Origin of the sequence: Nocardia sp. NPDC051030 (assembly GCF_040683015.1) — a bacterium.
GTDB lineage: Bacteria > Actinomycetota > Actinomycetes > Mycobacteriales > Mycobacteriaceae > Nocardia.
Genome location: NZ_JBFBCD010000002.1, coordinates 1 through 165,409, shown reverse-complemented (window position 1 = coordinate 165,409; position 165,409 = coordinate 1). Strand labels below are relative to the sequence as shown.

The following is a 165,409-nucleotide window of genomic DNA, read 5'->3' as shown; positions in this document are numbered from 1 at the left end:
GCGGGCCTCAAACATTGTCCCCCGATAACAAAAACCCCGCCGGCGCGTGCAATCCCCCCCCCGCCCCCCACGGGCAGTACGCTTCGCAGCCGTCTTCTTGGCCGGAGCCTTCTTCGCGGTGGTCTTCTTGGCCGTGGTCTTCTTGGCCGCGGTGACCTTCTTGACAGCGGCCTTCTTGGCCGGGGCCTTCTTGGCGGTGGCCTTGACCGTGGTCTTCTTGGCGACCGTCTTCTTCGCCGCCGTCTTCTTGGCGGTGGCCTTCTTGGCCGGAGCCTTCGAAGCAGCCTTCTTGGCCGTGGTCTTGGCCGGTGCCTTGGTGGCGGCCTTCTTCGCGGTCGTCTTCTTGGCGGCCTTCTTCGCGGTGGTCTTGCCACCCGACACCGGAGCAGCCACACCACGTTTCACGGCCGGGCCGCTCGCGGTGATCTTCTGCTTGCCGGCGATGATCGCCTTGAACTGAGCGCCCGGACGGAAGGCAGGCACCGAAGTCGGCTTCACCTTGACGGTTTCGCCAGTGCGCGGGTTACGCGCCACACGGGCCGCACGCTTACGCTGTTCGAAGACACCGAATCCCGTGATGGTGACGCTCTGACCTTTGTTCACCGCACGCACGATCGTGTCGACAATCTGCTCGACTGCCGCAGTAGCCGTGCGCCTGTCAGTACCCAACTTCTCGGTCAGAACATCGATCAGTTCCGCCTTGTTCATTGAATCCTCCGCAGACTAATGGCCCGTCGTCGGACCGACTAGGTACCACGGTAAACCTTCTTTGGGCAAGAGTCTATGTGCCACGCCTATTTTGATGAGACATGGCACACGCCCAGCTACCGGGTTAGAGGGTGTTCAGCTAACTCCCGCCAATGATTACGTCTGCGAAATACGGGCCGGAATGGTGGTGGGTTTCCAAGTCGGCCTTGCGTTTTCGAACTCGCTGATCTCGGCGCTGCGCCGCTGAGTGAGGCCGATGTCGTCCAGACCTTCCAGCAGGCGCCACCGCGTGTAGTCGTCAATATCGAACGGCAACACGACGGTTCCGGCCGCGCAGGTCCGGGTCTCGAGGTCCACGGTCAATTCCAAACCGGGCTGTTCCTCGATCAACTTCCAGAGCAATTCCACATCGCTCTGCGCCATCCGGGCCGTCAGAAGCCCGTCCTTGCCTGCATTCCCGCGGAAGATGTCCGCGAAGCGGGAGGAGATCACCACCCGGAAGCCATAGTCCTTCAACGCCCAAACAGCATGCTCACGTGAGGAACCGGTACCGAAATCCGGACCGGCGACCAGGACACTGCCTCGGTTGTAGGGCTCGGTGTTCAGAATGAAGTTCGGATCCGTCCGCCATGCCGCGAACAAGCCATCCTCGAAACCCGTTCGGGTAACGCGCTTCAGATACACCGCCGGGATGATCTGGTCTGTGTCGACATTGGATCGACGGAACGGAACGCCGATCCCCTTGTGGACCTTGAAGGCTTCCATCGTGATTCTCCTGAGTCTGTTGTGGCCGAAGGGTCTACGGATTCACGCCGCGTTCAGTTGAGATCCGCAGGTGAGGACAGGGTTCCGCGCACCGCGGTGGCGGCCGCGACCAGCGGCGACACCAGATGCGTACGGCCGCCCTTGCCTTGACGCCCTTCGAAGTTCCGGTTCGAGGTGGAAGCACACCGCTGACCGGGCGAAAGCTGATCCGGGTTCATTCCCAGGCACATCGAGCACCCGGCCTGACGCCATTCCGCGCCCGCGGCGGTGAAAATCTCGCCCAGGCCCTCGTTTTCCGCTTGCAGGCGCACCCGCATGGAACCTGGGACGATCAGCATCCGCACGCCGTCGGCGACCTTGCGGCCCTTCAGAACGTCTGCGACGGCCCGCAAATCCTCGATCCGGCCATTGGTGCACGAACCCACGAAAACGGTGTCCACGGCGACATCTCGCAGCGGAGTGCCCGCCTTCAGGTCCATGTACTGCAGCGCCTTCTCGGCCGCCGCGCGCTCGTTCTCGTCGTGAATGAGTTCCGGATCCGGCACCGAGTCGCCCAGCGGCACACCCTGTCCCGGATTGGTTCCCCACGTGACGAAAGGGGTCAACGTGGAGGCGTCGATATGCACTTCCTCGTCGAAAACCGCGCCCTCATCGGTCTTCAGGGCCTCCCAGGCCGCCACGGCGGCATCCCAATCCGCGCCCTCGGGGGCGTGCGGACGGCCCTTCAGGAATTCATAGGTGATCTCATCGGGCGCGACCATGCCCGCCCGGGCACCGGCCTCGATCGACATGTTGCACATGGTCATCCGGGCTTCCATGGACATGTTCCGCACGGCCTCGCCGCGGTACTCCAGCACATAGCCCTGGCCGCCGCCGGTGCCGATCCGCGCGATGACCGCCAGAATGACGTCCTTGGAGGTCACGCCATCGGGCAGCGCGCCATCGATATTGATGGCCATGGTCTTGAACGGGCGCAGCGACAAAGTCTGCGTCGCCAGCACATGTTCCACCTCGGACGTGCCGATTCCCATTGCCAGCGCACCGAAAGCGCCGTGCGTGGAGGTGTGCGAATCACCGCAGACCACCGTGGTTCCCGGCTGGGTCAGACCCAGCTGCGGGCCGACCACGTGCACGATGCCCTGATCCAGATCGCCCATCGGGTGCAGGCGGATTCCGAATTCCTCGCAGTTCTTGCGCAGGGTTTCCACCTGCAAACGCGAAATCGGATCGGCGATCGGCTTATCGATATCGATGGTCGGGACGTTGTGGTCCTCGGTCGCGATGGTGAGGTCCGGGCGGCGCACCGGGCGGCCGGCCGCGCGCAGGCCATCGAACGCCTGCGGGCTGGTCACCTCGTGCACCAGGTGCAGGTCGATGTAGATGAGGTCGGGTTCGCGATTCGCGCCCTCGCCGCCGCCGCGCACCACGACGTGCTGCTCCCAGACCTTCTCCGCCAGAGTCTGTGGCCGATCGGCCATATCTCCATCACCTCTTCGATAGACATGCCCGCGCCCGGGCTGGTGACACGGGGGCTGCGTCCCGACTGGGAGCCGGTTTGCGCGCACGCAATTTGCATATCCCAGTACGTGAGACGCTAATATCGTTCTATGAGACAGCATAGCGGTATCGGTGTTCTGGACAAAGCCATGGCCGTCCTGCACGCCGTAGCCGAGCAACCCTGCGGCCTCAATGAGTTGTGCGCCCGCACCGGCCTGCCCCGCGCCACCGCGCATCGCCTGGCCGTGGGCCTGGAGGTGCATCGCATGCTGGCCCGCGACGGCCAGGGGCTGTGGCGTCCCGGCCCGGCCCTGTCGGAGCTGGCTACCACCGCCACCGATCCCCTATTGGATGCCGCCGCCTCCATCCTTCCGCGCCTGCGTGAGATCACCGGCGAGAGCGTCCAGCTCTACCGGCGGGACGGGAATGCCCGCGTCTGCGTGGCCGCCATGGAACCCGCCGCGGGCCTGCGCGACACCGTTCCGATCGGGGCCCGACTGCCCTTGACCGCCGGTTCCGCGGCGAAAGTCCTGCTGGCCTGGGCCGATCCGGATATGCAACGCACCGTGCTGCCCGAAGCGGTATTCGGTGAGCGCGCCCTCGCGGAGGTGCGCCGCCGCGGCTGGGCCCAGAGCGCGGCCGAACGCGCCGCGGGCGTGGCCAGCGTGTCCGCCCCGGTGCGCGATACCGGCGGCGCGGTCATCGCGGCCGTCTCGGTCTCCGGGCCGATCGACCGCATGGGCCGCCGACCGGGCGCACGCTGGGCCGCCGACCTGGTGGCCGCCGCCGACGCCCTCCACAAGCGGCTCTGACGGCCGAATCACCCCACCCGCGACACCGGTCTCGGATCCGGCGGTAAAGCGGCTCTGACGGCGCGTACAGCTCTACCGAAGCCCCGGCCGGGACCCCTGGCCGGGGCTTCGGCGTTCGCGGCCCTCCGGTCACGGCTCCAATAACGCCGCGACCGGCACATATCCGACTTTCCAGCGGCTCCCGTCCCCAGCCGTGTGACCCGGCTCATACGGCGTAAATTACAGTCGGCTCATGGGAGTTAATCAACGCGCGCAGATCGTGATGTCCGAACAGGAGATCGCGGAATTTCTGGAGCGCAGCCGCATCGCCACCATGGCCACCGTGGGCGCCACGGGCGCACCACACCTGATCGCCATGTGGTACGCGCTGATCGACGGCGAGATCTGGTTCGAGACCAAGGCGAAATCGCAGAAGGCCGTGAATCTGCGCCGCGATCCGCGCATCACCGTGATGCTCGAGACCGGCGACACCTATGACCAGCTGCGCGGGGTGTCCATCGAGGGCCGCGCGGAGATCATCGAAGATCCGGAGCCGCTGTTCAAGGTGGGTATTTCGGTGTGGGAGCGCTACACCGGGCCCTACAGCGAGGAGGCCAAGCCGTTCGTGGAACAGATGCTGCACAAGCGAGTAGCGGTGCGCGTGATCCCGGAACGTATTCGCAGCTGGGACCACCGCAAACTCGGTTTGCCCGCACTGCCGCTGGGCGGCACCACCGCCCCCGCCGCACAGGACTGAAAGCCCCTTGAAAACGGCTGCGTGACAGCGGAAAACAACGAAGGCCCCCAGCAATGCTGGGGGCCTTCGTTTTTGTAGTCCCGACGGGATTTGAACCCGCGCTACCGCCTTGAGAGGGCGGCGTCCTAGGCCGCTAGACGACGGGACCAGGATGAGAATGTTCGGCGGCCGGACCGCCGAAGCTTCTCGAATCGAGAGCTATTCGCTCTCTCAGCTGGGGTACCAGGACTCGAACCTAGAATGGCTGAACCAGAATCAGCTGTGTTGCCAATTACACCATACCCCATGGGCCCGGTCATTCGGCCGCCCCTTGTGAGGGCGTCTCGGCCGCTTTCCGAACGAGAAAGAGATTAGCAGGCTGAGCGGGGGTAACTACAAATCGGCTGGTCAGAGGCCGGTTTGCCCGGTCATTGACGGGTTCACCGGCCTCCGCCGCCGTTACCCGGCGACAGCCAATGCGCTACTCGCAGACAGCGAGTGCGGCGCGCAGCCGATCCATGGCGACGCCACGGCCGAGCAGTTCCAGGGACTCGTACAGCGGCGGGCTGATGTGCGAACCGGTGACGGCCACGCGCACGGGCGCGAAGGCTTTACGCGGCTTCAGGCCGAGCTCGTCGATGAGCGCCGTCTTCAGCGCTTCCTCGATAGTGGCGGCACTCCACTCCGAAACACCGTCCAAAGCGGTGATGGCCGCCTGCAATACCGGTGCCGCGTCCGCGCCGAGATTCTTGGCTTTAGCGGCCGGGTCGATGGCGAACTCGTCGACGGGGATGAACAGGAACTTCAAGAGATCCCATGCATCGCTCAGCACCACGATTCGCGTCTGCACCAGATCGGCCGCCACAGTGAAGAGCTTCTCGTCGATCTCGGCGCCGATATGACCGTGTTCGGTGAGGTACTCCCGCAGTCGGTGAGCGAAATCACCGGACTCCAGCAACCGAATATGTTCGGCGTTCAGAGCGTCGGCCTTCTTCTGGTCGAATCGGGCCGGATTCGAATTAACTTTCGATATATCGAACGCCTCGACCATCTCCGTCATGGAGAAGAGGTCATGATCATCGGCGATGCTCCAGCCGAGTAGCGCCAGATAATTCAGCAAACCCTCGGGAATGAAGCCGCGGTCGCGATGCAGGAAGAGATTCGACTCCGGATCGCGCTTGGACAACTTCTTGTTGCCCTGACCCATCACGAACGGCAGATGACCGAACTCGGGAGTAAGTTCCGCGACGCCGATCCGCTTCATCGCGTCATAAAGCGCGAGCTGTCGTGGCGTGGAGGACAGCAAATCCTCGCCACGCAAAACGTGGGTGATCTTCATCATCGCGTCGTCGACCGGGTTGACCAGCGTATAAAGCGGATCGCCATTACCGCGGGTGAGCGCGAAGTCGGGGACCACGCCCGCCTTGAAGGTGGTCTCACCGCGCACCAGGTCGACCCAGGACAGGTCGCGGTCGGGCATGCGCAGGCGAATGACCGCCGGGCGGCCCTCGGCCTTGTAGGCGGCGATCTGCTCAGGGGTCAGGTCGCGATCGAAGTTGTCGTAGCCGAGCTTCGGGTCGCGTCCGGCCGCCTTGTGACGGGCCTCGACTTCCTCAGGGGTGGAGAAGGATTCGTAGGCCTCCCCCGCCTCCAATAGCCGCCGAACCACATCGAGATGAATGTCACGGCGCTGCGACTGCCGGTACGGACCGTAGGGGCCGCCGACCTCGGGGCCCTCGTCCCAGGTGAGGCCGAGCCAGCGCAGCGCGTCCAGAATCGCCCGGTAGGACTCCTCGGAATCGCGTGCGGCGTCGGTGTCTTCGATGCGGAAGACGAATTTGCCGCCGTGGTGGCGCGCGTAGGCCCAGTTGAACAGGGCGGTGCGGACCAGGCCGACATGCGGTGTGCCGGTGGGGGACGGGCAGAATCGAACCCGGACGTCAGTCATTGCTCTCTCTCGATCAGCGCTTGGCGGCAACGGGATTGGTGAGGGTGCCGATGCCTTCGACGGTCACGGACACGTTCTGGCCGGACTGCATCGGGCCCACACCCGCGGGGGTGCCGGTGAGGATGACATCGCCCGGGAGCAGCGTCATCACGGTGGTCACCCATTCGATCAACTTCGGAATATCGTGCAGCAGTAGCGAAGTGCGGCTGCGCTGCTTCTCCGTGCCGTCCAGCTCGGTGACGATCTCCAGATCCGAAGGGTCCAGGGAGGTCTCGATCCACGGGCCGAGCGGGCAGAAGGTGTCGTAGCCCTTGGCGCGGGTCCACTGACCGTCGTGGCGCTGCTGATCGCGGGCGGTCACGTCATTGGCGACGGTGTAACCAAGGATCACCTCGTTCGCACGGGCGGCCGGCACGTCCTTGCAGGGGCGGCCGATGACAATGGCCAGTTCGCCCTCGTAGTCCACCTGAGAAGAGCTGGGCGGCAAGATGATCGGGGCGTTCGGGCCGACGATGGATGTGTTCGGCTTCATGAAGATAACCGGGTCGGCCGGGGCCGGTCCACCCATTTCCTCGGCGTGCGCCGCGTAATTCTTGCCGATGCAGATCACCTTGCTGGCAAGGATCGGCGCCAGCAGGCGGACATCCGCGAGCGGCCAGCTGCGGCCGGTGAACGTGGGCGTGCCGAACGGATGTTCGGCGATTTCGCGGGCGACCGTGTCCCCGCCGTCTCCTTCGATGCTGACGAAAGCGACCCCATCTGGGCTGGCAACTCGACCTAGGCGCATGGCTGGCATCCTATCGACCGGCCTCCACCAGCCCGAACGCGCCCGACCGCGGGGCACGGGGGCGGGGCGGGCGCTTGCCCGGCGCACCGTCGGCCACCGGGCCGGGCTGGGGCGGCATGCCGGTCCGCATCGGGTCGGGCCGAATGTGGAATGCCCTTATACGCAAGACAACTCACCGTCCGCCATACCCCGGACAAGATCAGGTACTCCCTGTGAGCAAACAAACAGCTTGCCCCGGAAATAGCCAGACGCATCAGGTGTAACGTGAAGGCCGTTGTTCATACAGTAGGACGACAGTTCCACATATTGAGACAAGAGGTGCAACCATGACCACCGTGACCCAGATCGGAACGACAAAACGGTGGTCCATGCTGGCGCTCGGCGTCTTCGCACAGGGCTCCAGCGCGGTGCTCGTGCACGGCACTCCCTTCCTGCTGCCCGCCCTGACCGATCAGGGAATGTCGCTGGCCACCGCGGGTCTGCTGGTCGCCATGCCCACGGTCGGACTGGTGTGCACGCTGATCGCGTGGGGCTATGTGGTGGACCGGATCGGCGAGCGCAAGGTCCTGGTGGCCGGTCCGGCGATCATGGCGGTCGCCGGAATCGCCGCCGCCACCGTCACCAGCCATGTGGCACTGGGCATTCTGCTGTTCCTGGGCGGGCTGGGCGCGGGCAGCACCAATGGCGCGAGCGGGCGGGTCATCGTGGGCTGGTTCCCGCCGAATCAGCGCGGGCTGGCCATGGGTATCCGGCAGACCGCGCAGCCGCTGGGCGTCGCCATCGGGGCCATGTCCATTCCCGCAGTCGCTGCGGCACACGGATTCTCGACCGCCATCCTGGTGCCCGCAGTGATGGCGGGAGTCGCCGCTATCGGCTGCCTGATCGGCATCGTCGACCCGCCGCGCCCCCAATCATCCGGCGACACAGGCCGACCCGCCAACCCCTACCGCGGCGATTCCACCCTGTGGCGCATTCACGCCGTCTCGGTCCTGCTGGTCATCCCCCAGTCCACCATCTGGACCTTCGCGCTGCTGTGGCTGCACCGCGACGTCGGCTGGTCCCTGGCCGCCGCCGGAGCGCTGGTCACGATCGCCCAAATCCTGAGCGCCGGAGGCCGAATCGGCGCGGGCATCTGGTCCGACCGCGTCGGCAGCCGCCTGCGCCCCCTGCGGACCGTCGCCATTGCCGCCGCAATATCCATGTCCGCCTTGGCCATAGCCGCCTGGACACACACCTGGTGGGCCGCCATTCCCCTACTGATCGCCGCCTCGATCATCACCGTCGCGGACAATGGCCTGGCCTTCACGGCGGTAGCCGAAATCGCCGGGCCCTACTGGTCCGGTCGCGGCCTGGGCATCCAGAACACCGGCCAGAACTTGGCCTCGGCGGCCGTCGCCCCGGTCTTCGGCGCACTCATCACCGCCGCGGGTTTCCCCATCACCTACGCCCTGGCCGCCGTCATAGCGGTGGCCGCAATCCCCTTGGTCCCCACCGCTCCCCGCTGACCCACCCTCGAACCGGGTCTCCACACCTTCGCGGCAGGGGGCCCGGTTCGTTTTGCGGATTTCCGGCAAATCCGGAAGACCGATACCCGTTACGTTTTCGCATCCCAATGCATGAATGCGATATACCTCACTGCCCCAGTATGTTTCGAATATCTCGCCCCCGATTCCGTCCCGGATCGGGCAAACCGCCCTTCGCCCGAACCTCTCCGGCACAGCGGTTTTCGACCAGAAAGCCCCCGCGTTCGAAGAAGTTCGAACGCGGGGGCTTCGAGTTGGAGAGCCGTCAGAGGGCGGCGGCGATGCGGTTGCCGACCTCGACGGTGGAGGCCTTGCCGGTGCGCGAGGCGAGATCCTTGGCGACGGCTGCCTCGATGCGGGCGGCCTCCTCGGACTTGCCCAGGTGGTTGAGCAGCAGTGCCACCGAGAGGATCGCGGCGGTCGGGTCGGCCTTGGACTGGCCCGCGATGTCCGGGGCCGAACCGTGCACGGGCTCGAACATGGACGGGTTCACGCCGGAGGCATCGATATTGCCGGAGGCGGCCAGGCCGATACCACCGGAGACGGCGGCGGCCAGGTCGGTGATGATGTCGCCGAAGAGGTTGTCGGTGACGATCACGTCGAAGCGGCCCGGATCGGTGACCATGTGAATGGTCGCGGCATCGATGTGCTGGTAAGCGGTTTCGATATCCGGGTACTCGGCGCCGACCTCGGCCACGGTGCGTGTCCACAGCGAACCGGCGAAGGTGAGCACATTGTTCTTGTGCACCAGGGTCAGGTGCTTGCGACGCTGGCGGGCCTTCTCGAAGGCGTAGCGCACCACGCGCTCGACACCGAAGCGGGTATTGGTGGACACCTCGGTGGCGACCTCATGCGGAGTGTTCACGCGAATCGCGCCGCCGGTGCCGGTGTACGGGCCCTCGGTTCCCTCACGCACGACGACGAAGTCGATATCCGGGTTGCCCGCGAGGGGGCTGTCCACGCCCGCGAACAACTTGGACGGACGCAAGTTCACATGATGATCGAGCTCGAAACGAGTGCGCAGCAGCAGACCCCGCTCGAGCACACCGCTCTGCACCGACGGATCACCGATCGCGCCCAGCAGAATCGCATCATGCTGCTTCAACTCGGGCAGCACATTGTCGGGCAGAATCTCCCCGGTGGCATGGAACCGCTTGGCCCCCAGGTCGTATTCGGTCTTCTCCACACCGGGAACCACCACATCGAGCACCTTGAGGGCCTCGGCGATGACCTCGGGACCGATACCGTCGCCCGGGATGACAGCGAGTTTCATGAAAACAATGCTCCGTTCGGATATGCGTCCGCCACTTCACGGCCACGATAGCGGGTGCCTCCACGAGGCCCGTCACCAGGGCGAACGACTCCCAAACAGTGAGATTCGGACCATCGTCGGTAGGTTCGAGGGATGTTCGACAACTACAGACTCGAGCGCAGGATCGGCCGTCTCGAGCGCAAACTCGATCTGATCCTCGAGCACCTCGGCATCGCGGATCCGAGTATCTCCTTCGATTACGCCGAGATCGACGAACTCCTCCGGCGCGGCAAGAAGATCCAGGCCATCCGGATCTATCGGCAGCTCGATCCGATCGCGAGCCTGGTCGAGGCGAAGAACGCGATCGAGGATCGGGAACGCAAGATCAGCTGACCCGCAACGTGAATGTGCCCCTTCCGTTTCCACGGAAGGGGCACATTCACGTGTGTTATCAGCTCAGGTCGACCTGGGCGACCTTGGTTGCGCCGACGGCGGCGGTGATCTCGGTCTGGACCTCGGCCGGGACGTCCTTGTTGACGCGCAGGATGACGGTGGCGCCTTCGGCGTCGAGGTCCTGGGTCAGCTGGGCGGCGAGGATGTCGATGCCCGCGTCGCCGAGCTTGGTGGCCAGGCGGCCGAGCTGGCCGGGCTTGTCCTCGTAGTTGAGGACGGCCAGGTTGAGGCCCTCGGCGCGCATGTCGTAGTTGCGGCCATTGATATTGACGATCTTCTGGACCTGGTGCGGCTCGGTGAGGGTGCCGGCCACGTTCAGGGTGCGGCCGTCGCCGAACACGGCGCGCAGATCGACCAGGCTGCGGTGGGTCGGGCTCTCCGAGATGGTGGTGACGGTGGCCTCGAGGCCGCGGTCCTTGGCCAGCGACGGCGCGTTGACGAAGGTCACCGAGTCTTCGATGAGGGCGGAGAAGACGCCGCGCAGGGCCGAAAGCTCCAGCACTGCAACATCATTGGCGGTCAGCTCGCCGCGGACCTGGATCTCCAGGGAGACCGGCAGCTCGTCGGCGAGGGCACCGAGCAGCGCGCCCTGCTTGCGGACGATCTCCAGCCAGGGGGCGACCTCTTCGTTGACCGAACCGCCGGTGACGTTCACCGCGCCGGGCACGAACTCACCGGCGAGGGCGAGCTGCACCGACTTGGCGACATCGGTGCCCGCGCGATCCTGGGCCTCGGAAGTGGACGCGCCGAGGTGCGGGGTCACGACGACCTGCGGCAGCTCGAACAGCGGGCTGTCGGTGGACGGTTCGGTCTCGAACACGTCGATACCGGCGGCGCGCACATGGCCCGAGATGATGGCGTCGGCGAGCGCCTGCTCATCGATCAGCCCACCGCGAGCGGCGTTCACGATGATGACGCCCTTCTTGGTCTTGGCGATCGTCTCGGCATTGATCATGCCCTTGGTCTCGGGCGTCTTCGGCAGGTGAATGGAGATGAAGTCGGCGCGCTCGAGCACCTCGTCCAGGGTCACCAGTTCGATGCCGAGCTGCGCGGCGCGCGCCGGGGAGGTGTAGGGGTCGTACGCGATGATCTTGGTCTCGAAGGCGGCCAGGCGCTGCGCGAACAGCTGCCCGATCCGGCCCAGGCCGATCACGCCGACGGTCTTGCCGAAGATCTCGACACCGTTGAACTTGCTGCGCTGCCAGGTGTGCTCGCGCAGGGTGGCGTCGGCGGCCGGGATCTGGCGCGCGGCGGCGAGCAGCAGGGTGACGGCGTGCTCGGCGGCGGTGTGGATGTTCGAGGTCGGGGCGTTGACGACCATGACGCCGCGCTCGGTGGCGGCGGGGACATCGACATTGTCGAGGCCGACGCCGGCGCGGGCGACGATCTTCAGGTTCTTACCCGCGTCGAGTACCTCGGCGTCGACGGTGGTCGCGGAACGGACCAGTAGCGCATCGGCTTCCGGCACCGCGGCGAGCAGCTCGGGGCGGTTGGGTCCGTCGACCCAGCGAACCTCGACGCCGGAGCCCAGCGCGTCGACGGTCGACTGGGCGAGCTTGTCGGCGATCAGAACAACAGGACGGCCTGCTTGGCTCACTGTGGGGTACTCCTACGGAAGGGAACCGGAATTTACGGGCGCCAGCTTAGTGGGCGTCATTTCGGGCGGCCTTACCGCCTGGTAGGCGGGTGCCGTCAGACCGGTGACATGGGGGATTTCGAGCGGAGACGCGAAACGCCGGTCTCGGGCAGTGCGAGGCCCGAGACCGGCGTGCCGATTCGCCTAGGCGGCGGGCTCGACCGCGCCCACCATCAGGCCCGCGACCGCGCCATATGCGGCGGTCCAGGTGTCCTTCAACTCGGGGGTCCAGGCATCGCCCAGGAAGTGCTCGAGCGTCGCCAGCAGCGAGGCCCCGGCCGCCGGGTAGTGCGCCTCTACGACGCCGAGACCGGCGTGGTGGCGGCCCAGCCCCTGCACGAACGACGGGTCGTCGGCGAGGGTTTCGACGTTGGTGACAATGCGGGCGAGCCCGGACAGGAACCGCTCCCGCTGTTCGGTCAGGTCCTCGGCGAACATCCCGCGCACCTCGGGATGCGCTTCGAACAGGTGCGCGTAAAAGTACTGCACGGCTTCCGGGCCGACCTGTTCGACCTGTTGCCAGCTCGCCAGCAGCGCTTGGGTATTCACGTGGAACTCCTCAACTTCGATGTATCTCTGCTCGGTACTTCAGTTTTCGGGGGAATGCCCGGGCCCGTTGACCAGTAATCCGAAGGCCTGCAAGGGATCCGGCAGTTCACCGCCCGGCGCGGCCCCGGCCAGTACGGCGGATCCGGCGATCGGCAGCAGGGCCAGCTTGTCGACCTCGATGGACAGTGACTGGATCATGGCCCGCAGCTGGCTGCGCAGCAGTTCGGTGTAGGCCCGCATCTGCTCGACGCGCTGACTCTCCGCGTCCGGATCGAAGCCGGAACTGCGTCCGCCGGAATCCCGGGTCTGCTGGAGCAATTCGCGATGCTGCGCCCGGGCGACCGTCATGAGCTCGCGGGCATGCTGCTCGGCCTGATCGATGATCGAATCCGCCGACAGCTGAGCACGATTGAGCACCTCGACGGCGTGCGCGTTGATGCCCTGGGCGTCGCGTTCCATCTCCTGCTGCAAGCGGGAGACTTCCCAGTTCGCGTTCGCCAACTGCCGCTGCAACTCCGAGACCTCACCGGCCGACACCATGGTCTGCATCTGGATTTGCAAAGACTCGGCCTTGGCGGCCAGCTGCATGTTCTCCCGCTGCAACCGGGTCAGTTCGCCGGTATTGCTGGTGAGCGTGAGGTTTCGGTTCTCGCGCGCGAGTTTGGCCAGCGCCTTCTGCAGGTGGTCGAGGAAGCGGTCGACCTCCTCGGAGTCGTAGCCGCGCCGGCCCAGTCGAGCCGCCTTGAACCGAACGGACTGAATGTCTTCGGGTTTCACATCCATTGGGCAACCTTGTCGGAACTGCGCTGGTCGGCGGGCTGATCGGCGGCGGCGGCCTGGCCGAACATCTCGTATCGGATGGCGTGGCGCGGCATCCCGGCAATCGTGAGATCGGAGACGGTCGCGGTGACCATGGTGGGTGAACCGCACACCAGCGCAGTACAACCGGATAGGTCGAGGCCGCGCGCGGCGACCGCGCCGACCATGCCCTGCACGCCGCGGAAGCCCGGATCCTCGGACACCACCGGGGTATAGGTGAACCACGGGTACTCGGTGAGCGCGGTCAGCGCCTCATGGTCATAGAGATTCCACGCGGTGCGCACACCGTGGAACAGCCGCACCTGCGGCGCGAAACCACTGTGCCGCCAGGTTTGTTCGATCCGATCGAGCACCGCGCGCAGCGGCGCGAGTCCGGAACCGCCCGCGACCAGCAGCAGCCGATCGGCCGCCTCGGGCGGGATCACCAGGGCCGTGCCGACCGGCGAACCGAGCCGGATGCGGTCATTGGGGCGGACCATCCGCGCGAAGGTCGCACTCACCTCGCCGCCGTCCACCGCCTGTACGTGAATGTCGAAGGTGCCGTCCGGGCGCGGTGCGTTGGCGGGCGAGAAGTAGCGCCACAGCCGTGGCCGCTGCGGGATCTCGATGGCGATCGACTGACCGGCCTCATAGTGGAACGGCTGCAGCGGGCGCACGGTGTGCACGGTGACGTCGATGCTGCGGCGTTCGGTGGCGACGATATCGGCGTCCCACCAGGCCGGGGTGTCGGCGGCCTGTTCGGCCGCGGCGGTCATGATCCCGGCGACCGCCCAGTAGGCGTCGGTCCAGGTCTGGGCGAGTTCCTCGGTCCAGCGCGCGCCGTGGAAGTGCGCGAGCGTGGCCAGCAGTGAGGCCCCGGCGGCCGGGTAGTGGTCGGCGATGACGCCGAAGCGGCGATGGTCGCGGCCCAGCTGGGCGACGAATTCCGGGTCGTCGGCCAGGGTTTCGACATTGCTGACGATCCGGCCGAGCGCGGCGAAGAACTTGGCGCGCTGGGTGCTCATCCGGATCGGGAACATCTCGCGGACCTCGGGGTGAGCGAGGAACAGATGCGAGTAGAAGTACTGCGTCGCCTCGTCGCCGATGCGCTCGACGCGTCGCCAGCTCGTCTGTAGTGCCTCGAGGTTCATCCGCGCCGCGCCCGCCGACGATGCGGGCGTGGCAGATCCAGGTGCATCGACATCTCTTCCGCTCCCCTCGGCTGTGCCTCTTTCCAGATGCGACTCCCACCGCGAGGAAGCGGCACAGCTCGTCCTGAACAACTGTCCGAATATGGTCAACCTAGGACATCGGATCGGCGCTGTCGAAACGAGAAAAACAGTCTCTGCCACACCGGATTTCGAGCTATCCGGTGGCAAATTATAGTTAGGCAAGGTAAAGACGTGGGCGAGGTCACAACCCCCAGGTCCAGGCCGCTACGAATCGGTCCGGATACGACGAAAGCCGGCCTCGGAGCTGCGAAGTCCGAGGCCGGCTTTCAAGTCGAATAATTCGACGTCAGGCCGAATTAGCGGCCGAAGGAACCGGTCCACAGGGTGGAGAGGATACCGTGCAGGGCGGCCGAGCCGGTGTCGAGCAGGCCGTTCAGAGCAGCGGAACCGGTGTCGATGATAACGGGGATCATGTAGATAAACCTCTCATGCAAATCTCTTACTTAACTTCCGACGCTGAGCATATCGGCGGCCTTTTCAAGCTCGTTACCGGCCATTGACACAATGTGACCGGCGTCACCGTCTATTGAGTGTGTGGCCCAGCTCATAGTCAAGTGTCCAGTTCGCCTATAACGCGCCAATCACGCCCCTATTTCAGGGGGCAATGGCCCCTGGTTTCATGGGCATCCAGACCACAGATGGCCTGGTGGGTGCGGGATCCGGTGAAGGCGCTACGGCCGCCGGCCAGTGGTAGCGCCGGGCTGGCCGCACGAACATCCGGATAGTGCGGTGGCTTCGATGCATTTGCCGACTTTGCTCGGACAATGCGAATTGCCTGCTGATCCGGTCGAATGGGAGTGCGAATTGATGGGGTCGAAGTCGCGTACCCGGGAGATGGGCGCGGGTGCTGTTCCCGCGCCGATCTCCGAATTCATCGATACCGAGTTCGAGCTGCTAGAACTCTCGAATGACCTGGACGAATACCGCTTCCGGTCCGGGCTTGGTGCGGCGCACTTCGAACTCGACCCGCTGACCCTCGACCAGTGATCGGAATCCGTCGCCCTCGACGGCGGTGTACTCCACGAAGACGTCGGGGCCGCCGCCGTCCGGAGTGATGAAGCCGAAGCCCTTCTCGCTGTCGAACCACTTCACCGTGCCGCGCAACATTCCCCAAACCTTCTCGATGTCCGGGACACCTTCGCCCCCGCGTGTGCCGTCATCCATGGTGTCACGGGCGTCGAGGTGCCGCGCGGTCACCCAGCCCGCGCGGCACCCTGCCCCTCCTCGTCCGCGCCACGCATGGAGTACACGCGTTCGAGGAAGTCGCGGTGGGCGCGCAGGGTGGCGTCCAGCAGTTCCCGCCAGGTGCGGCGATCCACCCGCTGATCACTGAAGAGCGAGGACAGCGAGGCCGGTCCCAGCTTGTCGATGTGATCGACGATGAAAGTCAGTCGCCGGCGCGGGAATTGGGCTCCGATGCGCGGATTCTCCTCCAGGAAACGGTCGAGTTCGTAGAGGTAGTTGACGGCGCGGTTGTACTCCTCATCGGTGAGGTGATAGTCCATGCGCTTGATCTCGACGATCCACAGTTCGCCGGAATCGTGCAGCAGGACGAAGTCCGGTTCGCGCTTCGGGCTGCCGATCGTGGTGGTGAGCAGGGCGGTCCCGAACTTGTGCGCGTACCAGCGTTCGAAGCTGGCGCGGACGCGTTTGAGGGACTCGTTCATGCCCAGTGGGGTCCATTCGGGGGCGAGCAACCAGGGGGCGCTTTCGATGAGCTCCTGGAAGGGGCGCTCCAAGGAGCGGCGATCGTCGATGAGGGCGCGTAGCCGGTTCACCACTGCGACACGCTCGCTGGCGATCTGGCCGAGCGAATAGATCTCGGCGACCCGGGCGCGTTCGAAGAGCGCGACGACCACATCGATTTCCTGATCGGTCTCGTCCTCGGCGATCTCCTTGAGGGTGTCCAGCAGGCTGCGCTGCGGTCCCAGCGACAGCGCCAGGCGCAGCATGTTCTCGATATGCGCGGGATCATCGAGGGAGGCACGGTCCTTGTGCGCCACCAGGATTCGCGCGGCATCCAGGACCGAGTCGCGGAACTGCCGGTCCCCCGGCGCGATCGCCTCCAGCATCTCGTGGATGCGCGAGCGTTCGACGAACTCCTCCCACACCCTTCTCCGAATGGATTTCTCGCCGAGCCTGCCGATTTCCTTGATGAGCGCCCGGCCCCATTGCGCGAGCGCTTCACCACGCGGCGAGTTCCACATGATGTCCTGGCGATCCGAGCGCACCATGTCCTCGTCGTCGTCGAGCCAGTCGACGTGAATGGCGCCGACCAGGTAGGAACGAAGTTTGAACTCGCCGGTGAATCCGGCCGGGATGCCGAAATCCCTTGTCTGCGCGACGATCTTGCCGCGCGCGTAAATGCGCACACCGGCCATGGCCTCATCGCGGTACGGCTGTTTGGAGTAGGAGATCCACCCGGTCACCGGAAGGAACTGCCTGCCGAAGCGGACCGGCACGCGGCTGACATCGATGCGCGTCTCCTCCATCACATCGATGGCGAGGTCGCTGAGAATGAAGCTCTCCGTGCCGATGCTATTGCGCACATTGACCCGCCAATCCGAGCGTTCGATGCCGAAGCGCGACGCCAGCTGCCGGCTCAGCTCCGTGCCGGTGTTCACGCGCTTGCGGAAGAAGTTGCTCAGGATGACGGTGGTGCCGCGGGTGGCGGTGAAAGTGCCGTCCAGCGCACCGGCTTTCGGGTAATAGTCACGTTCGGTGTCGGAGAGCATCTCGTCGAGATCCATCACCAGATGCGCGACCGGCCAGCCGAGCGGGGTGTGGTCGCCCTCGTGGCTGCCCGCGGTGATGACCTCGATGGTGCGGCAGATGCCGAAGGCGGCGAGTTTCCCGATTCCCTTGCGCCCCATGACCGGTCGCCGACGCTCACGGGACAGGTCGGAACCGGTGCGGATGCGGCGGTCGGAGCCGACCATCAGATAGTGGGCGTTGACCTCATCGGCGGTCATGCCGTGGCCATTGTCGGAGATGACGATCCGGTACGCGGGTTCGTTTGCGGCACGGATGGTTCCGGCGAGGGTGACGCCCCAGGGCAGTTCCACATCGACCTCGGTGGCGTCGGCATCGTAGGAGTTGGCGATGAGTTCGGCCAGAACCGCCGAAACCCGGTCGTAGAGCCTGATTCCGAGCTTGTCGATGGCCAGCCTGCTGATTCGCATCGTGTACTTGTGGTCATCGCGTTCCACCGCGGCCACATGCACGTCGTTGTACATGGTGGGCCCCCAATTGCCCTCGCGGCAGCCTTCGTTCAGCTACCTCTGAATTCGATGCAACGCTGCTTGGTTAACAAGGGACTGAACATTTCCGCAACGAATAGTCACGGTGTGATTCCGACATTCACCGAGCGATTGCCCAGCGCAACGGCAAGGTCTCGGCTACCCCTCGATCTCGTTGGACGGCTACGTCGCCGGGCCCGACCAGAGCCCGGACAACCCGCTCGGCATCGGCGGTGAGCGGCTGCACGAATGGATCCCTGAGATTCGAATCAGCTTCACGATCTCCTAATGCTCGGGTCGGCACCATGCCGGTATGAGCATTACCGTCGCCGCACCGCCCGTAGCGGCTCGCGCGCCCGCGCCATCCCGGATTCTCGCGCTCGACACCGCGCGCGGACTCGCCGTGCTGGGCATGATCGTCGCCCATGTGGGTGTCACCCGCTCGCTCAGCTGGGGTGACCCGGGCAGCTGGCTGGCCGTGGCGCACGGCCGCTCCGCCATCCTGTTCGCGACCTTGGCCGGAGTGTCCATCGCCTTGATCAGCGGACGGCAGCGACCGCCGACGGGATCACAACTGGTGGCGGCGCGGACACGAATCTTGGTGCGCGCCTGCGTATTATTCGCGATCGGCGGAGTGCTCACGGCGCTGGACACCGGCATCTCGGTGATCCTGCAAACTTATGCGCTGCTGTTCGTGTGCTGCCTGCCGTTCCTCACCTGGACGCCGCGGCGGCTGCTGATCCTCGCGGCGGGATGGGCTGTAGTGGCACCGGCTTTGACGATATGGCTCAGCCATCTGTTGTCGGGCTCCTGTGATCGCTCGGACGAAACCTGTTCCGGTGCACAGATAACCGATCTCGCGGTGATCGGCGAGTATCCCGGTCTGGTGTGGATCACCTTCGCGCTCGTCGGACTTGCCCTCGGCCGAAGCGATCTCGGCTCGACCGTGCTGCGCATGCGGCTTCTCGTAGCCGGTGCCTCACTGATGATTCTCGGCTACGGCGGCGGTTGGCTCGCAACCAATCTCGGCGAGGCGATCGAGTCGGACTGGGCCCAACTCCTCACCGCCGAACCACATTCCGGAACCACCTTCGAAATCGCCGGATCCCTCGGCTTTGCGCTGACGGTGCTCGGCGCACTGCTGCTCACCGTGGATCGCATGCGGCCGCTGCTCTTCCCGATCTCCGCGGTGGGATCGATTCCGCTCACGGTGTACGCCGCCCATATCGTCGCGGTGCGATTCCTCAGCGAGGGAGCACGGGAATCCACCGGCAATACGGTCCTGGCAATTTTCCTCGGAATCACCATCGCATCGGCAACCCTGTACGTACTCGTCCTCGGCCGCGGCCCACTCGAACGCCTGGTGACCTGGGTCGGAGTCCGCGCCACCACTCCCGGGCGGGCCCCATCCCCGCCGATCTCGGCAGGATCCGCCGGATAAGTCGCTGAACCTGGGCTGACAAGTCTTGGGGGATCCCGGCAGAATGCGGAGCGACGGGCGGGATCGCTCGGTCGGGAATTCAGGAAGAGGTGCTCGGGTGGCGCGCAGTCCCATGCAACGCGGTCTGGCTGGTCTGACCGAGCGATTCGCCACCCCCGCGATCGACCCGCCGACGCTCGAGCAGACCATAGCGGCGCGGCGGCGGTTCTTCGGCGATGCGGCCGTGGACGCGGAAACCGGTGCGGTGCGTGAGGACCAGGTGCTGGTGGCGTGGTTCGGTTGTGCGAGCTTCGCGGTCGCCATGGGTGGGGCGGTGTTCCTGCTGGATGCCTGGGTGCCACGCGGTGTGACCTCCGGCTATGTCCCCACCACGCCCACCGAGGTCGCCGCGCTGCGACCGGCGGCCATCTTCATCGGGCACGGGCACTTCGACCACGCCGCCGATGCCGGGCCGATCGCACAGGCCAGCGGCGCGGTGGTGCACGGCACCGCCGAGCATTGCGCGACCGCGCGCAAGCAGGTCGATGCGGCCGAATTCGATTGCGTGGAACTGGGTTCCGGTACTTCGCTGCCCGGTGATCGCTATGACTTCGAGCTCGCTCCCGGCTTGTCGGTGACCGCCGTCCGCCACGTGCATTCCGCCCGCACTCCCCGTCACGAAGGCCCCGACGCTTCCACGCCCGTGCGGCCTCGGCCGTGCCCGTGCGACATTCGTACGCACCCACCGACTCTCGCCGACTCCACGCATCTGGTGCGCAATCTGGTCGCGCCGGAAGGCGGGGTGCTGCTCTATCAGTTCCGCACCGAGAACTTCGTTCTCACCTGGCACGATTCCTCCGGCCCCCTGCTGGACAAGGCCCCGCGGGTCCTCGACGTGCTGCGGGAGCTCCCCCGCTCGGACGTCCACATCGGTGCGGTACAGGGTTTCAACCAGTTCACCAATGGCCTGCGCGACCCGCGCAGCTATGTGGAAGCCTTGCGCCCCAAGGTATTCGTCCCCAATCACCACGACAATTGGCTGCCGGTGTTCACTGCCCGCGGCGAGGCCTTCCGGACGCCACTGCACGACGAGCTCGCGCGCCTACCCGAGGGCGAACGCCCGGAAATCCGCATGCTTCTCGACCCCGACGACTACCTCGCGGCGGGCCTCCTGACCTTCGATCTTCCGAAGGAATGATCAACGAAATCGCAAAACCATTGTGACGCTGACAGTTCCGGCACGATTACCGTGATCGGTATCCGGCACCTCGACGAACCCGAGTCGCTCATAGAGTCGAAGTGCCGGATTCTCCCGTCGCACACTCAAACTCACACTGTCGTAGACCGGCCGCATCGCATCGAGCAGTCCAGTCATCAGCTGCGTGCCGAGTCCTGCCCCGCGCCCCTCGGGCGCGACCGCGATCGCAATCTCCGGCGTCGCATCATCCACATACCCATACGCGGCATTCTCCCGAGTGAACATCCGAGCCCACGCCGCCCCGAGCAACACCCCATCTTCCTCGGCGATCACCCCGAGATCCCCTGCCACACCCCATCCTTCGACATAGCGCGCCAATTCCGGCACCGCCCGTAACTCGTCGGGCGAGGTCATCCCCTGCTCACGGCTATACGCCGCCTCGAACAGCATCGCCCACAGAAACTTCTCGTCCGCGACCTCGGCCGGACGAACAATCACACCAGACACCCCACGAACTATAGGGATTCCGCCACCCGCCCCGCCGCCGTCACCCCCGACCCAACCTCCGGCACCACGTCACGACCGCTGATCTCATCCCCACAACGATCGCACCCCCAGCCGAACATGCGCCAACCGGCTATGCGGCAGAGTTCCAGCTAGGCAGTCTCCCCCGCCAGCTCGATCAACCGGGCACGCACCAGTTCCGGCCTCTCATCCACAATGAAATGACCACACCCGGAGACGGTTTCGAGCGTGTAATCATCCGTCCGAGCCGTATCCGCCGCCGCCAGCGAGTAATGCACCGCAGCATCATCCATCCCGAACAGAGCCCGAATCGGCATGGACGCCCGCCGCCTCTCCGGGTTCCGCACCGAAGCCGGAACTTCCTTCAACAGGAAGGTCCGATAAGTATCGGTAGCCGCCCGAGCCACCACCGGATCCCTGAACCGCTCAGAAAACACCCGCACGGTCTCCCGATCGAAGACCGCCGGATCGCTGGCAGCAGCCCCAATCAGCGTCTCCAAGAACCGAGTCCGCCGCTGCAACGGCACCCCCAACCCAGCAATCAACGGCTGATAAGCCAACATCCGCCAAGCCTGCCGAGCCACCACCTTTGCAGGCACCCACGGATGAGCCATATTCAAAGCCAGATACCCCCGAAACCTCTCCGGCTCCCGCAAGATCATCCGATACCCCACAAACCCACCCCAGTCATGCCCCACCAACAGCACATCATCCTTCAACCCCAGCGCATCCATAAGCGCAAGCACGTCACTGGCAACGTCTTCCTTCGCCCACCGATGCGGCGCGGCTCCAGACCACCCATACCCAGGCAGATCTGGCGCAATAACCCGCAACCCCTCCGGCGGATCCGCCAGCAGATCCCGATACACATAGTGATGCTGCGGCCACCCATGCAACACCAGAACCGGCCTCCCACTGCCGGCTTCGGTCACATGAAACCGAACCCCCCTGGCCTCGACAAAACTCCGACGCACCCCTGAGATCAACGGCGGACCCTGTTCAGCACCCATAACCCACGTTAACCCAGCACACTGATTCAGCACCGAGTTCCCGGCAGCGTGACGCCGCTCCCCAGAGCGAATTCCACAGCCCGTGAGCTATCCACAGGTCCACGGTCGGCGCAGGTCGGTCAATCTTGCCAACACAACGACTCTGCAATTCTCAGTTCATGATCCGCACACGAGCAGAACTGCTGGCGGAGGGGATCCCCGGCAGCACCATCGACGATCGTGTACGACGCGGCACTTACATCCGACTGCTTCCCCGCGTCTATTGCCTGTGTACTCCCACTGCATTCGCCAAGTGTGAGGCAATAGACGCCTGGGCGCCTCGTGCCGTATTGAGTCATCGAACGGCCGGATGGTTGCACGGCATGCTGTCAGAACCTACCCAGTTCGAGGCCACGGTGCCGAAGTCCGTATACCGCCGCACTCCCCCATGGCTCCGCCTCTACAGACGCGACCTCGCGCCCGAATGGATCGACGAAGTGCGCGACCTGCCAATCAGCACAACCGTACTCACCCTGCTGGACTGCACCGCGGTGCTCCACAAACCCGAGGCCAACGCCATGATCGACAACCACATAGCTCGAACTGTCTCCCCCCAAGACCTCCTCGCCCTCTGCAACTCGCCCCTTCGCGGCACCGGTGAGCTCCGAAACCAGTTGCGCGAAGCCGCAATCCGTGCCGCCTCCGAACCCGAACGACTTTTTGCCAGAGCCCTGTCACAGCGAGGCCTCCACCTCCTGGCAAACCACCCCGTAGGCCAGTACACCTGCGACTTCGTCGACGAACCAGGCCGCACCATCATCGAGATCGATGGCCGCGAATTCCACACCACCCCACACGCATTCCGTCACGACCGCCGGCGCCAAAATGCCCTCGTCCTCGCCGGCTGGCTCGTCCTCCGCTACGCCGCCGCCGACGTCTTCCAGTCCCTCGACAAATGCGCAGACGAAGTAGCACAAGTGGTACGCCGGCGCAGACGAGCCCGCTGGCGCTGATCCGGCCCATCCGTGCACCAACAGCCCAGAATCGTCAGCTTCCTGACCCGATCCGACCCTTAGTGCACGCCTGGACCGGTTCGCTGAAGCCACCGTCAGCACCGAAGATCGACATCCAGTTTCTGACCGAAGTCGCGGAATCCGGTTTGCTGTTCAACAGTGATTAGAAGCCAAAAGCTCTCGAAGCTCGTCGGGATGGAGCCAGCGGGACCCACGGTGAATCATCCTGTGGCAGTTGGAGCATAGAAGGATCAGGTCGGCGGTGCGGGTTCTTGTTTCACCGGACTCGTGGAGCGGGGTTTTGTGATGGACCTCTATGTAGTCCTTGCCGCGGTCCCCGTATATGGCTTCGAAATCGAAGGTACATACTTCGCAGCGGACTCGGTCGTGCGTGCGTAGGAACTCGCGGATCTTCCTTGTACGCAGCTTCGGATCTCGTTCATGGCGGTTGCTGAGAGCCTGGAGCAGCCTGCCTTCGCGCGCGGAGTCTTCTTCATCGAACAGATCTGCGTCCGCAACGAGGGCGGCGTCGAAACTGCCCGCGGCGGCCGCTTGGCGAATTGCTTCCGCCGTTGCGTGCATCTCTTCGGGGAAGGCCCGGAAATCGTTCAGCACCAGCTCGTCCAGTGCACCGCCCCGAGTAGGTTTGCCTCGGTAGTCCGGGTGGTGGGTCGCGATGTCCGTTGTTTTGCGCGAGACGCTGTTTGGATTCCGGAACGTCTCTGGGCGTGCGATCGGTGGGTGAATCGGTAAGGAGCGCAGCAGTTCGGACAACTCGGCTACCCGCGAATCGTGCTGACGTAGCTCTTTCCAGTGGTTCTGCACCACGAGATCACATGCCAGGATCAGTTCGTCCCGGGTCCAGGCTGGACTGCGAACCATGTGAATGATTGTGACTTCACACGACTTGATTTGGCAAACAGTCCAGTTTGGTTTGCCGCCTTGCAGTCGACTAGCAGGGCGATGTGCGCACTATGGGTAGCTGAGGAGTCGCTTAGCGACCGGTCGATACCTTGGCGGGCACCGCATCGGGGATGGCTCGCGAAACGCTGGCGGCCGGGCGGAGACTACCGTTCGGCTGAGCCGATACCCGCGCCGAGTGCCCGCATGGACCTGGCCGCTAGCTCGGATGGGGGGACGGGGGACGAGTTGTCTTCTGCCGCCCACTCTTCCAGTGCGATCCGGATACCTCCGGCGGCGGCCGCCGCGAGTAGGCGGACTTGCAGTGGATCGGTGTCGGCGCCTGCCAAATCGGTTAGGACGCGGCGTAATTCGCGCTCGCCCTCCATGTTGATGCGATGCCAGATCGCGCGGAGGGCCGGGTCGCCTTCCATGGCGCGGAGCAGGCCTCGGGTGAGGTCGAGGTCCTCGCTGTCTTCGATGGTCATGGAGCGCACGGCTGCTGCTTCGAGTTCGGTCAGGGTTGGGAGGCGGGGTGGGCCGGAGGCGATGATTTGCAGCCAGCGTTGCGCGCCGGTTGCGAGCATGGGTTCTACGGCGTCTTCCTTGGTGCGGGAGTAGCGGTAGAAGGTGCGGAGGGCTACGCCGGATTCGGCGGCGATCTGTTCGGCGGTTACTTCGGCGGTGCCGTGCGCGGCGAAGAGGCGGGCGGCGGTGTGGGCGATTTCGAGGCGGGTGGCGGCCTTGCGGCGTTCGGCCAGGGTGGGCCGGGCTGATGTGTCGGTGCGCGGCGCGGGCACTAATACCTCCGGGTCGTGGATCCTGGCAGGGTCGATCCTAGTTGACGGGATGCCACTATGGCACGGTGTGCCATGTGGGCGTAGCGTGTCAGGGAGAAGATTTGGGATCGAGACTAGGAGAGTTCGCAATGGAGCGTTTCACCGATCGCCGCGTTCTGATCACCGGCGCGGGCTCCGGCATCGGGCGGGCCACCGTGCACCGCATCCTCGCCGAGGGCGGGCGGGTCGTGGCCGCCGATATCAATGTGGACGGGCTGGCGGAGACCGCCAAGCAGGCCGCGGCCAATGGGAATGGCGAGCGGTTGAGCACCGTGACCATCAATATCGGCGATGAGGAATCGGTGCGCGCGGGGGTGGCGAGCGCGGTTGAGACGCTCGGCGGGCTGGATGCGCTGGTGAACGCGGCCGGGATTCTGCGGTCGGCGCATACGCATGAGATGCCGCTGGCGGATTTCAATACGATCATCACGGTCAATCTGACCGGCACCTTCCTGATGATTCGCGAATCGCTTCCCGCACTGCTGGAGTCGGGCAAGGGCGTGATCGTGAACTTCACCTCGACGTCCGCGTTCTTCGCGCATCCGTACATGACCGCGTACGCCGCGTCGAAGGGCGGCATCATGTCGATGACGCATGCGCTGGCCGCCGAATACGGCAAGCAGGGGCTGCGCGTGGTCGCCGTCGCGCCGGGATCCATCTCCAGCGATATGACCGACGGTCGCGGCCCGGGGCTTCCTGCCGACGCCGACTTCACGCTGTTCACCAAGCTGATTCCGGCCATCGGCCAGGGCTTCGCCTCGCCCGATACGGTCGCGGGCGTGGTCGCCATGCTGGCCTCCGACGACGGCGCGTTCATCACCGGCACCGAGATCCGCATCGACGGCGGCACCCACCAGTAATCGAAGCAGCACTGCCCGAACGGGCCCGCCGGAAGTCCGGTGGGCCCGTTGGCAATTGCAGGCCTTCTCGACATTTGCAGGGGCTGTATTGCCTGCAAGTGTCGAGAAGGCCTGCAACTTCGGTGAGATTGTCGTCGACAGGGCCTAGCGCATGATGGTGGCGGCTACGCCGTCGAGGATGAGTTCCAGGCCGAAGGTGAAGTCCTCGTCGCCGGTGTCCGGGGATTCGGGGATCGAGTTGAACAGGCCCGATGCGAAGAGTTCCGCTGCGTCGGGGAATCGGGCCGGATCCACCAAGGCGGCGAGCTCGCGTTGGTAGTCGCGGAGGGCCTGCGCTTCGTTGAGATCCGCTGTGCGGCGGTGTTCTTCGAGTTGACGGCTGGTGACGGAGGCTTGGCGGACGTATCCGCTGACCACGGTGATCACGCCGATCTTCGCCGGCCAGTCCAAGCCTGTCGCGCGGAGGGAATGCAAGCCGGAATCCATCCAGGCGATCGCATTGGGGCCGCGCGGGGGACCGCTGATCGGGATCTGCGCCAGCCAGGGGTGCCGGTGATGGATAGCCAACTGAGCCAGTGCCCAGCGGCGGAGGGCCGAGCGCCAGCCGTCACCGGGGGCAGCCTCGCTGAGGATGGGATCATCGGACGCGGGGGCGCCGGACACAAGGCCACCAGACACGGGGTCACCGATCGCGGGGTCACCGATCGCGGGGTCAGCTGGTCCGGGGTCAGCTGGCACGAGGCCGAAGGCCAGGTCGGCCATGAGGCCGATCAGCTCGTCTTTCGAGCCGATGTGCCGGTACAGCGACATTGGCGTGACGCCCAGGGACGCAGCGATTTTCGGCAAGGTCGCGGCGGATAGGCCGCCGAGGTCGGCCAGGTTCACTGCGGTGCGCACAATACGATCGGCGTCCAGTCCGGCGGGACGGCCGAGTCGGGCACCTGTTCGCAGACGCCACAATCGTGCGAGCTCATCCGACACATTCTCGTCGGCCATTCCCGTGGACCACCTCCCGAGTCATCTTGACAGCGAACTTAGCATATGCCTTATAGTATAAGACGTATATTATCTATCGCAACGGGCCTGAGCCCTCACCGGCCCGCACCATACTTCTCCGATGAGATGCGAGATCCCATGGACACCAACGCAATACAGCGGATATCCGGAGCAGCGGCCGTCATCGGCGCGATTTTCATGCTGGTCGAACTCCCCCTGTACTTCGTCTATGACGGAGCCCCGCCGGACGCGAACATCCTGACCCGCAGCCTGTTCGGCCTCATCGCCTTGACACTGCTCGTCGCCTTCATGACGGGCCTCGGTCAGCTGGTGAAACGCACTGCCCCGGAATACGAATGGATCGGCTCGATCGCGGTCGCAGCTGGATTGATGTGGCTGACAGTCGCTTTCGTGTCCACCGGCCTCGAGGTGGGCGCGGTCATCCAGTCCCCCACTGATATCGACCCCACCATCACTGTTTCCGGCACCTATATCCTGTACGGCACCGTGTCCCGGTTGCTGGAGGGCTTGTTCTTGATCGCCTTCGGTTTAGTGGCAACACGCACGCGCGTAGTTCCCCGCTGGGCCGCCCGGTCGGCCTACGCCCTGGCCGTGATCAATTTCGCCTTCGTCCCCTCCCTGTTCTTCGGCAATACCCCCGCCAACTTCTATGCCGCGAACGGCTGGGGCACCACGGCCACCGTCGGCGGCTTCACCATGCTGTGGCTGCTCGCCATCGGCATCACCTTGGTGCGCAACCCATCCCGGGCCGCGACCCCCGAAGAACCCCTGACCGCCATTCATCCCTGAGGACTACGCCCACCCTGATCTTTCCCGGAAAGCCGCTCGTACCATGGTTTTTCGCCTCGATAGTGCGGCAGAGTCGCCATCATGCAGTCGATCAAGAGCAATACTCCGCGTCGGATGCTGACCCGCGTAGCCGCGGCCGGTGCCCTCATTCTGATTCCGCTCGGCGCGATCGCCATTCCGGCCTCCGCCGAGATCCCCCTCGAACCCGATATCTCCGAGGTGGCTCACCCGCATCACAACGATCGTGATCGGGATTGCGACAACGACCGCGACCACCGATCCAATAATCAGTACCGCCCCTGGCTTCAGCAGAACCTGCCCAGGGGATCATTCGGCAGCAGCTGACCCATAGAACACGAAGAGGCCCGGCACCCAATGGGTGCCGGGCCTTCTCGGTAAAGCGGAAACCTTAGGCGGTTTCGGTGATCGGCCGGTCGACCCAGCTCATCAGGCCGCGGAGCTTGGCGCCGGTGACCTCGATCGGGTGCTCGGCGTTGGCCTTGCGGAGGCCCTCGAGCTCCTTGTTGCCGCCCTCGACATTGGCGACGAGGCGCTTGACGAAGGTGCCGTCCTGGATGTCGGCCAGGATCGCCTTCATGCGCTCCTTGGTGCCGGCGTCGATGACGCGCGGGCCGGACAGGTAGCCACCGAACTCGGCGGTGTCGGAGACCGAGTAGTTCATGCGAGCGATGCCGCCCTCGTACATGAGGTCGACGATCAGCTTGAGCTCGTGCAGCACCTCGAAGTACGCCATCTCGGGCGCGTAACCGGCCTCGACCATGACCTCGAAGCCGGTCTTGACCAGCTCTTCGGTGCCACCACAAAGAACAGCCTGCTCACCGAACAGGTCGGTCTCGGTCTCTTCCTTGAAGGTGGTCTTGATGACGCCGGCGCGGGTGCCGCCGATGCCCTTGGCGTAGGACAGCGCCAGCGCCTGGCCCTCGCCGGTCGGGTCCTGGTCCACGGCGATCAGGGCCGGAACGCCCTTGCCGTCGACGAACTGGCGACGCACCAGGTGGCCCGGGCCCTTGGGGGCGACCATGGCGACGGTGACATTGGCCGGAGCCTTGATCAGGCCGAAGTGGATGTTCAGGCCGTGGCCGAAGAACAGCGCGTCGCCGTCCTTCAGGTTGGGCTCGATGTCATTGGTGAAGATCGAGGCCTGCGCGGTGTCGGGCGCGAGGACCATGATGACGTCGGCCCAGGCCGAAACCTCGGCCGGAGTGCCGACGGTCAGACCGGCCTCTTCGGCCTTCGGGCGGGACTTCGAACCCTCGGCGAGACCGACGCGGACGTCGACGCCGGAGTCGCGCAGGCTCAGCGAGTGGGCGTGGCCCTGGCTGCCGTAGCCGATGACCGCGACCTTCTTGCCCTGGATGATCGACAGGTCAGCGTCGTCGTCGTAGAACATCTCGACTGCCACTTTGGGTTCTCCTTCTGGATTCTTTGTTAAGCGTTGTGGATCCCAGCCGTACAGCATGCCGGGAATGCAGGGTTTCGGCCGCCACGGCGGCCGGTTACTAGCGAGTCGCGGTGATGGACTTGGGTCCTCGGCCCACTGCGACAACTCCGGACTGCACGATCTCACGGATGCCGTAGGGCTCCATCATGCGCAGCAGTGCGTCGAGCTTGGACCGGGTCCCGGTCGCCTCGATGGTCAGCGCGTCCGGTGACACGTCGATCACCTTCGCGCGGAACAGGTTCACCGCCTCGATCACCTGGGTGCGGACGCTGGCGTCGGCGCGCACCTTCACCAGGATCAGTTCGCGGGCCACGGAGGAATCCGAGTCCTGCTCGACGATCTTGATGACATTGACCAGCTTGTTGAGCTGCTTGGTGACCTGCTCGAGCGGCAGATCCTCGACGGTCACGACGATGGTCATGCGCGAGATCTCCGGGATCTCGGTGGCACCGACCGCGAGGGACTCGATATTGAAGCCGCGGCGCGAGAACAGCGAAGCCACACGTGCGAGCACGCCCGGCTTGTCCTCCACCAGCACGGAGAGGGTATGGGTGGTGCTCATTCCTCGGTCCCCTTCTTGGCGCGCTCCTGAGCGGCCAGCGAGGCCTGCTCGTGCGACATGGCCTCATGGATGACGGCCGGCTCGGACACCGACTCGTCGTCGTCGAACAGCGGGCGGATGCCGCGGGCGGCCATGATCTCGTCATTGGAGGTGCCGGCGGCGACCATCGGCCACACCTGCGCGTCCTTGCCGACGATGAAGTCGATCACCACGGGACGGTCGTTGATCGACTGCGCCTCGCGGATCGCGGCCTCCACGTCCTCTTCCTTCTCCACGCGAATGCCGTGGCAGCCCAGGGCTTCCGCCAGCTTCACGAAGTCCGGGATGCGCAGCGTGTGGGTGCCCAGATCGGTGTTCGAGTAGCGCTTCTCGTAGAACAGGGTCTGCCACTGGCGGACCATGCCGAGGTTGCCGTTATTGATCAGCGCGACCTTGATCGGCACGCCTTCGACGGCACAGGTGGCCAGTTCCTGATTGGTCATCTGGAAGCAGCCGTCACCATCGATGGCCCAGACCTCGCGGTCCGGCATGCCCATCTTGGCGCCCATGGCGGCGGGAACGGCGTAGCCCATGGTGCCGAGGCCACCGGAGTTCAGCCAGGTGCGCGGCTTCTCGTACTTGATGAACTGCGCGGCCCACATCTGGTGCTGGCCGACGCCCGCACAGTAGATGGCGTCGGGACCGGCGAGCTGACCCAGCTTCTCGATCACGAATTCCGGCGACAGCGAACCGTCGGACGGGGCCTTCCAGCCCAGCGGGTACGACTCGCGCACGCCGCTGAGGTAGGTCCACCACTCGGTGAGGTTCAGCAGCGGAGCCGGGCCGGCGGTCGGATCGGCCTTGAGGGTTTCGATGAGCTCGGCGATGACCTCGCGGCAGTCGCCCACGATCGGGACATCCGCGTGCCGGTTCTTGCCGATCTCGGCCGGGTCGATATCGGCGTGGATCACCTTGGCGTTCGGCGCGAACGAGTCCAGCTGGCCGGTGACGCGATCGTCGAAACGCGCGCCCAGGGTGACCAGCAGATCCGAGCGCTGCAGGGCCGCGACCGCACCGACGGTGCCGTGCATGCCGGGCATGCCCATGTTCAGCGTGTGCGTGTCGGGGAACGCGCCGCGGGCCATCAGGGTGGTAACCACGGGGATGCCGGTCAGCTCGGCGAGCTCCAGCAGTTCCGCGGACGCGTCGGCCTTGATGACGCCGCCACCGACATAGAGCACCGGAGCCTTGGACTCCATGATCATGCGGGCGGCCTCGCGCACCTGCTTGCCGTGCGGCTTGGTGACCGGACGGTAGCCGGGCAGGCGCATTTCCGGCGGCCAGCTGAAGGTGGTCTGGGCCTGGAGCACGTCCTTGGGGATGTCGACGAGCACGGCGCCCGGGCGGCCCGAGGCGGCCAGGTAGAACGCCTCGGCGAGCATCCGCGGGATATCGATTGCGTCGGTGACCAGGAAGTTGTGCTTGGTGATCGGCATGGTGATGCCGGAGATATCGGCTTCCTGGAAGGCATCGGTGCCGATCAGACTGCGGGGGACCTGGCCGGTGATGGCCACCAGCGGCACCGAGTCCATCTGCGCGTCCGCGATCGGGGTAACCAGGTTGGTCGCGCCCGGACCCGACGTGGCCATGCACACACCGACCTTGCCGGTTGCCTGCGCGTAGCCGGTGGCGGCGTGGCCGCCGCCCTGCTCATGCCGAACCAGCACGTGCCGGACCTTGGTCGAGTCGAACAGCGGGTCGTAGAGGGGAAGAACAGCACCGCCCGGAATACCGAAAACCGTGTCGACGCCGAGCTCCTCGAGCGTGCGAACAACAGACTGCGCGCCGGTGACCCGCTCGGGCGGGACCTGGCGGCGATTCGGAGTACTGGCCGCGGGCGTGCTCGGCTGCGAGGCCGAGGGCGCGGGCCGGCGGGCCGAGGGCCCGGGTCGGGCGGTAGGTGCGCTCACCGTCTTGGTTCCTTACTGCTTGTCGTTCCGGTCCAAAGGGCTGTGCCTGAACAAGTGAGATGCCTGAACACAAAAAAGCCCCCGACAGCCATGGCTGTTCGAGGGTGGCGCGTCGCAGTCGCGAGCTGACGTAATTGACCTACAGTCGTCGGCTCAGCGCTGGACGCGCCGGCCGATTACGAGCAACTCGATTCGATTCACGCACAAGACGGTATGCGCGCGTGAGTCGGTCGGTCAAATATCTGACCAAGGGTGTCCCATTATGTGAGACAGAGCGGTTGTTCGGGTTCGTTCAACACAATGCGAGGATGGGGGGTGTGTCATCACCGCATCAGTCCGTGCCACCGGCTCGATCGTCCCACATGCCCGACTCGGGATCGGACACGGGTCGCGTGATCCGTATTCCCCGACTCGCGCATCTGGGAGTCTTCCTTCTGCTGTTCTGCGCGGCTTTCCCGTTCTTCGGGCTGCCCGCGGTGCTGTGGGTGTTGTTCGCCATACCGATCGCCGTGGCGGTCTGGGTCGAACGCACCCGGACCACCGTCTCGGATTCCGGGATCGATACGCGAACCATGTTCGGGTCGCGGCATATCGACTGGTCGCAGGTGCGCGGGCTGCGGATTCCGAAGCGCGGATACCTCCAGCTGCATCTGACCGATGATTCCGATGTGCGACTGCCCGCCGTGGACTACCAGCGGCTGCCGATCCTGGTGGCGGCCTCGAACGGGCGCATTCCGGATCCGTTCGTCGAGCCGGAGGACGCCGACGAGACGGACGACACCGACGAGGTCGGCGAGACTGTCGAGAAGGCCGCCGAACCGTCGGGAAATGCGGGCGAAACGGCGAAGTCCGAGGATTCCGGCGACAACTGATCGCGTGTTGCCGTGCGAGGTTTCGGGCGGCGATAAGGATCAGCGCGGGCGGGAGTAACGTTGGATATCCGTCGAAAGCAATTCGACGCAGTCGCCGAACAGCCCCCTGCGACGAGAATTCGAGGACTCTGACTCATGCCACCGCTTCGCTCACGCACCACGACCGTCGGACGCAATGCCGCGGGAGCTCGCTCCCTCTGGCGCGCGACCGGTCTCACCGACTCCGACTTCGGCAAGCCGATTGTCGCCATCGCGAACTCGTACACCCAGTTCGTTCCGGGCCACGTCCACCTCAAGGACGTCGGCGAGATCGTGGCCGAGGCGGTACGGGCGGCGGGCGGCGTGCCGCGCGAGTTCCACACCATCGCGGTCGATGACGGCATCGCCATGGGTCACGGCGGCATGCTCTACTCGCTGCCCTCGCGCGAGATCATCGCCGATTCGGTCGAGTACATGGCCAATGCGCACACCGCGGACGCACTGGTCTGTATCTCCAACTGCGACAAGATCACTCCCGGCATGCTGAACGCCGCCATGCGGCTGAACATCCCGGCCGTGTTCGTCTCCGGCGGCCCGATGGAGGCCGGTAAGGCCGTCGTCGTGGGCGGTGTGGCGCAGGCCCCGACCGACCTGATCACCGCCATCTCGGCCAGCGCCTCCGCCGCGGTCAGCGATGACGGCCTCGATGAGGTCGAGCGCAGCGCGTGTCCGACCTGTGGTTCCTGCTCCGGCATGTTCACCGCCAACTCCATGAACTGCCTCACCGAGGCGCTGGGTCTGGCACTGCCCGGCAATGGCTCCACCCTGGCCACCCACGAGGCCCGCCGCGCGCTGTTCCAGCGGGCCGGCAAGGTCATCGTCGATATCGCCACCCGCTGGTACCACGAGGACGATGCCTCGGTGCTGCCGCGGAATGTGGCCAATGCCAAGGCCTTCCGCAATGCCATGGCCCTGGATGTGGCCATGGGCGGTTCCACCAATACCGTGCTGCACACCCTCGCCGCCGCGCAGGAGGGTGAGGTCGACTTCGACCTGCAGACCATCGACGAGATCTCGCGCCGGGTGCCCTGCCTGTCCAAGGTCTCCCCCAACTCCGATTACCACATGGAGGACGTGCACCGCGCCGGCGGCATCCCGGCCATCCTGGGCGAACTGCGCCGGGGCGGCCTGCTGGAAACCGACGTCACCACCGTGCACACCGCATCCTTCGACGAGTGGCTGGACACCTGGGATATCCGCTCCGGCAAGGCTTCCGAGGAAGCCGTCGAGCTGTTCCACGCCGCGCCGGGCGGCGTGCGCACCACCGAACCGTTCTCCACCCAGAACCGCTGGTCCTCCCTGGATACCGATGCCGAGGCGGGCTGCATCCGGGATATGGAGCACGCCTACACCGTCGAGGGCGGGCTGTGCGTGCTGCGCGGCAATATCGCCCCCAATGGCGCGATCCTCAAGACCGCCGGTATCGACGAGGACCTGTTCACCTTCGAGGGTCCGGCCGTGGTGGTCGAATCCCAGGAGGAAGCCGTCTCCATGATCCTCGGCAAGAAGATCCAGCCGGGCGATGTGGTCGTGGTCCGCTACGAGGGCCCCAAGGGCGGTCCGGGCATGCAGGAAATGCTGCACCCCACCTCCTTCCTCAAGGGTGTCGGCCTGGGCAAGAAGTGCGCGCTCATCACCGACGGCCGCTTCTCCGGCGGCACCTCGGGCCTGTCCATCGGCCACATGTCGCCCGAGGCGGCGGCCGGCGGCGCGATCGGCCTGATCGAGAACGGTGACAGGATCCGCATCGACGTGCACACCCGCGCGCTCGAATTGCTGGTTCCCGAGGCGGTTCTCGCCGAACGGCGCTCGAAGATGGATGCGTCCGAACGGCCTTGGCAACCCGTGAACCGGGAACGTCCGGTCACCACCGCGCTGCGGGCCTACGCCGCGCTGGCCACCTCCGCGGACAAGGGCGCAGTCCGGTACGTGCCGTAACCCCCAGATTCCACTGCTCAATTGTTCGTCCCGGACGTGAGACCGGGTAGTCCACGCTGTCATCGGCTGGACGGTGGTACCTGCACGCGCAACCACGACTCCGGTTGTGCGCCAACCACTGCGGAGTGATCCGCCCGGTCTCGCAATCGTCCGGCTTAGTTCAGGAACGGTATGACAATCGAATACGTCGGCAAGACCGACACGATGCTGGCCGAATACTCGGCGATGCTGGAGCGATGCGACGTCCGCAATACGCGGGCCCGCGCCCTGCTGGCCGAGGCCGAAGAACTCGCCGCCGAATCGCGTGAACTCGGATCGGCCGAGTTCATGGCCGAGCCCGACGAGGCCGCTGCCATCAGCGCGCACCGCTCGGTCATGCAAGAACAGATCGATGCCAAGTCCGTACTGGTCCTGCAACTACACCAGGAAACCTTCGAAGAGTGGCAAAGGTTCACCGCCACGCAGTGGTGAGTGTGGATACAAAGCGGCCGGGGCGATTTGAGATCACCCCGGCCGCTTGCTGTTCGGAGGAGCCGGTCGGTGGCGCGGCGCTACCTCCGGCGTTCGAAAGAGTCTTACGATCAGGCCGGATCGAACCCACCGGATCGGACCGCAGCCACGAAGGCGTCCCACCCGGACGGATCGAACACGAGCGCCGGACCGGTCGGGTCCTTCGAGTCCCGCACCCCGATGTAGTCGCCGCCCGTACCGGCAAAGGCGACCTCCACGCATTCGGAAGCGTTGGGAGACTTGCTGGATTTGAACCACTCGGCATTCGACAGATCGATGGTCACGCCCGGTACTCCTTCGCGATTTGCCACACCAGTTCCCTGGAGGCATCCTCACTCAACGCTACCTGCCCGAGAGTGGCGATCGCCCGGCGATGCCGATCGATCACTTCGGTTTGCTCCAGGTAGAGAGCTCCTTCGTAACCCTCGACGTACACCACCGGCGGCTCAACCAATCTGCTTGCCAGCGGAGGGAATTCGAGCAGCGTGAACGACTGGAACACGAGACCGCTATGCGCGTCCGCGCTGAACGGCACGACCCGTACCGCGACATTCTCTCGTTCACTGTCCTCAGCAAGCCGCCGCAGCTGGTCACCCATCACGACACATCCGCCGGGCCGATGACGCAGGACCGCTTCCGACAGCAAGGCTGCGATCCGGAACCCTCCGTCATCGAGTCTGGCCCGTCTGCGGGTGGCCAGCTCGAGCCGCCGCTCGACATCAACAGCCGACAACTCGGGCACATCGGCTCGGATCATCGATCGGCGATACTCGGAAGTCTGAAGCAGGCCCGGCATGAGTGCGAGCTGATGCGTCGTCAGACGATCGGCCGCCGCCTCCAGACTGAGGTAGTGGTCGAAGTGCGCAGCGAATTGATCACTGTACGACCGCCACCAACCTTTGGTAGTGCCTTGCAATTTCGCGGCGTGGTCTTGCTGCCTGACTTCATCCCAAAGACCCAGAACCTCATCGCGCTCGGCGCTCGGATTTGCGATGTCGTAGAAATCGAGCAGGTCCTTGATTTGGGACGTCACAATTTTAATCTTTCGACCATCTTCCATTCGGCCGATGCTCTGAGGCGAGATCTCGATATGCAAACCCGCTGCTAGCTGACCCTTTCCGGCACGGATTCGATAGCGACGAAGGATGCGACCGAGCGCCCTACGGGGAAGCGAGGATCCGACCATTTCATTAGCCTCACTATCTGGGAATCTCCGTATTGGATTACCCCTCAGTGGAGTTCCATCATGTTAAGTGGAAATAGCTTTGTGGAACTGCCAATTCGGCCAAAGTAGGTATCTCCGAGAATCAGCGCCTGTCGACAAGCCAGGCATCGCTACTCGGCACTCACACCGAATGGAGGCCGTAATGCCTTGGGACACATGGGCGCTGCTGTCGATCCTGGCGCTGTGCAGCAGCGTCATCCTCTGGTCCTGCTGGGGCTTCTACCGTGACAGCCACCCGGCCCACACCGAAACACTCCGACTTCCGCTCACCGGCGGCGGCCACGTCGATCTCCCCTGCCCGAGCACATACCCCGTCGGACGACACCGCGCCCGGCACCGGATTCACCAAACACCGCAGCCGACAAGGCATCCCGCCCACGCGCCCCTCGAGCGTGCGGCATGAACTCCGCCGAAGTAGCCGTCCTCACCGCCCTGCACCCTGACAACACCCTCACCGCCACCGAAATCCAGAGGTCCTCGGCTCTGACCAGCTGGCGCACCCGCAACGCCCTCGCCCAACTCGAGGCACGCGGTCTGATCCAACCGGGCCGCCCTCGAGGCCGCTGGCGACTCACGGCCCGAGGCCGAGTCGCCCTCGCTACCAAGGGCAAACGGTTCGCCTGACTATGCCAACCGCACCAACCACCCCGAGCTACAGCCCTCGGACTGGTTGGGGCGGACCCGTAACGCTGCCGGAAATCCGCACTCCGCCGGAAACGACGGTCAGTCCAGGCCCACATCGAGCTGATTCCAGCTGATCGTCACGTCGAGCGGGTCTGCGGCATCGCATAGGTACAGAGCGGCCGGGGCGATCTGAGATCGCCCCGGCCGCTTGCTGTGCGGTTCGGATCAGTCGAAGGGGCCGATGCCTGACAAGGGGTTGCCGCCGTGGAGATAGATGTAGGTGAGGATGGCGGCTGCCACGGCCGCTACCAGGGCTGCCAGGGAGCCGAGGAAGGGCCTGGTTGCCCAGCCGCGGCTGCGGTCGAAGGAGAGGCGGCCGGGGCCGGTGAGGATGAGCACTGTGGCCGCGCCGGCCAGCACGGATTCGAGTTCGGTGGAGTTGGCCTTGGCCGAGTATTGGAAGCCTTCGACCATGCCCTGCTTCCACATCCAGGCGTCGAGGATGACGGCGAGCACCGCACCGGCCGCGAGCGGGGTGGCCAGGCCGAGCACGACCAGCACGCCACCGCCGAGCTCACCGGCGATCAGCAGCGGTGCGGCGATATCGACGTGCTTCCAGCCGCCGTTCTCCATTGCCGTCTTGATGCCGTCGAGGCCGGGGCCGTTGAACCAACCGGTGGCCTTTTGCAGACCGTGGTAGATGAAGGTGCCTCCGACGACCAAGCGCAGCAACAACAGTCCGAGGTCCAGCGTGCCGCGGCGCTCGTCGCGACGGAACGGGCGGGTGCCCTCGGCGGGCGCGGCCGGAGCCGGCGGGATGCTGGCGAACCCGTAGGTGGGCGTGATGTCGGAGCCGGTGCTGTTGGACGCACCCGGAATCGAGTTCTTCAGCTCCGAGTACAGCGGCACCTCGGGGTCCAGGCCCAGTTCATCATCGGTGCGCGGCAGCTCCTTGGTGAGCCGCTCGGTGGGGGCCACGTTCGCCGTGTTGAACTGCTCGGTCGGCGAGTCGAAGGGGCTGCGCACCGGTTCGCCGACCGGCCTCGGTGATACCGGGTCCGTGGTCGAATTGACTCCAGCGCGTCCCGGCGCGTCTGTGGACGGGTCGTTCGGCTTATCGGTCACGCGGGTCAGAGTATGCGCCCGAGGCAGTTGGCGCGCGGCAGTTGGCGGGCGTGTCGATTGTCCAGTTCGCGGATCGTTGGTGGGCGTGTCGATTGTCCAGTTCGCGGATCGTTGGTGGGCGTGTCGACCGAGCGGAGCGAGCAGTGGGCACTGTGGGTTCGCGGATCGCCGGGGGCGGTTGCGACCCCGTCCGCGCATACGCGGCGGGTTTTCCGTAACGTCTGAGCCATGAGTTTGGTTGCCGCGGGGCGTGTCAGGGTGGGCGCGCGGAGTGTCGTACTGGGCGTGACGCTCGGCGCCGTGCTGCTGTCCGGTTGTGCCGCCCGATTCGATGATCGAGCGTCGGGCCCGTTCACCACCGAGCCGGAGTGGCACGACGCCGATTTCGGCCCGGAGAAGAAGACGCCGACCACTACCAAACCGCCGGAAGGGCCGTGCATCGACAATACCCAGGGCGTGGTCGCGACCTGCCTGGATATCACCTCGGGGGTGGTCGGCCTGCCCGACGGCATCACCGGTCTGGTGGCCGAGCACAAGCTGGGCCGCATCTTCAAGATCGATACCAGTGACCCGACGCCGCTACCGCACGTCCTGCCGCAGATCGCGCAGCTGGATGTCGACACCTCCGGTGATGGCGGGCTCGAGGATCTCACCATCTCGCCCAGCTATACCGAGGACGGCCTGATGTACGCCTACATCAGCACGGCCTCCGACAATCGGGTGGTCCGGATCGGCGAGGACGGCGCGGCCAAGCCGGTGCTCACCGGAATCCCCAAGGGCGCCACCGGCAATCACGGCGCCATCGAATTCATTACCGCCGACACCATGCTGGTGCTCACCGGCGACGCCGGAAACCCGGCCGCCGCGGGCGACCCGAACTCGCTGGCGGGCAAGGTATTGCGGATCAAGAATCCGAGCCCGAACACCTCGGCCCAGCCCGAGGTGGTGGCCTCCGGCATCGAGACGGCCGGCGACCTCTGCATAGCCCCGGACAGCACCATCTGGTTCACCGACCGCACCGCCGTCGAGGACCGGCTGCGCTGGGTCGGCCCGGACGGGACCGTCAATACCGGATGGACCTGGACCGATCACCCCGGCGTCGCGGGCTGCGTGGCAGCGGCGGACGAGGTATCGGTGGCCATGCGCAATGCGAACGGGCTCGCTGTGGCCAAGGCCGACAAGGACACCCACGCGATCACCGCGATCCCCACCCTGACCTACCAGAACAAATGGGGCCGCATGAATGCCGCCGCCCCCGGTGGAAACGGCACGATCTGGGTCGGCACCATCAATAAGGAAGACGGTGGCCAGCCCACCCCCAATGATGACCGCGTCATCCTCCTCTCCCCGCCGAGCGGCGGCGGCAGCGGAGAAAGAGGATAGCCCGATCTCCGAAAGCGACTGCGGCGCACAGCTATAGCTGTGCGCCGCAGTCGCTTTCCAGCGCAATGCAAGCCGAGACCACCCGGAAATGGCTGTGGCGCATGGCGATTGCCATGCGCCACAGTCGGCTTCGCAGGTGCGCGATTACTCCGAGACGCCGCAGGCGGCGAGGACGAGTTCGCGGACTCGGGCGGCGTCGGCTTGCCCGCGGGTGGCCTTCATGACGTCGCCGACGACCTTGCCCGCGGCCTGGATCTTGCCGGAGCGGATCTTGTCAGCGATGGCCGGGTTGGCCTCGAGGGCCTTGTCGACCTCGGCTTGCAGGGCGGAGTCGTCGGAGACCATGCCGAGGCCCTTGGCCTCGACGATCTGGGCGGGCTCGCCCTCGCCCGCGAGGACGAAGTCGACGACCTGCTTGGCAACCTTGTTATTGATGGTCTTGGCCTCGACCAGCCCGGCCACCTCGGCGACCTGCTTCGGGCTGATGGGCAGGTCCTCGAGGGCGACCTCGCGCTCCTTGGCCTTCTCGGTCAGGTAGGCGACCCACCAGGAGCGGGCGGCGTCCACCGAGGCTCCGGCGTCGACCGTCGCGATGATCAGGTCCAGCGCACCGGCATTGACGAGGTCGCGGAAGACCTCGTCGGACAGACCCCAGTCGGCCTGGATGCGGCCGCGGCGCAGCCACGGGTACTCCGGAATGGTGCCGCGCAACTCTTCGACCCAGGCGGCGTCCGGCGCGACCGGCTCGAGGTCCGGCTCCGGGAAGTAGCGGTAGTCCTCGGCGGTCTCCTTGATGCGCCCGGCCGAGGTGGTGCCGTCGGTCTCGTGGAAGTGGCGGGTCTCCATGAGGATCTCGCCGCCCGAGGCCAGCACCGCGGCCTGCCGCCGCATCTCGAAGCGCACCGCGACCTCGACGCTCTTGAGCGAGTTCACGTTCTTGGTCTCGGTGCGGGTGCCGAATTCCTTGGCGCCCTTGGGCATCAGCGACACATTGGCGTCGCAGCGCAGCGAGCCCTGCTCCATCTTGACGTCGGAGACATCGAGGGACTTGAGCACCTCGCGCAGTGCGGTCACGTAGGCGCGGGCCACCTCGGGGGCGCGTTCGCCCGCACCTTCGATGGTCTTGGTCACGATCTCGATGAGCGGCACACCGGCGCGGTTGTAGTCGAGCAGCGAGTGCGAAGCGCCGTGGATACGACCGGTCGCGCCGCCGACGTGCAGCGACTTACCGGTGTCCTCTTCCATGTGGGCGCGCTCGATCTCGACCCGGAAGATGCTGCCGTCGTCGAGCACCACATCGAGGTGGCCATTGGTGGCGATGGGCTCGTCGTACTGGCTGATCTGGTAGTTCTTCGGCTGATCCGGGTAGAAGTAGTTCTTCCGGGCGAACCGGCCCCACGGGGTGATGGAGCAGTTCAGCGCCAGGCCGATCCGGATGGCCGACTCGACGGCCTTCTCGTTCACCACCGGCAGCGATCCGGGCAGGCCGAGGCACACCGGGCAAACCTGGGTATTGGGTTCCGCGCCGAACTCGGTCGGGCATCCGCAGAACATCTTGGTCGCGGTGCCGAGCTCGACATGCACCTCCATACCCAGCACCGGCTCGTACCGGCTGATGACGTCGGTGTAGTCCATCAAGTCGACGGTGGCTGCGCTCATGGTGACCATCCTAGGGATGCGGCCCACGCTCGCGAAAACCACCGTCACCTGTGACTCGCGCGCCCGATCACCTCAGGGTGAGAACGGTGGACAGGCACAGCACTCCGGTGAACAACGGCCAGAACAATAGCTTCGGCAACAGATTGCCGCGCCAGTGCACGATGCCGCGCAGTCCATTGGTGAGCAGCAGCGTCGCATTCAACGCGACCAGCAGCGTCATCACATACAGCGCGAAGTACCAGAATTCGATGTAGGCGATCTGCGAGGAGCCGATCTCGGCGCGCGTCGCATTGTCATTGACCGCGACCACCAGCACCGTCGACACCGCGAAGCCGATGATGGCGAAGGCGGTGAAGCCGGACAGATTGCGCCGGTCCGGATCGGTGGTGATGACGAACAGCGACAGGAACATGAGCAGCGCCAACAGCACCACCGGAATCATGCGGCCAATCAAGGGCCCCTCGAGTTCGCGGGCGATGCCGGTATTGAAGTACAGCTCCGCCGCATCGGTGGAGACGCGGTGACTCTTGAGCGCGTAATTGGTGTGCTTGATGCTGAATTCGGTGGATGTCAGCCGCCAGCCGGGCAGCACGATTCCGGGGTCGAGCCCGTAGAGCTCGCCGCCCTGCCACGGCGGATATTCCTCGAAGTCCGGAACCAGGACGACGGAGTACTTCAGGTCGGACGAACTCATGCGCAGCCAGATGTCCTGGAGGTCGAGCGGGAAGTTCCGGTAGTCGAACGGCTGCCGCACGGTCACATTGAACGACCAGGTGGCGATGTCGTCGTCGCCGATGCGGTTGAGCGTCATCTCGCCCAGGTCGACCGAGCCGCTGGCTTCGGGGAATCGGATGCCGCGTCCCATGTCGGCGGGCAGGTCCGGCCCGAAGCGCTGCCAGACCCGGCCGCGGATCTTGACGTCATTGGAGTTGAGAAATTCGGCGGTGCGCACCAGGACTCCGGTGGGGATGCGGTAGTCGACGGGCCCGCCGGAATCCTGAGCGCCGAGTACGCGGTTCACCTGCCCCGGATCGCGCACCACCTCGCCCGGTGCGCTCGCGGCCCGGGAGTGCTCGCTTTCGGCGTGCATCCACCAGCAGATGGTGGTGAGGGTGAACAGGACCGTGAGCACGGCGGATCCCGTCCACAGCGCCGTGGTGCCGAGTCGATTCCCGGATAGGCTCACTATTCGGACATTAGCCAAAAGTTAGCGAGATATTCCGGAATCGACTCGGCACTTCGATATCGATTCGGTCGGCCGACCACCGTCCGGTCAGTCGATGGCTCAATCGAGGGCTCAGTCGAGGGCGATGGCCTCCACGATCGGCAATCGGGCCGCCCGGACCGCGGGCGGAATGGAACCCAGCAGCGAGAGCAGCAGCGCCACCGTCGCATAGACCAGCAGCAGCGGGCTGGGGTGATAGGCGATATCGAGCGACAAGGCATGCCCGAGCGCCACCGTCGCCAGGTAGTGCACGGCCGAGCCGACCACCAATCCCAGTGCCGCACCGGTCAATCCGATACCCGCCGCCTCGGCCAGAATGGTACGCAGCATGAACCGGCGACTGGTGCCCATGGCGCGCAGCACGCCCAGTTCGCGGCGACGCTCCAGCACCGACAGCATCAGGGTATTGAGCAGCGCGACCGTCGCCACCAGCACCACGATCCAGAGGATGGCATTACCGATCGAGGTGCCTTGGCGGACGCTGCCGGAAATCGCGGTCACCGTGTCTCTGCCGGTGGCCACATGCATATCGCTCGGCACGGTGGCTCGGACGGCCGCCATCACGGTGTCCGGGTTCGCGTCGGGCTTGATATCGATGCCGATGATGGTCTCGCCCGGCCGCTGGTACCACTGCCGGAGAATGTCGATATCCAGCACGACCACTCCGGCGATGGCGGAGAAGTACGGGACGACCCGCAGCACCTGGACCTTGTGCACCCCGGTGGGAGTGGGCAGCTCCAGTTCGGAGCCCTCCTTCACGTCCAGGGTCCGGGCCACATCGCGGGAGATGATGATCCCCTCCCCCTTGGCCATTCGAGCCAGCTCGTTCTGGGTCGCACCGTCGAGCACGGAACTGCGGCCGACGCCGCCCTCGTACCCCTGCAACATGACCCGGCCGCGGCCCAGCGTCGCGAAGGCCATTTGCGCACTACCGATTCCGGCGACGCCGGGCACCGCGCGGATCTTGTCCTTCAGATCCGCCGGAAGCAGCGGGCCGGTGGGGAACTGCTCCATGGCGGTCGGGCTGACGAAGATATCGGTGGTGCCCAGCTCTTCGAAGGTGTCCGTCGCCGCGGAGACCATATTGCGGGTGGCATTGCCCATGGCCACAACGGCGGTCACGCCGATCATCACGGTCATGGCGGTCGCCCAGACCCGGCGCGGCGCGCGTTCGATGGTGGTGGCCCCCAAGGCTCCGGGCGCGCCGAACAGCCGGGCCACCGCGGCAATGGCACGCACGATGGGATCGGTGGCGGCGAAGCACAGCACGACCGCCCCGACGATGGCCAGCGAGATGGATGCGAGGGAGTACCGGCCGAGATCGGTATGGGCGATCACGATCGCGCTCACCACCATGACCGCGCCCAGACCCGCTGCCGTCCAGCGCATTACGGGCTTGACCGCGTCGGAACTCGAAGCGCCGACGGGTGCGAGCGCCTCGATCGGGGCGACCTTGTACACCTGGCGGGCGGCCAGCGCGGAGGCGGCGACGCTGGCGAGCACGCAGGCCAGCACGGCCACCGGTACGGCGTACCCGGGCACCGTGTACTCGGTGCGCGCCTCCACCGATTGCACGATGGCGGCGGGCAGGCGGGTGATCGCGGTGCGGCCCATGAAGATTCCGATGACCGCCCCGATGAGCCCGCCGAACAGTCCGAGCAGCGCGGCCTCGACAATGAGGTCGCGCACCATGGGGCCGCGGCGGCCGCCGATGGCGCGCAGCAGCGACAGGGTCGGACGGCGTTGCGCCACGGCCATACTCATGGCGTTATAGATAAGGAAGGCGGAGACGATCAGCGCGGAGGCCGAGGAGGCCAGCGTCGAGTACCGCACCAGCGTTACCGCACCGCCCGCCTGCGCGGTGCGCAGATCCGGATCGGCGACCACGGCGCGGCCGGAGACCACCTCGGTGAGCGCCGAACGCAGTTGGTCCGCATCGGTATTCGGTGCGGCGATGATCTGCACGGAATCCAGTTTGCCGGTCCGGCCGGTGATCTTCTGCGCCACGGGAAGCAGCGCGATCACGATATGCCCGCCATTGAGCTTGCGCGAGACCTCGCCGTCGAGCACGCCCGCGACGGTGGCCGAGACGGTGCCGAGCTGGAGCTGCTCGCCTTCCTCGCGGCCCATACCGGATCCGACCAGCACGCCATTGGAGACCGTAAGCAGCTTGCCCGCTTGGTCTTTCATCGAGCCGTCGAGATCGCTGCCGAGCTGGGACACACTGGCGTCCGCTCCGATCAGCAGCGCCTTGTTCTCGTCCGTGCCGATCGACTGCCGCAGCATCGGCACCGCCGCGGAGACACCGGGCACGGCCCGGATCTGTTGCAGCAGCGACTGATCGAACCCGGCATCGGTAACGCCGCTGATCTCCAAGGCCGCGTTTCCGCCGAGACTGTGGGTGAGCCGATCCACCGAACCGGTGATCGAGCCGGAGATACTGAATACCGATACCAGCAGTCCGGCCGACACCCCCATGACGACCATGGACATGATGGTGCGGCCGCGATGGGCGAGCAGTTCGCCGATATTGAACAGCCGCAATCGATCCCAGCCCGCACGGATCATGCCCGAACCGCCCCGGTGTCGCCGGATCCGGCCACGACGCCGTCGCCTTCGGGTCCGAGGTCGATGCCCTTGCTCATCCCCACGGGTACGGTCCGGACCTCGCCGTCGTCGGTGCGTTCCACGAGCTCATTGGAGCCGATCTGCCCGTCCCGCAGCGTGATCACGCGATCGCAATAGCGCACCGCCCCCATATCGTGGGTCACCATGACCACCGAGTTGCCCTCGCGGGTGATGTCCCCGAGCAGTCGCAGAATGGACGCGCCGGTCTTGGAGTCCAGATTGCCGGTGGGTTCGTCGGCGAGAATGAGCGGCGGGTCCATGATGAGCGCGCGCGCCACCGCGACCCGCTGCATCTGACCGCCGGACAGTTCGGCCGGTCGGTGCTCGGCCCGGTCGGCGAGGCCGACCAGGTCCAGCAATTCCAGCGCCCGCGGCTTGGCCTTGCGCAGGCCGGTGCCGTCGAGCAATTTGGGAATGGCCACATTCTCCCAGGCCGACAGGGTCGGCAGCAGGTTGAAGAACTGGAAGATGAAACCGACCTGATGCCGCCGGAATTCGGATTGCCGGTCGTCGTCGAGGTCGCCGATCTCCTTGTCCTGGAATCGAATCGACCCGGAATCCGGCGAATCCAACGCTCCGAGCAGGTGCAGCAGCGTACTCTTGCCCGAACCGGACGGACCGATGATGGCAGTGAACTCACCCGCCTCGATGCGCAGGCTGACTCGGTCCAGGGCGCGCACGGACTGCCCGCCCACCCGGTACTCCCTTGTGATGTCCGTCAATTCCAGCAAGGTGATTCCCCTCGTTGATCAGCTAGCGAGCGCCCGTGGCTGCGGGCGATGGTACAGCAGGTGATCTATGTCATGCGCGTCCAGAATCGCGCGCAGGGCCGGCTGTTCGGCGGACAGTTCGAGGTACACCTCGACAGTCGATTTCCCCTGAGCCAGTGCGTGATCCAGTTTCACGTTCATGTGGTTGTCCCACCGGTGCCGCAATGCCAGCAGGACCCCCTCGGGCCCGCCGAAGAGCCGGTTCAGCTCCGGTAGGTCGTCGAACAGCTTGGTATCGGTGGGATTCCGCGCCGCCCGGTCCAGAACGGTGTGCAGGATGTCGGTGCGAGCATGCAGGTCTGTCCAGGACATGGCCCCCAACCTTCCGTTGTGCGCCCGACTCGTTCGGTGCGAGCGCTGCCAATGCCCAAAACGCTACGGTCGCGCCGCCACGATGTCGTCGTGCCGGGGACCCGACTCGAACTCCTACCCCGGTAGGAGAGGAGCCCATGCCCTCGCACGATGTACGTGTCCGGATTCGGCTATTAACCTGACAGGATGAACGTGATCAGCGCCACGCCGCAAGAACTCGGGCAGGCGTTGCGGGATCTGCCGGAGCTTTTGACGCGAAGCAGGGACCGCCTGCGCCTGTTCGTGCGGCACCCGGTGATCCAGTACCAGCGCTCCGTGGAGGAAATGGGGTTCGACTACCCCGTGGCGGTGGTGCTGCTGATCGACGTCATGATGGTGGTGGTGTCGACGACCGCGGTCATCCAGCGGTACGTCCTCGCGGACTACTTCCCCAGCCCGCTCCCGCTCGTGGCGCTGATCCTGACCTACATCATCGGACCGTTGTGCATGATCATCGGGCTGGCGCCGCGGCCACTGCTGTTCACCCTGGCCGCCATGGCGGCCGGAGGGCTGTTCCTGACTCAGCCGGTGCCGGTCGATATGGCTCCGTTCATCCTCATCGCCGCGGCGGGGGAGATCGCCGCCATCACGCCGACGGTGGCCAGCCTGCCGATCGCCGCCGCGATCATGGCCGAGCTGGTGTTCTTCGAATCGATCGGGCACCTGGACATGGGCCTGCCGTGGTGCACCTTCGGGGTGGCGTTCGGCTGGATGACCGGGCAGCTGCTGAACTATCAGCGCCGATACCTGTATCAGGAGCGCGAGTATCAGGATGTCCGGGCGCAGACCGCCGCCGATGGTGAGCGCCGCCGGATCGCCCGCGAGGTGCACGATGTCATCGCGCATTCGCTGAGCATCACGCTGCTGCATGTCACGGCCGCCCGGCACGCCTTGCAGACCGACCGGGACGTGGACGAGGCGGTGGAGGCCCTCACCGATGCCGAGCGACTGGGCCGCCAGGCCATGGCCGATATTCGCCGCACCGTGGGCCTGCTGGATCAGCGGCCGTCACCGCAGGCCCCGGAACCGGGCCTGGATGACATCGAGGATCTGGTCACCGATTTCGTGCGCGCGGGCATGGAGGTCGACTTCCGGATGGAGGGCGATACGTCGATGGTGACGGCCGGAATCGGGCTGGCGTTGTACCGGATCTGCCAGGAATCGCTGTCCAATATCGCCAAGCATGCCCCGGGGGCCAGCGCATCACTGCGAATCACCTTGTGCGCCAAGGATATCAATGTGCTCGTCAGCAATACGCTGCCGCCGGGGGTGAGCCTGCGCCCCGGCCAGGGCATGGGCATTTCCGGTATGCGCCAGCGCATCGGCCTGCTCGGGGGCACGCTCTCGGCCGGGCTCGACGCCCAGGACGGCTGGGAAGTGCACGCCCGCATACCGGTATCCACCCCGCTGAGCTGCATCGCCGTAGCCGCCGAGGATTCGCTGCGCACGGCATTCCAGTCGATGCACCGCAAGCTGCACGATGACAACATCTTCAAGGTGTCACCCGCTGAGCCGCAGGAGAGTATGTGACGGACCGCTCGGACGAGACCCTGGTGGATGTTCTCGTCGTCGATGATCAGGAGCTGGTTCGCGGTGGTCTGCGCCGAATCCTGCGCCGCCGTGACGGTTTCGCGGTCAGCGAGTGCGCGGATGGGGACGAGGTTCCGGCCGCGGTGGCCGCGCACCGGCCGCATGTGGTGCTGATGGATCTGCGGATGAAGCGGATCGGCGGGATCGAGGCCACCCGCACGCTCCGCACCCGCGAGGACGCACCGCCGGTCTTGGTGCTGACCACCTTCGATGACGATCAACTGCTGTCGGGGGCGCTGCGTGCGGGGGCGGCCGGATTCATTCTCAAGGACTCCCCCGCCGAGGATCTGATCCGCGCGGTGCGCACGGTCGCGTCGGGCGGGTCCTGGCTGGATCCGTCGGTGACGCCGCGGGTGCTCACGGCGTACCGGTCGGTCCGACCGACGCCCTCCCCCGCCCTCAGCAGGCTGTCCGACCTGACCGTTCGCGAGCTCGAGGTGCTCGAACTCATCGGCCGCGGCCGGCTCAATGCCGAAATAGCCCGAACGCTCGGCATCTCCGAAGTGACGGTGAAAAGCCACGTGGGACACATCTTCGGAAAGCTGGGGTTACGTGATCGCGCGGCGGCGATCGTCTTTGCGTTTGACCATGGCGTAGTTGCACCGGGAGAATCCAGTTCCTGAGGGGTGGGGAGCGAATTCCTTACTCGCCCCCTCCCGGGAGTTGGAGGTTTGACGGGGTGGATGCACCGCCATCGCGGGCCGGCGGTCGGTTCGGACCGTACGAGTTGCGCTCGCTGCTGGGCAGGGGCGGCATGGGAGAGGTCTACGAGGCCTACGACACCTCCAAGGATCGCGTCGTCGCGCTCAAGCTGCTACCTCCCGAGCTCGCCAAAGACCCCTCCTACCAGGAACGTTTCCGCCGCGAATCGCAGGCGGCGGCGCGGCTGGCCGAACCGCACATCATCCCGATCCACGACTGGGGTGAGATCGACGGCCAGCTCTATATCGATATGCGGCTGGTGCGCGGGCAGGATCTGCATTCGCTGCTGGGCGCGCAGGGGGCGCTGCCGCCGCTGCGCGCGGTCAATATCATCGAGCAGATCGCGGCGGGGCTGGATGCTGCGCACTACTCCGGTCTCGTTCACCGGGACGTGAAACCGGCCAACATCCTTGTCACTGATGCGGATTTCGCATATCTCGCCGACTTCGGCATCGCCCGCGCCGAGGGCGACTCCACCATCACCATGACCGGCACCGCGGTCGGCTCCTACGCCTATATGGCCCCGGAGCGGTTCGACGACGCCGGACCGGTCACCGGGCGCGCGGATATCTATTCGCTGGGCTGTGTGCTGCACGAATGCCTCACCGGCAATAAGCCGTTCCCGGCGCAGAACATGAGTCTGCTGATCCGCGCGCACATTTCCGAGCCGCCGCCGCGGCCGAGCGCGCAGCGCAATGGGATTCCGCACGCGCTGGATTCGGTGGTGGCGCGGGCGCTGGCCAAGGATCCGAACGGCCGCTTCCTGACCGCGGGTGAGTTCGCCCGGGCCGCGCGGGCGGCGCTGGCGGGAACCGAGGTGGCCCCGCCGCCGGTGGCCATGACGCCGCCCGCGCGGACGGTGCCTCCGGCGGCCCCGCCGACCGCCGCGCTCCCGCAGGTCGGCAATTCGGAACCGACTGTGCGGCAACCGAATACCGGCTCATTCCCACCGTATGTCACCGGCAGCTTCCCGCCGGTCGCGGAGGAGGGTCCGGCCACCAGTGATCTGCCGGTGATCGTGCCATCGGATCCGACCGTGGTGCGGGTCAGCGACTTCCACTACACGCCGCTGCCGCCGACCGCGCAGCAGAGTTCGATGTGGGGGCACGCGCAGGCGCAGCAGCGGGATTTCCCGTACGCGCCCACGCCCGACCCGTCGCTGTATCCGACCTCGGAGCATCCGCGATTCGATCCCGCGCCCACACCCACGTACCGGGAACGGCGGCGCAAGTCGATGGCGGTGCCGCTGGCGATCGGCGTACTGGTGATCGCGATCGCCGCGATTGCCGGTGCGGTGGGTTGGCAAGTCCTCGACCGCTCCGGCAACGAACCCAATACGACGGCGGCGCAGGGCAATACCGGTGGTGGTGCCACTGTGCCGCTGTCGCAACCGAAGAACTCGACGACGCCGCCCCCGACATCGACCACGGTCCAGTTGCCGGTGGGTGCGACGCCGTGTCCGCCGGTGTATTCCGCGCTCAATGGATACACCACCTCCGCGATCGGAACCGCTGTTACCAGTTGCCCTTTCGCGGAAGAAGTACGCCGGGCCTATGCTGACGCGACTGCGGGTCGGCCGGGAGCGGCAAGTAGTGTGGTGGCGGTCAGCCCCGTCACCAACAAGCCCTACACGATGAACTGCACGGCGGCAGGCAAATTGGTGACCTGCATTGGTGGCGAGAACGCGGTGGTATATGTCTACTGATTCAAATCCCGCCTGTCGCAAGGCGATTGCGCGAGGTATCGCTTTGGCGACGCTACTGGCGGTGTCCGCCTGCGGTGTGCACAACACGGCGTCGAGCAGCTCGGCGGCGGGCGCGGGCGGCATTCGCCCGGTCGCCGCGGACTCCAAGGTGCCCGGAATGTCCATGGTCGCGCCCGATTTGCCGGGGCTGTTCGGGTTGCCGAAGTCGGTGACGTTCACCGCCGATTTCACCGATCTACAGGCCGGACTGGACGGCCGCATCGGCCTGGCGGTCATGCCGGTCGGCGGCGGCGATATGACCGTGCTCGGCAATTGGACCACCGGAATCGCCTGGTCCACCATCAAGGTGCCGCTGGCCCTGGCGGCACTGCGCCGCGACCCGGTCGGGCTGCGCACCACCGCCGAGGCCGCCATCACCTTCTCGGACAATGATGCGGCACAGGAGCTTTGGACCTCCCTGGGCACCGGCAGCCAGGCCGCCGAAGCGGTCGAGTCGGTCCTGCGCGAGGCCGGTGACAACACCACCGATGTCGCCGCCCGGCACACCCGGCTCGCCGTGCTGGAATCCGATGATCTGCTCGCCTTCGGCGCCACCGACTGGTCACTGACCGATCAGGCGCGCTTCGCCTCCCGGCTGCCCTGCCTGCCGCGCGCCAACTCGGTGATCTCGCTCATGAGTGAAATCACGCCGAGCCAGAGCTGGGGCCTGGGGCGGTTGATCGGCGCGGAATTCAAGGGCGGCTGGGGACCCGACGACGATACCGGCAAGTACACCGTGCGGCAGTTCGGCCTGGTGCCGACCTTCAATGGCCCGGTCGCGGTGGCGCTGGCGGCCGAACCGGCCTCGGGTTCCTTCGATGACGCCACCGACATGATGGACAAGATGGCGCTGCTGCTCGGCGACCATCTGCCGGATCTACGCGGCGGACTGTGCAGCCATTGACGATTGGGTGTATGCGGCCGACGGCGCTCGCCTCGTGAACCAGGACGCACACACCGAATTGGGCAAACAAGGTCCGAAAAGCGGCAATACGCACGGCATTCGACCCCCTCATCCGGCCCGCGAGACAATCCCTGCGATTGACGGGGGCGGGTGGGTCCAGTAGGAAACAGGGACTCACCGGGATGATGGAGGTATCGGGGTGGACGCACCGTATTCGCGTACCGCTGACCGGCGTGGCGCTCGACGCGCCGCGCCGGAGGCTCGGGACGGCGCACGCGATACCCGCACGGGCGCACCCCGTTCCGGGCGACGCGGCCGACTAGCCCGGGTGATCGGCTGTGGCGCGGCCGCGGTGCTGGTGGGAGCGTTGTCGTCGTGCACCAGCAAGCCGGTGCTCCTACCGGACGCCACCACCGGGGCCGCCGCGGCGACCAGCAGCACCTCCAAAGCGGTGGTGGCCATGCCGGGCACGCTCGCCTGGGATTTCATCCACGACCTACAACCCACGCTGAATGCCAAAGTGGGACTTGCGATCATGCCGGTGGGCGGGGACCGGCCGGTCACGCTCGGCGATTGGTCCAACGGTCCGGCCTGGTCGACCATGAAGGTGCCGCTCACTCTGGCTGCGCTGCGGCAGAATTCGGGATATACGACCGCGGCGACCTCGGCGATCACCTACTCGGACAATTCAGCCGCGGATACCTTGTGGCAGTCCCTCGGCAGCCCGGATGCCGCGGCCTCGACGGTGGAGGCGGTGCTGCGCGAGGGCGGAGACGCCGACACCAAGGTGCCCGCCACTCGGAGCCGGGCGGAGTATTCGGCCTTCGGGCAGGCCAACTGGTCGCTGACCGATCAACTCGAATTCGCCTCCAACCTGCCCTGCCTGCCCCAGTCCGACTCGGTGACCTCGCTGATGGGCAAGATCAGCTACGGGCAGCGGTGGGGGCTCGGAAATCTCGAAGGCGCGGAATTCAAGGGCGGCTGGGGCCCCGACCCCACCGGCAACTACCTGGTCCGCCAGTTCGGCCTGATCCCCGTCGACGGCGGAGAGCTCGCCATCGCCATTGCCACCCAGGCCAATTCGGGCTCCTTCGATGAAGGCACCACGATCCTCACCAAAGTAGCCGCCCTGATCACCAAGCACTTGGGCGAGCTGCGCGGCGGCAATTGCCCCGTTCCGCACTGACCCTCGGAACCCGCAGGCCTGCTCGGCGGCCGCATGCGTTGCAAGGCCTGCAACCGTCGACAAGGCATGCCGCCGTGACTACTCCCCCGTAACCCACGGTTCACGGGGGTGCGACCCACGCCACACCGAACTCAGGGCAAGATGGTGGCCATGCGCATCGGAGTCTTGACCGGAGGCGGGGATTGCCCAGGCCTGAACGCCGTGATCCGAGCTGTCGTTCGTACCGCGAACGGCCGCTGGGGCGACGCGATCATCGGGTTCCAGGATGGGTGGCGCGGGCTACTCGAGGATCGCAAGATCAATATCCTCAATGACGACCGCACCGACCGCCTGCTCACCAAGGGCGGCACCATGCTCGGCACCGCCCGCACCAATCCGGATGTGCTGCGCGCCGGGCTCCCCCGCATCAAGCAGACCCTCGACGACAATGGCATCGACGCCCTCATCCCGATCGGCGGCGAAGGCACCCTGACCGCCGCCAGCTGGCTCGCCGACGAAGGCGTCCCCGTGGTCGGCGTCCCCAAGACCATCGACAATGACATCGACTGCACCGACACCACCTTCGGCCACGACACCGCGGTCGCCATCGCCACCGAGGCCATCGACCGCCTGCACACCACCGCCGAATCCCATCAGCGCGTCATGCTCGTGGAAGTCATGGGCCGCCACGCGGGCTGGATCGCCATGAACTCCGGCATAGCCTCCGGCGCCCACCTCACCCTCGTCCCCGAAGTCCCCTTCGACGTGGACGACGTCTGCGCCATGGTCAAACGCCGCTTCCAACGCGGCGACTCCCACTTCATCTGCGTAGTAGCCGAAGGCGCCCACCCCGACCCCAAGTCCATGTCCCTGCGAGACGGCGGCATAGACGAATTCGGTCACGTCAAGTTCACCGGCGTAGCCCAACAACTCGCCCCCGAAATCGAACGCCGAATCGGCAAGGAAGTCCGAGTAACAGTCCTCGGCCACGTCCAACGAGGCGGCACCCCCACCCCTTATGACCGAATCCTCGCCACCCGCTTCGGTGTCCACGCCGCCGAGGCCGTCCACGCAGGCAACTTCGGCCAAATGGTCGCCCTCCATGGCAGCGAAATCGATTTGGTCCCCCTCTCCGAAGCCACCAAGCAACTCAAGCTGGTCCCCGCCGACCGCTATCGAGAAGCCGCCGCCTTCTTCGGCTGAAATCCCAACCCCCGCAACACCACATAAACCCCCTTCGCAGAGCCCGGCACCCGGTCAGGTGCCGGGCTCTGCGCCGTCGGTCGCCGAAACATGTTGGTACGCCCATACCATTTACATGGTACGTTCATACCACCAAAGCGGAAGGGGAGATCATGCCGAAGCTCGGACGGTTCACCAGCGATGCGGCGAAGGGCAAATATCTGCGCGCCTATGACGCTATGGCGGCGGAGTGGCCGGTGGCGTCGAGGGATATCGATGTCGAAACTTCGTTCGGGACAACGCGAGTGCGGAAGTCGGGGGACGGGGACGGCGCGCCGCTACTGCTGATGCCGGGGATCGGCGGGAGTTGCCTGTTCTGGCATGCGGTCATCGAGGAGTTGGGGCGCGATCGGGTGGTGTACACGCCCGATGTGATGGGGTGGCAGGGGCGCTGTGAGCAGACCGCGCCCATTCGCGATGAGGGTGATATCGCCGCGTGGGTGGACGAGGTGATCGCCGGGCTCGGGGTGGATCGTGTTCATCTGGCGGGGTATTCGCTGGGTGCGTGGCTGGCGGCCGTGGCCGCTGCCTATCGGCCCGAGCGGGTGGCGAGTCTCAGTCTGCTGGAGCCGGCACCGGCTACATTCACGAGGCCGAAGTGGAGTCTGCTGTTCAAGTTCATGGTCGCCGGGGCGCGACCAACCCGGGCGAAGATGGAGAAATTGAATGCGTGGCTGAGTCCGCGCATCGAGCTCAGCGAGCTGGAGTGGGAAATCCTGCTGGCTGGGTTCAAGTTCCGGCCGGGGATGCCCTGGGCGCGGCCGCTCACCGATGAACGGCTGGCGGGCATCACCATGCCGGTGATGGTGCTGTTCGGGAGCGAGACGGTCGTGCATGATCCCGAGGTGGTGGCGGAGCGGGTGCGGGGAGTGATTCCGTCCGCGGATATCGAGATCTATCCCGGTGCGGGACATGATCTGCTGTGGGCGATTCCGGAGCGGGTGATTCCGCGTTGGCTGGAGTTTGCTGGAACGCACGATCGGGTTCGCGCCTGAATTGGGGTAATTGATGGAATTGGGAGCCCGAGTATTGGGGTGGGGCTCCCAATCTATTTGTCGCTTTTGTGTATTCGTTGGTCGCTGGGTCAGCGGGGGTCGAAGTGGCCGTTCATGAGGGCGGCGGTGAAGCGGTCCCATTCGGCCGGGGCGAATACCAGGGCCGGGCCGGTGGGGTTCTTGCTGTCGCGGACGCCCACTCCGCCGGGGAGGAAGGCGATTTCCACACACTCCTTGGCGCCGGTGCTGCGGGCGCTCTTGAACCACCTGACGCCGGGTTCGACGTTCACGTCGCGTACTCCTTCGCTGCCTTCCGCAAGAGGTCTCTGCTGGTGGTCTCGTCCAGCGCGGATTGCTGGATCGATTGGTACGCCTGGTGATACCGGTCGACCGCGGCCTGCTTCTCCAGGTAGAGGTCGCCGAGAAAATTCTCCAGGTACACCACGGTGGGTTCGACCGGTCGGTTTCCGCTGTCCCGGCCGAATTCCATAATTACGAACGGTCCGACGGTATGCCCGATCGGGACGCCCGCGGAGAAGGGTAGTACACGAACAGCAATCGTTGGAAGTGTCGACATGTCGGCAACGCGCCGGAGTTGCGCGGACATAATCCGAGGACTTCCGACAATGCGCCGTAGTGCGGTTTCATGCACCACGACATCGAAAGTGGCCGGACTGCGGCGACGGGTGAGCAGGGACTGCCTGCGCATTTTCAGCTGTACCCGGCGGTCGAGTTGGTCGGGTGCAGCATCCGGCCAGTAATCACTGATCAGCACCCTTGCGTACTCCGGGGTCTGGAGTAGACCGGGGATCAGATCGGGCTGATAGGAGATGAGTGCGCGCGCCGAGGCTTCCAGCCCCACATACACGTTGAAGCCTTCGGGCAGCAGATCATCGTATTCATGCCACCAGGACTTGACACTCGCCTGAGTCGCGAGACCTACCAGCGCGGCGGTGAACTCATCATCGAAGTCGTAGATGCGACACAGTTCCCGGATGTCCAGAACGCGAATCTTCTCGGCGTTACCGGTTTCCAGCCGTTGCAGTTTCGACTCGCTCCACTCCATCAGGCCGGCCGCCTCGGCGATCGTCATATTGCATTGCATCCGGCCTTCTCTGAGATATCGACCCAGTTGGCGGCGCGGCAACGTGGAACCATGATCGGACATCGAATGCTCCCCCGCGAAGGCGTTTTTCGGTCACTGTGAACGATGCTCCCATGCGGAATGAATGCCGACCTGGGGGTTTCGGAAAGTTTTCCGAGTACGCGGAGTGTCGATTGTCGGTTCGCGCCAACGGTGCTGGACTTGAGGCGCGCCCGGTGAGAGCCGGAGCCCTGAACTCTCTGGACCCACTCGTCCCCGAGCCGGGCGCACCCACCTGCATCGATGTCGCCGCCACCGGCGTGCCTTGCCGCGGCAGACAATCTGAGCACTCGCAATAGATCTCGCACCAAGCAAGCGCATACCGTCGTGCGTGCGCCGGAACCCGGATACCCTTGCCTAAGGCCCGGCGCGATGCGCGCCGCATGCCCTGCGCCAGCGCCGGACCGCGAACCGTAGGTCCCCTGCGCAGCTCCCGGTGGAAACCATGATGTATCTCTTCGACTGCACCATCGACCCCGGCAACCTGTCTCTCCCGCAGGCTCATCAAGTCATGCAGATCCACAAGTGCTGCACCGTCGACAACTGCCTCGTACGCCGCCGCGCCCGCCAGGTCCTCGTCGACAAGGGCCAAATGGTCCTGGGCCAACGCGCCGCACCCTGACCCCCTACCCGGCCACCGTCACCGCCACCAGCGCCACCAACAACACCAGAGCCACCACCGCCAACCCCAACACCACCAACGCCGTCACCTGCGAAGCCTCCGTCTTCCCCCGCCCGATAACCTGCTGCGACGGAACCACATTCACCCCCCTCGACTCCGGCGGCACCCGCCGCGCCCGATGCCGCGCCCCCACGCCGCCACCCGCCGATACTCCCGGATACGCACCCACATCCACCCCACTCCCGATCACGATCCGCACCTCCCCCGAATCCTCTTCCCCCGCACTGTCATCCCCGGTGGACGGTTCCCGATCCTCTGTTCCAGCCGTGCCCCTCTCCGGCGAATCCGCCATACCGGACACCCGCTCACGCCCGGCCACCTCAACCCCGGCCTTTCCCGAGGCAGGCACGAAAGCCCCCGTGACAGGATGCCGCGCAACCTCTGCCCCGTCTCGCGCAACGCCCTTCCCGAACGCCCTCCGCCTCTCACCACGAACCTCCACGGCCCGCGCCTCGAGATGATTCCCGGACGCCGAGAGCCCTTCCCCCTTCGCCACTCCCGCACTGCCTTCGATCGGAGCCTCGGTCGGCCGCGCCCCCGAACTCAGCGATTGCGCCGAGACAACGCTCGGACCACTTCCGGCTCCGGCAGCACTGTCCCCTTCCGAGGGATGATCAGGTTGCGGTGCGCCCTTCGCTTCGAGGGCTGAGCCGCTCGCAGCGCTGCCCGATCCTGCGGCGGCCGACTGGGCGTCAGGGTTCGAGGGCCGCGACGGAATGCCTTGCTGCGGTTGATCGTCTGGCCGCGGCGCGCGAGGTGCAGGGGGCGTCACCGGCGTGGCGGAGTGTGTGACCGGCTCTTCCGAGGGCGCACTGATGGCTTCCGGGGTCGCGGGCCGCGGGAGGAGGTCCGTTCGCTGCTCAGGTGAGTCTTCCTGCGGCGGGACGGGGATTGCGGGTTGGGGGAGGAGATCTGTTCGCTGTTCGGACGGATCTTCCTGCGGGGGTGCCTGAGTCGCTGGGTATGCGGGTTGCGGCGGGGCGGGCTGGACGGAAGCGCCCGGGGGTGTGGGTTGGGGAGCCGGTGCGGCCGGGTGGGGTGTGGCGGGGGGCTGTGCCGGGTAGCCCTGGGGGACTTGGTAGCCGGGGGCCGGGTAGGGCTGTTGGGGTGGCGCGGCCGGATAGGGCTGTGGCGGTTGCGGCGCGGCGGGATAGGCCGGAGGTACGGCGGGGTAGGCGGGAGGCTGGGCGTAGCCGGGCGGGGCGGCCGGGTAGGCCGGGGGTGCCGCGGGGCGCGGACCGGCGGGATTGGCGGGATTGGCGTAGGTCGGAGCCGGACCCATTTGCGTTGGGGCGGCCGAGATTTGGGTGGGCGGGGCGGTGAGGGCCCGGCGGGCGGCCTTGGCGAAATCGGTGCAGGAGGGGAAGCGGTCGATGGCGCGTTTGGCCATGGCCTTGGTGAGGACGGCGTCCATGGCCTGGGTGAGGCCCGGGCGGCGCAGGCTCACGGGTGGGGGCAGGAGTTGGAGATGTCCTCGAATGAGTTCGGAGGGGTCCGGTGAGTCGTAGGGGCCCATGCCGATCAGGAGCCAGTAGAGGGCGCAGGCCAGGGAGTATTGGTCGGTGGCGTGATCGAGGGGTGCGCCGGTCATCTGTTCGGGGGAAGCATAGGCGAGGGTGGCGGTGAACATGCCCGCTTGGGTCAGGTGCGTGGAGTCCTCGCGCAGGCGCGCGATGCCGAAGTCGGTGAGGAACACGCGTTCTCCGTGCCCGGCGACGGCGCGCGCCAGAATAATGTTGGCGGGCTTCACATCCCGGTGCAGCACACCACGACTGTGCGCGTAATCCAGTGCGGCGGCGACACCTTCGATGATCTGCACGGCCCGCTCCGGCGGCAGCGTGACCACATTGACGCTGGCGGCATCCACCCCGTCGACATACTGCATGGAGATCCACAGCTTGTCGTCTTCCGCGCCCCGGTCGTACACCTCGACGATATTGGGATGATCGAGCTGCGCCACCAGATCGGCCTCGCGTTCGAAGCGAGCCCGAATCTCCCTGTCCGCGTACAGTTCCCGATTCAGCAGCTTCAAGGCCGTCAGCTTGCCCAGGCGCGGGTGTCGGGCCAGATAGACCGATCCCATCCCGCCCTGTCCGAGCAGCCGTTCGATGAAGAATCCGGCGAACACGTCACCGCTGTTCAACAAAGTTACGACCCCCTTCCGGTGACGTAAGTCCGTGAGCGTCTCTGATCAGCTTAGTGAGCCCGGGCCGGATGGAGTGTCCGGCAACGGGATCTCCCATCGTGGACGAGTGGCGTGGGCGTGGAGGTGGAATCCCGCGCCCAGCGCTGCCCCGCGTGCTCGGTGCCGGTGCGATGAGGTGCTGATCGTGCTCACGTCCTGGTGCCGGTCGGCCGCGCGAGGCAGCCGGGCCGGGCCCGTGGGGGCGTGTCCCTCCGGACGCTGACCCATCGCGCCCGAAGGCCCAATGGGGGAGGGTGCCCTGCGTCGCCTGGGCGCCGGGCGTGTGGGTCGCGGCCGGGTCGGACCGGACTTGGACCGATCCTCCCGACAGATTGGTGGTGCGGTGGCGGTGAGGACCGCCGAAGCCTCGAGAGTGTCGATCACGGTGCGGATGACCAGGTTCCCGCTGGGTTGTTCAGTGACGGTCTTGTATTGGTGGGTCAGCCCGCGTGCGGCGATACGCTGCCAAGCACCGGTGTCGCGGTCGCCCTGCCACCCGCATCGGGAGTCGGGGCAGCTCGCCCACTTCCAGCCCGAGGTGGTGGGCCGATCAGGCGCCTTGCGGTGCCGCAACGGGGACAAGCACCCTGGGCAGTGCCGAGAAGTGTTGCGCGGCGGGACGATCACCACCGCGATCCCCACCTCGGCAGCCAGATGCCGCATCCGGTCGGTGAGCTGCCCGCGGACCTGTTGAGACAGGCGCGTATTCAGAGTGCGGCCCATTCCTTTGGCTTCCAGCGACCGCAGGTCTTCGACAAAGATGACCGTCGCCCCGGCCGTGATGGCCTGATCGACCGCCCACCGCGCCGCCGAGGTCGCCAGGGCATCGTTGAGATGGGAGCGGCGCGCCGACACTGCCGAGCGCTCGACAGCCAGGACGGTGTGTTTCGCGGTCAAGGGGTGATCGGCGGACTCACCGATCAGGCGCTGATAGTGGTCGGTCTTGGCGTGTAAACACTCCGACAGCCGGCGCAGCCGATGGGCTTTGGCCAGCACCCCACCGGCCCGGAACTGGGCGCCCGCCCCGAGTGCAGTGAGCCGCCCGTCATCGTGGCGGCGGACCGCGCCCGCACTGAGCAGCGTGTTCAACCCCCAGTCGATGGCCAAGGCGACCGTATGGCCGGTGCGCCGAGTTTGCGGGACGGGGTGGGTATAGGCGAGATCGGCGCGGACTACTCCCATGTGTAGGCGCAACGTCGGCAGGTGCAAGACCGCGTCCGCAGGGATGGTGGGCGGCAAGGAGATTCGGGCCGACACCCACGTCCAGTCCCGGTAGGAGCGGGGATCGGGACGAGTGGGTAGCTGCAGGCGCAGCAACGCCCGGACGGGGGTGTCGCCGCGTTCGATGGTGGCTTGCTGGCGGTCGCAGGCGGCCAGCAGCAATATTCGTGCGGTGCGCGGTGGAGCCTCGGCCTCGAAAATATCGGCAGGTAACCGGCCTTGCTTGTCGGCGAAGGCGACAAGGTGCCGGGTCCGGGCGGTGATCACGTTCCCTGGCAGGTGCTGCCCGCCCGGGATCACAGCTCGGACAGCATCCCATTGATCGGGTGTGCGTTTGCCTGGGTCCGTGGGCCAGGTCAAGAGTATCCCGGCGGCTAGGTCGGCCCGCCATTTCGCGGCCCGCAGGGTGCGCCCGGCCTGTTCCTGCGCCATCCTCACGATGCGGTCATTGACCACCACGGCTTCGGGTACGGTTACGCTCCAGCCCAAGCGCCGCAGCGCCATCCACGCACGCGAAGGCAGGCACACACCGCTCGCATCCCGGCCGCAGGCCAGCGCATCCACATCAGAACTGTTCCAGTGCGTGGCAACCAGACTCGCGGCCATCCCGGCCACCAGATCCGCAGCCCACCCGGCACGCTCAGCCAACACCCTGGCAGTGAGGACCTCGCCGGACGTCTCGTCCACCGCGGTGCGCAACACCACAGGTGCAGAGGCGGTCCGGGCGGTCTCACCCTGCGCGAGGGGCAGTTTCGGGATCACCCGGCCTCACCCCGCAGCCACCCTGCCCAGATGCCTCCGGCGGTCGCTGACACGCGCCCGCTGCAACGGTCCGCGACCGATGAGAAACACCGCTCCCGACCCACCACTATCATCGAATCCTTCCCTCACCCCAACTCCGTAGCGACACACCATAACCGGATTGCGACGGATCTCCAGCGAAAACGAATCGCCACCCGCTGCCCACTCCTCGGGCAGGTCAGCCGGGCGTCACCAGACCGCTTTCATACGCCAGTACGACGGCCTGTGCGCGGTCGCGCAGATTCAGTTTGGCGAAGACTTTGGAGACATGCGTCTTCACGGTCTGTTCGGCCACGAAAAGGGATTCGGCGATCTCGGCATTGGACATGCCGCGCGCCACCAGTTCCAGCACTTCGCGTTCGCGCGGGGTGAGCGCGGACAGCGCGGGCGCGGGTGCACGCCGATTGCGGCGCTTGGTCACGTCGGCGATGAGCCGCCGCGTCACGGTGGGCGCGAGTAGTGCGTCACCGGCGGCGACCACGCGCACCGCGCGCACCAATTCCTCGGCGGGCGCGTCCTTGAGCAGGAACCCGCTGGCCCCGATGCCGAGCGCCTCGTACACATAGTCGTCGATATCGAAGGTGGTGAGCATGAGCACCCGCACCGGCGGATCGAACCCGGCCGACAGGATGGCCCGTGCGGCATCGAGCCCGTTCATCTCGGGCATGCGCACATCCATGAGCACCACGTCGGGGCGGAGCCGTTTCGCCTCCGCCACACCGGCTTTCCCGTCCGGCGCATCACCGATCACGCTGATGTCCGGTTGCGCGGCAAGCAGCGCCCCGAAGCCGGCCCGCACCATCGCCTGGTCATCGACGATCAACACCGTTATCGCCACTGTCGCACCTCACGCACCCAACCGAGTTTGCCAGAAGGCGCACCCGACCGGCCGCCCCGCCGCGACTTCGCACCCGACACGCGGCAAACTCCGCCCGCACCTGCGCTCATCCACAACATCCGGACATAAGCCGGAGGGAATCCGATACGGGGCGGGAGTGCGGGCCTGAGCGCCATGGTCGGCGGCCAGGCACGGATCAGAGGGGCCTGAGGGCCATCGCAGGCCGCCCGGCGGTGACGGGCGAGGCGATCAGGTCGCCGGGTTCAGCTCCGAGGTGGTGGCCCCCGCCGCGAACGCCGGGGTCAGCGGCAGCTCGGCGTGTACTTCGAACCCGCCGTCGGGTCGCGGACCCGCGGTGAGGGTGCCGCCGACCGCGGTGGCGCGGGACTGCATGCCGCCGATGCCGCTGCCCGGTGTGCCGAAGTGATCGACGTGACCGGCACCGACCGGTCGGTCGTTGGTAATGGTCAGGGTGAGACCGACACCATGCACGATCCGCACCCACACCGGTGCGCCCGCGGCATGCCGGGAGGCATTGGCCAGCGACTCCTGCACGATCCGGTACATGGCCAGCCCGGTCGTATCCGGAATGGTGTCCAGTCCGCCGTCGATGGTCCAGGTGATCGGCACCCCGGCCCGGCGCGCACCCTCCAGCAGCTCCGGCACATCGGCCGCGCAGGGCTGCGGCGCATGCTCGGGCAACTGCCCGTCACTGCGCAAAACCCCCAGCAGGCCCCGGATTTCATTGAGCGCGGCCCGCGCCCCCGTCCCGATCGATTCGAACTCCGCGCGCGCATCGGCGGACAGCCCGTCGATGCGGTACGGCGCGGTCTGCGCCTGCACCACCACCATCGACATGTGATGCGCCACCACATCGTGCAGATCGCGGGCGATGCGCGCCTTCTCCTCCAGAATCGCGCGCCGAGCCCGCTCCAGCTCGGTCTCCTCCGACTGCTTGAGCAGCGCCTGCCGCGATACCGCCAGCCACCGCACCAGCAGCCCGAACACCACCAGCCCGGTGATCGCGATCGGCCACCCCAATCCCGCCTCGGCGAAACTGTCCCCGGTCTGCGCCATGGTGGTGGCCATGAGCAGCGAGGTCGACAGCCACGCCACACCCACGATCCGCATGGGCGACCGCACCGCCACGGCGAACACCAGCGCGAACAACGCCAAGATGTGCACCACCTGGAAGGGCAGCGTATTGCCCGGCTGATGCGGCATCACCAGGGCGATCAGCAGCGCCGACCCGGCCGAAACCGCCCAGCCCAACGCCGGATTCACCCGCATGAGCAGGATCGGGAAGGCCGCGAATCCGGCAATGAACGGCTGGGCCGCCGCCGGAACCTGATGAGTGAGGTGCAGGGTCGGCCACGCCACCGCCATGAATACGACCGCGACCAACACCGTGAACGCGTCGAACCACAACCGTCCGCGCTTAGGGCGCACCAACGCCACCGACTTACCGTCCATGACCACGACGTTAGAGAACCCGCCCCGCTCCCACGTCATACCCACGGGTGATCTCCGCCCCCATACCCCGGTACCGACCACCCACCCCGCTCCCCCACCCCGCCCATCCGGGAACGGCCCCCCAGCGTGAGGACCGGATACCGCTCCGATTCATACCGTCATCGTCCATGAGAGCGTTCCCGTCTTCCCCCGGTCACACGCCCCACCCCACCCCCGGGGACGAGCGGGTGCACGCCGTGCACCGCGTCGGCTTGCTGGCCACCGCGGCCGCCTTGATCTTCTCCGTGGCGGTGGTGTTCTCGCCCGCCGGTGCGACCGCCGCCACCGCGTCGATCGCGCCCGAGAATGCGAGTGCCCGCTTCGCGATACTGGAATCGGCTGCCGCTCAACCGGATCCGTCGGCCATCCCCGCGGACTTCGCGGCAGAGGCCGGATATCGCCCCGTCATGGAGGACGGACTGCTGGTCAATCCGGGCGGCGACTGCTCCTCACCGATCTCCCTCCCGCGCGAGTTCACTCTCGCCTGCAAGGCCCACGACTTCGGCTACGACCTGCTCCGTTACGCCGATAAGCATGGTCAGCCGCTCGGGCCCTGGGCCCGCCAGACCGTCGATGCCGCCCTGGAGCAGCGCATGCACGAGTCCTGCAGCACCCGCCCCGATGCCCTGGCGCGGGTCCAATGCCAGGTCATGGCGAGCATCGCCACCACGGCCGTGGACCTCAACTCCATTCGTCAGGACTATGGCGTCCCCGTCTACGAGCCCTTCTTCGACTCCTCCGACGACTCCTCCTCTCCCAGCACCCGAATCCTCGAATCTCTCGGCCTCGCAGGCCTGGCCGCCGCCTTCGCCGCCGCCGCGATCGTTTTCCGCCGCCGCCGCGCCCGCCGCGCGCAGCTCACCCAGGAGGTCCAGCGATGACGAACACCGTACGACCGGTCCAGGCGCGCGACCTCCCCCTGAAGGTCCGTGAACACGACGGTGTTCGGACCCGGAACGATGACGCTCAGCGGCGAGGTCGGCGGCGGTTGGGCTTGCGCGCTGGAACGTCCGGGATTTCCGCGCCGCGGGTCGGCACGACGATGGCCGTTGTGCTCGGGGTGTGCGCTTCGCTGGCACCGGGGTTGTTGCCGCGGACTCCTTCGGCGCAGGCAATGGTGACTGCGCTGTTGGTTTTGGTTGGATTGGGGCTGACGGGTATCGGCCGGTTTGTGCTGCGACGCACGAGGTTCGGGGGCGGTGATCGGCTGGCGCGGTGGCGGTGGCCGGTTGCCGGGGTCGGGGGGTTCGGGGTTGTCTGCACCATGGTGCAGGCGGGGCATTGGCAGAACCGGTTGCGGGATGCCATGGGGGTGGGGTCCATCGGGGCTGCGTATTGGGTGCACTGGGCGCTGGTGTCGGCATTGATCGTGGGGATCGTGGTGGGCATCTGCCGGGGAGTGCGTTGGGCGGGAAGACGATTGGGGAAGCTTCGGAGTGCGGCATTGGTGGCCGCGCTGGGGGTGGGAGCGCAGTTCGTGATGGTTCCCACGGTGGTGGAGTGGCGGCGGGCGGCATATGCGTCGGCCGACGCGTTCCTGGATCCGGCTCTGGTGCAGCCGGTTTCGCCGACCCGGTCGGGGAGTCCGGGGTCGATGGCGGGCTGGACGTCGCTGGGGGCGCAGGGGCGGCGGTTCGTGGCGGGAACTCCGGAGCACACGGTACGGGTGTACGTGGGATTGCATTCCGCACCGGATTTGGATGCGCGGGTGGCCCTCGCAGTGCGGGAGTTGGAGCGGACGGGCGGGTTCGAGCGGAAGAATCTGGTGGTCACGGTGCCGACCGGGTCCGGATGGATCGACAGCGATGCCGCCAAGGGCCTGGACAAGCGGTTCGGCGGGGATGTGTCGCTGGTGGGATTGCAGTACTCCGACGCGCCCAGCTGGGTGACCTTCATGTTCGGCCGGGCCGCGGCGGAGGAGTCGGCGCGGGCACTGTTCACCGCTGTGGAGCAACGGATTTCGACCATGGCGAATCCGCCGAAGCTCTACGTCTATGGGCAGAGCCTGGGCGCGCTGGGCGGCAGCGCCATCTTCGCCGATGACGCCGACGAGGACCGCCGCACCTGCGCCACCCTATGGGCAGGCCCGCCCGCAGGCGACGTCCACCATGCCGGTGCGACCGTGCTCGCCAATTCCTCCGACCCGGTGGTGCACTGGTCGCCGGAATTGCTGTGGCGGCCCGCCGATCTCACCGGCACCCGCCCGGATGCCCCCGTCCCGCAGTGGCTCCCGGTGCTCAGCTTCCTGCAAACCAGCGCCGACCTACTGGCCGCGCTGAACGCCCCCGCCGGTCACGGCCACCGCTATGGCATGGACCAGGGCACAGCACTCGGAAGCTGCTGAGCGAGAACGGAACGCGGCAGCTCAGCTCGGATACCGCTCCAACCATTCCTCGGTCGGCGCTCCGGAGGCGTCGGCGGGCGGGTTGGGTCCGAATTCCAGGCAGAAGTCCTCGGCCAGGCTCGCGATGACCGCTCCTGCGTCCAGAGGTCGACGCCACTGAGCGGGGATGGCGTCCACTCCCAGCCGGGCTCCGAGCAGCGCACCGCAGATCGCCCCGGTGGAGTCACTGTCCCCGGAGTGATTGACCGACAACAGCACCCCATTGCGGAAGATCTGTTCCGGCGTACCCCCGGCCGATTCCGCGCACAGCGCCGCACTGACCGCGATGGCCAATGCCTCCGGCCCGATCAGCCCGGTGCCGAGCGATTCCAGTGTCTCCGCCTGGATCGTCGGATTCCCCTGCTTCGCAGCGCCTTCCGCGATCCGGATGGCCGCATTGAGCGCCCGGGACGTCTCCTCGTGATCCTTCTGCCGGGACAACAGAGCCCTCGCCTGCTCCAGCGCGGTCCCCAGATCCAGCCCGCGCGAAAGCCCGAACACCATGGCCGCGACGGTTCCGGCGGGCAGCCACCCACTCGGATTCCCATGCGTGAGCGCCGCAGCGTCACAACCCAATTCGAACGCGTCGTCGATCGACTTCCGGAACCCACAAGGCGCGGCCCGAACCACGGCCGCGCATCCCTTGGAGTCATTGATCGGCTTGGTCCGGGTCCCCACCGGCGTTCTGGGCTTCTGCCGCGTGGCCACCAGCTGCATGGCGGCCGCGGTCGCCTGCGTCGGCCCCCGGTAGCTCATCAGCTCAGGATGTTCGGTCAGCCCGCTGCGCAGCGGATACGGCTGCTCGGGAATCGGCGAGGAGGAAATCCCCTGTCCCCGTAGCCAGATCAGCAGATTCTCCTGGATCATCCCCAGTGTCGCGCCCTTGATCCCCTCCGCCCGCGCTCGCACCGAGCCGCGGATCAGCGCCTCGACGGTGAACAGCGTCAGCTGCGTCTCATCGGAGATCCGGCCCTTGTACGTCTCCAGCCCGCCGGTCACACCGCGAGCCCCGTACCGCTGCTGAATGTTTCGCAGCAGCATGGTCTCCACCGGCGCGCCCAGCGCATCCCCGACCGCCCCGCCGAGCAGGCAACCGTGCACGATGTCCTGCTGGGACAGTACGGTTTTCGCCGGTTCGACCGGGACCGGCGGCGGTGGGGGTAGTGGTGGCGGGACGGCAATCGCCGGTGTGGTGAGCGCTTCCCTTGCCGCAGCAGCGAATTCGCTGCATGAGGCGAACCGCTCCAGCGGATTCTTGGCCAGCCCTCGATCCAGCACCTTGTTCAATGCCCGCGGCAGATCCGGCCGCAGCGAGTTCACCGCGGGCGGCGGGGATTGGATATGCCCGAGCATGACCGTCGCGATATTGCCCGCGTCGAACGGCCCGCGCCCCGTCAACAGCCGGAACAGCGTGCACGCCAGCGAATACTGATCCGAGTGGTGGTCCAGCGTCGCGGCGGTCAACTGCTCCGGTGAGGCATAGGCCAGTGTCGCGTTCAGGGTCCCGGTCCGGGTGAGCTGACTGTTCTCCGCCAGCACCCGCGCGATCCCGAAGTCGCTCAGCAGCGCCCGCTCGGTGAATCCGACCGCCCCCGCCTCGGTCAGCAGAATATTGGCGGGCTTCACATCCCGATGCAGCACGCCCCGCCCGTGCGCGTAATCCAGCGCCGCCGCGGTCTGCACAATGATCTGCACCGCCCGCTCCGGCGCAACCGATTCCAGCGAGGCGCAGTCCACCCCGTCCACGAATTGCATGGCGATCCACAATTGCTCGCCCTCGGCCCCGCGGTCGTAGACGCTGATGATGTTCGGATGATCGAGCTGCGCCACCACATCGGCCTCGCGCTCGAATCGCAGCCGAGTTTCCCGCTCGCCGAACATCTCCGGATGCAGCAGCTTCAGGGCGGTCAGCTTGGGTAGTCGAGGATGCCGCGCGGCGTACACCGAACCCATTCCGCCGCGGCCGACTTCGCGCTCGATCGTATAGCCCGCGAAGACCTCGCCGCGTCGCAACATTTCCCCGATACCCTCCACCACTACGAACAGGGTGCAGCCTACCGGGCGAGCCGAGCCCGCCGCAGTGCTTGCCGATACGAACGGTCTCCTACGCCGGGATTGCGGCCAAAATGCAACGCGCCCCTCCCACTACCCGGCGAAGCGGGCGGTGAAAGGGGTGCGGGAGCTCGTATTTCAGGCGATCGGACCGCGCGCGGCCTCGTATGCCGCGCCGACCCGGTACAGCCGGTCGTCGGCCAGGGCCGGAGCCATGATCTGCAAACCGACCGGCATGCCGTCATCGGCGCTGAGCCCGGACGGCACCGACATGCCGCAGTGCCCGGCCAGGTTGGTGGGCAGCGTGCACAGGTCGGACAGGTACATGGCGAGCGGGTCATTGACCTTCTCGCCGATCTTCCACGCGGTGAACGGGCTGGTCGGCGAGACCAGCACATCGACCGACTCGTAGGCCTTGTCGAAGTCCTGCGCGATCATGGTGCGGACCTTGAGCGCCTGACCGTAGTAGGCGTCGTAGTATCCGGCCGACAGCGCGTAGGTGCCGATCATGATGCGGCGCTTGACCTCCGGACCGAACCCGGCCTCACGGGTCAGGGCCATCACCTGGTCGGCCGAATGCGTGCCGTCGTCGCCGACCCGCATGCCGTATCGCATGGCATCGAAGCGCGCCAGGTTGGACGACACCTCGGACGGCAGGATCAGGTAGTACGCGGGCAGCGCGTATTCGAAGTTCGGGCAGGACACCTCGACAACCTCGGCACCGAGCTCCTTGAGCTGCGTGACCGCGGCGTCGAAGGAGTTGATGACACCCGGCTGGTAGCTGTCCGAGTGCAGCTCCTTGACCACGCCGACCTTGACCCCGCGCAGATCACCATTGGCACCCTGACGCGCGGCCTCGACCACGGGCGGCACCGGCACATTGCGCGAGGTGGAGTCGCGCGGGTCGTACCCGGCGATCACCTCGTGCAGCAGCGCGGTATCGAGCACGGTACGACCACACGGCCCACCCTGATCCAGCGACGACGCACAAGCCACCAGGCCGTAGCGCGAGACCGTGCCGTAGGTGGGCTTGGTGCCGACCGTCGCGGTGACGGCGGCGGGCTGGCGAATGGAACCGCCGGTATCCGTACCGATCGCGAGCGGTGCCTGATACGACGCGAGCGCGGCGGCCGAGCCACCGCCCGAGCCACCCGGAATCCGGTCCTTGTCCCACGGGTTGCGGGTCGGCCCGTACGCCGAGTTCTCGGTGGAAGACCCCATGGCGAACTCGTCCATATTGGTCTTGCCGAGAATCGGGATACCGGCCTCGCGCAGGCGAGTGGTGAGCGTCGCGTCGTACGGCGGCACCCAGCCCTCGAGGATCTTCGACCCGCAGGTGGTGGGCATATCCGTGGTGGTGAAAACGTCCTTGAGCGCCAAGGGAACACCCGCCAGCGGCGAGGCGACCGTGCCCGCGGCGACCTGGCGATCCACCTCGGCGGCGGTGACGAGAGCCTGCTCACCGGCGACGTGCAGGAAGGCGTTGATCTCCCCGTCGACCTCGGCGATGCGCTGAATGTGCGCCTCGGTCACCTCGACCGAGGAGACCTCACGCGCATGGATCTTGCCCGCGAGTTCCGCCGCGGACAGCTTCGTCAGGTCGGTCATGCGCCTTCTCCCAGAATCTGCGGAACCAGGAACCGCTGCTCTTCGGCCGCAGGCGCGCCGGACAGCGCTTGCTCCGGAGTCAGGCACTGCTGCACCACATCCGGGCGCGTCACATTGGTCGCCGGATTCGGGGACGCGGTGGCGGGGACATCATCTCCGGCGGCGACCTCGGAAATCTGCGCCACATGGGTCAGGATGGAATCCAGCTGACCGGCGTAGAGATCGAGTTCGTCATCGGTCAAGGCAAGCCGGGACAACCGGGCGAGATGAGCGACCTCGTCCCTCGAGATGGCGGGCACCGCAGGACCCCTTTCGGCGTGGTTCGAGCGTGAGATTCGGTAGAGGACAGCCTAGCGAGTCGCGGCGGGCCGCCCGTCACAGGTGTGGCCGGGACGGGTTACCGTCGATAGGTAACCCGTGGGTAAGTGGCCCACATCACTGCGGACGCTTCGATTCGATAACCGGGTCTCGAGGGTGTAAGTATTGCGGGACTCGGGTATACGTCCGAAAGTTTCGGTCGCACAACAAAGAAAGGAAGGCACGTGTCATACCTGCTTCGCGTGCAACTTCCGGATCGCCCAGGGAGTCTAGGTTCACTGGCCCTCGCGCTGGGTTCCGTCGGCGCCGACATCCTCTCGCTCGACGTGGTCGAGCGTGGTGACGGCTTCGCGATCGACGACATCGTGGTGGAGGTCGCGCCCGGCGCGCTCCCGGACACGTTGATCACCGCCGCCGAATCCCTGCACGATGTGCAGGTCGATTCGCTGCGGCCATACTCCGGCATGCTCGACACCCATCGTGAACTCGAGCTCATCGACCAGGTCGCCAATGCGCGCGACGACCGGCTGCAAGTGCTCGTCGACGGCTGCCCGCGGGTACTGCGCGTCGGCTGGAGCACGGTGATCGATATGGGCCCGTCGGGCGCGTTCCGCGTCGTCGGCTCGCAGAGCGCACCGTCGACCCAGGCGGGTTCCGCGCCGTGGATGCCGCTGGAGAAGCCCGCGGTCCTGGACGGCGAATCCGACTGGGTGCCGCAGCTGTGGAAGGACATGGACACCAAGCTGGCCGCCGCACCGCTGGGTAATACCGGCAAGGCGCTGCTGCTCGGGCGTCCGGGCGGACCCGATTTCCGCCCGTCGGAGGTCGCTCGACTGGGGTATCTCGCGGGGATAATCGCCACTGTTCTGGGCTGATTCGCCTACTTGCCGCGCGCCGGTGTGACTTGTTCACATCGGCGCGTTTTGCTGTGGATTCGATGTGAGCTTTGCCCGCAACTACGGTCCAACTCCGTAGATCATCTACTATTTAGATACGTAGATAGCGAGCGGAGAGGCAACGGAGCCCCATGCAGCATTTCCACCGATCATCATCGAATTCCCGTGGCCGACGACTGGCCATCACCGTGGCCCAACTGGTCGGCGCCACTGCGGCAGCCACCATCGCGGCCGGACCGGCAGCCGCGGAATCCCTTTCGCGCGGAGAAGGTTCCACGGGGCGGCCCGGAGCATCCAGCCCGAACTCCCCGACCACGAATTCCACGGGTCCGAATTACACCGGCCCGAATTCCACCGGCGGCTTCTCCAACCTCGACCCCACCGGCGCGCACCACACGGACCCGTTCGGCTACCACCACACCGATACGAATCCACTCATGCAGAACGAGCACACGAACAACCTGCGCGACTCCCGCACTCCGCAGCAGCAACCCGCGCCGCGCACCGCGGGCGACGGCGGCTCCCCCGCCAGTTGGACACCGATCGACAGTTCCGACGGCACCGGCTGGGCAGTCTGCCGCCCCCAAGCCTCCTGGTGCTGACCGCGAGATGAACCCGACCGCGAGATCGAGGAGTAGTCGATGACCACCATGACCATGCCCGCACCCCGCAACGACGACACACAGCGCAACAGGCGTCCCCGCAGCGACGACTCGCAGCGCATCGAGCGTCCCCGCACCCGCTTACGCCGTGCCGCCGTCACCCCGATCGCGGTCGCCGCACTGACCGCGGCCGGACTGCCGTTCGGCGCGGGAATCGCGGAGGCCGAGGAACGCAAGACCCGACCGAGCATCGAATGCCTCTGGGCGGGTGCGGCTTACGCACCGGGCACCACCGTCGTCGCGGGCGGAACCGAGTTCCGCTGCGGCACCGACAAGGTCGCGCCGCACTGGTTCCGGGGAGCGGCGACCGACCGCCCGAGCACTGTGCCCAATCCGGGTGCGCGCGCCGCCCCCGCCAGCCAATTCAGCTCGGGCGCAAGACAACCCGGTACCAGCTACAACGACTACTGCGTCGGCGCCCAGCTCATCCCCGGCACCGACGACGTCTACCAGGTCGTCCGGCTCCCCGAGGGCGGTCTTATGTGGAAGGCCGCAACCCCGATCTCCCAGTGGTCCTTCGACTCCGTCCCGCCCGAACCGACCTGGCGCACACCGAGTCTGTGCATCGACGGCAATCTGACATAGGGCAATTCTGGCGAGGACGGTCTCCTCGTCGACGAGACCAAAGCGCATGACCGTCAGCGGCCCGGTCTCCTAGTCGACGAGCCCAAGGCGCATGACCGTCAGCGGCTTACCCGCCATGGTCTTCCAATCCCGTTCGGGGACATGAACAAAGCCCATGCGCTCATACATGCGGCGCGCATCGGCCATGCCCTGCATGGTGGTCAACACCACCGAGCCGAACCCCTCCGCACGAGCGGTCTCGATCACCCGACGCACCAGCGCGGACCCCACCCCCAGCCCACGCGCCGCCTTCGACACCGCCAGCATCCGAAATTCCAACTCCCCCGCCCGCGCAATATCCGCGAACGGCGTCCCCGGCCGAGCCACCGTCACCGACCCCACCACCGAACCCTCGTGCACGGCAACCAGAATCTCCGCCGCATCCGCCCGGGTCGACGTATCGGCAAGCTCAGCCACATAAGGGCTGTCCCCATCCACATACCCCTCCCCCACATAAACCTCGACAGTCAGCGCCCCGATAGCCGCAAACTCCCCCTCCACCGCATCCCGAATCTCCACCGCACTCGCACCCATCACCTGTACTCCATCCGTATCACCTGTCCCCCACCACATTTGGACAATTGCTCACCATGCACTGGCTGGGGCATCGGCCGAGAAGAGCCCTCAGCCAGTGCATGTTGATCTTTAAGACTCTGCTTTGGGTGGGCCGTCCCCGAGGAGGCGCTTGAAGCCTGCCTCATCCAGGATGGGGACGCCCAGTTCCTCGGCCTTGGCGGCCTTGGAACCCGGGGACTCGCCGACGACGACATACGCGGTCTTCTTGGAGACAGACGCGGCAGCCTTGCCGCCTCGGATCAGGATGGCTTCCTTGGCGCCATCGCGGCTGAAGTCCACCAGGGAGCCGGTCACCACGATGGACAGGCCCTCCAGATTGCGTTCGATGGACTCGTCCCGCTCGTCCGCCATGCGCACACCGGTGGCGCGCCACTTGTCCACGATGTCGAGGTGCCACTGCACCGTGAACCATTCCTTCAGCGCGACGGCGATGGTCGGGCCGACACCGTCGACCGCGGCCAATTCCTCGTCGGAGACTTCCTGAATCCGATCCATGCTGCCGAGCGCGGACGCCAAAGACCGTGCGGCCGTGGGGCCCACGTGCCGGATGGACAGGGCCACCAGAACTCGCCATAGCGGCCGATCCTTGGCGGCATCCAGATTCTGAAGCAGCCGTTTGCCATTCGCCGAGAGCGTGCCGTTCTTATTGGTGAACAGCGTGGTGGTGAGCAGGGCCTCCTCGTCGAGGGAGAACAGGTCGCCTTCGTCTGCGATGGCTCCGGACTTGAGCAGGTCGATGGCGGCCTCATAGCCGAGCGCCTCGATATCGAATGCGCCGCGACCGGCCACGTGGAATACCCGCTCCCGCAACTGTGCCGGGCAGTACTGCTGATTCGGGCAGCGGATATCGGCGTCGCCCTCCTTGGCGGGGGCGAGTTCGGTGCCGCATTCGGGGCAGTGGGTGGGCATGACGAATTCGCGTTCGTCGCCGGTGCGCGCGTCCACCACCGGGCCGAGAACCTCGGGGATCACGTCACCTGCCTTGCGAATGGTGACGGTGTCGCCGATGAGTACGCCCTTGCGCACCACCTCGGACGCATTGTGCAGGGTCGCCATGGAGACCGTGGAACCCGCGACGGTGACCGGGGCCATGACCGCGAACGGCGTAACCCGGCCGGTGCGACCGACATTCACCTGAATGTCGAGGAGCTTGGTGGTGGCCTCCTCCGGCGGGTACTTGTAGGCGATGGCCCAGCGCGGTGCGCGGGAGGTCGCACCCAGGCGGCGCTGCAAGGCGAAATCGTCGACCTTGATGACCTGGCCGTCGATCTCATGCTCGATATCGTGCCGATGCTCGCCCCAGTAGGCGATGCGATCCAGCACGGCGTCCACGCCCTGCACGCGCACCGTATGCACGGAAACCGGCAGCCCCCACGCGGCGAGCGCGCGGTACGCCTCATACTGCGATTCGGCGGAGAAGCCCTCGGAGCGGCCGAAGCCGTGGCAGATCATGCGCAGCCGACGCCGCGCGGTCACCGCCGGATCCTTCTGCCGCAGCGACCCGGCCGCGGTATTGCGCGGATTCGCGTACGGCGCTTTACCTTCCGCGACAATGGCGGCATTGAGATTCTCGAAGTCGGCGAGGGTCATGAACGCCTCGCCGCGGACCTCGAGCAGCTTCGGAATCGGGAATTCGTCGGTGGCGGTGAGCTCGTGCGGAATGTCCTCGATGGTGCGCGCATTGAGGGTGACGTCCTCCCCCGTGCGCCCATCCCCGCGAGTCGCCCCGCGCACCAGCTTCCCGTCCTCATACACGAGATTCAGCGCGACGCCGTCGATCTTCACCTCGCACACATAGTGCGTAGCCGCCCCGGTCTCCCCCTCAATGCGGTCGATCCAGCCCCGCATCTCCTCGGCATTGAACACATTGTCGAGCGAGTACATCCGCTCCAGATGATCCACCGGCGCGAACTCGGTGGTGAACCCCCCGCCCACCACCTGAGTAGGCGAATCCGGCGTGCGTAGATCCGGATGCGCCTCCTCCAGCGCTACCAGCCGCTGAAACAGCTCGTCGAACTCCCCATCGGTGACGATCGGTGCGTCCCGGACGTAATACCGGAACTGATGATCCCGCACCTCCTCGGCCAGCCGCTGCCACTCGACCCGCTCATCCCCGGTCGCCGCGCGCTCGCCCTCGCCCGCCGAGTTGATCCCGCTTCCCGATTCACTCACACAAGCACCATATCGGAGCCCACCGACACCGAGCCGCGACATTCCCGCACGTCGCACCCCATATCCCACACAAATCCCAACCGGTCTCCCCAATCCCCAAGAGAGCGGGATTCCGCCCTCCCGCCACCACCCCCGCTCCTTGATCTTGGTCGTGACATCGCCCGGCCGACTCCCGATGGCGAGGGAGCTCTGGTGGCGAGATTTCGACGCTTTCTCTGCCACCAGAGCTCCCTGATCTTGAACCGTGGCACCGCAATCGGCATCCTCATTCCGAAGGTGCCTCGGTGGCAAAAATCCGGCACTTCGGACGCCCAACTAGCGTCCGGGCGGTGAGGGAGCTCTGGTGGCGGGGATTCGTCGCTTTTCACGCCACCAGAGCTCCCTGATCTTGATGCGAGGAGGCTTTCGCGGTGGAGTGACCGGGAACACTGTCGGGGATGTGGAGGTTGCAGGTGTCATGGAGATCGCTCAGGGTGTCGAATTCGCTCGTGCTCATCACAAGTCGGTGCTGACGACCTTGCGCAAGGATGGGTTGCCGCAGCTGTCGAATGTGACGCACTGGGTCGGCGAGGATGGAATCATCCGGATCTCGATCACCGCGGATCGGGCGAAGTACTTCAACCTGCGCCGGGAACCTTGGGCTGCACTGCATGTGAGCAGTGAGGACTTCTGGTCATATGTGGTATTGGAGGGGAAGGCGGAGGTTTCGCCCGTGGCGGCGGACCCCGGTGATGCCACCGTGCAGGAGCTGGTCGCCTACTACCGCGCCGTCAGCGGCGAGCACCCGGATTGGGACGACTATCGCCGCGCCATGGTCGCCGACCGGCGCGCGGTCGTGCGGATCACCCCGACTCGGGCCTATGGCCTGACGCGCTGAGCAATTCGCCTGTAGCGGTTCAGATTTCGAAGTCCGAGGGGTCTCGGGGTGCGGGGCGGGCGGCTTGCCAGGCCCGTTCGAATTCGTCCTTGTCGATCTCGCATTCGGCGAGTTCGGGGTCGTATAGGTCGAAGGGTGGGTTGAACAGCCAGTCGTCGATGTCGGTGCGGACGGCGTCGCCGTCCTCGCGGACCTCGATTTGGCGCAGGCGGCGGCCGTCGGAGTCGAGTTCCACGAGGTAGTCGGAGGGTTCGAAATCTTCGTCGCCGTCCCACGGCTGGACCACGTAGACGATGCCGCGACCGGCCAGCGCACCGAATCCGGGGAGGTCGCGCTGGCCGTCGCGTTCGGCGCGCATGCCGTCCAGGCCGGGTGGCATGGTCGGGGCGTCGATATCGACTTCCTCGAGCGCCCATCCGGCGGCGGCCTCGAGGGCTTCCGGGGTGTCGAGTACCTCGCATTCGGCGAAGGTTTCGACGATCTCGCGGGCGGATCGCGCGCGAATCCACCAGGCCACCTGGCCCATCCCGTAGTCGTGGACGACGAGAAAGCGCGGCTTGTCCCCGTTCGTGTGGCTGGTCACGAATCGTGAGCCTAGGCAACCGATCCGGCCGGGGGTGGGAGGTGCCTCACGGCGCGGCGGGTTCCGGTTCGGGCAGCACCTCACCGGTCTCCAGCAGGGTCTTCAGGTTGGACAGGATGGCGGGCCAGCCCTCGCGAATACCGGCCAGCATGGCGCTGCCGGGGCCGAAACCATTGTGCAGGACGGTGAGTTTGACCGTTTCCCCGAACGGTTCGAGGTCGAAGGTCACCGTGGAGCGGGGCTCGGTGGACAGCTTCTCGAATTCGTCGGCGGCGAAGCCGAATTGGTCGGCGAAGGCCTTGTCGACGGTGTGCCAGGTGTAGGACAGCGTGCGGTACGGGTCGGCCGTCACGACCGTCTGTGCCGGATCCTTGCCGATCCAGCCCTGCTGCTCCCAGACCATGGTGGAGCCGGGCTTCCAGTCGGTGTCGAAGGTCGCGCCCCAGTATCGGCTGGTGAAGGCGGGGTCGGTCAGTGCCTGCCACAGCTTTTCGGGCGTGGTCTTGATGTAGGTGGTGTAGACGAATTCGTCGCTCATGGTCGCGCTCTCCAATGCTGATTTGAGGTCGGCGAGTGCGTGCACGCGCCCCTTGTCGTATCGATTGATCCAGCGATCGGTGATGGCATTGACGGGTTCGGCATTGAGATAGTGCAGTTTCTCCCGGCCGCGCCGCAGCGTGGTCACCAGATTGGCCGCTTCCAGCACGGCCAGGTGTTTGCTGACGGCTTGTCGGGACATCTCCAGGTCGGTGCACAGTTCTCGCAGCGTCTGACCATTCCGCTCGTTCAGGCTGTCGAGCAGCCGACGGCGGCTGGGGTCTGCCAGCGCCTTGAAAACCTCGTCCACCGGACTCCTCGTCCATCTGCCCTCACAATACGCAACCTCTTGGTTGCATGACCTACGATAGGCATCCATTTGGTTGCACGTCAAGGGCCCGTCTTGGCTCCACCACTCGACCCCGCGGATTCATGCCCGATAAGCGAAAGTCGCGTTCCTGCCCGGCAAACGGCAGGATGTCGAACGTGCTGCGCAGTTTCCAGGTGACTAATCACCGCTCCCTCGCCGAACCACAGGAGTTGCGGCTCACCCGCGGCAACGGTCCGGTCGCCACCCCGGTCACCGCCATCCACGGCGCCGCCGCCACCGGCAAGACCGGACTCATCGACGCCCTCGACCGGATGCGCGACGCCGTGCTGAACTCGGTCACCGGCTGGGACCCCTACTCCGGCCCGGTCCGCACCCCGCACCTCGGATTCGCGGACCGCCCTTCGGAATTCGTCGCGCACTTCGTCGCCGAGGGCTGCCCGTACACGTACGGCTTCAAGCTCGACAATGCCGATGTGAGCGCCGAATGGCTGCACTCGCATCCGCACAATCGCAAGCGCATCGTCTTCGAGCGCGCCGGTGACGATATTCGCATCGGCCCGCAATTCGAGGCCGCCCGTTACGGTCTGGGCGCGGTGGTGCCCCTGGTGCGCCCGAATGCGCTGCTGCTCAGCCTGTCCGGGCAGCTGTACGCCGAACCGCTGGTGCCCGCCTACCGCTGGTTTCAGTCGCTGCTGGAAGTGCAATGCGGGAAACCGGATCCGCAGGACATCGCCCAGCGCGTCGGCAGCCACATCTCCCGATCCACCGATCACGCGGTGCGCCTGCTCACCATGCTGCGCGCCGCCGACCTCGGCATCGCGGACCTGCTGCTGCCCGGCGACGACCCCATGTACGCCGACTACCTGCGTGACCTGGATGCCGATATCGCCTCCACCACAAAGGAAATCGAGACCTGCACCACCTCGGCGAGCTATGCCGAGGAGCTGTTCCTCGAGCACGGCGTCACCGTCACCCTGTTGCAGCGCGAACTCTCCAACCTCTACGCCGCCCGCGACGCGCTCTACTCGCGTATGGTCGCGCGCCGCGGCGTCGGACTGGGCCTGGTCCACGAGGGCATAGACACCGCCTTCGATATCGCCGACGAATCCAGCGCCACCCTGTCCATATTGCGCCTGCTCCCCCCGATGCTGGATGCCCTCGACACCGGCGGCGTCCTGGCCGTGGACGACATAGACGCCCACCTCACCCCCGAATCCGCCGACAGCCTCATCCAGCTGTTCCAGAACCCGGAAACCAACACCCACGGCGCACAGCTCATCTTCACCACCTCCGACCGCAACCTCATCGACCGGGGCAATGGCCGCTCCCAAGCCACACGCACCACCGTCTGGCAACTCCGCCGCACCGCCGCGGGCATCTCGGAGCTCACCGCCCGCTGACCCACCCCTCGAGCGGGCCGCGACCGCCCTATCCGCAATCCAGCGGCAACCACGTCGGCCCGCTCGGGCGAGACCCCGCCTAGCATGGGCGTCATGCTTATGCAGCTCGCCTTCGTCGTCTTGATCGCCGGTGCCCTGGTAGCGACCCTCTCGTACTACCGCCGCGCCCGATCCGGCGGCTCACCGCTGCCCCAAGCAGAATCCGGCACCCTCTACGTCACCGGTGTGAGCCCCCGCCCCGACGCCCCCGGCGAGCAATACGTCACCCTCACCGGCAGCATCTCCGGCCCCTCGGTGGTGGCCCACGAGGTCTACGGCCGCTTCGCCTGGGACACCAACCAATGGCCCTCCGCGGGCGACCAGATCCCCGTCGTCTACCCCGCGGGCAAACCCGACCGCTGGCAACTGGGCCACCCGGGAGCCCGCCCGTACTTCGGCTCCCGAGGACAGAACCCCACCAACTAGCCAGGGCCACAGAACAGCTCGCCCGAGCGCGACCACTCAGAAGTCGTCGTACAGACCGCGTTCCCGAGAGATGTCGGCCAACTCGTCGAGCGCCTGAGCGCGGTCGCGACGCTGCTGCCCAGGATGGCCCACGTCGACTTGCGGTGGACTGCTCGGTCCCTCAGCGGCGGACCGCTGCGATATTGCCGGTGCCGGGGTCGAGCGGGGCGGTCGGGCGGCCGAGTGGGGCGACCATATCGTTCCAGCTGTGGAATTCGGTGTTCCAGCCGATCGCCTCGAGCCATTCGGCCACATCATCACCGAGACCGCCTGCCGGTCGTGGGGGTTCGGCATCGCCGGAGACCAGGCGGCGGAGTTCCGGGTAGGGGCCGCTGGTGGTGTCCACAGCGAAGCGGCCCACGCCGAAACGGCTTCCCGGGGCGGATAATTCGGTGAGTGTGAGGACGACTCGGCGGTTCTCCTCGAGAGGGAGATATCCGAGCGAACCCTCGTCTACCCAGCAGGTCGGCTGGTCCGGGCGAAAGCCGTTGTTCACCAAGGTCTTTCCCCAGTCCTCGCGGAGATCCTGAGCGATCACCCGGCGGTGACAGGTCGGGTCCGCTCCAGCCCGCGCGAGGACCGGCTCTTTGAACGCGAACAGCTCCGGCAGGTCTATCTCGAAGATCCGAATGTCCCGCGGCAGGTCCATGCGGAAGGCACGGGTGTCCAAACCCGCACCCAGCAGGACGATTTGGCGGCAGCCGTGGTCGATCGCCTCCCGGAACCGATCGTCGACCAGGCGGACGCCGAGGGTGCGGCCCTCGTAGAACTGGTCGGCGAGCGTTTCCAGCCGCGCCCAGCGTTCGGCATCGAACCCGGCGCGCGCCGCCTCGACGAAGTTCTTCGCGAAGGGGTCGTCGTAGAGGCGATCCTCGCGGCGGGATTCACGTGCACGGATGACGGCGACCCCGATGGCGGTCATGGCCACGCCCGCGACCGGCACATTCGCTGCTGTTTCGGTCATTCGATCTCTCCCCAAATCGGAATTTAACTTGCCGCCCGGCTAGGTAATTCGGGCTGAAACAGACGCTAGGCTTCGGCTAGCCGGTCGTCAAGCAAAAGTTGGCCGGTCAACGAGCCGACCATTTCGAGCGACCTACAAGCAGTCGCTACGGCGAAAGGATCCGATGGACGGGCGTCGCAGCGATACGCGGGAGCGGATTCGGGCCGTGGCCATGGAGCTTTTCACTGAGCGCGGCTATGAGAAGACCTCGCTGCGGGAGATCGCCGAGCGGCTAGGGGTCACCAAAGCCGCGCTGTACTACCACTTCCGGACCAAGGAAGACATCGTGGCCAGCCTGTCGGAGGATCTGCGGCGCGGTATCGATGAGATCGTCGATTGGGCGGAGGCCACGCCGCCCGGGCGGGACCGCGCGCGGGAGATCGTCACCCGCTACGGTGTGCTGCTGCACGGGCTGGGCAAGGACATGATCCGGTTCTGGCACGAAAACCAGCCCGCGTTCCGGGATCTCGGCTTCGGGACGAGCCTGCGCTACCAGTTCCGGGTGCTGGCCGATCTGATGGCCGCACCCGACCCCACGCCCCTCACCGTCTTCCACGCCCGCCAAGCGCTGCTGGCGATCAGCTGGAGCCTGTCGATGATGGGCGACCTCGACCTCAGCGATGAGGAGAGCTCGGCAGCGGCCATCCGCATCGCCACCGATATCCTCGCGCGGATGTGACGGTCACTCGAAGTCGATGGACTCCGGCTCGTCCGCGTAGATGCGTGCGGTCTCCCCCGCCAGCTTCAACGCCTCCCGAGCCCAGGACAGCGGTGCGCCCGCGAGCCCGCAGGCCGGGGACACCAGCACCTGCTCGGCGAGCAGGCGGCGACGGAGACCGAGCCGATCGATCAGGCGCACACCGGGTTCGGCGACCTCACGCCAAGTGATCGGCTTGGCCGGAGCCGTCGTCGGCACCAAGCCGAGCGCCACATACTTGCCGTCGTCGATCAACTCGCCGATCCGGTCCAGATCCGGCGTCTTGATGGTCGCCATATCGAAACCGACAGCGGCGGCGGCACTCCGGCGCAGGAACCCGAGCGCGGGCGAGTCGGCGCAGGTATGCACCAGCACCGGCCCGGATTGCGCATTGATCACCGAGTCCAGAATGTGCAGCGCCTCAGGTTCCGGCATGGCCCGCACCGTGTTCATCACACTGACGCCACGCAGAGAACCTTCCAGCACCTGGGTGAGCAGCGGTTCGTCGAGCTGCACCAGCACCTCGGCCCCCAGTCGCTTCCCCACCTCGGCAACATGATTCGAGAGCCCTTCGGCCAGCGATTCCGAAAGATCGCGCACCGCACCGGGATCGGTGAGCACCCGATGCCCCATCGGCAGCTCCACCTCCGCTGCCAAACTCAACGGCCCGGCCACCTGCACCTTGACAACCCGCCCGGTCCCGGCGAATCCCGCCGTCTCCCAAGCCTCTTCGAGCGCATCAAGATCGGTCCGCAACAGATCATGTGCCCGCCGCGCCACCGCGCCCGGCCGCACCGCGAGCCGGTACCCGCGCGTGGTGCCGTCGAACCGCATATCCACGAGCAGCGCCGACACCCGCCCGATCATGTCCGCACCCACCCCGCGCCCTGGCAACTCCACCAGATGCGGCAACTCCCCGAGCTCCCCCACCACGGTCGCCGCGGCTTCCCGCGCATCGGTCCCGGGCCAGGACCCGACCCCCGTAGCGATACCACCGCGCAGCACGTTCGCCACGTCATTACCGTCGCTCATACGAGCCACTCCGCATCACTAGGCCTTCAAATACTGCACTTGCCAAAACAACTCGCCCCACGTAGGCCGAAACCGGCCGACCTGGCAGCAGTCCGTGAACCTGATTCCGCAGTGCGTGGAGTACCGGAAGACGGCGCGGGACACCGGGCGCGACCACCCGGCATGCCGGGCCGGGCGCTCAAAGCGCGCTGTCCGCGACCACTTCGCTTGCGTAGGAGTGGGTTTCACGCTCGGTGGCGGAGATGGTGCCGCTGCCGATGACCACATCGCCGCCCTCGATATCGGGGCGGTAGAGGACCACGGCCTGGCCGCGGGCCACGCCGGTGAGGGGTTCGCGCAGGCGCACCACGAGGCCGTCGCCGATGGCTTCGGCGACCGCGGGGGCGGTGCCGCCGTGGGCGCGGACCTGGGCGATGCACTCGATCGGGCCGTCCGGGGTGACGCCGGAGGTCCAGATGGCGCGGTCGGCGAGGACCGTCCACACCTCGAGATCCTTGGCGGAGCCGACGCGGACGACACCGGATTCCGGGTCGATATCGGTGACGTAGCGGGGCTTGCCGTCGGCGGCCGGGCCGGCGAGGCCGAGACCCTTGCGCTGGCCGATGGTGAACCCGTGCACGCCTTCGTGATCGGCGAGCTTGGTGCCGTCGGAATCCAGCACCGCGCCGGGGCGGATGCCGATCTTCGCGCCGAGGAAGGCCTGGGTGTTCCCCGAGGGGATGAAGCAGATGTCGTGGCTGTCGGGCTTGTTCGCCACGGCCAGCCCGCGCTCGGCGGCCTCTTCGCGAATCTGCGGCTTCGGGGTGTCGCCGACCGGGAACATGGCGCGCCCGAGCTGGTCGGAGGTCAGCACCGCGAGCACATAGGACTGATCCTTGTCCTCGTCCACGGCGCGGCGCAGCACACCGTCCTCGAGGCGGGCGTAATGCCCGGTGACGACGGCGTCGAAGCCGAGCGCCACGGCACGATCGGCCAGCGCCGAGAACTTGATCTTCTCGTTGCAGCGCAGGCACGGGTTCGGCGTCTCACCGGCGGCGTACGCGGCGACGAAGTCGTCGATCACGTCTTCCTTGAACCGGTCCGCGAAATCCCAGACGTAGAACGGGATTCCGAGCACGTCGGCGGCGCGGCGCGCATCACCGGCGTCCTCCTTGGAGCAGCAGCCGCGCGATCCGGTGCGCAGCGTGCCCGGCGAGGCGGACAGGGCCAGGTGCACGCCGACCACCTCGTGGCCGGCGTCCACGGCGCGGGCGGCCGCCACCGCGGAATCCACACCACCACTCATCGCGGCAAGTACTCGCATCTAGAAGCCTCCCTTCGCTCCGGCCATTCCGGCCGCCTTCGCCCGCTCCACGACCTGCGGCAGCACCGCCAGCAGGGCATCGATATCGGCGTCGGTCGAGTTGTGTCCCAAGGTGAATCGCAGCGACCCGCGCGCCAGCGCCGGTTCCACACCCATGGCGAGCAGCACATGGCTGGGTCCGGCGACACCGGCATTGCAGGCCGATCCGGTCGAGCATTCGATCCCGGCGGCATCGAGCAGCATGAGCAGTGAATCGCCCTCGCAGCCGGGGAACGTGAAGTGGGCATTGCCCGGCAGCCTGCGCTCGCCGGTCGCCCCATTGAGGACCGCTTCGGGCACTTGCGCCCGTACCCCGGCAATGAGCCGGTCCCGCAGTCGCTCCAATTCGATTGTGCGCATAGCCATTCCGGCGACCGTCTCACGAATGGCCGCGGCCAGTCCGGCCGCACCCGGCACATCGGAGGTGCCCGAGCGCAGATCCCGCTCATGCCCGCCACCGTGCAGCAGCGGCACCGCCGTCACCTGCCGCCCGAGCAGCAGCACGCCGACACCATGCGGCCCGCCGACCTTATGCCCAGCGAAACTCGCCGCGGCCAAACGACTCCGAGCGAAGTCGATGGGCAACTGAGCCGCCGCCTGCACCGCATCGCTATGCATGGGAATGTCGAATTCCTGTGCCACCGCAGCCAGTTCGGCAATCGGCTGCACGGTCCCGACCTCATTGTTCGCCCACATGACACTCACCAGCGCGGTGTCATCGGCATGCGCGGCGAGAGCCTCACGTAGTGTCCGCGGCGACACAATGCCGTCCGCATCACACTCCAGCCAGGTCACCTGCGCGCCCTCGTGCTGCTCCAGCCACTCGACCGTATCCAGCACAGCATGATGCTCGACAGCGCTCACCAGAATCCGGGTGCGCGTGGGCTCAGCGTCCCGCCGCGCCCAGTAGATCCCCTTGACGGCCAGATTGTCGCTCTCGGTCCCACCCGAGGTGAAGATCACCTCCGAAGGCCGCGCCCCCAGCCCCGCCGCAATAGACTCCCGAGCCTCTTCCAACAGCCGCCGAGCCGCCCGCCCCGACCCATGCAGCGAGGAAGCATTCCCCGCCATCCCCAGGACAGCAGTCATCGCCTCGATAGCGACCGGGAACATGGGTGTAGTGGCCGCGTGATCGAGGTAGACCGTCTGGGCACCGACCGGACCCGGGAAAGCCGACTTCATGACCGATAAAGCCTATCCCATCCCTGACCTGCGCAACCTTGGGGTATCACCCTGCCGTCTACGAGATCTCTACGATTCTGCACACGATCCCCGCAACCGCCCGATCGATGCCAGGTATTCCCTGGGCCCTGTTCTGGCACGTCGCACACAGCCATAAGGTTCACCGAGCCCCCGGCCGTGACCGTCAGCCCCCTCTCCCCCCAGCGGGCCCCACACGCCGCCTGGCCTCAGAGTCGGCAGGCGTCAGTCCGGACAAGTCACCCACGATTGCCCCGGATCCTCCGTGAGCGCTCCAGGTTCTGCCGACGCTCGTTGAAAATCCGAGGTCGCCTCGTCAGTACCTAGCTGCCCGGGAATCACGCGATCGAGCGGAGGCAGCACATGGACGCTACTTGATCTTCGATCGTCCCGCGCTGGCTGGATCAGCATGGACAGTATGGTCCAGTTGGCTCGATCATCGGAGCGGCGAGGAGGCTCGAACGTGAAAGCGGAGTTGAAGGCCGTCGACAGTCCGGACACCGTGCTTCATCCGGGAGCCCAGCAGAATCGGGACGTTATTGCGATCCGATTCCTGGCGGGGCCACAAGGGATGGCGGGTGAAGAGTCTTTTGACCTGTTGGTATGCACTCCGCAGTGGATTGCTGACCAGGTGAACCTGACGGGGCTGCTTGTCGGCCGCCACAAGATCATCGTCAACCGAATAGATCTAGATACCGTTACCCAGTACTTGAGGGGATACATAGCGGGGCTTGATGAACCGACATGGCCGGAGCTCGCCGCCAAACTTGGTCGAATCGGTATGTGGGAGTTCGAGGATTATCGCGAACGCGGCTGAATCAGCAGGCAATACAGGATGTTGCCGCTTTGGACCCGTAACCTCTGCTGGGTACACAACACGCTCACCGAGCACGCCCGTTGCCTATACGGCGACGAGTTCCACCCGACTACGGAATGCGCCGAAGAGCACGACGAACGAACGTTCTTCAATGAACTGACCTTCGCCGATGCGGATGCGATTCTGGCTATGCTGCGCGAGTTGTCGCCGAACATCGCCGATGGGTTCCTGCCGGTATGGATCCGGAACCTGGCTTACCGGTTGGCGGTACTCCAACGCCCCGACGATCCTGCCGTCCTGCGCGAGGCAGCGGACAGTCTGTACATGTTCGGACCCGAGTGGGACGGCATTGCGGCCGATCTTCGCCGACGGGCGAAAGACCTCGAGAAGAACTGACTTATCCCGCACTGCTGCGGATCAGCCGCTGAGCCGAGTAGCGGACAGCTGGTCTTCACGGCAGGGTCACTCCTGGTGTCGTACCTGATAAAAGGTGATTGCCAGGCCGTTCTCGCCCTCAATCCCATTATCAACCTCCACTACGAAAGTGGACTCCGGATAGTCGAATCTGAGGCGCTGTTGCCAGAAGAACCGCAGCACTCGCCCAAATTCCTGAAGAACCTCACCATCGTCGACCGCAGACGTCCTGGACTGGAGGAAGAACTCCTGCAGTGACCACGCATTGACCCAGCGTTCGATCGCGGACCTGTCGCCGTCGAAGCGATCCAGCAAGCCATCCAACGACTGGGTGAAGAACTCGGCGACGAAGACACAGCCCCCCGCCTCCACCAATCTCGGCCAATAAACGGCACCAACTGACAGAGTCTCCTCGATTCCACAAGTGTTAGCCGCGTGGTTCATCAAGGTGGAACCTCGCCGATGCGGAAACCGGTCAAGAACCTGCTCGTTAACCGAGCCTCCGACGACTTTCACCGACTCTTCCATGTTCGGTCCGGACCTCCATCGATCGTCGGTAACAGTCTGGCGGGGCAGGTTCGAGAGATCAGTTCTTCCGAAGACCACGGTATCGGGCACGTCCCCGAACGACGGTCACTTGTCTGCGAGTTATCACGCTCATCGACAAGTTCAGTGCGTTCGGCCCGGCTCAGATAGCCATCGGAAGGATGCCGGTGCACATCCGGCGAAACGGCCGTTTCGGAGCTCAGTCAGCGGCTGGGTCGGTTGGGCGGCCGACGTGCCACCACAGGCTGTGGCAGGAATGCAGCAGATGAGCACGAACGGCTCCCGAGGAACTCCGGTGCGCTCCGGTGGTGACTGTGGAATCCATCAGTAGATCTCGTACGTAGCCGTCGCGGGTATCGACACCGTAGAGGTCGTCGCCGCCCGCGATCGCGAACGGGACTGCCGGAATGCGCTGGATGCGTTCCTCCACCGACGCGGGCCGTTCCGGCTCGCACAGACCGGAGACGCGATAGTTGTGAACCTGGTCGAGATGACGGCGTTCTTCGTGAATCTGCTTGCGCGCGACCGCGTCTCGCCAGCGAATACCGTCACGGATATCCTCAGCCGAAAGGATGTCACCGATCCCCCAGTACGGTGTCGACAGCCCGTTGGACGCCGCCAGCAGGGCACGATGCTCCGGGTGCAGCGTGCCGCCGAGATGGCGGTCCAGTGCGTCGAGTTCGGCCTCGCTCGCGCCCGGACGCAGGATCGGCCCGAGCGGTGCCGGCCATGGGGGCGTGGGATCGCCGATGCGGATCAGCTCCTCGATCTTGGCGAGGATCTCGGCGATCGTGGGTGGATCGGTGCGCAGACTGCGGCCCCACCACGGTTCGGAGTATTCGCCCAGCTCCGCCTGATCGGCAGAGGCGACCATGGCGTCGAGTTCCCGGCGCAGATAGGTGTACAGATCCGGATAGGTTTCCTCATTCGGCAGCGGCACACCGGCACCGGTAGCCAACCGCTGCGCCTGCCCGACGAACAGGTACAGGGTGCCGCCGTAACCGTTGTCGTTCTCGATGACCAGGTGATATTGCGACGGGTCGTGCGCCGCGCCGATCTGTTCGGCCCATTCCTCGTCCTCGAACCACTCCCTGGTTTGGTCGATCCCGAACTCCCATCGCCGACCGGCACCGATATCGTCGGTGCCCAGCAGGTTGTAGGAGATGAAGAAATGCTCCCAGCCGTTGATCAGCGACAGCAGTTCGCGGTGCTGCGGATCCAGCGACCGACCCAGCCGGTCCTCGGCCGCTCGCAACTGCTCCTCGGTCGCGGGCGGATTCGGACGGGTATCGGACTCGTAGTCGCAGAACTCGCCCAACCGCCGCTTCTGCGCCACCATCTGCTCGATCAGCTCTGCCCACACCGCCCGACCCAGCTGTACACCCATCGCGACTCCCAGCTCCGGACCAATGCCCGAACAATCGACGCTCGAAAACAACGGTAAAATCTACCCCAGCCCAGCCATGTAGCCGACAAGTAGCTATTAAGCCGGACTTGGCGAGTAGTTCTGAACCGAACACGGAAATCAGTGGGGTTCAAGCTGTTCGATCGGCTGCGGCTCAGCCCGGTCTGAACAGCCTCGTAAGCGGCAGATTAGTACGTTTGACCGGAAGGTCACCTGCTGCCAGACGAGTACCCGAGATGTAATTGCTGACAATTTTCTTTCGTATGGATTTCCGTTGATCTCGGCGTCGAGGAGGGCGTCCTCCATGAAACGCAGGACGTCAACGCGGCCGGGAATTCCGCCCGGCCGCGTTGGCGTCCTATGGCGACGTCAGGTTGGCGTCTGTGACGCCTCTGGCTGGGTTGAGAGCGAATCCAGGTATCGGCCCCAACGTTCATTGAGAACGAAAAAGATCCAGACTACGAACGGCAGCGACAGACTCGAGAGCAGTGTGAGCCAGTCCGGCTGATGCGCGAGAGCGGAGAGGATGTAGAGAATCGCGCCGATTCCATTGGCGCGGCTCCAAAGTTCACGCGGCTTCAGACTGCGGTGGTTCAGAACCCCCCACCAGCAGAATGCGGAAACCAAAGCCAGGACCACGAAATTGAAGATGGTGAACAGCATCGATTCTCGGCCGAGATTCGTAGATAGCCATCCCACTGCCGGTGCCGCACAGAGCACGGCCCAGAAAATCACGGGTACCAGATTTGCGATTCGTTCGCGCCTGTTCAACATTTAGATGCACCCCACTGTGTAGTGTTCCGGCGAAATCCCGATCGATGGAGGGTAAGTCAACAAGCTACCGGTGGCACCGATCTTCAAAGCGAGACACTTGTCCATGGCTGCGGCTGCCGTCGCCCATATTGTGACGTTCATGCTGTTCGACATCCACCATGCAGCCACGACCTCACCGAAGGGCGGCGGGATCAGTAGCCAGAAAGGTGCAATCGCCATGGCGGCAGCAGCGCTCGCGGCCATCTTCTTCGTGTCGTCTTTGCTGAAGTAGACGTGACCGGTAACCCATCCCCAATTGACCCAGGGCCCGTTCTCGGTCATGGCCGTGCCGGGCGGAGTCTTCTGTTTATCGACCTTGGTCGGCGCTGGCAACAATGGGCCAACCGGCGGCAATATCGGTACCGACGGGAGAACCTCCGGAGTCTCGCTGACACTCGGAGTTGCTGCAGAGGCTGGAGGTTCGGGCTGTACAGGCTCAGCGTTTTGCGGCTGCTGAGGCGGTGACTCGGGTGGTGGGTTTCCTGGAAGAACCGACTCGGGTGCGCCGGGTACTGGAACTATTGGTGTGCCGTTGTTCGGTGCGACCGGGGGCGGAGTGAGTGCTCCGGCGTTTGGTCCGCCGCCATTTCCGCCGGGAAGTTGGCCTGGCAGCGTCTGCGTTGGCATCGGCGCCACGGTCTGGGCGCTCCCGGCGGCGGAGTAGGCAGGTCTGGCACGTCCACGCACGGCCAGCCCGGGTGCATCTGTTGCCATTGGGCGCAGGGGATATTCGGCCCCGCTTGCGCTGGAGCGGCCAGCGGGTCGCCGACGGCCGATATGGCGGCGGCCGCCAGTAGGGCACCGGTTAGTCCAATGGTGGTGAGATAAGGCCGTCTGGTGCGCGGGGTCATTGTGTTCTCCTTCGTCGGGATCAGCGCGACCGGAACGATCGCCTGGTCACAGCCAGATGGGGTCGCCGTAGACGGTGACCGAGTTGTCCGCAGTCGGCGTGGAAATGCGGGCCGTGGCGTAGGAGCGCAGGGTGACCGGGCCCATACAGGCGTCGATCTTGACTTCGACCTGGTCCAGGGTGATCGAGGCGCGGTTGGTGGCCAGGGGTTTGGTGCCGAAGTCGATGGTGGCGATCGAGCCCGGACGCAGAGTGGTAGAGATATTCGGGTTGATCGCGGCCTGCCCACCAACGGTCACACCCGGGAATTGGGAGATGGTGACCGAGGCGTTGGGACCGATGGACAATCCCAAGCCCAGAGTCAGCCCGCTGGAGACGTCGACCTGGCAGCCGATCTGATAGCCCAGGGTCAAGGTGCCCGCAGTGATCGGTTGCGAACCGGTGCCGTTGACCTCGGCGACGGCCTTCAACGCGACGAAGCCTTCGCGGGTGAACATGGTCGCGGCCAGGTTCGGGTAGCGGTCGAGGTTCTCGCTGGTTTTGGTGATCGAGAGCTGCCAGCCGTCGTCGGTGTCCACGACCCGGTTCTTGTCCGGCACCGTGTCGGCAGAGGCGGTGTGCGCATTGCAGGCCAGTAGTCCCACCGCGGCCGCGGTAGCGAGCGAGGCGGCGATTCCCGTACGTCGTGTTGTGGACATGTCCCACCTGCCCTTCCTGGATTGATCCGGTGTGCAGCATCGGTGGGGCAACTTCAGCTGGAACACCACTGTCAACGGAAGTGGTGTGCCTGTAACACCGGATTGGCAACCCTTGTCACACCTGGGTTGCCACAGGTCAGGGTCATGAGAATGAGGCCGATTCACCTGCGTGGGCTGTATCACTGTGACAGGAAGACACCTAGAATTCCGATCCGTGAACCACCGCGAGCAGGGGCGTGAGGCGTTGACGCAGCAGCTTCTGCAACTGCGTGGCGAACATCCGGAGTTGAGTTTGCGGACGATCGGTATCCGGGCTCAGGTCAGTCACACCACCGTCTCGCGGGCGTTCTCGACTCAGGACCGGCTGCCGTCGTGGCCCTCGATCGCGGCGATCGCTCACGTTCTGGGTGGGGTCAGCGGTGAGGTCGAGCCGCTGTGGCAGTGGGCGGCGACCGGGACACCGCCGACACATGCGCAGCTCACTGGTGAGGCACCGCTGCGCTCGGACCCGATGCACACCCAGCAGCCCTGGTTCATTCCGGTCTTCTTGGCCCTGGTGGTGGGGCTGATCATTCTGGCGATCGTGTCCAGTGCGATACCGGCGGGATCGACGGCGGATCGATGGCTCGGCAACCTCGCGCAGACCGTGTTCGCCATCACCGCGACCATCGCGTTCGGATTACGTGCGTTCCGGGCCGCGGGTTTCGAACGCCGCTGGCTCGTCTTCGCCTGCCTGGCTGTTGCCTGCTGGAGTACGGCAATCGTGTGCTGGGTCGTCGTCCACGAAATCAATGGCAACCACCAGCGCGGCACGACGATCGCCGAAGTCGGATTCCACACCTACTCGCTGCTGATGATCATCGCGTTGTGGCTGCGCCTGCGAAACAACCTCACCGCCGGGACAGCGCGTGAGAACACTGTTCGCACGGTCGCGCTCACCACGGTGACCGCCCTATCGGTCCCCGCCGCGGTCTGGCTGCTCAGCGTGCTCCCGCGCGTCCAGCAGCCCACCGACAGCACCCTCGTCCTGCGGACCTATCTGCACCCCATCACCGACGGCGCCATGATCGCCCTGGCGATGATCGCCAGCGTCCGTGGAATCCGGGTCACTCAATCACGGCTGCTGGCCATCGCATTCAGCACCCACGCCGTCGCCAGCATCCTCGCCACCACCAATGCCGCCGCCGACCCGACCACCGACCTGGTCGCCAGCTCGGAATTCGGATTCACCACCTTCACCGTCTTGCTCGCCCTCGCCGCGATCGCACCCACCGACACCCGAATCCGGCCCGTCCGCCACCAGAACATCCTCACCCGCGCGCTGCAGGCGACCGGCCTGGCCGCGATCATCACCTACACCCTCACCCTCGCCACCGGCCACCTCCCGGCAGCCATCACCCCTTTCACCGCCGCAGCAATCACACTCCTGCTGGTCATCGCGCTGGTCACAAGCCTGCACCACCCCCACTACTAGGGGCGGCCCTGCTCACGGCTCGTTTCCGGGATCGAGGGTTCGGACGTCGGCGTAGGTGACATGCGGGACGTTCGTGGCTACCGCCTTGACCGCGGTCGGCGACAAGAGGAATGCGCGGTGGTCGCCGACGTCGAATCGCTCGATGATCGTGCCGACGAACCAGGCGACGGCCTCATCGAGAATCGGCATTCCGTGTGCCCCGCGATGCCATGTGCACCATTCGAATTTGTCGATCTCGTTGCCGGTTTCCTCGCCGAAAAGCTTCGTCAGGGCGACGTTCTCGCGGGCAATGAGGTGCACGGCGAGGTGGCGGGCCTGCGCGGCCACCGAGTAGGTGTGGTTCTGCACCGATAGGCACACCAGGAACAGTGGTGGGTCGATGCTGGTTTGCGATGCGAAGCCGACCAGGCATCCGGCAAAACGACCGTCTGAATAGGTCGTCACCACGTACATCGGATAGTCGAGTAGCCCGACGAACCGATCCAGGCTGGGATCGCTGGGCACATCGGCACCGTCGTCGACATCTCTCGACATCCGTTCACCTCCAGATCCCCCAACTGCTCCTTTACCGCCAGTCCATCAGGTCTCCCACGGTAGACCGGTGATAGCGGGCGTGGTGGTGATCGACGTCGGGCGAGTGAGATAGCGCGAACCCGGGCCGCCTCGTGAACCTCAGCTCAGAGCGGCTCGACGGCGGCGGCCGTGCACACCAACGCCATCGTCAGGTCCGGATAGACCGCCATGACCGAATCCAGGCCGCTCTCCCGCAGCGGCTGCAATGCCGGACCGGAGGCGACCACCGCGATCAGCGTGTCCTGCCCCGCCGCAACCCTGGCCTCGAGCAGGGCACGCACCCCGCTCACATCCACGTGCGAGGTCTCGCTCAGGTCCACCACCAGCCGGTGCGGGCGTGCACGCAGGGCCTCCTCCAGGCTCCGCGCCAGATGAGGCGTCGTGGCTGCGTCCACGTCCCCGCGCACTACCAGAACGGGACCGTATTCGTGGTCGTCCACCTCGATGCTCAACTCATCCGGGTACTGAATCATCACCGAACTCCATGTCTCCCAAGGGGTCCCACCCCACCCCGACGTGCGTTTCACCCTCCCGTTCATGGGCCTTCCCAAAAAACGCATGATCACACCTACCGACCAGGATCTCGACACGTGCGAGCCGATACAGCCGACGGGGCCGGTGCAAGCACCGGCCCCGTCGATCAGGCGTCGTCACTCAGGCATTGCCGCTCTGGCGACGCCAGTCCCGAATTGCGTCGCGCATTCGGTCGAAGACCGCCAATGGCGGGCCGACCAGCAGGTTCGCCGTGGCGGATTCGCCCACGCCGGGATGCGGTCGGGTCGGGGCGAACGTTTCGGCGAATCGCACCACCTTCGCGAGGCGTTGCCGCTCGTCCGGGGACGCGTGCGTCAGCAACTGACCGAATTCCTCCTTCTCCTCCAGTTCCGAATGCTCGATCACGTCCGCGGCGAAGGCACGGAATTTGGTGTCGAATTCCGGACTGCCGACGCCGAGCGCATGCAACTCGACCAAGGTGCGCTTGGCCTGCTCCTCTTCGTGGAGCCGACTGTCGACGACTTCATCGCTGACCGAATGGCGGCGCGAGGCGGGGTGGACGACTTCCTCCTCCGCGCTTTCGTGGACCGCGAGCAATCGCACCAGGTCGTCGAACCGCTCCTGCTTCTCGGTGCCCGCCGATGCTTGCACCAATTCCAGTGCGCTCTTGATCTGACCGTGCTGCGCGAGCAACAGGTCGATCACATCGATGTCGTTCGGATTGTTCACCGGTGCCTTCCCTTCACCGCCGCTGCTGGGCGCGCTGGCGCTGTTCTTCGGCTTCGGCCTGCGCGCGCTCCTTTTCGGCCTGTGCCTCATGTTTCGCGGCTTCCCGCTGAGACTGGGCTCGCTCCTGCTGGATACGGCCTTCGGCACTGAGATCTTCGTGCCCGGTGACGGCGCCCGCGACCTCCTTCGCCTTACCCTTGACGCCCTCGGCGACGCCTTCGATACCTTCGTGGGTTCCACTCTTGTCGTGCTCGGACATCAGGTGCTCCTCCGGAATTCGGATTGCATGGACACCCCGGATCTACCCGCGAGTGCGAGGCCGAAACAGCTCTCGACTACTCGCATATTCAGGCATCGCGAGCCGGAAATATTTCCTGCGCTTTGGTTTTCGCGCCCTGTGCCACCAAATGCCAACCGCCCGGATCGCCGCGCAATACCGCTTCGGCGGTATCCTTCATCTGCTCCCAGGTGGCATGCGGGGGAATGGGCGGAACCTCCGGGTCGGTACGAATATCCAAGAGCACCGGCCGATCTGCCTCCAGCGCTGCCTCCCATGCCGGGCCGACATCTTCGGCGCTGTCGACCGGAATGGCGGCCAAGCCTGCCGCACGCGCGACGTCGGCGTAGGAGATATCCGGAAGCGTCTGGGATTCCTCGAATTTCGGTGCGCCGCCCATCGCGCGCAGTTCCCAGGTCACCTGGTTCAGGTCGTTATTGTGGAAGACGCAGACGATCAGCCGCGGATCGGTCCAGCGGTCCTGGTATCGCGCGATGGTGAGCAGTTCGGCCAATCCGTTCATCTGCATCGCGCCATCGCCGACGAGCGCGATGGCGGGCCGGTCCGGATGGGCGAATTTGGCGCCGATCGCATACGGCACACCGGGTCCCATGGTCGCCAGGGTGCCGGAGAGCGAACCGCGCATGTCGCCGTGCATCCGCAGGCACCGCGCGTACCAGTTGGTCGAGGATCCGGAGTCCGCCGTCACCATCGCATTGTCGGGAATCCGCTGCGACAGCTCCCACACCACCCGCATCGGATTGACCGGTTTGGCATCCAGGAGGGATTGCCGTTCGATCGTCTGCCACCAGCGGATCACGTTCTGCTCGATCTCGAGTCGCCACGCGCGGTCCGGCTTCGGATGCAGCAGTGGAATCAGTTCCGACAGTGTGCTTTTGGCGTCACCGACCAGGTTGACCTCGGTCGGATACCGCATGCCGATCATGGTGCCGTCGATGTCGATCTGAATGGCGTGCGCCTGCCCGAAATCGGGCATGAACTGCGCATACGGGAAGTTCGACCCGACAATGAGCAGGGTGTCGCAGTCGCGCATCAACTCGTAGCTGGGCCGGGTCCCGAGCAACCCGATCGAGCCTGTGACATAAGGCAATTCATCGGACAGCACATCCTTGCCCAACAGGGCCTTCGCCACACCCGCACCGGTGAGTTCGGCCACCCGCGCCACCTCGTCGGCGGCCCCGCGCGCACCTTGACCGATCAGGATCGCCACCCGGCTACCGGCATTGAGAATCTCGGCGGCGCGCTCGATCTCCCGCTGGGGCGGGCGGACCGTCGGCGCGCTCGGCAGCGACGGCGGGCTCGACGGAACCTGTTTGAAATCATGGCTGGGCGCCTCGTACGGCTCCTCCTGCAGGTCGGAGGGAATGATGACCGCGGTGGGCGCGCGCCGGGCCACGGCGGTGCGAAAGGCCCGGTCCAATGCGTTGGGCAACTGGCTCGGAACATTCACCTCGACCAGGTAATCCGAGGCGACATCCTTGAACAGGCTCTGCAGGTCGACCTCCTGCTGATAGCTGCCGCCCATGGCGCTGCGCGCGGTCTGCCCGACGATGGCGACGACCGGGACATGGTCCAGCTTGGCGTCGTAGAGCCCATTGAGCAGGTGGATCGCGCCGGGCCCCGAGGTGGCCGTGCACACACCCACCCCACCACTGAATTTGGCGTATCCGGTGGCTTCGAATGCCGCCATCTCCTCATGCCTGGCCTGAATGAAGGCGGGCTTGCCGTCGGCCCGGCCGAATGCGGCGATCAGGCCATTGATGCCGTCCCCCGGATAGCCGAAGACCTGTGCCACACCCCATTCCCGTAGTCGCTCCACGACATGGTCACCGACTTGTCGCGTCATGATTCCTCCAGTTCGGTCGCCGGGCGTCGGTTCCTAGACAGCGCCCGGGTACCCGCGTCGATCTCCGCCAATCAGGCCGCATAGATCCTGAATGGGGTTTCGGACCACAGCTCGTCGCCAGCGGTAACCCGCCGGCGCTCCTTTGCCGGATGAATGCCGGGCCGGGCGGAATCCTCCACCCGGCCCGGCACTGTCGACTTACTGCTCGATCGACGTGTCACTGGCCGCCGTGGCTGTGATGCCCGCCTTCGGCTTTCGCCTCGGTCGGCTGAGCTTGCGCCCCCTTACGGCCCGCCTCGTGCGGATCAGCGGCGTTCGGCTCACCGAAGCTGCCGCTGCTGGCCTGGCCTCCACGGCGGGCCTGCTCCTCGGTATCCGAGCGGTTGCCGAACTGACCGGGGTTCTTCGGATCGGGCATGGCGAAAACCTCCTTCTAGGTTTGGGTTTGCTGTGTGGGCGATCTTTCTCGCCGCCCACGCTCACGCACTACCCGGCTACCTCCGAGATATTCACCCGCAGGCCAAAGAAACTCGCGTTATCGCCCGCGCGGGCGGGGTAAGCCAGCCACATGGGACAGCACCGAATCGGAGGCGACGATGGATGCGAATGAGCCTGGTAACGAACGACTTCCGTCGGAACCCACGCAGCTGGACCGGCACTCGTGGTGGCAGATACTGCGCAGGTCGGCCACGAAGGTCCGGGACAACAATCTCACCGACTGGGCCGCCGCGCTCACCTACTACAGCGTGCTGTCGATCTTCCCAGCGCTGATCGTGCTCACCGCGGTACTCGGCCTGCTCGGTCCGGCCGCGACCCGATCGCTGATCGACACCGTCCGCGATATCGGGCCCGGAAGCGGCACGTCGCTGCTCGTGGATGCCATCGAACAGTTGCAGGGCTCCCGGTCGCTGTCCGGTGGGCTCGCGGTCCTCGGGCTCGCGACGGCGCTGTGGACGGCCTCCGGGTATCTCGGGGCCTTCATCCGAGCCTCGAATTCGATATATGAAACCCCCGAAGGCCGACCGATATGGAAAACCGTGCCACTGCGGCTCGGCCTGACCCTACTGATGGTCTCGCTTGTCGCGGTCTGCGCGATCGGCATCGTCTTCACCGGCAGCGTGGCCGAGCGAGCAGGGCGCTGGTTGGGATGGGGATCGGCGGTGGTCCGCGGATGGGACGTCGCCAAATGGCCCGTACTCGTCGTATTGGTCAGCCTGGCCATCGCATTGCTCTACTGGGCCGCACCGAACGCCCGCCAGTATAGTTTTCGCTGGCTGAGCCCGGGAAGCACACTGGCCGTACTGATCTGGATCGCCGCATCGGCCGGATTCACCCTCTACGTCAGCTTTTTCGGCTCCTACAACAAGGTGTACGGCTCCCTCGGCGGTGCGGTGATCTTCCTGGTCTGGCTGTGGCTCACCAACCTGGCGATATTGCTGGGTGCACAGTTCGATGCCGAACTCGCCCGCGGCCGCCGCATGGAACAGGGCCGTCCCGAGAACGCCGAGCCCGTATTGCCGCCCCGCGACGAACCGCACTGAGCCCGTACCGGCGCAGCGCATTCCAGCTCTCAGTCGGCTCTCAGTTCGTCTGGGCAGACTTGCGGGTATGCAGGTCCCCACACCGTTGACGCGGTCGATTTCGCTGCGCTGGCGGGTGACCCTGCTGGCGGCGTCAGTGGTGACGGTCGCCGTCGCGTTCACCTCGATCGCCGCCTATGCCATGGTGGCGCGGTCGCTGTACGCGGACCTGGATTCGCAACTGCGAGCGCGGGCTTCGGTCATGATCGCCAACAATGTCGACAGCATGAACTATTTGCAGGCGCTGACGCTGGGCAGCCTGTTCTCCAATGACCTTGGTGTCGCGCTGATCTACCCCGATGTGCAGCTGGGCGGGTATGTGATCGGCGAGGATGCCGCGCCGCCGATCGCGCGGCCGGAGATGGCGGTGGCGCGCGGAGAAACGAAATCCTCGATTCGCACGGTGGGCAACCGGCGGGTGTTCGCACAACGCACGAATTCCGGTGCCACGCTGGTGCTCTCACAGAGCTTGCAGCCCACCCAGGAGGTGCTGGACCGGCTGGCGTGGCTGCTGTTCGTGGTCGGCGGCTGCGGCGTCATGCTCGCCGCCGCGGCCGGAACCGCAGTGGGCCACACCGGTTTACGCCCCATCGCCCGGCTCACCGCCGCCACAGCGCGGGTCGCGCGCACCGACGATCTGGCCCCCATCCCCGTGACCGGTGACGACGAACTCGCCCGGCTCACCGAGAGTTTCAACATCATGCTGCGGGCGCTGGCCGATTCCCGGGAACGCCAGCGCAGGCTGGTCGCCGACGCAGGCCACGAGCTCAAAACCCCGCTCACCTCCCTGCGCACCAATATGGAACTGCTCATCGCCTCCTCCCGCCCGGGCGCACCGCGCATTCCCGACGAGGACATGGCCGAACTCCGCTCCGACGTCATGGCCCAAATCGAGGAATTGTCCACCCTGGTAGGCGATCTGGTGGACCTGGCCCGCGAGGACGCCCCCGAAACCGTCTACGAACAGATCGACCTCGGCGAGGTAGCCGAACGCGCCCTGGAGCGAGTCCGCCGCCGCCGCACGGAAATCGAATTCAGCCCCGAACTGCGCCCCTGGCTGGTCTACGGATTGGAAGCAAGCCTGGAACGCGCCCTCATCAACGTCCTCGACAATGCCGCCAAATGGAGCCCCACAGGCGAACAAGTCCGAATAGGCATGCACGAGAACACCTCGGGCCTCCTCGAATTCACCGTAGACGACGCAGGCCCCGGCATCCCCGCCGCCGAACGCGAACTGGTCTTCGAACGCTTCTACCGCTCCACCAGCGCCCGCTCCATGCCCGGCTCAGGCCTGGGCCTGGCGATCGTCAAACAGGTGGTAACCAAACACGGCGGCACCATCGCCGTCGAAACCTCCGACCGCGGCGGCACCTTGATCCGCATCGTCCTCCCCGGCGAACCCGCCAGACAAGCGCTACCGATCACCTGAGGCGGTCCGCACCCACTCTGTGCGGCTCACCCCTCCGAATGACCCACAGCCGGTGTGAGCCAAACCTAAGGGGTGCGAACCGCTTCGGTGACGAGGCGCGTCACCGAAGCGGATCAGTTGGCGTAGGCGGGAGACTGCGGTCGAGACGGGGCTGGCGTGGCCGCCGATTCCCGCTGCTCGGGCAGTACACCGGTGTTCCGGGCCTGCACTTCCTGCTCCAGGCGGTGGATCACGCCCGCGAAGGCTTGGTCCAGGCTGTCGCCGCGAATGGACTGCTCGCAGCGGCGGGCCAGCTCGCGGCGGTCGTCGCCGGGCTCCAAGAGCGGTTGCAGCATGACTTCCGCGACCACTCCCCGCGACCGCAGCACCCGGCGGATCGAGTCCGCCATGGTGTCGATGCCGACGAAGCCTGGGACCGTGGACAATTCGCCTTCGGAGCTCAGATATCGCAGGCGGACCGGCTGTACGGGCGCGCCGCTGTCGATCGCGGCCTGGAACAGTGCCGGTCGCAAGCGTCCGTAGGCGCGGCCGCACCAGGTGGTGCCCTCCGGGAAGATGCCGACTCGCTCCCCCGCCGTCAGCCGGGTCGCGACCTCGCGCACGACCCCGGGCAGTTCTCGCAGCCGTTCCCGCTCGATCGGAATCACCCGCACCTTGCGCGCGACCGACCCGAGCAGCGGCCAATCCACGAGATCGGCCCGGGCCACGAAGGCCAGCGGCTCCACGGCCGACAGCGCGATCACATCGGTCCACCCGATATGCCCGGCCACCACCAGCACGCCTCCGGCCGGTGCGGCATCAGCGCTCATCGCAACTGGATCAACACTCGTCCCGGCCGGGTCGGCACTCGTCCCGCGCCGAGCGGCCACGACGTTCGACTGACCGGAATACTGTTGCGAACCACCGGAATCAATGTTCCTGCCGCCGGTGGGCGTGGCCTGCCCGTCGCGGTTGTCGACCACTCGGACGCTGATTCCCAGGCAGTACAGGAAGCTTCGGGCGTAGCGGGCGTGCAGGGTCGGGCGGTGGCGGCGGGGGGTGGCGAGGCGGGCGAAGGGGAAGGTGGCCAGGACCGCGCCGACGCCGAAGAGGCGGGCGACGACGCGGAGGGTTCCGGCCTCAGGGGGTGTTTCGACGCAGTCCGGGCCGCACGGGCTGTTCGGCATCCAGGGGTGCGCCGTGGGCGCGGCGGGCGGGCAGGACAGTGCGTCCCCACCCGGAGAAAGGAAGGCGGGCATCATGATTCACCGGGCATCCATGGTCGCCACCGCGCCTTGCAGGCGCTCCAGGTAGCGGGTGTTGATGGTGGTAAGGCCCAGCAGGGCAACGAAGTCGGCGACCGCGAAGTCCGGATCGTGGGCGGGTTCGCCGCAGATCTCCGCACCGAGGCGGAGGTAGCCGCTCATCAGGGGCGGCATCTTCGGCCGTGCGGGCGGTGTCAGCTCGTCGAGCGTGCGGCCGTCGACGACGACCGGGTTGTACGGGCGCACATGGCGTTCCGCCTCCAGCGCGTGCTTGCGCAACAGCAGATCGCGCACGCCGCGCACGTTCACGCCGGGCGCGTCCTCGGGCGTGGCCTGCATGGGCACGGACACGCAGCCCATGATCCAGTCGTAGCCGGTGAGCTGGATGTAGTGCAGGATGCCCGCCCACATGAGGGTGAGCGTGGAGCCATTGCGGTGATCGGGCACGACGCAGGCGCGGCCCATCTCGACGATCCGGTTTCCGGTGGGATCCATTGCGGAGAGGTCGAATTCGGTGGCCGTGTAGTAACCCCCGGCGGCGGATACCTTGTCCGGCGGCAGCATGCGGTAGCAGCCGACGAACTGATCGGTGAGGTCGTCGCGAACCAGCAGATGGTCGCAGAATTCGTCGAAACGGTCGGCATCGAGGCCGGTGCCATTGTCGGGGATGGTGAATCCGGGCTCATTGGCGAACACCTGGTAGCGCAGCCGCTGGGCGGCCTCGCGGTGTTCGGCGTCGGAGGAGACGACGAGTGAGTACTGGGACCTACCCGTGGTGCGGGGCGGTGCCGGGCTGACATATGACTGAGGCGGGAGCAGGCTCGAACTCGACGCTGCCATGGTGGTCATACGGTTGATCAAGCCAGCCCCAGACTGCGCTGGAGCGACCGTCGGATTGACTGTTGATGCCAGTCCGGTGAACGCGACGCAGACCACACCGGGAGTTCATCCGACCGCTGCCAAACGTTCTCTACCAGGACAAACGCGCTTATCCCTACGGGGTACAGCCGGGTTTTCCGTCATCTGAAGCCGGGCAGATTCACCCGCCGCGAGCCGGGAGCACCGGCCGGAAGAGGCAAGAGTACGCCCCCTGAAAACGCCCCGCGAACGGTGGGGTCACTCCCGGAACAGCAGCGCGGAATCGCCGAATTCATGCCAGAGATAACCGGTGTCGAGGGCCGCCTCGTACGCCGCGGAAACCACCCGCGGACCAGCCACCGATTCGAGCAGATGCAAGTGCGACGCCCCGGGTGCGTGCCAGCCCGTGATGAGCCCGTCCACGGCCCTCGCCGGACGGCTCGCATCCAGCACCAGCTCGGTCCAGCCGGTGATCGGCCGCACCGACCCCTCCGCGCCGACAGCGGATTCGAGCGCCCGCGTGACCGTGGTCCCGACCGCCACCACCCGTCCGCCCGCCGCATGCGTGGCATTCACCAGCCGCGCCGTCACCTCCGGCACGGCGAACCGCTCCGGACTCGGCGGCTCACCCGATTCCGGCGAGGAGACCCCCGAATGCAGCGTGATCGGCGCGAGCCCGATCCCGCCCGCCACCAGCTCGGTCACCAGTGACTCGGTGAAAGGACGCCCGGCACTGGGCATTTCGGCGCTCCCGGGCTCCCGTCCGAAAACCGTCCGATAGTAGGAGGCCGACCAGCGCTCGGTCACATAGGAATACGCGATCGGTCGCCCGAACCGCGTCAGCAAGGGGCGCACCTCGGTATCGACATCGGCGATCCACAACCGCTCCCCGCCCGGCAGCCACGGCCCGCGCAACACCGCGCCGTATCCGTCCGGAAGTTCCACGGACACACCGGGTTCCAGCTTCCGCCCCGCCCACGGCACACCCCCGGGATCGCGCACCTCCACCACCCAGCCACCATCATCGAGCCAGGTCGAGAAGTGCAGCACCGCCCGCTCGTCACCGACCGTGGCATCCACCGCCGCGCTCGAGGTCGCCGAATTGTTCACCACGACCAGGTCTCCGGGCTTCAGGAAGCCCGGCAGCTCCCGGAATCGCGCATGCGTGAGGGCACCCCCGTCGCACACCATCATTCGCACCTCATCCCGCGCCAGCCCGCGCGCCTCCGGCGGACTGGTCGCCGACAACTCGTCGGGCAGGGAGAACTCGATTGCGTCCAACTCGACCGTCATGACACCACCGGCAGTTCCGAAGCCACATACCGCCCGCTGGGCAGCTTGGATTCGAGGAGATGCATCAGCGCGGGCACCACCGTGCGCGGTTCCGGCCGATCGGAGATGTCCTCGCCGGGGAAGGCCGCCTGATGCATATCGGTCCGCATATCCCCGGGATCGAAGCTGTAGATCCGCAGTCCCGGATTCTCCGCACCGAGCACCGCGGTGAGCTGATCGAGGGCCGCCTTCGACGCGCCGTATCCGCCCCAGCCCTCGTACGCGCCGACGGCGGCATCGGAGCTGATGTTCACCACGATCCCGTCCGATGCCCGCACCGCGGGCAGTACCGCCTGGATAACCGCCAGCGGCGCAATGACATTGGTCGCCAGCACCGCGCCGAGCTCATCGAGGGGATAGCGTTCCAGCGACGGCAGCGGACTCGGCCCGAGCGCACTCGCATTATTGATCACAAGATCCAGCCCCCCGGAGCCCACGACCTCCGCGAGCCGCTCCCGATGCGCCGGATCCGAGATATCCCCGGCCATCGCCCGCGCCCCCGTGGCGGTCCGCACGGCTTCGAGGCGATCGGCCCCGCGCGCGGTAATGATCAAGTCCCACCCTTGTTCGGCGAGTTCGAGCGCGACCGCGCGCCCGAACCCCGCCGATGCCCCGGTAATCAGGGCTCTTCTTTTATTTTCGGTCATAACCCCAGCGTGGGACCTCAACCACACTTCAGGTCAACAAGTTTTCGCCCTCGGCTTAGGCGTTCTCTCTCGCGAATCCGCGCGCTCCGATGACCATCAGCACCACTGCGACCGCCACCGTCACCGTCGTCCCGACATAGACATCGGACGCCCCGAAGTCCCCCCGGAACAGCGCCCGCGCCGCATCCACGGTGTGCGAGAACGGATTCGCCTTGGCGAGGTTCTGCAACCAGGTCGGCCCGATATTCATCGGCAGCAAGATTCCCGAGAGCAGCATGAGCGGCACCGACACCGAGTTGAGCACCGAGGCCAGCACCGATTCCTGCTTGGCCCACAACCCCAGCGAATACGACGCCGAGGCCAGCCCGGCCGCCATCACCGCGATGAGCAGCACCGACAGCACCAGCCCGAGCGGGTCCGGCCGCAATCCGAACACCGCCATGGCCACCGCGACCAGCACCACCGCCTGCACGATCAGCACGGTCATATCCTTGAGCACCCGGCCCAGCAGCAGCGCGCCACGCGGCGCGGGCGTAACCCGTTGCCGTTCCACCACTCCGGCCCGCAGCTCGGACACGATGCCGAAGCCCGCGAAGGCCGAACCGAACAGACCGAGCTGAATGATCAGGGCGGGCGTGAGGATCTTCCACGGATCCGCGCCCACACCCAGCGACGGCGCGACGCCCTTCACCAATGGCCCGAACAACGTCAGGTACAGAATCGGCTGGGCCAGCCCGATGATCACCCACACCGGGTTGCGCAGATTCGCGCGCAGCTGGGACCAGTAGATGAGTCCCGTATCGCGGAGAAATGTCATGACCGGTCTCCTTCCCGGAGCGAACGCCCGGTGAGCGTGAGGAATACATCGTCGAGGCTGGGCCGCTTGACCGTGAGCGCACCGGGAATGATGCCTTTCGCGCTCAGGGCGTGCAGCAGCGGAACCACCGCGGCATCACCCTTGTCCACGGTCAAATGCACGAGAGACAGTCCGGCATGGCCGTTTTCGAGCCCGTCGGTGCGCATGGAACTCCGCACCGTCACCGCCGAGGCGGCCACCTCCATGGCGAGATCCGCACTGCCGCTCTCGATTTCGAGGCTGATCACATCCCCGGAAATGCGTCGCTTGAGCTCGTCCGGCGTGCCCTCGGCGACAATGCCGCCATGGTCCATGACCAGAATCCGATCGCACAGCGCATCGGCCTCGTCCAGATAATGAGTGGTCAGCACGACGGTCGTGCCCTCATCCCGCAACCGGCGAATGTGATCCCACAGGTTCGCCCGACTCTGCGGATCCAGCCCGGTGGTCGGTTCATCCAGGTAGATGAGCGTCGGATGATGCACCAGCCCGAGCCCGATATCCACCCGCCGCCGCTGCCCGCCGGAGAGCTGCCCGCATTTGCGCCGCTCCAGCCCGTCGAATTCCAGGGCCTTGGCCAGTTCGGCCGCATTGCGTGCCGCCTCGGCCTTGGAGAGTCCGAAAAGCCGTGCCTGAAGGATCAATTCATCTTCGACCAGCTCCAGCTCATTGGTCGCACCGCCCTGCGGGACGTACCCGATGCGGGAGCGGACCAGCCGCGATTGGGTGCGCAGATCCGCCCCGACCACGGTGGCCTCGCCCGCGGTGGGGGCCAGCAGGGTGGAGATCATGCGCAGCGTGGTGGTTTTTCCGGCGCCGTTCGGGCCGAGCAGCCCGATGATCTCGCCGTAGTGCACATCGAAGTCGATGCCGGTGACCGCTTGCACGTCACCGGCTTTGGTTTTGAACGTCCGAGCCAGCCCGCGGACCCGGATGACCGGGTCGGTGGGTTCGGCTCGACGGGGTGCTGTCATTTCCACATCTTCACGGTAGAAACGACGATCTAAATAGTCAAGCTTGACTATTCAAATTTGACTACTTGATCGGTGGCGGCCCGGCCAGGCCCCACACATCCAGCTCACCGCTCTCGATGCGCCGCACGGTCCGCTTCGACCACTCCAGATCCGCCCGCACATGATCGGCCTGCAGCCGCATCGCATCGGCGACATGGAACGGTTCCGCCTCCGATGGATTCCCGCTGCCCGCGAGAATCCGCTCCTGCTCCCGATCCAGAAACACCAGATCCGACTCGAACTTCAGAATCCGGCTGCGCAGCGCGGCGAGCACATCGGCCTTGGGCGCATGCGGAAACAGCGCCACCGACGCGAAATACGGATGCTTGAGCTGATCGGCCGCGAACAGCGCCTCGCGCAGCATCTCGCCGAACTCCTTCTCCCCCTCGGCGGTCAGCCGATAGGTGGTCCGTTCCGGGCGAGCGCCGTCCTGCCCCACCTCCTCCACCGAGATGAGCCCGTCCCGCTGCAAGGTATTCAGCGCCCCATAGACCGAACCGGGCTTCACATTGGCCCAGTCGTCGGCATGCCAGGACAGCAGTTCGCGGCGAACGTCGTAGCCGTGCACCGGTTGCAGCAGCCGCACCACCGCCAGCACCATCAATCGGGTTGTAGGAACAGCCATAGTCGCAGGTTAACTCCCCGGCCCCGGGACACCCACACACGCGGACGAGCCGCCCGGCGGTGAATGCCGGGCGGCTCGTCGACAAGCGTCAGGTCAGGCCGCGCGCTGCGTCGCCAGAACCTGTGCGGCCGTATCCTTCTCGACCTCCTGGAAACCGGGACGGCCATGCCCGATGAAGGCCACCAGCCAGGACGCCACCGCCGCGAACCGATTCCGGAAGCCCACCAGGTAGAACAGGTGCACCGCCAGCCACGCGAACCAGGCGATGGTGCCGGTGAAGCGAATGCGCTGATTCACCTTGGTGACCGCGCTGAACCGGCTGATCACCGCCATGCTGCCCTTGTCCCAGTACGTGAACTCGGTGGCCGCCGGCTTCTTGCCGCGAATGATGTCGGCGACGTGGCGGCCCTCCTGCATGGCCACCGGCGACTGGCCCGGGTAGCCCTTGAGCGAGGTCATATCGCCGATGGCGAAGATGTCCGCGTGCCCGCCGACGGTGCAGTCCGGATTAATGAGGAGTCGCCCGGCCCGATCGGTCTCACACCCGGTGGCCTCGGCCAGCAGCTTGGTGAAGCCGCCCGCCTGCACGCCCGCCGACCACACCACGGTCTCGGCGCCAATGCGGCGCTCGACGCCGTCCTTGCTCTTGACGGTCACCTTTCCGACCTCGATATCGGTGACGAACGTATCCAGGAGCACCTCGACGCCGCTCTTGCTCAGCGATTGCTTGGCGTATTCCGAGAGTCCGCCACCGAAGGGCGGCAGGACCGCGCCCGCGCCTTCGACCAGCGTCACCGAAACATCAAGGTGGTAATACCGCTTCGAGAGTTCCTTGAGCTGGCCCGCGACCTCGACGCCGGTCGCGCCCGCGCCGACCACCACGAAACTCAGCAGGCGCTGGCGGGTTTCCGGATCGGCGTTCTTGGCGGCCTCGAAGACGCGCTCGATCTGCGCGCGCAGGCGCTTGGCATCGTCGATGGTCTTGAGCGAATAGGTCTTGTCGGCGAATTCGTCACGGCCGAAATAGGACTGGCTGGCTCCGGTGGCGGCGATCAGCTTGCCGTAGCGGATCTGCTTACGCCCCTCGGCGGTGTCGTAGGTGAGCACCGCGGCGTCCGCGTCGATGTCCACCACCTTGCCGAGGCGGGCCTGGCCGTGCTTGTGATGACGAATGATGTTGGCGATTGGAGGGGCGATCTCATCCGAGGGCAGCACACCCGTCGCTACCTGATAGAGCAGTGGCTGGAAGAGATGTTCCGGCGTGCTGGAGATGAGGACGTAGGGGACCCCCGACTTGTTCAACTGCTTCGCGGCGGCGAGACCTCCGAAGCCCGATCCGACGATGACGACATCAGTGGTTTCGATTCCCGCACCCACGTATTGCATGACAGCCTCCTTCTGTCATTACCAACCGTGATTCGAAGCGTGAATGTTCCAGGGGTCAGGGCGCATAATCAAGATGACTCTTATCTAGGTTGATCATGAATGGGAGAGATGCCGTGGAGCTGCGCCAACTGGCCTACTTCGTCGCGGTCTGCGAGGAGCTCAGCTTCAGCCGCGCCGCGACCCGGTCGTTCATATCGCAATCAGCCATCAGTCACCAGATCGCGCGGCTCGAACGCGACCTCGGCGTACCCCTCTTCGAGCGGTCCACCCGGTCGGTCGTACCCACCGACGCGACCACTCGGCTACTTCCGCTTGCGAAGCAAATGCTGAGCCTCGAATCCGCCATTCGCGCAGCTGTGAGGGCCTCCGGACCACGCATTCGCCTCGCAGCCAATATGAGCTTCGCAACAAGATCACTATCGGCCATCGCCGGAGCACGCGAAGCGCATCCCGGCGCGGAGATCGAATTCGTCATCAAACCCTTCCGCCAGCGCATTCAAGCGGTGGCCGACGGCGACTGTGATCTTGCTCTCATCCGGGGCAGCGTGGACCAACCCGGGCTGACCGTCGAGAAGCTCTGGGTGGAGGACTTGGTCATCGCCACCTCCACCTCGCACCCCCTCGCCGGACATGACGACGTGACCCTCTCGGACCTCAGCGCCTACCCGCTACTACTGCCCCCGGAACTCGACCAGGTACTACTCCACAATGTCGTGCGCGCCGCCTTCGCCGACCTACCCACCGGCCCGGCCTACGGTCCCCCCATCCCGCCCGACCACACCGCCACCATGGAACTCATCAATCGCCCCGACGCCTGGACCATCCTCTACGCCGACAGCCAGACCGAAGGCATCGCGACCCTCCGCCTCGCCGGACATCCACTACGAGTGCCGGTTTCAGCGGTAGTGCGCAGCGAGGTCCGGCGCTCCCCCATCCTCACCACACTGCTGGCCTCGCTGCACTGCGCCTAGATTCCGGACCGGCAGTGGCCGATAGGGGGAGCGCGGGACGGCTCGGCGACCTACGCTGAAAAACGTGACACCGGAGAACATGCGGGCCTCCGACGGCGACCGCGAGATGATCGTCGGTCGGCTGCGGCAGGCCATGGATGAGGGCAGGCTCAACCTGCATGAGTTCGACGAGCGACTACAGCAGGTATATGCCGCCAAGACCTATGGCGAGCTGACTCCGGTGCTGTCCGATCTACCGGCGGTGAAGAATTCGCGTGTGCCGGGGTCGCGGGCGCAGGCCACGACGGGCGGCGGGGTGGTGCCGACGTGGGTCAAGATCATGTGGACGCCTTGGGTGTTCGTGAACGCGCTGTGCCTGCTGACCTGGGTGGCCACCGGGGCGGGCTATTTCTGGCCGTTCTGGGTGGCGGTGCCTTGGGGTCTGGCGCTCTTCATTCCGACCACCATCGGCATCATCGTGGGGCGGGACAATCAGCGGGTCGCGCAGGAGCGGGAACAGAACAAGCCCTGAGGCCCGGTCCGTTCCCGGCGCGGATCAGGCCAGGGCGGTCGCCACGGCCAGATGTAGTCGCATGTCCTCTGGCTCTTCGTCTTCGAAGGACCAGGCGATTTGCTCCATGGCGCGCATGAAGGCCCAGCCGCGGGCGCGGTCGGTGTCGATTTCGAGGCCTTCGGCGGTGCGGGCGATGACTGTGCGGGCGTGTTCGGGGGTGGGCCAGCTCTGGACCTGGATCATGCCCAGGAATCCGGCGTCGAAGGCCGCTTCGCCCAGGTAGGGCTTGGGGTCGATGAGCAGCCATGGTTCGCGTTCGGCCGCAATGATATTGCCCAGGTGGTTATCGCGATTGACGATCAGGAGGGGGCCGTCGGGGACGCGCAGGCGGGCGCACCAGTCGGCGGCGAGTTCCAGGAGGTGGGCGGGAATCACCTGCGCGAGTTCGGGTTTCACCTCGACGAACATGCGGGTCCACTGCGAGACCAGGTCGGCGACCTGCGGCAGTTCCGGGTAATCCGCTGGGATGCCGACCGGTTCGCGTCGCAGGCGGCGCAATAGTCGGCAGGCGAATTCGACCTTCTCGATATTTCTGGCCTCGCCCTCGAGGCTGGGGAATCCGGGCTGGTAGACCAGTTCGGTGCCGGGCTGGGCCCATTCCAGGAGCATCGCCCCACTGGCGGAATCGAATTCGTGGAGGCGGACCGCGCCGTCACCGGCGTAGCAGAACAGTCCGGTCGGTTCTCCTACATTCTCGTCATCCACAATCGGCACCTTCAGCACCGCCGTCGAACCATCCGCCCGCCGCACCGGGGCCACGAACGAGTGTGTGCCCCCGGCGAATCCCGCACCGATCAGCGTCGATTCCCACGCCGCGCACCGCTCCTCCACCAGACCGGGCAATTCGTCCAGCCAGCGTTTCCCGCGCTCCCCGAAGATGCTCGCGACTATTTCGGCAACATTGTCCGGCAGTGAGATCGTCACCGCTCCAGCGTGCCCGACAGCAAACCAGACCGGCAACCACTCAACCCAAGACACACCAGGCAATCACGACTCGACGGGCGCGGGCGTCTCGTGCACGGTCCGCCACTGATACGTCCGGCCGTCCGTGACCAGCACACCGGTAGCCAAACGCCGGGTCCGGACATCGGCGACCCGATTCTCGGCGGTGAACCGAACCACGATCAGATTCCCGCCCCGCGCCACCTCCACCACCTCCGACACCTCGATCTCCAACCCCGGCTGCAGATTCCGCGCCGACCACAACCCCGCCAGCAATGTCTCCCGATCCACCGCCTGCCCGGTCGTGACCACCGAACTGAATTCCTCATCGAGGGCCCCGGTGATCCTGTCGAACACCTTCGGCTGCGCATCCGACCCCAGCCACTCCGCCAAGTTCCAGTGCAGATCGGCGACCACCTCGGTCAGTTCCGCATTACCAGACATGTTTCCCCGCTCCTTCAAGATCCCTGCGGCTGCACAGTAGCCTCGACTTTTCCCAGCTGAAAGTGTCGTTCGCACTGCTCACAGGTTTCTCACCGGGGCCACCACCAAAACAATGGGCCCCGGTCGTTTCCCGACCGAGGCCATACCCCTCCCCACCAAAACAAGTGATCCCCGGCCGTTTCCGGCCGGGGATCACTCGAATGCGTTCAACCCGAGGGGTGAAGGGCGTTGGCCCTCAGCCCTTGTGAGCCTTGACGGCCTCGGTCAGCTGCGGGGCGACATTGAAGAGGTCGCCGACGATGCCGAAGTCGCTGATCTCGAAGATCGGGGCTTCCTCGTCCTTGTTGACAGCGACGATGGTCTTCGAGGTCTGCATGCCGGCGCGGTGCTGGATGGCGCCGGAGATGCCGAGGGCGATGTACAGCTGGGGGGAGACCGTCTTACCGGTCTGGCCCACCTGGAACTGGCCCGGGTAGTAGCCGGAGTCGACGGCGGCGCGGGAAGCACCGACGGCGGCACCGAGGGCGTCGGCCAGGGGCTCGACGACCTTGCCGAAGTTGTCGGCGGAACCGACACCACGGCCACCGGAGACGACGATCGCGGCCTCGGTGAGCTCGGGGCGGTCGCCGCCCACGTTCGGCTCACGCGAGACGATCTTGACGACGCCCTCTTCCTGCGCGGGCACCTCGACGGCGACCTTCTCGCCGGCGCCGGCCTGCGGGGCAGCCTCGATGGCGCCCGGGCGGACCGAGATCACCGGCACGTCGCCGGTGGCCTTGGCCTCGACGGTGAACGCGCCACCGAAGATGGAGTGCTGCACCGAACCATCGGCGTTGACCGCGATGGCATCGATGAGCAGGCCGGAGCCGATGCGGGCGGCAAGGCGGCCCGACACCTCCTTGCCGTCGGCGGTGGCGGCGACCAGGATCGCGGCCGGAGCGGCGGTCTCGGACAGCGCGGCCAGGACGTCGACCTTCGGGGTCACCAGGAAGCCTTCGGCCTCATCGGATTCCGCGACGTAGATCTTCTCGGCACCCGCGGCAGCGAGCGCGTCGGCCAGCTTGTCGGCGGTGCCGGGAACGGCGATCACGACGGCGGCCGGGGTGCCCAGGCTACGGGCGGCGGTGATCAGTTCGGTGGTGACCTTCTTGGGCGCACCATCGGCGTGCTCCACGAGCACGAGTACTTCTGCCATTGTTCTTTCTCCTGCTGCGTCTATGGGGCGAGCTGCAAGCACTGCGCCCTGGCGTTGTGCTCGTGGGCTTTAGATGATCTTCTGACCGACCAGGTACGTGGCGATCTTCTGACCACCCTCGCCCTCGTCGACGATCTTCTCGCCCGCCGTGCGCGCCGGCTTCGGGGTCACGCCGGTCACCTGGGTGCCCGCGTTGCCAACGCCCACGGTCTCCGGGTCCACGCCCAGGTCGGCCAGGGTGAAGGTCTGAACTTCCTTCTTCTTGGCGGCCATGATGCCCTTGAAGGACGGGAAGCGCGGCTCGTTGATCTTCTCGGTGACCGAGACGATGGCCGGGAGGGTGGCCTCGAGCTTGAACACGCCTTCGTCGGTCTCGCGCTCACCGGTGATGCGGTCGCCGTCGACGGTCAGCTTGCGCAGGTGAGTCAGCTGCGGCAGGCCCAGGTATTCGGCGATGATCGCCGGAACCGCGCCCGCGCGACCGTCGGTGGCCTCGTTGCCGGCGATGACCAGCTCGATGCCCTCGACCTGGCCGAGAGCGGCGGCCAGGATGTAGGCGGTCTGCACGGCGTCGGAGCCGTGGATCGCGTCATCGTTGATGTGGATGGCCTTGTCGGCGCCCATGGACAGCGCCTTGCGGATGGCCTCGGTAGCACGCGCCGGACCAGCGGCCAGGACGGTGACCTCGCCGCCCTGCGCCTCCTTGATCAACAGCGCCTCTTCGACCGCGCGCTCGTTGATCTCATCGAGGATGGCGTCGGCGGCCTCGCGGTCGAGGGTGTAGTCACCGCTGGACAGCTTGCGCTCGGACCAGGTATCGGGAACCTGCTTGATCAGTACGACGATGTTCGGCATTGGTCTTCGTCGACCTCCTGTTCTGGTGGCACGGGTGCGCGGTCGCACGATCGGCTGGCCGTGCGTCCACAAAAGTAGCTCGCGCTGGAGATTACCCTACGTTAAGTTACTCATGGGTAACTTAGGCTGTGATGTTCTCCATCACCAGATCCGGTGGCCGCTGTGATATGGGTAACCGCTAACGTCGGAGCCATGAGCGAGGCCGTGATACCGACCGAACACCACACCGATCCCCTGCCCCTGACCGGTGAACGCACGGTGCCCGGAATCGCCGAGGAGAACTACTGGTTCCGGCGGCACGAGATCGCCTACACCCAACTGCTCGAGCACTGCGCAGGCAAGACCGTGCTGGAGGCCGGTAGCGGAGAAGGCTACGGCGCGAACATGATCGCCGGTGTCGCCACCCGCGTGATCGGCCTCGATTACGACGACAGCGCCGTCGCGCACGTGCGGGCCAAGTACCCGCGCGTGGAAATGGTGCAGGGCAACCTCGCCGATCTGCCCCTCGAGAACGAATCCGTCGATGTCGCGGTGAACTTCCAGGTCATCGAACACCTTTGGGATCAGGCGCAGTTCATTCGCGAATGCCTGCGGGTGCTGCGGCCCGGCGGCAAGCTGCTGATCAGCACGCCCAACCGGATCACCTTCTCGCCGGGGCGCGATACGCCGCTCAACCCGTTCCACACGCGTGAGCTCAATGCCGCCGAAATGACCGAACTTCTTGTCGAGGCCGGTTTCCAGGTGGAGCTCATGGCGGGCGTCTTCCACGGGCCGGAACTGGTTGCGCTGGACGAGAAGTGGGGCGGGTCGATCATCGACGCGCAGATCGAGCGCGCCATCGCGGGCGAGCCGTGGCCCGCCGATCTGGCCGCCGATGTGGCCGCCGTGCGCACGGACGACTTCGCGCTGACCGCCGATTCCGAGCGGGATATCGATGCCAGCCTCGATCTGGTCGCCATCGCGGTGAAGCCGTCGTGAGCCCCAAGTCCGCTGTGCCAGGCCAGTTCACGCTGGTCCTGCACTCACACCTGCCGTGGTTCGCGCATCACGGGCGCTGGCCGGTGGGCGAGGAATGGCTGTACCAATCCTGGGCGGCGTCCTATCTGCCCGTGGCCAAGGCACTGAGAAACCTTGCCGCCGAAGGGCATTCGCATCTGATCAGCCTGGGCATCACGCCGGTGCTGGCGGCGCAGCTGGATGATCCGTACTCGCTGTCGGCCATGCATCACTGGCTGGGCAATTGGCGGCTGCGCGCCGACGAGGCGTCCATGGCCGGGAATGTGGCACTGGGCAGTCACGAGCATCGGCTGGCCGAGGAGGCCCTGGAGGATTTCGAACAGCGGTGGCGGCACGGCGCGTCGCCGGTGTGGCGGGAGCTCATCGACTCCGAGGCCATCGAACTGCTGGGCGGTCCGCTCTCGCATCCGTTCCAGCCGCTGCTGGATGAGCGGCTGCGGGCGTTCGAGCTCAGCGAGGGTCTCGCCGACGCACGACACCGCTGGGGACATACGCCGACCGGCATCTGGGCTCCGGAATGCGGATTCACGCCCGGCATGGAACGCGGATATGCCGCCGCGGGCGTGACGCACTTCATGACCGATGGGCCCGCGCTGCGCGGCGACACCACCCTCGGACGGCCCGTATGGGATTCCGATGTGGTGGCGTTCGGACGCGATCTGCATGTCAGCTATCGGGTCTGGTCGCCGAAATCCGGGTATCCGGGGCAGTCCGCCTACCGTGATTTCCATCACTACGATCACGCCACCGGTCTCAAGCCGTCCCGCGTGACCGGCAAGACCGTGGCGGGCCCGGACAAGGCTCCTTACGATCCCGTGCTCGCCGCCGCGGCCGTCGAACGGGATGTCGCCGACTTCGTGGAAACGGTTCGGGAACGCCTGATTTCCGAGTCCGAGCGGATCGGGCGGCCCGCCCTCGTGGTGGCCGCGTTCGACACCGAATTGTTCGGGCACTGGTGGCATGAGGGCCCGCAATGGCTCGAACAGGTGCTGCGCGCGCTGCCCGAGGCGGGCGTCACCGTGGGCACCCTCGCCGATGCCCGGGACCGTGGTTACGTGGGCGAACCCGTCGAATTGGCCGACTCCTCCTGGGGTTCGGGCAAGGACTGGCGGGTGTGGGCCGGGGATCAGGTTTCCGATCTCGTCGATTTGAATGCCGAAGTGGTCCGGCTGGCGCTGGACACCCTCGACAAGATGCGGGCCGATCAGACCGGGCTGCGCGATCCGGTCGCCGATCAACTGCTGCGCGAGGCCATTCTCACCGTCTCCAGCGACTGGGCCTTCATGGTGTCCAAGGACTCCGCGGCCGGATACGCTCGGGACCGAGCCCATCAACACGCCCATGCGGTGCGCGAGATCGCGGCCGCTGTCTCAGCCGGGCAACTCGCCAAAGCGGCCCAGTTGGCGGCAGGATGGTACGCGGCCGACGGATTGTTCCCAGCGCTTGATGCGCGCCGGCTCGGCCCCGCCTCAGAAGGACCCCAATGAAGATTTTGATGGTGTCGTGGGAGTACCCACCGGTTGTTGTCGGTGGGCTCGGTCGCCACGTCCATCACCTCGCCACCGAGCTGGCCGCGGCCGGGCACGAAGTCGTCGTGCTGGCCCGCCGCCCGATGGGCACCGACGCCTCCACCCATCCCACCCACTCGTTCATCGAGGACCGCGTGCTGGTGGTGGCGGTCGCCGAGGACCCGCCGTGCTTCGACTTCGGCGAGGACATGCTGGCCTGGACCCTCGCCATGGGACACGCCATGGTGCGGGCGGGCATCGCCCTGAACAAGCCGGGCATCGGCGAGGGCTGGACGCCCGACGTCGTGCACGCGCACGACTGGCTGGTCGCGCATCCGGCCATCACGCTCGCCGAGTATTACGACGTGCCTTTGGTTTCCACCATTCACGCCACCGAGGCCGGGCGGCACAGCGGCTGGGTCTCCGGGCGCGTGAACAAGCAGGTGCATTCGGTCGAATGGTGGCTGGCACACGACTCCGACGCGCTGATCACCTGCTCCGAATCCATGAAGGACGAGGTCGAGCGGCTCTATAAGCCCGATCGGACGCCGGTCACGGTGATCCGCAATGGTATCGATGTGGGCGCGTGGACCTTCCGTGAGCGCGCGCCGCGCTCCGGGCCGCCGCGACTGCTGTATGTCGGGCGGCTGGAATACGAGAAGGGCATCCAGGACGCCATCGCCGCGCTGCCGCGCATTCGCAAGGCGCATCCCGGGACCACGCTGACCGTAGCGGGCATCGGCACCCAATTCGATTGGCTGCGTGAGCGTGCGCGTGCGCATCGAGTGGCGCGGGCCGTGAATTTCATCGGCCGTCTGGACCATGAGGATCTGCTCGGCTGGCTGCACGGGGCCGACGCCGTCGTGCTGCCCAGCCGCTACGAACCGTTCGGCATCGTGGCCTTGGAGGCCGCTGCCGCGGGTACGCCGCTGGTCACCTCCACCGCCGGTGGGCTCGGCGATCTCGTCACCGACGGTGTCACGGGCGCGTCCTTCGAACCGGCCGACGTGAACGGCGTCGTCGATGCGGTCTGCTCCGTGCTCGACGATCCGGCCGCCGCGCAGGACCGCGCCTGGGCCGCCCGCGAACGCCTCACCGCCGACTTCGCCTGGGATGTGGTGGCGCAGGAAACCGCGCTGGTCTATCAGCAGGCCAAGCGCCGCGTCCGCAATCCGCTCGGCCGCCCGGTCATCGTGGAACGCCCACTGCCGGAACGGGATCCGAACCAGCCGTACTGATCCCGCGCGCCGGGTTCAGCTCGGCGCGGCCATCGGCGAGTGCGCGAGATTCTCGGTCGTACCCGGGATCTCAACACCGGTGGAATACCAGAAATCGACCAGTTGGGCCTGCACGTAGCTGTCCTGTACCCGGTTGTATTGGTAGGTCATCTCCGCGCGCACGACCTGCGATTCACCGGGCTTCAGGATCCGGGTCACCGGGGTCCGATAGGCGTCCAGGACGAGGGGTCCCGAGAAGTAGGCGACCCCGGTCCTGGCCACACCCGTGAAATCGGATGAGGTGTTCGTGATCCGAATCTCGCTGTGCGCCCGCAGGTTTCCGTCATCGATGAAGCCGGGCCCGAGGGATACGGTGAACGGGCCTACGACATAGTCGTTCTCATTGCTCCCGGGCACCGGCTGCACGGTGGCACCGGACATTCCCGCGCCGGATCCGACGGCCGCCGCCATCAGTCCCGCCGAAACAACCCATCGCGCAATCTTTTTCATCACGCATCCAGTTTCTTCAGGGCCTTCTGGACGGTCAGGAAGGTGCGGGTGGTGACGTCTTTTCCGTAGGCCTTCTCGATCCAGCCCATGAACGCGGTGGTGCTCGGATCGGAGTTGTCGATGATGGACAGGAGGGCTCCGGCCTTCTTGTCGTAGCCGACGACCTTGACCGTGGAACCGATTGTGTCCGCGGGCGGTTCGATGAGCTTCGCCAGATGCTTCTTGGTGAAGGTGACGATCAGATACGTTTCGCGGCAGTGCGTGAGGCCGGGGAACGGGTCCGAGTCGACCAAGGCCTGAAGTTGCTCACGACTGCGGACGAGGGTGCCGCCGGGGATGCCGAGTTCCGCGTTGAGGGCTTCCTGGATTTGGGATTCCAATGCCGCCGTATCGGATTCGGCGGTGCTGAAGACGACATTGCCGCTGGAGAGCAGGGGGCTCACCTTGTCGAAGCCGAGACCCTCGAACACCGCGCGCAGCTTCTCATTACGCATGTTCGGGTTGGCGGGCATGATCCCGCGCAGGAAAGCGGCATAGCTGTGCATGCCGCTGAACCTACCGGGACCGCCCGACATTGATCAGGAAGCGGCGACGCCGTTCTTCTTGCGCTCGATATCGGCGAGCGCGGCCATGTGGGCGGCGCGCGCCTCGGCGGCGGCGTCCCAGGCATCCTTGCGGTTCTTGACCACCCGGGCGGGTGCGCCGACGGCAATGCCGAAGTCGGGGACCTCGCCCTTCACCACGGCGTGCGCGCCCAGCACGCAACCGCGGCCGACGCGGGTGCTGCGCAGCACGGTCACCTTGGCGGCGATCCAGGTATCGGGGCCGATGCGGACCGGGGACTTCACAATGCCCTGATCCTTGATCGGCAGGGTGATGTCATCGGTGACATGGTCGAAATCGCAGATGTAGCACCAGTCCGCGACCAGGGTGGACTCGCCGATCTCGATATCGAGGTAGGTGTTCACGACATTGTCCTTGCCGAACACCACCTTGTCGCCGATGCGCAGCGAACCCTCATGGCAGCGAATGGCATTGCCATCACCGATATGCACCCACTTGCCGATCTCCAGGCGGGCCAGTTCGGGCGTCGCGTGGATCTCCACATTGCGGCCCAGGAAAACCATGCCGCGCAGGACGACATGCGGGTTGGCCATCTTGAACTTCGCCAGCCGGTAATACCGCACCAGATACCAGGGCGTGTACGCGCGATTGGCGAGCATCCAATTCAAGGACGCCCTGGTCAGAAAGCGCGCCTGCTCGGGATCCCGGCGACGCGACCCTGCCCAACGCGAGCGCAGCGGTGCGCCCCACATGCTCGTCACGAACTTGCTCCCTGGATCAGTACCGGCCGTTTCCAAGAGGGTATCCGTCCCACCGCACGGGCACGAAAGTAGGCTGTGCTCCGGTTGCACTAGCCCCACGAGAATCCAGAGACTTCCGTACTGGCAGAAGGGACACCAGCAGGTGCGAAGCGGCAGGCGGCAGACCGGACGTGTCGAGCAGGGACCACGCATCAGCGACCGGGAACCGGACCGTACCTCGCTATCTCGGGGCGGGACCGTCGTGCGGGCGCTGACCGTGGCGGCGGCGGGGCTGCTGGCGTTGAGCGCATGCGGGAGTACCACCGTCGATGACATTCGGGTGGGGCCGGGCAAGGGCTGGCCGCAGGCGTTCCATGACGCCCGCAATAGCGGAGCCAGCCCGGTCACCGGATCCCGGAATCTGACCTTGAATTGGACGCGCCCGATCGGCGGGCCGGTCGCCGCGCCGGTGACCATCGGATCGGACGGGCAGCTGTTCGTCACCACGCGCACGGCGACCTGCGGCATCTTCTCCTTCCAGATGCAGACCGGGCGCAAACGCTTCTGCAATCCCATGGGGCCCAGCGCCATCGAGGCCGGGGCGGCCGTGGACGGGGCCACCAATATCTATGTCGGCGACGACGGCGCGGTGACCACGTTCAATGCGCTCGGACAGCCGCGCTGGCGCACACCGGTCGCGGGCGTGCCGGTGTCGGTGCAGTTCACCGGGGACGGCAAGGTGCTGTCGGTGACGCAGTCCGGGCAGATCGACGTGCTCAGCCGACAGACCGGCGACCGCGAGGTGTCGACCTATCAGCTGCTCGGCGAACCCGACTTCATGAAGACGCCCGGACTGAACCGGCCGCCGGACAATCAGGGCCTCGACGACTGCTCGACCGGCGGGCCGCAATGCCCGGTCGCGAATGTGTCGGCGGTGGACGAGAAGACCGGACGCTTCTACGCGACCGTGTGGCAGCCGGGTCAGGGCACCGCCGAACTCGTGGCGCTCACCTATGACGGCAAGGAGATTCGGCGCGACTGGAGTGCCGAGATGCTCAACAGCGGCAGCGGCACGAGCCCGACGCTCTCCCCGAACGGATCCACGGTCTACGTCGGCGACAATGCCAATCGGCTGATGGCCGTCGACACTTCCGACGGCAAGACCAAATGGGTTCAGGATCTGGGCTTCCCGGCGCGCGGCGCGGTATCGGTGGTCGACGGGCTGATCGTGCCCGCGGGCGACGAAGGCCACCTGATTGCCATTCGCGACAAGGGCGACAGCGCCGAGATCGCCTGGGAGCGTAAAGATCTCGAACTGCGCGGCCGCCCCGTCCAGACCGCGGGCGGCACCGGCTACACCGTCGCCCCGATGGGCGACAACCTCACCCTGGTCACCTTCGACACCCGCTCGGGCGCGACCGTGCGATCCAACGACCTGCCCGGCGCGGAAGGCAGCACCATCGGCACCTCCGTCGGAGCCGAGGGCGAGGTCGTGGTGACCACCCGCATCGGCGAACTGTTCGTCTTCAAGCCGGAGAAGTAGCTCTCCTCGTTACTACTCGGGGCGGACGGAGTCCAGGAGGGCGGCCGCGCGGGCGAGCATGTCCATGAGGGATTCGCGTTCCTGGTCGGTGAATTCGGCGGCCAGGGCGCGTTCGACTCGGACGGCTCGTTTGTCGGCCGCGTACATGACGGTTTCGCCTGCCTCGGTGAGGCGGGTCTCGATGACGTTGCGATGCAACGCATGCGGGGTGCGCTCGATGAAGCCGCGATCGCGAAGATTGGCCAGCACGGTGTTCATGGTGGGCGGAGTGACGCCGCACCGGCGCGCGAGCTCGGCGGCGGAGATGCCCGGGTTCTGGCTCAGCACGTAGAGGGCCGCGTACTGGGGGACGGTGACGCCCGCCGGTTTCAGGGCCGCGAGTTTGGCTCCCTGTAGCGCCTGTTCGGCGCGCTTGATGGAGCTACCCAGGCGTTCTTCGACCGGCATCGACGTCACTCGTGCATATTAGCTCATTCGATCATTCGAACCTTGACGAGCATTAGAACTCTAATCTATCTTCGTCCTCATGACCCACCCCGTAGTTCCCGAAAGCCACGCCGACCTGCTGACCCGGCCGCTGTTCGGGCATCTGGCCACCCTGAATGCGGACGGCAGCCCGCAGGTCACCCCGATCTGGCAGATCTGGGACGGTGAGTTCATTCGCTTCACCACCACGACCGATCGCGCCAAACACCGCAATACCGCGCGCAATCCGCAGGTGGCGATCAGCATCAACGACCCCGACGCCCCCTACCGCTACCTGGAGCTGCGCGGCGTCATCGAGCGCATTGACACCGACCCGCAGGGTGAATTCTTCGACGTGCTGGCTCGGCGCTACGGACTCTCCTACGAGCCGCCGGTCGGCGATCACCCGCGTCGCGTCATCCTCGTCATGCGCCCGACCCACGCCACGCACCAGTGAGCTAGAGGTTCGCGGTGCCGAGCTCCCGCACGATGGCGGCCAGGGCTCGGATGCGGTCGTCCTCGACATCGGAGCGCCACACCAGGACCCAGCGGAACAGGTCGGCGTCATTGAATGGAATGAACGCGATATCTGGGCGCGCGTGATACCGCTGGGCGTAGGCGGCCACGGTGTGGATGGCCTCGCCCTGCGAGACGGCGGTGAAGATCTCGTCGGCGCTCTTGATGAGCACCGACTTGTCCACCGACCGTCCGCGCGGAGTGTCGTAGGGCATGAACTCGTTCTCCGAGTAGTCCATCAGCTCACCGCCGACCGTCGTCGCCGGAAAATCGCCGTACACCTCCAGCGATACCGAATCCCGCTCGGCCAGTTCATGATCCGCCGCGGCGATCAGCATCTTGCGCTCGCTGTACACCACCGGGCCGACGGTCAGATCCGGTTCCCGGACCGGCAGGAACCACACCAGCACATCGACCTCCCCATTGCGCAGCGGAGCGAACGGCTGCACGAACCCGTTGTACTGAATCCGCAACCCCCACTGCGGATGTCGCTCCCGGAAGGTATCCCAGTACGCCCGCAGCTCGTGCGCAACCGAGGAGAGCATCCCGACCCGCAGCACACTGGTCTTGCCCGCCGCCCGCAACCGCGCCCGGGACACGGTCTCGCGCAGCCCGCGGTACAGCGGGATCAGATCGTCCCGCAGCTGCTCCCCCGCCTCCGTCAACCGCACGGCGCGACTGGTGCGTTCGAACAGATCCGCACCGACCTGCCGCTCCTGCTTCTTGATCGCCTGGGAGATCCGCGCCGACGACACATGCAACCGCTCCGCGGTCCGGCCGAAATGCAGTTCCTCGGCAAGCGTCAGGAAGATCTCGATATCCCGTAGCTCCACCCGAATCTCCTCACACACAACCTGCGAACCAACCGCGAGCCTGGCGCGCCCGAAAAAGCCTACATGGGGACGGTCAGGGCGTCCCAGCGGTCGACCCTGATTACGGGGTGGCGCAGAGGAAGACGGTCGGGGTGCGGCCGATTCGGGTGATGACGAGCGTATGCGGGTGAGTGCCGGTGGGCTTGAGGCGCTTACGCAAGGCGTCCGGGTCGATATCGACGCCTCGGGTGAGGATTTCGAGGGGGCCGCAGTCGCGGCGGTTCAGTTCGGCGCGGAGGGGCTTCTCGCGGAAATCCATGCGGTCGAGGATGCGGAAGCCGCGCACGCCGTCCGGGACGGTGTCGCCGGTCAGGTAGGCGATGCGGGGATCCAGTTGCCATAGAACGTGTTTCGCCGCGTAGTGGCGAACCAGGCCCGCGCGGACGATGGCGCCGTCCGGGTCGATGATCCATTCACCGGGATCGCGTTCGGGGATGTCGTCCGGGTCGGCGTCGGTGAGAATCTCGGGGGCTCGGGTGGAGGACAGGACCGTGGCGCGGCGAGTCACGCCGGGCTCGGCCAGGCCCGGGGACCATAGGCAGGCCTCGCGGACTCCGCCGTCGAACGAGGCGATCTCGACCTCGCCCTTCCAGTCGAGCTTGTCGAAATCCAGTCCGGGAGCGCATTTCACGGCCAGATCGCGCCCGGCGTAGGCCTCGAGCAGATCCGGTAGCGGGGGCTGCAGTTTCGCCGGATCGTGCGTGCGGCGGCCGTCCGCCCGGCGCGCGGGATCGGCGATCACCACGTCGGCGGTGCTGCTCGGCCGGAGGGCATCGGCCTTGGCCAGCAACACATTCGGCACTCCGACACCGAGCTGCGCGCGTCCGGCGCGGGAGCGACCGGGGTGGCCGCCGTCTGCCGAATCATGTTCGGCCGCAATCACATCAAGTGAAGGCTCAGCGGCGGCGGCACGCAGGTTGTGGGCGGCGATATCGAGGCGCACCTGGTCGAGGTCGCTGCCGATCACGGCGGGACAGACCCGGGCCAGCTCGATCAGCTCGGCGCCGATCGAGCAGGTCACGTCGTGGACGGTACGACCGGCCAGGCGGGTGGCGCGGTGGCGCGCCACGGCGGTGGGGGTGGCCTGTTGCATGGCATCGTCGGTGAAGAGCCACTGCCCCGCATCGGACAGTTTGGCTGTGGCGCGTCGCCGCAGCCGCACCGTGTCGACCAAAGCCGCTGAGCGGTCACCGAATTCGCGGCGGACCTGCTCCAGATCGCGGAGCAGGGACGCCGTGGTCAGGGCGTACCGGTCGACTTCAGTCAGCGCGGCCGCACCGGCCGCGCTGCTGAGATAGGCGACATCGTCGCGAGTGAAGCCGTAGCCCACGGGGTCCTGGAACCGCTTACTTGGCCGAAGCGCCCGGCTTCACGCCGGTGATCATGACGTTGTAGAAGAACTGCCGGGGCACGATATGCCGCAGCACCTTCTCGTCCAGCTTGCTCAGGCCCAGCCACGCCTTGTACTGCGCCATGCGGTAGCCGACGGTCAGCTTCTCCTCGGGCACGGCGGCCTCGAAGGTGCGGACCGGCCAACCCCACAGCGCGGCGGCGAACTCTTCGGTCTTGGCCTGCGCCTCGACCGCACCCGCGCGGCGGGCGATGGCCTCCAGCTCGGAGGGGTCGAAGGTGTGCAGGTCGACCACGGCCTCCAGGGCGGCGGCGCGCGAGGACTCGTCCAGCTCGGACTGCGAGCGACGCCAATCCTTCAGGAACGGCAGCTTGGTGATCTCGGTGGTGATCTTCCAGGTGACCTGGCCGAGACGGCGGGCATAGATATTGCCGATGGTGGTCGGCTCACCGGCGAACACGAAGCGGCCGCCCGGCTTGAGCACGCGCAGGCACTCCTTCAGCGCCAGCTCCACATCCGGGATGTGGTGCAGCACGGCGTGACCCACGACCAGGTCGAAGGTGTCGTCCTCGTACGGGATGGTCTCGGCGTCGGCGACCCGGCCGTCCACATCCAGGCCCAGGTTCAGGCCATTGCGGGTGGCGACCTTGACCATGCCCGGGGACAGGTCGGTGACCGAACCGGACTTGGCGATGCCGGACTGCATCAGATTCAGCAGGAAGAAGCCGGTGCCACAACCGAGTTCGAGCGCGCGATCGTAGGGCAGCTGCGCCTCGGCATCGGGCACGATGGCGTCGAAGCGGCCGCGCGCGTACTCGATACAACGCTCGTCGTAGGAGATCGACCACTTCTCGTCGTAGGTCTCGGCTTCCCAGTCGTGATACAGGACCTGGGCGAGCTTATTGTCGGAATACGCGGCCTGGACCTCCGCCTCGGTGGCGTGCGGGTTCGGCGCGGGGTCGCTGGGACGAGCAGTCATGCAGGGCAGCCTAATGAACGCCCCGGTGAGCCCGCTTATCGGCCCACGAATCGGGCCGTGCCCGGACCATCCGCCAAATAAGAACGTGTTCCAACCTGCTGATCTTCGGTGCCGAACAAATCCGCCCATTCGGTACGAGCCCGGTCATGACCGTGCGTACCCGCCTCGAACACCCGCTTCGCCGCGGCGAGGGCAGCGCCCGGACCACCGACGAACTGCCTGGCCCACCGCAAGGCAGCCTCGAACACATCGTCGGGCGCGACGACCTCGTCCACCAGCCCGAGCCGCTCGGCTTCCTTCGGATCCACGAACCGCCCGGTGTACACCAGATCCTTGGCCTTCGACGGCCCGATCAGCAGACTCAACCGGCGAATCCCGGAAACCGGGATCAACCCCGCCTTGATCTGCGGCAGCCCCAGCTTCACATTGTCACCGATGACCCGGCGATCCGCGCCCAGCGCCAACTCCAGCCCGGCACCCAGCGCATAACCACTGATGGCAGCCACCGTCGGCTGCGGCAGCCGAGCCAGGCAACCCAACGCGCTCTGGAAATCCTTGACCACGGCCTGCGCCTGCTCGGGCGTGAACGCGGCCAACTCGGCCATCTCGTCCCCGGCGGAGAAGACGCGCTCGTCGCCATAGACCACGACGGCGGCGATCGACCGGTCCGCCCCGATCTCCTCGGCGGCCCCCGCAACCTCCAGCGCCACCTGTAGATCGATCAGATTCATCGGCGGGCGCGCGATCCGGAGAACGGCAACGCCCTCCGCCACACCCCGGTCCACAGTCACGAATTCGGCCACAGCGCAACACCCTACTGCCGTCGCCTCCGGCCCCCAGAGGTTGCATGGGTTCTCGACAGCTGCAGGGCTTACAACGCCTGCGGCTGTCGAGACGGCCTGCAAGTTCGAGGTGCTACTCCGGGCGCTGGGAGCCGCGGAGGCGGGCGTTGGTGGGGAGGTCGGCGAAGTAGAGGTCGGCGTGCGGGAAGGCCAGGGCGGGGCCGGGGCCGTTGGGGTCGTAGATGGGCATGATGGGGGCGATCTCTCGGGTGGCCGCGAGAATGTCGGCGGTGGAGGGGAATCCGGCCAAGGCCACCAATTGGGTCCAGGTGGGTGGGAGGAGGACGTCGAGGCCGTCGCGCCAGCGGGTGATGGCTTCGGTGGGGGTGCACCAGGTGACCACATCGGCCTCGGAGGTGGCACCGTCGGCGAGCTGCCCCTCGGGCAGGACCGCGACAAAGAAGCGGGTGTCGTAGCGGCGGGGCTCGACCACCGGGGTGATCCAGTGATCCCAGGGGCGCAGCAGATCGGCGCGCAGGACCAGGTTTTCGCGGGTGAGGAATTCGGCGAAGGACAGTTCGCGCCGTTCCAGCTGGCCACGGGCCTCGGCATAGACCGAGGTGTCGGAGACGACCGAGTCGGCGGTCGGCCCGGCGAGCAGGACCCCGCACTCCTCGAAGGTCTCCCGCACGGCCGCGCACACCAGTGCCTGCGCGCGCCCGGCATCGGTGCCGAATTGTTCACCCCACCAGGCAGGTTCGGGCCCGGCCCACTCGAGCGCGACCGACGCGTCCGAGGGATCCACGCCACCGCCGGGGAACACAGTCATCCCGGCGGCGAAGGCCATCTCATTGACGCGCCGCTGCATGAACACCTCAGGCCCATGCGCCCCATCGCGCACCAAGACCACCGTCGACGCATCCTTGATGGGCCGAGCAGCAGGCTGAGAGTCGGGCGTGGCTACTGTCTCACTCACATTTCGCACCCTAACGGTTGCTAGGGCGAACGAATAGAACCAGGTTCGGATACAACCGGATGCCCCAACAGTCGAGCATGCAATGGTGCAGGCAAACGTCGAGAGCACCCCCGCACCACTGCAGGCTCACCGCTATTTCTGGACTTCGAAACGGGCGGCGGCGAATTCTCCGTTGGGGGCCAGTTCCGCGAGTTTCAGTTCGACGCGGCGGGGCAGCAGTGGTGCGCCCGCGCCGAGTGTGATTGGGGCTATCGATACGCATACCTCGTCGAGGAGGCCCTCATCCGCGAACTGACCGGCGAGGTCACCTCCGCCGACGATCCAGACGTTCTTGTCGCCCGCGGCCGCCACCATCTCCTTGTGTACGACCGCCGCCGGATCCTGTGTGAATCGCACATCGCCGTCGGTGCGGGCCGGGAAGTAGCGGTGGGTGAACACCCAGCTCGGCATTTGGTACGGCCACGGTTCGCCGCTTTGATTATCGAGGAGCCACTGATATGTGCTCGCGCCCATGGCGATTGCGCCGATCTCGGCGATGAAGGGGTTGTAGCCCATCGGGCCATCGCTGTCCGATGTGCGGGACAGCAGCCAGTCCAGGGAGTGCTCGGGGGTGGCGATGAAGCCGTCGAGGCTGGTCGCGGTGTAGTAGATGGTGCGAGTCATGCTCGGTCTCTCCTTCGTAGCCACATGATCGGGTCGCCGTCATCGTGTTCGGCCGGGTCGCCGGGTAGTTCGCCGCGCAGCCACTGGCGGGCACGCTGCCTGCGGTGCGCGGAGTAGGTGAGCACATGCGCGATGACGCTGCCGAGTACGAAGCTCTCGGGCGGATCGCACAGTGCGTCGATGAGGGTGTCGCCCCAACCGCCGCGCCGGTCTATCTCCCGGACCGTGTTCAGCCATCGGGGTGCGATGTCGTCCAGGCGGCGCGTGAGGGTGGGCAGGTCCGCGGGCTCGTGCCGGGGTGTGTCGGCCCCGTCGATCGCGGCCAGCCAGACTTCCTTCGCCCAGATCAGGTTGTCCAGCACCGAGGCGATGGAATCGTCGGGGCCGTCCCAGGTGAGGATCACCTCCGCGGTGCGGGTCCGCCGGTACTGTTCCTCGTCGAGATCGGCCGCCAGCCGCAAGAGCGCACGGGTGTCGTCCAGATCGTGGTGCAGCAGCAGGGAAGTCGGATCCATATCGGGCCTGTCCTTCGCAGTGTTCTCCACCCACAGCGACATCGGCGGATGGAAGTGGACGCCGTTCGCCGAGGGCAGCCAATTCCGGTTCGTACCAGGACGAGTCGCGCTCGGCGGATATCCGAACGCGCGACTGAACGCCCGGCTGAACCCTTCCACCGAGTCGTATCCGGCCTCGAACGCGACATCGGTGACGGTGGCGCCGGTGCTCAATTTCCAGGCCGCGCGCTCCAGCAGCACGCGCCTGCGCATGGCCACCGGCGGCTCGCCGGTGCCCCGGGAGAACTGCCGGGTGAAGTGATAGGGCGAGACGTAGGCGTCCTGCGCCATCTCGCCGAGCGTCGCATTGTCCTCATCGAGGACCACGTCGAGCAGCTCGCGCAGTCGGTCACGTCCGTTGGTCACGTGAAAGAGTTTGGTACACGCAGGCAGGTCGGCGCTTGACCGATCTTGCGCACCTTGCGCGACCGCGATTTTCGATCAATCCGTGAGCCGCACCGACCCCGTACGGGTTTCGATGTCGTAGGGCGCGACGGCGTCGGGGCGCTGTGCACGGGTTCCCTGGATTCTGCCGGTGCGGTAGTCCTGCACCTGGCTGATCACGGCCCCGCTGTCATCGGTCCAGGTGACCAGGAAGATGCCGGGGTCGATGGTTTCGATGGCGACCGGGGAGGTGGTTTTGCGGCCGGTGTCGGCTGCCACATAGGTGAGGGTGCGGCCGTCGTCGGCGAAGGTCGCGGTGCCGCCGGAGCCGCTGTCGTAGGTGAGCTGCACTGTTTTGCCGTGCAGGTCGGGGGGGATCGCGGCGGCGGCCTGCCCCTCGATGGCGTGGGTTTTCGAAACCTTGTGCGGCGCCGGTGGATCGGCCACGCATCCGGCCGCGGCTAGTGCGATGGCGGCCAGCGCCACCGCACCTACGATCCGACCCACACCCGCTCCCTCCGCCCGAGTCGCGCCGCAAGCCATGCGGTAACCATTAAGCGGTTACGCGTCATCGACTACGGCAACACACCAGCTCAATCCGATACTGGCGACATTGCGGACAGTTTGCCTGCACCAAGCGTCCGATGCAATGGCAGCGCGCCGCAAGCAGAGGAAAGGGTTGGTGAACAATCAGCGGGTGCGGTGGCGGCCGAATCGTGCGGAGCGACGGGCGAAGTAGCGGCCGTCGATGCGATCCAGCGTGATCGACTGACGGAAGGCCTCGCTGAGATTCTCGGCGGTCAGCACATCGGTGAGCAGACCCTGCGCGACCACCGCACCCTCATTGAGCAGCATGCCGTGGGTGAAGCCCTGCGGGATCTCCTCGACATGGTGGGTGACCAGCACGGTCGCGGGGGCATCGGGATCGGCGGCGAGATCGCCGAGGCGCTCCACCAGTTCCTCACGCCCGCCCAGGTCGAGTCCGGCGGCCGGCTCGTCGAGCAGCAGTAGTTCCGGATCGGTCATGAGCGCGCGGGCGATGAGCACGCGCTTGCGCTCGCCCTCGGAGAGCGTCCCGTAGGCGCGGTCGGAAAGGTGTTCCGCGCCCAGGCTTTCCAGAATGTCGACGGCGCGGTCGGTGTCCATCTCGTCATAGCGCTCGCGCCAGCGCCCGAGGACCGCGTACCCGGCGGACACCACCAGGTCGGCGACCTTCTCGTCGCGCGGCACCCGGCTGGCCACGGCCGCCGAGGACAGGCCGATGCGCGGGCGTAGCTCGTTCATATCGACGCGGCCGAGGGTTTCGCCCAGCAGGTTGGCGGTTCCGGACGTCGGGTACATCTCCGCCGCGGCCATGCGCAGCAGTGATGTCTTCCCGGCGCCGTTGGGGCCGAGCACAACCCAGCGTTCGTCGAGTTCCACCTGCCAGTTGACGGGTCCGACGAGCGTATGGCCTGAACGTCGGACGGTGACATCGTTGAAGTCGATGAGCAGATCGGGATCCGGTTGCGGCACGGGGTCCATCTTGGACCACCACCCTGGACGTCCGTCAACGTGGTGGGGAAACTCGATACGTGTCATCTCCTCCCGAGCGCATTCCGGGAGCGAATTCGTCGGCGGGGCGGTCGAATTCCGCACCGCGCAGGGCTAGCTCGGCGTCGTCCCGTTGGTTGCCGTCGGAACTCTGCGGCCGGAACATGCGCGCCAGTAGCACCGCGGCCGGAACCGAGAGCACCACCCATACGATGAGGATCACCAGCAGTGTCGTCATTTCCGTTGGTTTCCTTTCGAGGAAACTCGTGATCCGATCCTTGCCCACCTGTCCGGCGAAGTCGATACGCTCAGCACATATATGCCAGCGTGGCGACCATCCGGTTCGCGACGGGGACATCGGCAGTCGCCGAGCAAATCCGCTCGCCGGCCAGTCCCAGCCGCCCGAGCCGAACTAGGGCACCGCGATCACTGTCATCGATCCCGGCGCCACCTCGGTGAATCCGGCATCCCGCACCGCCGTCGCGGTCCCGTCCGCCACCCGCCGGAGCAGGTGCGCCCAATGGTCGGGATCGGCGTCGGCGACAGTGCACCGGAACCCTTGCGCAGCCCAGGTATACGCCTGCCGCACCGACATGGCGCCCGCAAGCAACATGCTCGCGTGCCCTACCTGCGCGGCCGCCTTACCCACAGTCATACCCAATTCTGCGTTCACCCATAGCACCGGATACGCGGGATCGATCGGATCGGGTTCATCGAGTTCCAATTCGGTGCCGCCGATCTGAAGGCGTTTGATCCGGGGGTCGATTTCTCCGACCGGACCGGGCACGAATGCCCTGGCCTGCGCACCCGCGAATTCCACGGTGACGCCGTCGACTTCCTGCGCGGCGAGCCACTGCGCGCCGCGCGCCCGGCGCGCCACCTTCCGGATCCGGGAGCGCTTCCACGCCAGATACCGTGGCTCCCACTCCCCTTCGGCCCCGACCCGCTCGTCCAGGCACAGCGCCACCACCGCGGTGGCGGCCGCCGCCAGCAGCACACTGCGCCGCGGCGGATCGGCCTTCGGAATGTGCAGCACCATCTGCATGGCCTGCACCAGCGCCGGATCCTGCGGATCTCCCCCGCCGCCATATCCCCGAGCCAGCTCCGCATGCCTGGCCGCGAATCCGGCATCGACAACGGATTCGACGCTGGACACCCGCATCACTCCTTAGCTCGACTACGGGTCAGCTTAACCGCGGCCGGGCCATCAAGATCAGGGAGCACTCAGCGCGGAATCCAGTGCGAATTCCCACCACCACAGCTCCCTCAGCCAAAGACAGACCGGGTCAGGCGACTGTGAGGGTGAGGGTCAGGCGTTGGGCGGGTTCGGAGCCCTGTTCCCAGGGGCGGCGGTATTCGAGGACGAGTTTGGTGGTGCCGGGGGTGAGGGCTACGAAGTTGAAGGTGGCTTGACCGCCTACGCCGACCATGCCGTCGGGGCTGGGGTCCTGTTCGTATTCCTGGCCGCCGTTCTGCTTGACGATGTTCTGGTCCAAATCGGCCAGCTGCCAGAGGTATCCGGTGGTGGGATTGGACGCCAGGGTGATCACCAGGCCCTGGCCTACGGTCAGTGCGACGTCCTTGCCGTCGGCGTCGACGCCGAGCTTGACCGCCTCCTTCGCGGTGGAGGTCGGGGTCGCCTTGCCTGCCGTGGATGTCACGGCGACGGTTGTACCGGGCGTCGTCGTACCGACCGGTGAGTTGTCCGAATCGTTCTTCCCGCAACCTGCCAGCGCCAGGCCGAGCAGCAGCACCACCAGCGGTGTACGCACGCGCACAGACAACCTCCTCGTCATTGTGGCCAATACTTCGACCACGCTACCGACGGTGTGGCCGCGACGGGGGCAAGTGGGTCGGACACGTCACGAAGACCCGTGGCCCCGGGGATTCCGGAACCACGGGCGAATGTCTGGCTACGAGGCGTCGCGTGATCGGGTTACTGGCCGAGGGGGACGCGGCTGAAGAGGCCGTCGTGGGCGTCGGCGGCTTCGATCTCGTCGCGGGTGACGCCGAGGATGAACAGGACCGCATCGAGGAACGGGTGCGAGAGGGCGGCGTCGGCCACCTCGCGCAGGGCGGGCTTGGCATTGAAGGCGATGCCGAGGCCCGCGGCATTGAGCATGTCGATGTCATTGGCACCGTCGCCGACCGCCACGGTCTGTTCCATGGCCACGCCCGTTTCGGCGGCGAAGCGGCGCAGGGCAACGGCTTTGGCGGCGCGATCCACGATTTCGCCGACCACGCGGCCGGTGAGCTTGCCGTCGACGACCTCGAGGGTATTGGCCTGGACGAAGTCCAGTTCCAGCTCGTGCGCGAGGGGTTCGATGACCTGGCGGAAGCCGCCGGACACCACGCCGCAGCGGAATCCGATGCGGCGCAGGGTGCGAATGGTGGTGCGCGCGCCCGGGGTCAGCTCGATCTGCTCGGCGACCTCGTCGATGACGGAGGCATCCAGCCCGGCCAGGGTCGCCACGCGCTGGCGCAGCGATTCCGCGAAGTCGATCTCGCCGCGCATGGCCGCCTCGGTGACCGCGCGGACCTCTTCCTCGACACCGGCGTGCGCGGCCAGCATCTCGATGACCTCACCCTGGATAAGGGTGGAGTCCACGTCGAACACGATGAGCCGCTTGGAACGCCGCGCCAGACCGGCGCGCTCCACGGCGACATCCACGCTCTCCTTGGCGGCGACCTCGGAAAGGCCGGTGCGCAGCCGGGTTTCGGCGACGGGGTCGACGCTCGGCGCGGTCACCATGAGTTCCAGGCCGGTCACCGGATAGTCGGCGATGCCGCGAATCGAGTCGATATTCACGCCCTGCCCGGCCAGTTTGCGCGAGATGGCGCTGAAGGCGCGGGCGGTGACGGGGCTGCCGAGCACGACCACCGCATGCGTGGACAGCGGTGCGCCCGCGACGGAATCGGGGCCGATCTCCACATCGACATTCATGCCGACGGTCGCCATGGCGTCTTCCAGCTGATCCTGCAACGCTTCGGGATCGGTGGGACACGACACCAGCACGCCCAGGGTCAATCGGCCGCGAATCACGACCTGCTCGACATCCAGCAGGCTGACCGCATTATTGGACAGCGCCGCGAGAAGTACCGACGTCACACCCGGCTTGTCCGGTCCAGTGACCGTGACCAGAACCGTCGTGTCAGACGTGCTCAATCGAAACTCCATTCTCGCGACTGCAACGCACTCATTCTGTCAGGTCCACTACGGGCTATTTGCGTCGCCCGCTACCCCGGTGGCGGGGATCACTGGCTGGGCAAACGCAAACGCGGCACCCGTCCGAAGAGGGGTGCCGCGTTTCCATGCTTTGTCCGAGTTACTTGGAAGCTTTCTCGAGCTCGTGGACGGTGTGGGACTTGGAGCCCCAGCCGACATGGGCCTCGGCGCGCATGCGCTCGACCATGTGCGGGTAGTGCAGCTCGAACGCCGGACGCTCGGAGCGGATGCGCGGCAACTCGTAGAAGTTGTGGCGCGGCGGCGGGCAAGAGGTCGCCCACTCGAGCGAGTTGCCGTAACCCCACGGGTCATCCACCGTGACCACTTCGCCGTAGCGGTAGGACTTGAAGACGTTCCACACGAACGGCAGCATCGACGAGCCCAGGATGAAGGCACCGATGGTGGAGATCGTGTTCAGCGTGGTGAACCCGTCCGAAGGCAGGTAGTCCGCGTAACGACGCGGCATGCCCTCGTTACCCAGCCAGTGCTGCACCAGGAACGTGGTGTGGAAGCCGACGAAGGTCGCCCAGAAGTGCCACTTGCCCAGGCGCTCGTCCATCATGCGGCCGGTCATCTTCGGGAACCAGAAGTAGATGCCCGCGAAGGTGGCGAACACGATGGTGCCGAAGAGCACGTAATGGAAGTGCGCCACAACGAAGTACGTGTCGGACACGTGGAAGTCGATCGGCGGCGCGGCCAGGATGACGCCCGAGAGACCACCGAAGAGGAAGGTCACCAGGAAGCCGATCGACCACAGCATCGGCGTTTCGAAGGTCAGCTGACCTCGCCACATGGTGCCGATCCAGTTGAAGAACTTCACACCGGTCGGAACCGCGATGAGGAACGTCATGAACGAGAAGTACGGCAGCAGCACCGCACCGGTGGCGTACATGTGGTGCGCCCACACCGCGATGGACAGCGCCGCGATACCCAGCGTCGCGTAAACGAGGGTGGTGTAACCGAAGATCGGCTTGCGGGAGAAGACCGGGAAGATCTCCGACACGATGCCGAAGAACGGCAGCGCGATGATGTACACCTCGGGGTGTCCGAAGAACCAGAACAAGTGCTGATAGAGCAGCACACCGCCACTGGCCGGGTCATAGACGTGACCACCCAGGTGCCGGTCGTAGGCCAGGCCGAACAGCGCCGCGGTGAGCAGCGGGAAGGCCAGCAGCACGAGCACCGAGGTGACCGCGATGTTCCAGGTGAAGATCGGCATCCGGAACATGGTCATACCGGGGCAGCGCAGGCAGACCACGGTGGTGAGCATGTTGACGCCACCGAGGATGGTGCCCAGACCCGAGACCGCGAGGCCCAGGATCCACAGGTCCGCACCGACGCCCGGCGAGTGGACGATGTCCGACAGCGGGGTGTAGGCGGTCCAGCCGAAGTCGGCCGCACCACCGGGGGTGATGAATCCTGCGGTCGCCATGGTGCCGCCGAACAGGTACAGCCAGTAGCTGAACGCGTTCAGACGCGGGAAGGCGACGTCGGGTGCGCCGATCTGCAGCGGCAGGATGATGTTGGCGAAGCCGAACACGATCGCGGTCGCATAGAACAGCAACATGATGGTGCCGTGCATGGTGAACAGCTGGTTGAACTGTTCCGGCGAAAGGAACTGCATGCCCGGGCGCGCCAGCTCGGCGCGCATCAGCAGCGCCATGAGGCCGCCGACGAGGAAGAAGGACATGGCGGTCACCAAGTACATGACGCCGAGAACCTTCGGGTCCGTCGTGGTGACCATCTTGAAGATGAACGAGCCCTTGGGTCCCACGCGCTGTGGGTAGGGCCGAGCCGCCTCCACTTGACGGACTGGCTGTGGCTCTACGGCAGTCACAAATCCTCCTGAACAGGTGCCTTTATGTCGTTCGTACGCGGTGTCCACGGCGTCCGGGTTCGGCGCATGACGAACGACGGGGGCTAAGCGCTTCATGGATCGTAAACCGTGCTGCCACAGGGCTCGCGGGCTGGTCCTACTCTGTGTCGTAATTGGGCGCCGGGGTATGCCGCTGTACGCTGCCAGCCATGCCGGTGCGCGAGTCCGCTTCCACCCGAAACACGTTCGCCTCCACCTTCGCCCCTGTGCGACGTTTGCGCACCTGGGGGGTGGTTCTCGCCGCGAGTGCGGTGCTACCGGCGGGGTTGCTAGCCGGGTGCTCGAAGTCCACCGATGACGCCATGAGCTCGATTGTGCGCACCACCACGAATATCGCGGGAGCGGGCGTGGTGGGACTGGAACGCGATACGCGCCAAGCGTGCGCGCTGCCGAGCGCGGCCGATGCGACATCGAGTACGCGGTCGGTCACGACGGCGAACGGTTCGGTGGAGGTCCCGTCCGATCCCAAGCGCATCGTGGTGATCTCCACGCCCGCGCTGGACGCGGTCTGCACACTGGGGCTGTGGGAGCGAGTGGTCGGGGCCGCAACGATTTCCGGGGTCACCGGACCGACCGGGGAGCCGGAGATACAGCCTTCGTACTTCGGCACCGGCATTGCGCTGCTTCCGGCGGTCGGAACGGTCGGCAGCCTGGATGTCGCGAAAATCGCTGAGCTGAAACCGGATGTGATCCTCGGCGCCGCCTCGGACCAGGCATCCTATGACGCGCTGAAGGGCATCGCCCCGACCGTACTGGCCGGTGACGAGAACGGCTGGCAGGCCCAGTTCACCTCGCTCGCGGACGCGCTGGGCCGCAAGAGCGCGGGCGCCAAGGCCCTGGACGACTACCGCACCGCCGCGCGTGACGCCGGTGCGTCGGTGGCCGCGAATCTCACACAGGCGTCGGTACTTCGGTTCGACGCCAAGGACATTCAGGTGCAGGGCGGCAATAGCTTCGCGGGTCAGGTGCTCGCGGACACCGGGGTGCTGCGGCCGCAGGCGCAGCGCGGGGACTCCTTCACCGTCGGCACCGACCTGAGCAAGCCCGCCGACCGGAACAAGCTCGAGGGCGACATCATCTATGTGATGTTCAATGGCCCGGACGGACTGAAGCTCGGCAAGTCGGTCATGGGCGGGGACGACTGGAAGCAGCTCGGCGCGGCCGGTGACAAGCGGGTGTTCGCGGTCGAGGACACCATCTGGCACGGCTCGGGCGTCACCGCGGCGCGGGCGCTGGTGGACGATATTCGCAAGTCCCTCAATGGATATGTGACCGACTGAGCTCTCCCCGAATACACACAACCGCATACGTACGAAAGCCCGGCATCCGTGAATCGGATTGCCGGGCTTCGTTTTTCGGACTGCGCGGGGCGAATTCAGCCCTGCAGGTAGAGGTTCCAGGTGCCGTCGATGCCCTTGCGGCATTCGAAGGTCGTCCAGTCCGGGTGCGCTGGGGTGTTCTGCCCGTCGGCCGTGCAGGCCGCCAGGGTGCGGTAGTTGCCGTAGAACACCTCGGCGGCGTGCGCCTGGGCGGTTCCGGAGGCCACCACGCCCAGAGCCAGAGCGCCTGCCGCGAGAACGGACTTGAACGTCATGAGACGAATCCTTTCGTACGGCGACCGCCCGGCCGCCGTGTGACGAAGTTCATCATCTTTACCATGAACTTTTCATGATCCGCGGCGAACACACTGGTCGGGCAGCCGCCGTCTGCGTCGAGATGCGTTGCGGGACTAGAACTCCCAGTCCTCGTCCTCGGTATTGACGGCCTTGCCGATGACGTAGCTGGAACCCGAGCCGGAGAAGAAGTCGTGGTTCTCATCGGCATTGGGCGAGAGCGCCGACAGGATGGCCGGGTTGACGTCGCATTCGTCCTTGGGGAACAGACCCTCGTAGCCGAGGTTCATCAGCGCCTTATTGGCGTTGTAGCGCAGGAACTTCTTGACGTCCTCGGTCAGGCCGACCTCGTCGTAGAGATCCTGGGTGTACTCGACCTCGTTCTCGTACAGCTCGAACAGCAGCTCGAAGGTGTAGGACTTCAGCTCCTCGCGCTCGGCCTCGGAGATGAGCTCGAGGCCCTTCTGGAACTTGTAGCCGATGTAGTAGCCGTGCACGGCCTCGTCGCGAATGATCAGGCGGATCATGTCGGCGGTATTGGTGAGCTTGGCCCGCGAGGACCAGTGCATCGGCAGGTAGAAGCCGGAGTAGAACAGGAAGCTCTCCAGCAGGGTGGAGGCCACCTTGCGCTTGAGCGGGTTCTCGCCGTTGTAGTACTCGAGCACGATCTCGGCCTTGCGCTGCAGGTTCCGATTCTCCTCGGACCAGCGGAAGGCTTCGTCGATCTCGCGCGAGGAGCACAGCGTGGAGAAGATCTGGCTGTAGCTCTTGGCGTGCACCGACTCCATGAACGCGATGTTCGTGTACACCGCCTCCTCGTGCGGGGTCAGCGCATCCGGGATCAGGCTGACCGCGCCGACCGTGCCCTGGATGGTGTCCAGCAGCGTGAGGCCGGTGAATACCCGCATGGTCAGCTGCTTTTCGCTGGGGGTCAGCGTGGCCCAGGACGGAATGTCATTGGACACCGGGACCTTTTCCGGCAACCAGAAGTTGCCGGTGAGCCGATCCCAGACCTCGGCATCCTTCTCGTCCTGTACGCGGTTCCAGTTGATCGCCGATACTCGATCGATCACCTTGGTTACACGCATCGTCGTATGGATCTCAGACGTCAAGGCTCTACCCTTCTCAGCTCACCGGACCGGTTGCGACTTGCCTACTTCTGAACACTACTACTGGTGGCCGACATCGTTGCGCAGCACAACACCTTGTGTCTTCAAGGGGTTGCGGCGCTGTCCTGCAGGAACACCGGAAAGGGTGCGGCCGAGCACGCCCCGCATCGGAAAACTACAGCCGTGCAATCTGTCACAAGCGGCCGGGGCGGCTATGCGCAACCCCGGCCACCCACCCGCAGAAAGTTTGCCGATCAGATGCCGAGCACAATTTTCGCGGTCGTGAAGTAGATGACCAGACCGGTCGCGTCGACCAGCGTCGTCACCATGGGCGCGGAGATGACCGCCGGATCGATGCGCAGCTTCTTGGCCAGCAGCGGCATGGTGCCGCCGATGGTGGCCGCCCAGCCGCAGATGATCACCAGCGTAATGCCCACCACCACAGCGATTTTCGCGCCGACGAACAGGCCACCGATCACCATGCCGACCACGGCCAGCATGCAGCCGAGCACCAGGCCGACGCGGCATTCACGCCAGACCACCTTGACCAGATCCGAGACTCGCACCTCACCGACCGCTAGTGCGCGCACACACGTGGTCGCGGCTTGCGCGCCCGCATTGCCGCCCGCGCCGATGAGCAGCGGAATGAACAGCGCGAGATGCGAGGCCTGCTCCAGGGTTCCCTCGAACGCGCCGGTGACCGTGACCGTCAGCGTCGCCGCCACCAGCAGCAACAGCAACCACATCGCCCGGTAGCGGGCCAGCTGGAAGACGCCCGCGGCCATGTAGTGACCCGACCACGGCGTGGTGCCCGCCTGGCGGGCCACGTCCTCGGAGTCGGCGGCCTCGATGACCTCGATGGCGTCGTCAATGGTGAGCAGGCCGACCAGTCGGTCCTCGCTGTCCACCACCGGCAGGTTGATCAGGTTCGCGCCCTGCATGAGCCGAGCCGCCTTCTCCGCCGAATCCGTGGCGCGCGCGAACTGCGGCTCGGACTCGACCAGATCGGCGATCATGGCATCGGGCGAACTGAGCACCAGATCGCGCAGCTCGACCACGCCGATCAGCCTGCGGCCCGAATCCACCACCGGCAGCGTGTAGACGGTCTCGGCGTTCGAACCCTTGGCGCGCACCATCTGCAAGGCGGCCGCGACGGGCAGATTACGAGGCAGCGCAACGACTTCCGGCGTCATATAGAAGCCGACCGAACCCTCGGGATAGCCGAGCAGGATGGCGGTGATCCGTCGCTCTTCAGGACTCAGCCCGGCCAGGACCTTCTTGGCCACCTTCGCCGGAGCCTCACGCAGCATGCGGGCGCGATCATCGGGATCCATCTCCTCGACGAGTTCGCGGAAGCTCTGATCACGCAGGCCGGTCAGGATCTGCTGCTGGTCGACGGGCTCGAGCTCCTCGAACACGTCGAGAGCGCGATCCTTGTCCAGCAGCCGGAAGGCCATACCGGCCGAGACCGCGTCCATGCGCGCCAGCTCGTCGGCGATGAGATGCGGCGGATGATTGTCCAGCCACTCCAGGGTGGCGGCAACGTGGTGACAGTCGACGATATCGCGCAACGTGTCAGCCTGATTGCGCGGAACCTCGGTGGGCGACGTGCCGGGCCGCTCGGTGTGAGCGGGCTCGGGCAGCGTCGAAAGATCAGCGGGCAGCGTCGATACGACGGGCAGATCGGTCTGCGTCATGGCGGGAACCTCAGCCGTCAGGCGAGTCGAGGGTGAACGTGTGGAAACACCGAGTCACACCGCGAGGCACCACCCCGTCGCCCGGAGGAACTACCGGAAGGTGGAGGGGGAGGCGCCGCGCGGCCTTCGACTAGGGGGCTCGCTACGCATGCGACCCACCTCCTCGAAGCCGTCGTGCACCGATTGCATCACCCGCCGGATGCGGGTGTGAACGCAAAAACATCCTTGTGCAGGATAGCCTTATCTGGCGAATCCCGCGCGGGCGGGCAGGCGACATACCGGCCCGTGACCGGCGACACACCGACTGGTCCGACCGGCAGAACGGAAAGCACTCGACCCGGCGGGCGGTCCCGTGAGAGGGTCTCCGGGGCGGCTCCTGCTCACTCCGTATCCCTGGACATCATTTTCCGATCATTTACGGATAAACTGCCCCCCATAGCCATTGGGCACTCGACCAGCATTGGCCTACTGTCTGCCTCTGTGCGTGTTTTGGTGCTCGAGGACGATCAGCAACTCTGTCGTGAGGTGACCGATGGGTTGCGCTCGGCGGGGTTCGCTGTGGACCTCGCACACGATATTGCGGACGCGGATTTCAAGATCGCCATCAATCGCTACGACTGTCTGGTGGTGGACCGCGGGCTGCCCGACGGTGACGGCCTGGATCTGGTCGCCGGGGCGCGCAATGCCGGGCATACCGTGCCCGCGCTCATGCTCACCGGACGCGACGGGCTCAATGACCGGCTCGCCGGATTCGAGCAGGGCGCCGACGACTACCTGACCAAGCCGTTCGCGCTGCCCGAGCTGGTGATGCGGGTGCGGGCACTGTGCCGCCGCCGCGAACAGCCCACCGCCTCGCGCATCGCGGTGGCCGATATCGATATCGATCTCATGCGCCGGCGGGTCACCCGCAGCGGCATCATGCTGTCGCTGACACCCAAGGAATTCGCGGTGCTCGAACTCATGGCGTCCCGGCGCGGCAGCGTGGTGACACGCACCGACCTGATCGAATGCTGCTGGGACGAAATGGCCGAGCCCGCCTCGAATGTGGTGGACGCCGTGGTCGCCAAGCTGCGCCGCAAACTCGGTGAGCCCTGCGTGATCGAGACCGTGCGCGGATCCGGGTTCCTGGTGCCGGGCGGACCCGCGTGAACACCCACCGCTCCCCCGCCGTCGCCCGCCTGCGCCGGGCGCGCTGGATGATGACGGCGCTGGTCACCGTCATCACCGCCACGGCCGTGCTGGTACTGAGCTATGTCGCCGCCTCCATCGACGCACGGTCCCGCACCAATGAGGTCGACCGGCAGGTCGAACAGGTCGCGGGCGGGCTGGCGCGGGCCATCCAGCATGACGACAAACAGGTGCTGGACTTGACCACCGTCATCGACGATCGGCTGGCCCAGGGGTCCAGCGCGGTCATCGTGCTGGTGCGCGCCCCCGGCGAACAGTGGAAGCAGACGCACACCTATCAGCGGTCGCTCATGCCCAGCGACACCGAGATCACCACGCTCGCAACCCAAACCGAGGACCGCTCGGACGGGCTGCTCTATGAGCCCCTGCTGCGCACCACCACCGACATCTCGGGCCAGCAGGTGCGGGTCGCGGGCGTCCCCGTCTACTGGACCGACTGGGACAACACCGTCGTCATCCTGGCCGCCACCGAAGCCATGGACGAACCCGGCAAACACCGAATGCTGCTGTGGGCCTTGGCCCTCGGCGGCACCCTCCTGGTACTGCTCGCCACCGCCGCCGCCTACCTGCTGTCGGGCCGCAGCCTGCGCCAAGCCCTTCAGATGCTCGACGAACACGAACAATTCCTGGGCGACGCCGCCCACGAATTGCGCACTCCCCTCACCACTTTGAAACTCCTCACCGAATCCCGCCCCAAACCCGAGGAAGTCGAACACACCCTCGGCGAAGCCCGCCGCCTCGCCGACCGCATGGCCCGCCTCGTCACCGGCCTGCTCGCCCGAGCCCGAATGCAAACCGGCATAGCCGAACCCGAACGCACCCTCCTGCGCCTCGACCAACTAGCCGAAGCCGTAGCGGAAGAAGCCGCCGACGACCGCATCATCGTCAGCGCCCACCCCAGCGTCGTCGTCGGCGACCCCGCCCTCCTGAGCCTGGCCATCCGAAACATGCTGGAAAACGGCCTCACCCACGGCGCGGTCAACCGCACCGCCCCCGTGGAAGTCCACGTAGCCGAAGGCCGAGTCTCCGTCCGAGACCACGGCCCCGGCGTAGACCCGGTCATGTCCGCCAGCCCCTTCAACCGAGGTTCCGCCGGCCGCACCGGCCGCAACGGCATCGGCCTGGCCCTCGTCGCCTGGGTAGCCCAAACCCACAACGGCAACGCCTCGATAGAACCGGCCGCAGGCGGAGGCACCATAGCCACGCTCTGGCTCCCCCCAGCCGACCTCACCGCAGGCACCCCCGCCCGCATGTAACCAGGCGAGCTGCAGGGCTTGCCGACAGTTGCAGGCCTTATAACCCATGCAGCTGTCGAGAAGGCATGCAGCTTGTGGGTGGATGTGCTGGACTTGCCGGTGTGGGGCTGGAGACTTTGACGATGGTTCGGCATGGGGAGAGTGTCGGGAATGCGGCGTACTTTGCTGCGGTCGACGCGGGGGCGGAGGAGGTTGGGAGCGGTACTCGGGATCCTGATACGCCGTTGTCGCTGCTAGGGCGGGCGCAGGCGGTTGAGGTTGGGGAGCGGCTGGCCGAGCTTCCTGAATCGGCTGACGTGGTGCTCTGTTCTCCGTATTTGCGGGCGCGGGAGACTGCGGAGATCGCGCTCGGGGCGATGGGCACGGCGCGGGCGCGGTATGACGAACGGCTTCGGGATCGGGATACCGGAATCCTGTACGGCCTCACCGGACTTGGGGTTCGGCGTCGTCATCCCGAGGTGTATCGCGAGCGGGAACGCTTGGGCCGCTTCTATTATCGGCCGCCCGGTGGTGAATCGTGGACCGATGTGGGGCTGCGACTGCGGACGCTGCTGCCCGAACTCGACGGGCATGTACTGGTTTTCGCGCATGACGTGGTGATCGTCATGACCCGATACATTCTCGGGGGACTCGATGAGCAGACCATTCTGGAGATCGAGAGCAGTCAGTTGCCGAATGCGTCGATATCGCGTTGGGAGCGGGGCGAATCGGGGATGGAGCTGGTCGGGTATGGCGAGACCGCGCATTTGACTCTGTAGGTGCGAGTTCCGGCTGGTAACGGCCATGGCTTCGACCGTGGCAGAGATTTGTGATTTTTCACAATGTCCATGCCGTTTACCTGCGCCGCTTCACAGTCCGGACCAATCGGACCGTCCTGAGGTCACGGATGGGTTACGTTGCATGTCCGGGGAAGTCATACCGGGGGTGGAAGGAGCGGCCGATGTCTGTCGACATTCCAGCCCGTCCGGGACTGACCGTGTCGGGAAGTCCGATGTCCTCACCTCTTCAGGATGTGCGCGGTCTGGCACAGCACATGGTGGGGCATTTTGTGGAGACCGTCGCGCCCTGCGGGACGCTGCCCGACGATGCCATTCACGGCGATGTCACCTCCATCACGCGCACCTGCCTGGAATTGGCGGTCGGCATGCTGGACGGGCGCGATATTCCGGAGAAGACCAAGCGGCTCGAGCATGCCGCCGCGCAGTGGGCGCGCGAGGGCATTCCGATCGACACCATTCAGCACGCCATCCACGAGGGCTTCAAGATCGGCTCGGATCTGGTGATGGGCAATGCCATGTCCCGGCATCTGCGCCAGGACGGGCCGGATGGTGAAGCGGCGCTGGTGATCGCGGCCGCCGACTTCGACAACATCATGGACGGCGCGAAAATGGTGGTCGAGCTGCTCGATCGAATGACCACCGCCGTCGCGCTCGCCTATGTGCGGGAGTTGCGGGCCGTGGTGAGCGAACACCACACCGCCGTGCACACGCTCACGTCCGCTCTGCTGGGCGGCCACAGCACCTCCACCATGGCGCGCGAATGCGGTATCGAGATCGCCGACTCGTATCACGTGCTGGCCCTGTCGATTCCGGCGCATCCGGAGGAACGCGATCCCACCCTGGACGGGGCGGTGGTGGCGCGCCGCAAGCTGCGCCGCATGCAGGCCGAGCTCGCCACCCGGCACACCGGAAAGGTGCTGTCGCTCCTGAGCGTGGACGGCGGCACGGTATTGGTTCCCGCGCCGCAGATTTCGGACGATCAGCTCGACGAATTGATCGAGCAGCTGTCCCAGGCCGCCCGGGTGCCGATCACGGCGACCCTGGTTCCGGCCACGCCACAACAGATTCCGGATGCCGCCGATCAAGCGCATGAGCTGCTCGACATCGTGCAGCGACTACGCCTGATGCGCGGACTCTTCCGATTCGACGAACTGGCCCTGGAATACCAGCTCACCAGGCCCGGGCCGGGACGCGACCATCTCGGCTCGCTGCTCGATCCGCTGGACGAGCATCCCGAGCTCCAGGAGACGCTGCAAACCCACATCAGCAATAACCTGAACCGCCAGCGCACCGCGCGACTCCTGCACGTGCACACCAATACCGTGGACTATCGACTCAAACGGATCGGGCAGCTCACCGGCTTCGACCCGACCGAGGCGTCGGGCCTGTGGTATCTGCGCTCGGCGCTGGTGGCCCGCACGTATCAGGAAGGCTGAATCCGGCTCTGCGGCTCCAGGTCCAGCGGCTACCAGGTCCAGCAGTTCACGGGCGGGGTCTCACCGCGGAATCTGGCATCCAGCCAGGTCAACGCCGCCGGGATGCCGAGCACGGCGGCGGTCAGGTGATCCGGGACCGGCTCCTCCGCGGTCCAGAGCTTCACGCCGGAACCGCAGTACCGCCGGTCCGTGGCCAGGATCGCATCCACGGGGACCAGCCCGTCGATCGGTGAATGCCATTCGAAGACAGGCATATTCGGGACGCCGCCGAACAGCTCCAGGCTGTTCTCCTCGACCACGGCGCGGGCGGTCGGATCGGTGGACATGATGGTCGTCTTGGCCACGTCCACCGCGCCCTGCCCGGCTCCGGCGGCGAGAATGTCATTGGTGCAGCTATTGGCCAATTTGTCCCGGATGGCCAGCCCGTGCGCATTGAGCTGCTCGCTGAGCGGGAAGCGGTCCGGGTATTCGCGTTCCAGGCCGATACCGGCCGCCATGGCCAGCCCGAAGGCCGGATGCGCGCCGTAGCCCATGGTTTCCAGCATGGTCACCAGATTCATCGGCACCCCGCCCATGGCGGCTCCGGCGATGCGCAGTTCGGGTGCGTAGGACTGGGCGAGGGCGGCGGCCCACGCGGTCGCCATGCCGCCGCCGGAGTAGCCGGTCATGCCGATCGGGCTGTACTCGACCTTGAGTTCGGGCACGCGCTGCGCGGCCCGGATGCCGTCGAGGGTGATCTGGCCGCCGAGTTTGGCCGCGCCGTAGGCGGATCCGGGGCCCAGATGGTCGGGCAGCGCGATGCTCCAGCCGCGCTGCAACAGCACATTCCAGGCGGGCGCTTCCCGCATGATCAGGTTCGGGTCGGTGGTGTAGAGCGCCCGGGAAACGGCGCACTGCGCGCCGAGGCCATTGATGATCTGCTGCAACGAGAGCAGCGGTGCGTCGAATTTACGATTGCGCGGCGACAGCACGGTGGTGGTGGCCGCGATCGGATTCCCTTCCGAACCGGTGGAGCGGAATTTGATCATCGTGACGTCGATGTCCGGGAACTCGCTCAACGACGGCATGGTGCGCGTGGCGAGCACGTCACCCGGCTTGTGGTCGGCCAGGTCGGCGGGAGCGGCGTAGAAGCTGTCCGGATCGGGTGCGGGGTAGATCGGTTGCGCCACAGCGGAACCCGTCGCCAATGCCAGCAGGGCCGCTCCGGCCAGGGCCGTCGCCCGGATCCTCATCTGATCGCATTCCTCTCCGCCTCCGGACAGTTCAGCTGTCGCGCAGGCTCTCCCGGGCACACAGTATGGATGACGGGCGGTCCAGTCGAGAGCCTGCGGAAACCTTCCGAAAGGTCACAATGCGGGCCGGGTGGGCTTGTGATCGTTGCCATCGGGATTCCGGCGAGTAACAACGGGCCGAGCGTGGCGCTTGTGACTTCTCCAGCCGCGAGGTGGAACTTGTTGCGGTACCACCGGTTCCACTTACCTTCGGTTACAGGGAAACGCCGTCGCCGACGGGGTCGGCGGCGTCTTCCCCCGCAGCACCTGCACGAAGGAGTTCGACGGTATGTCCGGTTTATCCGAAGGTACGGCAAGGATCAGCAGCGTCAACGAGGCCCTCACCCATCGAGTCACCGTCTACTTCGGCGGGCCGGAGGATGGGGCCGAACTCGCCATGGAGTACGCCGCCACGTGGGCCGAGGCCTCCCGGTTCACCATGGACGCGGTGCACGAGGGGCTGACCGTGACGGTGGACGGACGGATTCGGCCGGGCCTGCGCCGGTTGCCGCGAATCACCTTGCGGCCCTGACACTGTGAAACGCGCGGCCTGGCGGGGCAGGCCGCGTTCGCCTCGACGCCTCAGCTGCCGCCGCTCGGTGCGAAAGCGGTAGCGATGGCCTCCCAGGCGGGGGCCAGCTGCGTGGCGAAATCCGTCCAGGCGTGAATTCCGGAGGGCTCGTAGTGGACCGTGGCCGGGATCCCCAGATGATCGAGCCGCTGGGCGAAATGATCGGTGCAGAGCCGGGATCCGGCCTCCAGGGCCACACCGCCGCCGATCGTCTGCAAGGCCGTCGCGATATCGGGCGACTGCGCAATGTCGGTGAGATCGACCCCATTCGGAATTCCGGAGGCCGCGGACAGATAGATCACCATGCCGCGCAAGGCCTCCGCACCCACCGTGCTGTCATGCGTGAGCCAATCCAGCGTGCCCGGCGGACCCCACAGATTCACCACATTGCCGCCGCGTGAGGCCACCGTCATGGTGGTGACGGCGCTGCCGGTGCCGTCCACGGTCGAATAGCAGCCGCTCATGCCCGCGGCCGCCTTGTAGAGGCCGGGATGGCGGTGCGCCAGCATCATCGCGCCCTGCGCGCCCATGGAGACGCCCGCGACGGCGCGGCGGCCATCGCTGTGAATGTAGGACTCGATGGTGCCGGGCAGTTCCGCGGTCAGGAAGGTCTCCCAGCGATTCCAGCCCAGCGCGGCATCGGGGCGCAGCCAATCGCTGTACATGCTGCCGGTGCCGCCGGAGGGCAGCACCACATCCACCGGCTTGTCAGCGAAGTAGGCCGCCGCCGAACCCTTGGTCAGCCAGTCCGAAACCCGTTCGGCGTCAACACCATCGAGCAGGTACAACGTGGGACGCGGTCCTTCCCCGGACCCGTGCAGCACGTCGACGGCGACGGTGCGATTCATGGCGGCGGATTCGACATACACCCGCTCCCAATTCACCCCGAACTGTTCGGTACGAACGATGGGCGCGGACACGGCATTCCGATCCGCCGGCTTCCCGGTGTCCGCCGCCGCCCCCACGGGCAGGCACGCCACCACCGCCAGCGCGGCGACCACTGCGGCCGCGCCCCTCCTCATAGCTCCGCCGCCGATCTGGGTAGCTCGACCAGTTCGTATTGCGCATTCGGCACGGTCGCTCCTCGAATCGTTTCCGGTTCGCGCACCGAACCTAGATGCGATCCGGCCCGCAGTACACCGTTTTCGAAGATCACTGGGCCCGATCACCGAACCTGCTACCCCGCGCCTGTTGCCCATCACAATGATCGGCAGCGAAAACACCGCTACCCGCCGGGCGAGACGCGAGGAACTCGACCGGCGGGCAGTCTTGCGGTGGGAAGGCGGCTTTCGCCGCCCGGCAGGTGTGAATCATGATCGAGGCCCGTCCAACATCCCGTCCAGAGCCCCGCCCGACCTCCAATACTCTTGTCGCAGTGCGCCTTCCGGTCCCGAACGTTGACCGCGCATCCGACCCGACGCCGAAACCACCCCGAGCGTATCCACGCCCACCCCCAACCACGATCCCCCGCAACACCTTCTGGACACTTCACAATCCCCACCCCGCATCCCCCGGGACCAACCACAGCCCACCCCACCACCCCGGCAACCCTCCCGCCGGTCACCCCGCCAACCCCTCCCACAAGCCCGCCACCTCCCTTGACACCCATCGTCACCAAGTAGAAGCACTCCGATCATCGATACGAAAAACAAGAGTTCTGAAAAAATTCAGAACTCTAGCTCTACACTGGGCGTATGCGGACAGGCAGCCAGCCATACCCGCGAATCTCTCCGGAGGTGGGCAATGGTTACCGAGGTCCAGTGGAGCGAGCTACAGCGCGATCCCAAGCACGTGGCACGCCTTGCCGATGAGGGCGATGTCCGGGTCTGGCGGCGTGATGGTGTGCCGCTGCTGCTGACCCGGGAGGACCGCGCGATGGCATCGTCCGAGGGATCGGTTACCGCAGCACGCGCACTGCGGAATGTCCTGATGCACTTGCCGCACGACCTCGCGGCGCGGGCCCTGCTGGACGAGTTCCCTTGGGTGGATGTCATGCCCGCACACGCACAGGCCGAGTTCGTGAAGGACTTCGCCCGTGCATTCCAGGCGTCGGCCGAGCTCGGCGAGTGGTCGGTGCTCACACAGACCATTGTCGAATGGCGCAGCACCGCAATCGTCTACGCCGACCCGGCGCTTGCCGCAGCACTGTCCGAACCGATCGAGGGCGATTTCGGACCGGTACCCAACCCGATGGGGGAAGATCCGGATGCCGGCGAAGAGGGGTGACCGGGTCGCGCCGCCTGGACGTCCTGGTGGCTGGGAGGCACGCTTCGCGACCGGGGCAGCAGCGAGCGGTTGGGAAGACCTGTGCCGGGCAGCAAGATCCAACACTTGGGAGGCATGGATCGCGTTGACCGAGCGGCCCACAATGCCGGAAAATTCACATCGCCAGCACCGACTCCGGGGACAGTACGCCACCCACCCGGTATTGGGCGTCCTCCTCGAGCAATGGCAATACGAAGTCACTGCCGGTGGTCGCATCTGGTATTGCCCTGATCCGGACAAGCACATCGTTTGGATCATGTCCGCTGGTTGCGGCCATCCGAAGCAGACCGAATAGCAGAACGGCACAGGACCTCGAGTTCCGTATCGGGCCGGGAGGATGTTGGACCCGGAATAGGCTCGAGGTATGGCGAAGGTGATGGTCCGCTTTCCAGACGAACTGGCGGAAGCGATCAGAGGCGAGTCGCACGGCAACATGTCCGCGTGGGTGGTCAAAGCATGTGAAGATGCCCTGATCCGCGCGGCAGTACGGAAGGAGCTAGACGTCGAACGAAAGTCCCCGTCCGCGTTCACGTCTCACGACGAGCGCGATGCGGAAATGGAGCAATTCCGCTGATGAGCCATCCCCGCGGCGAGGTCCGCGAACGATGCGGCGTCTCCTGAACCTCCCCTAGCTGTATCCGCCTCTACGACGCGAAAAGGGCGCTCCCGATGGTGTCGGGAGCGCCCTTTTCATGGTCGTGGGGTCAGAGCATGCAGCTGACGCAGCCTTCTACTTCGGTGCCCTCCAACGCCATTTGGCGGATGCGGATGTAGTAGAGGGTTTTGATGCCCTTGCGCCAGGCGTAGATCTGGGCCTTGTTGACGTCGCGGGTGGAGGCGCTGTCCTTGAAGAACAGGGTGAGGGACAGGCCCTGGTCTACGTGTTGGGTGGCGGCGGCGTAGGTGTCGATGACCTTTTCGTAGCCGATTTCGTAGGCGTCCTGGAAGTAGTCGAGGTTCTCGTTCGTCAGGTAGGGGGCCGGGTAGTAGACGCGGCCGATCTTGCCTTCCTTGCGGATCTCGATCTTGGACGCCACCGGGTGGATGGAGCTGGTGGAGTGGTTGATGTAGGAGATGGAACCGGTCGGGGGGACGGCCTGGAGGTTCTGGTTGTAGATGCCGTGCTCCATGACCGACGCCTTCAACTCGCGCCAATCGTCCTGGGTGGGGATGTGCACGCCGGCGTCGGCGAAGAGCTCGCGGACGCGGTCGGTGGCGGGGGTCCACTCCCGATCGGTGTACTTGTCGAAGAATTCACCGGAGGCGTACTTCGACTCCGGGAAGCCGCCGAAGTAGCTGCCACGCTCGATGGCGATCTGGTTCGAGGCCCGGATCGCGTGGAACGCCACGGTGTAGAAGTAGATATTGGTGAAGTCGATGCCCTCTTCGGAGCCGTAGTAGATGTGCTCGCGGGCGAGGTAGCCGTGCAGGTTCATCTGGCCCAGCCCGATGGCGTGAGACTCGTTGTTGCCCTGCTCGATCGACGGCACCGAGTAGATGTGGGTCTGGTTCGACACGGCGGTCAGCGCGCGGATCGAGACCTCGACCGTCTTGGCGAAGTCCGGCGAATCCATGGCCTTCGCGATGTTCAGCGAACCCAGGTTGCAGGAGATGTCCTTGCCGACCTTCGAGTAGGACAGGTCGTCATTGAACTCCGACGGGGTGGAGACCTGGAGGATCTCCGAGCACAGGTTCGAGTGGGTGATCTTGCCCTTGATCGGGTTCGACCGGTTCACGGTGTCCTCGTACATGATGTACGGGTAACCGGACTCGAACTGCAGCTCGGCGATGGTCTGGAAGAACTCGCGCGCCTTGATCTTCGACTTGCGGATCCGCTTGTCGTCGACCATCTCGTGGTACTTCTCGGTGATATTGATGTCCGCGAACGGCACGCCGTAGATGCGCTCCACGTCGTACGGCGAGAACAGGTACATGTCCTCGTTCTTGCGCGCCAGCTCGAAGGTGATATCCGGGATCACCACGCCGAGGGACAGCGTCTTGATGCGGATCTTCTCGTCCGCGTTCTCCCGCTTGGTGTCGAGGAAGCGGTAGATATCGGGGTGGTGGGCCTGGAGGTAGACCGCGCCCGCGCCCTGACGCGCACCCAGCTGGTTGGCGTAGGAGAACGAATCCTCGAGCAGCTTCATGATCGGGATGACACCCGAGGACTGGTTCTCGATCTTCTTGATCGGCGCACCGGTCTCACGAATATTGCTGAGCAGCAAGGCGACACCGCCGCCGCGCTTGGACAGCTGGAGCGCGGAGTTGATGGAGCGCCCGATGGACTCCATATTGTCTTCGATGCGCAGCAGGAAGCAGGACACGGGCTCGCCGCGCTGCTTCTTACCGGAGTTCAGGAAGGTCGGGGTGGCCGGCTGGAAGCGGCCGTCCATGACCTCGTCGACCAGCTCGGACGCCAGGGTCTCGTCACCGGCGGCCAGGGTCAGCGCGACCATGCACACGCGGTCTTCGAAACGCTCCAGGTAGCGCTTACCGTCGAAGGTCTTCAGCGTGTACGAGGTGTAGTACTTGAACGCGCCGAGGAAGGTCGGGAACCGGAACTTCTTGGCGTATGCCTGCTTGAACAGCTGCTTGATGAACTCGCGGCTGTAGAGGTCCAGAACCTCTGCCTCGTAATAGTTTTCCTTCACGAGGTAGTCGAGCTTCTCCGCCAGATTGTGGAAGAAGACCGTGTTCTGGTTGACGTGCTGCAAGAAGTACTGGTGTGCGGCCTCGCGATCCTTGTCGAACTGGATCTCGCCATTGGGGCCGTACAGGTTCAGCATCGCGTTGAGCGCGTGGTAGTCCAGTCCCGCGGTGGACTCGCCACTGACAGGCCGTTCTACGCGGGCAGTTTTTCCGACCGGTGCGGTTGTCGTTGCCAAAACAATCCCAATCCCTCTCGGACGCGCTCGACGTCCTCAACAGTTCCCATGAGTTCGAAGCGATACAGGTACTCGACTCCGCATTTGCGCGAGATGACTTCTCCCGCAAAGCAGTACGTATCGCCGAAGTTGGTGTTGCCGGCCGCGATCACGCCGCGCAGCAGGGCGCGGTTGTGCGGATCGTTGAGGAATTTGGCCACCTGACGGGGGACGAATTCCTTGTCGGATCGATTCCCACCCAGCACGTGCCGACCGCCCCCGTAAGTAGGGACGATCAGTACGTAGGGTTCGTCGACGCGAAGCGAGTCGGCAGTATGAAGCGGTATGCGAACGGCGGGGATTCCCAGCCGTTCCACGAAGCGGTGCGTGTTCTCCGATGCGCTGGAGAAGTAGACCAGATTCGTTGTCTGAGTGGACAACTCGGTCACCTCCTTTTCGCCTGCGATAGACGACTTCGGACGAACCCCGCGAGGCTCCGAAGCGCTAGGCGACGGCGACGGCCGAGGCGAGTGCCTTGATCCGGTCCGGGCGGAAGCCGGACCAGTGGTCGTCACCGGCGACGACGACGGGGGCCTGAAGGTAACCCAGGGCCATCACGTAATCGCGGGCGTCGGAGTTCTCGGAGATGTCGATGACGTCGTACTCGACGCCGATCTTGTCGAGAGCTTTATAGGTGGCGTTGCACTGGACACAAGCGGGCTTGGTGTAAACGGTGACGGTCATTGGTATCCCCTTCTCCTTAGCCTTCGATCCGTATGCAGTGCACGACTGAAACAAGATCCACGTAGCTGGTTCGCTAACCCCTGGAAGCGAGACCGAAGCCCCAGGTCGCGCGGCCCCTTCCCGGGTTCCCGCTGCATGCCCTTCCAGCTCCCAAGACACTACACCTAGTGGCCGACAGATTCATCCAACACGACATGTTGCGACTCACAAAGGTGAAATTCGAGTTGGGGAAGTACCTGGACGCTCGATTCGCAACTCGACACGACTGAGGCACAGATCACAATTTGGGCGTACAGCTCATTTCCAGCAAACCCACCATTCCCGCTGATCAACACCCATCCCACGAGTCACAGCCACACCGCGTGAACTGAGGTTTTCCAGTAGCTCGCGCGGCCGCCCCCAATTCCAGGGGCACAGGTCGTATCGGCGTGTCGCAGACCGGCTCTCGACTCAGCCGATCGTGAAGGCGGAACCGTCGACCGGACCGGGAGCCAGGAGGCGATTGGTGGCGGCGATGCCGTACGCCTGCGTGTCGTAGGCGGACAGCGGTCTGCCGTCGATGGTGATCTCGGTGAAGGTGACGGGGACGAAGCCGGGGAGGGCGGCGTCGAGGTGGCCTTCCACGACGATCTCCGCGGTGCGGGCGGGGGCATCGGAGGCGGCGACCGTGGTGCGGGTCCAGCCGCGGGTGCGGTTCTCGAGGATCATCGTGTAGTTGCGGCCGTCCCAGGTGACCGTCGAATGCATGAGGTCGCCGGGAGTCACGTCCACATCGTCGTAGCCGACGGGGGCGTCGGGGTAGCTCTCCCACCACGCGTCGATGTTCTGCTCGGGTTGGCAGAAGTCGCCCAGCGCCACGATTTCGCAGAGTCCGTCGGCCGCCGCGCCGAGCGCATCGGACACCTTCGAACCGCCGTGCATGACCAGGCCCGCCAGTCGCGGGTCCGCGTAGGCGAGACCGGCCGCCACATTCTCGATCCCCAGTCCGGGCAGTGCCGCATAGATGGCAGCGTCGCTCGCACAGAGGGATTCGACACCGGTCTGCATGAGCGGCAGGGCCACGTGACCGTCGAGACCGGTCGCGCCGTTCAGGCCTACCCACGGCACGATGCGCTGCAGGACGCCGGGATTGAGACAGGTGACCTCGGGCTGCACCCAGGTGGCGCTGACCTCATGGAAGTCGCCCTTCACCACGTATCCGGCCCAGTTGCCCAGATAGAGGCGAGCATTCGATTCCGCGACGACATCGGCCGCGGTCACCACCACCGCGACGGTGGAGAGGGCCAGCGTGACGGCCAGGCAGCACCGGCCCCACACTGATTTGCCCGTTGGTAGCTTCACGAGCTGAATCTAGCTCAGAACAGGTCTCGAAAGCGTTAAGCCACGGCCGAAAAGCCGTGGCATAACGCTCTATTCAAGAAACAACACTCGTCCGACAAGTCGGAAACTAGAAGATAGCCACAGGACCTTGCGGGGCTCGGCCGGTCAGGCGTTCGCCTTGGCCTTGGCGGCCTCCGCGAGCAGCCGCACGGTCGCGGCCAGCTGAGTCAGCGCCTCGGCATCGTCGGCCGGATGCGTCTCGGCGAAACGCTGGCCGATGCCGCCGAAGTTCAGCGACGCGTCCTCCACCACCTCGGCACCGGCCACGCCCAGCGCCTTCACGGCATCGCCGTGCGACCACTTGGCGGCGTTCGCGCTGATCGACGCGCTCACCACAGCGACCGGACGACTCTTCAGCGCGCCCGCGCCGTACGGCCGGGAAGCCCAGTCGATGGCGTTCTTCAGGACGGCCGGAAGGGTGCCGTTGTATTCGGGGGTGACCAGCAGCAGGCCGTCGGAGGCGGCGACCGCGTCACGCAGCGCCTGCGCGGCGGCGGGTACCTTGCCCTGCGCGTCGAGGTCTTCGTTGTAGAAAGGGATATCGCCGAGACCCTCGTAGAGGGAGAGCTCCACGCCCTCGGGTGCGGTCTTGACGGCGGCCTCGGCGAGGCGGCGATTGATGGAGGCGGCGCGGAGGCTGCCGACCAGAACGAGAAGGTTGGTCTGCGACATGATGATCACTCCTGGGGGTCCGAACCTGTGGCGGAACTTTCGATATGCTGTAACCGGACCACAGTCCGCTTACATTCCCGGGTAGGAGCCACACCGACGTGACCTGCGACACCACACCAGACGAGCCTGGTTCGGACCCGTCCGAAGCACAACCGATCGAATCGGCCGGAGCACAATCGAAAGAACCTGCGATCGCACCGAGCCCGACGACGCGGGCGGTGCCCGGCAAATCGGCGACACCGCCACTGCTCGGATCGGCGACTCCCCTGCCACTCCGATCCGCGCAAGGGTTGTCGATCGAGCCGCTGCAACCCGCACCGCCACATGCCGTCTCGCTGCTGCCGTCCGGTGAGACCACCGAACGCAGTGACGCCGCGCGCAATCGGCAACTGCTGCTCGATGCGACCGAGGCACTCGTCAAGGAACAAGGCGTCTGCGCCGTCACCATGGACGCGGTCGCCAAGCGCGCCGGTGTCGGGAAGGGCACCGTATTCCGGCGGTTCGGCAATCGCGCGGGGCTGATGCTCGCGCTGCTCGATCAGTCCGAGCAGAAGATGCAGGCCGCGTACATGTTCGGGCCGCCGCCGCTGGGGCCCGGCGCGCCGCCGATCGACAGGCTGATCGCATTCGGGCGAGCGCGGCTGGCCGGAATCGAGGTGGAGGGCGATGTGCGCCACGCCGCGGACGCCGGACAGCGCTACTCCGCCGCGCCGTACAACGTGATGAAAACCCATGTATCGCTGCTGATCCGGCAGGCCGGGACGCCCTGCGTGGTCCCGCTACTGGCCGACACCCTGCTGGCAATGCTGGATGCCGGACTGGTGCTGCACCAAACCCGCGAACTCGGCTACACGCTGGACCAGCTCGGCGATCATTGGGAGAGCGTCGTCCGGCAGGTCACCGCCGCGGCCGCACAGTAGAGTGTGGCCATGGGGAACCTGCGCGAAGAGATCATCGCCGAACTGGGCGTGCTGCCGACCATCGAGCCGAAAACCGAAGTGCGGCGGCGCATCGACTTCCTCAAGGCGTATCTGAGTTCCACGCCCGCCAAGGGTTTCGTGCTCGGCATCAGCGGCGGCCAGGACTCCACCCTGACCGGGCGGCTCTGCCAGCTCGCCGTCGAGGAGTTGCGCGCCGAGGGCCGCGACGCCACCTTCGTCGCCGCCCGCCTGCCCTATGGCACGCAGTTCGACGAGGAGGACGCCCAGATCGCGCTGCGCTTCATCCAGCCCGACCGGTCCGTGGTGGTGAACGTCAAGCCCAGCGCCGACGCCGCCGCTGGGGAGGCCGCCACCGGCATTGCCGAACTCCACGAGGAACCCCGCCTGCGAGACTTCGTGCGCGGCAATATCAAAGCCCGCGAACGCATGCTGCTCCAATACGCCATCGCCGGCCAGCTCAACCTCCTCGTCGCGGGCACCGACCACGCCGCCGAGGCCGTCACCGGCTTCTTCACCAAATACGGCGACGGCGGCGTGGACATCACCCCGCTCACCGGCCTCACCAAACGCCAAGGCGCGGCCCTGCTCCAAGAACTCGGCGCCCCGCCCAGCGTCTGGCAGAAGGTCCCCACCGCCGACCTCGAAGACGACCGCCCCTCCCTCCCCGACGAGGAAGCCCTGGGCCTGAAGTACTCCCAGATCGACGACTACCTCGAAGGCAAGCCGGTAGCCCCCGAGGTCTCCGAAAAACTGGAATCCATCTTCCTGAACACCCGCCACAAGCGAACAGTCCCCGTGACTCCCCTCGACACCTGGTGGCAATAGCCTCCAAAATGCCTGTGCCCGCTCCCATCCCGGAGCAGGCACACTCATATCAAGATCAGGGAGCTCTGGCGGCACTCACAGCCCCAAATTCCCACCACCACAGCTCCCTCACCGAAGATCACCATGCACTGGTGGAGCGAATTCGGGCGAAATCCCGCACTCAGTGCATGTTGATCTTGATGGACTCAGCCGCCTGCGAAGGGTGGGAGGACGTCCACTCGGGGAGTCAGGCGGGCTGTGGCGTCTCGGGTGAGTTCGTCGCCGATCAGGTAGGCGCAGACTGCGAGCATGGGGTCCAGCTTCGGGCCGTAGGCGGCGGAGATGGATGTGCGGAGGTCGCCGATCGTCGCGTCGGCGGGGAGGTCCAGGAGTTCGGACGACTTGCCTACCGCGTCGGCTATCGCGGCGAAGTAGCGGACCTCAACCACCGATTGCTCCCATCGATCGTTCGGGGGGCACGAAACCAGCGGCGTCTATGCCGTGGCCAGCCCATTTGTTCCACATTGCGCCTCGCCACAGGGTAGCGATATCGGCGTCGGAGGCGTTGGAGCGCAGGGCGGCGCGGACGTCGTATTCCTGATCGCTGAAGAGGCACGAGCGGATTCGGCCGTCGGCGGTGAGGCGGGTGCGGTCGCAGTCGCCGCAGAATTTGCGGGTGACCGAGGCGATGATGCCGACCGTGGCGGGGCCGCCGTCGACCTGCCAGCGTTCGGCGGGGGCGGAGGGGTCGTCGCGGCCGATCTCGGTGAGTGCGAAACGCTCGCCGAGGACCTCGAGGAGTTCGGCGGCGGTGATCATATTGTTGCGCGCCCACTCGTGGTCGGCGTCGAGGGGCATCTCTTCGATGAAGCGGAGTTCGCAGCCCTCCTCGATACACCACTGGAGGAGATCGGCTGCGCCGGTGAGGGTTTCGCGCATGAGGACGGCATTGACCTTGATCGGGGTCAAACCCGCCCGGGAGGCGGCGCGAATGCCCGCGAAGACCGAGGGGAGGCGGTCGCGGCGGGTGAGGCGCGCGAAGCCCTCGCGGTCGACCGTATCGAGGGAGACATTGATGCGGTTGAGCCCGGCCTCGGCGAGTTTGCGGGCGCGATGCTCGAGGCCGACGCCATTGGTGGTCATGGCGAGGGGGAGGTCGGGCAGTTCGGCGCGGCAGCCCGCGACGATCTGCTCCAGATCACGGCGCATGAGCGGTTCACCACCGGTGAAGCGGACCTCGTGCACGCCGAGCTCGCGGACGGCCAGCACCACCAGTCGCACGATCTCGTCCGTGGTCAGCAGCTCATCGGCCGGAATGGGCGGGAGGCCCTCCTCCGGCATGCAATACGTGCAGCGCAGCGAGCATTTCTCGGTGATCGATACTCGGAGGTCTCGCGCGACACGGCCGAAACGGTCCACGAGGTGCGGAGTGTCGGGCCGCCCGTCCATTGTGGGCTGCCCGGTTCGTACGGCGGGCATACCCATAACGACGACGGTCATCCGACCATTATTGCCGTCCTAGTCAAGACCCGCTCCACGTGCCAACCGTCGACGCTTCACAACGAGCCGCGTATAGGCTCGCCCGCATGAGTTCCCGGCACGCCGTGGCCCCGGCCCGTTCCGTCGACGACCACCGGCAACAGATCGAGGATTTGCTGCGCCCCCTCGCCGCCCGCGAGAGCGAGGCCGTCCCGATGGCGCAGGCGGTCGGCCGACGGCTGTCCGAGGATGTGTACTCCCCCCTTGATCTGCCGGTATTCCGGAATTCCGGCATGGACGGGTATGCGGTGCGGGCGGATTCGATCGCGACCGTCCCGGCGACATTGCCCCTCGCGGGCGTGGTCGCCGCGGGTAATACCGGCGAACTCACGCTGCCCGAGGGCGCGGCCATGAAGATCATGACCGGCGCGCCCGTCCCCGCGGGCGCCGACTGCGTCGTGCCGGTCGAGCACACACAGTCCGGCGACGGCACCGTCACCATCGAAACCACGCGTGCCGCCGGGGATTTCGTGCGCGAACCCGGCACCGACGTGCGCGCCGGGCAACTGCTCGCCAGCGCGGGCACCCTGCTGCTCCCCCGCCATATCGCGGCCCTCGCGGCGGTCGGCCTGGCCGATCTGCCCGTGACGCGCAAGGTTCGGGCGGCCGTCATCACCACCGGCGATGAACTGGTTCCCGCCGGATCGCCGCTGCTCCCGGGCCAGATCTACAACTCCAACGGGATCGCTCTCGCGGCGGTGCTGACCGAGAACGGCGTGGACGTGGTGTCCATCGCGCACTCCACCGATGACCCCGCCGAGTTCCGGCAGCGCCTGGCCGAGGCCACCGCCGCCGCGGATGTCGTGTTCACCTCCGGCGGCGTCTCTATGGGCGATTTCGAGGTCGTGAAGGACGTCCTGAAGACTCTCGGCGGCCAGTTCGGCCCGGTCAAAATCCAGCCCGGCGGCCCGCAGGGCATCTCCGTCGTCGACGGTATTCCGGTGCTGAGCTTCCCCGGCAATCCGGTCAGCACGATCGTCTCCTTCGAGGTCTTCGCACGCCCGATCCTGCGTGAACTCGCCGGACTCCCGGAACTCCCGCGCGTCGAACTCCCCCTCCTCGACCCGGTCCGCTCCCCCGCGGGCCGCAATCAGTTCCTGCGCGGGAAGGTCACCGACACCGGCGTCTCGGTTATCCACGGCCAGGGCTCCCACCTGATCGCCGCCATGGCCCAGGCCGATGTCCTGATCGACATCCCCACCGACGTCACCGAGCTTGCCGCGGGCGCGATCGTCCGCGTTCACCAGCTCTAGCGGTCCGGCACCGCAATCCGCGTCTGCTCGTGGACCCACCGGCGTAGCGGCCGCAAGTCAACCTGCGCGGACCCGTCTCCTCACCTCCGCGAGCGAACGATGTGCGCGGTGCGAGATATATATGTCATCGCCCCGCGCGACTCGGTGCCGGAGGCTGTGCCAGGCTGGTGGCTATGAGTGAGTTGTCGCATGTCGACCGGGAAGGTCGCGCCCGCATGGTGGATGTGAGTGCGAAGGCCGACACGGCGCGGATCGCGGTGGCGAGCGGGGAATTGGTGACCACGGCCGAGGTGATCCGGCTGGTGCGGGCGGACGATATGCCCAAGGCGGATGTGCTGAGCACTGCCCGGCTGGCCGGGATCAATGGCGCGAAGAAGACGTCCGAGTTGATTCCGCTGTGCCATCAGCTGGCCTTGTCCTCGGTGAATGTCAGCTTCGGGTTCACCGATACGAGCATCACCATCGAGGCGACCGCCAAGACCAAGGGACCGACCGGGGTCGAGATGGAAGCGCTGACCGCGGTGGCGGTCGCGGGGCTGACCTTGCACGACATGATCAAGGCGGTGGATCCGGCGGCCACGCTCAATGGCGTGCGGCTGCTCACGAAAGATGGTGGCAAGCGCGGGCATTGGGAGCGGCCGGAGGCGGCACACGCGGATCATGCCGGGCATCAGCACTCGCACGGTGCCGAGGAATCGGCGAAGGCTCTCCTCGGAAACGGGCGGACCGCGGCCGTGGTCGTCGCCTCGACCGGCGTTGCCGCGGGCACACGGGTGGACACCACCGGGCCGGTGCTCGTGAAATGGCTGGAATCGCTGGGATTCTCGGTGCGCGGGCCGCTGGTGCACGCGGACGCAGATATATCTTTCGGACTCTCCGATGCGCTGGCGACGGAACCGACCCTGGTGATCAGCACCGGCGGGACCGGCGCATCGCCCACGGATGCGACGCCGGAGGCCACTCTCGCCCTGCTCGACCGGGAGTTGCCCGGGGTGGCCGATGCCATCCGGCAGCGCGGAACCGCGAAATTCCCCCTGGCGGCACTCAGCCGGGGCGTCGCCGGATTGGCCGGACGCACGGTGATCGTCAATCTGCCCGGTTCGCCCGGCGGAGTAAAAGACGGGATCGCCGTGTTGGAACCACTGCTCGAACATTTGCTGGCCCAAGTGGCCGGAGGAGGCACCCATGACTGACGCCGACCTGCTGGCCCGGATCAGCGATCTCCCGCTGAACCCGGACGAAGTCGAGAAGGCGGTGACCGGACCGGAGCACGGCGCTGTCGTGGTGTTCACCGGCAAGGTCCGCGATCACGATGGCGGGCAGGCGGTTTCGGCGCTCGAATACTCCGCGCATCCGGAGGCGGAGAAGTTCCTGCTCAAGGTGTGCGCCGAGGTCGCCGCGTCGTCCGGGCTGCCGGTGGCCGCCGTGCACCGGGTCGGGCCGCTGACCATCGGCGATCTCGCCATTACCGTGGCGGTCGCGGCCCCGCATCGCGCGGAGGCCTTCGCCACCTGCTCCCTGCTGGTGGATCGGATCAAGCATGAGGTCCCGATCTGGAAGCGGCAGCTGTTCGCCGATGGTCTCTCGGAGTGGGTCAACGCCTGCTGAGGTCCGCCTCCGGGGTGGGCTCGATTGCGCCGCGGGCGATCTCGCCGAGCTTGGTGTGGTTGAAGATCAGATTCAGTAGGAAGGCCGTCGCGGCGGCCAGGGCGATGCCGCTGTTGAACAGGATCTGGGCGGACGACGGGAATTTGTCGAACATGCCCTTGGTCAGGACCGGCACCAGGCCGATGCCGACCGATACCGCCACGATGCTCATGTTCACGCGGTCGGTCAGGTCCGCCTTGCGCAGGGTGTCCACGCCGATGACGGCGATCGTCGCGAAGAGCACCAGACCCACGCCGCCGACGACGGGTTTCGGCACCGCCGCCACCAGCGCGCCGAAGCGCGGCATCAGGCCGAGCAGGACCAGTAGTGCGCCGCTGACCGCGGTCACATAGCGGCTGTAGACGCGGGTATTGGCGACCGCGCCGACATTCTGATTGAAGATGGTGTCGACGAATGAGCTGAAGACACCGGCCAGGAGGGCGGACAGACCGTCGCCGATGAGGCCGCGCGCCAAATCCGCCCGCTCCAGCTTCTTACCGGTGATCTCGCCGATGGCCAGCATGCTGGCGGTGGATTCGGCGAAGACCACGGCCATCACGATGCTCATGGCCACGACCGCGGTGATCGGGAATTGCGGTGCGCCGAAATGGAATACGTGCGGTGCGCCGAACAGGTCGGCGTTCGAGACACCCGCGAGTTTCACCAGGCCCATCGGGATGGAGAGCAGCACTCCGGCGATCAGGGCGATGAGTACGCCCAGCTGCGACCACACGCCACGGCCGAGGACCGTGAAGACGAGTGCGATCACCAGCACGACAGCGGCCAGCAGGATGTGCGAGGGCGCGCCATAGGACGAGTCCTTCGGATCGCTGCCCACGATCAGGCCACCGGCCACGCCGATCAGCGAAACGCCGACGACGGTCAAGACGGTGCCGGTGACCAATGCCGGGAAGAATCGCACGATCATGGCGAACGGCCAGGCCAAGGCGATACCGACCAGACCGCCGATGAGCATGGACCCGTACACGGCGGGCAGTCCGTATTCCTTGGCGATCAGGATCATCGGCGACATGGCCACGAAGGTCGCGCCGGTGATGATCGGCAGCCGAGCGCCCGCGAAGCGGCCCAGCCCGAGGCTCTGCACCATGGTGATAATGCCCGCGACCAGCAGGTCCGCGCTGATCAGCAGTCCGACCGTGGCCTTGTCCAGGCCTGCGGCCGCGCCGAATACCAGCGGCACGGTGACGCATCCGGTGTACATGATCAGCACGTGCTGGATGCCGAACATCAGCAGCCGGTGCCATGGCAGGCGGATGTCGACGGGATGGGGCGAAGTCATGTGTGGCTCCTTGCGGCGCGTCAGTTGATGGTCAGGTTAGACAGCCGCGGGCGCCCCGCGTTTTGTCGAAACACCCAAGCGGGATGCGCGACACATCCGGCGTTTTGTCACCCGAACCAGCGGTCTCGGCGGGGTTCGTGCGCCACAGTGGGGCGAGATGTTCATCGACCACCGGAGGCGACCATGACCGAATCGACCGGCAAGATCGTGCTCGGCCCGCATCAGTACGGCAAGGCCGAGAACCGGGTGGTGCGGATCTACCGGGACACTGCACGGCACGAGATTCGAGATCTGAACGTATCGTCCTGTCTGCGTGGGGCTTTCGATGAGGCGCACACCCTCGGCGATCAGGGTGCCGTGCTGCCGACCGATTCGCAGAAGCAGACCATCTTCGTGTACGCCAAAACGCATGGGGACGGCAGCATCGAGGAGTACGGGCTGGCGCTGGCCCGGCATTTCGTGAACGAGATCGAGCCGGTCGATTCGGCGCGCATCGAGATCGAAGAGTATGCGTGGCAACGGGTTCCGGTCGGCGGCGCAGGCCATGATCATTCCTGGACCCGCGTCGGCCCCGAGGTGCGGATCGCCGCGATCACGGTGAGCGGGACCGGGTCCGCGCAGCGGGAATGGGTGATCGGCGGCGTCAAGGACCTGGTCATCCTCAAATCCACCGGCTCCGAGTTCGCCGGATTCCTCACCGACGAGTTCACCGTGCTCGAACCCGCCCTCGACCGCATTCTGGCGACCAGCCTCACCGCGCACTGGCGCTTCGCGACCGCACCCGCCGACTGGGACGCCGCCTACACCGGCATTCGCGCGGTCATGATCGAGACGTTCGCCACCCAGCACTCGAAAGCCTTGCAGCAGACCCTGTTCGACATGGGCAAGGCCGCACTGGAGGCGTACCCGTGCCTGGCGGAGATTCGGCTCGCGGCACCCAATAAGCACCACTTCGCCTATGACATCGGCCGATTCGGCGTCGAGAACAATGGTGAGGTGTTCATTGCCCCCGACCGTCCCTACGGGCTCATTCAGGCGAGCGTCCTGCGCGAGGACGCCCCCGACGCCGGAACCGCCTGGGACCCTTACACCGGCGCGGTCTGAGCCAGGGTCCGCACCGCCAGGTAGAGGTCGAGCCGGTCGTCGAGCCTTCCCAGATCGCGACCGGTCAGCTCCTCCACCCGTCCGATGCGGTAGCGAACGGTATTGAGATGCACATGCATTCGATCCGCCGCCAGCCGCCACGAGCCTTCGCACCCGAGAAAAACCTCCAGCGTCTGCAATAGCCCGGCCCCGGTCCTGCGGTCGTAATCGACGACCGGCCCCAACACCCGTTCGGCGAACCGCCGCTGCAATCCACCCGGCACCGCGGTGAAAAGCCCTACCGCCGTATCGATATCGGCAATCCGCACACTCACCGCCGCTTCATCGTCCCGCGCCGCCGTCGACGCGGCCGCCGCAGCCGCAAGCGCCCCCGGCAACGTCTCGTCCCGCTGCCGTGCGCTCACTCCGAGTGCCAGCCGAATACCGTCGAGCGCCGGTGTGATTCGCCCGAACTGCTGCCGCAGCACGCTCGAGACCCCGGCCTGGGTCCCCGCGACGACACCGACCACGCGCCCCTCCCGATCGATCGACGTGGTGATCCCGGGCAACGCATCGTGCAGCGCCGAACGCACAGCCATGATCCCGGCCGCGGTCGTCGAGAATGGCGGGGCCGAATCAGAAGTTTCGCCGAACGACGCGACTCCGTTCGGTTGCGGCGGAGTGGCGGGCAACCGCGATCCCGCCGCCGGCTCGGCGAGTACGCCGAAACATCGGTCGGCATCGGTCCATCCGGATCGACCGGGGTCGCCCACGACGTGGGCCTCGCAGACGACCGCGACCATCTGGTCGCCCGGGCGTTCGGGGAAGGGAGTGGGAAAGCGGTCGGCGAGTTCCCAATCCAGCCGCAGGCGGTCGGCGCGGCGCTGCCGGTAGAGCTCAGCCACCGCCGCCAGGTCGGCCCCGAACGGCTCGGGGTCGGGGGCGGCCGGGCGAAAGACCAGGTACCAGGCGGTGATCCGGTCCCCTGCGCCGACCTGATAGACGCGCATCGCGCCGGTCGTGACGGCGGGCAAGCGCGGTGCGCTCAGCGCGGTGCCGACGATCCGATCCAACTCCTCCTGCGACAGCTCGGCAGTTCCGGCGATGACCGTGCCGGTGGAAGTCACCAACCATGCCGAAATGTCCTGCTCCCCCGCGACTTCCATCAGCAGATCCTCGGCGCTGCTCCCCGCGGCGACCGCCGCCAGCAGTCGCCGCTGTCGTTCCGCCCGCGATTGCACACGCTGCCAGCGCATTTCAGCGGCCTGCTCGGCCGAGTACTCGATGATCCGGCTGAACGGCACACTCTGCGGCGCAGACAATAGCGGCAACCGGTGCTTCCGGCAGGCCGACACCACATCCTCCGGCACATGTCCGTGCAATGCTTGCCCCGCAACGACTCCCGCCGCACCGGCCTCGGCGAGCATTCCGACGTACCGGTCCGAGTCCGCGGATTCGGTCCGCCAGATCAGCCCGGTGCACACCAGCGCTCCGGACGAGACGAACGGCCGCGGATCAGGCATATCGGTCGCACAGATCCGCGCGACCGGCCGCTCGAGCTCCTCCGCCTCGCCGTGCAGCAACCGCATCCGCAATTGCGGCGCGTCCAAAATGTCGCGCACCCGCACGGCGCACCTCCCGTGATCGGCCCGATCGCCCCACGGTAGGACCGAGGTATTGCCGAGACGTTTCACCCATGCTGCCGGGGCCTCACACACCCGCACCCGTACTGGGCCCTGTCCGTTCGGCCCGCACCCACCGGAGGCAACCGCAACCGGCGCGAGCCGAACGAACAGGATGCGAACCGAAATCGAGTTGGCTGCGAGGGTTGCAGACGGACTGGTAGAGGGGGTGCGAACCGCTCGGGGGGAAGGGTTGGGGTGGGCGGTAGGGTGGCTCGGGTGAGTCGGCGGATACCTGTTCTGGTGGTGGCCGGATTCCTCGGGGCCGGGAAGACGACGCTGCTCAATCGGCTGCTGCGGAGCCGCGGCGTGCGGATCGGGGTGGTGGTCAATGACTTCGGGGCCGTGAATATCGATGCCATGCTGGTCGCCGGTCAGGTCGATGCCATGGTGTCGCTGGGGAACGGCTGCGTGTGCTGCGCGGTCGATGTCAGCGAACTGGATGGGCTGTTCGATCGGCTGTCGCAGCCCAAGCAGCGGATCGACGTGATCGTGGTGGAGGCCAGTGGGCTGGCCGAGCCGCGCAATCTGATTCGCATGGTGGCGGGCAGCGACAATCCGCGCATTCGCTACGGCGGTCTCATCGAGGTCGTCGACGCCGAGCACTTCGCGCAGAGCCGCGCCCAGCACCCCGAACTCGCCACGCATCTGCGCATGGCCGACCTAGTGGTGGTCAACAAGGCCGACCGGGTCACCCCCGAGGCCCTGGAACAGCTCCGGACCGAAGTCGCCGATCTCGCCGGTCCGGTCCCCGTCCACGCGACCAGCCACGGCCGCATCGACCCCGGCCTGCTCTTCGACGTCCCCGCCCTGGAATCCCGCACACCCCGTGTCGGAGAACAGCTCAGCTTCGAAGAACTCCTGCTCGACCACACCGAGCCCGCCCACCAGCACGAGTGCGACGACGACCACGACCACGGCCCCCACTGCACCGGCCACCGCCACCTGCATAACGGCTACGACAGCATCTCCTTCACCAGCGACACCGACCTCAACCCCCGCGACCTCATCGAATTCCTGGAAGACCCACCCCCCGGCCTCTTCCGCGCCAAGGGCGTCCTCGCCTTCGCCGTCCCCGAAGACCCCCGAAAATTCGTCCTGCACATGGTCGGCCGCCACCTCACCATCGAGCCCACCACCTGGGCCCGCCACGAACCCCGCACCAGCAACCTGGTCCTCATCGGCTCCGGCATGAACACCGACGCGGTCACCAAAAACCTCGAGGCCACCGCCCACACCTCCCCCGACCCCTTGGACGACCAGGCCCTCCTCCCAATCTGGCGCTACGTAACCAATTCCCAGGCCGCGGACGACCCCACCGACTGACCCCCACCCGCCTGAGCGCGCCGCCCACCGGCACCCCACAAGATCAACATGCAGTGGCGGCGGGATTTTGCCCAGATTCGCTTCGCCAGTGCACGTTGACCTTCATGCGCCAGATTTGCTGAGGGTGATGCCTGGGCGCGGTTACGTGTCATAGCCTGGCCGGTGTGCGAGTTGTTGTAGCCAATCGGGGCGAAGTTGCGGTTCGGGTGATTCGGACTGCTCGGGAGCGCGGGTACGGGACCGTGGTGCTGCATACCGCGGAGGAGGCGGGGAGTCTGCCGGTTCGGCTGGCGGATGAGGCGGTGCTGCTGGAGGGGGCGGGGGCGGCGGCTTATTTGGATGTGGGCGGGGTGGTGGCTGCTGCGGTTTCGGGTGGGGCTGGGGCGGTTGCGGGTGGGGTGCTGGTGCATCCGGGGTATGGGTTTCTCAGTGAGAGTGCGGAATTCGCGGCGGCTTGTGCGGCGGCGGGGCTGGTTTTCGTGGGGCCCGCGCCCGAGGTGTTGCGGACCTTCGGGGACAAGGTTGCGGCGCGGGATGCGGCGCAGCATGCGGGGGCGGCGGTGCTGCCCGCTACGCAGGCGGGGGCCGGGGTCGCGGAGATTGCCGCGCTGCTTGCGGAGCATCCGGGTGGGGTAATGGTGAAAGCTGCCGCGGGCGGGGGTGGTCGCGGGATGCGGCCGCTGCGGGATGCGGAGGCGGTGGTAGAGGTTTATGAGCGGTGCCGGGCCGAGGCGCTGGCGGGGTTCGGGGACGACACCGTGTATGCGGAGGCCCTGGTGGGCGATGCCCGGCATATCGAGGTGCAGGTGGTGGCCGACGGGCTGGCGGCGGTCGCGCTCGGGGATCGGGATTGCAGTGTGCAGCGGCGGCAGCAGAAGCTGATCGAGATCGCGCCCGCGCCGAATCTGACTGCCGGGCTGCGGGATCGGCTGCATCGGGATGCGGTGCGGATCGCCGAGGCGGTGGGATGCCGCGGGGTGATCACGGTGGAGTTCCTGGTCGCCGGGGACAATGCGTGGTTCTTGGAGGTGAACCCTCGCCTACAGGTGGAACACACCGTGACCGAGGCCGTGACCGGGGTGGATCTGGTTGCGGTGCAATTGGATCTGGCGCAGGGGCGGACGCTGGCCGAACTCGGCCTGCCGAAGGACGGCGCACGCGGGTCGGCCGTACAGGTGCGGGTGAATGCGGAACTGCTGGCCGCCGATGGCGCGGTGCTGCCCAGCACCGGGACGGTCACCCAGTTCGGTGCACCGACCGGGATCGGTGTGCGCGTGGATACGGCCGCGCAGGCAGGCATGCGGCAGGGCGTGCGATTCGATTCGCTACTGGCCAAGATCATCGCGCATGGGCCGTCGTTTCCCGCTGCGGTGCAACGCTGTTCGGACGCGCTGGCCGAAACCGTCGTGACCGGCGTGGATACCAATATCCCGCTCTTGCGGGCCGTGCTCGAGGATCTGGTGAGCGGGCCGGTCACCACCGGCTGGTTCGAACAGCATCTCGACGAATTACGTACCCGGGCAGCCGCATACGAGGAGCCGCTGACTCCGCAACCGGAGGCCGATCGCGGCGCGGCCGGAGCATGGATCACGACCCCGGACCTGGCCGACGACGAGCAGCCACTGCGTTCACCCATGGGCGCCACCGTCGTATCCCTCGCCGCACCCGGTGACGTGGTGCCCGCGGGAGGGGAAGTCGCCGTGCTCGAGGCGATGAAGATGCAACACGTGCTGCGTGCCGCGGAAACACTGAAGGTCCTGCGCCACACCGTAACTCCGGGCGATGTGGTAGATCCGCACGCCATCCTGCTCACCTGGACCGAGGCCGAACACGACGGCCCCGACGCCGAATTCGCGGTCATAGACCTGGATTCGGCGCGCGCCGACCTCTCCGAGGTCCACGTCCGGCACGAGATGACCAGGGATGCCGCGCGGTCCGACGCGATCGCCAAGCGGCACCGGCTCGGTCGCCGCACCGCCCGCGAGAACATCACCGACCTGGTCGATCCCGACAGCTTCCTCGAATACGGCGGTTTGGCGATCGCCGCCCAGCGGGCCCGCCGCAGCCTCGAGGACCTGATCGCGAATACCCCCGCCGATGGCCTGATCGCCGGTGTCGCCACCATCGACGCCCACCGCTTCGGCCCCGACCGCTCGCGCGCCGTCATCATGTCCTACGACTACTCGGTCCTGGCGGGAACCCAGGGCATGCGCAATCACGCCAAGACCGATCGCATGCTGGAACTGGCTCGCGAACAACAGCTTCCGGTGGTCTTCTTCACCGAGGGCGGTGGCGGACGCCCCGGCGACACCGACCACGGCGGCATCTCCGGCCTCGACGTCACCACCTTCCGCGCCATGGCCGCCCTCTCCGGCAAGGTCCCGCTGATCGGCATCGTCTCCGGCCGCTGCTTCGCCGGAAACGCCGCCCTGCTCGGCATGTGCGATGTCGTCATCGCCACCCCCGACGCCAATATCGGTATGGGCGGCCCGGCCATGATCGAAGGCGGCGGGCTCGGCGTGTACTCGCCGGAGGACATCGGCCCGATCGAGGTGCAGCGCCGCAATGGCGTGGTGCACGTGGTCGCCGCCGATGAGGCCGAAGCGGTCACCATCGCCCGGGACTACCTCTCGTATTTCCAAGGGGCCGTAGATAACTGGGAGGCCCCCGACCCGCGCCTGGCGCGCCACGTCGTACCCGAGAACCGCTTGCACGCCTTCGATATCCGCGCCGCCATCGACTCGATCGCCGATCTCGGCTCAGTCCTGGAACTCCGGCGCGACTGGGGCGTAGGCATGGTCACCGCCCTGATCCGCGTGGAGGGCCGCCCCTTCGGCCTCATCGCCAATAACTGCCACCACCTCGGCGGCGCAATAGATGCTCCCGCCGCCGACAAGCTCAGCGCCTTCCTCCAACTCTGCGGAGCCCACCACCTCCCCATCGTGTCCCTCTGCGACACACCGGGTTTCATGGTCGGCCCCGAAGCCGAAAAAGAAGCCACCGTCACCAAGTTCAGCCGCCTCTTCATCGACGCGGCCGCCCTGGAAGTCCCCTTCGGCACGGTAATCCTCCGCAAGGGCTACGGCCTCGGCGCACAAGCCATGGCCGCCGGTTCCTTCCGCTCCCCCCGCTTCGTGATCGCCTGGCCCACCGGCGAAATCGGCGGCATGGGCCTGGAAGGCGCGGTCCGCCTCGGCTTCGCCAAGGAACTGGCCGCCATCGAGGACCCGGTCCACCGCCAGCAAGCCTTCGACGCCTTGGTCCAAGCCGCCTACGCCAGCGGCAAAGCCCTCACCGCAGCCACCGCCCTGGAACTGGATGACGTAATCGACCCAGCCGACACCCGCCGCTGGCTCCGCACCCTCCGCTGAATCGACCACTCCCCCGGCACAAACGCCCCCGAAAACCGCCGAGGGAGCGCTGGTGGCGGGAATCAGACCCGATTTCCGCCGCCACCGCGCCCGCACCCCGGGGGGGGGGGGGGTGTGGGTTGTTGTGTGTTTTTTGGTGTATAAAG

Annotated in this window: 161 protein-coding genes, 2 tRNA genes and 1 pseudogene; 63 read left to right on the top strand and 101 right to left on the bottom strand. The window is 66.2% G+C overall.

Features of this window, described 5'->3' with window-relative positions; translation table 11 throughout:
* From AB0N05_RS05270 to leuC, 3 genes are all read right to left on the bottom strand, one after another.
* A partial coding sequence (locus AB0N05_RS05270) for an HU family DNA-binding protein (RefSeq protein ID WP_364687824.1) occupies nucleotides 1–708 on the bottom strand: 708 nt, incomplete at its 3' end.
* 156 nt (nucleotides 709–864) lie between these two features.
* A complete protein-coding gene (gene leuD / locus AB0N05_RS05265; protein WP_364687822.1) occupies nucleotides 865–1,473 on the bottom strand; it encodes a 3-isopropylmalate dehydratase small subunit in 609 nt (202 codons plus the stop codon).
* Nucleotides 1,474–1,526: 53 nt separating this feature from the next.
* Complete coding sequence (gene leuC, locus AB0N05_RS05260; protein WP_364687820.1) at nucleotides 1,527–2,951, bottom strand: 3-isopropylmalate dehydratase large subunit; 1,425 nt, start codon at nucleotides 2,949–2,951, stop codon at nucleotides 1,527–1,529.
* Between the two features lie 129 nt (nucleotides 2,952–3,080).
* Here leuC and AB0N05_RS05255 point away from each other — a divergent pair, with 129 nt between their 5' ends.
* Nucleotides 3,081–3,782: an IclR family transcriptional regulator gene (locus AB0N05_RS05255; protein ID WP_364687818.1), complete on the top strand. Its 702-nt coding sequence runs from the start codon at nucleotides 3,081–3,083 to the stop codon at nucleotides 3,780–3,782.
* Nucleotides 3,783–4,014: 232 nt separating this feature from the next.
* Nucleotides 4,015–4,518 carry a PPOX class F420-dependent oxidoreductase gene (locus AB0N05_RS05250; protein ID WP_364687816.1) on the top strand — a complete coding sequence of 168 codons (504 nt, stop codon included), beginning with the start codon at nucleotides 4,015–4,017 and terminating at the stop codon, nucleotides 4,516–4,518.
* Between the two features lie 75 nt (nucleotides 4,519–4,593).
* Here AB0N05_RS05250 and AB0N05_RS05245 read toward each other — a convergent pair.
* The 4 genes from AB0N05_RS05245 to AB0N05_RS05230 all read right to left on the bottom strand — a co-directional run bounded on the left by AB0N05_RS05245 (nucleotide 4,594) and on the right by AB0N05_RS05230 (nucleotide 7,232).
* Nucleotides 4,594–4,666, bottom strand: a tRNA-Glu gene (locus tag AB0N05_RS05245).
* A 66-nt stretch (nucleotides 4,667–4,732) separates the two neighbouring features.
* A tRNA-Gln gene (locus AB0N05_RS05240) sits at nucleotides 4,733–4,804 on the bottom strand.
* A gap of 174 nt (nucleotides 4,805–4,978) precedes the next feature.
* On the bottom strand, nucleotides 4,979–6,445 hold the full coding sequence (gltX, locus tag AB0N05_RS05235; RefSeq protein ID WP_364687815.1) for a glutamate--tRNA ligase: 1,467 nt from the start codon (nucleotides 6,443–6,445) through the stop codon (nucleotides 4,979–4,981).
* Between the two features lie 13 nt (nucleotides 6,446–6,458).
* On the bottom strand, nucleotides 6,459–7,232 hold the full coding sequence (locus AB0N05_RS05230; protein ID WP_364687813.1) for a fumarylacetoacetate hydrolase family protein: 774 nt from the start codon (nucleotides 7,230–7,232) through the stop codon (nucleotides 6,459–6,461).
* Nucleotides 7,233–7,558: 326 nt separating this feature from the next.
* Here AB0N05_RS05230 and AB0N05_RS05225 point away from each other — a divergent pair, with 326 nt between their 5' ends.
* The gene (locus AB0N05_RS05225) at nucleotides 7,559–8,737 is read left to right on the top strand and encodes an MFS transporter (protein ID WP_364687811.1); all 1,179 of its coding nucleotides are present in this window, start codon (nucleotides 7,559–7,561) and stop codon (nucleotides 8,735–8,737) included.
* 283 nt (nucleotides 8,738–9,020) lie between these two features.
* Here AB0N05_RS05225 and AB0N05_RS05220 read toward each other — a convergent pair whose 3' ends face one another.
* A complete protein-coding gene (locus AB0N05_RS05220; RefSeq protein ID WP_364687809.1) occupies nucleotides 9,021–10,028 on the bottom strand; it encodes a 3-isopropylmalate dehydrogenase in 1,008 nt (335 codons plus the stop codon).
* A 132-nt stretch (nucleotides 10,029–10,160) separates the two neighbouring features.
* Between AB0N05_RS05220 and AB0N05_RS05215 the strand changes: the two genes are divergently transcribed.
* Nucleotides 10,161–10,400, top strand: a complete 240-nt coding sequence (locus AB0N05_RS05215) for a hypothetical protein (RefSeq protein WP_364687807.1) — start codon at nucleotides 10,161–10,163, stop codon at nucleotides 10,398–10,400.
* Nucleotides 10,401–10,458: 58 nt separating this feature from the next.
* Here AB0N05_RS05215 and serA read toward each other — a convergent pair whose 3' ends face one another.
* From serA to AB0N05_RS05185, 6 genes are all read right to left on the bottom strand, one after another.
* Complete coding sequence (gene serA / locus AB0N05_RS05210) at nucleotides 10,459–12,057, bottom strand: phosphoglycerate dehydrogenase (RefSeq protein ID WP_364687805.1); 1,599 nt, start codon at nucleotides 12,055–12,057, stop codon at nucleotides 10,459–10,461.
* Between the two features lie 183 nt (nucleotides 12,058–12,240).
* Complete coding sequence (locus AB0N05_RS05205) at nucleotides 12,241–12,645, bottom strand: globin domain-containing protein (protein WP_364687803.1); 405 nt, start codon at nucleotides 12,643–12,645, stop codon at nucleotides 12,241–12,243.
* A gap of 39 nt (nucleotides 12,646–12,684) precedes the next feature.
* Nucleotides 12,685–13,428, bottom strand: coding sequence for a DivIVA domain-containing protein (locus tag AB0N05_RS05200; RefSeq protein WP_364687801.1), 744 nt, complete (start codon nucleotides 13,426–13,428; stop codon nucleotides 12,685–12,687).
* Nucleotides 13,419–14,594: a globin domain-containing protein gene (locus AB0N05_RS05195; RefSeq protein WP_364687799.1), complete on the bottom strand. Its 1,176-nt coding sequence runs from the start codon at nucleotides 14,592–14,594 to the stop codon at nucleotides 13,419–13,421. Before AB0N05_RS05195 ends, AB0N05_RS05200 begins: the two co-directional genes overlap by 10 nt.
* A 975-nt stretch (nucleotides 14,595–15,569) precedes the next feature.
* Nucleotides 15,570–15,782, bottom strand: a complete 213-nt coding sequence (locus AB0N05_RS05190; RefSeq protein ID WP_364689497.1) for a cold-shock protein — start codon at nucleotides 15,780–15,782, stop codon at nucleotides 15,570–15,572.
* Between the two features lie 86 nt (nucleotides 15,783–15,868).
* Nucleotides 15,869–17,911 carry an ATP-binding protein gene (locus tag AB0N05_RS05185; protein WP_364687797.1) on the bottom strand — a complete coding sequence of 681 codons (2,043 nt, stop codon included), beginning with the start codon at nucleotides 17,909–17,911 and terminating at the stop codon, nucleotides 15,869–15,871.
* Between the two features lie 172 nt (nucleotides 17,912–18,083).
* Here AB0N05_RS05185 and AB0N05_RS05180 point away from each other — a divergent pair.
* The 3 genes and pseudogenes from AB0N05_RS05180 to AB0N05_RS05170 form a co-directional block, all read left to right on the top strand.
* A pseudogene (locus AB0N05_RS05180) lies at nucleotides 18,084–18,167 on the top strand (dihydrofolate reductase); the annotation flags it as partial.
* A gap of 60 nt (nucleotides 18,168–18,227) precedes the next feature.
* Nucleotides 18,228–19,355 (top strand): heparan-alpha-glucosaminide N-acetyltransferase domain-containing protein, encoded by a 1,128-nt coding sequence (locus tag AB0N05_RS05175; protein ID WP_364687795.1) that lies wholly within the window; start codon nucleotides 18,228–18,230, stop codon nucleotides 19,353–19,355.
* Nucleotides 19,356–19,452: 97 nt separating this feature from the next.
* Complete coding sequence (locus tag AB0N05_RS05170) at nucleotides 19,453–20,532, top strand: MBL fold metallo-hydrolase (RefSeq protein WP_364687792.1); 1,080 nt, start codon at nucleotides 19,453–19,455, stop codon at nucleotides 20,530–20,532.
* On the opposite strand, the gene AB0N05_RS05165 is transcribed toward AB0N05_RS05170, so the two are convergent.
* Nucleotides 20,533–21,039 (bottom strand): GNAT family N-acetyltransferase, encoded by a 507-nt coding sequence (locus tag AB0N05_RS05165; protein WP_364687790.1) that lies wholly within the window; start codon nucleotides 21,037–21,039, stop codon nucleotides 20,533–20,535.
* Nucleotides 21,040–21,188: 149 nt separating this feature from the next.
* Nucleotides 21,189–22,067, bottom strand: a complete 879-nt coding sequence (locus AB0N05_RS05160; RefSeq protein ID WP_364687788.1) for an alpha/beta hydrolase — start codon at nucleotides 22,065–22,067, stop codon at nucleotides 21,189–21,191.
* Between the two features lie 158 nt (nucleotides 22,068–22,225).
* Between AB0N05_RS05160 and AB0N05_RS05155 the strand changes: the two genes are divergently transcribed.
* Nucleotides 22,226–23,059: a DUF559 domain-containing protein gene (locus AB0N05_RS05155; protein ID WP_364687786.1), complete on the top strand. Its 834-nt coding sequence runs from the start codon at nucleotides 22,226–22,228 to the stop codon at nucleotides 23,057–23,059.
* A 153-nt stretch (nucleotides 23,060–23,212) separates the two neighbouring features.
* On the opposite strand, the gene AB0N05_RS05150 is transcribed toward AB0N05_RS05155, so the two are convergent.
* Nucleotides 23,213–23,941, bottom strand: coding sequence for an HNH endonuclease (locus AB0N05_RS05150; RefSeq protein WP_364687784.1), 729 nt, complete (start codon nucleotides 23,939–23,941; stop codon nucleotides 23,213–23,215).
* Nucleotides 23,942–24,126: 185 nt separating this feature from the next.
* On the bottom strand, nucleotides 24,127–24,759 hold the full coding sequence (locus tag AB0N05_RS05145) for a helix-turn-helix domain-containing protein (protein ID WP_364687782.1): 633 nt from the start codon (nucleotides 24,757–24,759) through the stop codon (nucleotides 24,127–24,129).
* Between the two features lie 128 nt (nucleotides 24,760–24,887).
* On the opposite strand from AB0N05_RS05145, the gene AB0N05_RS05140 reads away from it, so the two are divergent.
* A complete protein-coding gene (locus tag AB0N05_RS05140) occupies nucleotides 24,888–25,658 on the top strand; it encodes an SDR family oxidoreductase (RefSeq protein ID WP_364687780.1) in 771 nt (256 codons plus the stop codon).
* A gap of 144 nt (nucleotides 25,659–25,802) precedes the next feature.
* On the opposite strand, the gene AB0N05_RS05135 is transcribed toward AB0N05_RS05140, so the two are convergent.
* Nucleotides 25,803–26,654 (bottom strand): TetR/AcrR family transcriptional regulator, encoded by an 852-nt coding sequence (locus tag AB0N05_RS05135; protein WP_364687778.1) that lies wholly within the window; start codon nucleotides 26,652–26,654, stop codon nucleotides 25,803–25,805.
* A gap of 138 nt (nucleotides 26,655–26,792) precedes the next feature.
* Here AB0N05_RS05135 and AB0N05_RS05130 point away from each other — a divergent pair, with 138 nt between their 5' ends.
* Nucleotides 26,793–27,464, top strand: coding sequence for a hypothetical protein (locus AB0N05_RS05130; RefSeq protein WP_364687776.1), 672 nt, complete (start codon nucleotides 26,793–26,795; stop codon nucleotides 27,462–27,464).
* Nucleotides 27,465–27,545: 81 nt separating this feature from the next.
* Nucleotides 27,546–27,809, top strand: coding sequence for a hypothetical protein (locus tag AB0N05_RS05125; protein WP_364687774.1), 264 nt, complete (start codon nucleotides 27,546–27,548; stop codon nucleotides 27,807–27,809).
* A 64-nt stretch (nucleotides 27,810–27,873) separates the two neighbouring features.
* Here the strand turns inward: AB0N05_RS05125 and ilvC are convergent, their stop codons facing one another.
* The 3 genes from ilvC to AB0N05_RS05110 all read right to left on the bottom strand — a co-directional run bounded on the left by ilvC (nucleotide 27,874) and on the right by AB0N05_RS05110 (nucleotide 31,437).
* A complete protein-coding gene (gene ilvC / locus AB0N05_RS05120; protein ID WP_364689494.1) occupies nucleotides 27,874–28,875 on the bottom strand; it encodes a ketol-acid reductoisomerase in 1,002 nt (333 codons plus the stop codon).
* A 109-nt stretch (nucleotides 28,876–28,984) separates the two neighbouring features.
* On the bottom strand, nucleotides 28,985–29,488 hold the full coding sequence (gene ilvN, locus AB0N05_RS05115; RefSeq protein ID WP_364687772.1) for an acetolactate synthase small subunit: 504 nt from the start codon (nucleotides 29,486–29,488) through the stop codon (nucleotides 28,985–28,987).
* Entirely contained in the window at nucleotides 29,485–31,437 is a 1,953-nt protein-coding gene (locus AB0N05_RS05110; protein ID WP_364687769.1) for an acetolactate synthase large subunit, read from the bottom strand. The genes ilvN and AB0N05_RS05110 overlap by 4 nt, the downstream gene beginning before the upstream one ends.
* Before the next feature lie 392 nt (nucleotides 31,438–31,829).
* Here AB0N05_RS05110 and AB0N05_RS05105 point away from each other — a divergent pair, with 392 nt between their 5' ends.
* From AB0N05_RS05105 to AB0N05_RS05095, 3 genes are all read left to right on the top strand, one after another.
* A complete protein-coding gene (locus tag AB0N05_RS05105; RefSeq protein ID WP_364687767.1) occupies nucleotides 31,830–32,309 on the top strand; it encodes a PH domain-containing protein in 480 nt (159 codons plus the stop codon).
* A gap of 135 nt (nucleotides 32,310–32,444) precedes the next feature.
* The gene (gene ilvD, locus AB0N05_RS05100; protein WP_364687765.1) at nucleotides 32,445–34,286 is read left to right on the top strand and encodes a dihydroxy-acid dehydratase; all 1,842 of its coding nucleotides are present in this window, start codon (nucleotides 32,445–32,447) and stop codon (nucleotides 34,284–34,286) included.
* Between the two features lie 171 nt (nucleotides 34,287–34,457).
* The gene (locus tag AB0N05_RS05095; RefSeq protein ID WP_364687763.1) at nucleotides 34,458–34,757 is read left to right on the top strand and encodes a hypothetical protein; all 300 of its coding nucleotides are present in this window, start codon (nucleotides 34,458–34,460) and stop codon (nucleotides 34,755–34,757) included.
* Between the two features lie 110 nt (nucleotides 34,758–34,867).
* On the opposite strand, the gene AB0N05_RS05090 is transcribed toward AB0N05_RS05095, so the two are convergent.
* Nucleotides 34,868–35,080 carry a DUF397 domain-containing protein gene (locus AB0N05_RS05090; RefSeq protein WP_364687761.1) on the bottom strand — a complete coding sequence of 71 codons (213 nt, stop codon included), beginning with the start codon at nucleotides 35,078–35,080 and terminating at the stop codon, nucleotides 34,868–34,870.
* Nucleotides 35,077–35,982, bottom strand: a complete 906-nt coding sequence (locus AB0N05_RS05085) for a helix-turn-helix transcriptional regulator (protein ID WP_364687759.1) — start codon at nucleotides 35,980–35,982, stop codon at nucleotides 35,077–35,079. Before AB0N05_RS05085 ends, AB0N05_RS05090 begins: the two co-directional genes overlap by 4 nt.
* Before the next feature lie 181 nt (nucleotides 35,983–36,163).
* On the opposite strand from AB0N05_RS05085, the gene AB0N05_RS05080 reads away from it, so the two are divergent.
* Nucleotides 36,164–36,424 carry a hypothetical protein gene (locus tag AB0N05_RS05080; protein WP_364687757.1) on the top strand — a complete coding sequence of 87 codons (261 nt, stop codon included), beginning with the start codon at nucleotides 36,164–36,166 and terminating at the stop codon, nucleotides 36,422–36,424.
* On the top strand, nucleotides 36,421–36,645 hold the full coding sequence (locus AB0N05_RS05075; RefSeq protein WP_364687755.1) for a hypothetical protein: 225 nt from the start codon (nucleotides 36,421–36,423) through the stop codon (nucleotides 36,643–36,645). Before AB0N05_RS05080 ends, AB0N05_RS05075 begins: the two co-directional genes overlap by 4 nt.
* 225 nt (nucleotides 36,646–36,870) lie before the next feature.
* On the opposite strand, the gene AB0N05_RS05070 is transcribed toward AB0N05_RS05075, so the two are convergent.
* Complete coding sequence (locus AB0N05_RS05070; protein WP_364687753.1) at nucleotides 36,871–37,770, bottom strand: DoxX family protein; 900 nt, start codon at nucleotides 37,768–37,770, stop codon at nucleotides 36,871–36,873.
* 228 nt (nucleotides 37,771–37,998) lie between these two features.
* Here AB0N05_RS05070 and AB0N05_RS05065 point away from each other — a divergent pair, with 228 nt between their 5' ends.
* Entirely contained in the window at nucleotides 37,999–39,153 is a 1,155-nt protein-coding gene (locus AB0N05_RS05065; protein WP_364687751.1) for a PQQ-dependent sugar dehydrogenase, read from the top strand.
* 144 nt (nucleotides 39,154–39,297) lie between these two features.
* On the opposite strand, the gene gatB is transcribed toward AB0N05_RS05065, so the two are convergent.
* From gatB to AB0N05_RS05040, 5 genes are all read right to left on the bottom strand, one after another.
* Complete coding sequence (gene gatB / locus AB0N05_RS05060; RefSeq protein ID WP_364687749.1) at nucleotides 39,298–40,812, bottom strand: Asp-tRNA(Asn)/Glu-tRNA(Gln) amidotransferase subunit GatB; 1,515 nt, start codon at nucleotides 40,810–40,812, stop codon at nucleotides 39,298–39,300.
* Between the two features lie 67 nt (nucleotides 40,813–40,879).
* On the bottom strand, nucleotides 40,880–41,998 hold the full coding sequence (locus AB0N05_RS05055; RefSeq protein WP_364687747.1) for a hypothetical protein: 1,119 nt from the start codon (nucleotides 41,996–41,998) through the stop codon (nucleotides 40,880–40,882).
* Between the two features lie 111 nt (nucleotides 41,999–42,109).
* Nucleotides 42,110–44,605: an FtsX-like permease family protein gene (locus tag AB0N05_RS05050; protein ID WP_364687745.1), complete on the bottom strand. Its 2,496-nt coding sequence runs from the start codon at nucleotides 44,603–44,605 to the stop codon at nucleotides 42,110–42,112.
* On the bottom strand, nucleotides 44,602–45,396 hold the full coding sequence (locus tag AB0N05_RS05045) for an ABC transporter ATP-binding protein (RefSeq protein WP_364687743.1): 795 nt from the start codon (nucleotides 45,394–45,396) through the stop codon (nucleotides 44,602–44,604). Before AB0N05_RS05045 ends, AB0N05_RS05050 begins: the two co-directional genes overlap by 4 nt.
* A gap of 18 nt (nucleotides 45,397–45,414) precedes the next feature.
* Nucleotides 45,415–45,747 (bottom strand): hypothetical protein, encoded by a 333-nt coding sequence (locus tag AB0N05_RS05040; RefSeq protein WP_364687741.1) that lies wholly within the window; start codon nucleotides 45,745–45,747, stop codon nucleotides 45,415–45,417.
* Between the two features lie 186 nt (nucleotides 45,748–45,933).
* Between AB0N05_RS05040 and AB0N05_RS05035 the strand changes: the two genes are divergently transcribed.
* From AB0N05_RS05035 to AB0N05_RS05005, 7 genes are all read left to right on the top strand, one after another.
* On the top strand, nucleotides 45,934–47,316 hold the full coding sequence (locus tag AB0N05_RS05035) for a histidine kinase (protein ID WP_364687739.1): 1,383 nt from the start codon (nucleotides 45,934–45,936) through the stop codon (nucleotides 47,314–47,316).
* Nucleotides 47,313–47,999: a response regulator transcription factor gene (locus AB0N05_RS05030; RefSeq protein WP_364687737.1), complete on the top strand. Its 687-nt coding sequence runs from the start codon at nucleotides 47,313–47,315 to the stop codon at nucleotides 47,997–47,999. Before AB0N05_RS05035 ends, AB0N05_RS05030 begins: the two co-directional genes overlap by 4 nt.
* 56 nt (nucleotides 48,000–48,055) lie before the next feature.
* Nucleotides 48,056–49,783 (top strand): serine/threonine-protein kinase, encoded by a 1,728-nt coding sequence (locus AB0N05_RS05025; protein ID WP_364687735.1) that lies wholly within the window; start codon nucleotides 48,056–48,058, stop codon nucleotides 49,781–49,783.
* Between the two features lie 43 nt (nucleotides 49,784–49,826).
* Entirely contained in the window at nucleotides 49,827–50,726 is a 900-nt protein-coding gene (locus tag AB0N05_RS05020; RefSeq protein ID WP_364687733.1) for a hypothetical protein, read from the top strand.
* A 199-nt stretch (nucleotides 50,727–50,925) separates the two neighbouring features.
* On the top strand, nucleotides 50,926–51,912 hold the full coding sequence (locus tag AB0N05_RS05015) for a hypothetical protein (protein WP_364687731.1): 987 nt from the start codon (nucleotides 50,926–50,928) through the stop codon (nucleotides 51,910–51,912).
* Between the two features lie 150 nt (nucleotides 51,913–52,062).
* Nucleotides 52,063–53,094, top strand: coding sequence for an ATP-dependent 6-phosphofructokinase (locus AB0N05_RS05010; protein WP_364687729.1), 1,032 nt, complete (start codon nucleotides 52,063–52,065; stop codon nucleotides 53,092–53,094).
* Between the two features lie 152 nt (nucleotides 53,095–53,246).
* Nucleotides 53,247–54,128 carry an alpha/beta fold hydrolase gene (locus AB0N05_RS05005; RefSeq protein WP_364687727.1) on the top strand — a complete coding sequence of 294 codons (882 nt, stop codon included), beginning with the start codon at nucleotides 53,247–53,249 and terminating at the stop codon, nucleotides 54,126–54,128.
* Between the two features lie 89 nt (nucleotides 54,129–54,217).
* Here the strand turns inward: AB0N05_RS05005 and AB0N05_RS05000 are convergent, their stop codons facing one another.
* Nucleotides 54,218–54,418, bottom strand: coding sequence for a DUF397 domain-containing protein (locus AB0N05_RS05000; protein WP_364687725.1), 201 nt, complete (start codon nucleotides 54,416–54,418; stop codon nucleotides 54,218–54,220).
* Complete coding sequence (locus AB0N05_RS04995; protein WP_364687723.1) at nucleotides 54,415–55,296, bottom strand: helix-turn-helix transcriptional regulator; 882 nt, start codon at nucleotides 55,294–55,296, stop codon at nucleotides 54,415–54,417. The genes AB0N05_RS05000 and AB0N05_RS04995 overlap by 4 nt, the downstream gene beginning before the upstream one ends.
* 421 nt (nucleotides 55,297–55,717) lie before the next feature.
* On the opposite strand from AB0N05_RS04995, the gene AB0N05_RS04990 reads away from it, so the two are divergent.
* On the top strand, nucleotides 55,718–55,894 hold the full coding sequence (locus tag AB0N05_RS04990) for a hypothetical protein (RefSeq protein WP_364687721.1): 177 nt from the start codon (nucleotides 55,718–55,720) through the stop codon (nucleotides 55,892–55,894).
* 4 nt (nucleotides 55,895–55,898) lie between these two features.
* Here the strand turns inward: AB0N05_RS04990 and AB0N05_RS04985 are convergent, their stop codons facing one another.
* The 4 genes from AB0N05_RS04985 to AB0N05_RS04970 form a co-directional block, all read right to left on the bottom strand.
* Nucleotides 55,899–58,097, bottom strand: coding sequence for a serine/threonine-protein kinase (locus AB0N05_RS04985; protein WP_364687718.1), 2,199 nt, complete (start codon nucleotides 58,095–58,097; stop codon nucleotides 55,899–55,901).
* Between the two features lie 48 nt (nucleotides 58,098–58,145).
* Entirely contained in the window at nucleotides 58,146–60,122 is a 1,977-nt protein-coding gene (locus AB0N05_RS04980; protein WP_364687716.1) for a zinc ribbon domain-containing protein, read from the bottom strand.
* A gap of 217 nt (nucleotides 60,123–60,339) precedes the next feature.
* Entirely contained in the window at nucleotides 60,340–60,999 is a 660-nt protein-coding gene (locus AB0N05_RS04975) for a response regulator transcription factor (protein ID WP_364687714.1), read from the bottom strand.
* Nucleotides 61,000–61,248: 249 nt separating this feature from the next.
* Nucleotides 61,249–62,472, bottom strand: a complete 1,224-nt coding sequence (locus AB0N05_RS04970) for a histidine kinase (protein WP_364687712.1) — start codon at nucleotides 62,470–62,472, stop codon at nucleotides 61,249–61,251.
* Between the two features lie 167 nt (nucleotides 62,473–62,639).
* Here AB0N05_RS04970 and AB0N05_RS04965 point away from each other — a divergent pair, with 167 nt between their 5' ends.
* Complete coding sequence (locus AB0N05_RS04965; RefSeq protein ID WP_364687710.1) at nucleotides 62,640–63,392, top strand: hypothetical protein; 753 nt, start codon at nucleotides 62,640–62,642, stop codon at nucleotides 63,390–63,392.
* A gap of 161 nt (nucleotides 63,393–63,553) precedes the next feature.
* A complete protein-coding gene (locus tag AB0N05_RS04960) occupies nucleotides 63,554–64,855 on the top strand; it encodes an alpha/beta-hydrolase family protein (protein WP_364689491.1) in 1,302 nt (433 codons plus the stop codon).
* A 21-nt stretch (nucleotides 64,856–64,876) separates the two neighbouring features.
* On the opposite strand, the gene AB0N05_RS04955 is transcribed toward AB0N05_RS04960, so the two are convergent.
* The 3 genes from AB0N05_RS04955 to gatC all read right to left on the bottom strand — a co-directional run bounded on the left by AB0N05_RS04955 (nucleotide 64,877) and on the right by gatC (nucleotide 68,853).
* Nucleotides 64,877–66,910: an ADP-ribosylglycohydrolase family protein gene (locus AB0N05_RS04955; protein WP_364689488.1), complete on the bottom strand. Its 2,034-nt coding sequence runs from the start codon at nucleotides 66,908–66,910 to the stop codon at nucleotides 64,877–64,879.
* A gap of 174 nt (nucleotides 66,911–67,084) precedes the next feature.
* On the bottom strand, nucleotides 67,085–68,554 hold the full coding sequence (gene gatA / locus AB0N05_RS04950) for an Asp-tRNA(Asn)/Glu-tRNA(Gln) amidotransferase subunit GatA (protein WP_364687708.1): 1,470 nt from the start codon (nucleotides 68,552–68,554) through the stop codon (nucleotides 67,085–67,087).
* On the bottom strand, nucleotides 68,551–68,853 hold the full coding sequence (gatC, locus tag AB0N05_RS04945; RefSeq protein ID WP_364687706.1) for an Asp-tRNA(Asn)/Glu-tRNA(Gln) amidotransferase subunit GatC: 303 nt from the start codon (nucleotides 68,851–68,853) through the stop codon (nucleotides 68,551–68,553). Before gatC ends, gatA begins: the two co-directional genes overlap by 4 nt.
* Nucleotides 68,854–69,096: 243 nt before the next feature.
* Here gatC and AB0N05_RS04940 point away from each other — a divergent pair, with 243 nt between their 5' ends.
* The 3 genes from AB0N05_RS04940 to AB0N05_RS04930 all read left to right on the top strand — a co-directional run bounded on the left by AB0N05_RS04940 (nucleotide 69,097) and on the right by AB0N05_RS04930 (nucleotide 71,015).
* Nucleotides 69,097–69,747, top strand: coding sequence for an amino acid-binding protein (locus AB0N05_RS04940; RefSeq protein ID WP_364687704.1), 651 nt, complete (start codon nucleotides 69,097–69,099; stop codon nucleotides 69,745–69,747).
* Between the two features lie 152 nt (nucleotides 69,748–69,899).
* Nucleotides 69,900–70,370, top strand: coding sequence for a hypothetical protein (locus AB0N05_RS04935; RefSeq protein WP_364687702.1), 471 nt, complete (start codon nucleotides 69,900–69,902; stop codon nucleotides 70,368–70,370).
* 39 nt (nucleotides 70,371–70,409) lie between these two features.
* Entirely contained in the window at nucleotides 70,410–71,015 is a 606-nt protein-coding gene (locus AB0N05_RS04930) for a hypothetical protein (protein WP_364687700.1), read from the top strand.
* Nucleotides 71,016–71,084: 69 nt separating this feature from the next.
* Here the strand turns inward: AB0N05_RS04930 and AB0N05_RS04925 are convergent, their stop codons facing one another.
* Nucleotides 71,085–71,588, bottom strand: coding sequence for a GNAT family N-acetyltransferase (locus tag AB0N05_RS04925; protein ID WP_364687698.1), 504 nt, complete (start codon nucleotides 71,586–71,588; stop codon nucleotides 71,085–71,087).
* 111 nt (nucleotides 71,589–71,699) lie between these two features.
* Complete coding sequence (gene ligA, locus AB0N05_RS04920; protein WP_364687696.1) at nucleotides 71,700–73,802, bottom strand: NAD-dependent DNA ligase LigA; 2,103 nt, start codon at nucleotides 73,800–73,802, stop codon at nucleotides 71,700–71,702.
* A gap of 457 nt (nucleotides 73,803–74,259) precedes the next feature.
* Between ligA and AB0N05_RS04915 the strand changes: the two genes are divergently transcribed.
* Nucleotides 74,260–74,679, top strand: coding sequence for a PPOX class F420-dependent oxidoreductase (locus AB0N05_RS04915; protein WP_364687694.1), 420 nt, complete (start codon nucleotides 74,260–74,262; stop codon nucleotides 74,677–74,679).
* Between the two features lie 19 nt (nucleotides 74,680–74,698).
* On the opposite strand, the gene AB0N05_RS04910 is transcribed toward AB0N05_RS04915, so the two are convergent.
* Nucleotides 74,699–75,262 carry a hypothetical protein gene (locus AB0N05_RS04910; protein WP_364687692.1) on the bottom strand — a complete coding sequence of 188 codons (564 nt, stop codon included), beginning with the start codon at nucleotides 75,260–75,262 and terminating at the stop codon, nucleotides 74,699–74,701.
* 46 nt (nucleotides 75,263–75,308) lie between these two features.
* Nucleotides 75,309–76,109, bottom strand: coding sequence for a metalloregulator ArsR/SmtB family transcription factor (locus tag AB0N05_RS04905; protein ID WP_364687690.1), 801 nt, complete (start codon nucleotides 76,107–76,109; stop codon nucleotides 75,309–75,311).
* Between the two features lie 167 nt (nucleotides 76,110–76,276).
* On the opposite strand from AB0N05_RS04905, the gene AB0N05_RS04900 reads away from it, so the two are divergent.
* Both AB0N05_RS04900 and AB0N05_RS04895 read left to right on the top strand, forming a co-directional pair.
* Nucleotides 76,277–77,530, top strand: coding sequence for an ATP-binding protein (locus AB0N05_RS04900; protein WP_364687688.1), 1,254 nt, complete (start codon nucleotides 76,277–76,279; stop codon nucleotides 77,528–77,530).
* A gap of 93 nt (nucleotides 77,531–77,623) precedes the next feature.
* A complete protein-coding gene (locus AB0N05_RS04895; protein WP_364687686.1) occupies nucleotides 77,624–77,995 on the top strand; it encodes a hypothetical protein in 372 nt (123 codons plus the stop codon).
* 160 nt (nucleotides 77,996–78,155) lie between these two features.
* Here the strand turns inward: AB0N05_RS04895 and AB0N05_RS04890 are convergent, their stop codons facing one another.
* Entirely contained in the window at nucleotides 78,156–78,998 is an 843-nt protein-coding gene (locus AB0N05_RS04890; RefSeq protein ID WP_364687684.1) for an SAM-dependent methyltransferase, read from the bottom strand.
* A 163-nt stretch (nucleotides 78,999–79,161) separates the two neighbouring features.
* On the opposite strand from AB0N05_RS04890, the gene AB0N05_RS04885 reads away from it, so the two are divergent.
* Entirely contained in the window at nucleotides 79,162–79,716 is a 555-nt protein-coding gene (locus AB0N05_RS04885; protein WP_364687681.1) for a helix-turn-helix domain-containing protein, read from the top strand.
* A gap of 3 nt (nucleotides 79,717–79,719) precedes the next feature.
* Here the strand turns inward: AB0N05_RS04885 and AB0N05_RS04880 are convergent, their stop codons facing one another.
* From AB0N05_RS04880 to AB0N05_RS04870, 3 genes are all read right to left on the bottom strand, one after another.
* On the bottom strand, nucleotides 79,720–80,766 hold the full coding sequence (locus tag AB0N05_RS04880) for a methionine synthase (protein WP_364687679.1): 1,047 nt from the start codon (nucleotides 80,764–80,766) through the stop codon (nucleotides 79,720–79,722).
* Nucleotides 80,767–80,944: 178 nt separating this feature from the next.
* On the bottom strand, nucleotides 80,945–82,069 hold the full coding sequence (gene mnmA / locus AB0N05_RS04875) for a tRNA 2-thiouridine(34) synthase MnmA (protein ID WP_364687677.1): 1,125 nt from the start codon (nucleotides 82,067–82,069) through the stop codon (nucleotides 80,945–80,947).
* Nucleotides 82,070–83,290, bottom strand: coding sequence for a cysteine desulfurase family protein (locus AB0N05_RS04870; RefSeq protein WP_364687675.1), 1,221 nt, complete (start codon nucleotides 83,288–83,290; stop codon nucleotides 82,070–82,072).
* Nucleotides 83,291–83,771: 481 nt separating this feature from the next.
* On the opposite strand from AB0N05_RS04870, the gene AB0N05_RS04865 reads away from it, so the two are divergent.
* Nucleotides 83,772–84,125 (top strand): Imm8 family immunity protein, encoded by a 354-nt coding sequence (locus AB0N05_RS04865; RefSeq protein ID WP_364687673.1) that lies wholly within the window; start codon nucleotides 83,772–83,774, stop codon nucleotides 84,123–84,125.
* Nucleotides 84,126–84,143: 18 nt separating this feature from the next.
* On the top strand, nucleotides 84,144–84,521 hold the full coding sequence (locus AB0N05_RS04860; RefSeq protein ID WP_364687671.1) for a hypothetical protein: 378 nt from the start codon (nucleotides 84,144–84,146) through the stop codon (nucleotides 84,519–84,521).
* A 66-nt stretch (nucleotides 84,522–84,587) separates the two neighbouring features.
* On the opposite strand, the gene AB0N05_RS04855 is transcribed toward AB0N05_RS04860, so the two are convergent.
* The 3 genes from AB0N05_RS04855 to AB0N05_RS04845 form a co-directional block, all read right to left on the bottom strand.
* On the bottom strand, nucleotides 84,588–85,067 hold the full coding sequence (locus AB0N05_RS04855; protein ID WP_364687669.1) for a hypothetical protein: 480 nt from the start codon (nucleotides 85,065–85,067) through the stop codon (nucleotides 84,588–84,590).
* Between the two features lie 217 nt (nucleotides 85,068–85,284).
* Nucleotides 85,285–86,472, bottom strand: coding sequence for an SMI1/KNR4 family protein (locus AB0N05_RS04850; protein WP_364687667.1), 1,188 nt, complete (start codon nucleotides 86,470–86,472; stop codon nucleotides 85,285–85,287).
* Between the two features lie 387 nt (nucleotides 86,473–86,859).
* Complete coding sequence (locus AB0N05_RS04845) at nucleotides 86,860–87,153, bottom strand: hypothetical protein (RefSeq protein ID WP_364687665.1); 294 nt, start codon at nucleotides 87,151–87,153, stop codon at nucleotides 86,860–86,862.
* A gap of 250 nt (nucleotides 87,154–87,403) precedes the next feature.
* Between AB0N05_RS04845 and AB0N05_RS04840 the strand changes: the two genes are divergently transcribed.
* Complete coding sequence (locus AB0N05_RS04840) at nucleotides 87,404–87,535, top strand: hypothetical protein (RefSeq protein WP_364687663.1); 132 nt, start codon at nucleotides 87,404–87,406, stop codon at nucleotides 87,533–87,535.
* Between the two features lie 665 nt (nucleotides 87,536–88,200).
* Here the strand turns inward: AB0N05_RS04840 and AB0N05_RS04835 are convergent.
* Nucleotides 88,201–88,851 (bottom strand): MspA family porin, encoded by a 651-nt coding sequence (locus tag AB0N05_RS04835; RefSeq protein WP_364687661.1) that lies wholly within the window; start codon nucleotides 88,849–88,851, stop codon nucleotides 88,201–88,203.
* 214 nt (nucleotides 88,852–89,065) lie between these two features.
* Between AB0N05_RS04835 and AB0N05_RS04830 the strand changes: the two genes are divergently transcribed.
* Nucleotides 89,066–90,325 carry a hypothetical protein gene (locus tag AB0N05_RS04830; protein WP_364687659.1) on the top strand — a complete coding sequence of 420 codons (1,260 nt, stop codon included), beginning with the start codon at nucleotides 89,066–89,068 and terminating at the stop codon, nucleotides 90,323–90,325.
* Nucleotides 90,326–90,337: 12 nt separating this feature from the next.
* Here AB0N05_RS04830 and AB0N05_RS04825 read toward each other — a convergent pair whose 3' ends face one another.
* The 6 genes from AB0N05_RS04825 to AB0N05_RS04800 all read right to left on the bottom strand — a co-directional run bounded on the left by AB0N05_RS04825 (nucleotide 90,338) and on the right by AB0N05_RS04800 (nucleotide 94,684).
* Nucleotides 90,338–90,859, bottom strand: a complete 522-nt coding sequence (locus AB0N05_RS04825) for a flavin reductase family protein (RefSeq protein WP_364687657.1) — start codon at nucleotides 90,857–90,859, stop codon at nucleotides 90,338–90,340.
* 143 nt (nucleotides 90,860–91,002) lie between these two features.
* The gene (locus AB0N05_RS04820; RefSeq protein WP_364687655.1) at nucleotides 91,003–91,371 is read right to left on the bottom strand and encodes an STAS domain-containing protein; all 369 of its coding nucleotides are present in this window, start codon (nucleotides 91,369–91,371) and stop codon (nucleotides 91,003–91,005) included.
* Nucleotides 91,372–91,552: 181 nt separating this feature from the next.
* Nucleotides 91,553–92,122, bottom strand: a complete 570-nt coding sequence (locus tag AB0N05_RS04815; RefSeq protein ID WP_364687653.1) for a hemerythrin domain-containing protein — start codon at nucleotides 92,120–92,122, stop codon at nucleotides 91,553–91,555.
* Between the two features lie 13 nt (nucleotides 92,123–92,135).
* Nucleotides 92,136–92,381 carry a CsbD family protein gene (locus AB0N05_RS04810; protein ID WP_364687651.1) on the bottom strand — a complete coding sequence of 82 codons (246 nt, stop codon included), beginning with the start codon at nucleotides 92,379–92,381 and terminating at the stop codon, nucleotides 92,136–92,138.
* Nucleotides 92,382–92,469: 88 nt separating this feature from the next.
* Nucleotides 92,470–94,266, bottom strand: coding sequence for a thiamine pyrophosphate-requiring protein (locus AB0N05_RS04805; RefSeq protein ID WP_364687649.1), 1,797 nt, complete (start codon nucleotides 94,264–94,266; stop codon nucleotides 92,470–92,472).
* 217 nt (nucleotides 94,267–94,483) lie between these two features.
* Nucleotides 94,484–94,684 (bottom strand): hypothetical protein, encoded by a 201-nt coding sequence (locus tag AB0N05_RS04800; RefSeq protein ID WP_364687647.1) that lies wholly within the window; start codon nucleotides 94,682–94,684, stop codon nucleotides 94,484–94,486.
* 178 nt (nucleotides 94,685–94,862) lie between these two features.
* Between AB0N05_RS04800 and AB0N05_RS04795 the strand changes: the two genes are divergently transcribed.
* Together AB0N05_RS04795 and AB0N05_RS04790 are read left to right on the top strand one after the other, a co-directional pair.
* Complete coding sequence (locus AB0N05_RS04795; RefSeq protein WP_364687645.1) at nucleotides 94,863–95,807, top strand: YihY/virulence factor BrkB family protein; 945 nt, start codon at nucleotides 94,863–94,865, stop codon at nucleotides 95,805–95,807.
* A 67-nt stretch (nucleotides 95,808–95,874) separates the two neighbouring features.
* Nucleotides 95,875–97,275 (top strand): HAMP domain-containing sensor histidine kinase, encoded by a 1,401-nt coding sequence (locus AB0N05_RS04790; RefSeq protein ID WP_364687643.1) that lies wholly within the window; start codon nucleotides 95,875–95,877, stop codon nucleotides 97,273–97,275.
* A gap of 113 nt (nucleotides 97,276–97,388) precedes the next feature.
* Here the strand turns inward: AB0N05_RS04790 and AB0N05_RS04785 are convergent, their stop codons facing one another.
* From AB0N05_RS04785 to AB0N05_RS04750, 8 genes are all read right to left on the bottom strand, one after another.
* The gene (locus AB0N05_RS04785) at nucleotides 97,389–98,516 is read right to left on the bottom strand and encodes a lysophospholipid acyltransferase family protein (RefSeq protein WP_364687641.1); all 1,128 of its coding nucleotides are present in this window, start codon (nucleotides 98,514–98,516) and stop codon (nucleotides 97,389–97,391) included.
* 3 nt (nucleotides 98,517–98,519) lie between these two features.
* A complete protein-coding gene (locus AB0N05_RS04780) occupies nucleotides 98,520–99,368 on the bottom strand; it encodes a GNAT family N-acyltransferase (RefSeq protein ID WP_364687639.1) in 849 nt (282 codons plus the stop codon).
* Between the two features lie 267 nt (nucleotides 99,369–99,635).
* Entirely contained in the window at nucleotides 99,636–100,670 is a 1,035-nt protein-coding gene (locus tag AB0N05_RS04775) for an S-adenosylmethionine:tRNA ribosyltransferase-isomerase (protein WP_364687637.1), read from the bottom strand.
* Entirely contained in the window at nucleotides 100,667–101,356 is a 690-nt protein-coding gene (locus AB0N05_RS04770; RefSeq protein ID WP_364687635.1) for an SDR family oxidoreductase, read from the bottom strand. Before AB0N05_RS04770 ends, AB0N05_RS04775 begins: the two co-directional genes overlap by 4 nt.
* 55 nt (nucleotides 101,357–101,411) lie before the next feature.
* On the bottom strand, nucleotides 101,412–102,173 hold the full coding sequence (locus AB0N05_RS04765; RefSeq protein ID WP_364687633.1) for an ABC transporter permease: 762 nt from the start codon (nucleotides 102,171–102,173) through the stop codon (nucleotides 101,412–101,414).
* The gene (locus AB0N05_RS04760) at nucleotides 102,170–103,186 is read right to left on the bottom strand and encodes an ATP-binding cassette domain-containing protein (RefSeq protein ID WP_364687631.1); all 1,017 of its coding nucleotides are present in this window, start codon (nucleotides 103,184–103,186) and stop codon (nucleotides 102,170–102,172) included. The genes AB0N05_RS04765 and AB0N05_RS04760 overlap by 4 nt, the downstream gene beginning before the upstream one ends.
* Before the next feature lie 61 nt (nucleotides 103,187–103,247).
* The gene (locus AB0N05_RS04755; protein WP_364687629.1) at nucleotides 103,248–103,850 is read right to left on the bottom strand and encodes a PadR family transcriptional regulator; all 603 of its coding nucleotides are present in this window, start codon (nucleotides 103,848–103,850) and stop codon (nucleotides 103,248–103,250) included.
* Between the two features lie 93 nt (nucleotides 103,851–103,943).
* The gene (locus AB0N05_RS04750; RefSeq protein ID WP_364687627.1) at nucleotides 103,944–105,236 is read right to left on the bottom strand and encodes an NAD(P)/FAD-dependent oxidoreductase; all 1,293 of its coding nucleotides are present in this window, start codon (nucleotides 105,234–105,236) and stop codon (nucleotides 103,944–103,946) included.
* Nucleotides 105,237–105,349: 113 nt separating this feature from the next.
* Here AB0N05_RS04750 and AB0N05_RS04745 point away from each other — a divergent pair, with 113 nt between their 5' ends.
* Both AB0N05_RS04745 and AB0N05_RS04740 read left to right on the top strand, forming a co-directional pair.
* Nucleotides 105,350–106,207, top strand: a complete 858-nt coding sequence (locus AB0N05_RS04745) for a LysR family transcriptional regulator (RefSeq protein ID WP_364689485.1) — start codon at nucleotides 105,350–105,352, stop codon at nucleotides 106,205–106,207.
* A 64-nt stretch (nucleotides 106,208–106,271) separates the two neighbouring features.
* On the top strand, nucleotides 106,272–106,718 hold the full coding sequence (locus AB0N05_RS04740; protein ID WP_364687625.1) for a DUF1707 domain-containing protein: 447 nt from the start codon (nucleotides 106,272–106,274) through the stop codon (nucleotides 106,716–106,718).
* Between the two features lie 24 nt (nucleotides 106,719–106,742).
* Here AB0N05_RS04740 and AB0N05_RS04735 read toward each other — a convergent pair whose 3' ends face one another.
* The 4 genes from AB0N05_RS04735 to AB0N05_RS04720 form a co-directional block, all read right to left on the bottom strand.
* Entirely contained in the window at nucleotides 106,743–107,684 is a 942-nt protein-coding gene (locus AB0N05_RS04735; RefSeq protein WP_364687623.1) for an aminoglycoside phosphotransferase family protein, read from the bottom strand.
* A 63-nt stretch (nucleotides 107,685–107,747) separates the two neighbouring features.
* The gene (locus tag AB0N05_RS04730; protein WP_364687621.1) at nucleotides 107,748–108,146 is read right to left on the bottom strand and encodes a hypothetical protein; all 399 of its coding nucleotides are present in this window, start codon (nucleotides 108,144–108,146) and stop codon (nucleotides 107,748–107,750) included.
* A gap of 235 nt (nucleotides 108,147–108,381) precedes the next feature.
* Complete coding sequence (locus AB0N05_RS04725) at nucleotides 108,382–109,341, bottom strand: electron transfer flavoprotein subunit alpha/FixB family protein (RefSeq protein ID WP_364687619.1); 960 nt, start codon at nucleotides 109,339–109,341, stop codon at nucleotides 108,382–108,384.
* Between the two features lie 69 nt (nucleotides 109,342–109,410).
* The gene (locus tag AB0N05_RS04720; protein ID WP_364687617.1) at nucleotides 109,411–110,196 is read right to left on the bottom strand and encodes an electron transfer flavoprotein subunit beta/FixA family protein; all 786 of its coding nucleotides are present in this window, start codon (nucleotides 110,194–110,196) and stop codon (nucleotides 109,411–109,413) included.
* Nucleotides 110,197–110,388: 192 nt separating this feature from the next.
* Between AB0N05_RS04720 and AB0N05_RS04715 the strand changes: the two genes are divergently transcribed.
* Genes AB0N05_RS04715 through AB0N05_RS04705 form a run of 3 tightly spaced genes read left to right on the top strand, consistent with a single transcriptional unit; the run spans nucleotide 110,389 to nucleotide 113,959 of the window.
* Entirely contained in the window at nucleotides 110,389–111,174 is a 786-nt protein-coding gene (locus AB0N05_RS04715; RefSeq protein WP_364687615.1) for a class I SAM-dependent methyltransferase, read from the top strand.
* Nucleotides 111,171–112,700: a glycoside hydrolase family 57 protein gene (locus AB0N05_RS04710; protein WP_364687613.1), complete on the top strand. Its 1,530-nt coding sequence runs from the start codon at nucleotides 111,171–111,173 to the stop codon at nucleotides 112,698–112,700. Before AB0N05_RS04715 ends, AB0N05_RS04710 begins: the two co-directional genes overlap by 4 nt.
* The gene (locus AB0N05_RS04705) at nucleotides 112,697–113,959 is read left to right on the top strand and encodes a glycosyltransferase family 4 protein (RefSeq protein ID WP_364687611.1); all 1,263 of its coding nucleotides are present in this window, start codon (nucleotides 112,697–112,699) and stop codon (nucleotides 113,957–113,959) included. The genes AB0N05_RS04710 and AB0N05_RS04705 overlap by 4 nt, the downstream gene beginning before the upstream one ends.
* A gap of 15 nt (nucleotides 113,960–113,974) precedes the next feature.
* On the opposite strand, the gene AB0N05_RS04700 is transcribed toward AB0N05_RS04705, so the two are convergent.
* The 3 genes from AB0N05_RS04700 to AB0N05_RS04690 are packed head-to-tail and all read right to left on the bottom strand — an operon-like array spanning nucleotide 113,975 to nucleotide 115,764.
* A complete protein-coding gene (locus AB0N05_RS04700) occupies nucleotides 113,975–114,451 on the bottom strand; it encodes a hypothetical protein (protein WP_364687609.1) in 477 nt (158 codons plus the stop codon).
* Nucleotides 114,448–114,993: a DUF1697 domain-containing protein gene (locus AB0N05_RS04695; protein WP_364687607.1), complete on the bottom strand. Its 546-nt coding sequence runs from the start codon at nucleotides 114,991–114,993 to the stop codon at nucleotides 114,448–114,450. Before AB0N05_RS04695 ends, AB0N05_RS04700 begins: the two co-directional genes overlap by 4 nt.
* 33 nt (nucleotides 114,994–115,026) lie before the next feature.
* Complete coding sequence (locus AB0N05_RS04690) at nucleotides 115,027–115,764, bottom strand: acyltransferase (protein WP_364689482.1); 738 nt, start codon at nucleotides 115,762–115,764, stop codon at nucleotides 115,027–115,029.
* Between the two features lie 151 nt (nucleotides 115,765–115,915).
* Between AB0N05_RS04690 and AB0N05_RS04685 the strand changes: the two genes are divergently transcribed.
* On the top strand, nucleotides 115,916–117,295 hold the full coding sequence (locus AB0N05_RS04685) for a PQQ-binding-like beta-propeller repeat protein (RefSeq protein ID WP_364687605.1): 1,380 nt from the start codon (nucleotides 115,916–115,918) through the stop codon (nucleotides 117,293–117,295).
* Between the two features lie 12 nt (nucleotides 117,296–117,307).
* Here AB0N05_RS04685 and AB0N05_RS04680 read toward each other — a convergent pair whose 3' ends face one another.
* Nucleotides 117,308–117,742 (bottom strand): MarR family transcriptional regulator, encoded by a 435-nt coding sequence (locus tag AB0N05_RS04680; RefSeq protein ID WP_364689479.1) that lies wholly within the window; start codon nucleotides 117,740–117,742, stop codon nucleotides 117,308–117,310.
* 79 nt (nucleotides 117,743–117,821) lie between these two features.
* On the opposite strand from AB0N05_RS04680, the gene AB0N05_RS04675 reads away from it, so the two are divergent.
* Nucleotides 117,822–118,217: a PPOX class F420-dependent oxidoreductase gene (locus tag AB0N05_RS04675; protein WP_364687603.1), complete on the top strand. Its 396-nt coding sequence runs from the start codon at nucleotides 117,822–117,824 to the stop codon at nucleotides 118,215–118,217.
* Nucleotide 118,218: 1 nt separating this feature from the next.
* Here the strand turns inward: AB0N05_RS04675 and AB0N05_RS04670 are convergent, their stop codons facing one another.
* The 14 genes from AB0N05_RS04670 to ctaD all read right to left on the bottom strand — a co-directional run bounded on the left by AB0N05_RS04670 (nucleotide 118,219) and on the right by ctaD (nucleotide 131,433).
* Nucleotides 118,219–119,109 carry a LysR family transcriptional regulator gene (locus tag AB0N05_RS04670; RefSeq protein ID WP_364687601.1) on the bottom strand — a complete coding sequence of 297 codons (891 nt, stop codon included), beginning with the start codon at nucleotides 119,107–119,109 and terminating at the stop codon, nucleotides 118,219–118,221.
* Nucleotides 119,110–119,209: 100 nt separating this feature from the next.
* Nucleotides 119,210–120,478, bottom strand: a complete 1,269-nt coding sequence (locus AB0N05_RS04665) for a class I SAM-dependent methyltransferase (protein WP_364687599.1) — start codon at nucleotides 120,476–120,478, stop codon at nucleotides 119,210–119,212.
* 16 nt (nucleotides 120,479–120,494) lie between these two features.
* Nucleotides 120,495–121,478 (bottom strand): class I SAM-dependent methyltransferase, encoded by a 984-nt coding sequence (locus AB0N05_RS04660; RefSeq protein ID WP_364687597.1) that lies wholly within the window; start codon nucleotides 121,476–121,478, stop codon nucleotides 120,495–120,497.
* Between the two features lie 35 nt (nucleotides 121,479–121,513).
* Complete coding sequence (locus AB0N05_RS04655; protein WP_364687595.1) at nucleotides 121,514–122,281, bottom strand: enoyl-CoA hydratase-related protein; 768 nt, start codon at nucleotides 122,279–122,281, stop codon at nucleotides 121,514–121,516.
* 112 nt (nucleotides 122,282–122,393) lie between these two features.
* Entirely contained in the window at nucleotides 122,394–123,236 is an 843-nt protein-coding gene (locus tag AB0N05_RS04650) for an NUDIX hydrolase (protein WP_364687593.1), read from the bottom strand.
* Between the two features lie 132 nt (nucleotides 123,237–123,368).
* Complete coding sequence (locus AB0N05_RS04645) at nucleotides 123,369–123,899, bottom strand: dihydrofolate reductase family protein (protein WP_364687591.1); 531 nt, start codon at nucleotides 123,897–123,899, stop codon at nucleotides 123,369–123,371.
* Complete coding sequence (locus AB0N05_RS04640) at nucleotides 123,896–124,819, bottom strand: helix-turn-helix domain-containing protein (RefSeq protein WP_364687589.1); 924 nt, start codon at nucleotides 124,817–124,819, stop codon at nucleotides 123,896–123,898. Before AB0N05_RS04640 ends, AB0N05_RS04645 begins: the two co-directional genes overlap by 4 nt.
* Nucleotides 124,820–124,894: 75 nt before the next feature.
* The gene (locus AB0N05_RS04635; RefSeq protein ID WP_364687587.1) at nucleotides 124,895–125,344 is read right to left on the bottom strand and encodes a MoaF N-terminal domain-containing protein; all 450 of its coding nucleotides are present in this window, start codon (nucleotides 125,342–125,344) and stop codon (nucleotides 124,895–124,897) included.
* A gap of 183 nt (nucleotides 125,345–125,527) precedes the next feature.
* Nucleotides 125,528–126,361 (bottom strand): ABC transporter ATP-binding protein, encoded by an 834-nt coding sequence (locus AB0N05_RS04630; RefSeq protein WP_364687585.1) that lies wholly within the window; start codon nucleotides 126,359–126,361, stop codon nucleotides 125,528–125,530.
* Nucleotides 126,362–126,386: 25 nt separating this feature from the next.
* Complete coding sequence (locus tag AB0N05_RS04625) at nucleotides 126,387–126,608, bottom strand: hypothetical protein (protein WP_364687583.1); 222 nt, start codon at nucleotides 126,606–126,608, stop codon at nucleotides 126,387–126,389.
* 174 nt (nucleotides 126,609–126,782) lie between these two features.
* Nucleotides 126,783–127,532, bottom strand: coding sequence for an aminoacyl-tRNA hydrolase (locus tag AB0N05_RS04620; protein ID WP_364687581.1), 750 nt, complete (start codon nucleotides 127,530–127,532; stop codon nucleotides 126,783–126,785).
* Nucleotides 127,533–127,656: 124 nt separating this feature from the next.
* The gene (locus AB0N05_RS04615; RefSeq protein ID WP_364687579.1) at nucleotides 127,657–128,148 is read right to left on the bottom strand and encodes a protease inhibitor I42 family protein; all 492 of its coding nucleotides are present in this window, start codon (nucleotides 128,146–128,148) and stop codon (nucleotides 127,657–127,659) included.
* Nucleotides 128,149–128,306: 158 nt separating this feature from the next.
* Nucleotides 128,307–129,536 carry a phosphoserine phosphatase SerB gene (gene serB, locus AB0N05_RS04610; protein ID WP_364687577.1) on the bottom strand — a complete coding sequence of 410 codons (1,230 nt, stop codon included), beginning with the start codon at nucleotides 129,534–129,536 and terminating at the stop codon, nucleotides 128,307–128,309.
* 160 nt (nucleotides 129,537–129,696) lie between these two features.
* Nucleotides 129,697–131,433 carry a cytochrome c oxidase subunit I gene (gene ctaD, locus AB0N05_RS04605; RefSeq protein ID WP_364687575.1) on the bottom strand — a complete coding sequence of 579 codons (1,737 nt, stop codon included), beginning with the start codon at nucleotides 131,431–131,433 and terminating at the stop codon, nucleotides 129,697–129,699.
* Between the two features lie 188 nt (nucleotides 131,434–131,621).
* On the opposite strand from ctaD, the gene AB0N05_RS04600 reads away from it, so the two are divergent.
* Nucleotides 131,622–132,752 (top strand): ABC transporter substrate-binding protein, encoded by a 1,131-nt coding sequence (locus AB0N05_RS04600; RefSeq protein ID WP_364687573.1) that lies wholly within the window; start codon nucleotides 131,622–131,624, stop codon nucleotides 132,750–132,752.
* Between the two features lie 95 nt (nucleotides 132,753–132,847).
* Here AB0N05_RS04600 and AB0N05_RS04595 read toward each other — a convergent pair whose 3' ends face one another.
* The 3 genes from AB0N05_RS04595 to mgtE form a co-directional block, all read right to left on the bottom strand.
* Complete coding sequence (locus tag AB0N05_RS04595; RefSeq protein ID WP_364687571.1) at nucleotides 132,848–133,066, bottom strand: hypothetical protein; 219 nt, start codon at nucleotides 133,064–133,066, stop codon at nucleotides 132,848–132,850.
* 135 nt (nucleotides 133,067–133,201) lie between these two features.
* Nucleotides 133,202–134,173 carry a class 1b ribonucleoside-diphosphate reductase subunit beta gene (gene nrdF / locus AB0N05_RS04590; protein ID WP_364687569.1) on the bottom strand — a complete coding sequence of 324 codons (972 nt, stop codon included), beginning with the start codon at nucleotides 134,171–134,173 and terminating at the stop codon, nucleotides 133,202–133,204.
* Nucleotides 134,174–134,448: 275 nt separating this feature from the next.
* Nucleotides 134,449–135,891, bottom strand: a complete 1,443-nt coding sequence (gene mgtE, locus AB0N05_RS04585; RefSeq protein WP_364687567.1) for a magnesium transporter — start codon at nucleotides 135,889–135,891, stop codon at nucleotides 134,449–134,451.
* Nucleotides 135,892–136,371: 480 nt separating this feature from the next.
* On the opposite strand from mgtE, the gene AB0N05_RS04580 reads away from it, so the two are divergent.
* The 4 genes from AB0N05_RS04580 (at nucleotide 136,372) to AB0N05_RS04565 (ending at nucleotide 140,550) form a co-directional block, all read left to right on the top strand.
* Nucleotides 136,372–137,040 (top strand): response regulator transcription factor, encoded by a 669-nt coding sequence (locus AB0N05_RS04580; RefSeq protein ID WP_364687565.1) that lies wholly within the window; start codon nucleotides 136,372–136,374, stop codon nucleotides 137,038–137,040.
* Entirely contained in the window at nucleotides 137,037–138,335 is a 1,299-nt protein-coding gene (locus tag AB0N05_RS04575; protein WP_364687563.1) for a HAMP domain-containing sensor histidine kinase, read from the top strand. Before AB0N05_RS04580 ends, AB0N05_RS04575 begins: the two co-directional genes overlap by 4 nt.
* Nucleotides 138,336–138,400: 65 nt before the next feature.
* Complete coding sequence (locus tag AB0N05_RS04570) at nucleotides 138,401–139,093, top strand: histidine phosphatase family protein (RefSeq protein ID WP_364687561.1); 693 nt, start codon at nucleotides 138,401–138,403, stop codon at nucleotides 139,091–139,093.
* 182 nt (nucleotides 139,094–139,275) lie between these two features.
* Nucleotides 139,276–140,550, top strand: a complete 1,275-nt coding sequence (locus tag AB0N05_RS04565) for a helix-turn-helix domain-containing protein (RefSeq protein WP_364687559.1) — start codon at nucleotides 139,276–139,278, stop codon at nucleotides 140,548–140,550.
* A 29-nt stretch (nucleotides 140,551–140,579) separates the two neighbouring features.
* On the opposite strand, the gene AB0N05_RS04560 is transcribed toward AB0N05_RS04565, so the two are convergent.
* Nucleotides 140,580–141,782 carry a lipase family protein gene (locus tag AB0N05_RS04560; RefSeq protein WP_364687557.1) on the bottom strand — a complete coding sequence of 401 codons (1,203 nt, stop codon included), beginning with the start codon at nucleotides 141,780–141,782 and terminating at the stop codon, nucleotides 140,580–140,582.
* Between the two features lie 328 nt (nucleotides 141,783–142,110).
* Between AB0N05_RS04560 and AB0N05_RS04555 the strand changes: the two genes are divergently transcribed.
* Nucleotides 142,111–142,353 carry a hypothetical protein gene (locus AB0N05_RS04555; protein ID WP_364687556.1) on the top strand — a complete coding sequence of 81 codons (243 nt, stop codon included), beginning with the start codon at nucleotides 142,111–142,113 and terminating at the stop codon, nucleotides 142,351–142,353.
* A 50-nt stretch (nucleotides 142,354–142,403) separates the two neighbouring features.
* Here AB0N05_RS04555 and AB0N05_RS04550 read toward each other — a convergent pair whose 3' ends face one another.
* On the bottom strand, nucleotides 142,404–143,414 hold the full coding sequence (locus AB0N05_RS04550) for an alpha/beta hydrolase family protein (protein ID WP_364687554.1): 1,011 nt from the start codon (nucleotides 143,412–143,414) through the stop codon (nucleotides 142,404–142,406).
* A 721-nt stretch (nucleotides 143,415–144,135) separates the two neighbouring features.
* Between AB0N05_RS04550 and AB0N05_RS04545 the strand changes: the two genes are divergently transcribed.
* Both AB0N05_RS04545 and AB0N05_RS04540 read left to right on the top strand, forming a co-directional pair.
* Nucleotides 144,136–144,618: a hypothetical protein gene (locus AB0N05_RS04545; RefSeq protein WP_364687552.1), complete on the top strand. Its 483-nt coding sequence runs from the start codon at nucleotides 144,136–144,138 to the stop codon at nucleotides 144,616–144,618.
* Nucleotides 144,619–145,021: 403 nt separating this feature from the next.
* A complete protein-coding gene (locus AB0N05_RS04540) occupies nucleotides 145,022–145,231 on the top strand; it encodes a hypothetical protein (protein WP_364687550.1) in 210 nt (69 codons plus the stop codon).
* Nucleotides 145,232–145,361: 130 nt separating this feature from the next.
* Here the strand turns inward: AB0N05_RS04540 and nrdE are convergent, their stop codons facing one another.
* From nrdE to AB0N05_RS04515, 5 genes are all read right to left on the bottom strand, one after another.
* On the bottom strand, nucleotides 145,362–147,443 hold the full coding sequence (gene nrdE, locus AB0N05_RS04535) for a class 1b ribonucleoside-diphosphate reductase subunit alpha (protein ID WP_364689476.1): 2,082 nt from the start codon (nucleotides 147,441–147,443) through the stop codon (nucleotides 145,362–145,364).
* Between the two features lie 56 nt (nucleotides 147,444–147,499).
* The gene (gene nrdI / locus AB0N05_RS04530) at nucleotides 147,500–147,961 is read right to left on the bottom strand and encodes a class Ib ribonucleoside-diphosphate reductase assembly flavoprotein NrdI (RefSeq protein ID WP_364689473.1); all 462 of its coding nucleotides are present in this window, start codon (nucleotides 147,959–147,961) and stop codon (nucleotides 147,500–147,502) included.
* A gap of 64 nt (nucleotides 147,962–148,025) precedes the next feature.
* Nucleotides 148,026–148,265: a glutaredoxin-like protein NrdH gene (nrdH, locus tag AB0N05_RS04525; RefSeq protein ID WP_364687548.1), complete on the bottom strand. Its 240-nt coding sequence runs from the start codon at nucleotides 148,263–148,265 to the stop codon at nucleotides 148,026–148,028.
* A 450-nt stretch (nucleotides 148,266–148,715) separates the two neighbouring features.
* Nucleotides 148,716–149,606: a G1 family glutamic endopeptidase gene (locus tag AB0N05_RS04520; RefSeq protein ID WP_364687546.1), complete on the bottom strand. Its 891-nt coding sequence runs from the start codon at nucleotides 149,604–149,606 to the stop codon at nucleotides 148,716–148,718.
* Between the two features lie 144 nt (nucleotides 149,607–149,750).
* Nucleotides 149,751–150,317, bottom strand: coding sequence for an NAD(P)H-dependent oxidoreductase (locus tag AB0N05_RS04515; protein ID WP_364687544.1), 567 nt, complete (start codon nucleotides 150,315–150,317; stop codon nucleotides 149,751–149,753).
* Nucleotides 150,318–150,622: 305 nt separating this feature from the next.
* On the opposite strand from AB0N05_RS04515, the gene AB0N05_RS04510 reads away from it, so the two are divergent.
* Together AB0N05_RS04510 and nadE are read left to right on the top strand one after the other, a co-directional pair.
* The gene (locus AB0N05_RS04510) at nucleotides 150,623–151,237 is read left to right on the top strand and encodes a helix-turn-helix domain-containing protein (RefSeq protein WP_364689470.1); all 615 of its coding nucleotides are present in this window, start codon (nucleotides 150,623–150,625) and stop codon (nucleotides 151,235–151,237) included.
* A gap of 9 nt (nucleotides 151,238–151,246) precedes the next feature.
* Complete coding sequence (gene nadE, locus AB0N05_RS04505; RefSeq protein WP_364687542.1) at nucleotides 151,247–152,083, top strand: ammonia-dependent NAD(+) synthetase; 837 nt, start codon at nucleotides 151,247–151,249, stop codon at nucleotides 152,081–152,083.
* 185 nt (nucleotides 152,084–152,268) lie between these two features.
* On the opposite strand, the gene AB0N05_RS04500 is transcribed toward nadE, so the two are convergent.
* Both AB0N05_RS04500 and moaA read right to left on the bottom strand, forming a co-directional pair.
* Nucleotides 152,269–152,511 carry a MoaD/ThiS family protein gene (locus tag AB0N05_RS04500; RefSeq protein WP_364687540.1) on the bottom strand — a complete coding sequence of 81 codons (243 nt, stop codon included), beginning with the start codon at nucleotides 152,509–152,511 and terminating at the stop codon, nucleotides 152,269–152,271.
* Complete coding sequence (moaA, locus tag AB0N05_RS04495) at nucleotides 152,504–153,562, bottom strand: GTP 3',8-cyclase MoaA (protein ID WP_364687538.1); 1,059 nt, start codon at nucleotides 153,560–153,562, stop codon at nucleotides 152,504–152,506. The genes AB0N05_RS04500 and moaA overlap by 8 nt, the downstream gene beginning before the upstream one ends.
* 86 nt (nucleotides 153,563–153,648) lie before the next feature.
* Between moaA and glp the strand changes: the two genes are divergently transcribed.
* The 3 genes from glp (at nucleotide 153,649) to AB0N05_RS04480 (ending at nucleotide 156,462) form a co-directional block, all read left to right on the top strand.
* Complete coding sequence (glp, locus tag AB0N05_RS04490) at nucleotides 153,649–154,854, top strand: gephyrin-like molybdotransferase Glp (protein WP_364687536.1); 1,206 nt, start codon at nucleotides 153,649–153,651, stop codon at nucleotides 154,852–154,854.
* A gap of 173 nt (nucleotides 154,855–155,027) precedes the next feature.
* Complete coding sequence (gene moaCB / locus AB0N05_RS04485) at nucleotides 155,028–156,047, top strand: bifunctional molybdenum cofactor biosynthesis protein MoaC/MoaB (RefSeq protein ID WP_364687534.1); 1,020 nt, start codon at nucleotides 155,028–155,030, stop codon at nucleotides 156,045–156,047.
* Nucleotides 156,040–156,462, top strand: a complete 423-nt coding sequence (locus AB0N05_RS04480; protein ID WP_364687532.1) for a molybdenum cofactor biosynthesis protein MoaE — start codon at nucleotides 156,040–156,042, stop codon at nucleotides 156,460–156,462. The genes moaCB and AB0N05_RS04480 overlap by 8 nt, the downstream gene beginning before the upstream one ends.
* Here the strand turns inward: AB0N05_RS04480 and AB0N05_RS04475 are convergent.
* Nucleotides 156,449–157,801: a nucleobase:cation symporter-2 family protein gene (locus tag AB0N05_RS04475; protein ID WP_364687530.1), complete on the bottom strand. Its 1,353-nt coding sequence runs from the start codon at nucleotides 157,799–157,801 to the stop codon at nucleotides 156,449–156,451. The two genes, AB0N05_RS04480 and AB0N05_RS04475, sit on opposite strands and share 14 nt — an antisense overlap.
* 183 nt (nucleotides 157,802–157,984) lie before the next feature.
* Between AB0N05_RS04475 and pucL the strand changes: the two genes are divergently transcribed.
* Nucleotides 157,985–158,905: a factor-independent urate hydroxylase gene (gene pucL, locus AB0N05_RS04470; RefSeq protein ID WP_364687528.1), complete on the top strand. Its 921-nt coding sequence runs from the start codon at nucleotides 157,985–157,987 to the stop codon at nucleotides 158,903–158,905.
* On the opposite strand, the gene AB0N05_RS04465 is transcribed toward pucL, so the two are convergent.
* Complete coding sequence (locus AB0N05_RS04465) at nucleotides 158,887–160,506, bottom strand: helix-turn-helix domain-containing protein (protein WP_364687526.1); 1,620 nt, start codon at nucleotides 160,504–160,506, stop codon at nucleotides 158,887–158,889. The two genes, pucL and AB0N05_RS04465, sit on opposite strands and share 19 nt — an antisense overlap.
* A gap of 279 nt (nucleotides 160,507–160,785) precedes the next feature.
* Between AB0N05_RS04465 and AB0N05_RS04460 the strand changes: the two genes are divergently transcribed.
* Complete coding sequence (locus tag AB0N05_RS04460) at nucleotides 160,786–161,892, top strand: CobW family GTP-binding protein (RefSeq protein WP_364687524.1); 1,107 nt, start codon at nucleotides 160,786–160,788, stop codon at nucleotides 161,890–161,892.
* 164 nt (nucleotides 161,893–162,056) lie between these two features.
* Nucleotides 162,057–165,263 (top strand): carboxyl transferase domain-containing protein, encoded by a 3,207-nt coding sequence (locus AB0N05_RS04455; protein WP_364687522.1) that lies wholly within the window; start codon nucleotides 162,057–162,059, stop codon nucleotides 165,261–165,263.
* Nucleotides 165,264–165,409 lie beyond the last annotated feature (146 nt).

Bases quoted from the DNA above. Each gene is read 5' to 3' on its own strand.
- leuD (WP_364687822.1), bottom strand. From the start codon at position 1,473: ATGGAAGCCTTCAAGGTCCACAAGGGGATCGGCGTTCCGTTCCGTCGA.
- leuC (WP_364687820.1), bottom strand. From the start codon at position 2,951: ATGGCCGATCGGCCACAGACTCTGGCGGAGAAGGTCTGGGAGCAGCAC.
- AB0N05_RS05255 (WP_364687818.1), top strand. From the start codon at position 3,081: ATGAGACAGCATAGCGGTATCGGTGTTCTGGACAAAGCCATGGCCGTC.
- AB0N05_RS05250 (WP_364687816.1), top strand. From the start codon at position 4,015: ATGGGAGTTAATCAACGCGCGCAGATCGTGATGTCCGAACAGGAGATC.
- gltX (WP_364687815.1), bottom strand. From the start codon at position 6,445: ATGACTGACGTCCGGGTTCGATTCTGCCCGTCCCCCACCGGCACACCG.
- AB0N05_RS05230 (WP_364687813.1), bottom strand. From the start codon at position 7,232: ATGCGCCTAGGTCGAGTTGCCAGCCCAGATGGGGTCGCTTTCGTCAGC.
- AB0N05_RS05225 (WP_364687811.1), top strand. From the start codon at position 7,559: ATGACCACCGTGACCCAGATCGGAACGACAAAACGGTGGTCCATGCTG.
- AB0N05_RS05220 (WP_364687809.1), bottom strand. From the start codon at position 10,028: ATGAAACTCGCTGTCATCCCGGGCGACGGTATCGGTCCCGAGGTCATC.
- AB0N05_RS05215 (WP_364687807.1), top strand. From the start codon at position 10,161: ATGTTCGACAACTACAGACTCGAGCGCAGGATCGGCCGTCTCGAGCGC.
- AB0N05_RS05200 (WP_364687801.1), bottom strand. From the start codon at position 13,428: ATGGATGTGAAACCCGAAGACATTCAGTCCGTTCGGTTCAAGGCGGCT.
- AB0N05_RS05195 (WP_364687799.1), bottom strand. From the start codon at position 14,594: ATGAACCTCGAGGCACTACAGACGAGCTGGCGACGCGTCGAGCGCATC.
- AB0N05_RS05190 (WP_364689497.1), bottom strand. From the start codon at position 15,782: ATGTTGCGCGGCACGGTGAAGTGGTTCGACAGCGAGAAGGGCTTCGGC.
- AB0N05_RS05185 (WP_364687797.1), bottom strand. From the start codon at position 17,911: ATGTACAACGACGTGCATGTGGCCGCGGTGGAACGCGATGACCACAAG.
- AB0N05_RS05175 (WP_364687795.1), top strand. From the start codon at position 18,228: ATGAGCATTACCGTCGCCGCACCGCCCGTAGCGGCTCGCGCGCCCGCG.
- AB0N05_RS05160 (WP_364687788.1), bottom strand. From the start codon at position 22,067: ATGGGTGCTGAACAGGGTCCGCCGTTGATCTCAGGGGTGCGTCGGAGT.
- AB0N05_RS05155 (WP_364687786.1), top strand. From the start codon at position 22,226: ATGATCCGCACACGAGCAGAACTGCTGGCGGAGGGGATCCCCGGCAGC.
- AB0N05_RS05150 (WP_364687784.1), bottom strand. From the start codon at position 23,941: ATGGTTCGCAGTCCAGCCTGGACCCGGGACGAACTGATCCTGGCATGT.
- AB0N05_RS05140 (WP_364687780.1), top strand. From the start codon at position 24,888: ATGGAGCGTTTCACCGATCGCCGCGTTCTGATCACCGGCGCGGGCTCC.
- AB0N05_RS05135 (WP_364687778.1), bottom strand. From the start codon at position 26,654: ATGGCCGACGAGAATGTGTCGGATGAGCTCGCACGATTGTGGCGTCTG.
- AB0N05_RS05130 (WP_364687776.1), top strand. From the start codon at position 26,793: ATGGACACCAACGCAATACAGCGGATATCCGGAGCAGCGGCCGTCATC.
- AB0N05_RS05125 (WP_364687774.1), top strand. From the start codon at position 27,546: ATGCAGTCGATCAAGAGCAATACTCCGCGTCGGATGCTGACCCGCGTA.
- ilvC (WP_364689494.1), bottom strand. From the start codon at position 28,875: ATGTTCTACGACGACGACGCTGACCTGTCGATCATCCAGGGCAAGAAG.
- ilvN (WP_364687772.1), bottom strand. From the start codon at position 29,488: ATGAGCACCACCCATACCCTCTCCGTGCTGGTGGAGGACAAGCCGGGC.
- ilvD (WP_364687765.1), top strand. From the start codon at position 32,445: ATGCCACCGCTTCGCTCACGCACCACGACCGTCGGACGCAATGCCGCG.
- AB0N05_RS05095 (WP_364687763.1), top strand. From the start codon at position 34,458: ATGACAATCGAATACGTCGGCAAGACCGACACGATGCTGGCCGAATAC.
- AB0N05_RS05085 (WP_364687759.1), bottom strand. From the start codon at position 35,982: ATGGTCGGATCCTCGCTTCCCCGTAGGGCGCTCGGTCGCATCCTTCGT.
- AB0N05_RS05080 (WP_364687757.1), top strand. From the start codon at position 36,164: ATGCCTTGGGACACATGGGCGCTGCTGTCGATCCTGGCGCTGTGCAGC.
- AB0N05_RS05075 (WP_364687755.1), top strand. From the start codon at position 36,421: ATGAACTCCGCCGAAGTAGCCGTCCTCACCGCCCTGCACCCTGACAAC.
- AB0N05_RS05065 (WP_364687751.1), top strand. From the start codon at position 37,999: ATGAGTTTGGTTGCCGCGGGGCGTGTCAGGGTGGGCGCGCGGAGTGTC.
- gatB (WP_364687749.1), bottom strand. From the start codon at position 40,812: ATGAGCGCAGCCACCGTCGACTTGATGGACTACACCGACGTCATCAGC.
- AB0N05_RS05050 (WP_364687745.1), bottom strand. From the start codon at position 44,605: ATGATCCGTGCGGGCTGGGATCGATTGCGGCTGTTCAATATCGGCGAA.
- AB0N05_RS05040 (WP_364687741.1), bottom strand. From the start codon at position 45,747: ATGTCCTGGACAGACCTGCATGCTCGCACCGACATCCTGCACACCGTT.
- AB0N05_RS05035 (WP_364687739.1), top strand. From the start codon at position 45,934: ATGAACGTGATCAGCGCCACGCCGCAAGAACTCGGGCAGGCGTTGCGG.
- AB0N05_RS05010 (WP_364687729.1), top strand. From the start codon at position 52,063: ATGCGCATCGGAGTCTTGACCGGAGGCGGGGATTGCCCAGGCCTGAAC.
- AB0N05_RS05005 (WP_364687727.1), top strand. From the start codon at position 53,247: ATGCCGAAGCTCGGACGGTTCACCAGCGATGCGGCGAAGGGCAAATAT.
- AB0N05_RS04995 (WP_364687723.1), bottom strand. From the start codon at position 55,296: ATGTCCGATCATGGTTCCACGTTGCCGCGCCGCCAACTGGGTCGATAT.
- AB0N05_RS04990 (WP_364687721.1), top strand. From the start codon at position 55,718: ATGATGTATCTCTTCGACTGCACCATCGACCCCGGCAACCTGTCTCTC.
- AB0N05_RS04970 (WP_364687712.1), bottom strand. From the start codon at position 62,472: ATGGACGGTAAGTCGGTGGCGTTGGTGCGCCCTAAGCGCGGACGGTTG.
- AB0N05_RS04965 (WP_364687710.1), top strand. From the start codon at position 62,640: ATGAGAGCGTTCCCGTCTTCCCCCGGTCACACGCCCCACCCCACCCCC.
- AB0N05_RS04960 (WP_364689491.1), top strand. From the start codon at position 63,554: ATGGCCGTTGTGCTCGGGGTGTGCGCTTCGCTGGCACCGGGGTTGTTG.
- AB0N05_RS04955 (WP_364689488.1), bottom strand. From the start codon at position 66,910: ATGTTGCGACGCGGCGAGGTCTTCGCGGGCTATACGATCGAGCGCGAA.
- gatA (WP_364687708.1), bottom strand. From the start codon at position 68,554: ATGACCGACCTGACGAAGCTGTCCGCGGCGGAACTCGCGGGCAAGATC.
- AB0N05_RS04935 (WP_364687702.1), top strand. From the start codon at position 69,900: ATGCAGCATTTCCACCGATCATCATCGAATTCCCGTGGCCGACGACTG.
- AB0N05_RS04930 (WP_364687700.1), top strand. From the start codon at position 70,410: ATGACCACCATGACCATGCCCGCACCCCGCAACGACGACACACAGCGC.
- AB0N05_RS04925 (WP_364687698.1), bottom strand. From the start codon at position 71,588: ATGGGTGCGAGTGCGGTGGAGATTCGGGATGCGGTGGAGGGGGAGTTT.
- AB0N05_RS04915 (WP_364687694.1), top strand. From the start codon at position 74,260: ATGGAGATCGCTCAGGGTGTCGAATTCGCTCGTGCTCATCACAAGTCG.
- AB0N05_RS04900 (WP_364687688.1), top strand. From the start codon at position 76,277: ATGTCGAACGTGCTGCGCAGTTTCCAGGTGACTAATCACCGCTCCCTC.
- AB0N05_RS04895 (WP_364687686.1), top strand. From the start codon at position 77,624: ATGCTTATGCAGCTCGCCTTCGTCGTCTTGATCGCCGGTGCCCTGGTA.
- AB0N05_RS04890 (WP_364687684.1), bottom strand. From the start codon at position 78,998: ATGACCGAAACAGCAGCGAATGTGCCGGTCGCGGGCGTGGCCATGACC.
- AB0N05_RS04885 (WP_364687681.1), top strand. From the start codon at position 79,162: ATGGACGGGCGTCGCAGCGATACGCGGGAGCGGATTCGGGCCGTGGCC.
- AB0N05_RS04880 (WP_364687679.1), bottom strand. From the start codon at position 80,766: ATGAGCGACGGTAATGACGTGGCGAACGTGCTGCGCGGTGGTATCGCT.
- mnmA (WP_364687677.1), bottom strand. From the start codon at position 82,069: ATGCGAGTACTTGCCGCGATGAGTGGTGGTGTGGATTCCGCGGTGGCG.
- AB0N05_RS04870 (WP_364687675.1), bottom strand. From the start codon at position 83,290: ATGAAGTCGGCTTTCCCGGGTCCGGTCGGTGCCCAGACGGTCTACCTC.
- AB0N05_RS04860 (WP_364687671.1), top strand. From the start codon at position 84,144: ATGTTGCCGCTTTGGACCCGTAACCTCTGCTGGGTACACAACACGCTC.
- AB0N05_RS04855 (WP_364687669.1), bottom strand. From the start codon at position 85,067: ATGGAAGAGTCGGTGAAAGTCGTCGGAGGCTCGGTTAACGAGCAGGTT.
- AB0N05_RS04850 (WP_364687667.1), bottom strand. From the start codon at position 86,472: ATGGGTGTACAGCTGGGTCGGGCGGTGTGGGCAGAGCTGATCGAGCAG.
- AB0N05_RS04845 (WP_364687665.1), bottom strand. From the start codon at position 87,153: ATGCTGTTCACCATCTTCAATTTCGTGGTCCTGGCTTTGGTTTCCGCA.
- AB0N05_RS04840 (WP_364687663.1), top strand. From the start codon at position 87,404: ATGCTGTTCGACATCCACCATGCAGCCACGACCTCACCGAAGGGCGGC.
- AB0N05_RS04835 (WP_364687661.1), bottom strand. From the start codon at position 88,851: ATGTCCACAACACGACGTACGGGAATCGCCGCCTCGCTCGCTACCGCG.
- AB0N05_RS04825 (WP_364687657.1), bottom strand. From the start codon at position 90,859: ATGTCGAGAGATGTCGACGACGGTGCCGATGTGCCCAGCGATCCCAGC.
- AB0N05_RS04820 (WP_364687655.1), bottom strand. From the start codon at position 91,371: ATGATTCAGTACCCGGATGAGTTGAGCATCGAGGTGGACGACCACGAA.
- AB0N05_RS04810 (WP_364687651.1), bottom strand. From the start codon at position 92,381: ATGTCCGAGCACGACAAGAGTGGAACCCACGAAGGTATCGAAGGCGTC.
- AB0N05_RS04805 (WP_364687649.1), bottom strand. From the start codon at position 94,266: ATGACGCGACAAGTCGGTGACCATGTCGTGGAGCGACTACGGGAATGG.
- AB0N05_RS04800 (WP_364687647.1), bottom strand. From the start codon at position 94,684: ATGCCCGATCCGAAGAACCCCGGTCAGTTCGGCAACCGCTCGGATACC.
- AB0N05_RS04795 (WP_364687645.1), top strand. From the start codon at position 94,863: ATGGATGCGAATGAGCCTGGTAACGAACGACTTCCGTCGGAACCCACG.
- AB0N05_RS04790 (WP_364687643.1), top strand. From the start codon at position 95,875: ATGCAGGTCCCCACACCGTTGACGCGGTCGATTTCGCTGCGCTGGCGG.
- AB0N05_RS04785 (WP_364687641.1), bottom strand. From the start codon at position 98,516: ATGATGCCCGCCTTCCTTTCTCCGGGTGGGGACGCACTGTCCTGCCCG.
- AB0N05_RS04780 (WP_364687639.1), bottom strand. From the start codon at position 99,368: ATGACCACCATGGCAGCGTCGAGTTCGAGCCTGCTCCCGCCTCAGTCA.
- AB0N05_RS04775 (WP_364687637.1), bottom strand. From the start codon at position 100,670: ATGACGGTCGAGTTGGACGCAATCGAGTTCTCCCTGCCCGACGAGTTG.
- AB0N05_RS04770 (WP_364687635.1), bottom strand. From the start codon at position 101,356: ATGACCGAAAATAAAAGAAGAGCCCTGATTACCGGGGCATCGGCGGGG.
- AB0N05_RS04765 (WP_364687633.1), bottom strand. From the start codon at position 102,173: ATGACATTTCTCCGCGATACGGGACTCATCTACTGGTCCCAGCTGCGC.
- AB0N05_RS04760 (WP_364687631.1), bottom strand. From the start codon at position 103,186: ATGACAGCACCCCGTCGAGCCGAACCCACCGACCCGGTCATCCGGGTC.
- AB0N05_RS04755 (WP_364687629.1), bottom strand. From the start codon at position 103,850: ATGGCTGTTCCTACAACCCGATTGATGGTGCTGGCGGTGGTGCGGCTG.
- AB0N05_RS04750 (WP_364687627.1), bottom strand. From the start codon at position 105,236: ATGCAATACGTGGGTGCGGGAATCGAAACCACTGATGTCGTCATCGTC.
- AB0N05_RS04730 (WP_364687621.1), bottom strand. From the start codon at position 108,146: ATGTCTGGTAATGCGGAACTGACCGAGGTGGTCGCCGATCTGCACTGG.
- AB0N05_RS04725 (WP_364687619.1), bottom strand. From the start codon at position 109,341: ATGGCAGAAGTACTCGTGCTCGTGGAGCACGCCGATGGTGCGCCCAAG.
- AB0N05_RS04720 (WP_364687617.1), bottom strand. From the start codon at position 110,196: ATGCCGAACATCGTCGTACTGATCAAGCAGGTTCCCGATACCTGGTCC.
- AB0N05_RS04715 (WP_364687615.1), top strand. From the start codon at position 110,389: ATGAGCGAGGCCGTGATACCGACCGAACACCACACCGATCCCCTGCCC.
- AB0N05_RS04705 (WP_364687611.1), top strand. From the start codon at position 112,697: ATGAAGATTTTGATGGTGTCGTGGGAGTACCCACCGGTTGTTGTCGGT.
- AB0N05_RS04695 (WP_364687607.1), bottom strand. From the start codon at position 114,993: ATGCACAGCTATGCCGCTTTCCTGCGCGGGATCATGCCCGCCAACCCG.
- AB0N05_RS04690 (WP_364689482.1), bottom strand. From the start codon at position 115,764: ATGTGGGGCGCACCGCTGCGCTCGCGTTGGGCAGGGTCGCGTCGCCGG.
- AB0N05_RS04680 (WP_364689479.1), bottom strand. From the start codon at position 117,742: ATGCCGGTCGAAGAACGCCTGGGTAGCTCCATCAAGCGCGCCGAACAG.
- AB0N05_RS04675 (WP_364687603.1), top strand. From the start codon at position 117,822: ATGACCCACCCCGTAGTTCCCGAAAGCCACGCCGACCTGCTGACCCGG.
- AB0N05_RS04660 (WP_364687597.1), bottom strand. From the start codon at position 121,478: ATGACTGCTCGTCCCAGCGACCCCGCGCCGAACCCGCACGCCACCGAG.
- AB0N05_RS04645 (WP_364687591.1), bottom strand. From the start codon at position 123,899: ATGACTCGCACCATCTACTACACCGCGACCAGCCTCGACGGCTTCATC.
- AB0N05_RS04630 (WP_364687585.1), bottom strand. From the start codon at position 126,361: ATGGACCCCGTGCCGCAACCGGATCCCGATCTGCTCATCGACTTCAAC.
- AB0N05_RS04625 (WP_364687583.1), bottom strand. From the start codon at position 126,608: ATGACGACACTGCTGGTGATCCTCATCGTATGGGTGGTGCTCTCGGTT.
- AB0N05_RS04620 (WP_364687581.1), bottom strand. From the start codon at position 127,532: ATGCGGGTGTCCAGCGTCGAATCCGTTGTCGATGCCGGATTCGCGGCC.
- AB0N05_RS04600 (WP_364687573.1), top strand. From the start codon at position 131,622: ATGCCGGTGCGCGAGTCCGCTTCCACCCGAAACACGTTCGCCTCCACC.
- AB0N05_RS04595 (WP_364687571.1), bottom strand. From the start codon at position 133,066: ATGACGTTCAAGTCCGTTCTCGCGGCAGGCGCTCTGGCTCTGGGCGTG.
- nrdF (WP_364687569.1), bottom strand. From the start codon at position 134,173: ATGCGTGTAACCAAGGTGATCGATCGAGTATCGGCGATCAACTGGAAC.
- mgtE (WP_364687567.1), bottom strand. From the start codon at position 135,891: ATGACGCAGACCGATCTGCCCGTCGTATCGACGCTGCCCGCTGATCTT.
- AB0N05_RS04570 (WP_364687561.1), top strand. From the start codon at position 138,401: ATGCAGCTTGTGGGTGGATGTGCTGGACTTGCCGGTGTGGGGCTGGAG.
- AB0N05_RS04565 (WP_364687559.1), top strand. From the start codon at position 139,276: ATGTCTGTCGACATTCCAGCCCGTCCGGGACTGACCGTGTCGGGAAGT.
- AB0N05_RS04560 (WP_364687557.1), bottom strand. From the start codon at position 141,782: ATGAGGATCCGGGCGACGGCCCTGGCCGGAGCGGCCCTGCTGGCATTG.
- AB0N05_RS04555 (WP_364687556.1), top strand. From the start codon at position 142,111: ATGTCCGGTTTATCCGAAGGTACGGCAAGGATCAGCAGCGTCAACGAG.
- AB0N05_RS04550 (WP_364687554.1), bottom strand. From the start codon at position 143,414: ATGAGGAGGGGCGCGGCCGCAGTGGTCGCCGCGCTGGCGGTGGTGGCG.
- AB0N05_RS04545 (WP_364687552.1), top strand. From the start codon at position 144,136: ATGGTTACCGAGGTCCAGTGGAGCGAGCTACAGCGCGATCCCAAGCAC.
- AB0N05_RS04540 (WP_364687550.1), top strand. From the start codon at position 145,022: ATGGCGAAGGTGATGGTCCGCTTTCCAGACGAACTGGCGGAAGCGATC.
- nrdE (WP_364689476.1), bottom strand. From the start codon at position 147,443: ATGCTGAACCTGTACGGCCCCAATGGCGAGATCCAGTTCGACAAGGAT.
- nrdH (WP_364687548.1), bottom strand. From the start codon at position 148,265: ATGACCGTCACCGTTTACACCAAGCCCGCTTGTGTCCAGTGCAACGCC.
- AB0N05_RS04515 (WP_364687544.1), bottom strand. From the start codon at position 150,317: ATGTCGCAGACCAACCTTCTCGTTCTGGTCGGCAGCCTCCGCGCCGCC.
- nadE (WP_364687542.1), top strand. From the start codon at position 151,247: ATGGGGAACCTGCGCGAAGAGATCATCGCCGAACTGGGCGTGCTGCCG.
- moaA (WP_364687538.1), bottom strand. From the start codon at position 153,562: ATGACCGTCGTCGTTATGGGTATGCCCGCCGTACGAACCGGGCAGCCC.
- glp (WP_364687536.1), top strand. From the start codon at position 153,649: ATGAGTTCCCGGCACGCCGTGGCCCCGGCCCGTTCCGTCGACGACCAC.
- moaCB (WP_364687534.1), top strand. From the start codon at position 155,028: ATGAGTGAGTTGTCGCATGTCGACCGGGAAGGTCGCGCCCGCATGGTG.
- AB0N05_RS04480 (WP_364687532.1), top strand. From the start codon at position 156,040: ATGACTGACGCCGACCTGCTGGCCCGGATCAGCGATCTCCCGCTGAAC.
- AB0N05_RS04475 (WP_364687530.1), bottom strand. From the start codon at position 157,801: ATGACTTCGCCCCATCCCGTCGACATCCGCCTGCCATGGCACCGGCTG.
- pucL (WP_364687528.1), top strand. From the start codon at position 157,985: ATGACCGAATCGACCGGCAAGATCGTGCTCGGCCCGCATCAGTACGGC.